We start from the raw sequence: 230686 nt of genomic DNA on the forward strand, positions 1-230686 counted from the left end.
TGGGTCATTCTCACTAAAGGATTAAGCCCATCATGCAGCGCGGTGCCGATCATACCGGGGTTTGCTCAATAAACATTGAACAAATACGCAGTTACTTATTGCCATAGCATCCTATTCGTTACGTTCTTATGACAAATCGGTCATTCCATCGGTGTGACTCATTGGTTAGAACTGAGCACAGGTTGACGTCGCAACGGCGTCAACACCTTGGCTCGCCACGCCGGCAGCGAGCCGCCCCCGGCAGAGTTTTTCTGCCAGACCTCGGTTGAGGTCAACGCGACACATACAGTCAACAAGTGAGGGAAACACCCTATGAGAAGACTTAAGCGTGATCCGTTGGAAAGAGCATTTTTGCGCGGATATCAATATGGCGTTGGTGGCAAATCCCGTGAGCTTTGCCCATTTACTCTACCGTCGGTACGTCAAGCCTGGATTAACGGCTGGCGAGAAGGACGCGGCGACAACTGGGACGGTATGACCGGCACTGCGGGAATCCACAGACTCAACGAACTTCACGCCGTCGGCTGACACAGGGCATTTATTCCGACACGACAATCTGAATTTGCAACGCATTAACCACGCACGTCCCTCCCGGACGGCGGGCTACGGCCCAAGGGCTCCTTCGAGGAGCCCTTTTTTATGCCCGGTCGATTAGACTGACGCCCGCCTTTCGAATGTCTGCCGACCACCCCTGTAGGAGCTGCCGCAGGCTGCGATCTTTTGATCCTTTTTTTTTAAAATCAACATCAAGATCAAAAGATCGCAGCCTTCGGCAGCTCCTACATTGACCGGGACAGCCTGGGTTATTTGCGCAATGCGGCGATCGCATCCACCGATTCACGAATCAGCGCCGGGCCTTTATAGATGAAGCCCGAGTAAATCTGCACCAGACTGGCACCCGCAGTGATCTTCTCAGCAGCATGCTTGCCTTCAGTGATGCCGCCCGCTGCGATGATCGGCAAGCGCCCACCCAGCTCAGCCGCCAGTACTTTCACGGTGTGGGTGCTCTTGTCTCGCACCGGCGCACCGGACAGGCCGCCCGCCTCGTCACCATGCACCATGCCTTCAACACCAACCCGGCTCAGCGTGGTGTTGGTGGCAATCACCGCGTCCATCCCGGTTTCGATCAGCGCTTGCGCGACCTGCGCGGTTTCTTCGTCGGTCATGTCCGGGGCAATCTTGATCGCCAGCGGCACATGCTTGCCATGACGCAGCGCCAATTCGGCGCGGCGCGTGGCCAGGTCCGCCAGCAACTGCTTGAGCGAATCGCCGAACTGCAAGCTGCGCAGGCCCGGGGTGTTCGGCGAGCTGACGTTAACGGTGATGTAACTGGCGTGGGCGTAGACCTTGTCCAGGCAGATCAGGTAATCGTCAACCGCGCGTTCAACCGGGGTATCGAAATTCTTGCCGATGTTGATGCCCAGCACGCCCTTGTATTTGGCCGCTGCGACCCGCGTCAGCAGGTTATCCACACCCAGATTGTTGAAGCCCATGCGATTGATGATCGCCTCGGCTTCCGGCAGGCGGAAAATCCGTGGTTTCGGGTTGCCGGGCTGCGGACGCGGGGTCACGGTGCCGATTTCGACAAAACCGAAACCCAACTGCGCGAAACCGTCGATGGCCGCGCCGTTCTTGTCCAGACCCGCCGCCAGACCTACCGGGTTGGGGAACTCCAGGCCCATGACCGTCACCGGCAACTTCGCTGGCGCCTTGCACAGCAGACCGTTGAGGCCCAAACGTCCACCCGCGCCGATCAGATCCAGCGACAGATCGTGGGAGGTTTCCGGGGAAAGTTTGAACAACAGCTGACGGGCCAGGGTGTACATGGGCGGCGATGACTCGGGCGGCGAAAAGAGGCGGCGATTATAGCCGGGCATCGCCCCCCCGCGCGAGACGCACGCGCAAATCGACGCGACTGGCATATGCCTTGCACCCTGCTTGCCATCAGCCCGCACGCCAATGGCGGCGTACAGGCAAGGACAATGGCGTCGTCATGGGGTTTTGCCTGCGCAAAATCGATGGCGGCGTTTTTTTTGAAGGCGGCTTTTGCAGGTGCATGCGATGAATGAACCCTCCGTCGGGCCGCTGGCCTGGGTCAACGGCAGCGATGCTCCGGAAAAGACTGCGATCAACCTTGGTTTCATGGCCCTGAGCGATTGCGCCTCGGTGGTGGTGGCCGCCACTCAGGGTTTCGCTCAGCCTTATGGCCTGACCCTGAACCTCAAGCGTCAGACTTCGTGGGCCAACCTGCGCGACAAACTGGTCAGCGGCGAACTCGATGCCGCCCACAGCCTGTACGGTTTGATCTACGCCGTACATTTGGGCATCGGCGGCATCGCATCTACCGATATGGCCGTGTTGATGGGCCTCAACCAAAACGGTCAGAGCCTCAACCTCTCCCACGGTCTGCAAGCCCTCGGTGTGAACAGTCCTGAAGCGCTGGATCGCCACGTGCACCAATCCCGCGCAAAATTGACCTTTGCCCAGACCTTCCCGACCGGCACGCACGCGATGTGGCTTTATTACTGGCTGGCGAGCCAAGGCATTCATCCGTTACAGGATGTCGACAGCGTGGTCGTGCCGCCGCCGCAAATGGTTGCGCACCTGCAAGCGGGACGAATCGACGGCTTTTGCGTCGGCGAACCGTGGGCCGCCAGCGCGGTACAGCAGAATCTCGGCTTTACGCTGGCCACCAGCCAGACGATCTGGCCCGATCACCCGGAAAAAGTCCTCGGCTGCACCCGCGCCTTCGTCGAGCAATACCCGAACACCGCGCGCGCGCTGGTGATGGCCATCCTCGAAGCCAGCCGATTTATCGAAGAAAGCCAAGAGAATCGCCGCAGCACCGCGCAACTGCTGAGCGCCCCGGATTATCTCGATACGCCGGTTTCGTGCATCGAACCGCGCTTTCTCGGTGAGTACACCGACGGCCTCGGTCATCGCTGGCAGGATCCCCACGCCTTGCGCTTTCACGGCAACGGCGAAGTCAATCTGCCGTATCTCTGCGACGGCATGTGGTTCATGACCCAGTTCCGCCGCTGGGGCTTGCTGCGCGAAGACCCGGATTACCTCGCCGTGGCGCGTCAGGTTCAGCAATTGAGCCTCTATCGCGACGCGGCGACCGCTGTTGGCGTTGCCGCGCGGGACAAGGACATGCGCAGCAGTCAGTTGCTCGACGGCAAAATCTGGGATGGCAGTGATCCGGCCGGTTATGCGCGCAGTTTCAAGCTGCACGCCCTGAGCGACGATGCTCCCCTTCTCGCCCGCCGCTGACAGGAGACCGCCAACATGCTGCGCATTCTGCTGATCAACGACACAGCGAAAAAAGTCGGACGCCTGAAAGCGGCGCTGACCGAGGCCGGTTTTGAGGTGATTGACGAGTCTGGCCTGACCATCGACCTGCCCGCACGCGTCGAAACGGTGCGCCCGGACGTCATCCTGATCGATACCGAGTCACCGAGCCGCGATGTAATGGAGCAAGTTGTGCTGGTCAGCCGCGATCAGCCACGCCCCATCGTGATGTTTACCGACGAGCATGACCCCGGCGTGATGCGTCAGGCGATAAAGTCCGGGGTCAGTGCCTACATCGTTGAAGGCATTCACGCACAACGTTTGCAGCCGATTCTCGATGTGGCCATGGCGCGGTTCGAGAGTGATCAGGCGTTGCGTGCGCAGTTGCACGCCCGCGACCAGCAGCTGGCTGAGCGCAAACGCATCGAACTGGCCAAAGGCTTGTTGATGAAGATGAAGGACTGCAATGAGGAAGAGGCCTACACCCTGATGCGGCGCCAGGCCATGAGCCGCCAGCAGAAGCTGATTCAGGTGGCGGAGCAGATTATTGCGATGAGTGAATTGCTCGGCTGAATAACCAGCAAGATCAAAAGATCGCAGTCTTCGGCAGCTCCTACAGGAGTTCGATGCTCCCCCTGTAGGAGCTTTCGAGTGCAACGAGGCAGCGATCTTTAAGCCTTGGCACAAATCTCGCTACACATTCCACACAGGTAACCAACGGCGGTTGCCCCACCTACGACAAAGACGTCGCTGACCCGCTCGCCCCACCCGGCGAATCAGGTAGCGGCGTTTTTGCGTTTTTGGCCCCACAGCCCGGGGCCGGTGGTGCGGCCGTGGCGGCGCCCCACTTTGCTGACTCATGACTCCTTCTCGAGACTCTTTACAGCTGAGGTGCGCGATGAATAAAAGCTTCTGGAAATCCGGCCATACCCCGACCTTGTTCGCGGCCTTCCTCTACTTCGACCTGAGTTTCATGGTCTGGTACCTGCTCGGCCCGCTGGCGGTGCAGATCGCGGCCGACCTGCACCTGACCACGCAGCAGCGCGGGCTCGTGGTCGCCACGCCAATCCTTGCCGGCGCCGTGCTGCGCTTCGCGATGGGCATGCTGGCGGATCGGCTGTCACCGAAAACCGCCGGGCTGATCGGCCAGGTCATTGTCATCTGCGCGCTGTTCGGCGCCTGGAAACTCGGTATTCACAGTTACGAACAGGCGCTGATCCTCGGTCTGTTCCTCGGCATGGCCGGCGCTTCGTTCGCCGTGGCGCTGCCGCTGGCGTCGCAATGGTACCCGCCTGAGCACCAGGGCAAAGCCATGGGCATTGCCGGCGCGGGCAACTCGGGCACCGTGTTCGCTGCACTGCTCGCGCCGGTACTGGCCGCCTCCTTCGGCTGGAGCAACGTCTTCGGCTTCGCAGTGATTCCATTGATCCTCACGCTGGTGCTGTTCGCCTGGATGGCAAAAAACGCCCCGCAACGTCCGAAAGCCAAGTCCATGGCCGACTACTTCAAAGCCCTCGGTGACCGCGACAGTTGGTGGTTCATGTTTTTCTACAGCGTCACCTTCGGCGGCTTCATCGGCCTGGCCAGCGCCCTGCCCGGCTACTTCAACGATCAATACGGCTTGAGCCCGGTCACCGCCGGTTACTACACCGCTGCCTGCGTATTCGGTGGCAGCCTGATGCGGCCATTGGGGGGCGCACTGGCGGATCGCTTCGGCGGCATTCGCACCTTGCTGGCGATGTACACGGTGGCGGCTATCTGCATCGCAGCGGTCGGTTTCAATCTGCCGAGTTCCTACGCGGCGCTGGCACTTTTCGTCTGCACCATGCTCGGTTTGGGGGCAGGCAACGGGGCAGTTTTCCAACTGGTGCCGCAGCGCTTTCGTCTTGAGATTGGTGTGATGACCGGGCTGATCGGCATGGCCGGAGGCATCGGCGGTTTCGCGCTGGCGGCAGGCATGGGCGCGATCAAACAGAGCACCGGCAGTTATCAACTGGCCCTGTGGTTGTTCGCCAGCCTTGGCGTGCTGGCGTGGTTTGGCCTGCACGGCGTCAAGCGGCGCTGGAGAACCACCTGGGGTTCGGCGGCCGTGACTGCGGCTCGAGTCTGAGACCTGAATGGCCCTGCAACTGAGTTTCGCCGAAGCCAGCGCCACCGGCCCGCGCGCGGAGAATCAGGACGCCCTGCGTCTGGTCACGCCCGCCCCGGCGCTGGCGGCTAGCAAGGGTTACCTGTTCGCCATCGCTGACGGTGTCAGCCAGTGCGCCGACGGTGGACTGGCGGCGCGCTCGACCTTGCAGGCGCTGGCCCTCGACTACTACGCCACCCCGGAAACCTGGAGCGTGGCCCAGGCACTGGATCGCCTGCTGCTGGCGCAAAATCGCTGGTTGCAGGCCAATGGCGGTGGGCAACCGTTGCTCACCACTGTCAGCGCTTTGGTCATGCGCGGTAGGCGCTTTACCCTGGCCCACGTAGGCGATTGCCGGGTCTATCGCTGGCATGCCGACAGCTTGCAGCGGATATCCAACGATCATGTCTGGGAGCAGCCGGGCATGCAGCATGTGCTCAAGCGTGCGTTAGGGCTTGATCAGCATCTGGTGCTGGATTTTCTCGACGGCGAATTGCGCACGGGCGAGTGTTTCGTGCTGCTCAGCGACGGCGTGTGGTCGACCTTGGGCGATACCGCCATTGCGACGATCCTGCGCGACCAGCCGGATCTGCAAAGCGCGGCAAACACTCTGGTGAACGCCGCGCATCTGGCCGGCAGTCAGGACAACGCCAGCGCCTTGCTGGTGCGGGTAGATGCCGTCGGTGAAGCGAACATCGGCGATGCGCTGATGCATCTTCAGCAGTGGCCGCTGCCCCCACCGCTGAAATCCGGTCAGTCTTTCGAAGGCTGGCAGGTGCAAGAGGTTGTCAGCCAGAGTCAGCAATCACTGCTCTATCGCGTGCTCGACGACCAAGGTCAGCCGTGGTTGCTGAAAACCCTGCCCGCACGACTGGCAGATGATTCACAGACCGGGCAAGCGCTTCTTTCGGAGGAATGGTTTCTGAAGCGCGTGGCCGGTCGGCATTTTCCTGAAGTCCATGCGTGCCTTCAGCGTCAGCATTTGTACTATGTGATGCGGGAATATTCGGGGACGACCCTGGCGCAGCTTTTCCAGCGAAGCGGGCCGTTACCATTGGCAAAGTGGCATCAACTGGCTGAGCGACTGCTGCGTGCGGTGGGCTTGCTGCATCGGCGGCAGATTCTGCACCGGGATATCAAACCGGAGAACCTGCTGCTAGGTGACGATGGTGAATTGCGTCTGCTGGATTTTGGTCTGGCCTACTGTCCTGGCCTGTCCGAAGACGCTGTTTCGACATTGCCGGGAACTCCAAGCTTTATCGCCCCGGAAGCCTTTCGCGGTGACCCGCCCGGCGCACAACAGGATCTGTATGCGCTGGGCGTGACCCTGTATTTTCTGCTCACAGGGCATTTTCCCTATGGCGAGATCGAAGCCTTTCAACGGCCGCGATTTGGCTTGCCGGTCAGTGCCAGTCGCTACCGCCCCGATCTGCCGGAGTGGCTGGCGCAGAGCCTGGAACGCGGCGTGGCTGCCGATCCGCAACAGCGTTTTGAAACGGCAGAAGAATGGTTGCTGGTGCTGGAACAAGGCGAGCGGCGCAGTATGAGCGTACGCCCTAGGCCACTGCTGGAGCGTGAGCCGGTAAAGGTCTGGCGGACGATGGCGCTGGTGGCATTGCTGGGGAATCTGGTGCTGCTGGTTTTATTGTTTCATCAGCCTTGAAAAGATCGCAGCCTTCGGCAGCTCCTACGGCATGTGCACGATTTCCGTGTAGGAGCTGCCGAAGGCTGCGATCTTTTGACTTTGCGCCTCAAAATCGCGCAACACGCCTCCAGACAGTGCAGAAAAATTCCATTCCTGCCAGAAAAGTCCTGTAATCACTGGATTGGGGGCACTTGGCACAACCACTGCATTAGCCCTTTCAACACACACATAAAGCCCAACCTTCAACGACGAAGGTTGTGCTCCCCGAGAGAACGGGACCAGGACAAAGGCGTCCTCGCTAGGCAACTAGCGGGACGCCTTTTTTTGTTTGCGCAAAATTTCTCGAGCAAGGCCTGAAGCCCACAAGAGGCAAGCCGCAGCTCCTCGGAGAACCTGATGAAAAAACTCAAACTGGTGATGATCGGCAACGGCATGGCCGGAGTCCGCACCCTCGAAGAACTGCTCAAGCTGAGCAACGAGCTGTACGACATCACGGTCTTCGGCGCCGAGCCGCATACCAATTACAACCGCATCCTGTTGTCGCCGGTGCTGGCCGGTGAGCAAACCTTCGAAGAGATCGTGCTCAACGACCTCGACTGGTACCTGGAAAACAACATCAAGCTGCTGCTCAACCGCAAAGTGGTGGAAATCGACCGGGTCAAGCGCCGGGTGATTGCCGAGGACGGCACTGAAGCCGAGTACGACAGACTGCTGATCGCCACCGGCTCGACGCCATTCATCCTGCCAATTCCCGGCAACACCTTGCACGGCGTGATCGGCTACCGCGACATTGCCGACACCCAGGCAATGATCGACACCGCCAAAACCCACAAGCACGCCGTCGTGATCGGCGGTGGCCTGCTCGGCCTCGAAGCTGCCAACGGCCTGATGCTGCGCGGCATGCACGTCACCGTCGTGCATCTCGGTGAGTGGTTGCTGGAGCGGCAACTGGACAAGACCAGCGGCCAACTGCTGCAAAGCGCTCTGGAATCCCGTGGCCTGCATTTCCGTCTGTGCGAACAAACCCAGGCCCTACACGATGCCGGAAACGGTCGGGTCGGCTCGGTGCAATTCAAGAACGGCGACATCATCCCTGCTGATCTGGTGGTCATGGCCGCCGGCATCCGCCCCAACACCGAACTCGCGGAAAAGGCCGGCATTCCGTGCAATCGCGGCATTCTGGTCAACGACACCCTGCAAACCTATGACCCGCGCATCTATGCCATCGGCGAATGCGCCAGCCATCGCGGCATCGCTTATGGGCTGGTCGCACCGTTGTTCGAACAGGCCAAGGTCTGCGCCAACCACCTCGCGCAATTGGGTTTCGCCCGCTATCAGGGTTCGGTCACGTCGACCAAACTGAAGGTCACCGGCATCGACCTGTTTTCCGCCGGCGACTTCATGGGCGGCGAAGGCACCGAAACCATCACCCTCTCTGATCCGATCGGCGGGGTGTACAAAAAACTGGTGATCAAGGATGACGTTTTGGTTGGCGCCTGTCTGTACGGCGATACCGCAGATGGCGGTTGGTATTTCCGACAGATTCGTGAGAATCACGTCATCGGCGAGATCCGCGATCACCTGATGTTTGGCGAAAACGCCCTCGGCGATGTAGGACATCAGGGCCAGGACAAAGCCATGGTCATGGCCGACACCGCCGAAGTCTGCGGCTGCAACGGCGTGTGCAAAGGCACCATCGTCAAAGCCATTCAGGAACACGGCCTGTTCAGCGTCGATGACGTGAAGAAACACACCAAAGCGGCCAGTTCCTGTGGCTCCTGCGCGGGGCTGGTCGAGCAGATCCTGATCAACACCGTCGGCGGTGCGGCAGACGTCAAACCGAAAAGCGAAAAGGCCATCTGCGGTTGCAGCGACCTCAATCACGGCCAGATCCGCCAGGCGATCCGCGAGCAACATCTACTGACCATCGCCGGCACCATGAGTTACCTCAACTGGCGCACGCCAAACGGCTGCGCGACATGCCGCCCGGCGCTCAACTACTACCTGATTTCCACCTGGCCGGGCGAGGCCAGGGACGATCCGCAATCGCGCCTGATCAACGAGCGCGCCCACGCCAATATCCAGAAGGATGGCACTTACTCGGTGGTACCACGGATGTGGGGCGGTGTGACCAACCCTTCGGAATTGCGCCGAATTGCCGACGTCGCCGACAAGTACAACGTGCCGATGGTCAAGGTCACCGGCGGTCAACGCATCGACCTGCTGGGCATCAAGAAACAGGATTTGCCCGGCGTCTGGAAGGATCTCGACATGCCCTCCGGCCACGCCTACGGCAAATCGATTCGCACGGTGAAAACCTGTGTCGGCAGCGAGTTCTGCCGCTTCGGCACGCAGAATTCGACGCAACTGGGCATCGAGCTTGAACATGACCTGTTCAATATGTGGTCGCCGCACAAAGTCAAACTGGCTGTCTCCGGATGCCCACGCAACTGCTCGGAAGCGGGGATCAAAGACGTAGGAATCATCGGCGTCGATTCCGGATGGGAGATGTACATCGGTGGCAACGGCGGGATCAAAACGGAAGTCGCCGAATTCTTCGTCAAGCTGAAAACCGCCGAAGAAGTTCGCGAGTACAACGGCGCGTTCCTGCAGCTCTATCGCGAAGAAGCCTTTTACCTTGAGCGCACCGTGCACTACCTGCAACGGGTCGGCATGGAGCACATCAAGAAAGCCGTGCTTGAAGACCCCGAGCGTCGCAAAGCGTTGAACGAACGCCTGCAGTTCTCCCTGTCGTTTGAGCAGGATCCGTGGAAGGAGCGACTGGCGCAGCCGCAATTGAAGAAAGAATTTGACGTGATCCCTGTGAAAAACCTGGAGGTGCCGGCATGAACTGGCTCGATATCTGTGCCCTGGAAGAGATCAATACCCTCGGTTCGCGGATCATTGCCGGTCCCAAAGGTGACATCGCGATTTTTCGTACAAGTGACGACGAAGTATTCGCCCTCGACGACCGCTGCCCGCACAAGGGCGGCCCCCTGTCACAAGGTTTGATTTACGGCAAACGTGTGGCCTGCCCGCTGCACAACTGGCAGATCGACCTGCAATCCGGTGAAGCCCAGGCGCCTGATATCGGATGCGCCCACCATCACGCGGCGCGGGTTGAAAATGGCCGGGTGCAATTGGCCCTGCGGGACGCTATCTGATGAACCGCCAGACGACCGCCTCGACCTGCTGTTATTGCGGGGTCGGCTGCGGCGTACTGATCGAGCATGACGGCGAGCGCATCCTCGGCGTCAGTGGCGATCCGACGCATCCGGCCAACTTCGGCAAACTCTGCAGCAAAGGCTCGACCCTGCACCTGACCGGCGACCTCGCAGCCCGAGCGTTATACCCAGAACTGCGCCTGGGCAAAGGTCTGGCGCGCAGCCGCACCGATTGGGACACGGCGCTGGACCATGCTGCCAATGTGTTCGCCGAGACCATCGCCGAGCACGGCCCGGACAGCGTCGCGTTCTACATTTCCGGACAGCTGCTGACCGAGGATTATTACGCCTTCAACAAACTGGCGCGGGCGCTGGTCGGCACCAACAACATCGACAGCAATTCACGCCTGTGCATGTCTTCGGCCGTGGTCGGCTACAAACGTAGTCTCGGCGCCGATGCACCGCCATGCAGCTATGAAGATCTGGAGCTCAGTGATTGCGTGATGATCGTCGGCAGTAACATGGCCTACGCCCATCCGGTACTTTTTCGTCGGCTCGAAGAGGCTAAATCGCGCCGTCCGCAGATGAAAGTCATCGTCATCGACCCACGACGCACCGACACCTGCGATCTGGCCGATCTGCATCTGGCGATTCTGCCTGGCACCGATGTCGCTCTGTTCCATGGGATTTTGCACCTGCTGTTGTGGGAAGAGTGGATCGACCGCGACTTCATCAACGCCCACACCGAAGGTCTGGCCGAACTGAAAAGCCTGGTACGTGATTACACGCCACAGATGGTGTCGCAGCTGTGCGGGATCAGCGTCGAGCAACTGCAGCAATGCGCTGAATGGGTGGGCACTACGCCGAGTTTTCTGTCGCTGTGGTGCATGGGCTTGAACCAGTCCACTGCCGGCAGTGCAAAAAACAGCGCACTGATTAACCTGCACCTGGCTACCGGGCAAATCGGTCGTCCGGGGGCAGGACCTTTCTCTCTCACCGGTCAGCCAAATGCCATGGGCGGGCGGGAAACCGGAAGTTTGTCCAATCTGCTGCCCGGCCATCGCGATGCGGCGAACCCCGAGCACCGTGCTGAAGTCGCGGCTTACTGGGGCGTTGATCGGTTACCGGAAAGCACCGGACTCAGTGCTATCGAACTGTTCGAACAGGTGCGTTGCGGCAAGATAAAGGCGTTGTGGATAGCCTGCACCAACCCCGCCCAATCGATGCCGGATCAACACTCGGTGCGCGCGGCACTGCAGGCGTGTCCGTTCGTGGTATTGCAGGAAGCCTTCCGCACCACCGAAACAGCTGCATTCGCCGACCTGTTACTGCCCGCCGCCAGTTGGGGCGAGAAGGAAGGTTCGGTGACCAATTCCGAGCGACGCATTTCCCACGTACGCAAAGCCATTCTCGCACCGGGTGAAGCGCGGCCAGACTGGGCAATTACGGTGGATTTCGCACAGCGTCTGGAGAAACGTCTGCGCCCGCAGCACCCGAGCCTGTTTGCTTTCGATCAGCCTTCGCAGCTGTTTGATGAGTTCAAATTGCTCACCCGCGGGCGTGATCTGGATCTGTCCGGGATCAGTCACGCGTTGATCGACCAGATCGGGCCGCAACAATGGCCCTTCCCCGCTGGCGCCTGGCAAGGAACAGCGCGGTTGTACAGCGACGGGATTTTTCCTACCGCTAATGGCCGCGCGCAGTTCATTGCCGAGCCTTACCGCGCCGCCAAGGAGCAGCGTGATGCACGCTTCCCGCTGACGCTGATCACCGGCCGCCTGCGCGATCAATGGCACGGCATGAGCCGCACCGGCACGGCGGCGCAACTGTTCGGGCATGTCAGCGAAGCGGTATTGAGCCTGCACCCGGACGAACTGCGCCGGCACCGTTTGCAGCCGGGCGATCTGGTCAATCTCAAAAGTCGTCGAGGCGCCGTGATCGTTGCGGTTGGCAGCGATGACAGCGTGCGTCCGGGCCAGGCTTTTTTGCCAATGCACTGGGGCGATCGTTTTCTCAAGGGTGGCGTGAATAGCGTGACGCTGCCGGCCTTCGACCCTTTGTCCAAGCAGCCTGAACTCAAGCACAGCGGTGTGCGTTTGGAGTCGGTCAATCTGCCGTGGCAACTGTTCGCACTGATCGAGGGTGATGTTCAACGGCACTTCGAGACGCTACGACCACTGTGCGAGGCGTTTGCCTACGTGAGTCTGAGCCTCGTCGGACGTGAACGTCCGGCATTGCTGATACGCGCTGCCAGCGGCGCGGCACCGGACCCGCTGTTGCTTGGTGAGATCGACGAATGTCTGTCGCTGATCAATGGCCCCGTACTGGCCTATGACGACCCGCGCCGGGCCATCGGCAAGCGTGTACGCATTGAAAACGGCCGGATTACCGCCATTCGCCTGGCTGGCGAAACCCTCGCGCAACACTGGCTGCAAGGTTTGTGGCTGGAAGGTCGCGCGGATGAACAACTGCGACGCTGGCTGCTGGCGCCAATGAGCGCGCCGCCGGGCAACGCCGGGGCGCAAGTCAGTCGCGATAAAACCTTGTGCAACTGCAACAACGTCAGCCTCAACGCAGTCTGCGCCGGTATTGGCCAAGGACTTGACCTGCAGGGTTTGAAAAATCAACTGGGATGCGGCACGCAATGCGGCTCGTGCATCCCGGAAATAAAGCGCTTGCTGGCCGCCAACGTGCAGCCGGTTGCCGTCATTTGATGAGGGAAGACACCATGAATGCGAAAGTCTGGTTGGTGGGCGCTGGCCCTGGTGATCCGGAACTGTTGACCCTCAAAGCCGTGCGCGCCTTGCGTGAAGCCGATGTGGTGATGATCGATGACCTGGTCAACGACGCCGTGCTGGAACACTGCCCCGCCGCGCGAATCATTGCGGTGGGCAAGCGCGGTGGCTGCCGCTCGACGCCGCAGGCCTTCATCCATCGTCTGATGCTGCGCTACGCCCGTCACGGCAAATGTGTGGTGCGGCTCAAGGGCGGCGATCCGTGCATCTTCGGTCGTGGCGGTGAAGAGGCTCAGTGGTTACGCGAGCGTGGCGTCGAGGTCGAGTTGGTCAACGGCATCACTGCCGGGCTGGCCGGTGCGACGCAGTGCGATATCCCCCTGACCCTGCGCGGTGTCGCGCGCGGCGTGACGCTGGTGACTGCGCATACGCAGGATGACAGCCAATTGAATTGGCAGGCACTGGCGCAAGGCGGGACGACGCTGGTGATCTACATGGGTGTGGCCAAGCTTGGCGAGATTCGTGAGCAATTGTTGGCGGGGGGAATGGCGAAGGATACGCCGGTAGCGATGATCGAAAACGCCTCGTTGCCACATCAGCGCGAGTGCCGCAGTGATCTGATGGCGATGGAGTTGGATGCCTCTGCGTTTGAGCTGAAAAGTCCGGCCATCCTGGTGATTGGTGCTGTTGCTGCTGTTGCGCAAGATCAAAAGATCGCAGCCTGCGGCAGCTCCAACATTGGGAGTGCTTGCGCCTTGTAAGCGCTGGCGCTTTACCAAATCGCAGACAAAGAAAAGCCCGGCCTAAGCCGGGCTTTTCTCGGAGCGGCAGCTAATTACTTAGCTTGAGCTTCAACCTGCGCTTCTACGCGACGGTTTACAGCGCGGCCAGCTTCAGTTTTGTTGTCAGCAACTGGGCGGGATTCGCCGTAGCCAACAGACTGAACGCGGGACGATTCAACACCGTACTGGTTGGTCAGAACTTGCTTAACGGCGTTTGCACGACGCTCGGACAGTTTCTGGTTGTAAGCGTCAGGACCGACGGAGTCAGTGTGACCTTCAACAGTAGTGGTGGTGGATGGGTACTGCTTCATGAAGTCAGCCAGGTTTTTGATATCGCCGTAGCTGTTGGTTTTAACAACAGATTTGTCGAAGTCAAATTTAACGTCCAGCTCAACACGAACAACTTCAGCAACTGCCGGGCAGCCGTCAGCGTCAACAGTTACGTTGGCTGGGGTGTCTGGGCACTTGTCAACGTTGTCGCAAACGCCATCGTTGTCGCTGTCGGAGCAGACTTCAGCTGGTGCTGGAACTGGAGCAGCAGCAGGCTTGGAGCCGCCACCGAAGTTCACACCGATACCGACGCTTGGAGCCCACTCGGTGTCGCCTTGGTCGATGTTGTACTGAGCTTCAACGCCAGCACGGGCGTAGAAGTTGTCAGTGAAGTACAGCTTGGCACCGCCGCCAACGTTGGCGAAGGTGGAACGGTTACGACCGTTCGAACCGTTCTGGTCGATGCTCTGGTCAGAGAAACCGGCCGAAACGTACGGACGCAGCATGTCGCCCGGGTTGTTGAAGTGGTACAGAGCGTCCAGAGCGGTGTTAGCGCCTTTTACGTTCTTGCCGTCGTCGGCACGTACGTTGTGCACTTCGTCGTAGCCCAGACGCAGTTCAACGTCGTCGGTCAGGAAGTAACCGATCGAGCCGCCGAACAGGTTGCCGTTGTTCTTGAAGTTACGAGCGCTGTCGAATTGTTCTTTCTTAGCGAAGCCTTCGATTTCAACTGCGCCTTGGCCTTGTGCCAGAGCGCCGAACGAAGTGGCAGCAATAAGAGAACCAATGGCCAAGCCCAAGGTGTTTTTCAGTTTCATCCGTTAAATCCCCATCTGGTGATTGTGAAGCAGTCCCGCAAACCGGGGGACAACTCGGCGGCAAGTCTATCAGAACTTGCCTACACGTAAGAGATATTTGCGCTGAACTAAGTTTCAGCAATGCCTGCAAATTTCTCACGCAATTTATCTAGAGCGCGTTTGTACCGCATTTTTGTAGCACTCAAACCCATGTGCATGATGTCTGCGATCTCCTGAAACTCCAGCTCTGCGACAAATCGTAGCACCAGAATTTCGCGGTCAATCGGGTTCACATACACCAGCCAGCGATCAAGCCCGCCCTTGTCCTCGGGTTTTGGCGCCTTTTCTTCGGACGCTTCCTCGAGGGGGTCAAGACTCAATGCGTCCATCAAGCGACGCTTTCGCCGTTCCTTCCGATACTGCGTGATGCATTCGTTGTAAGTGATGCTGTACAGCCAGGTTTTGAACTTCGATTTCCCCTCGAAATTCTTCAAGCCATACAACACCTTCAACATCACTTCCTGACAGACATCGTCTGCATCGCGATCGTTCCCAAGATATCTCGCGCAGACGTTAAATAATGTTCGCTGGTAACGCCGCATCAGTTCTTCATAGGCGCGCGTCACGTGAAACAGCTCGGTATGCGAGCGCGCGACCAACTCCTCATCAGAGAGCTCGCGGGGGTCGTAGCGCGTAGATAGCGTTTGGGCTTTATTCAAAACAAGTCGTGCCGACAGTCAGGTCAATGTCCGCCGCAACCAGCTTCAGCTGGCATTTCGCGGCGGCATACATTAGCAGGGTTTGCCGGATTAGCGGCTACTCACATGCTGTTCCAGCAGGATCCGATTGGAAAGAGAGACTAGCTCACCCTCATCGGTCAGCAATGTGGTTTTAACCGTGCCGATCTCTTCGATCTGGCCTTCGACCTCGCCAACACGCACTTGTTGCCCAACCTGGTACAACTCACGCACATAGATTCCCGCAAGAATCTGACCGGCAATTTCCCGGCTTCCCAACCCCATGGCCAGCGCAACCGCCAGACCAACGGTAATCAAAACGATGACAATCACATGGTTCAGCAGGTCGGTCTTGACCTCAAGCTGACTGATCGCGACCGAGATGCTGATGATGATCACCAGCCCCTGAGCGATTCGCCCCAGCCCCGAAGCGTAGTCCAGGCCTACGCCTTCTGCCGCCCCACGCACCAGCCCATTGGCCAGTTGCGCGAGCAAAACACCCACCAGCAACACCAAGGCTGCGCCAAATACTTTTGGCAAATACAGCGCCAGCATATCGAGCGTAGCTGAAACTCTCTCAAGGCCAAGGGATTCTGCTGCAGAAACCAGAAAAATAAGCAGAACGAACCAGTAAACGATCTTGCCGATCAGTGTCGAGATCGGAACCTGAAGCCCGGCGCGCGACAGCAATTTAGTCAGTCCGGTGCCGCCCATCAGGCGATCGAGGCCCAATTTAGCGAGCAGTTTGGACAGCAAGGTATCGAGCAGCTTGGCCACGACGAAACCCAACAGCAGCACCACCAGGGCGCCGAACAGGTTCGGGATGAAGTTGGCGACTTTGGTCCACAACGCAGTCATTGCAGTGACGAGGCTCTGAGTCCAGAGATCAAGTTCCATATTCAATCAGCCTTATCAGCAGTGCGAGCGGTAGGTTTACGAAGACGGGAAACCGGCGAGACATGGGCCGATCCGTTATTCAGGGCGATCATCAGCGCGGGCAGCCAGCGGCCCAGCAGGCTGAACAGATCACCCGCGCCGACCTGGCGGTTGGCGGTTTTGAGTACGCGGCCCAGACACGCATCGTCGTCACGGCTGGACGGCGAGGCGTTGAGCATGTCGCGCAAAGACTGTTCAAACGGATCGTGCATACGCACCTCTCGTGATGTCTGTGAAAGACGCGGGCAAATTTGGTCGGGTCACATGCGCCATGTTCAAACCCAGCGCAAACGACGGAATAACCACCATTGGCCGAAGGCCATGGCGAGCACCGTCAAGCAGGCGATCAGGAAACCATAAGGGCTGCTCGCGAACGGAATTCCGCCAACATTTATACCCAACAGCCCCGTGATAAAACTCATCGGCAAAAAGATGCAGGTGATGATCCCGAAGCGGTACATCGTGCGATTCATGCGCACGCTCAAACGCCGGTCTTCTGCCTCCAGGACAAGCCCCACGCGCTCTCGGGTCAATTCGAGTTCTTCCAGATAGCGGGTCAGGCTGTTGTTCAACTCGTTCCAGTAATCGGCATCATCATCGACAAACCACGGCAGTTTTATCCGCGTCATCTGGCCGAAAATATCCCGCTGTGGAGCGAGAAACCGCTTCAGTCCGGCCGCCCTTCGACGGATGTGCAAAATCGATCCGTGCTCTGGGGTATACCGTTCGTCGGCATCCATCTTTTCTTCTTCCTCATCGGCGATTTCCGAGAGGCAAGTGACCAGGTCCTGCACTTTATTAGTGAGGAATTGCGCCAGATAAAGGATCAGCTCAGAGGACGTTTTCGGGCCTTTGCCCTCCGCCAGAATCGTCAGCAGCTCATCCGTGGCGCGCAACGGGCGCAAACGCAGGGAAATAACGCGCTGGGCAGAAGCGAAAATCCGCACCGAGACCATGTCTTCCGGTTCGGCCCCCGGATTGAGGTTGACGCCGCGCAAAAACAGCAGCAACTCGGAATCCGGCAACGGCAGCAGGCGCGGTCGAGTGTTCTCTTCCAGCAGCAAGTCGCAGGAGAATTCGTTCAGGCCACTGGATTTGCGCAGCCAGGTCTGCGTTTGCGGATGACTGCGATCCCAGTGCAGCCACAGACTTTCATGAGCCTGTAGCTGCAAATCGTCGAGCTCAGTCCGGGCTATCGAACGCGCACCGCCTCTACCGTCCAGCACCAGGGCATGCACCAGCCCCCATTGCGCGTTTTCTTCCTCGAACATCCTCATCCCTTTGTCAAAAGCTTATTCAGGCATCTTCAGCGGACTCGGCGAGATGATCACACCGTTGTTGTCCGCATAAATGTAGTGGCCCGGGTGGAACGTCACTCCGGCGAAAGTCACCGCGACGTTGAGATCGCCGATGCCGCGCTTGTCGGTTTTCATCGGATGGCTGGCCAGTGCCTGGACGCCAAGATCGGTCTGGGCGATGACATCGACGTCACGGATGCAACCGTAGATGACCATCCCTTCCCAGCCGTTTTTCGCGGCTTTCTCGGCGATCATGTCTCCGAGAAGCGCACGGCGCAGCGATCCGCCACCGTCGACCACGAGTACCTTGCCGTTGCCCTTGAGTTCGGCTTGCTCCTTGACCAGCGAGTTGTCTTCGAAACATTTGATGGTCACGATTTCGCCGCCGAACGAATCACGTCCGCCGAAATTGCTGAACATCGGTTCCAGCACCTGGACCAGCTCCGGATAGGCATCGCACAGGTCAGGCGTGAGGTAATGGTTCATCGAAAAACTCCTGTAAAAAGGAAGACGATCAAGGATGACGCACTCTTGTGAGACGAGTTCCGGCAGTCGCTGTTTACCTTAGTTCATACAATGCTCGCTGAGCGAACCTGAACAAACGCTGAATACTTAATAGCAAATCAGCCACTAAATATGACCAGAACCGCACAATGCGTCATATCTTAGCCGCAAGCCGCCCCGAACGAAATGGCCTCTTCAGCGCCTCGCGACTCAGACTGCAGCCGCCAGATCCGGCTTCTCGCCCAACAACGGGGTCTGCTGATCGTTCAACCAGCGCGCCACCAGTGGCCATACTTGCGCCTGTGCAGCCTTGCTTACCAACATTTCGACATGGCCGAAATTCTCGTTGAAGCCCTGCTCGCGCCCCAGATTGATGAACTGCTTGTGCTCAGAGCCAATCTGCTCGAACAGTTTGCGACAAGCCCACTCAGGATCCTGATGATCCCCGGCCGCACTCACCGCCAGCACTGGCACCTGAACATCAGCCAGACCGGCCCACCAATCTTTGTCTTTGTCACCAAACCGGCCGAACAGGCCATACCAGCGCATGCTCTCGATGGCCAGGCCGATGGGCTCGTCTTCCGGTCCGCGTTTGAGACGTGAGCCCGACAACTGCGCGAAACGCTTGAGAATGAAGCGACCGCTCCATTCAACCGGCGGAATCTTCAGCGGCCAGTAAGTACGGCTGACCTGAGTGCCAAAAAACACCGCCGACGCCACGGCGGGTTCGCCCAGATACTCGCCCCCGAGTGCCGCCGCCAGGGTAATGCCGCCCAGCGAATGGCCGATCCAGTGCGGAACCTGCCCGCTCTGCTCACGCACGAATGCGGCGATTGCCGGCAGATCGTACCTGGCGTAGTCGGCGACACGGTTCCTGCGGTATTCCTCGTTGCGCTGCGATAAACCGTGACCGCGCATCTCCGGAATCCACACGTCGAAGCCCAACCGCGCCAGATAAGCGCCAAGCCCCAGACCTTTGGGCGAGAACCAGAAGCGTCGGTTGGAAAAACTGCCGTGCAACAGGATGACCGGCACACCGCGTACCGCCGGCTCATCGGCCATACCCAAACGGGTGACGGCGATTTCTACGGACCAGTCCGGGCTGTTGCCGGGTTTGAGACGATAAACGTCTTCGCTCAGATCGCCGCGCCGCTCGGCGCTGATCAGGGCGACAGGAAATAGGTTGCTGCTGCTTTGCATAATGCTCTTGCACAAAAAAGGGCGGCATCCGGAGGCGCTCGCCCTGTTTGAATCACCTAAAGAACCGAGTCGTGTGGGAGCGAGCCTGCTCGCGAAAGCGGTGTATCTGCCAACATTCATATCGAATGTTAATCCGATTTCGCGAGCAGGCTCGCTCCCACATGGGACGCGGACCGTTCACATATTGGTTAAGCCTGCGCTTGGCCTTCCGCGAGGAAGAACCAGGTTTCCAGCACGGTGTCCGGGTTCAGCGACACGCTTTCGATGCCCTGCTCCATCAGCCAGCGAGCCAGATCCGGGTGATCGGAAGGGCCCTGACCGCAGATACCGATGTATTTGCCAGCCTTGTTGCACGCCTGAATCGCGTTCGACAGCAGCTTCTTGACGGCCGGATTACGCTCGTCGAACAGGTGCGCAATGATCCCGGAGTCACGGTCCAGACCTAACGTCAGCTGAGTCAGGTCGTTGGAACCGATCGAGAAACCGTCGAAGAATTCGAGGAACTCTTCAGCCAGAATCGCGTTGGATGGCAATTCGCACATCATGATCACGCGCAGACCGTTCTCGCCACGCTTCAGGCCGTTCTCTGCGAGCAGATCAACAACCTGACTGGCTTCGCCGAGGGTGCGCACGAACGGCACCATGATTTCGACGTTGGTCAGGCCCATCTCGTTGCGCACGCGTTTCAACGCGCGGCATTCGAGTTCGAAGCAATCGCGGAACGATTCGCTGATGTAACGCGAAGCGCCACGGAAGCCCAGCATCGGGTTTTCTTCTTCCGGCTCGTACAGCTTGCCGCCGATCAGGTTCGCGTATTCGTTGGACTTGAAGTCCGACAGACGCACGATGACCTTCTTCGGGGTGAACGCTGCTGCCAGGGTGCTGATGCCTTCGACCAGTTTGTCGACATAGAAGCCAACCGGATCGTCGTAGCCGGCAATCCGCTTGTCGACGCTGTCCTTGATTTCCTGTGGCAGGCCATCGTAGTTCAGCAGTGCTTTAGGGTGCACGCCGATCATGCGGTTGATGATGAATTCCAGACGGGCCAGGCCCACACCGGCGTTCGGCAGTTGCGCGAAGTCGAAGGCGCGGTCCGGGTTGCCGACGTTCATCATGATCTTGAACGGCAGATCAGGCATGGCGTCCACGGAGTTCTTCTTGATGTCGAAGCCCAGTTCACCTTCGAAGATGTAACCGGTGTCGCCTTCAGCGCAGGACACGGTCACGCCCTGGCCATCCTTCAGCAACTGGGTGGCGTTGCCGCAACCGACAACGGCTGGAATGCCCAGCTCACGGGCGATGATCGCCGCGTGGCAGGTACGCCCGCCCCGGTTGGTCACGATGGCGCTGGCGCGCTTCATTACCGGTTCCCAGTCCGGGTCGGTCATGTCGGAAACCAGTACGTCGCCCGGCTGGACTTTGTCCATCTCGGACACGTCCTTGATGATCCGCACTTTACCGGCACCAATACGCTGGCCGATGGCACGACCTTCAACCAGCACGGTGCCGGTTTCTTTCAACAGGTAACGTTCCATGACGTTGGCCTGGGTGCGGCTCTTCACGGTTTCCGGACGCGCCTGCACGATATACAGCTTGCCGTCGTCACCGTCCTTGGCCCACTCGATGTCCATCGGGCACTGGTAGTGCTTCTCGATGATCATCGCTTGCTTGGCCAGCTCGCTGACTTCGGCGTCGGACAGGCAGAAGCGCGCGCGATCAGCCTTGTCGACGTCGATGGTCTTGACCGACTTGCCGGCCGTGGCGACTTCGCCGTAGATCATCTTGATGGCTTTGCTGCCCAGGTTGCGACGCAGGATCGCCGGACGACCGGCCTCCAGCGTGCCCTTGTGGACATAGAATTCGTCCGGGTTCACCGCGCCTTGAACGACGGTTTCGCCCAGACCGTAAGCGCCGGTGATAAACACCACGTCACGGAAACCGGACTCGGTGTCGAGGGTGAACATCACGCCGGCGGTGCCGGTTTCCGAGCGCACCATGCGCTGCACGCCGGCAGACAGGGCGACCAGTTTGTGGTCGAAGCCCTGATGCACGCGGTAGGAAATCGCACGGTCGTTGAACAAAGAGGCGAAAACCTCCTTGGCAGCGCGGATAACGTTCTCCACGCCACGGATGTTCAGGAAGGTTTCCTGCTGACCGGCGAAGGATGCGTCCGGCAAGTCTTCGGCAGTGGCTGAAGAACGCACGGCCACGGCCATGTCAGGGTTGCCGGCCGACAGCGTGGCGAACGCGGTGCGGATCTCGGCGTTGAGTTTTTCCGGGAATTCGGCGTCCATGATCCATTGACGAATCTGCGCGCCGGTCCTGGCCAGTGCGTTGACATCATCAACGTCGAGCGCGTCGAGGGCCTGGTGGATCTGGTCGTTGAGGCCACTCAGTTCGAGGAAGTCGCGATAGGCCTGAGCGGTGGTGGCGAAGCCGCCGGGGACCGACACACCGGCACCCGCCAGGTTGCTGATCATCTCGCCCAGGGATGCGTTCTTGCCCCCCACATGCTCAACATCGTGTTTGCCGAGCTTATCGAGGGAAACTACGTACTCTACCAAGGTGATCTCTCCACTAACTGTGTTGGAAAAGCTCAGAAACCGGCTGCTCGGGGGAGCGTTGGCCGGTTGTATGGCCTGGACCTGGAAAATAAGTGAGAATGCAGGCCAATGGCGGCCGGCAAATCGCGCCTATCATATCCAAGATTCGTTATTAGCTTAAGGCCCAAGGTGCAAATGAAACGATCTGCTTTCTTTATCTCCGATGGCACCGGCATTACCGCCGAAACCCTGGGTCAAAGCCTCCTGGCGCAGTTCGAAAACATTACCTTCAGCAAATTCACGCGACCGTACATCGACAGCGTGGATAAAGCGCGGGCCATGGTACAACAAATCAATAAAGCCGCCGAAACCGACGGCTTTCGCCCGATCATCTTCGACACCATCGTCAATCAGGACATTCGTGAGATTCTCGCAACCTCCAATGGTTTCATGATCGACATTTTCTCGACCTTCCTCGCCCCGCTTGAGCAGGAACTGACCGAGCATTCTTCCTACACCGTGGGCAAGTCGCATTCGATCGGGCACAACTCCAATTACATGGAGCGGATCGAGGCGGTGAACTTCGCCCTCGACAACGATGACGGCGCCCGCACGCACTATTACGACAAGGCTGATCTGATTCTAGTGGGCGTGTCGCGATGTGGTAAGACGCCGACGTGTCTGTACATGGCCATGCAATTTGGTATCCGCGCGGCCAACTACCCGCTGACCGAAGACGACATGGAGCGCCTGCAACTGCCGCCCGCCCTGCGCGCTCATCAGCACAAGCTGTTCGGCCTGACCATCGACCCGGACCGCCTCACCGCGATCCGCAACGAGCGCAAACCCAACAGCCGCTATTCGAGCTATGCCCAGTGCGAATTCGAAGTGCGCGAAGTGGAAAACCTGTTCCGCCGCGAAAACATCCCGAACATCAACTCCACACATTTTTCGGTGGAAGAGATCTCGGCGAAGATTCTGGTGGAGAAAGGCGTCGAGCGGCGGTTCAAGTAGTTTTGCGGTGTCTGATCTGACGCCATCGCTGGCAAGCCAGCTCCCACAGGGATTTGTTGTGAATGTGAATTTTGCAAACACCAGAGAAACCTGTGGGAGCGGGCTTGCCCGCGATGAACGATTACACGATGTCTGTTAATGCCAAGGCCAAAGCTTGGAAACCGCCAAGCAGCAACCCGTCATTCCCCACCGAGTTGCACACACTCACCCGAATAAACTGCGGCACCGCCGCATGTCCTACCGCGAACGCCTCGGCGGTCGCCACCAGATAGTTGTTTTCTTTCAACTCCGCAGCAATCTGCGACGCTCGCCACAACTCAGGCACCTCTACCCAAAAGTGCGGACTATAGGTGTGCGTCTTGTAGCTCAAGCCGTCCAGTACACCCGCAACCAACGCCTTGCGGCGGCCAATCTCCGTGATCTGCTCATCCAGCAAACGCTCGGCCATGCCGTTTTCGATCCACAGGCTCGCCACCTCCATCGACAGCGGATTGGCCATCCAGCACGTCGCACGAATGGCTGAACTGATACGCCCGATCAGCGCCTGCGGCGCATGCAGATAACCGACCCGCAGCCCCGCCGAAACGGCCTTGCTGAGACTGCCGATCAGCACCGCACGCTCGGGGGCGAAATAACTCAATGGCAGCGGGCGCTGGTGGTCGAGCACAGCATGGGCTTCGTCTTCGATAATCAGCAGATTGTGCTGGCGGCACACCTCGGCAATCGCCTCGCGCCGCGGGATCGACATCACGGCGGCTGTAGGATTCTGGATCGTTGGTGTGCAATACACCGCCGCTACCCGATGCTGACGGCAAATGTCCTCCAGCGCCGAGGGCAACAGTCCTTCGTCATCCATCGCGGCGCCGATGAGTTTTATCCCGAGTTGACGTGCGACGCTGATCAATCCGGGGTAGGACAAATGCTCGGTCACGACCGTGTCGCCGGCCTTGAGCAAAGCCATCAAGGCGCACAGCAAACCGTGCTGACCACCGTTGACGCACAGCACCTGATCGGCGTGCGGCACGAAACTCCCGTGGCGCAACCAGACCGCCCCAGCCACCCGGTGCCTGGCCAATCCGCTTTCGGCGGTATACCCGGTCAATTGCTGTAACAGGCCCGGATCATTGGCCAGCTCGACAAGACACTCGCGCATGAACGCTGCTTCCTGGCCGGGGATCGGCTGGTTGCGGCTCATGTCGAAACACGCTGGCGGCTCGTCGCTGACATTGCGAAAGCCTTTGTCCTGCGGCCGCTCCATCCCGCGCTGACGCACATAGGTGCCGTCTCCTACGCGGGCCACGACTAATCCGACACGCTCCAGCTCGCCGTAAGCACGACTGATGGTGCCGATAGTGACGCCTAGACTATCGGCCAACAGCCTGTGCGGTGGCAGCTTGCAACCTGCCTCGATAACGCCCTCGCCAATGGCCTTTTCGACCGCATCGGCCAGGCGTTTGTACTTGACGCCGACGCCATTGGCGAGACCGTCGCGAAGGATTGACACCATGGCAATACTTACTTTGACAGTCATTCTCGCCCCAAATAGCGTATTGAAAACAGGTTCAATCAGGAATAGACCTTTTCATTGATGAGGTCAATTCCCCGCTCGGAGCACCCAACATGTCGACCGTCGTCAGCTCACCGATAACCATCAGCAAACCCTGGCTTGCCGGATTGATCACCAGCACCCTGTTTCTCATCGTTTGTCTGAGTTGGGGCACCACATGGCTGGGGATCAAGATTGCCGTGGAAAGCGTGCCGCCACTGACCGCTGCCGGCCTGCGCTTTCTGATTGCCTTCCCGCTGTTCCTCAGCTTCGCGGTGTTGCGCAGGGAACCCCTGCTATTCCCAAGACAAAGTCGCTGGTTTTTTGTGTTCGTCACGCTGTCGTATTTCAGCCTGCCGTATTACCTGCTCAACTATGGCGAGATGCACGTGTCGTCTGGCCTGACGGCGCTGCTGTTCAGCTGCATGCCGGTGTTTATCCTGATGTTCAGCGCACTGTTTCTGCGCGAGAAAATCTATCCATCGCAAATGCTCGGCATCGCCATCGGCTTCGCCAGTTTGTTCATGATCATTCGCAGCCAGGGCTTGCACCTTGATCAGGCGGAATGGCTTGGCGTGCTGGCGATTCTCTGCGCAGCCGTCATGCATGCGCTGTGCTACGTGGTGACGAAAAAACACGGCAGCGCCATCAGCGTGATCACCTACAACACGCTGCCGATCGGCATCGCCGGGCTGATGTTATTTATTGTCGGATTGAGCTTCGAAGCGCCCAACTTCCAGGACGTGAGCGCGCGCTCATGGACTGCCCTGCTCTATCTCGGGCTGGTGGCGTCGGTGGGTGGATTCATCGTTTATTTTTTGCTGCTTAAACGCCTGAGCCCGATCATTCTGTCGTTCGTGTTTATCATTTTCCCGGTGTTCGCCGTGATCATCGGTGCCTGGTACGAAGGGCAAACCCTGTCCCGGGAACTGATGATCTATTCGGCGATTTTGTTGAGCGGTTTTGCGATCACCAAACTGCCCATCGAAAAATGGCGAAAATCCTCCGCGTAGGAGCTGCCGCAGCCTGCGGCAGCTCCTACAGCGCTTTCGTCAGATCACGAACAGGTCGACGAAGCGGTTCACGGGAGTGGCTTCCAGCCGCGTCTGATCTTTGCACAGCGCCAGGATCTCGGCGCTGCGTTGGCCGGTGAAGCGCGTTGCCAGGTTGGCCTTGAACTTGTCTTCCAGCAAAGGAATGCCCTGCGCCCGGCGGCGGCGATGGCCGATCGGGTATTCCACCACGACGTTGTCGGTGCTGGTGCCGTCCTTGAAAAACACCTGCACGGCGTTGGCAATCGAGCGCTTGTCGGCCTCGAGGTATTCGCGGGTGAAGCGCGGCTCTTCGACGATGTGCATTTTCTCGCGCAGCACATCAATGATCGGATGAGCTTTGTGGAAATCGTCCTCGTACTGCTCGGCGATCAGGTTGCCGAAGGCCAGCGGCACGGCGGTCATGTACTGAATGCAGTGATCGCGGTCGGCAGCGTTGGCCAGCGGCCCGACCTTGGAAATAATGCGGATCGCCGATTCGTGGGTGGTGATGACGATTCGCTCGATTTCGTGCAGTCGATTGCGCACTTGCGGATGCAACGTCACCGCTGCCTCGCACGCAGTTTGCGCGTGGAACTCGGCGGGAAAGCTGATCTTGAACAGGACGTTTTCCATCACATAACTGCCGAACGGCCGTGAGAAAGCGAAGGCGCGTTTGTCTTCCGGCTTCAACGCCAGGTCGCTGTTGGTGTGGCTGAAGAGTACGTCGTAAAAGCCCCACTGTTTGGCACTCAACACACCGGGAATGCCCATTTCGCCACGCATGGCGATATCGGCCAGACGCACGCCACGGCTGGACGCATCCCCCGCTGCCCAGGATTTTCGCGAGCCAGCATTCGGTGCATGACGGTAGGTGCGCAGAGCCTGACCGTCGGCGAATGCATGGGACAGCGCCGACAACATCTGCTCGCGATTGGCGCCCATCAGTTTGGCGGTCACGGCGGTCGAGGCGACTTTCACCAGAATGACGTGATCAAGTCCTACGCGGTTGAAGGAGTTTTCCAGGGCAATGACGCCCTGAATCTCGTGAGCCATGATCATCGCTTCCAGCACATCACGAATCGTCAGCGCTGCTTCAGCGTTGGCCGAGCGCTTCTGCGAGAGGTGATCGGCCACCGCGAGAATTGCGCCGAGGTTGTCCGACGGATGGCCCCACTCGGCGGCGAGCCAGGTGTCGTTGTAGTCGAGCCAGCGCACGATGCAGCCGATATCCCACGCCGCTTTCACCGGATCAAGGCGATAAGGGGTGCCCGGCACTCGAGCGCCAAACGGCACGACGGTGCCTTCGACGATGGGGCCAAGGTGCTTGGTGCATTCGGGAAAACGCAGCGCCAGCAGACCGCAACCCAGCGTGTCCATCAGGCAGTGGCGGGCGGTGTTCAGGGCTTCGGTGGATTCAACGTTGAAGGTCAGGACGTAGTCGGCGATGTCCTGCAGGACACGGTCGTAGTCGGGGCGGTTGTTCAGGTCGACGTTGGCGCTCATGTTCGATTCACTCTTTAAGTGGTTCGTTGATGGGACCTCGGTTCAGGCAATGGACTTTTAGAATTGAAATGCGACCCCATGTAGGAGCTGCCGAAGGCTCGGGCCTTCGGCAGCTCCTACAGGGGAAGTTGTCGTTTAGAAAGAATCACCAGGGACGCGCACGTAGCCTTCCATCAGGACACGGGCACTGCGGCTCATGATGGCTTTTTTCACCACCCACTCACCGTTTTCCAGGCTCGCCTCGGCACCGACCCGCAATGTGCCGGAAGGATGACCGAAACGCACGGCGTTGCGTTCCATACCACCCGCTGCCAGGTTCACCAGCGTCCCGGGAATTGCCGCCGCAGCGCCGATGGCGACCGCAGCCGTGCCCATCATCGCGTGGTGCAGCTTGCCCATCGACAATGCACGCACCAGCAAATCAACGTCACCGGCAGCAATCGCTTTACCGCTGGACGCCACGTAATCCGCAGGCTTGGCGACGAACGCGACTTTCGGTGTGTGTTGGCGCTTGGCCGCTTCATCGAGATTCGAGATCAGGCCCATGCGCAAAGCACCATAAGCGCGGATGGTCTCGAACATCTGCAAGGCTTTCGGGTCGCTGTTGATCGCACTTTGCAGTTCGGTGCCGGTGTAGCCGATGTCTTCGGCGTTGACGAAAATCGTCGGAATACCCGCATTGATCATGGTCGCCCTGAACGTGCCAACACCCGGCACCTCCAGCTCATCGATCAGGTTGCCGGTAGGAAACATCGAGCCACCACCGCCCTCTTCTTCTGCCGCAGGATCCATGAACTCCACCTGCACTTCGGCCGCCGGAAAGGTCACGCCGTCGAGTTCAAAATCCCCGGTTTCCTGCACTTCACCGTTGGTGATCGGCACGTGGGCGATGATGGTTTTGCCGATATTCGCCTGCCACACGCGCACCACGGCAACACCGTTGTGCGGAATGCGGCTGGCGTCGACCAGGCCATTGCTGATCGCAAACGAGCCGACCGCTGCCGACAGGTTGCCGCAGTTGCCGCTCCAGTCCACAAACGGCTTGTCGATGGAGACCTGGCCGAACAGGTAGTCGACATCGTGATCAGCCTGGCTGCTTTTCGACAGGATCACGGTTTTGCTGGTGCTTGAAGTGGCGCCGCCCATGCCGTCGATTTGCTTGTCGTACGGGTCGGGGCTGCCGATCACGCGCAGCAGCAAGGCGTCGCGTGCGGGACCTGGAACCTGCGCCGCTTCGGGCAAATCTTTCAGGCTGAAGAACACGCCTTTGCTGGTGCCGCCGCGCATGTAGGTGGCGGGAATTTTGATTTGCGCTGCGAAATGAGTTGCGTGAGCCATGGTGCTCCTTAACGAAGGCATGGGACTTGAAGTCCCATGCCCACATCCGATGATTTAAACGGCAGCCGCCGACTCTTCGAGGAAGTCCTGAGCGAAGCGCTGCAACACGCCGCCGGCCTCGTAGATCGACACTTCTTCAGCGGTATCGAGGCGGCACGTCACCGGCACTTCGATGCGCTCGCCATTCTTGCGATGAATCACCAGCGTCAGGTCAGCGCGCGGCTTGCGCTCGCCAATCACGTCGTAGGTTTCGCTGCCGTCGATGGCCAGGGTATGACGGTCGGTGCCCGCCTTGAACTCCAGCGGCAACACGCCCATGCCCACCAGGTTGGTGCGATGGATACGCTCGAACCCTTCCGCCGCAATCGCTTCGACACCCGCCAGACGCACGCCTTTGGCCGCCCAGTCGCGGGACGAGCCTTGACCGTAATCGGCGCCGGCAATAATGATCAGCGGCTGCTTGCGCTCCATGTAGGTTTCGATGGCTTCCCACATGCGCATCACTTTGCCTTCCGGCTCGACACGGGCCAGCGAACCCTGCTTGACCTTGCCGTTTTCCACGACCATTTCATTGAACAGTTTCGGGTTGGCAAACGTCGCGCGCTGGGCGGTCAAGTGGTCGCCACGGTGGGTTGCGTAGGAGTTGAAGTCCTCTTCCGGAAGGCCCATTTTCGCCAGGTATTCACCAGCGGCGCTGTCGAGCATGATCGCGTTCGACGGCGACAGGTGATCGGTGGTGATGTTGTCCGGCAGCACCGCCAGTGGGCGCATGCCCTTGAGCGGACGAGCGCCGGCCAGTGCGCCTTCCCAGTACGGCGGACGGCGAATGTAGGTGCTCATCTCGCGCCAGTCGTACAGCGGCGTGACTTTCGGGCCGGTGTCTTCATGGATGGCGAACATCGGGATGTAGACCTGACGGAACTGCTCGGGTTTGACCGAAGACTTCACCACGGCGTCGATTTCTTCGTCGCTCGGCCAGATGTCTTTGAGGCGAATTTCCTTGCCGTCGACCACGCCCAAGACATCTTTCTCAATGTCGAAACGGATGGTCCCGGCAATCGCGTAAGCAACCACCAGCGGCGGCGAAGCGAGGAAGGCCTGCTTGGCGTACGGGTGGATGCGGCCGTCGAAGTTGCGGTTGCCCGAGAGCACGGCAGTCGCATACAGATCGCGGTCGATGATTTCCTGCTGGATCACCGGATCCAGTGCGCCGGACATGCCGTTGCACGTGGTGCAGGCAAACGCCACGACGCCGAAACCGAGTTGTTCCAGTTCAGTGGTCAGCCCCGCTTCGTCGAGGTACAGCGCCACGGTTTTCGAACCCGGCGCCAGCGAGGACTTAACCCACGGTTTGCGCGTCAATCCGAGTCGGTTGGCGTTACGCGCGATCAGGCCAGCGGCAATCACGTTGCGCGGATTGCTGGTGTTGGTGCAACTGGTGATGGCCGCGATGATCACCGCACCATCGGGCATTTGCCCCGGCACGTCATCCCACTGACCGGAGATGCCTTTGGCCGCCAGATCCGAGGTCGCAACGCGCGCGTGCGGGTTGCTCGGGCCGGCCATGTTGCGCACCACCGACGACAAGTCGAAGGTCAGACCGCGCTCGTATTGCGCGCCTTTGAGGCTGTCGGCCCACAGACCGGTGGTCTTGGCGTAATGCTCGACAAGCTGCACTTGCTGATCTTCACGACCGGTGAGCTTGAGGTAATCGATGGTCTGCTGGTCGATGTAGAACATCGCCGCGGTGGCGCCGTATTCCGGCGCCATGTTGGAGATGGTTGCGCGGTCGCCGAGGGTCAGCGCGGCAGCGCCTTCACCGAAGAACTCCAGCCATGCACCGACGACTTTCTGCTTGCGCAGGTACTCGGTCAGCGCCAGCACCATGTCGGTGGCGGTGATGCCCGGTTGCAGTTTGCCGGTCAGTTCGACGCCGACGCTTTCCGGCAGGCGCATCCACGAGGCGCGGCCAAGCATCACACTCTCGGCTTCAAGGCCGCCGACGCCGATGGCGATCACGCCCAGCGCATCGACGTGCGGGGTGTGGCTGTCGGTGCCAACGCAAGTATCGGGGAACGCCACGCCATCACGCACCTGGATCACCGGAGACATTTTCTCCAGGTTGATCTGGTGCATGATGCCGTTGCCCGGCGGGATCACATCAACATTCTTGAAGGCTTTTTTGGTCCAGTTGATGAAGTGGAAACGGTCTTCATTGCGACGATCTTCGATAGCGCGATTCTTCTCGAACGCCTGCGCATCAAAGCCCCCCGCCTCTACCGCCAGCGAGTGGTCGACAATCAGTTGCGTCGGCACCACCGGATTGACTTGCGCCGGATCACCGCCCTGCAAGGCAATCGCGTCACGCAGACCGGCGAGGTCGACCAGTGCGGTCTGACCGAGAATGTCATGGCAGACAACGCGCGCCGGGAACCACGGGAAATCGAGGTCGCGCTTGCGCTCGATGAATTGCTTCAGGGATTCGGTCAGCGTGGCCGGGTCGCAGCGACGCACAAGGTTTTCCGCCAGCACGCGCGAGGTGTACGGCAGGGTGTCGTAGGCGCCGGGCTGGATCGCATCGACAGCCGCGCGGACGTCGAAATAGTCCAGCGGTGTTCCGGGCAGGTTCTTGCGAAATTCTGTGTTCATCGGGTCAGGACTCGGGTCACGGGAGTTTCAAGGGGTGGGGCCAGACACCGATCTTGAAATTCACACTGAACCCTGTGGGAGCTGGCTCGCCAGCGATAGTGTCGGGTCAGTCGACATCGATGCTGGATGTGACTCCGTCATCGCTGGCAAGCCAGCTCCCACAGGGATTTAGGTGAACGTCGAGATCAGTGTTCAGCCCTCACCATTCAGCGACGTTCGATTGGCACGAACTTGCGCTGTTCTACGCCGACGTATTCGGCGCTTGGGCGGATGATGCGGTTGTTGGCGCGTTGTTCGAACACGTGCGCCGCCCAGCCGGTCAGGCGCGAGCAGACGAAGATCGGTGTGAACAGTTTGGTCGGGATGCCCATGAAGTGGTACGCCGAGGCATGGTAGAAGTCGGCGTTCGGAAACAGCTTCTTCTGCTCCCACATGGTCTTGTCGATGGCCTCGGAAACCGCGAACAGCACCTTGTCGCCGACTTCATCAGAGAGCTTTTTCGCCCAGCCCTTGATCACTTCGTTGCGCGGATCGCTGTCCTTATAGATCGCGTGGCCGAAACCCATGATCTTGTCCTTGCGCTCGAGCATGCCGAGGGTGCCTTTGATCGCGTCTTCGGGCGACGAAAAGCGCTCGATCATTTCCATCGCCGCTTCGTTGGCGCCGCCGTGCAGCGGGCCGCGCAACGAACCGATGGCCGCAGTGACGCAGGAATACAGATCGGACAGGGTCGAAGCGCAAACACGAGCGGTGAAGGTCGAGGCGTTGAATTCGTGTTCGGCGTAGAGAATCAGCGACACGTTCATCACTTTGACGTGCAGTTCGCTCGGCTTCTTGTCGTGCAGCAAGTGCAGGAAGTGGCCACCGATGGATTGTTCATCGGTCACGCAGTTGATGCGTTTGCCATCGTGGCTGAAGCGATACCAGTAGCACATGATCGCCGGGAACGCGGCCAGCAGACGGTCAGTCTTGTCACGCTGTTCGGAGAAGTCTTTCTCCGCTTCGATGTTGCCAAGGAACGAGCAACCGGTGCGCATCACGTCCATCGGGTGGGCGTCGGCGGGGATGCGTTCCAGCACTTCTTTCAGCGCTTGCGGCAGGTCGCGCAGCTTGCTCAGTTTGCCTTGATAAGCGTCGAGTTCGGCCTGGGTCGGCAGTTCGCCATACAGCAGCAGGTACGCCACTTCTTCAAATTGCGCATCGGCTGCCAGTTCGCGCACGTCGTAGCCGCGATAGGTCAGCCCGGCACCGGCCTGGCCTACGGTGGACAGTGCGGTTTGCCCGGCAACCTGGCCCCGGAGCCCGGCGCCACTGAGTACTTTTGCTTCGGCCATTGCTGTCTCCAATTTTTGAATTTGTTAGGGAATCTGCAATTTCGGTGTTGTTTGTAAAAGATCGCAGCCTGCGGCAGCTCCTACAGAGATCCATGTAGGAGCTGTCGAGTGAAACGAGGCTGCGATCTTTTGATCTTCATTTTTTCGCCGCAAACAACGCATCGAGCTTCTGCTCGAACGTGTGGTAATCGATGCGATCGTAAAGCTCCATGCGAGTCTGCATGGTGTCGATGACATTCTGCTGCGTGCCGTCGCGGCGGATCGCGGTGTAGACATTTTCCGCAGCCTTGTTCATCGCGCGGAACGCCGACAGCGGGTAAAGCACCAGCGATACATCGGCGCCGGCCAGTTGTTCTGTGGTGTACAGCGGCGTCGCGCCGAACTCGGTAATGTTGGCCAGAATCGGGGCTTTCACGCGGCTGGCGAACAGCTTGTACATCTCAAGCTCTGTGATGGCTTCCGGGAAGATCATGTCGGCGCCAGCCTCGATGCACGCCGCGGCGCGATCCAGAGCAGACTCCAGACCTTCAACGGCCAGCGCATCGGTACGCGCCATGATCACGAAGCTGTCGTCGGTACGGGCATCGACGGCAGCCTTGATGCGGTCGACCATTTCCTGCTGGCTGACGATCTCTTTATTCGGACGATGGCCACAGCGCTTGGCGCCGACCTGGTCTTCGATGTGAATCGCCGCCGCGCCGAACTTGATCATCGATTTGACGGTGCGCGCCACGTTGAAGGCCGAAGAACCGAAACCGGTGTCGACATCCACCAGCAGCGGCAGATCGCAGACGTCGGTGATGCGCCGTACGTCGGTGAGCACGTCATCCAGACCGGTGATGCCCAGATCCGGCACGCCGAGAGAACCTGCGGCCACCCCGCCACCGGACAGGTAGATCGCCTTGAAACCGGCACGTTTGGCCAGCAGCGCGTGGTTGGCGTTGATCGCACCGACCACCTGCAAAGGGTGCTCGTTGGCGACCGCATCGCGGAAACGCTGGCCTGGAGTGTTCGGGTTGGAACTCATGACTCACCTCGTTCAGTGGCTGTCTTATTGTGGGCGCCGTCCTGGTAATGACGGGCGATGTTGCGTTTCGAGGCGCCGATGTGACGGCGCATCAACAATTCCGCGAGTTCGCCGTCACGGTCGGCGATAGCATCGAGAATCCTGTGGTGTTCGGCGAAGGCCTGGCGCGGGCGGTTCGGCGTGGTCGAAAACTGGATGCGGTACATGCGCACCAGTTGATAGAGCTCACCGCAGAGCATCTGCGTCAGCGTGCGGTTGCCGCTGCCCTGGATGATGCGGTAGTGGAAGTCGAAATCGCCTTCCTGCTGGTAGTAGCCGACCCCGGCCTGAAACGCTGCGTCGCGCTCGTGGGTTTCCAGCACCCGACGCAGCTCATCGATTTCTTCGACGCTCATGCGTTCAGCCGCCAGACGGCACGCCATACCTTCGAGGGATTCACGGATTTCGTAGAGTTCCAGCAATTCGGCATGGCTCAGCGATACCACTCGCGCGCCGACGTGCGGCACACGCACCAGCAGGCGCTGACCTTCAAGACGGTGGATCGCCTCACGCAGCGGCCCACGGCTGATGCCATAGGTGCGTGCCAGCTCAGGCTCGGAGATCTTGCTACCCGGAGCAATCTCGCCTCTGACGATAGCCGCCTGAATGCGTCGAAAGACGTTTTCCGAGAGCGTCTCGGAATCGTCGCCGCTGATGACCGGGGGATCGAGTTGATCCAGCATGATTGTCGACACCTTTAAATCCAATGCGGCAAAAACTAGCCAATCCGGCCGCATCAGTCAAAGGAAAAATAGACATTGTCGACAATCGTCTAATAACACCCCTCAAGAGGCCCAAGGGTTATAGGCCCCCTCGGGCGCTGGCGCCATAAAACCACCGTGCTAGAATGCCGCCCGCATTTGCTGGCCATTTGTACGGCTTGTCATAAAAAGCTGAAAGGCACACGAAGGGACCTGCGCAAGTTTTGCCAGGCACCTGAACCGAAAACGGAACGCTGCGCACCAGGATTTATGAGACTCAAGCCTTTTCCCACATTCTTCGCCCTGTTTTGCCTGCCCGGCCTTGCCGCCGCGGGGGAAAAAACTGTGTACGGCCTCAACGAATACGCTTCGCTTGACGGCATCAATCTGGAAGTCGCGGCCAAACTCGACACCGGCGCAAAAACCGCCTCGCTGAGTGCTCGCGACATAAAACGCTTCAAACGCAATGGTGAATCCTGGGTACGTTTCTACCTGGCGATCGACGCCGCGCATTCGCATCCTATCGAGCGCCCGCTGGCCCGAGTCAGCAAGATCAAGCGCCGGGCCGGCGACTACGATCCGGAAGAAGGCAAAAAGTACACCGCACGCCCGGTGATCGAGCTGGATATCTGCATGGGTTCGGCAATGCGCAGCATCGAAGTGAACCTGACCGACCGAAGTGCGTTCCAATATCCGCTTTTGATCGGTTCCGAAGCGCTGAAACGCTTCGACGCACTGGTCGATCCCAGTCTTAAATACGCTGCAGGCAAACCCGCTTGCACCATCGCCGCTCATACCGCCGAGTAATTTCCATGCGTTCTCTAACCTTCCACCTGAAAATCCTGATCACCATTCTGGTGCTCCTGGGCGTTTCGGTTACGGCCTATCAGATTTTCGTACTCGGCATCCCGGTGACCGAAGACGCCACCGACGACTTGTGGAACATCGACGCCAAAGTCGAGTTCGTCGCCAGCACCAAAGACCCGGTGAAGATCCAGATGTTCGTGCCGCCGCTGAGCCGCGATTACGTCAGCCTCAACGAGAGCTTCATCTCCAATAACTACGGCGTGTCGGTGAACCGCGTCGACGGCAACCGCAAAGTGACTTGGTCGGCGCGACGCGCCAAGGGCAATCAGACCCTTTATTACCGTCTGGTGCTGACCAAGCGCTACACCGCAGAAAAAACCAAGACCAAAGGCCCGACCTTCCGCGACAGCATGGTCATCGAAGGTCCGGAAAAAATCGCCGCCGAATCGCTGCTAGCACCGATTCGCCAGCACTCGGCCGACGTTGAAACCTTCATCGGCGAAGCGATCAAGCGCGTCAATAACGTCAACGACGACAACGTGAAACTGCTGCTGGCCGGTGATCCATCGACGCCGCACAAAGCCAAAATCGTCGAGCTGCTGCTGTCCATCGCCCACGTCCCGGTGGAAAAAGTCCACACCATCCGCCTCGTCGCCGATCAGCCGCAAACGCCTGAACTGTGGCTGCGCAGCTTCAACGGCACCGACTGGCTGTACTTCAATCCGGAAACCGGCGAACAGGGCCTGCCGACCGACCGCCTGCTGTGGTGGACCGGCGATGAAAACCTGATCACTGTCGACGGCGGCAAGAAAGCCAACGTGACCTTCAGCCTGAACAACAGCGAGATGAATGCGATTCGTCTGGCCAAGCTGACCGACGAAAACACTGACGCCAACTTCCTCGAATACTCGCTCTACGGCCTGCCGCTGCAAACCCAGCAGACGTTCATGATCATGGTAATGATCCCGATCGGCGTGCTGGTAATCCTGATCCTGCGCAACCTGATCGGCTTGCAGACCCTCGGCACGTTTACCCCGGTGCTGATCGCCCTCGCCTTCCGTGAAACGCAATTGGGCTTCGGCATCCTGCTGTTTACCGTGATTACCGCGCTGGGCCTGTCGTTACGCTCGTATCTGGAACACCTGAAGCTGCAAATGCTGCCGCGACTGTCGGTGGTGCTGACGTTTGTCGTGGTGTTGATCGCGGCGATCAGCCTGTTCAGCCATAAACTGGGTCTGGAGCGGGGTCTGTCGGTGGCGCTGTTCCCGATGGTGATTCTGACCATGACCATCGAACGCCTGTCGATCACCTGGGAAGAACGCGGTGCCAGCCATGCGATGAAAGTCGCGATCGGCACCTTGTTCGCAGCGTCCCTGGCGCACCTGATCATGACCGTGCCCGAGCTGATCTACTTCGTGTTCACCTTCCCGGCGATCCTGCTGATTCTGGTGGGCTTCATGCTGGCGATGGGTCGTTATCGCGGTTACCGCCTGACCGAACTGGTGCGTTTCAAGGCGTTCCTGAAGAAGGCTGACAGCTGATGTTCGGTTTCTGGAAGACCTGGAAGGCCCTGGAAGCCCGGGGCATCATGGGCATCAATCGGCGTAACGCCGATTACGTGCTCAAGTACAACAAGCGCAGTCTGTACCCGATCGTCGATGACAAGATCATCACCAAGGAACGCGCAATCAAGGCCGGCATTCACGTGCCGGAGTTGTATGGCGTGATTTCCACCGAGAAGGAAATCGACAAGCTCGGCGAGATCATCGGCGGGCATAGCGACTTCGTGATCAAACCGGCCCAAGGCGCCGGCGGTGACGGCATCATCGTGGTGGCCGACCGCTTCGAGGGTCGTTATCGCACGGTCTCGGGCAAGATCATTGCCCACGAAGAGCTTGAGCATCACATCTCGAGCATCCTCACTGGCCTGTACTCCCTGGGCGGCCACCGTGATCGCGCGCTGATCGAATACCGCGTGACCCCGGACCAGATCTTCAAAAGCATCAGTTATGAAGGGGTGCCGGACATCCGCATCATTGTGTTGATGGGGTATCCGGTAATGGCGATGTTGCGCCTGCCGACCCGTCAATCCGGCGGCAAGGCCAACCTGCACCAGGGCGCCATTGGCGTCGGCGTTGATCTGGCCACAGGCCTGACCCTGCGCGGCACCTGGCTGAACAACATCATCACCAAACACCCGGACACCACCAACGCAGTGGATGGCGTGCAACTGCCCTACTGGGACGGTTTCATGAAACTCGCTGCCGGTTGTTATGAGCTGTGTGGTCTGGGTTACATCGGCGTGGACATGGTGCTGGATCAGGAAAAGGGCCCGCTGATTCTTGAGCTGAATGCGCGGCCGGGGCTGAATATCCAGATCGCCAATGATTGCGGTCTGACGTTGCGTACCCATGCGGTGGAAGCGCGACTAGAGGAGCTCAAGGCACGTGGCGTGACTGAATCGGTTGAAGAGCGGGTGGCTTTTACTCAGGAAATGTTCGGGCATATTCCTGCGGTAGAGGGCTGAGCCGCTTAAGAGCCCCTCTCCCAGAGGGAGAAGGGACTGACCGAGGTGGATGTTCGAAGTACATGACCTGATCTATCGAGTCGAACTCAGGCCTTGAAAAGTTTGAAGATCTACTTCCTTTCCCCCTCGCCCCCTTGGAGGGGTGGGGGGGGTAGGCTTTTGACTTTGAACTGGCCGCCGAGAGGACTACAATCCCCACCCCGCTTCAACGGCCGATCTGCCCCGCCCATGTTGACCTGTTCCGTACACCCGCTGCCCTACCGCGCCAATCCCGCCGACTACTTTGCGGCAATCCGCAACGCCCCCGGCGCTGTGCTGCTCGACAGCGGTCGGCCGAGTGCCGAGCGTGGCCGGTATGACTTGCTCAGCGCCTGGCCGCTGGAACAACTGGCCGTAATGCCGGACGAAAGCGGCAGCCTTTTCCTGCAACGTCTGCGCGATAACCTGAACCGTTTGGGTGAGGCTGATTTGCCAGCGGGCCTCGAGTTACCGTTCGCGGGAGGTCTGATCGGTTACCTGAGCTACGACTTCGGTCGACATCTGGAACACCTGCCAAGTCAGGCGCGGGATGATCTGCAATTGCCCGACGCACGATTTGGCCTGTACGCCTGGGCGCTGATCAGCGATCACCAGACCGCCACCAGCCAATTGGTTTTCCACCCATCCATCGTCGACAGCGAAAAGCAGCGCCTGATTGCGTTGTTCACTCAACTGCCTGCTGACTCGCTGGCCCCGTTCAAACTGAACAATCCGATGAGCGCCGACCTCTCGGCTGACGATTACCGCCAGGCCTTCGAACGCATCCAGCATTACATTCAGGCCGGTGACTGCTATCAGGTCAACTTCGCCCAGCGCTTCCGCGCTACCTGCCAGGGCGATCCATGGCTGGCCTATTGCGCCCTGCGCAAAGCCTGCCCGACGCCGTTTTCCGGATTCCAGAGCTTGCCGGACGGTGGCGCGGTGTTAAGCCTGTCGCCGGAACGCTTCGTCAAAGTCAGCCAGGGTCAGGTGGAAACGCGTCCGATCAAAGGCACCCGCCCGCGCGGCCTGACGCCGGCCGAAGATGCCGCCAATGCCGCCGAACTGCTGGCTAGCCCCAAGGATCGCGCGGAAAACCTGATGATCGTCGATCTGCTGCGCAACGATCTGGGGCGCACCTGTCGCATCGGTTCGGTGCGGGTGCCGGAGTTGTTCAGTCTGGAGAGCTATCCCAACGTCCATCATCTGGTCAGCAGCGTGACCGGTGAACTGGCGCAGGATCGCGACGCGTTAGACCTGATCGCCGGCAGCTTCCCCGGCGGCTCGATCACCGGCGCGCCGAAGATTCGCGCGATGCAGATCATCGACGAACTGGAGCCGACGCGGCGCGGCTTGTATTGCGGGTCGTTGCTGTATCTGGACGTGCGCGGCGAGATGGACAGCTCCATCGCGATTCGCAGTCTGTTGGTCAAGGATGGGCAGGTGTGCTGCTGGGGGGGCGGCGGGATTGTTGCCGATTCGCACTGGCAAGCTGAATATCAGGAGTCGATTACCAAAGTGAAAATCCTCCTTCAAACCCTGCAAAATCTCTAAAAGCTTCGCGAGCAGGCTCGCTCCCACAATGGAATGCATTGCACATGTGGGAGCGAAACTGCTCGCGAAAGCGTCCTTCCAGACGACTACAAACTCAGGTCGCGATTCGAGGCCTTGAGGAATTCCTGTTTCAGTTCAGCAAACGTGTGCACCGCCGGAAACTGCGGAAACTCGCGGATCACATTGTCCGGCGCATGGAACAGAATCCCCGCATCCGCCTCGCCCAGCATCGTCGTGTCGTTGTACGAATCACCCGCCGCAATCACCCGGTAATACAGGCTCTTGAAGGCCAGCACCGACTGACGTTTGGGATCCTTCTGACGCAACTGATAGCTGGTCACCCGACCGGTTTCATCCGTAATCAGGCGATGGCAAAGCAACGTCGGGAATCCCAACTGGCGCATCAAAGGCTGGGAAAATTCGTAGAAGGTGTCCGACAGAATCACCACCTGGAAGCGCTCGCGCAGCCAGTTGACGAATTCCACCGCGCCGTCCAGCGGCTTCAGCGTGGCGATCACTTCCTGAATGTCCGAGAGCTTCAGGCCGTGTTCATCGAGGATGCGCAGACGCTGCTTCATCAACACGTCGTAATCGGGAATGTCCCGGGTGGTGGCCTTGAGGGATTCGATTCCGGTTTTTTCGGCGAAAGCGATCCAGATTTCCGGCACCAACACCCCTTCAAGATCCAGGCAAGCAATTTCCACAAGACACTCCCGTTTGTATTGATTATTGAGTCGAGCGACGCCGAACTCTAGCGGCTCCACCACAGCCGTGCAACGCACAGCACGCGCCAACCGACGCAGCTTTTTGTTACCATCGCCGCCATATAGAGCGCCCAGCGCCACCGACCTGTAGGAAGCCGCCCTGATGAGCCCAACGTTCGATGTCGTGGAACTCGCCACGACCTATGCCAACAAATCCGCTCAGGACATCCTGAAACTCGCGTTCGCCGAGTTCGGTGATGAGTTGTGGATATCTTTCAGCGGCGCCGAGGACGTGGTGCTGGTGGACATGGCCTGGAAGCTGAACAAGAACGTCAAAGTGTTCAGCCTCGACACCGGCCGCCTGCACCCGGAAACCTATCGCTTCATCGAGCAAGTGCGCGAGCACTACAAAATCGACATCGAAATCGTCTCGCCGGATTACACGAAACTGGAACCGTTCGTGAAGGAAAAAGGCCTGTTCAGTTTCTACAAGGACGGCCATGGCGAATGCTGCGGCATCCGCAAGATCGAGCCACTGCGACGCAAACTCTCCAACGTCAAAGCCTGGGCCACCGGCCAGCGCCGCGACCAGAGTCCGGGCACGCGCAGTGCCGTTGCGGTAATGGAAATCGACAGCGCATTCTCGACACCGGAACGCACCCTGTACAAATTCAACCCGCTGGCACAGATGACCAGCGAAGAGATTTGGGGCTACATCCGCATGCTTGAGCTGCCTTACAACAGCCTGCATGAACGCGGTTTTATCAGCATCGGTTGCGAACCTTGCACCCGCCCTGTCTTGCCGAACCAGCACGAGCGCGAAGGCCGCTGGTGGTGGGAAGAAGCAACCCAGAAGGAATGCGGGTTGCACGCGGGAAATATCATCAGCAAGGCTTGATTCTGCAGGCTAGCTCCCAAACAAGTCTGCGTCGCCCCAATAAAAACGTGTACACACGAATGTCACCATCGGTGCCATTTATGTGTGCACTTTATTGTTTCTTCGCCCTGAAAAGTTACACGCCCTCCACCCCCTCCTTCTCTCTGGCGTCCGCCAAAATTCCTCAAAAAAAATAAATACCTGTTCGACCGGTCAATTTTTAATCAAATATTTTCAATAACTTAAGAATTTTCCATAACTTTTCGAAATGATCGGTTCGTTTCATAGATGAGTAACTGGCACAAATCTGGCTTTAGTGCATGCATGTTTTGTATACAAAAATGCAAAACATAAACACACTTTCGATCCGCAAGCCTGAAGCGCCCTATCCCGTACAGGCTGCAGATGCCCCTAACCTGTGATGGTTTCACTGCCGCGACGAAGATTTGTCGAGCCTGACGGCTTATGCACAGTCATCGCGGCCTTGAACATCAGGAGCCTGCCGGAATGCGTACAAGTCTCTCGAATAACATCGCGCTGAATCTGCCCGCCTCTGCACTCGATCACCCCTCCCCCCACGACGGACTGGTCGAACCGCTGCAACTGAGCCCCCGCTTGCATAACAGCGACCTGGCACCGACCAAGGCCGAGGGTCGACGCTGGGGCAAGTACAGCATCTTCGCCCTGTGGACCAACGACGTGCACAACATCGCCAACTACTCGTTCGCCATTGGCCTGTATGCCTTGGGCCTGGGTGGCTGGCAGATTCTGTTGTCGCTGGGGATCGGCGCAGCGCTGGTGTATTTCTTCATGAACCTGTCCGGTTACATGGGGCAGAAAACCGGTGTGCCGTTTCCGGTCATCAGCCGGATCAGTTTCGGTATCCACGGGGCGCAAATTCCTGCGTTGATCCGGGCTGTTATCGCCATCGCCTGGTTCGGTATTCAGACGTATCTGGCGTCGGTGGTGTTTCGCGTTTTGCTCACGGCGGTTCATCCCGGATTCGCCGAGTACGACCACAACTCGATCCTCGGGCTGTCGACGTTGGGTTGGGTGTGTTTCGTGGTGATCTGGCTCGTACAACTGGCGATTCTCGCCTACGGCATGGAAATGGTGCGCCGCTATGAAGCGTTTGCCGGACCGGTGATTCTGGTGACCGTCGCGGCCCTCGCCGCCTGGATGTACACGCAGGCCAACGCGACCATTGCCTGGTCGACTCGCGACCCGCTCACCGGTGGCGAGATGTGGCGCAACATCTTTGCCGGCGGCGCGTTGTGGCTGGCGATCTACGGCACGCTGATCCTCAATTTCTGCGACTTCGCCCGCTCCTCGCCGTGCCGGAAGACCATCAAGGTAGGAAATTTCTGGGGTTTGCCGGTAAACATTCTGGTATTCGCCGCGATTACCGTCCTGCTGTGTGGCGCGCAGTTTCAGATCAACGGCCGGATCATCGAAAGCCCGACCGAAATCATCGCCTCGATTCCCAATACCTTCTTTCTGGTTCTCGGTTGCCTGGCCTTCCTGATCGTCACGGTGGCGGTGAACATCATAGCCAACTTCGTCGCCCCGGCGTTCGTGCTCAGTAACCTGGCGCCGAAGTACCTGACCTTCCGCCGCGCCGGGCTGATCAGCGCGGCCATCGCCGTGTTGATCCTGCCGTGGAATCTCTACAACAGTCCGTTGGTGATCGTGTATTTCCTCTCCGGTCTCGGCGCCCTGCTCGGGCCGTTGTACGGCGTGATCATGGTCGACTACTGGCTGATCCGCAAAGGCCGGATCAATGTCCCGCAGCTCTACAGCGAGGATCCCAACGGCGCTTATTACTACAGCCACGGCGTCAATTTCCGTGCAGTAGCGGCGTTTATTCCCGCCGCGCTGATTGCCATCGTCCTGGCGCTGGTGCCGGGTTTCCACAGTGTCTCGCCGTTCTCCTGGCTGATTGGTGCCGGGATCGCCGGAATGCTCTATCTGATCATCGCCAAACGCCAGCCGGACTACGCCGACGTCAGCGGCGAATGCATCGCTGTCGACAACGTCTGCCATTAATTCCCTCGCGGCCCGGACTTCGGGCCGCAAACTGCCCGCTATAAGGACTCCCCATGCGCATTCTCGTGGTCAACGTCAACACCACCGAATCCATCACCGATGCCATCGCCCGCTCGGCGCAGGCTGTCGCGTCACCCGGTACGGAAATCGTCGGCCTGACGCCCTACTTCGGCGCCGACTCGATTGAAGGCAACTTCGAAAGCTATCTGGCGGCCATCGCCGTGATGGACCGGGTGATGGCCTACGACCAACCGTTCGACGCGGTGATTCAGGCCGGTTACGGCGAACACGGTCGCGAAGGTTTGCAGGAATTGCTCAACGTGCCGGTGGTGGACATCACCGATGCGGCGGCCAGCACCGCGATGTTTCTCGGCCATGCCTATTCGGTGGTGACCACGCTGGATCGCACCGTGCCGTTGATCGAGGATCGACTGAAACTGTCCGGGCTGTGGGATCGCTGCGCATCAGTGCGGGCCAGTGGCCTGGCCGTTCTGGAGCTGGAACACGAACCGCAACGGGCGCTGGAAGCCATCGTCCATCAGGCTGAACTGGCGGTGACGCAGGACAAGGCCGAGGTAATCTGCCTGGGTTGCGGTGGTATGGCCGGGCTTGATGAGCAGATTCGCCGGCGCACGGGCGTGCCGGTGGTGGATGGGGTCACGGCGGCGGTGACGATTGCGGAATCGCTGGTGCGGTTGCGGTTGTCGACGTCCAAGGTGCGGACGTATGCAACGCCGAGGCCGAAAACGATTATTGGCTGGCCGGGGCGGTTTGCACGCTGAGAACCGAGTCGACTTATTCGCGAGCAGGCTCGCTCACACAGGATCAGTGTTGGTTGCAAATATGTGGTCCGATACAAAATCTGTGGGAGCGAGCCTGCTCGCGAAGGGGGCAACCCGGCCCCAGGCCTTGCTCAAAAAGCACTGAACCGCCGAGCCAGGCCCTGCTCTACAAACTGCTCAATCACAAAATCGACAAACGCCCGAGTCTTGCCCGGCAACAATTTATGCTCGGCGTAGTAGATGGAAATGTTGCCGTCATCGACGAACCACTCCGGCAACACCCGCTGCAACGTGCCCGCCTCCAGATACCCCACCGCGAACGGCATGCTCACCAGTGCAATCCCCAGGCCTTGCGCAGCCGTGGCGCAGGCAGCCTCTGAATCGCTCATGGTCATTCGCGTCTTGAGGGTCAAGGCTCGACAGAGCTGACTGCCACTACTGATCAATTGCCAAGAGCGCACTCGACCGGTTTGTGGCGACCGAATCAGAATGCCATCGTGATATTGCAGGTCGTCCGGCTCGACGATCGCTTCGTGCTTTTGCAGATAGTCAGCAGACGCCACCAACACTCGATGCGCGGGTGCCAATTTGCGTGCGACGACGCCTTGGGGCAATTCAAATCCTCCGCCAATCGCTGCATCGAACCCCTGCCCGATTAGATCGACCTGACGGTTATCAAAATGCCAGTCAGGGTTGATCGCCGGAAACCGACGTAAAAACGCTTCCAGCAACGGTACGATGTACAAACGCCCGAACACGGTGCCCATACTGACTTTCAACGTTCCCGCTGGCAGACCTTCGACACTGGCCAGATTAGCCACCGCGTTCTGGATCGTGGTCAGACTGGCACTGACCTGACTCAAAAACAGCTGGCCCGCCTCGGTCAGCGCCAAGCTGCGGGTGCTGCGCTGGAATAACCGCACGCCCAGCCTCGTCTCAAGTTTCGCGACACTCTTACCGACCGCCGCCGGGGTCAGGCTCAAGCGCCTTGCCGCTTCGGCGAAGCTGCCGACCTCGGCGCTGCGCACAAAGCATTCAATACTGCTGAAAGTTTCCATGATCGCCACTATAAACTTCTGGTTTACACAGACTATAGCAATCATGGGCTACACGGTTGTGGATCAGAGGTCGATACTCGGCTCCAACAACAAGGCAGTCCCGCCTTGAATAGTCTGGAGATCGAACATGACCACTCAACACCTCGGCGGCAAAGTCGCTCTGATTCAAGGCGGTTCCCGCGGTATCGGTGCCGCTATCGTCAAACGCCTGGCCGCTGAAGGCGCTGCAGTAGCGTTCACTTACGTGAGCTCCACCGCCAAAGCCGAAGAGCTGCAGAACAGCATCACCGCCAACGGTGGCAAAGCCCTGGCGATCAAAGCCGACAGCGCTGACGCAGCTGCAATCCGCCATGCCGTCAGCGCCACGGTCGAAGCCTTTGGACGTCTGGACATTCTGGTCAACAACGCCGGCGTACTGGCCGTCGCGCCGCTGGAAGACTTCACCCTGGAAGATTTCGACCAGACCCTGGCCATCAACGTGCGCAGCGTATTCATCGCCTCGCAGGAAGCGGCCAAGCACATGGGCGAAGGCGCACGCATCATCAACATCGGCAGCACCAACGCCGATCGCATGCCCTTCGCCGGTGGCGGCGTGTATGCGATGAGCAAATCGGCACTGGTCGGCCTGACCAAAGGCCTGGCACGCGACCTGGGCCCGCGTGGCATCACCATCAACAACGTGCAGCCCGGCCCGGTCGACACCGACATGAACCCGGCGCACGGTGACTTCGCTGATAGCCTGATCCCCCTGATGGCAGTGGGTCGCTACGGTAAAGCCGAAGAAATCGCCAGCTTCGTCGCCTACCTGGCGGGACCGGAAGCCGGCTACATCACCGGTGCCAGCCTGACCATCGACGGTGGTTTCGGCGCCTGATATTTCTCAGTCGACTGTACGAAAAACGCCGCCCCTCCTTTAACAGAGGGGCGGCGTTTTTTGGTTGATCGGGTTATCGCTCGCTCAGGTCCATTCCAGTGCCGGCAGGCCACAGGCGCTCGGGATAAACCCTTTCAAAGACCGGAGAATCCCGTCGGCGTGTGCGTATTTTTCATCGGCCATGGCCGCGTCGGGAATGGCGATTGCCGTCATGCCCGCCGCTTTCGCTGCGGTCACCCCAAATGGGGAATCCTCGAACACCAGACAATCTTCAGGCGCGACACCCAGACGCCGCGCCGCGGTGAGGAAAATATCCGGCGCGGGCTTGGCTGCGCCGACTTCAGGATCGTCCGCCGTGACAATGAAATCGAACAGCGCAAACCACTCGCGGTGCAACGTGGTTTTCTGACCGAACGACTGTCGTGACGAACTGGTGCCCACGGCGATTGGAATATTGTGGGCCTTGAGGTGACGAATCAGCTCTTCGGCGCCCGGCATCGCCTGCGCGGTCGGGAAACGCTCGCGCATTAACGGTTCGCGAATGACCAGAAACTCTTCGGCTGTGATCGGCAGATCCAGCGCTTGCACCACATAGTTCGCCAGATCGTTGGCTCCGCGGCCAATGATGTTCTGCTTGACGCTCCAGTCGAAGGTGCGCCCGTAACGCTCGGCAATCATCGAGGTGACCTCGGTGTAAATGCCTTCGGTGTCCAGCAGCAAACCATCCATATCGAAAATCACGGCCTTGATCGGGCCGAACGCCTTCAGCGGTGCATTCATCATCGGATCCGTTATCAAAGACATCCCAGGCGGCGGGTAGCGCCGCTGCTCGGATCTGATTAATGGGTTCAGCAGCATAACGAGCACAGCCGACATTGAGCAACGGGCAATATTTGTTGAGGCGATGAACTACTCGCAGGCAAATAGCGAAACGCCCTACAGATATTGCCTACCTTCCCGACTTCTTTCCTTTTTGATCCCCCGCAAAGTCCGCGCACCTTTTTCACATGCGCGAGTGACTGCGAATGCTTCCACCCGATCGGCTTCTGCCCCTGAACAACAGCATCGGCCTGCTGGTGGTTGCCGCCCTTAATCCCGAGCACCCGGACTTCGAAACACTGATCCGGGAGTTCCGCCTGTGCCTGAACAATTACGAAGCCTGGGCCGAACAGTTCTGGATGGGCTCGGCGCTGGATATCGAGCAGGTGTTCAAAGTCGGCAACGACGTCAACCTCAGCGCGCCCGTCAACAGCCGTAAACCCATCAGTTCTTCAGTGTTCATGTGCCCGGCCAGCGGCCCCTTGACCCTGGTGCACATGTTCGAAGCCGCTCGTTTTGTACCGATCGGCAACACCCCGCTGACACTCGAGCCGGTGATTGCCGACGTCGGCGGCGTTATGACCTTCGGCGAACCGCAACATTATGAAATCGGCCCGAGCGGCATTCTGGAGTTGAGTGATTGCGACCGGGGCCAGCGTTATCGCATCACCTTCTTTCCTGATGTTTCCACCCGGCATGTCCAGGCGCTGTATGCCTCTTATGAAAGTGTCATCAGTGGCCTGGAAGACTGGTTACGCGGTGAATGGGCAGGGTTTCAGCCGCTTTGGACGGAGTTTTCCAGCGCCGGATTTCTCGAGCGTTTCGGTCAACTGCAACAGGCCGATTGGCGCGGCTTCGAAAATGCCTTGCACGGCGTCTGGGATGACATCAAACAACTATTCGCCCTGCTCGCCGACTTGCAGGCCAACAGCGAAAAGCTTCTGGATTATCTGAGCGACATTGAGCTGGACGCTTTGCTGCAGGCTTCCCACGAGACGATTGCCAACGGCCTGTTGATGCTCAGCGACGAGCCGCTTTTGTTCATTCATCTGGCGGCGTTCACCGGTTGGCTGAAGATGCTGCCGCCGCAATACCTGGCGGAAGTGGTCGCAGAAATCCGTGTCGAGTTGTTGATCAGTTTCCTGTTGATGCGCGTCTCTGGCGGCATGGGCGTGCAGCTGCGGTTGAGCAGCAAAGTGCTGGCGAAAATCAAATCGCCGCGCGCACGGGAATGGCTGGCAGCTTCTGCTTTGCGCCTGGCTGAACTGAATTCCTCGCCTGATTTGACTCGCCATGCCGGCGTTTTGAAACCGCTGGTGCTCAATGTGCGTGACGTTGAGCTGAAACCGACGCCGTCGATTCCGGTGAACATTCGTCAGGCCGATTCCGTGATTTTGACGGTACCGAATCCGGCCCCACTCGCACGGGACAAGTCGCATGGCATGAGCCGGATGCAGCGTCATGAGCCTCACGATGATGCACCCGATCAGGCAAAAAACCCCAACGGCAACAGCGCCGATTGCGTGCCGCAGACCTGTACCAACGGCTGCCCGGTGTCGATGGTTACCGGCGAAGAACTACTGACCCTGACCGATGGCGTGCTCGATGGGCTGCTGCCATTCGAGTTCACAAGGCTGTATCGCACCAGTGCCGCCGAGATCGATGTCGGGCTGGGGTTTGGCTGGAGTCATTCGCTGGCGCAACGGCTGGAGTTCGATGGCGACTGTGTTGTTTGGGTTGACCACGAAAACCGGCGTACGCGGTTCCCGTTGCCGAGTGTTGAGCGCCCGGCGATTCATAACAGCCTGTCGCGGGCGGCGATTTTTCTCGGGGATGAACCGGAAGAACTGATCCTCGCGCTGGCGGGGGATGCGGCACGGTTTTATCACTTTCGGGCCGGGCGTCTGACGGCGGTTAGTGATGCGTATGGCAATCGTCTGCGCATTGTTCGGGATCGGCAGGATCGGGTTCAGCGCCTGGACAACGGCGCGGGTCGGGCGCTGTTGTTGCGTTATGACCGGGCGCATCTGATCGCGGTTGATTACCAGCGCTTTGACTCGGCGCTGAACCTTGCCGAACCTTGGCACACCGAACACACCCTTGTCAGTTATCGCTACGACGCCTATCAGCGTCTGGTCGAGGCGCGTAACGCGGTTGGCGACAGCGAGCGTTACGACTACGACGATCAGCACGTCATCCTGCAGCGCCAACTCACGGGCGGCGCGAGTTTCTTCTGGGAGTGGGAACGCGCTGGCAAAGCTGCACGTTGCGTCAGGCACTGGGCGTCGTTCTCGCAGATGGACACGCGTTATGCCTGGCATGACGACGGCAGTGTCGTCGTGCATTACGTCGATGGCACCGAAGAAACCTACGTCCACGATGACCGCGCACGGCTGGTGCGCAAGGTCGAGGCCGATGGCGGCGAACACCTCAAGGCCTACGACGGTTCGGGCCGCTTGGTCGCCGAGCAGGATCCCTTAGGCGCCGTCACCGAGTACCGCTACGACAATGTCGGACGGCTGATCGCGCTGCTTCCGCCAGACGATGTGCCAACGTCCTACGAGTACCGCAACGGTTTCCTGCACAGCCGTTCCCGTGGCGACGCGGTATGGACCTACCGACGCAATGCTCAGGGCGATGTCACTGAGGCGGTCGATCCTGATGGTCAGGTCACGCATTACCACTACGACGCTCGCGGGCAGCTGCTGTCGATCCGTTACCCGGACACCAGTCGGCACGTTTTTGTCTGGAACACCCTCGGTCAGTTGGTTGAAGAAACCCTGCCCGATGGCGGTGTGCGGCGCTTTTCCTACGATGCACTGGGGCGCAGGACTACCACTGCTGATGAACACGGTGCGGTCACGCGTCAGCATTGGGACGCTGTTGGCCGACTGATCCAGACGACTTCTCCTACGGGCGCCACTCGCGCCTACAGTTATGGCGCCTACCACCAGGTCACCGCCGAGCGCGACGAACTCGGGCGCATCACCCGTTTCGAGTATGACGACGACCTGCACCTGGTCTCGCGTCGGATCAACCCCGACGGCACGCGGGTGCAGTACCGCTACGACCATGCGCAACTGCTGCTCACCGAAATCGAGAACGAGTCTGGCGAAAAGTATCGGCTGGACTACACGCCGACCGGACTGATCCGACAGGAAACCGGCTTTGACGGGCGGCGTACGGCCTACGCCTACGATCTTAACGGTCATCTGCTGGAAAAGACCGAATTCGGCGATGACGGCTCGGTGTTGGTCACGCACTACGAGCGCGATGCGGCCGGGCGCCTGCTGGTCAAGACCTTGCCTGACGGGGGCAAGGTTATCTATCAGTACGACCGCCTCGGTCGGCTGACTGGCGTCGACGACGGCCAGAAACATCCGTTGGCCTTCGAATACGACCTGCAGGACCGGCTGATCACCGAGCATCAGGGCTGGGGCACGCTGCGTTATGCCTACGACGCCTGCGGCCAGCTCAAACGCATGCGCCTGCCGGACAACAGCAAGCTCGATTATCAGTACGCCAAGGGCGGCGCACTGACCGCCATCCACCTCAATGGCGCGCCCCTGACGCAACACGTCTATCAGTCGGGCCGCGAACAACAACGCCAGCAAGGTTTGCTGCTCAGCGAATATGCCTACGACGATCAGGGCCGACTGCTCGCCCACGCCGTAGGCCATCAGCACGATTCGCTGTACCGCCGCGATTATGCCTACAGCGCCAACGGCAATCTGGAGCACATCGCCGACACCCGTCACGGCCAACGCACCTATGGCTACGACGCCCTCGACCGCCTGATCCGGGTGCGCCACTCACGCGACGAACTACCGGAATCCTTCGCCCACGATCCGGCCGGCAACCTGCTCATGCAGGAGCGCCCCGGCCCGACACACATCAAGGGCAACCGCCTGCTGATGCAGGGCGATCGCCACTACGACTACGACGCCTTCGGTAACCTGATCCGTGAACGCCGCGGCACCGCGCAGAAACTCGTCACCGAATATCGCTACGACTGCCAGCATCGGCTCATCGGCCTGACCCGCCCCGACAGCAAAACCGCGACCTACCAGTACGACGCCTTCGGCCGGCGGATCAGCAAAACCGTCGACGGCGAAAAAACCGAGTTCTTCTGGCAAGGCGACCACCTCGTCGCCGAAAGCAGCAAAACCCAGCACCGCAGCTACGTCTACGAACCCGGCACCTTCCGCCCGCTGGCACTGCTCGACGGCAAAGGCCCAAAAAAGGCCTGCCCGTTCTACTACCAACTCGACCACCTCGGCACCCCCCAAGAACTCACCGACTACAGCGGTGAAATCGTCTGGTCGGCGCAATACGACGCCTACGGCAAAGTCGCCGCAATCACCCTGGCCGGCGAGGAATACCTGGATCAACCGCTGCGGTTTCAGGGGCAGTATTTCGACGCGGAAAGCGGGCTGCATTACAACCGGCATCGGTATTACGACCCGCGACTTGGGCGGTATCTGACGCCGGACCCGATCAAGTTAGCGGGTGGGTTGAATCAGTACCAGTACGTGCCGAATCCGACGGGGTGGGTGGATCCGTTGGGGTTGGCTTGCACGCCGTGTCCGGGAGCAATACAGGCGGACGGGCCTTACAGTGAGATAGTTCCGGGGGGTGGCTTGGCTACACATGAGGCTCAAGGTGGACATTTAATAATAAAGCATGTCGGTAGAACTGATGCGCAGTTAGCCGAAAGACTACGAGCCGGGCCTCACCTTCCAGCAGCCTCTACATTTTCTGATCGCGCCCGAGCCGAGGCTGCAGTTTCAGAGGCGTTGAGGGTAAATGCGCAAAATGTGCAGGATTTTTTAAATAGCAAAAAGGGAAAGACCACTATTACCCATAATTTCAACCAGCCGGTGGGAGTCAGCCTTCTCAACCGCGCAACGCATCCTCAGCCGACGCAAAAGCTACTATTAGTGTTAAAAAAAGACCCTACACTCCCTTCGGGATACTTTTTGCTAACGGGATTTCCAGAGCTATGAATCAAGACTTTCCAGAAATCCACGATTTTTTCGGATCATGCTTTCATCAAGAGTGGCGAGAAGAGCACGACACTGCGGATCAGGTTATCAACGATTTCTTGCAAACGTCCGATATGGAAACACTACTTTTGGTACGCAATGAACTCCATTCCCTACTAATGACAAACAAAGACGAATCAAGTTTAAGGACATACTTATTGAAAGAACTAAGTTGTTACTACTGCTATTGGTTCGAGTGGGCAACAGGTGAATTATGGCTGCGCCAAATCGCAGAAAAGGTGGAACAAAAATTATCTACAAAATAGGTTGCTCGCCGTTTAATCAGGGCGTTGAAACACAGGCCTTGAAAATTCCTGACTCACGTCAACACCTTATTCAACCAAGCGTACGACGAGCCAATGCTCATCCTCCAAAGCATTAGTCAGCACAAGGAGGAAACCCGGTCAGGATATCTACAACTTATGGGAAACAATCGGAAGGGAGAGGCAAAATTCGCTTTTGTAGGTACAAACCAAAACAATGAAATTACAACGCTTCATGCAAAAAGTGGAAAAGAGTTCTGGCGAACGATAAATGGCGACGGAAAAGACAAAACAGTGAGTCCCGCGGATGACTAAAAAATACCTTGCGCATGTTATTGAAATCGACCCGTACGTCGAAGACCTGATCGTACTTCGCGTGAACGATGTGACATTCAGAGGTTTTGCAAGCTACTGCCCTTTTGTCATTGACGTAGGAAAAACTTATGAAGTCGAGTTGGAAATGGTTTTACCCGAAGAGTTAGCCATCTCAAATATAGAGAATGAAGAAGAACGCATCGAAATGCTCGGCAATGGTTTTTCGTGTGAAATTCATGGCCGCTTAGAAGGAGATATCTTTAAGTCATTTGTCGAGTTTTCGGATCAGGGGCTTCATTACGATTATCCACACCTCAACGAACAGTTCGTGAAAATAACAGCGGAAAGAATTGACGTGTCGTTCTGATGTAAAAAGATTCAATCATCTTTAGTGCGGTCTTCACCTGATTCATCGCCCTCCTCATCCTCCAGCGGCAAATCATCTCGCCCCAAAGGATCCGTAGGCGAAGGCAACGGATATTCAGGCGTATCATCGACCTCATCGCTCTTCAACTCACCACTCATTTCACACCTCTCAAAGGGCCTGAAAAACACAGGCCCTGAAGATTCGGATTTCACGCTGCCAACACGTTCATCCAACGAACTTCGGTCACTGCTCATCCTCCTCCTCGTCATACTCACCATCCAGTGCATCATCCGAATCATTCAACGGCACCGTCGCATCGTCCATAACCGACCCCGGATCTTCATTCCCCGGATCGTTGATGAACGGCAGCCCGCTTGAACCTTTTTCTTCCTTGCCTTCAGTTTCGGGAGTCATGGCATACCTCGGGATTTCGGGGGAGTGTATGACGTTCGAGACGCCCTGCAGCCAATCGTTCCCGAGTCCGATGAGCAGAGACGAAAAACCCGGCGCAGGGCCGGGTTTCTGTTTAAACATCAATCAACGATGTTTGTTTTTATGCTTGTTCTTGTGTTTATGACCACCACCGGAATGAGACTTACCGCCATCGTCACCCAGGTTGTTGCCGACAGCACCACCTGCCGCGCCACCCAAGCCTGCACCGATGGCTGAACCGGTTGAGCCGCCAAGGCTATTGCCCACCACTGATCCGCCGGCGGCGCCGAGGCCGCCGCCAATAGCGGCTTCCGTGCGACTGCGTTTATCCGCCCCAACCGCACTGCCCGCCGCGCCGCCCAAACCTGCACCCACCGCAGCGCCAGTGCTACCACCAAGTTGTCCGCCAACCACATTGCCCAACGCACCACCCAAGCCACCACCGACGGCGGCAGTGCCGTCGCCGGCAGCCATCGCGTCTTGAGCAACCAGCAATCCGAAAAACAGTGCAGATAATGACAATCGCATTTGAACCTCACAGTTCCCGAAGCGGGACAGTACGCCCGAACAAGGGCTTATAAGCTATTGGAGGCATTAGCGGGAAAAACGTTCAGCAACGAAAAAGCCCGACATCGAGTCGGGCTTTTCTGGACACGCAATCAATCTCAGTGACGCTTGCGGCCTTTGGACAGGTTGCTGCCCACCGCACCGCCAGCTGCACCGCCCAAGCCCGCACCGATAGTCGCACCATTTCTGCCGCCGAGGCTGTTGCCAATCACCGAACCGCCGGCCGCGCCGACACCGCCGCCAATGGCCGCTTTGGTCCGACTGCCCTTGCGTGCCGCCACCGCACTGCCCGCTGCGCCTGCTACGCCCGCGCCAATCGCGGCACCGGTGCTGCCGCCCATTTTCTGACCGACCACATTCCCCAGCGCGCCGCCCAGTCCACCGCCCAATGCCGCAGTGCCATCGCCGGCAGCCATTGCTCCTTGAACAAAGAAGAGGCCAAGAACCAAAGCAGGGAGAGTTAAACGCATGACGAAACCTCAAAAACAGAGAAGACAAAAAGGGCCGGGATTGGATGTCACCAAAGGGCAAACGTCCAGACGGAACCAAAGCACAGCGAGCACTTGGCGCCGATTTGACCGCGATTCTGAAAAAGGTTTTACGACAGGCAAAAAAAAGCCCGCTGGGGAGACGGGCTGGAGACTTGCTTTCTAACGGATGGCTTCACCCTACGCCGGACAACGTGAAAACTTTGTGAAAGAAAACGCAATTCTTTAAACCATTTGTAGAACGTATCGGCGATCAGCGATCAGACATAAAAAACCCCGCTCAATGACGGGGTTATGTCGAGAAAGCTTATTTTCTGGCCCTTGCCATCACCTTAGGAAGGAATTTCGCCTTAGGCCCTTTTGGTGCCGCGGATTTGATCTTGGCGTTCTGAATCGTGTCTTCGCCAAAGCCCGACTGGTACTCGCTCTGTCCGCAGCGTACGCAGTTGTTGAAGGAAAATTCAGCGCCATCGTCTTCAATATACGGTGCAGTCATGCCCTCTCCCCTTCGTAAAAGGTCGACACCGGCAAAACCATCTCGCCTGAAAAGTATCGACCACTCAGAATTTTGAGACTAGCCGGTCATTACTGGACTTGTTGTTCAGATCGGCCGACGCCCGACGAATGGCCTACAAAAATTCAACACCGCGGCGGCCCGCTCAGCGCAACTTCACCGCTGTGCCCGTCACAAACACCACAACCATGCCGCCCTTACCCGCCGGCATGCTGATCTCGAAATCCAGCCCGACCACCGCATCTGCCTGCAAAGCACGCGCTCGTTCCTTGATCTCGTCGGTGGCCTGAATGCGCGCTTCTTTCAATGCTCTTTCCAGCGTTTGCGACCGACCACCAAAAAAGTCGCGCATACCGGCGAACATGTCACGGATCACATTGACGCCTTGCACCGACTCGGCACTGACAATGTCCAGATACGCGGTGATCTGCCGGCCTTCGATGGCGTGAGTGGTGGAGATGATCATGAACGTCGTCCTTTTACTGGCAATAAAACCGCGATTGTAATGCTCAAACCAGAATTCAGCCGACCACATCACCCACGTCGGCAAATTCCAGACACCAGAAACCACAAAACCCCTGACTTCTTTCGAAATCAGGGGTTTGTGTTTACTAAATTTGGCGGTGAAGGAGAGATTCGAAACTACCCGTTTGCGCTTTTTTGAGCACACCCCCCCGGTTTATAAGGGCTGCAGAGGAGCGAGATTTTTAATCTCAGTCCCATGTCAGTCCCATGGGTTTTGCACACCAGGTTGCAGAACAGGGTCGCGAAAGCCATTTCGACGTTTCATGTTGACCCATGGGAAAAAGGTAATTTTGGTAATACAGCGTGAGCCGACCTCTGGAAGCCTTGAAAATCGTGGCGTTGAGAGAATTCCTCAAAGGTAATAATTTGGTAAGTATGAAGTTAGAAAATTACCTTTCCTACGAGTAATCCCTGATAGCCCTCAAACCCAGCAAAATGGGGCACTTCAGAAATTATTACCCTAACTCTTACCTAAAATTACCTCTTGAGGTAATGACTGAAAGCTAGGCACCACAAGGGCTGTAGCCCATTTCTATATCTCGCTTACCAAAATTACCTTTTTCCCAGCCCACGTTTGAAAATATCCATACGGCATGGAAAGCGCAGATTGCACAGAGGCGGTGCGGCTCGCCGCCTCGTAGCCTCGTGTTACGCGTTATCTTGGCTCTTGAATCGAATATCTTCGCCAAGCCCATTCTGCTCTGCCCATTTGGTCACATCTTCAATGAGCAGCGGCATATATCCACTCGCTTGGATGGCTTCAGAAGCATAAGGCTCGTGCTGATTCGAGCTTAGCAGTCCAGTGAGAAGTTCCTGAACAGCCTTCGCTAAGCCGTCATCCTGTGTCACCTGCAGATATGCATTTAGCGGCTTGTCCTTCGAAGCCTCCTCTCCCCCCAAAAAACGTTCAAAATCAGGAATGCTGATGCGATGTCGCACTGTTAATCCAGCTTGTCGAGCAGCTTGCATGCCAGTCCTGATTTTGTCGTTTTCGGTCCACATACCGTTTTTGTGCCCGTTTTTCTTGAAGGGGGAATCAGCGTCGTGTACCAATGCGAAGTCGATTTTGAAATGAGTCATGACTTTGATTAGGGGCACGAGGATCGCTTTTCCTCTTGCTCGGATGATAGTCACCTGATCTATAAGCTGATGCTGCTTTTCGAGAATAGATGCCATGAACGCTGCGTGTTCCGTATCTCCCTCCACTAGCACGGGGTAGGACCCAAAAAAGACCTCAGAGAAGCTCGGGTCGATATGCTGTAGTGCCTGAAGCCGTTTCTTGTCATCCCCTTCGAACTCGATTAGGTCTGAACGATACGTGTTGGGTGTTATAGGAGCATTGGCTCCTTCAATTGAGCGCTCAAGCCTGACGATGGTTGTGTGATCTTCGAATGGGTTTATGAAATATGGTGAGTGGGTCGTCATGATGACTTGCCAATCCGGACTCTCCGCTAGCTTGTACAAGTGACGTTGAGCTGCACGAGCAGCCATGGGATGTAGCGCGTTTTCCGGTTCATCTATGAGAAGCAGGTATCCTGGGAAAGCAGGATCATCTGGACTGTCGGGGATGGGGCCACCGCTATCATGTGCTTGCAGTTGAGCTTTGGCATTAGCAAGTTCTTCCTCTAACGCTGCTACATCAGCTCCTTTCGCTGGCTTAACAATTCGTTTGTTAAGCTCGGTAATATCCTTCTCTAGCCCTTTTCGAAAGTCCGCTCGGACCTCCTTGTCGCGGGTAAGCTCGTTGTGTACCTGAAGCATTGACCAAAAAAGCGCTCTGCGTGCTCCAGTACCTTGTTGGGATAGCTCAGTTTCCGCTGTGCCGTCTTTTACGCGCAAGCTTGAACCACTTTTGAGAAGTTCAGTCAGCTTCGGCACGAGTGGGGCGCTGCCGATTTGTAGGCTGACATCAAGCGCAGGAAAAACACCTTTAAACCCGGCTGATACCCGATTGGCGATAATGTTGAAGTGGTCTTCGTGCTGTCCGCTCAGGACCTGCATATTCTGAGATACGCTTGCAATGGCTCGGGCCAGATCAGACTCGGAATTACAGCGCGCCTGCTCTAATGCTGTGAATAAAGGAGTCAGGGCAAGGGTTAGGAGCATATCCTCAGTTTTTGCAGCGTCGTCGAGAGAGCCGATTCGAAGTGGACGCGGTAGCCGCGAGCTGAACACGGAGTCCGCTCCTCCTGCCTTGGCGTCTTCGGCCCAATCGCCTTTTCCTTCTGGTCCGGCGGTGGGATCCCACGTTGTCCGGATTCTCTGAAAGCTTGGCGCGTCCCAACACCATCTACTTTTGACAACGAGAAAGTCACCTTTCGCGTACTTCCACTTTGCGTCTACGTTGCCTATCCCGTCCGGAATGTGGACTTCAAGCAGTACCTCCGATGGCTGGTCGTCCTGCGCATGTTGATGCCTATCGCGATGAACATCGAAAGGAACTGTGCCCTTTGCTAGCTCATACGCTCTGAGGATTGTCGATTTACCTGCGTTATTTTTACCCACAAGGCAAACGATGTTATCCAGCTCAATCTCGATCCCTTCATCACCTATACAGCCGATGTTACGCACGGTTAAACGCAGCAATTTGGACCGATTTTTTTCTGCCATTATTCCTCCGTGGAACATGATTGGCTGCCAGAGCGGCATCTCGCGCTAAACAAATCCTTCAGTTTTTTGAACTCAAGGATCTCATCACATCGAATGATGCGATGAGCGTAGTCGCCTCCTAGCGTCTTGGTAGGTGCGCTGCTAAATAATGAAATCGGCATGATCGCTGTAGCCCTTACGCAGTGAGCCCTATGGCCTAAAAAGCATAATTTTCTGCGGTCACCGAGGGATGCTTAGACGCAAGTTTGCCAATCAGTAAAACCCCCGTAATCCGGCCTTTTTTAACCTTTTAGCGATGTACGCCGGGCTTTCGCTGTTTTGGTCCCACGCGCGCGGCTTCGCGTGTCTTGTGCAATCTTGTTTCCAAAAAATGAAAAACCTTTCCAGAAATGAAAGGGACTATTGATCGCCAGGCCCCATAGCCTGGGTAGGTGGGAGTAGTGTTTTCATCGCCCGAATCTTTTCAAAAAAATAACTAACGGGACCCGCCGGCGGGAGGGGGATAAGTGCTTTTTATGCCTATTTTTTTCTAGAAAGCGAATTTTGCGGACGGCGTGGCTGCGGACCACGCCGCTATAACTACTTATAGGGAGAACATTCCGATAGGATAAAGCTAAGCCACGCGTCATCACGCATCGCAATGGGAAGCTTGGAATGGATACTAGTAAGTTTTTTGAAGATATGCGAAAAGGTGAGTTAGAACTTCATTGCACCGACATTGTAATTACTCAACGTTCAGCCGAGCTTGAGCTAAAAGGGCACGGAAAGTTGCTGATCAATCCGACCGGCTTGATTTACTTAGAACTAGTTTGCAAGCCTATTGAAAGACCAGCAAAAAGCACAATATTAAGCAAGATCCCACAAAGCCCGTTTGATGAAAACCAAAAACTAGAACTAAAAGCAACAACAATTCAAGGCTGGACATTTGAAGCGACTGACTTCTCATTTCAAATGAATAACATTTTCACAACAAGACCTTTCGTAGTTAACATACCACTGGAGTTTGTCGAACTCCATTATGAGTCGCCGTATGTTTCGAAGCATAAAACAAGCCTAAACTTTGAGATATGCGAACCGTGCCGAATACCCACAAACAAGCTAAACACGGTAAAAGCTAGTTTAAAAGGATATGAGTCCTACAACTGGAATCAGACGCTGATTGAGGTCGACAAACCTGAATGCGAGATATCTATTGTTGATCACGGAGCCTATATGGAGATTAATGCAAGCGGCGACTTTAATGTCGATGAGGTTTACGAAACCCTTAACTACTATCTTGCTTTATCTTCAGGTCGCTTGCCACAGCCATATGCTGTGGTACGGCGCTTAGGTCATGCGCATACGCTTCAGCTCAGATCTGTCAACAAGACGTACAGATCCCACACCATAGCAGAACCGTTCCCTGCCTTGGCTTCGGCACCTGGCTGGCCAGATGTTCATTACGGAATTCTTTCTGGCATGCTGGAGGTCCGTAGAACCAACCCAAACTTGTTCCAGAGCGGATATGCTCAATGGGCGCGGGTATGGCATGCTTATCGCTCCCAGACTAGCGTTACGTTACTTACACTGGGCGTGGCTATCGAAGGTCTGCTCAACGACGTATACATCCCTCGCCTCGAACTTACTGAACAGGATGCCGAATTAGAAAAGGCAAAAATAGATATTATTCAGAAACTGAATAATCTAGCGATTAGCACAGACCATAAAGCCACTTTAGTTTCCAGCGTTGAGAAATGGGGCAACATGCACCCCAAAAAGGCACTTTCCGTCCTTGTTGAGCGTGGAATAATAGATAAGGACGAGCGACAATCTTGGATAGATCTCAGAAATTCTTCCGCTCACCCAAAAGCTGCCGGGGTATCTAAAGCAATTTCAAAAAAAGACTTCAAGCGCATGTGTGACTGCCTCGGTCTGTTCTACATTTTTTCATTGAGTATTTTTGGCTATCGAGGTCCAGTATATAAATTCGGAAAGATTAACAATCCAGATTTACTACAAAGAGAAATGATTGACATTGATCTACCTGACAATTCCAAAGGCGCGACCGTCATGTAATACTCATTAAAAACACACCACCAGAATAATAGTCGGCTAGGATAGCAACACCTTAACTTCATGAAAAAAAGACATCCAAATACTTCAAGACCCGAGTGCTACACCTCGTAGGGTTCAGAGACAGTCAAAAAAGTGCACCTAGCTGTGCAACGAACCGTAGGTATCGACCTTACGGCTCCTACAGCGTGACCATCTTCAGCTTGGTCGCAAGCAGCATCGTGTTTGCAGCGTCCGCAGCAAAGGCTGCAGCGTTACTCGGAATCGGCGATGATCCATGAACGTGCGATGCGATTTGGTCGTTCATTTCCTGCACTATGTCGAGCAGATCGCACACAACCTGAAAGATATTCACCCCTCTCGACCCAACCCAACTCTTGGGAGCCTCTAAGCGTTGGCTTGTGCCGGAGATGCTTTCACGCAAGCCGCGGATCTGCTCAGCCATGTCTCCGCCCACCGTGGCATTATGCTTCTGACCCACCACTAGATTCAGATCCCGACCGGTTGCCTGGTGCAAATCATCCACCGCGGCCAAGCTCGCGGATCCGCCCGACATCAGCTTGAGCGCGCCCAGCGCCTCGATCGCTTTCATACCACCCACCGTCTCGGTCGAGTGGTCATCAATCGTCTGCGTATGGCTCTGGAAGTGCTCGCTGTTGTCCAGGGCTTCAACCTCGCGCTCGATCGCCTGATCACGGATCTTGCCATCGGTCTGACGCAGCCAGTTGCCGTCGGCGTCGACGCGCTGCTGTGCGGCTGCGCTGTGCTGCCATACCTGGTCACCTTTCGACACCTTCGGCATGCTCAGGCCGTGCGGCAAGATCGATTGGATGTAGGGTTTGTTCGGCAGGCCGTAGGCAAAGCACACCACGACCCGCGTGCCTTCCTCCGGAAAGGCGTAAATGCCCATTTCCTCACCACCGGTGGGCAGCGGTAAAGGAACGCCAGTGAGCGGCGGCATGGCCGGGTCTGGTTCATCGTCGGCGCCGAGTACTTCGATGTCCACGGCGTAGCGCGGACGGAAGTCGTCGCACAGTCCTGCGTCCGCCGGCGCGTCGGCCACGGCGACCACCCGGGCGAATCGCGGAAGGTGATAACCACCGGTGAGTTCGGGGAATTGGCGCTCTACAGCGCGGCGGATTGCGTCTTCCATCGGATGGCCATCTGGTCATTGGAGAGCGTCACCGTGGTGATGCGCTCGCCGTTGTTGATCGTTGCACCTGGTCGCAACCCGGGAAGGGCCGCGACCATCGCGCTTTGGTTACCCTGGTAGCTGTCGAACAGCTCCATGGGGATTTGCAGCGACGCACGTGCGCCGAAAAAACTGTCGGCCCAACTGCCGGCGAAGACTTCACCGTTGCCCAGCTGGTGCCAGGTGAAGTCGGGAATGCTGAACACTCGGGCCAAACTGTCCATCGCCTGGTAACCGGCGGCGAGGCTGTAGAAATACGGCGCCTTCACGCTGGCATAAGGCCGATCAGGGACACGAAAGCGCAGCCCAGTCTGTTCGCTGACCTGGGCCAGTACGGCGCGCAGATCCACATGACGCAGGTTCAACGGCAACGGGTTGGCCAGCACGGCGGCCAGCTCACGGCAGAACAACACCTGCTCGATCGCGTTGGCGGCGGTGCAGCGTTCGATGTAGCCGATGAAGTGCCGTTGCAACGTGCCCTCGTTGTAGCCGATATCCAGCGTCACCAGCCCTTTCAGCGGCACAGGGGATTGAACTGTGAAGTTCGCCCGGCCGGGGCTGGTAGCGTCCAGCCTGACGTCCTCCTTGATGAGAGCGATCGGGGCGCCATTGATGGAAAGTATCTTGTGCAGCTTCACGTCGGCTCACTCCCGCCCAGCCACTTATCCACACGTCCCAGCACCTTTTCAAAGCCGCTCAGCGCGGGGTTGTCGCTGGTTCCTTCGCCGTTGCCGGCACCGCCGGCACCGACCGGACTACCCGGGCCACCTTGAGCGTCGACCTTGTTGCCGGCGCGCCGGCCTTCTACTTTCTCCGGGTTCGATTCACGCTCGCTCAGCGTGAATTGCACAAGCCAGGCTTTCAGGGTGTCCGCTTCCCGGGCGCTGACGCCGTCGGAGAATTCCACCTGACGCACGCCGAAGGCTTCCGCCGTGTCGTTCACGATCCGGTACAGGTGCAATTGCCCGCCGCTGGCCGTGGTTTCAGCCATGCGCATCAGATCTGTCAGCTGGGTTTTATCCACAAAGGGAATCATCAGCGAGACGGCCAGCGTCTTAGGCTTAAAGCCCTTGTGCGCCTTGTCGGTGTTGCTGGTCTGGCCGGACATATCGCCGCTTTCGATTCGCAGGTTGGCCGTGACCTTGAGATTCTTGCCCTGGACTTTTTGCCCGTCGAGTAGCAGCGTCATAGGCCCACCAGTTCCCGCACGAAGCTCAGCCCTTCTTTGCTGCCAACCAACAACACGCCGGCGCACTGAATCCATTCATGGCCCGGGGCATCGCCGGCGAGCAGTTCGCGGCGTAATTCGCCGGCGGTGCCCGGGCCTACCATCCGCGCGCGCATGCTGACGTCAGGGTTGCCCCCTGCCAGCAGCTCTTTCAGGTCAGCCAATTGTTTATCTCGGCCCTGCTGCTGGGCGCTCTTGCGCGCAGCCAGCGCTGCCAGATCGGCCAATGGCGAGCTGTCGGCGGCGTAGCCTTCCAGCACGGCTATTTGCCCCGCCATGGACTGTTTGGCGGCTTTGACCACCGTGCAACGCTCCAGCGGCAAACCCTGCCAGCGCGGCAGAGTTCCGGCGCCGGGGATCTCCCACTTTTCGCTCTCCAGTTTCACCAGGTGTTGCGCCCGGCGCTCGGTGCGCACCAGGTCAGGGATCGGCAGCAGAGCATTGAATCGCGCCAAGCTGCTGGCCAACTGTTCGAGGCGCGTGCCCAGGAACAGGATCGACAGCGCGTATTGCGGCCCAGTCGGGCGCCCGCTGTCACTAGCGTCTTCCAGTTTCTTGGCGAGATGTTCCAGCGCGTTGGGCGCCGAGAGAAAACGCTGATAACCCGCGCCCTGGCCAACCCCACTTTGAAACGGCGTCACGACTAGGCACGCCGGCACCTGGCCCAACTGCTCGGCCAGCGCGGCGCGTCCGGCCGCGATCGCGCTTTTGGCAGCATCACCGACCGGCCCCGGGTTGGTGTTGGCCAGGCCACTCAGGCCAGCCAGACGCTGGGCGGTGCTGGCCAGCTCACCGTCGGCCAGATCCCTGGCCGCTGACAGCCCGCCCATCCACTGCGTGGCCTGCTCTGGCCAGCGCATCGTCACCGGTGCCCAGGTCATGCCGGCGGCGTCCAAGTGATGGCTTTCATTGCCTTCAGATCCTTGTCTTTCTGAGCCTTAGCCACAGCCTGACGCAAAGTTTCCGCGTGCTGCTGCGCCGCTTGCCGGAAGCGCACCAGGTCTAGGCTGACTTTCTGCAACTGGCCGATCGTGTGCGGCAGGAATGTCATTATCTGATGAGCGTCATAGCATGGGTAAACATCGTCCAGGCCCAGCAATACCTGGCCGTTCAAATTCACCTGGTCATCGATCGTGCTGCTGTAGCGGTATGGCTCGCCCAAGGCGCTGGAGTTGAAGCCACCGGCAATGTAAGCCGTGCAATCAGCCGCGATTGCTTGCAGTTTCTTGTCCCGGAGTGCAGCCAGCACGGCCTCGATGTCATCAACCCATTCGCCGTTCTTCCAGACTTGGTTCGATCCGGGTTTTTTCATGGTGAAACCGGCCGGCATCGGTTCGAAGCCTTCCAGCGTTCGCGGCTCGCCAGTGTCGGTGCTGTACACCACGACGCCACCGAGGAAGTCCACAAGCTGCCAAGCTTTGCCGTTCCACCACGCGGCTTTGTGTTCCGGAACTGCTGGTGGTGCAGCCTCCACGCAGCCACCGGGGATTAGATACACACCCTCTTCCAGCGGTGATTCCTCAGCCTTCACGGCACCAATAAAGATGCCGAGATAGTCCGTCTGATAAACGAGTTTGTCAGTCATGCTCGATCTCAATACTTGATGCAGTAATAAAGGGCCATGTTCTTCGGCCGGGTTTCGGTACCGCCATTGGCGGCGACGGTCACGGCGTGGGTGTGGGCACCGCCGCCACTGACACCAACGTTGTGCGCATGCTGGCCAGCGGCACCGATGCCGACGTTGTGTGCGTGGTTGCCCTGGTAGTCGGTTCGCATCGGCTGGTTGTCCGCGTTTGCGCCATTAGGCATCTCAAGATCAACGGGGCTACCGCCGTACCTTGGATAACCAACCGAAATGGCTTGGCCACTCGCTGCGATCCGCCATCCATGGTCATGGTTGCCTTGGGCATCAGTCCAGGCGCTGTGGACGTGATTGCCTTGCGCATCTGTCCAAGCGGTGTGCAAGTGATCACCCACGGCAGCGGCCGAGGCTGTGTGAGCGTGCGAATGCAGAGCCATGTCCTGAAACGATCCGAAAGCCCGGCCGGGATCAACGCCGCGACCGTCATCAAACGCACGGGGGAACAGACCGCGCATGTCCGGCACGTTGAACGTGGTTGTTCCGTCACCCGCCCCGTAGTGCGTGCCGATGCGTGCGAACAGGCCAGCGAATGCAGTACGCGAGATAGCGGCGCCGTTGCATGCAAGCCAGCCCGCCGGCGCCGAATACATGCTGAAGCCGGCAACCATGCCCGTCATGGAGTCGCCGACTTGCTTGTGCAGTTTGTTCAGCGCTGCGGTCGTCGCCAGAATTTCGCTGCTGTTGGTGGTTGGGTCATCGCTTTTTGCGTTGGGCAGGTTGCCCAGATCTACGTCTTCTTTGGTCGTGGCCCGTGCGCGCAGTAGCGGATAGTCGCCTGTACGCGATGCGAGATATTTGATCAACGCACCGCCGACTGGCTCGGCGTCCCGTAAATCCACGATGTTGCTGGATGAAATGAAATCAGCGATCGGCACACAGTAATGACGCACGCCGGCAGCATCGGTGTAATCGGCCTGTTCGCCGAATACCACTTTCCACACAGCCACCCGATCGTTCAATTGACGCTCAAGACAAACGTCCAGCCAGACCTTACCTACTGGAATGACGCCGGGGACCGCTTCTGACTTCGCAATTGCCACGCAGATGCCTTCGATGTAGGCCGTGCCACCATTGATCTGGTAGCCGGTCTCTGCCTTTTCGAATGTCAGAGAGTTACTGAAAAAGAATGCACGCCCGTAGAGGTTGCGATTGCTCAGGCGCTCGCGTTCATCGATGCCAGCAAGGCGCACCGTAAAGTCATGCTGCCAGGTACTGGCATCGATCTTTACGCCGGTCAGTTTCATGGCACCGTCGAAGGCCACCAGAAAATTGCGAGTGACGTTGTTGCCGATCTGCTGCGGTGGGATGTTCTTGCGCTTTTGTTGCAGCGGCACGTAGGACACGGCGAACAGCAAGCCGTCGGCATCTTCAAGACCGACCCAGTTAAAGTCCCAGTCGCCGATATCCGAACCCAACTGGGCGCTATACACGACCTGGTTGGGATTCACGAAGCCAGCATTTTCCGGCGGGATGTCGTAGACGTGAACGATCTGGCCGGCCGGTGGCTTGCCGGCAGCGCGATCGAGCGACGCGGTCGGATCAAGCCCGGGCACATTGGCGAAGATGAAGCGGCTGACGATCAGCGGCTTTTGCTGGCTTTGTTTAAGGGCGATTTGGCCTTCGCCGGCCAAGGTAATACTGGCGCTCACGGTGCGCTCCTACAGGCTGGCAACCAGCGTTTGCTGGTCGTCGTTGAAGTCGATCAGGGCGATTTGCAGCCCCACGGGGGTGATGGTTACGAAGTCGTAGCGCCGACACGTTCGGCCGTATTGCTGGATCAGCACGCGCAACAGTTCAGGATTCAGTGACAGCTGGGCGTTGCTGAACTTGAGCAGCACGACGTCCCAATCCCGGTCGGGCTGGCGCTCCTCGATCTCCACGTAGCCCACGCCCAGTCGCTCGAAAATGCGCTTCATGCCGGCCGTGCTGCCGGCATCCACGGAGTTTATAAAGGCGTATTTCACCCGCAGCCGGAACAGGGATTCCGGTTCGCCTTTGAAGCGCGTCACGTCCCGCTGCCAAGCCCACAGTTCAAGAATGCTCATGTGGCAGGTGTCGGGATCGATCTGCGAATAGGGCCAGCGCAGCCACCCGGTGACGGTTTCCCACCACGCCTGTGCAGCGGCCACCAGCTTTGACAGCTCGGTACCGCCCAGCCAGAACGGCAATTTGAGTTTGATCATTGCAGGTTCACCTTCAGCGAAGTCAGGCGCGGAATGTCCAACCCGCTGGTGATGTCCACGCCGGGTGTAAACCGCAGTGAGGCGATATCGGCAAACTGCTGGTGCAGTTCTTCAGCGAGGCGACTGAAGCTGAAACGCGACTGGGGATAAGTCAGCGTCGGCTGATAATCGCGGGGCGTGCTTTCCCGAAACGCGGCCCGGATGAATAGCTCGATCTCACTTTTCAACGTGTCGATCTGCTCGGCGCTCAGATTCGGTTGCGGCCAAAGCGTCATCGCAACACTCACGGGCACTTCGGGCATGACCTTGGCCAGCAGATCATCGCCGTGGCCATGGTTGCCCTGGTCGCGGATGTGCGAATTGATTTGCTCCAGATAAGTCGCTGCCGGCACGCCCGCGTCAAACAACACGAAGGCGTTCGCACTGCCCGGGCCACGTGGTGCGCCGTGTTCGAAGTAGACGCCATCCGGACGAACACCCGGGAAAGCCGAGATCATGGCGCGATATACCGCGTCGGTGTGCCACTGGTTCACCGCCGAGAACTGGTTGCGCACGCGCAAACGCAGCTGATCGTTCGGCTCCGGATCCGCACCAGGTGATTCCAGCCAACCGTCCTTGTTCACGACCTGGATGATGCCCGGTACCGGCACTGGCAAAATCGCGAAGTAACCCGGGGCGAGATTGAAGCCACTGCCGGATTCGATCGCCTCTACCGGGACTTCCAGCTGCAGCTGGCCCGCGACGAACGTCGCCGGTGCCGTGGTAATCAATTGGTACACGTTGCCGTTGATTGCGGCGGACTGCACCACAATGCCTTTTTCCAGCTCCATGACGCCGTCCGGTAAGGCGCGGGTGAACAGCAATTTACCGCGGGCTTTGGTGGCGCCTTTACGCTCGACGTTGACCGCCCAGGCGAGCATGTCCAGCCAGGCGTCCACCGCCGTTTTCACAAAGAAGTTCGGCAGCACCGTCAGGCACAGAAAGTCCAACAGCCACAACGACGGTTTGGTCACCAGCGCGGTCATTACCCGCCAGAACGGCGAATAACTGCTGGTGTTCGCCACCTTGGCGCCTTGGGCTTCGACCTCCTTTTCCCACGCTGCCTTCAAACCAGCCTCCGTGGTCGGAATGCCGGCGTCGGCGATCACCTTTTTAAAATCGACCTGGCTCACAGACTTACCTCAATCGAACCGAATTTCATGGTTTTCGCAGTGACCAGGTACACGCCTGGTTCCTGCTGGGTGATGCGTGCCGTACCAGGCACCAGGCGCTGATCGTCTTCCACCAACAGTTCCAGCTGCTGGATACAGTCGCGCTGTCGCAACCGATCGCGCTCGGCCACCAACGTCACCAGCAGCCCGCTATCACGGATCATGTGGGCGATGTCCTGTGCGATGCAGGCGCGGTCATCGATGAGCAACGGCTGGTGTGACGGATCCAGTGCCAGGTCGTTGTTCGCGATCAACAGGTCTACGTACTCGCTCATCCGCCGACTGCCATTGCGACCATGTTTTCCACTTCCAGTGGGTTCATCGGTTTGGCGGTGTGAATGTTCACGTTCTCCACATGAGTGCCCTTGTTCTGGCTGCTGTTGTTGTTCTGGATGCTGGTCAGCAAGCCGCCGGGCGGCACCGCCGAAGGGCGCGCCGGCGAAAGGCTGGGGATTGCCGCGTTGATGGTTTGCTGGGCTTTCTGCGCGGCGTTGGCGGTGTCAGCGGCATTGGTCGCGGCATCGACGCCGGGCACTTCAGGCATGCCGCCGAAACGCGCTTCGATGTTCACCCCCGGGATGCTGTTCAGCAGCTCGATCACGCCGTTTACGGCCTTGGTGAAAATGCCGACGATGCTGTCCCAAGCGGCCTTGGCCATGCCTGACCAGCCGCCCATTGAGTTAAACCAGTCGGACAGTTTCTGGAGCTTGTCGGCGACGAACTGGAACGCGGCGGTGTTCATCAGGGCGGACGTCCATTCGTCCCAGTAGTGAACCGCCGCGACAATCACCGCCACCAGCGCAAGAACACCGACCACGATCCACACCATCGGGTTGGCTAACAGTGCAGCGTTGACCAGCCAGATCGCGCCCTGCCAAAGCAGCATGGCGCCTCGCACCAGGGCAAGGCCGGCGCTGAGCGTGTAGATCACGGCCATGTAAGCCAGGATCGCCAGTTTCTGCAGGACGAAGCCGGCAACGGTGCGCAGGCTCAGCAACTGCACGACCTTCCAAACCGATAACAGGCCCAGCCAGGTCATCCGTGCAACGCCGATCACCACGGTCAACAACGACATGGCGCCGACGATTGCCATGATGGTCAGTGCGGTGATGCCGATCACCCGGGTGATGTTGGGAAACAGCTGCGACCAGCGCACCAATGTTTTGCCGATATCCACCATCTTGTTCATGAACGGCGTCAGCACCGGGATCAGCACTTGGCCAAACACCACCCGCATGACTTCGACCAGGGACGCCCATTGCTGCCAGGGATCGACCATGGCCCGGGCCATCTGCTCGGCGTTCTCCAGACCGCGCACCTTGCCCAACTGCTCGATGCCGTTGCGCAATCGATCGGTGTCCTTGGCCAGCGCGCCGATCACCTGGGCGCCTTCGCCGCCGAAGGCCTCCATTAACTTGGCCCCGGCTGACGCGCTGGTCAGATCACCGAACTTGCCCTGCAGCTTGTCCAGAATCGCCATCATCGGCAGCACCTTGCCCTGCTGGTCGGTGAACTTCATGCCGAGTTTTTCCGATGCCGCGCCGATGTTCTCGAAGAACGCTTTGTAGCGTCCGCCGGCGTCGCCGCCCTCCATGGTGCTGCTCAGCGTGCCGATCACCGCCATCTGTTCGGCAAGGTCGACGCCAGATGTGGTGGCGATCGCGCCGGCCTCCTTGAAGGCGTCTTTCATCGCGGCGCCGCTGGTACGGAACAACTGCACAGCCAGCGCCGTTTGCCCGCCGAGCTTTTCCACCCACGCGCCCTTCCCCATCGCATCGGCCTGGGACTTCTGCAGGTTGTAGAGCGTGCCGACGTATTCGCCCATGGTTTCGGCGTCGGACTTGGTGGCCTTCGCCAGCAAGTTGCTGGTGTTGGTGAACGTGGCGAGTTGGTTGCCGGCAAGCCCCTTAATGGCGCCCTCGATCAGGTAAGCCGAGGCCACAAAATCCTTGGCGTTCTCGCCATAGCTCACCGCGAACTGCAGCGACTTGACATTGAGTGCCGACAATGCATCCTCGGCCACGCCCAACGATCGGACGTCGCCCAGGGCGCGATTGACCTCCAGCGCCGGTTCCATGGACTCACGGATCCCGACCACAGCAGCGGTCACGCCGCCCAGGCCAAGCCCGATCGTCTTTATGTGTTTTTCACTCTGATCGGCAAGCTCGGAAAAGCCCATTTTCACCTTGCCCAGAGGCGCGGTGACCTTGTCCTGCAAGCTGAGAATGAAAGCCAGGCTGGCGCTACGGTCTGCCAAAGTCGTTATCCGTTCAGCGCAAGGGCGATGCCGTTAGCCACGGCGAACTCCATGCGTTTCCAGTATTCGTCCTCCAGCCACTTGGCGGTTCCCATCGCCTCGGGCGTGGGTTCCGTACCAGGTAGCCAGCGGTTCGTCAGGGCCATGAGCTGGCCCAGGCCGTTTTCGCTTAAGCGCTCAGCGTGCTCGTGCGCTTTTTTACGATCACCTCAACGTTCGGCGCGTACTCCTCGAGCAGCGCGCCGGCGATCTGCATCACCATCACCGGGTTGCCCAGCAGCGGTTTCAGCACGGTTTTTTGTTCCTGCAGCACAGTGGTCATCAACAGGTTGTTGCCTGGGGCGACCTTGTTGGTTTGGGTCAGCGCGTTGAAGTACTTGGTGACGTCGGCCGGGGTCAGGTTGAAGGTGAACTCCTGTTCGCCGACTTCCAGGGTGATTTCGGTGTTGTTCTGTTGGCTCATTGGGTAGATCTCTTGTTGAGGTTGGAAAAATTCGTGTCCTGGTGCGCTGGCGATCGCTGGCACACACCACGGACGTATTGCTGCAGTCCGACGATCATTTGCCGGCTTAAGGCGAGCTGATCTCGGAGGGTGAAATAATCCGGTCGAGCGTCTGCTGCGAGTTCGGCGCGTCCTGCATCAGCCACGCGGCCGGTGCCGGCGGTGGCGGACAAAGATCCGGAAGCGGGACAGGTGGCGCTGACGTACAGCCGGCCAGTGCCATCGCCAATAGCGCGGCGCAGGCGTTCGTTTTCAGTGCGTGCATCGGTCAATTCCTTGGTGTTTCGTTGGTCGATCGCGTCCCGCTCGGCGAGCACTTCGCCGCTGATGCGTGCCGCTTCCCGCAGGCCGCTGGCCTCCCATTTCGCGCTATCACGCTCGCGCCTGGCTTCGTCGCGCTGGCCTTCGAGCGAGTCAAGACCGATCCAGGCGACCAGGCACAACACGACCAGGAACAAGGCTTGGCGCAGCATCACAAGCCCTCCGCACACAGCCGGGATTCGGCCAGCCGGCGGTTGTGCAGGCCCGGAATAAAGCGCTTCTGGCCCTTGGCGTCAGTCACAAAGGCCCATACCGGCGTCTTGCCGTCCGGCGCCCATGCCAGAGCTTTGCAGCCCTCGGCGATGCGGCCGGCGTTGATAAGCGCGACCGCTCGACTGGCGCAGGTGCTGGTCACGCCGAAGTTGTGGCCATGACTGGTGAGTGCGTCGAACGTGGTCTGTCCCACGTTCGGGTTAGTGATGCACTCGGCTAGCTGCAGCTGCGTTTTGCGGATCACCAACTGCTCCACCTCGGCGCACTTGGCGGGCGACCAGTAGTCGCCGACCACGACCGGGTACGAGCTCGTAAACCGGGTGATGCCTTTGCAAACCGTGGGCAGTCCGCCGGCGAGCTTGTCCGCGTAAACGGTGTTCTGGCCGTTGCCTTCCCAGGTGCCCAGGAAGATCACCAGCGGCGTGCTGGCCAGCGCGATCGCACCGGCCATGATCCTGCCGCGCAGGCTCATGGGAACCACACCCGCAACAGTGCCGGCACAACCATTTGCAGGACGGCTCCGACCAGCGTGAGGATGGTTAGCAAGCGGCCGACCTTGGCGCCGATATCGTTTACCGCGACCGTCAGGGTCTGCTGGCCAGCGTTCAGTTCCGACAGTTGCCCGGCCATATGTTCGAACCCCTGTTCCAACTTGGTCACGCGGGTAGGCACTGTTTCGTGGCGGTCTTCCAACTCGCTCAGCCGGTGTTCAAATACGGCGAATCTCTGCTCCAGCGTTCCGAGGCGTGCGGCGTCAGTCGTCATCAGCGTTTACTCTGCTCAAAGCCCGTCTGGCACGGGACACAACGCGTCTTGCCGCCCAGCGCCTGGCGCGCCGGTGGGATCTCGTTGTCGCAGTCCTGGCAATGGGTCAGGCTCGGCCCGACCGGCACAGGTTTCAGCAACTGGGCTTTGATCGCCTGATCACGTTGGCGCTGTTCCAGCTCCTGGGCGCGGTCGAACCAATCCACCATTAGCGCAGTCCCTCGATCTCGGTAGCGTCGAGGTACGGAACGCCGTTGATGTGGATAAAGTCCGGACTGGTGACGTCGAACGGCACCTTGTGTTTTGTTTTCTCGCCGCCTTTCGGATCGATCGACAACAAGCTGGAGATTTTCACCTTGCAGCCGAAGGCTTCCACGCGCAGTTCCTCGTCTTCGCCAGCCTTGGCGAAGAACACAGCGTCAAACGGCTTGAGCTTGCGGAAGCTGCCCGCCGATCGCGCCGCGTCGATCAGCAACTGAAAGTTGGAGCTGTCCAGTTCCAGTTCGCCGGCAGCGGCCACGTCGCCCTCCACGTAGCCGTCAGGCACGCCCCGGGTTTGGGCCACGGCCGAGTTGTCGGTGATGTCCAGGGTGCAGCTCTCGACGTGCAGCGACAGATCGCCCAGGCTCACGTCGAAGTTCTTGCCACCAATTTTTGCCATGGGGCGTTACTCCGTTTTGTCAGTGGAAAGATCCAGGGCAATGTTCGCCGTGAGGTCTTTCGGGCAGTTGAGAGGTTTGAGCTTGATGTAGGCCGCGACCTTGGTTTTGCTCAGCCATTCCAGCACCAGGTCGCCGTCCTTCGGCGGCTCGATATCACCGGGGAACACCTCGCCGTTGAACTTGATGGACTTGGCCATGGCACGCAGTGGCGCCATTAGTTGGTTGGTGTTCACCGCCATGCTGTTGGGGCTGTTGTTCAAGCGACGATCGGCGACACGGCGGATCAGCAGCGGGCGGATCAAGCGAGCGGCCTTGTCGGTGATTCGCAGGTATTCCACGACCTGAAAGTCACTGCCAGGGGTGTCCAGCATGTTGCAGTCACCCCAGTACACGCCTGGATAGTCGGGGTAGGTCTGAGTGACTGAAAACCGCGCCCGATCCAGTTCGCTGCGTACAGCGGACGGCAGCGGAATCTGCTCGCTATCAATAGGCACGTCGCCAAGCCCCAACACCGGGCCGGTGGCTACGCGCATCGGACTGTCTGCGATGCTGACTGCCGAATTGGCCAAGCGGCCAGCCAGCACGCCCAGGTCATTACCGTGCAGTTGCAGTACCGGTGAAACGCGCGGCGCTGCCAGACCCGCTACCAACGCTTTTTGCTCGGTGAGGTAATGCGCCCAGGTCTGGTCGACGGCGATGCCGGCACTGCTCGCCAGAAAGAAAACTCGACGGCCATAGGTGTTGTTGAGGGCAACGGCCGCGTCATGCATGGCCGACAGTTCGTCACCCTTTGCGACAGGTTTGGTGACTACTACCGCTTCCACCGACAACCCTTGTTGCTGAGTTTTTTGGAGTGCGGTGGCCCAATCGCCCTCGGGACCGATCGGAGCCGCTATGCAGGCCCAGCGCTGGCCACCGTTCAAACGTGCGGCGGTGATTTGCGTTTTCAGGTCGCTCGCCGGGATGCCCAGGGCGGCGTCCAGATCGCTGTCGGTGTTCAGCGGAATGATCTGGCCGATGTTTTTGGCGGCGGGGCCGATGAAAAGAAAGTAACGCTCAACCTCAGTCACGGCGCCCTGGCCTAGATTGAGATTGTCGACGGTGACTTGACCGAGTGCCATGCAGTGCCTCGTTAGCGGGGTGAAGTTAGGATTTGTTGCAACACCTGGTTAATCAGGAGATTGGTTTCGCGTTCGGTTTCGGCGCCGATGAACTGGCGTTTCGGCAGCGTGATTTCCCAGCTCTGCGCGCCGGTGCTTTCGCTGCGCTGGTCGTCCAGGATCCGGATCAACAGGCCGGCTTTGGCGTAGTTCACATGCTCCTGAATCCACGCCACAGACGGCCGGGTCAGCGTCTTTTTGCCTGCTTGGCGCACACGGAAGCCCAACCGCCGCAAGCGCTTGGCTTGCTTGTCGGTTGCTGCCAAACCCGGTGGGGTCTTGTTCCATCGGCGCATCTGTTGGGCGGTGCGGCGCTCACTGACGCCGTTGTGCTGCTGCGCGGCGACCCATCGGGTCAGGGCGTTTTTCCAGCCCAATTCCGCTTCATCAGCGGACACCCGGGTGACCACCATCAACTTGGCCAAGCCGGCTTCCATCTTCTTTTTGCCCTTGGTGTCGCCCTTGCGTGGGGCGAAGGGCGTGCCGTCCAGGTTCTTCTGCTCACGCACACGCTTGCGGCTCATCGTCCGCACGCGTTTGGTGACCTGGTTCAGCAAGCGGCGGCGCAATTGCGGCGGCAGGCTCAGCAACGCCAGTTGTTCGCGCACGCCTAAGCGACCGCGAATGTCGAGTTCGAACGTGCTACGCCCGGCCATCGGTGGCCACCTCGCCGCGCTCTGCAACCCACAGATCAAACGGGACAAAGGCCCAGGTCTTGCCGAAGGCTTCGATCTCGCCGGCAGGGTCTTCGGCCAGATACTGCGGCTCGACAAACTCCAGCGTGATTTCTACGTCGAACAGATCGTTATCCAGAGGCTCCACAAGGAACTCCGGCGCCGGCAGTTCGTGGCGGTCACGGTTCGAGTCGTGGTTTTCCAGCCAACTGCCGACCAACGCCATCATGCGAGCCGGGTTGGCGGCGAAACGCTCCAGGACAATCACGGCGCGATAGTGCATATCGGCGAAGTGCATGCCGTCGACGTCGGGTTTCCAGATCAGCGAAAGCTTTACCTGCTCCGTCCAGCTGTCGAGTTGTTCAGGCTCGACCAGGCGGCGTTCCAACAGATACGCGGTCAGTGTCTGCAGCTTGGTCATACAATCGCCGCCGTGATTCGGCCGCGCCCCTGCAGCGAGCGAACCGCCTGCTGGCTGAACTGCAGAAACGTCTCGCCGCGTTCGGGCATTTCTTTGCCGGTGTTTTCGGCGCTTTCACGGCGGGTCACCGTGGCGAACTGCGTCAGCAAGCTGGCCTTGGCGCGGCAATACACGGCGCGCTTGTACGTCTCTACGTGAAATGTGGAGTCAGGCAGCACCTTAGGGTCCCCAGATTCCACGGACGTGATGCCCACGCTCTGCCATTGGCCTTTGCGTTTGGACAAATCGCGATTGATCTCAATCATCGCGGTAGTCAAATCAGTGACCAGCATGTCTACCAGATACTCCGCCGGCAGGCGGTAGCCCTTCTGAAACTCGGACACGGAGAGGTTCGGCCAGAAGCCGTCGTTCTCAATCGCCTGTTCCACAAAGGTGGTGGGTTTCCCGGAAAAGCTCATTGCTGGCCGCTCGAATAGGGCGGGGAGACTGTTTTTCGTGGGGCTGGCCATGAATGGCAGACACACGTCCACAGTTCCCCGCTGGGGGGGGGTAGTCGGTTATTGGGCGCCGGTCACGGCGGGGGTTTGTTTGGCGATCGCCTTGCGGCACTTCGCAATGCGCGTCTCATTGCCGGCTTTCGCGTACAGCTCGGTGGAGCGTTCCAGATGCTGGAGCGCGGTTTCCCACTGCTCGGCCTCCATGGCGCGCATGCCGATCAACTTGTGGTACTTGCTCGGGATCTGTTCGGTCAGCTCCCATTCACCGTCGACACGCGGCAGCAGATCGGACAGGTACGGCTCCGGGCTGCGTTGCGCGTTGTATTCGGCGTAAGCCCAATCGATCACTGCGTCCGCAACGAAGGTTTGCACGTCGCGGCGCTTAAACCGCTCGGGCATCTCCTGGCCCTGCCCGATCGCAAAGTCCGCCAGCGCCAGACCGTCTTCGAACTGCTCGGTGTCGAACAGCCAGACCATCACCTGCACCAGAACGCGGTTCGGCATCACCGGACCCGAATCCATGTAGCGCTGAATGAAGTCCTGGTACTTGGGCAGCAGTTCCTCGCGCTTGAGTGCCTGACGCCTAGCGAGGCCCTTGATATCGCTCAGGCGCTGCAGATCCTGATCCAGCGAGGCTTCCATCAGCAGCAGGTGCTTTTTCGCGTTGGCCGGGCTGCTCAGGGCTTCCGCCGGCGAATACGCCAGCGGTGCTGCGGCTGCAGCGATTACTGCAGCGGTTCCCTGTGCCAAAGTACGGCGCTTGTGGGCAAGGGCCAGGCTCATGCGGCCAACTCGACGTTTTCAGTAAACGCGATCTTTTCCAGCTGCTCGATCACGTAGCCTTCGTTGCGGCTGTTGTAATCCTCGACGCGGGAGCGTTTCGGGTTGTCTACGGTTTGCTTGCGCCAGCTGGAGTCCTGGAAGTAGATCGACAGGTTGTCCCAACTGGTGACCAGCACGCCGTTGACCGGGAAGAACGGCACGCTGAAGCTCGGCAGGCCACCGTACGTGGCGATCACCTGGGCGTCCTCGATGCGCTCTTTCTCGGTTGGTGTATCACCTTGCTTGGCGTACAGCTTGGCCTTGTCAGCCGCTAACAGGTCGGTGCCGATAATGGCGATCAGGTCGCCGCCATCGCGCAGGCGTTCGTCCACCATTTGCTTGGTGTCATGCACTAGGGCGTCCAGGTTGGCGTAATCACCGCCCTGCCCCAAGATTACTTTGCCAGCGGTTTTGCCTTCCTTGAGTACCTGCTGTGGGGCTTGCTCGCGCAGTTGTTGCAGCCAGCCTTTGTTCACGTCCTGCAGCATTGGGTAAGCGGCAATATCGGTCTGCGCAGCGGCTTTCAGGCCGTGGAAACCGACCATGATGCGGTCCAGAGCGATCTGTTTCTGCACAGCAGCCGAGTAACGTTGATGGAAGTCCGGGAATTTGGCCCAGGCGTCGATTTTTGCGTACGGCAGACCCACGTCCGACTCGGTGGACGAGAGTTCGTAGGTGGTGTTGTCCAGCTCGGAGGCGTCTTTCGCCTCGCGATCGGTGGTCTTGGTGTTAGTACGGCCAGTCACCGGGCCGGACACACCGATGAACACCTTCTCGCCCTTGATTTCGCTCACGCCAATGACGTTGATGCGCGAAAGGAAGTCCGACTTGGCGGTGATGGCGTCGTTCAGTTCCTGGGTGATAGACGGCTCAACGCTGAACATCTTGCTGGACAGCTCGACGCCGTAGGTCTCGGCCATGGCCAGTTGCATGGCTGCATACATCTTGGCGCCGTAGGCGCTCAGGGAACGGGCCATGTCAGAGTACTCGCGCTTTGGTTTTGTCGGCTGCGCCAGTGGAGCGCGGCAGCTGACGACCGGTGGCAGTGTTCTGCAACGTGGTGAACTGTTGCTGCAGACTGGTCAGAGCTGCCAACACTGCTTTGTTGGAACTGCCGCCGGTACGTTTGAATTCGCGTTCTTCTTCGGCGGTGGTAACGATCTCGTCGACTGCCGCGCTGACGTCATCGATCGGGGCTTGATCGGGTTCTGGCGCGTCTTCGGCAGCAGGCTCAATCACGGCCTGAATGCCGGCAGCGACGACCAGCAGCTGGGCCAGCAGGGCTTTCAAAGCCGTTGCGGTAGCTTCATCCATTGGGGGTTTGCTCTCGGTTGGGGTTTGCGGAGTGGTTTCGGCGGCGGTGTCGTCAATGCCGAAACGCTTGAACAGGCGGGTGAACATGCCGACAAGGCGGCCAATCTCGCCCTGCGCTTCGGTTTCGCGCAGAGGGCCGAGTTCTTGGGAGGCGGCGTAGTACGCATCGCGGCTGGTGCGACTGGAGAAGTAGAGTTCTTGCGTGCCGACGCTGGCGGGTTCGTCGGTGACGGCGATACCGGTCATGTAGGCTTTGCCACGGCCCCGGAAATTCGGCTTGATCTCGATGCTGGTGAACAGCTTTTCGCCGGCGTCGTTCAGGCGCAGCAGCTTGTCGTTTGGCTTCAGTTGCGCTTCAAGAGCGACTTGGCCAGGTTCCAGATCGTCGCCCTCCTCGACAAGGCGCACAGCAAAAACCGTCCCGTGAGATCCGAACCAGCGTTCGTGTTCGCACCAGATAACAGCGGTGTACAAAGTCGGCGTGTAGGTCTCGGCGATGTCGCGCAGTTCCTGGGGAAGGATCTCGCGACCATCGACGGTCGGGCCGCTTGTGGCTACACGTTTCCAGTAGGAGACAAGGGAACGGGGCATGAGTGGTGGCTGCGCTCAATCGTTGAATGAGCCGCCACGATAGGGAGCCGTTTACCGCCAAACAAACGGTTGAAATTCAAGATTCTCCTATTTTCGAGAGATAGGCGGATCGCAGCATTTAACCCCGCGTTTCCGGGGTTTTCGCCGCATAGACTGCGGCCCATGAACTACCCGACCGAAGTTAAAGAAGCCGCAAAACGCCTCTACCTGCGCCGCTGTTCGGTGAAGGAAATACAGGCGCATTTGAAGCTGCCCAACATCCGAATCGTCTATTACTGGATCCGCCAAGGCGGCTGGGACGAGATGCTGACGGATGAAGAACCGTTGAGCGCGGTCAACCGGCGAATCACCCTGATCCTGGAAAAGATCGACCCGCTGACGAAAGCCGAACTGGACGAACTGGAGCGACTGACGGGCCTACTTGAGCGGCTGAAAAAACTTGCCGCCAAGCCTGCACAGGCTGCGCCGTCGGACGCACCGGGGGAGCCTCGCGAACGCCAGCCTGGTCAACGTCGTGAGCGAGGTGAAGGCGGCGGCAAGAAGCGCGAAAAGAAGGTGAAAAACGACGTCAGCGGCCTGACCGAACTGGACTTCCTCGATAAATTCATCTCGAAGATGTACGGCTACCAGAAAGAGCTTTTCGAGGCGAAACAGAACCCGCTGACTTGCCGTGTCCGGAACATCCTCAAAAGCCGTCAGGTCGGTCTGACCTACTACTTCGCCGGCGAAGCGTTCATGGACGCCGTGCTGAGCGGTGACAACCAGGTGTTCCTGTCTGCCAGCCGATCGCAGTCCGAGATCTTCCGCAGTTACATCATCCAGTTCGCCAAGCAGTGGTTTGATATCGAGCTGACGGGCAACCCGATCACGCTCAGCAACGGCGCCGAACTGCGCTTTCTCAGCACCAACAGCAGCACCGCCCAGGGCTACCACGGCCACGTCTACGTGGACGAATATTTCTGGATCCGCGACTTCGAAAAACTCAGCACCGTGGCCAGTGCCATGGGCACACACAAGAAGTGGCGCAAAACCTATTTCTCGACGCCCAGCGCCGTGTCGCACCAGGCGTACCCGTTCTGGTCGGGCGACGAATTCCGCAACAGCAAACGCGGCAAGAAGGCCGGCGGTGTGTGGCCGAGCGAAGCGGCTTACACGCAGGGCGCGCTTTGTCCGGATGGTCAGTGGCGCAAGACGATCACCCTGGACGATGCGATCGCTGGCGGCTGCGACCTGTTCGACTTGGAGCAGCTGCAGCTGGAGTACGACGAAGACAAATTTCAGCAGCTGTTCTACTGCAAGTTCATCGACAGCACGCAAAGCGCATTCAGCCTCAAGGATCTGGAACGCTGCTACTCGGATCTATCGTTGTGGGAGGACTACAACGCGGAGCTGGATCGACCGTTCGGCAACAGCCCGGTCTGGCTTGGCTACGACCCAAGCCGCACCCGCGACGACGCCACCTGTGTGGTCATCGCGCCGCCACTCGAACCCGGGGCGAAGTTCCGGATTCTGGAGAAGCACAGCTGGCGCGGCCACTCGTTCACCTACCAGGCTGCACAGGTCAAGAAGCTGACCGAGCGCTTCAACGTCCAGCACATCGGCATTGACGTCACCGGCGTGGGCTACGGCGTGTTCGATCTGGTGCGCGACTTCTACGCCAAGGCAACACCGATTCACTACAGCCTTGAGGCGAAAAACGCCCTGGTGCTCAAAGCCCAGGACACGATCCAAGGCAGTCGCATCGAGTGGGACGCCGGCTGGACCGATATCGCCCAAGCATTCCTGACCATCAAGCGCGGCGCCACCAACAGTGGCCAGATCACCTACAGCGCATCGCGTACCGAAGCCACCGGTCACGCCGACATTGCCTGGGCGGTGATGCACGCCCTGTCCAACGAACCTTTGAACACCAACAAGCGGCGTCGCAGCCGCTACGTCACGAGTAACCAGAGCAGCCATGGCCAACCGCAAGCGCAGAAAGCAACACGTAGCCCAACCAACGCAGCAACCGATGCGCTCGTTTACGTTCGGGGAGCCGGAACAGGTGCTGTCCGGCAACATCGGCGAGTACGTGGGCGTGTTCCCCAGCGACGACGGCAAGATCTACAAACCTCCGGTGTCACGGGCTGGTCTGGCCAAGCTGCTGCGCGCCAACGCGCACCACGGCGCCATTCCAAAATTCAAACGCAACCTTCTGTTGCGTGAGTTCATCCCGTCGGCAGGCTGCAGCACGGAGACGATGGGGCGTGCAGGGCTGGACTACATGGTTTTTGGCGAATCCTATTTCTACAACGACACCAATGCATTCGGACAGGTACTGGAGCTGCAGCACCTTCCGGCTATCAACATGCGGGTAAAGGTCGACGGCGGTTTCGTGATGCTGCTGCCCGACAACAAGGAAATGGAATTCGAACAGCACGAGATCTCCCACGTCCTGGACTACGACGTGGAACAGAACATTTACGGGATCCCGGACTACTTGGGCGGCCTGCAGGCGCTGCTGCTCAATGAGGCGGCCACCCTCTTCCGCCGTCGGTACTACAGCAACGGCGCGCACGCCGGTTACATCTTCTACACCAACGATCCTGATCTGACCGAGGAGGACGAAGACGAGCTGCGCGCACAGATCAGTGCCAGCAAGGGCGTGGGCAACTTCCGCTCGATGTTCGTCAACATCCCCAACGGCAAAGAAAACGCGATCCAGATCATCCCCGTGGGTGACTTCCAGGCGAAAGACGAGTTGGAGAAGGTGAAGAACATCACCCGAAACGACGTTATCGCCGCCTGGCGCATGAACCCGGCACTGGCGGGCATCATCCCGGAAAACACCGGCGGTTTCGGGGATATCGAAAAGATCGATCGCGTGTACACCAGCAACGAAATCCGGCCGATCTGCCAGCTGTTCAACCAGTTGAATGACAAGCTGCGAGAAGACAGGCGCTTTAGCTGGAAGCCTATTCCAGAAGCAGTGGATACCACTACATGAGCAACCAAGCGGAGAGAAAGCCACTAAATATTATGGCAATATGGTGGCGATCAGCTGCCCCTGGGGAGGGACACAATGAGAGTTGTATGCAATTGCGGACACAAGGGCCGAATTGCCTCGCGGGAAGAGGTAACCAGAGCCTTTGTAAAACTGTACTGCCAGTGCCTGGACGCAAAGTGCGGGCACACATGGGTGGCAAATCTGACGTTCTCGCACACGCTCAGTCCGTCATCGCAGACATTCGAGCGGATGTTGATCGATCGCTTGCGGGAAATGCCCCGAGCGAAGCAGCGGGAGCTTTTCGAGCAGTTGGGATCGCAGGCGGTGGCGTAGCTAAAAACCGCCAACGCTATGGCGCCGGCGATCGGGATCATTCAAGGAATGACGGTCAGCCCTCTACTTTCTCCTTTGGGTTGATTGCCAGTATCTCGGCCACGCGACGAACCTGTTGCTGTTCAATGCGGCTCAGCCGGCGATACAGATCGATCAGTCGACGCTCAATGTCCGTGAGTACGGTAGTTTCCGACCCGGCGTATTCGAGGTTGATGTGATCGTTCTTCTTGCGATCCAACATGCTAACTACTCCATAAAGTGCATTGCTGAATGGACTTTATGGGGGGTGCGCAACTGCATTGGAATAAGAGATACCCCAATGACTGTGCGGGATTGTTGCGAGTTAAGACCGGTGCCGGGCGGCGTCGTCGGCCATCGCTTCAAGGAAACGACGAATCGCCTTCTGATCATCATCAGGGATAGACCTGAATTGCATGATCATCTGTTCTTCCGAGGGGCTAAAAAGTTGGCCCAATGGTGTCGCATGACGTCCCGTAAGCACGTAAGCCGCATCTACCCCCTTCTCTTCCAGGGCCGTGACGTAACGAAGGTCTAGGGAGCTGGCCCCCAGTTCGTAGTTCTTTTGCGTTCCCCTACTGACTCCAAGTAGGACTCCAAACTCTGTTTGATTTAACCCCAAGCGCTCGCGCTCTTCCCTGAGGCGTTCACCTACTCGATCCGCTATGAGCATTTTTTTAGTCACCACCATTGACTTGATCATTTTTTTGACCAAGAATCACCACAGACAAACGCAAACAAACACAAATGAACAGAGGGAACACTATGCCCGCCACCATTACGCACGAGCAAGCCCGGGCGGCTCTCGATCGAAAGGGACTAAGTATCGCGGAGTTCAGTCGTAAGCATGGGCTGAACAAAAATTTGGTCAGCGACCTTTTGAACGGTCGGATCAAAGGTCGCCGAGGGGAGGCACATCGCGCCGCCGTGTTGCTAGGCATCAAAGACGGCGTAATTGAACAGTAATCGCGGCGCTCAACAGGGAAAAGTAGAAGTTGAAAAGTCCAATCCTAGACACTCGCAAAGAAGTCATGAGCGAGATCATCCGCAGTTACGCCGGCGGACGCGAAGCCGCTGCTGCGCGCTTGGGTCTGAAGCTTAAAAAATTCGACAACCATGCCTACGAAAATGCTGGTTGCAGTCCCCTCAGCGACTTACAAGTTTTCATGCTCGAGCAGGACTGTGGAACTCAGCACTTCCCCACCTACGTCGCCTCGATGTATGGGGGACTGTTCGTACCAGTGGCTGATCCTGGAACGCTCGACAATGTCGAACTCTACAAACGCTCCGTGCAGGCTTCTGCAAAGCGAGGGTGTGTTGATCAAGCAATTGCAGCCGCTCTTGAAGACGGTTCGATCAGTGATGAAGAAGCCGAATTCATCATGGACGCGCATAACCTCCACGTAGCAGCAAGGCACGCAGAAGTGCTGGCTGCCATCGCTCTCTACCGCGCAGGAAAGGCTCAATGAACAATTTGTCTGCAGTACCGGAATACCAGGATGTCCTGCAGAGCGCCGCGCTGGCGTTTCTTGAGCGTCACCACTGCGAACACCTGAGCGACGATCAGCAACTGTTCAGCCGGGCTGTTCAACACCTGGTTGCAGACTATGACGTGCAAACGCAGGTCGCTGAAAAAATCGTTCACCTGGCAAGCACCACCATGGTCGCCGTTCGCGATCGGCAACGCCTGAACATCCAGAGCAGCACGTCGACGCACACCGTGATCGTCGATCCCGTCACCGGCCGACAATGGGCCGTACCGGTCAGCCTCATCTATGAGCGAATCATCAACGCGTCGGACCTTGGCCGCTTTCGCTTAGCCAACTCGTAACACCAACCCCCACACAAACGCCTGCCCCACACCCCGTGGGTTTGGGTGAGCTGCGCCCGAAATCGAGGTTTCAAGATGGGAAACGCCGTAATTCTGACCACCCAGCTGCCACCCGCAGAGGCCGAAGCACTTCTGGCTGCGATGCGTGAGCAGTACCGCTTGAGCCTCAACGACTACTGGTACGCGGATGAATACCGGTATGTCCCGCAAGAAAAACGGCACAGCTCAATCCTCGAAAGAACTCCGGTGATGGCCGCCCAGAAACGCCTGATGGCCGCCCTCTCCCTCAGCCTCAAAGCAGTGAAGTAATCATGAAAGAAGATCTCCGCCACGACGTGTTGCAACGCCTCCAGTTCGATTTCGGACTGAAGCACCGCGTAGGCACCGATTACATGCGCGGTGGCACCTGCCCCAAGTGCAAGAAAAAGGAACTGTATTCCCGATTCGATACACCATGGATGGTGATCTGTGGTCGCCCGGAAAAGTGCGGCCATACCCTGCACGTAAAAGAGCTGTACGACGATCTGTTTGAGGACTGGAGCAAGCGTGCGCCGGCGACGGACCAGCACCCCAACGCCACTGCACGGGCTTATCTGGAATACGCCCGGGGCTTTCGATTTGAACTGATCCAGGGCTGGTTCACGCAGGAAAGCTTCTACTCGCCCGACCACAACGCCGGCAGCGCCACTGTGCGTTTCGCCTTGGAAAAAGGCGGCTGGTGGGAACGACTGATCGATCAGTCGCACCGTTTCGGCAAGATGAAGGCGCGCTTCAAATCCAAGGACAGCTATCGAGGCGTCTGGTGGTGCCCCCCTTGCGTCGACCTGCTTGAGGTCAAGGAAATCTGGATTGTCGAAGGGATCTTTGACGCCATCGCTCTGGTGCACAACGACATCGCGGCCGTATCGGCCATGTCGTCTAACGCGTTCCCCGGTGACTCGCTCAAGGCACTGATCAAAACCCGTGAGGGCGGCAAGCTGCCCAAGTTGGTATGGGCGCTGGACAACGAACCGAGCGCCAACGCCTACACTCGGCGCTGGGTCCGCGAAGCCCGTGCCCTGGGTTTCGTCTGCGAGTCAGCACAGATCCCGCAACGTGACGGCCGCAAGTCTGATTGGAACGATCTGCACCAGCGTTGGAGCTTCATTCAGGACGACACCAAGCGCGCCGAACAGATCGCCACGGACCTCAAACAGGCCCGTCACCTGGGCGCCCTGCTGCTGGCAGAAAGCGCAGCGGAAAAGGCCTTGCTGATGTACGACTGGAACAAGCGTGGCGAATTCCACTTGGGCTTTGGCAGCCGTCTGTATTGGTTCAAGTTGGACATGGAGAAATTCAACCGGGCCATGTCCGACATCGAGGACAGCGAGAACCACGACGACCAGTTGCTCAACCAGGCGCAACAGCGCGAGAAGGCGCTGCAGCAGTCCGGCAGCGTCGTGGAGATTGCCAACTGCTACCCGCAAGCCCTGTACTTCCAGCGCAACGAAGTCACCGACGAGTCCTGGTATTACCTGCGCGTGGACTTCCCCCACGACTCCGAAAGCGTGAAAAACACGTTCACCAGCGGCCAGCTGTCCGCCGCCAGTGAATTCAAAAAGCGACTGCTCGGCATGGCCGCCGGCGCCATGTTCACGGGCAGCGGTCAGCAGCTCGACAAGCTGATGAAGGACCAACTGTTCGGCATCAAAACCGTGTCGACCATCGACTACGTCGGCTACAGCAAGGAATACGCCTGCTACGTCTATGGCGACATCGCGATCAAGGATGGCACCACCTACAAGGTCAACAGCGAAGACTATTTCGAGTTCGGCAAGCTGCGCCTGAAAACCCTGCAGAAAGGTGTCCCGATCAAGCTGCAGCGGGACGGCAAAGACTTCAACGAGCAGTGGGTGCGGTTGTTGTGGACCTGCTTCGGCGCCCAGGGCTTTGTCGCGCTGGTGTTCTTTTTCGGCTCGCTGTTCTGCGAGCAAATCCGCGCGCGTTACCAGTCCTTCCCGTTTCTGGAGGCCACCGGTGAAGCCGGTGCCGGCAAAACCACTCTGCTCAACCTGCTGTGGAAGCTGCTCGGACGCGAAGGCTATGAAGGCTTCGACCCTATGAAATCGACCAAAGCCGGACGCTCGCGCCTGATGGGCCAGGTCTCCGGCATGCCGGTCGTGTTTCTTGAAGCCGATCGCCACAGCGACGATCGGGCACACGCAAAAACCTTTGAATGGGATGAGCTGAAAGACTTCTACGGCGGCGGCACGCTGGCCACAAAAGGCGTCAAGACAGCAGGCAATGAGACGTACGAACCGCCATTTCGGGGAACGATCGCCATCAGCCAGAACGCCGCCGTGGTGGCTCACGAAGCGATCATGACGCGCATCGTAAAGCTGCACTTTGTGCGCCCGACCGTGACCCCGGAAAGCCGTGCGGCCGCTGATCAGTTGAATGCGCTGGAGGGCGGTGTCCTCAGCCACTTTCTGTTGCGCGCCGTGGGCAAGGAGTCCGCGGTGCTCGATCTGTTCGCCCAGCGCATGCCCGAACACGAAGCCAAGCTGCGCCGCCTGCACACGCATTGTTTTGCCTGCGCTACGGCCTATGTCAGCGACCTGGGCAACTGCAGCAGTTGTGGTTATGACCTTCGCGGCTATATCCGAGTGGAGCGGATCAGTAAGAACCACGCACAACTGCTCTCGCTGCTGGACGGGCTGCGCCTGGTGCTGAAATTGAGTGATCCGCAAGTCGCCGCCACGCAACGGCAAATCGTGCGGATGGCGATCGAGCGCCAGGCCTCGATCAGTTCCGACCATCCGGCCGTCGCCGAATTCTGGGAGGTCTACGACTACCTCGAATCATTGAGTGAGGACCCTGTGGTCGACCACAGCAGTGACCCGGCCGTGATCGCCATCAACCTCAACGAATTCTGCGAGCGCGCCGCCGAACACAAACAAAAGCTGGCTGACGTGGCCACGTTGCGCGACCTGCTCAAAGAGTCACGATCGCGCAAATTCCTAGACAGCAACAAGGCCGTGCACAGCGCCGTACGCGCAGCCTTCAACCACCGCAATCCCGTTTCACAACCCCGGCCGACCACCGTCAAGTGCTGGACATTCAAGGCGTAAAGGAGAGCAAGACCGATGCAGATCCAAGTGTTTATGGGCAATGCCGGCGACGGCCAAACCAACAAGCTCCAATCGGTACAAAGCCGTCTGGAATTCACCGGACAAAGCGCGCCGATCATTCAGGCCGGTGCGTACGGGGAGGAAGGTTTGCTGCAGATTCTTGAAGTGCGGGCCGCCGCAGGCCAGCGCGAAATCCTTGTGGACGACTGCAGCAGGCAACAGATCTTGCGGGTACTGGAATGGCAATCATGTGTTGAGCATGAGCCGGATTTTGACGGCCTGGTGATCCACCTGGCACGAAAGGACTGATCTTAAAAACAGTGCCGAGGAGTTGCAGCTCCTCGACACCCGACCACATACGAGGACCACACCATGCAAGCACAGAACCCCAGCAGCAGCGGCACGAAGGCTAACACACCGGCGCGGCACCTGGTGGCGACCGCGATCATCGGCGCCGCCGTTATCGGCTACCTGGTGCATAAAACCCCTGAAGCCCGAACACGCCTGGAAAGCCTCAGCCAGATGGCCAGCACCCTGGGCGACCTGAGCGAAACGGATGTCGCCGTGATCAGCCAACTGCTGGCCACCCCGGCCACTCGGGGAGCGTCCCGCCATGACCAATGACCCTGCCGCAACACCGGTGCGCCGCTTTCCCTGGAACATGGATCACACCAGCGTGTGCGATCAGTGCGGCAAGTGGCGCGCCCAGGGCAATCACCAGGCCTGCAGCCGGCGGCGTCAGCTGTTGAATGCCCACCTGCGCGGCTACAAGCCCAAACCATAAGCCGCGTCCACCAGAAAACGCGCTTGCAGATACTTGGCCCGGAAACGGGCCTTTTTGTTTCCGATCGTCAGACTGTCGAAATACGAGTACAGCTTTAGGGGTTTACATGAGTGGGGTCGAAGCTCGCGGCAAGTCCGTGAGAATCTATTTTCAATACAAAGGGGAGAAATGCCGGGAAACGGTCCCGGGCGTCAACACACCGGCTACCGTGGCCCAGGCCAAGCGCCTGGCCGACATCATTGAATACGAGATCCAGACCGGCACCTTCGATTACGCCCGGCACTTTCCCAACTCGCCCAGGCTGGTGGAGAACACCTTCGGTCATTACCTGGATCTGTGGTTGAGGATCAAGGCCAACAGCGTTGCGGCCTCAAGCTACCGAGGCTACGCCAACAAGGCAGAGGTGCATGTGCGACCGCGCTGGGGCAAGGTTCAGATCAATCAGATCGATCATCTGGACCTGCAGGAATGGATACAGGACACACTGTCGAAAACCCTGAAAAACAAGACCATCCGCGACATCATCAGCAACGTGCGCCAAGTGTTTCGCTTGTACCGGACACGGATGAAAGTCGCGCACGACCCGACGGAGGGGTTGATGGTGCGCCTGCCTGATCCAGAAGCCCCGGACCCGTTCACCCGCGCGGAAATCAAGCAGATCCTCGACACCCCTACCAGCCGCACGCATGAACTGCTGATGGTGCAGTTCATGCTATGGGCAGGCCCACGGGTGTCGGAGACGATCGCCCTGGCCTGGGAGGATGTCGACTTGGCGCAAGGCACGGTGACCTTTCGCCGGTCCAAGGTACGCGGCGCCTACCGGGTGACGAAAACCCGCCGATCGACGCGCCGAGTGCGTCTGCTGGCACCAGCCTGGGACGCCCTGCAGAAGATCGATGCGTTGACCCGCAAACGCAAAGCGGAAACAGTGGAGATCGTCGAGCGGGACAACAAGACAGTACGCTGCCACAAACTGCACTTCGTTTTCCTTAACACGAAAAGCGGTCTTCCGCACGCAAACGACTTCGTAGTCCGAGACCGGTTCTTCAAGGCGCACTTGCTCGCGGCAGGAGTTCGTTATCGTGGTCCTGGTCAATGCCGGCACACTTACGCCAGTCAGCTACTGACCACAGGCGTGGCGTCGATCGACTGGATCGCCGAGCAGATGGGGCATACCAATGGCAACATGATCCGGCAGCACTACGGGACGTGGATCAATGACGACGGTCCGGATGTTGTGGGCATGTTGCAAATGGCCTTAAATTTGTCGCCGGTTTCTGTTCCACACACTAAACTCGTTAGCCGCCGGGAGAGAGACGAGTAGCCCCATTAATATATGGATTTTAGTCAGCCCGCCCAAGAGGGGCCAAGTTACAAAAAAGGCCCCCCACCAAATACATGGCTAAAGGGCCTGTTCAACATAAACGGTACTGTATCTGGCCGTCAAAACCGTAATCAGACATGGGCTGTGTCCGAAGAACTACCAAATACTAGCCCGTTAGACGGAAATGCCAGTCGCAAAACTACTAGTGTAAGTTTGCAACACAGGAGTTTGTGTTATAGAAAATCTTTCATATCTATATCCAAGCTAGCTCTTGACTTTATTTTTGCGAGAACATCATCAACCTTCTCAACATCTAACATGCGAGAATCTACTGCTGAGCCAAAAGCCTCGTCATCTAAAGCTGCTAAAAAGAGCTCTTTTATCGCGACATTTTCAGAGTATAGATCCTTGAGCATCCTATTTGTTGGTTTAACCCACGTCCCAGTTGGTATTATTTTTTCTAACCCATCAAAAATCTGATCATCTCTATTTGACTTATTGGAGAATTCTGAGGTTATAGCCTGCCAAGCCAATTCATGTAAGTTTTCATACTTATGAGAATATGCAATAACAAAAAAATACTTAACACCATTAAGCGTACCACTTGTCCAGACTGTAGTGCCCATATTGGAGCTATGATGTACCTCGCCGCAAAGAATATCAACATCGGGTCCATCGTTCTGTGGTAACTGGTCTGAGTTCTCTTCGGCTGCCCAAAGTCCGATTTTAAAATCATAAACAAATCGGCAGGTATTAATGGCATTGATTTGCTCATTCTGACTGGGGCTGAAAACTTTCGACTCCAGTGCAAACTTTTGAGTTATTACCGACTCAAAAAGCACCGGATTCATATCATTTAAAAACTCGAACACTTTAACGAAAGAGGGAGCCAGCGGACTTTCAAATATTTTTTTTAGTAAAGACAGGCTAGAATCGTTAAATATTATGTATTCCGCAGCAAAGTATTCCAATAGTGTTTTATGAAAGAATTTATATTCAGTACCATCTCGTTGCATAAGAGGGACGGCGACAAGCAAATCATCCAAGAAATCTGATGTGGAATTAGGTATAGCTTGGCTAATTTTGGCCGCGTTCTCAATAAAGCTGTCAGCTTCGCTAAGGCTATTAAATGAGGTCTTCATCTTGAGCATCATGTAGTGACAAAGAGCTCGTAGCAGCTTTCTAAAGTCCTCAAATCCAAGACCTGATTTTTTATGCCTGGCATATCCATTTTTATTAATTAAATCGTGCCCTTTGTAAAGAGCGTGATATATCTCGTCATAAAATGTCGATATTTTGTCCGCAATTGAATTATTCACCCCGTAAGTTCTATATAACAACGACACTAAAAGTGGGCTTTCAATAAATTTAGAAGGAACGCTAGATATTTCTTTGCAGAGTCTTTCCCCGACATCTAACTTTGAAACCTTATCGTATCTTTTTAATAAGGATAATGCTTGCTCCAGAGTAAAAGGTGCAAACTTCAAGATGGTTGCATTTATCAGATCCGGGGTTACTTCCTGTGGACGAGTTGTTATAAGTATTGCGTTCTCCCCACCTTTTGCTGACATTTCGTGGAGTTGATTTGCCAGCAAGTGCTGATGATCAATTGGTGTCTCGTCAAAACCGTCGAGTATTACGAAAAATTTACCCAACTTCAAAAGTCGATAAAAAAGATTTCTGTCAAATTTCTCGTCAGGAAAGTCAAGCTCAGTAGCGAAGTTATCTGTAATGTCTAGCTTCGGATCTAGCTTCCTAAGATCGAACAGAATTGGGATTCGGTCGGACTTAAATAATAGGCTTGCAACGATAAACTTTGAAAAAGTACTCTTTCCCATTCCAGCGCCGTCGACGATTATGACAGGCCTTGATGGGGAAGAAACGAGTTCATCAGCGGAGATTAAATCCTTCTGCGTGTCGAAGTGGGTATTTCGCACCATATAAAGAGGCTCGTACGCTTCATATATATTCAGCTTGAGCTGAGGAAACGTAATTGACGTTATCTCTCTTACACGCTCTGAAAGCTTTATCAGGTAGCGCTCGATTATTAGAGCAAGTGCATCGCTATCAAGCTTTCCTTTCAATTCTTTTTCTACAGCCCATTTTCTGACTCTCTCGATAGTCGGAGATAATGCTGCATTTATAAGTTGTAGCCCCGGCTTTACTGCTTCGCTAACTATTTTTTGATCTATTGACGACATCGTGATCTCCTTATGCTCGATTTAAGTATTCTGTTAATTCGTATTCGCTTCGCCGGAGTAAATGATGAAATCGGTGTTTACTTGGTGGTTGTAGAGCGGCTGTTTCCTGCGCACGATGCGGCTGTCCTTTTAACATCAGTGGTATTGAGACGGAGGATTAATTTCCAGAGCTTACGTCTGCTTCTAACCCCTTAATGCCGGTCACCGCGACTCCTAGGATTGCCGTATCCGTGAGATCGCAGCAGCAATCGCCTTTGCATTCGTGTCCAGTGTTTCCATGGCCACAAATGCGTTATCTGCAACATCCCCTACGCCATTTTCTGAAAGCCATTTCGTGACCTCTTCGATCGCCGCAGCTATGGCATGCTGGTTGTGCAGGAGCAATGTCAGAGCATCTGCCGTGGCGACGTTGGATTCAGAACTGTTTGGCATAGAATCATCCTTGAGCGAGGGTTCTGGAGAGAGTAGCCCAGAGCAATCGAATCATCACCAAAGCCGTGTTCGCTGCACACCATTTTTCGCCTCAGAACAGTGCGCCAGTCCCATATCAGTCCCATATGGCCTTTTTTCAGACACCAAAAACCACAAACCCCCGACTTTCTCTAGGAAAATCAGGGGTTTGTGTTTACTGAATTTGGCGGTGAAGGAGAGATTCGAACTCTCGATACAGTTTCCTGTATACACACTTTCCAGGCGTGCTCCTTAAGCCACTCGGACACTTCACCGTATCTCTTCAAACATGTTCTGTCTGTCGAGGCGCGCTAATGTAGTCGAAAGCTTTTCTGATGGCAAACTTTTTTTCAGAATTTTCATGCGGTTAAGAGAAAAAGTCGTTTTGCCCGTCGGCGGGCCATGGCAAACCGGCCAATCTCCGGTGAGTGCGCGCCTTCTATATAGAAGCAGAATGGCTCACCACGCTGGCTGCACCGGGAAACGGTGACCAGCGGGTCAGTCACGGCGCTTTACCTGGCCTGCGGTGGTGGGTAACGTCTGCCCATCTTTCTTACAAGGAATAGCGTCATGAGTGAGTTGATTTCCTACCACCTCGAAGACGGTATCGCGACCCTGACCTTGAGCAATGGCAAGGTCAATGCCATTTCCCCGGACGTGATTGCGGCGTTCAACGCGGCGCTGGATCAGGCAGTGACTGATCGTGCCATCGTGATCATCACCGGTCAGCCAGGCATTTTGTCCGGCGGCTATGATCTGAAAGTGATGACCGCCGGCCCGAAAGAAGCCGTGGCGCTGGTCACTGCGGGGTCGACTTTGGCCCGTCGTCTGCTTTCTCACCCGTTCCCGGTGATCGTTGCTTGCCCGGGTCATGCCGTGGCCAAAGGCGCGTTTATTCTGCTGTCTGCCGATTACCGCATCGGTGTCGATGGCCCGTTCAGCATTGGCCTGAACGAAGTGCAGATCGGCATGACCATGCACCACGCCGGTATCGAACTGGCCCGTGATCGCCTGCGTCGCTCGGCGTTCCACCGTTCGGTGATCAACGGTGAGATGTTTGATCCGCAAAGTGCTGTGGATGCCGGTTTCCTCGACAAGGTGGTTTCCGCCGAGGAACTGCAAGGCGCCGCCCTCGCCGCCGCACGTCAATTGAAGAAGATCAACATGACCGCGCACAAGAACACCAAACTGAAGGTGCGTAAGGCGCTGCTGGAAACCCTGGATAACGCGATCATCCAGGATCAGGAGCATCTGGGTTAAACCCGGCTCACGCGATGAAGAAAAGCCCGACCGTCGTGTCGGGCTTTTTCTTACACGCTGGGTTGAACATGCCTTGGCTGCTCTAGGACGCGTCTGACGACCGGCTTGGAAACATGCGCTTAAACATCGGCTATCTCCGGACTCTATAGTGGCAATTGCCGAAAACAGTGCACATCCGTACACTGCGCCACCTTTTGCGCCGGTGGGGCCTGAAAATGCTGTTTGTGTTTCGTATGTTGTTGATGGGCCTGCACTTTATTCTCGCGGGTGTGCTTGGGGTTATCCTCGGCCTGTGCCGTCCATTCAATCCGGACAACAGCCGTCTGTGCGCTCGCCTCTACGCTCTGCCGGCGATGTGCATTTTGCGTCTGCGAGTGAAGACCGACGTCAGCGGGTTGATGAACAAGCCCGACAGTTGCGTGATCATTGCGAACCACCAGTCCAACTATGATCTGTTCGTGTTCGGCAATGTCGTGCCGCGCCGTACCGTGTGCATCGGCAAGAAGAGCCTGAAATGGGTACCGTTGTTCGGGCAGTTGTTCTGGCTGGCGGGTAACGTGTTGATCGACCGAGGCAATACGCAAAAAGCTCGCCAGTCGATGGTGACTACCACGAATACGTTGCAGAACGAAAAGACCTCGATCTGGGTGTTCCCCGAAGGCACGCGCAACCTCGGCGAAGAGCTGCTGCCGTTCAAGAAAGGCGCGTTCCAGATGGCGATTGCTGCCGGTGTGCCGATCGTTCCGGTGTGTGTCAGCAGCTACGTCAAGCACATGCGTCTGAACCGCTGGCGCAGCGGGAAAATTCTCATACGCTCGCTGCCGGCAATTCCTACTGCCGGGCTGACCATGGACGACATGCCCATGCTCATCGAGCAGTGCCGCGAGCAGATGCGCGAATGCATCGACGCGATGGATCGCCAACTGCAAGCTGCCTGAAAAACAAACCCGCCCTGTGCGGGTTTTCTTTTGCCGGGTGAACTGTGCAGATTTCACTGACTCTCAAGCAGCGACAAGGCTAAGCTGAAGCCTGGTCTCCCAGTCATCTGCCAAGAAGAAGTGAATCACCACCATGGGTCGAGTTGTTGCTGCTGCGGTGTACAGCGAGGGCAAAAAAGTCACCAATATTACCCTTGATGAAGGCGCGGCCTGGGCCGCGAAGACCGGTCACTTTGTGTGGATCGGTCTGGAAGAGCCGGACGCTCAGGAACTGTCCAATTTGCAACGCCAATTCAACCTGCACGAATTGGCCATCGAAGATGCCTTGGAAAAACATAGCCGACCGAAGCTGGAAACCTTTGGCGACGCTTTGTTTATCGTCACCTACTCGCCCATTCGTGAACACGGGATCCTGCAGTTCATCGAAACCCATATCTTCGCCGGCAAGGGCTACATCATTACCGCACGCAACGGTCACTCGGCGTCCTACGCCCATGTCCGCCAACGTTGTGAGGCGCGTCCGCTGTTGCTGGAGCATGGGGAAGATTTCGTACTTTATGCGCTGCTCGACTTTGTCATCGAAAACTATCAGCCCGTGGGCGAAGCGATCCACGCCGAGATTGATGAGCTGGAGCGCAACGTGCTGTGCAGTGCGTTGAACGAGCACGACATTCAGAAGCTTCACGGATTGCGCCGCGATGTCGTGCGTCTGCGCCGCTATGCCGCGCCGATGGTGGAGATCAGCGAGGAGCTGCAAAAACTGAGCTTCCCGTTCATCGACAAGAACATGCGCCCGTATTTCCGCGACGTGCAGATCCATGTGACGCGGCAAATGGAAGACCTGACGACACTGGCGGACATTGCCAGCCAGACCATCGAGATTGGCGTGTTGCTGGAAGCGTCACGGCAGAGCGTGGTGCAGCGCAAGTTTGCCGCATGGGCGGCGATTCTGGCGTTTCCGACGGCGGTGGCGGGGATTTACGGGATGAATTTCCAGAACATGCCGGAGTTGAGCTGGCATTACGGCTATTTTGGCGTGCTGGGGTTTATCACGGTGGGTTGTGTGAGTTTGTGGGCGAGTTTCAAGAAATCGGGGTGGTTGTAACAGCAGAAGATCCCAGCCTTCGGCAGCTCCTACAGGTGTACTTGATCCCAATGGAGCTGCCGCAGGCTGCGATCTTTTGATCTGCTGTTAGACAGTTTCAGGCTTGTGCGCCACAAACCGCATCATCCATTCCGCGACCGTAGCACCATGGTGTTCCTGCTCCAGGCTCGCCACGCCCGTGCTGTAAATCTGCGTACCCAAGGCTTCCTGACGCAAATCCAGCAACGCGCGCGAGTAGTCGTGGATAAATTCCGGATGCCCCTGGAAGCACAGCACCTGGTCATTGATGTGATACGCCGCAAACGGGCAGAAATCACTGGATGCGATCACCGTGGCGTTTTCCGGTAGTGCGGTGACCTGATCCTGATGGCTGATCAACAGCGTCAGCTCTTCACGCACCGGGCTCATCCACGGAGCCTTTGCCGCGAGCTTGTAGTTGTGGGTGCCGACGCCCCAACCTTGCGTGGCGCGTTCGCTCTTGCCGCCCAGCAACAGCGCCAGCAGTTGATGGCCGAAGCACACGCCGAGCAGCTTGTCGCCACGCTCGTAGCGATTCAGCAAGTATTCCCTGAGGGTTTCGATCCACGGGTCAGTGCCGAAGGAATCGGCCTTGCTGCCAGTGACCAGATACGCATCGAACGTCAGGTCGTCGCTCGGGTATTCGCCCTGCATCACGTTGTACACCGTGAACTCGCCGGCAATCGGTTGCTGCGAGAACAGGCGCTGGAACATCTGCCCGTAACCCTGATATTGATCGACCAGTTCTGGACGCAGGATGTCGGTTTCCAGAATGCAGATGCGTAACGACATAAAAAATACCTGACACGTGATGGGAATAATGAACACCCCAGAGCCTGCCTTGAAACACCCTGGCAAGGCAAGCCCCGGAATGCTCATCGCCCTTAGAACATCTCACCTTTTGCCGCTTTATCCAGCAGCAGCGCAGGCGGTGCGAAACGCTCGCCATACTGTTCGGCCAGATACTGCGCCCGGGCGACGAAATCCTTTACTCCGTACTGATTGATGTACTGCAACGCGCCGCCAGTCCACGCCGCAAAACCGATGCCGAAGATCGATCCTACGTTGGCATCCGCCGTCGAGGTCAGCACGCCCTCCTCCACACAGCGCACGGTTTCGATGGCCTGCACAAACAGCAACCTGTCACGCACGTCCTTCGGCGAAATCTGCCCGTCAGCCTTCTCGAAGCGCGTCTTCAATTCAGGCCACAAATGTTTCTGCCCACCGGCCGGGTACTCGTAGAAACCGCCACCTGCGGCTTTGCCCGGGCGCTTGTATTCGTTGAGCAGCAAGTCAATCACGGCAAACGCCGGGTGTTCAATCAGCGGTTTCCCTTCTGCCTGTAAGTCCTTGGCGGTTTGCTTGCGGATATGACTCATCAGGCTGAGAGAAACTTCGTCGGAGATTGCCAGAGGCCCGACTGGCATCCCGGCCTTGCGCGCTTCGGTCTCGATCATCGGCGCGCTCACACCTTCACCGAGCATGGCGATGCCTTCATTGGTGAACGTGCCGAACACCCGCGAGGTGAAGAAGCCGCGACTGTCGTTGACCACGATCGGCGTTTTCTTGATTTGCAGGACGAAATCAAACCCGCGAGCGAGGGTTTCGTCGCTGGTCTGCGCGCCTTTGATGATTTCCACCAACGGCATTTTTTCCACCGGACTGAAGAAATGCAGGCCGATGAATTTGCTTTGATCCGGTACTGCCGTCGCCAGCCCCGTGATCGGCAAGGTCGAAGTGTTGGAGGCAATCACGGCGTCGGCGCCGACCACTTTCTGCGCCGCCGAAGAGACCCTCGCCTTGAGTTCGCGATCTTCAAAAACCGCCTCGATGATCAAATCGCAACCGGACAGCTCAGCATCGTTTTCGCTGGTATGAATCCGCGCCAGCACTGCCTCACGCTGCGCGGCATCCATCTGACCGCGAGCGACTTTCTTGTCCAGCAACGCCGCCGAATGCGCTTTGCCCTTTTCGGCAGCAGCCAGATTGATGTCCTTGAGCACCACTTCGATACCCGCCGAGGCGCTGACAAAAGCGATCCCCGCGCCCATCATCCCGGCGCCGAGCACACCGACCTTACGCGTAATGAATGGCGCAAAGCCCTGCGGCCGCGAGCCACCGGCATTGATTTCGTTGAGCTGAAACCAGAACGTGCCGATCAGGTTTTTCGAGATCTGGCCGGTGGTCAATTCTGTGAAGTAGCGGGTTTCAATCAAGTGCGCCGTATCGAAATCCACCTGCGCGCCTTCTACCGCCGCGCAGAGAATTTTCTCCGGCGCCGGCAACGTGCCTTGGGTTTTGGTGCGCAGGATCGACGGCGCAATGGCCAACATCTGAGCGACTTTCGGATTCGACGGCGTGCCGCCAGGAATCTGATACCCCTTCACATCCCAACGTTGTACCGCCGTCGGATTGGCAACGATCCAGGCACGCGCCTTGGCCAGCAGTTCATCGCGATCGGCCGCCAGCTCATCAATCAATCCGGCCTGCAAAGCCTGTTGCGGACGGACCTTTTTGCCTTCGAGCAAATACGGCAGCGCCTTCTCGATGCCGAGCATGCGCACCATGCGCACCACCCCGCCGCCACCCGGCAACAAGCCGAGGGTCACCTCCGGCAGACCAAGTTGCACCGACGCATCGTCCAGTGCCACCCGATGATGACACGCCAGACAGATTTCCCATCCGCCGCCGAGTGCCGCGCCGTTGATGGCCGCGACCACTGGCTTACCGAGGGTTTCCAGCGTGCGCAGTTGCCCTTTGAGGGTCAGCACCATGTCGTAGAAGGCTTTGGCTTCAGGCTTGCCAACCTTGATCAACTCATTAAGGTCGCCGCCGGCGAAGAAGGTTTTCTTCGCCGACGTGATGATGACCCCGGCAATGCTTTCTTTTTCAGCCACAAGCCGGGCGACGCAGGCGGCCATTGCCTCGCGGTACACGGCGTTCATGGTGTTGGCGCTCTGGCCCGGCATATCGATGGTGAGGACAATAATGCCGTCCTGACCTTTTTCGTAACGAATGGCTTCGCTCATAACAAGGTTCCTTGAATTCGGGGTTCAGAGGCGTTCGATGATGGTGGCAATGCCCATGCCGCCGCCGACGCACAGCGTCGCCAGGCCATAGCGCAGGCGCCGGGTTTCCAGTTCATCGAGCAAGGTGCCGAGGATCGCGCACCCGGTGGCGCCGAGCGGATGGCCCATCGCGATGGAGCCGCCGTTGACGTTGACCTTGTCCGGATCGACGGCCATGTCCTTGATGAACTTCAACACCACCGAAGCAAACGCTTCGTTGACCTCGAACAGGTCAATGTCCTCCACGCGCAGGCCAGCCTTCGCCAGTGCCTTGCGGGTGGCCGGCGCGGGGCCCGTGAGCATGATGGTTGGATCGGTGCTGGTCACCGCCGTGGCGACAATCCGCGCCCGTGGCTGCAAGCCCAGCGCCCGGCCCTTGGCCTCGGAACCGATCAGCATCAGCGCCGCTCCATCGACGATCCCGGAACTGTTGCCAGGTGTATGTACGTGATTGATCCGTTCGACATGGCTGTAAACCCGCAGCGCTGTCGCGTCGAAACCCATCTGCCCCATCATTTCGAAACTCGGCTTGAGCTTGGCCAAACCTTCCAGGGTCGACTCGGCACGAATGAATTCGTCGTGATCGAGCAGGATGATGCCGTTCTGATCCTGCACCGGCACCAGTGACTTGTTGAACGAGCCATCGGCCCGTGCCCGTGCCGCTTTCTGTTGCGAGTGCAGCGCGTAGGCATCGACATCCTGACGGCTGAAGCCTTCAAGGGTGGCGATCAGGTCGGCGCCGATACCTTGCGGAGTGAAGTGACCCTGCAGGTTGGTTTGCGGATCCAGCGCCCAGGCGCCGCCGTCGCTGCCCATCGGCACGCGTGACATCGACTCGACGCCGCCGACCACCACCAGATCTTCAAATCCCGAACGCACTTTCATCGCGCCGAGGCTCACCGCTTCCAGACCCGAGGCGCAGAAACGGTTGATCTGCACGCCCGCCACGCTGACGTCCCAATCGGCCACTTGCACGGCGGTTTTGGCGATGTCCGAGCCTTGATCGCCAATCGGCGTGACGCAGCCCAGCACCACGTCATCGACCTGGCTGGTGTCCAGCGCCGTGCGCTGTTGCAACGCAGTCAGCAGGCCGGCCACCAGAGTGACCGGTTTGACGCTGTGCAGGGCACCATCAGCCTTGCCTTTGCCGCGCGGCGTGCGTAATGCATCGAAAATCAAAGCTTGGGTCATGACGTCCTCGAACCTGTGCGGTGAGTGAATTCTTGTGCTCCCACTCTTGGCCTGCGCGCTCAAGGATTCAATGACCACAGCGCTCAATGGTGTTGACGCACACGCTCAGACGGACGGTCATCAGGCATCGGGTGAACCGGTTCAGGTCGGCGAGTTGTCTAGCAAGCGGGCGGCGACGGAGCTGGCAATACGCCTCATACCTTTTTAATCGCTGATAGCTGCAGCCCCATATTAAATGGATCTAAGCCAAGCGTGACGCGGGCCCTAAGGTAGAACATGTACGTCGTGGTCGTCGGGTTTTGCCGAGGCAGGCGTTCTTTAACAGGAAGTGCATCGCTTGCCGTCATGGATATGCAGGCAGGCATCAGGAAATAACAAAAAGGCGGTCAAGCCATGTTCAAACAACCGAAAGTTCGTCAAGCAGGGCTCATTCTTTTCGCCACGACACTGTTGCTGATTTTGCCGAATCTGACCAAGGTGATCGGCTGAATCAGGCGACAGTTGCTGGTTATCGCCACTGAAAAATGTCCCTGGCCCGCTACCCGGGCCAGCGTGGGTGTGCCAATCTCTGCACATTTGCACGGCATGGACGGCGATTATTTGAAAGCGCTCATTGTGTTTGGGGCCTTGCTGCTAAGCATGCCCTTGTCAGCCGCACAGCTGGATTTACAGCTGGGCGCAAACAGCCGCATCTGGCAGACCGAGGAGCTACTCAAGCATCCTCAGGTACAAACCCTCACGGTGAAAGACGATGTGTCCTACAAGAAGGACATGACGTATCGCGCCGTGCCCGTGGCGGCGTTGCTGGGCGGAATCAAACCTGAGGATCATCTGCAAGCGGTGGCGCTGGATGGCTTTGCCGCCGAGTTGGCAGCTGCGCCGCTGCTCAACACCCAAGGCTCGCGTGCCTGGCTGGCGATTGAAGACCCCGCGCATCCGTGGCCGCCATTGTCGGCGGGCAAGCACAGCGCCGGGCCGTTCTATCTGGTGTGGACCGATCCACAGGCCGGCAACATCAGCCCGGAGCAATGGCCGTTCGAGGTCGCCAGCATCAAGCGCATGGCGCCCGTGGCTGAGCGCTTCCCGGCCCTGTTGCCGGACCCTGCACTGAAAGCAGATGACCCTGTGAATCAGGGGTTCGCGCTGTTTCAGAAGAACTGCCTGGCCTGCCACCGCTTGAACGGTGCGGGGGATGCGCAGTTTGGGCCGGATCTGAATATTCCGTACAACCCGACCGAGTATTTTGGTGCGGACTTCTTAAAGCGATACATCCGTGATCCGCAGAGTTTGCGCCAATGGCCTCAGGCGAAGATGCCAGGGTTTTCGGCAAAGGTGCTGCCAGAGGAGGATTTGCAGATGTTAGTGGGGTATCTGAAACACATGGTGGGGCGCAAGGTTAAGCCTTGATACCTTGAGCCTTGGGTGGTTATCACTGACCTCATCGCTGGCAAGCCAGCTTGTATGCTGGTACTTGAAGGGAGGAGAAGGGACAAAGCCAGATTCTGACTGTTGACGCAGTACAGATCCGTGGGAGATTTCGCCCCTCCTCCTTTCACCCAAGCGCCGATAAAGAATGCATCTGGCTAGGACCGACGATAGGAACAAGCCTGCGCCCCTGGGTGAGCCCTTCAAGTGTTCAAAACCATATCTCGGGGGATGCTCTATGGCAATGCCGGTTTCTGTCGTAAAGCCTATCGTTGGCGTGGATGTCGCCAAGGATGAACTGGTCATCTACCAGGCTGAGCTGGATTTGCTCGAATCTATTCCCAATGACAAGGCAGCCATCAAAAAATGGCTGAAAGCCTTACCTGCACCGGTTGATCTGGCCATTGAATCGACCAACACCTATCACTTGGCATTCGCCGATATGGCCCATGAAGCCGGGTGCACGATTTACATGGTCGGCGGATACGAGCTGAGTCATTACCGTAAAGGGGTGAAAGTTCGCGCCAAAACCGACGCGCTGGACGCCAAACTGCTAGCTCGTTATCTGAAAAACGAATACGAAGAGCTTCATCCCTGGACCCCGCCATCACCTCTATATCGCCGACTCTTGAGCCTTTTCCGCCGTCGCGCGGCGCTGGTTCAAGCACGGGTTGGTCTGGTGCAAAGCTGGGCAAATGAACCGCTGCTCAAAAGCGCATTTGCTGAGCAAGTGGCCTCAATGCAGAGGCTTGAAACGCTGGTCGAGAAGATGATCAGCGACCAGTTGAAAGAGGCTGGGCTGCTCGCCGATCTGAAGCGTTGCACGAAAGTTGAAGGTATTGGTTTTTTGACAGGGGCCCGTTTGATCGCGACGTTTCAGCGGGGCGACTTCAGAAACGCGGACGCATTTATTGCGTTTTTGGGGATGGATTTGCGAGTGTCGCAGTCAGGACAAAAAGATGGTCGCAGAAGCCTGACCAAACGAGGTGACCCGGAGGCCCGACGGCTGCTGCATAACGCCGCCATGTCGGCCAGTCGCACTTCAGCGTGGAAAGCGTTCTATGAAGAGCAAAGAGCCCGTGGGTTCAGTACCACACAAGCGCTGGTAATCCTGGCACGAAAGCTCGCGCGAGTGGTGTTTGCACTGCTAAAGGGACAGAGCGAATACCAGCCAAAAGCAGGTTGAGGGCTTCCCCTCAACCATAGAATCTCCCACAGGATCACCACTGACTCAAAGTCAGCGCATAACCTGTGGGAGCTGGCTTGCTAGCGATAGCGGTATCCCGAATCTACTGCTGTTGGACAGAGATCACTGGGGTCGGCGATACGAACACCTTCGCATGCATCTGCTCGCACCCACCGCCCCGGCGCATCCCGCGCACCGGACAGGCATCCAGATAATCCAGACCCACCGCCAGCTTCAGGTGTCGCTCCGGGCGCGCCAGCTCATTGGTCACGTCAAAACTGTACCAGGCGTCATCCAGCCAGGCTTCGGCCCAGGCATGGCTGGCCAGGTGTTCGCAATCCTCGCTGTACAGATACCCCGACACATACCGCGAGGGAATCCCGAGACTGCGTGCGCACGCCAGAAACGCATGGGTATGATCCTGGCAGACGCCCGCCCGTCCGGCGAAGGCTTGCATGGCACTGGTGTCGACCGCGGTAGAACCGGGCGTATAGGTCATGTGCTGATTCAGACCGTGCATCAAATCGATGAGTGCCGTGCGGTCGCGGCGTTGCTTGCAGGATTTTTCCGCAAACCCGCGCAGTGCCTCGTCAGCCTCGGTCAAACGGGTAAAGCGCAGAAACGGTAGCGCCGACTGGCTCTCGTGTTCGGCCTCGCGCAATTCGTCGATATCAACCTGACCACGCGCACCGATGATGATCGCTTCATGTGGCTCGTCCATGGTCAGCACATGCAGGATGTTGCCGAACGGATCGAGTTGCGCGCGCACCGGGCGCGGCAGGTCGAGCTGCCAGCTCAGCACGTGTTGACGCTCGCTGTCGTGTGGGGTCAGCCGCAGGTACTGGATGCTCGCCCGCACCTGATCCTCGTAGTGATAGGTGGTCTCGTGGCTAATCGAAAGTCTCATGCAGCCTCCAGGTAGGAACTGTGAATGGCGTTACCCAACTGGCGCACCAGCGGGATGAATTCGGTCAGCCAGGCGTGCAGGCCTTCCTCGAGAATTTCGTTGATGCCGGTGTAGCGCAGGCGCGCGTCCATTTCTGCGGCGAGGCGCTGGGCCGGTCGCCCGTTGGCACCGGGCAACTGCGCGAGAATCTGGTCGATCTCCTCGGTGCAGGCACGCAGCGAACGCGGAACGTCAGCACGCAACAGCAACAGCTCGGCGACATGCCGGGCCCCCGGAGCGTCACGATAGATTTCGGTGTAAGCCTCGAATGATGACAACGCTCGCAGCAATGCACTCCACTGGTAATACGCGTGGGCAGTGCCGTCACTGACGGCTTCGGCCTGATCGCCGGCCATTTCGTAGCGCGCATCGAGCAGCCGCAACGTGTTGTCCGCGCGCTCGATAAAGGTGCCCAGACGAATAAAACGAAACGCATCGTTACGCATGATCGTGCCGTAGGACGCACCGCGGAACAGGTGCGAACGCTCCTTGATCCACTCGCAGAAACGACTCATGCCATAACGGCTGAGCCCCTGCTCGGCGATCCCGCGAATCTCCAGCCACGTGGCGTTGATGTTTTCCCACATGTCCGCCGTGATACGCCCACGCACCGCATGAGCACTGGCCCGCGCCGCGCCGAGGCAGCTGTAGATGCTCGCCGGATTGGCCGCATCAAGGGCGAAGAAGTGCAGCAGGCGTTCGGCATGCAGCGCGCCGTGACGCTCCAGATAATCGTCAAGCGTGCCGGTGATCAACAGTGGCATCGCCAGTTCGTGCAGACCATCGCCCCGACCGTCCTGCGGCATCAGCGACAGCGAATAACTGATGTCGAGCATCCGTGCGAGGTTTTCCGCTCGCTCCAGGTAACGCGACATCCAATACAGATCCGAGGCAGTTCTACTTAACATGGCAAGCTTCCTTCAATCCTCGACCACCCAGGTGTCCTTGGTTCCGCCGCCCTGGGAGGAATTCACCACCAGAGAGCCTTCACGCAGCGCGACACGGGTCAAACCACCGGGTACGACCCGGGTTTCGCGCCCCGACAAGACAAACGGGCGCAAGTCGATATGACGTGGCGCAATGCCGTTTTCGACAAAAGTCGGGCAAGTCGACAGTGACAGCGTCGGTTGTGCGATATACGCGTGAGGTTTGGCCTTGATCCGCTCACGAAAGGCGTCAATTTCCGCCTTCGTCGACGCCGGCCCCACCAACATCCCGTAACCGCCGGAGCCCTGGGTTTCCTTGACCACCAGATCTGGAAGATTGGCCAGCACGTGGGAAAGTTCAGACGGGTTGCGGCATTGCCAGGTCGGCACGTTTTTCAGGATCGGTTCTTCATCGAGATAGAAGCGGATCATGTCGGTGACAAACGGGTAGACCGATTTGTCATCCGCCACGCCGGTACCGATGGCGTTGGCCAGCACCACATTGCCGGAGCGATAGGACGACAGCAGTCCCGGCACACCGAGCATCGAGTCCGGGTTGAACGCCAGCGGATCCAGAAACGCATCGTCGAGGCGGCGGTAAATCACGTCCACGGCTTTCGGGCCGTCGGTAGTGCGCATGAAGACCTTGTCGTCACGCACGAACAGATCCGCGCCCTCCACCAGTTCAACACCCATCTCTCGCGCCAGAAACGCATGCTCGAAAAACGCACTATTGAAGCGCCCGGGCGTCAGCACCACCACGCTGGGGTCGTCGATGGGGCTGGAGCTTTTAAGGGTGTCGAGCAACAGGTTCGGATAATGGTCGATCGGCGCAATGCGCTGGGCGGCGAACAGTTCCGGGAACAGGCGCATCATCATTTTGCGGTCTTCGAGCATGTAGCTCACGCCGCTCGGGGTGCGCAAATTGTCTTCGAGCACGTAATAGGTGCCGTCGCCATCGCGCACCAGATCGACGCCGGAGATATGCGAGTAGATGTCTCGGTGCAGATCCAGCCCCTGCATCGCCAACTGATACTGCTCGTTGGCCAGCACCTGCTCGGCGGGAATGATTCCGGCCTTGATGATGCGCTGCTCGTGATAGAGATCGGCGAGGAACATGTTCAACGCCTTGACCCGCTGAATGCAGCCGCGCTCGACGATCCGCCATTCGCTGGCGGGAATGCTGCGCGGAATGGTGTCGAAAGGAATCAGGCGCTCAGTGCCCTGCTCGTCCCCATAGAGCGTGAAAGTAATCCCGGCGCGATGGAACAGCAGATCGGCCTCGCGTCGCCGTTGTGCCAGCAGCTCATCAGGCGTGTCGGCCAGCCAACGGGCAAATTCCCGGTAATGCGGGCGAACCTGGCCGCCGGCATCGTACATCTCATCAAAATAGGTGCGGATCATGCCGTACTCCTTGTCACCCGGACCTACAGGCCTTCGCAAGGCCCGTGCCATCGGCATAAACGCTTTGATATCAATCGGTTGGATATTCACGTCGCAGGCGCCGCACCATTCCTGTGCAGCAAATGCCCCCACCTGATCGCCCCCGCTTCATTGCGACGCACTGCATCGCCTATCACCAGCATAGTCAGAGTTGATTTCACTGCTCGGCGTCAGCTACGGATAATCCGCGCATTCGCTGAACAAACTTCTACGCAGAAGTCTTCAGCCCCACTGATCCGCACTGCCAACGCAGCCCGCAAAGCCTTAACCCTGACCGGTTTCCTCTCCTTATCGGTCTTCCCTTTAGCCACCCTCTCCGGTGGCTTTTTTTTGCCTGTTTGAAACGTTTTGAAAGCAAAAGCAAAAGATCGCAGCCTTCGGCAGCTCCTACAGGTGATGGGCTGCAGGAGCTGCCGAAGGCTGCGATCTTTTGATTTTCAAAAACAACAACGGCCGACCCAAAGGCCAGCCGTTGCTTACGTTCAGGCAAGAGATCAGTTCAGACGGTAGCGACTGCGCACCTCCTGCTTCACGCCCCAGCCCTCGATGATGCCGCCCAATGGCTCGACCACGGCAGAAAAGCCCTGCTCGAAATCGCCAATATCGTCATAGGTTGCGTACATCACTTTGCTTAACTCCAGAGACCACGCACCGTCGTCGCGCGCGCTGACCTGGGCATTGATGGATTCACCGCGAAATTTTCCTGCTGCCCTGCGCGCCCGCTCCTCGTCCGGGAAAATCGCGTAGAACTCGATGGGATGGAATCGGGAAAAATCGAAACCGCCTTCTTTCATGCGGCGCAGAACATTGCTGCTGATGTCTTCTTGATAGGCTGTGCTCATGAATCGTCCCCCTCGGATAGATGGATAGACTTTCCGTATTCCCGCCCCGGGCCTGACAGGCCAAAGCACTACTGCAACGTGGTTGCTGCGGGAAACAAGCATGTAGCTGACAAGACCAGACCTTAGCGATCCGTTCGCTGATCTCGCTTGCAGAGTAGCCCCAAGATAGAGCCGCTGCCAAGGCCTGGTGATTGAAGTGACAGGAAATTTTCAGACGGGAGTGATGCTGATGATTTCTATACCGTTCTGGGTTTTGAGGCTTTTGACGGCCGCATCGGGAGTACGCCCCTCCAGATCGTTGAGATCCAGTTTGGCGGCGACGGGCAGGAACCGTTCCTTGATGAGCTTGGCGGCGTGCTCGTGATTCGGGCATTCCTCGCACTCGAAGACTTCGTCGACTGATTCACCATGATCATCCACGAAAGTGACTTTCCACTTTTGCATCGGAGCCTCCTCGATCAAACCCGCAAATGGGCTTACCTCTATCTCGACTTTCGGCGTGATTGATCGTTCAAAAGGATGCAGCGCGCGACCATAAAAAAACATCATTGACGGTGCAGATAAGCTGTTGTGGGAGCGAGCCTGCTCGCGAAGGCGCTTGTCCATCCAGCAAAAGTGTTGGCTGACAGTACGCTTTCGCGAGCAGGCTCGCTCCCACAGGGGTTTTGCCGTGTTCTATTAGTCGTTGCTTGGCTTGTTGATCGCCTGCAATACGTATTGAGGCATTGCAAACGCGCCGATGTGGATTTCCGGGTTGTAGTAGCGGGTGACGATGCCACTGCCGATGAAGCGCTGTTGCAGGGTTTCGCGGCTCAGCTTGCGGTACGACGTGTTAGTCGAGCCCCAGGCGAAGGTCATCGAACCGCCGATGTAGGTCGGCACCGCCGCTTGATAGAAATGCCAGTCCGGGAACAGGCTGCGCAGGCGACCGGCAGTGGTTTTGACTTCTTCGATCTGCATGAACGGCGTGCCGTTCTGGGTCACGAGAATGCCGCCTTCGTTCAGGCAACGGTGGCAGGCCTGGTAGAAGTTTTCCGAGAACAGCACTTCGCCAGGGCCGATCGGATCGGTGGAGTCGGAAATGATCACGTCGAATTTTTCGGTGGTAGTGGCGACGAAGCGCATGCCGTCATCGATCACCAGGTTCAGCCGAGGATCGTCGTAAGCACCCTTGGAGTGCTCCGGCAGAAACTCTTTGCACATCTCGACCACGGTGCCGTCGATCTCGACCATGGTGATGTGCTCGACGCCAGCGTGCTTGGTCACTTCGCGCAGCATGCCACCGTCACCACCACCGATGATCAGCACGCGCTTGGCGGCGCCATGGGCGAGGATCGGTACGTGGGTGAGCATTTCGTGGTAGATGAATTCGTCGGCTTCGGTGGTCTGGATCACACCGTCAAGCGCCATGACACGGCCCATGCGCGGGTTCTGGAAGATCACCAGGTGCTGGTGTTCGGTGCGCACTTCGTGCAGCAGTTTTTCCATGCGAAAACGCTGGCCGTAGCCTTCGTACAGGGTTTCCAGGTATTCGCTGGTTTTGGTGACGGTCATGGTCAAGTGCTCCGATGAATGCGCGGGCCTGGATCGTGGAGACGATTGCCCGGGAAAGGCGCGCATTCTACGTTGCCGAAGATGACAGGTCGAACCTCACTTTATCTGCAAACCACAGAACCCTGTGGGAGCTGGCTTGCCAGCTCCCACAGGGTTCGGGATGGTTTCGAATGTAGCGGTCAGATCCGGACGTTGCCCCGTGGCCCGGCGATTGCCCAGATGATCAGGCCCAGCACTGGCAGGAGGATGATCAGCAGCACCCAGACGATTTTCATCCCGGTGGAGACGCCGCTTTTCAGCACATTGATGATGGCCCAGATATCGAGGGCAAGAATGATCAGGCCAATCAGACCGTTGAACGTGGAACCCATGGTGTCGCTCCAGAATAGTGGCATGCACTTTTAGGATAGACGGTCGCGTGCAGGGTTCCCTTTTATTGTGCTCAAACGTGAACGGCGACCTTCAAGGCTTCCAGCGAAGGCGCAGCGGCGATGCCAATTTGTGCACACAACTCGAGGACTCGCGGCACGTCGTTGCCGTAGACCAGCACCATTTGCAGCTCATCGTCGAGCAACTGGCTGAAGTTCATCAGCGTGTAACCGCCGTTTTCCTTGTTCAGGCTGCTCATCTGCACCTGAATGCGGTTAAGGGCGGTCAGTGCTTCGGTTTTGGCCAGTTGCTTGGGCTTGAGGTTGAAGTCCACGGTCGGGCCGAACGAGGCGACGATCTGAGCGAACAGGTCGACGTAGGTGTCAGCCTGGAACAACACGGTCTCCGGCAGGCTGCCGACCACAACCCACTCACCCAGTGCGATCGGGAAAGTGTCGTCGTAGTTGATGTCCGGGTTGGCAGCCAGAAAAGCGTCGGCATCGGCGTAGGCCTGCGCGGCTTCGTCGGCCACCTTCAGGATCTCGTCCTCGCCCATGCAGCCGGAGCTGATTTTGCTGATGAGTTCGACGAGCGCGGCTTTCATGAGGGCGGATCCTGTGGCGAAGATGGTTTTTGAGGGCGCGGAGGATAGCGCACAAAGTAAAAGATCGTCAGCCCAGCAATTTTTCCAGCTGCGCCGTGGTATCCACTGCACCCATGGTCCGGGCAGCGTCGAGCGCAGTAACGCCATTGGCATCCTTGGCTTTCGGGTCGGCGCCCTTGCTGATCAGGTAGTCAACGATTTCAACACGGTTGAACATCGCCGCCATCATCAGTGCAGTCCGGCCATCAAAGGACGAGCCTTCGATTTCAGCGCCCGCTTCAACCAGTGCCTTGACCACCGCAAGATCGCCCTTGAACGCCGCACCGGCAATCGGGCTCTGGCCGTTGGCATTGCGCAACTCGGGATCAGCCTTGTGTTTAAGCAGCACCTGCACGGCATCGACATGGCCGTAATAGCTGGCAAGCATCAGCAAGGTATCGCCCTTGCTGTTTTTCAGGTTCACCGGCAAACCGGCGCTGACCAGTCGATCGAGCATCAGTGCATCACCGTCGCGCGCCTTGTTGAAAACCTGCTCGGTGAATTCGGCAGCTTCCTCAGGGGTCATCTGGCGGCTTTGGTCGGACATGGGGCAACTCCACTTCGGTCTATCGGAAAGTCGACAGTTTCCCGAGCCCGACGATAGCTGTCACCCCCTTTTTCTGAAAATTGCCCATAGCCAGAATCAATAACGGTATTTGCCCTGATGGATTTCAGCCAACACTTCATCGGTAACCTGCACGTAGGTTTGCGTGCCGGGTAGCCAGGCGAAAATCGGATCGTCGCCTGTCTGGCCTGGGTCGAAGCCTTCGTTTTTCAGGCGCGTTTTCTGATATTTGAACGTGCCGGTGGTTTCCATTTTCACCTTCACCCGCAGAAACAACGGCACCGCATAGGCCGGCAGGCGTTGCCGTGCGAATGCCAGCAATTCGGCGAAATCCAGCGTCGCCAAGGATTCAGCCGGGGTAATCGCCGCCATTCCGGCACGGCCGTTGGTGTTGTGGATTTCCACGCCATACGCCACAGCTTCGCAAATCTGCGGATGTTGCAGCAGCAGGTTTTCGACTTCTGTGGTCGAGACGTTTTCGCCCTTCCAGCGGTAGGTGTCGCCCAGGCGATCAACAAACTGGGCATGACCGAAACCGATGTTGCGCAGCAGGTCGCCGGTGTTGAAAAAGCGATCGCCTTTGCTAAATACATCGTGCAGCACAACCTTGGCGGTCTTCTGCGGATCGGTATAACCGTCCAGTGGCGCCTTTTCGTCGATTCGCGCCAGCAACAAGCCCTGCTCGCCCTTGCCGACCTTGCGCATGAAACCGTCAGCACTGCGCACCGGCTGGCCGCTGTCATGGTCGTAAGCCACCAGTTCCCAGGCCATCAGCGAAAAACCGATGGTGTTGTCGAAGTTGAGAATATTGGTGAAACCGATATTGCCGTCGCTCGCCGCATACAGCTCGCAGATGTGCTCGACGGCAAAGCGTGTCTTGAACTCGGCCCATGCGCCGGGGCGCAAGCCGTTGCCGATCATCTTGCGCACGCCGTGACGGTTGTCGTCGGCGCTGGCCGGTTGATCGACCAGATAGCGGCACAACTCACCGACGTAACCAATGGTGGTCGCGCGATAGCGGCGCACGTCGCTCCAAAACTGACTGGCGCTGAATTTACGGCGTATCGCAAAACCCGATGCGCCGTTGATCGCCGAGCCCCAGCACACACACAGGCCCGTGGCGTGGTAAAGCGGCAAGGTGCAGTAGACGACATCGTCGGGGCGCATGTTCAGCGCGATCATGCCGAAGCTGGTCGAACTGCGCATCCAGCGACCATGCTTGAACACCCCGGCCTTGGGCAGGCCGGTGGTGCCGGAGGTGTAGATGTAGAAACACGGGTCGTCGAAAAATACCTGTTGGCTGCTTGGCGGATTTTCACTGGAAGCATCGACACTGGCGCTGATCAGGTTGACGTAGCCTTCGGGCGCAATGCCCGGATGGTTGCAGGTGTCCTGATCGGCAACAAACCAGCTGCGTTGCGGCGCAATCGAGACTTGATCGCGCACCGCAGCGAACGCCGGCAGCAGTTCTTCGCCGACAACAATCGCCACCGGCGCGACGAGATTCACGCTGTGAATCAGCGTGTCATGGGTCAGCGAGGTATTGAGCAGCGCGCTGACGGCACCGAGCTTGGCCAGTGCCAGAATCGTCACCAGCAACTCCGGGCGATTCTCGATAAAAACCGCGACCACATCGCCCTTGCCGATGCCCTGCTCGCTCAGATAGTGGGCGATGCGATTGGCCCACTGGTTGACCTGCGAATAGCTCAACGAAACCTCGCCCTGCAATAGCGCCGGGCCATCGGGATTGCGCAGAGTCGCTTGTTCGAACGTCCAGCTAAGGCCACAGCTTTGGGTCGGATCCGTGACGTTGGCGACCTTCATGCCTTTGACCACTCGGGGAATGGCCTTGGCAATCATCGGCAGCTTGCGGAGCATCATGCCCCAGGTAATCGTGTCGCTTGGCGCGTGACTCATGGAAGCTCCCCGTTCGACCTTGGCGTGGTGGCCGATGTTTTTTTATTTTCGGGCTAGTGCAACCGTCGCATTCGAGCGAGGGTCGAGACTGAAAGTACGTCAGCCCTTCTCAGGCTGTACACGCGGTTTTTGCAATGTTTTGTATCCGCCCGGGCGGCGGCGATGTCGATGATTCAGAAAAGCCCGATTGGTTCCGTTAATTGCTCAATGATCCCGCAAAATGCAGGATGCACGATGGCCATTCATGCAGTTTGCACGACACCTCAAAATCGTCTTATTTTTAAGCTATTGATTTATAACGATTTTATTTTTATTCGGTGCTGGCACAATCACTGCAACCTCCTATGCATGCTTGCCATTCAAGTGCATACGGAGCTGAAAAACATGAGCCTGATTCAAGAAAAATTTACCTCCCTGTTCTCCAACTTCGACGTCACCACCTCGCCGCGTCCCGATGGCGGGATTTTGCTGACCCTGCGTAGTGCCGACGGCAAAGTGTTCAAACGTGCACTGTCGTATCAGCAACTGCATGCCGGCGACCAACTGTCTTGGGCAATCAGTGCGATTCGCCGTGACCTGGCCGAACAGGCCAGCGAGTTGCCGCAAATTGCGATGCTGCAGAGCCAGCAGCGCTTTGCCCTGCCGACGTATCACTCGCTGTAAACGCTTAAGAACTCGTTAAACAAAACAGGCCGTGGAGCTTTCGCTTCACGGCCTGTTTTTTTGTGCCCGGATTTTATGCAGGGTTTGGCGTAGACTTTAGAACGCTTCCGGTTCGATGCCGGTGAAGCTGTCGACGGTAACGTGGCCCGCCAGTTCTCCGCCATCGCGGGCCAGACCGCAGGTTTTCAGGCCTGCTGACTGAGCGGCATCGAGCTCTTCGACGATGTCCGACAGAAACAGGATCTGCGCAGGTTCAACCGCGATCGCCTGTTGAATGTTCGTGTAAGACTGCGCCTCGCGTTTCGGTCCCGACGTGGTGTCGAAATAGCCGCTGAACAGCGGCGTCAGATCCCCTGCTTCCGAACAGCCGAAGATCAGCTTCTGCGCCTGGATCGAGCCCGACGAGTACACAAACAGTTGATAACCCGCCGCGTGCCAGCGTTGAAGTGCTTCAACAGCATCAGGATAAACGTGCCCCTTCAACTGCCCGGCCTGATAACCCTGTTCCCAGACCATGCCTTGCAACGCTTTAAGCGGCGTGGCTTTACGGTCTTCGGCAATCCAGCTCAAAAGGATTTCAACAACCCGTTCAACGTCGGCCTGCGGCTCGTTGCTGTCACGGCGTACGGCGTCGAGTTGCTCTGCGACATCGGCACGCTCAGCGTTCTGGCGCACGAAGTCCGGCAGGTGTCTGGCCGCGTAAGGAAACAGTACGTCGAAGACGAAACTGACGGCGCTGGTGGTGCCTTCGATGTCGGTGAGGATGACTTTGATCGACATGGGCTCAGTCCTCCAGACGCGGGAATCGGCCGGCGATGTCTTCGCCGGTGAAATTGGCAACCCAGCCGTCCGGGTTGTTAAACAGACGGATCGCGACAAAGTGCGGATGCTCACCCATGTCGAACCAGTGCTTGGTGCCAGCCGGAACAGAGATCAGATCGTTCTTCTCACAGAGAACGGCATACACGTAATCGTCGATGTGCAGGGTAAACAGCCCACGACCGGCGACGAAAAATCTGACTTCGTCTTCGCCGTGGCGGTGTTCTTCGAGGAACTTGGCGCGCAGTTCGGCTTTTTGCGGGTGGTCGCTGTTGAGGCTGATGACGTCAACGGTGACGTAACCGCGCTCGGTCATCAGTTTGTCGATCTGCTCCTGGTAAGCGCTGATTACCTCTTCCTGCGTGGCGCCGGGCTGGATCTTCGCGGTGGCTTGCCAGCGGTCGAAGCGCACACCTTGCTCGGCCAGAGTCGAGGCGATGTCTTCGAAATGGGTCAGCACCTTGTTCGGAATGTCAGGGCTGGAAACGTGATAGACGGACAGGCTGCTCATTGGGGCAATTCCTCGGTATCGGCCTTGCCGTCCGGTTCTTGCAGACCGGTCGGGCACAGCATTTCATCAGGCAAATGGGCGACTCCGGGTGAAGTCAGCCCTGGCGGTTCATGACGCTGCGGGTTTTCAACTCGCATTCAAACAGGAATTCAAAGGCTTCGATCTGGCGCAACGCGTCGTTCATCTGCGCCCCCCAGGTATAGAGGCCGTGACCGCGAATCAGATAACCGACGCAATCGGGATGGGCGTCGAGCCAAGGCTGCACCTTGGCGGCGAGCCGCGCAATATCCTGGTCGTTGTCGAAAATCGGCACGCGCACCCGGGATTCATGGGTCGAGATGCCGCTGAAGGCTTTTTGCAGTTCGTAGTCTTCGAACTCGATAAAGTCTTGCGGGGTCAGGCGCGACAGCACCGTGGCATTGACCGAGTGAGTGTGCAGCACCGCACCGATCTCCGGGCGCCAGCGGTAGAGCTGGGTGTGCAGCAGAGTTTCGGCGGACGGCTTTTTTCCCGGTTCCAGGCTGTTACCTGCAAGGTCGGTGGCGAGCACATCGTCCACACCCAACTGGCCCTTGTGCTTGCCGGACACGGTCAACAACGCTTCGCTGGCCGACAGGCGCGTCGAATAATTGCTGCTGGTGGCCGGCGACCAGCCGCGACCATAAAGGAAACGCCCGGCGTCGACGATTTGCTGGGCGAGTTGTTCACGGGTAAGGCTCATGGCCTGTCCTCTTGCATACGTGTGGCAATGATAACGGCAGCAGCAAGCGCCGCGAGACTGGCAATACTAAAGGTCAATGTCGCCCCGAGGGCATTCCAGCTGTAGCCGGAATACAACGCGCCCAGCGCACCGCCGGTGCCGGCCAGTGCCGCATACAGCGCCTGGCCCTGCCCCTGTTGGCGCGCACCGAAGCTACGTTGCACGAACTGGATGGCAGCGGCGTGAAAACTGCCGAAAGTCGCCGCATGGAGAATCTGTGCGAACAGCAGCACCCAGAGAAACTCGGCGAACGAACCTAGCAGTAACCAGCGCAGGGCCGCCAGCAGAAAACTGGCCAGCAGCACCCGGCGCACCGAGAACCGCGCCAGAATCCGGCTCATGGCCATGAACATCAGCACTTCGGCGACCACACCGACCGCCCAGAGCATGCCGATCACGCCTCGTGTGTAACCGAGTTTTTCCAGGTGCAAAGTCAAAAACGTGTAATACGGGCCGTGGCTCATTTGCATCAGCGCCACGCAGCCGTAAAACGCCAACACACCGGGGCTGCGCAATTGCTTGAGAAAGCCCTCCCCGCCCGGTCGGTTGCCCAGCGCCGGTTGCGCGTTCGGCACCCACAAGCTGCTGACGACAATGCCGGCCATGATCAACACCAGCGCCGCTGGGTAGATGTCGAGGCTGAGCCATTCGAACAGGCGCCCCAAAGCGACCACAGTGATGATGAAACCAATCGAGCCCCACAGGCGGATCTGGCTGTAACGCGAAGTCTGGCCCTGCAGATGCGCCAGCGTAATGACTTCGAACTGCGGCAACACCGCGTGCCAGAAGAACGCATGCAGCGCCATGACCATCGCCAGCCACGCGTAGCTCTTGCTGACGAAAATCAACGAGAACGTGAGCAACGTGCACACCGCGCCGAAACGTACGATGGCCAGGCGTTTGCCGGTGTAGTCGCCCAGCCAGCCCCAGATGTTCGGCGCCACACAGCGCATCAACATCGGGATTGCCACCAGTTCGCCGATGCGCGCGGCGCTGAATCCGAGGTGATCGAAGTACAGCGCCAGAAACGGCGCCGTCGAACCGAGCAAGGCGAAATAGAACAGATAAAAACTGGACAGCCGCCAGTAAGGAAGCGCCGCCACGCCCGTCAAGCCGCAGCGGCTTTGATATCTGCCATCAAAGCTGACGCAGCACCGGCGTGCTCACGCGCACATCGGCGTTCTGCCCACGGTGACGCAACAGGTGATCCATCAGCACGATGGCCATCATCGCCTCGGCAATCGGCGTGGCGCGGATTCCCACGCACGGGTCGTGACGGCCCTTGGTGATGACATCGACCGCGTTGCCATCGACATCAATCGAACGGCCCGGGGTGGTGATGCTCGACGTTGGCTTCAACGCCAGATGCGCAACGATCGGCTGACCGGACGAGATACCGCCAAGGATGCCGCCAGCGTTGTTGCTGAGGAAACCTAGCGGTGTCATTTCATCGCGATGCTCGGTGCCGCGCTGGGCAACGCAGGCAAAACCGGCGCCGATTTCCACGCCTTTGACCGCATTGATGCTCATCAGCGCGTGGGCCAGTTCGGCGTCGAGACGATCGAAAATCGGCTCGCCCAGACCCGGCATCACACCTTCGGCGACCACGGTGATTTTCGCTCCGACCGAGTCCTGATCACGGCGCAACTGGTCCATGTAGGCTTCCAGCTCGGGGACTTTGTCCGGGTCGGGGCTGAAGAAAGCGTTCTCCTCAACCGAATCCCAGGTCTTGAACGGGATTTCGATCGGGCCGAGCTGGCTCATGTAGCCACGAATGACGATGCCCTGAGTGGCGAGGAATTTCTTCGCAATCGCCCCCGCCGCCACACGCATCGCGGTTTCGCGCGCCGAGCTGCGGCCACCGCCACGGTAGTCGCGCTCGCCGTATTTGTGGTGGTAGGTGTAGTCGGCGTGGGCCGGGCGGAACAGATCCTTGATCGCCGAGTAGTCCTTGGACTTCTGGTCGGTGTTGCGGATCAGCAGGCCAATCGAGCAACCGGTGGTGCGCCCCTCGAACACGCCGGAAAGGATTTCGACTTCGTCGGGCTCTTGGCGCTGGGTGGTGTGGCGGCTGGTGCCGGGCTTGCGGCGATCAAGGTCGCGCTGCAAGTCTTCGACAGAAATCTCCAGGCCCGGCGGGCAGCCGTCGACAATGGCGACCAACGCCGGACCATGGCTTTCGCCAGCGGTGGTGACAGAGAACAACTTGCCGTAGGTATTGCCGGACATGCAGGACGCTCCGTGAAATCAAACCCAAATTCGTGATGCGCGCCAGTATACGCAGGCTAACCGAGTAGTTCATCCTCGAACCTTAGTGGTGCTGGCGAGTCCAACCGGCATCTTGGCGAATGATGGCGTGATGATGCTGCGAGTTCTGATCTTGAGTCTTACCCTATTTACTGGCTTTGCCCAGGCGACTGTCCTACAGCGCCCGATGTCTCTGGACACCGGCAGCGGCGAACTTTTCGGCTCGCTGTTGCTGCCAAAATCCGACAAGCCTGTACCGGTTGTCCTGATCATTTCTGGCTCAGGTCCTACGGATCGTGACGGAAACAACCCCGACGGCGGGCGCAACGACAGTCTCAAACGGCTGGCATGGGTGCTGGCCAAACACAACATCGCCAGCGTGCGTTACGACAAGCGCGGCGTGGCCGCGAGTCTGGCCGCGACGCCGGATGAGCGCAATCTGTCAGTCGAGGCCTACGCGGCCGACGCGGTGGCGTGGGGACAAAAGCTCAAGGCGGATCCGCGTTTCGGTCAACTGATTCTGCTCGGTCACAGTGAAGGCGCGCTGATCGCCACCCTCGCTGCGCCAAAGGTAGACGCGGCAGCGGTGATTTCCTTGTCCGGCAGTGCCCGCCCGGTCGATCAGGTGATTCGTGAACAGCTGGCCCGCAGCCTGCCGCCGCCCCTGATGATGCGCAGCAATGAACTGCTCGACAGCCTCAAGGCCGGTCACGTCGATGACAACGTACCGGCGCAACTGCAAGTGATATTCCGTCCGAGCGTGCAGCCGTATCTGATTTCGCTATTCCGTCAGGACCCCTCGAAAGCGTTCGCGCAATTGCCAATGACGGCGCTGATTGTCCAGGGCAGCAATGACATGCAGGTCGGTACCGAAGACGCGAAATTGCTCAAGACTGCCAAACCGGACGCCAAACTGGTGGTGATCGAAGGCATGAACCATGTCTTGCGCATCGTGCACAACGACATGAAGCGGCAACTGGCCTCCTACAAGGACCCGAATTTGCCACTGGCGGCAGAACTCGGTTCGCAAATCATCGACTTTATTGACGGACTTCGCGCCCGTTAAGCCTCAACTGGGGGCGTTTCAGGCAGTTTTCCAGCCTGATACCCCTCCAGTCCTGAAGAAAACGGCCGATAAGCCTTTGTCGCCAGCGCAATCGCTGGGGCAAGCAGGGCTTGGACAGGATCTCGCCGTTATGACTGATACGCAGACTTCACCCGACACCACCGCTGAAAAAGACGTACCGCCAGCGGTCGAGCTGCCGTGGGCGGATGTCCACGCCGAGCACCACAAGATGCTCCGCCTGGCCCCGCTACAGACTGATCGCCACACCGGTGGCCGGCCGCTGCGCTTTGTCGAATTCGGTTACGCCGAGCGCAACAGCAAAGAGCAAAGCCTGATGCGCATGGCGATCAAACTGCCTGGCCAGCGCGTGCGCAAAGAACAGAATCACCTCGACGTATGGGTCAATCACACCACCAAGCGTGTGCATTTTGGCCCGGACAGTGGCTTGCAGATCGAACCGTTGAACCGTGGCATCGGCCGTTTCGTCGCTGCGCAAGGCATCAACTGGGCGAAAAAACGCTGGCCCACCTACACCGTCGACGGCATGGACTTGAACAACAAGGACGCGTTGAACGAGGACACTCGCCTGCGTCGCGATCATTTCCTGCGCGTGCATGGTTTTGACGTGGCGTACGCCGATGCGCAGCATTTGAAGGGCAGCGTCAAGGAGGTGCAGGTCGCAGACTTGCTCGGTGACTGGAACAGCGAAAAGCTGCAAGTCGTCGAAATTCTTGAAGCGGCGCAGATGCTTCAGCAGGCTGAGCAGAATCTGGCCGAGCAGGAAGTGAAGCTCAAAAAGCAGGAAGACAAGGTCAGCAAGTTCAAGCGCGAAGACGCCGGGCTGCGGTTCACCATTACTTGCCTGGTGGCGTTTGCGGTGTTTCAGGCGGGGTTGTTGATCTGGATTGCGACACACCGCTGATGGCTTGATACCGCAGTGCGGCCTTTCGCGAGCAGGCTCGCTCCCACAGGAAAATGCATTCCAAAGGTGGGAGCGAGCCTGCTCCGGACGGCGTTCCGACGAAGCTTTTAGCGGGTTAAACGCGGGATGCGAACAGCGCCTGATGATCGCGGCACTGCTCCGCGGTCAGCATGAACACGCCATGCCCGCCGCGCGCGAATTCCAGCCAGGCAAAATCGACTTCCGGGTACAGCGCCTCAACGTGCACCTGGCTATTGCCGACTTCAACAATCAGCAAACCCTTCTCGGTCAAATGATCCGCCGCTTCGGCGAGCATCCGTCGTACCAGGTTCAGACCGTCATCACCGCAGGCCAGGCCCAACTCCGGTTCGTGTTGATATTCGTCCGGCATGTCGGCGAAATCTTCGGCATCCACGTAAGGCGGGTTCGACACGATCAGGTCGAAACGCTGACCCGGCAATCCATCAAAGCCATCGCCCTGCACCGTGTACACACGCTCATCGACGCCGTGACGCTCGATATTCTGATTGGCCACCTCTAGCGCTTCAAACGACAGATCCGCCAGCACGACTTCAGCGTTCTGGAACTCGTAAGCGCAAGCGATACCGATGCAACCGGAGCCGGTGCACAGGTCAAGAATTCGCGCCGGCTCGTCGCCGAACCACGGCGCAAAACGGTTTTCGATCAGCTCGCCAATCGGCGAACGCGGAATCAACACACGCTCATCGACAATGAAGGACATGCCGCAGAACCACGCTTCACCCAACAGGTATGCGGTTGGAATGCGCTCTTCGATGCGGCGTTTGAGCATGCGTTGCAGATTAACCAGTTCATCGTCTTCCAGCGCGCAGTCCAGATAGCTGTCGGCGATCTCCCACGGCAGGTGCAGAGCGCCCAACACCAACTGGCGGGCTTCATCCCACGCGTTGTCGGTGCCATGGCCGAAAAACAGATCCTCCCCATGGAAGCGGCTGACGGCCCAACGGATATGGTCGCGCAGGGTACGAAGTCGGGAAGTGATCACGGGGCAGAACTCCAGAAAAAACGACTGGGGATTCTACCAGCCAAAACGCCTCGCGACGACGCAGGAAAAACACCGGGCCGACCGTAGGACTGTTCTGTTTTTCTTATCAGCTATTGAACAGAACGTATAACTTGACAAGGCTGCAGGCCAATAACGACGGTGCCTACGATGGTAGCGATTCACAGAACCGCTCAGCCAGAGGACAATGCCGCAAAAGCCCCACCCCAAGGAGCCCCAGAATGTCCGTTCCAAAAACGATGTTTCAACTCAGCGGTCGCGGTTACGCAGCGGCCACACTGAGCCATGCGACCGTGGTCATCATCGATGCCCAGAAAGAATATCTCAGTGGCCCGTTGGCCCTGAGCGGCATGGACGCGGCCGTCGCAAACATCAAACAAGTGGTCGCCGCCGCCCGTGCAGCCGGTCGCCCTATCGTGCACGTGCGTCACCTCGGCACCGTCGGTGGCCTGTTCGACCCGCAGGGCGAACGTGGCGAATTCATCCCCGGCCTCGAGCCGCAGGGTGACGAAACCATCATCGGCAAACTGCTGCCGAGCGCATTTCACGGCACCGAATTGCTCGATCGCCTGCAAGACCTTGGCTCGCTGGACCTGATCGTTTGCGGCTTCATGAGCCATTCCAGCGTCAGTACCACCGTGCGTGCAGCGAAGAACCTGGGTTTCCGCTGCACCCTGGTTGAAGATGCTTGCGCCACCCGTGACTTGCCCTTCAAGGGCCGTGTACTGAGCGCCGAACGCGTGCAGGAGGCGGAAATGGCGATCATGGCCGACAACTTCGCCACCCTCGCCTTGACTCAAGACCTGATCTGATCGCCGCTTGATGAGCGGCTCATGCCGCCGCTCATCCGCAAAAGCCTCTCATTTGCCGCAAATGCCATAGCCTCCGGAACAACCCGGTCAACTCCCGGTCGAAGGGCCGATACCCATTGAGGAAGGTCGGAATGAAGTTATCCGATGGATTTGACGCACGCCGCTTGCGGCCCAAAGGCCAAAGCAACTGGCGTTTTCGTTTTGGTGCAGCGTTCGCCGCCATTCTGGCGACGTTTGGCGTGCTGCTGGCGATGGCCGGTGCTGCCAGCCTGCTGGGACGCCCGCCGGCGCTCGGTGACTTGAACGCAACGCCCATGGGCTCGGCGATCATTCTGGCGGTCGGTTTGCTGTTTCTGTATTTCGGTGTCGCCCTGTGGCGTCGCTGCCGCCGTCGCGCACGGCAATCGAGGGAACTGAACATGTCCCCGCACCTGATGAAAAAACACGACTGATCGACGGCCTGGCTTTTTGCCGGGCCGTTTTGTTTCGACTTGGGTAAACTGGCCGCCCTTCGCGGAGGCTGACATGCAAGACGACGATTTTTCCCTGTTCAAAAACGAGCTGCGCGGCGTCAAGCCGATCAAGCACGATCGCGCCGACACCGGCAAACCCAAGACTGACCGCGCACAGATCGCCAAGCTGCGCCAATCGGCCACCGTGCGCACCGACCAGGCGACCGTTGACGGTCTGTCGGATCAGTTCGTGATCGATGTAGGTCCGGAAGACGAGTTGATGTGGTCCCGGGACGGGGTTCAGGAAAGTCAGATGCGCAAGCTCAAGGTCGGGCAGATCCCGTTCGAAGGCAGCCTCGACCTGCACGGCATGAACGTGGAAAAGGCCCGGGAAACGCTATGGGCGTTTCTCGCCGAAGCGACCAAATTCGAAATTCGCTGCGTGCGCGTCACCCACGGCAAGGCTGTGCGGCTGGACGGCAAGCGGCCGATGATCAAAAGCCACGTCAACACCTGGTTGCGCCAGCACGCGCAAGTGCTGGGTTTCTGCTCGTGCCAGGCCAAACATGGCGGCGCCGGCGCGGTTTACGTGATGCTCAAACGCACCATGATGGAAGGCCGCGACGAATAATCGCGTTACACCGAACTTGCAGGGGCGTGTCCGCCACCGTACCCTTGCTCTTTGCGAAAATCCCCACAGGTAGTTTCATGTCCCTGGAACAGAATTACACCGCGATTCTCGGCCAATTGGGCGAGGACGTCTCCCGCGAGGGCCTGCTCGACACGCCAAAGCGTGCCGCCAAAGCCATGCAGTACCTCTGCCGCGGCTACGAACAGACGCTTGAAGAGGTCACCAACGGTGCCCTCTTCAGTTCCGACAACAGCGAAATGGTGCTGGTCAAGGACATCGAGTTGTACTCGCTGTGCGAACATCACTTGCTGCCGTTTATCGGCAAGGCTCACGTCGCGTATATCCCGAGCGGCAAAGTGCTGGGCCTGTCGAAGGTTGCGCGCATTGTCGACATGTACGCCCGTCGCCTGCAGATTCAGGAAAACCTCAGCCGCCAGATCGCCGACGCGGTGCAGCAAGTCACAGGCGCCCTGGGCGTTGCAGTGGTGATCGAGGCCAAGCACATGTGCATGATGATGCGCGGTGTCGAGAAACAGAATTCGTCGATGATCACGTCGGTCATGCTCGGTGAGTTCCGTGAAAACGCAGCGACTCGCAGCGAATTCCTTAGCCTGATCAAGTAACTCGTCACACAAAAAAACCGGCGTTGATCGCCGGTTTTTTTTCGCCCGTGAAAAATCGGGTAAGCTGCGCGCCTTTCTCTATGTGCACCGTGAGGCTTTCAACGTGTTCGTCAAAGCGCTTCGTGTCGGCCTCGGCCAGCTGGTTATTTTCGTCGACTTCATCACCCGTCCGGGCAAGAAACAGCGCCCTGCCGCTGCTCAGGCGCAAGTCGATGCGGCTGCCAAAGACCTGACCCTGTACCAATTCCACGCCTGCCCGTTCTGTGTAAAAACCCGTCGCACCCTGCGTCGTTTGAACGTGCCGGTGGCGTTGAAGGATGCGAAGAACAACGAGCAGGATCGCCAGACGCTGCTGGAACAGGGCGGCCGGATCAAAGTGCCGTGCCTGCGCATTGAAGAGAATGGGCAGACGACCTGGATGTATGAGTCCAAGGTGATTATTGATTATCTGGACAAGCGGTTTGCAGCGGTCTGATGGATTTTGGTGTCGCTGATGGCCTCATCGCTGGCAAGCCAGCTCCCACAGGTTCTGTGAACGCCACGTACTGTGGGAGCTGGCTTGCCAGCGATGGGGCAAGTTAAGACACCGCAAACTTCAGACAAAAATAAACCGGCCCTCGAGCCGGTTTATTTGTTTTTCAGGCCGCTTTTTCTATCTGCGCCTGGCGCACCACCGCCGCCAATCGCTTCAGCCCTTCATCCAGTCGCGCCGGATCGATGTGGCTGAAATTCAAACGCAAATGCCCATGATGATTGTCCGGCTCCGGGAAGAACGGCTCGCCCGGCATAAACGCCACGTCATTGGCTAACGCTTGGTTGAGCAACGTGCGCGTGTCCAGCGGTTGTTTCAACGTCAGCCAGAAAAACAGCCCACCCTGGGGCACATCCCAGTCGGCCAGATCGGCAAAGTGCATTTGCAGCGCCGCTTGAAAGCCATCGCGACGCTCACGGTAGAAGCCGCGCAACTCACTTAAATGCTGCTGATATTTCTCGCTGCCGATCCACTGCAACGCCTGCCACTGGCCGATGCGATTGGTGTGCAGGTCCGCTGATTGCTTGAGCTTGAGCAGATGCGGGAACAGGTCGGGGCTGGCGATCAGGTAGCCGACGCGCAAACCCGGCAGGAGCGTTTTCGACACGGTGCCGGTGTAGATCCAGCTGGAGGTCTTCAGGCGTGCGGCGATCGGCTTGGCGCTGCCGCCGTCGAACGTCAGTTCGCGGTACGGCTCGTCTTCGATCAGGGTCACGCCGAATTCGTCGAGCAAAGCGGCGACCGCTGCGCGTTTGGTTTCGCTGTAGCGCACGGCAGACGGGTTCTGGAACGTCGGGATCAGGTAGATGAACGCCGGACGATGCTGTTCCAGGCGAGTGCGCAGTTGCGCAAGGTTCGGGCCGTCGGCCTCCTGCTGCACAGTCAGGCAATCAGCGCCGAACAGCTGGAAGATCTGCAATGCCGCCAGGTAAGTCGGCGCCTCCAGCAGAATCTCGGTGCCTTTGTCGATGTACAGCTTTGCCGCCAGATCCAGCGTTTGCTGTGAGCCGCTGACCACCAGCACCTGACTTGCGTCGCAGGCCAATCCCAACGCCCTCGCCTCTGCCGCCAAGGCTTCACGCAATGCTGGCTCGCCCTCGCTCATACCGTACTGACCGAGCGACAGGGGCATGTCGGCCCATTCGACTTTCGGCAACATCGCTTCTGCCGGCAGGCCGCCGGCGAACGACATCACTTCCGGGCGCTGGGCTGCGGCAAGGATTTCACGGATCAGAGAACTTTTAAGGCGCGAGACACGTTCGGAAAAAGCCATGGAGGTCACCGGTAGCAAGGCGTGTGAAAAATGAGTCAAACTTGTTGACTGAAACTACGACAGCTTGAGCGAGTACGTCAACATGCTTGACCTTAAAAACCCCAGCAGTCAGCAGCAGGCCATGGAAGCGTTTTTCTTCGGTTATCAGGCGTTCACCGCCAAGGCTGACGAAATGCTCGAGCGCCGAGGCTTGTCACGGGTGCATCAGCGCATTGTGTTTTTCATCGCCCGCTACCCGAATCTGAGCGTCAAGGAACTGCTGGCCTTGCTGGGCGTGAGCAAGCAGGCGCTGAACATGCCGTTGCGCCAATTGCAGGAAATGCATCTGGTGGACAGCGTCGCGTCCGAGACGGATAAGCGTAAACGCCTGCTGGCGTTGACCGCCGAAGGCGCGAAGTTTGAACAGGCGTTACGGCGTGAGCAGGTGAAGTTGCTGGAGCGGGTGTTTGCCGAGGCTGGGGAGGCTGCGGTGAATGGCTGGTTGGCGGTGAATCTGGCGTTGGGGGACAGTCGGGCGGCTTTTGATTGACTGTCCTGGCCTCATCGCTGGCAAGCCAGCTCCCACAGGGTTATGAGCTGACCACAAAAATCAGATCCACAAATAAACACTGTGAGAGCTGACTTGCCTGCGACGAGGTCGAAAAAGTCGATATATCCCTATCGACGGACTTCTCGTAAACAAAATCAAAAACAATATTTGCTTTATTTGTACACAAAAGCATAATCCACAGCGTGCGAGTTCCTGACCGCATGGTCAACAAATTCGCGTATGCCTCAAAGGGCCGCTGCCACCCCTCATGGGTCCGGCCCTGGAAATAACAATAAAACTCTTGAGGAGTACTCGCTGTGGAAAGCCGCAAATCCGAAGCATCGACGCTGGATCTCTCGCCGCCGTTACGCAATGGCTTGCTTGAGCGCCTGTTTAAACTCAGCTTGCATGGCACCACGGTGAAGACCGAGCTGATTGCCGGTCTGACAACCTTCATCACCATGGCTTACATCATCTTCGTCAACCCCAACATCATGGCCGATGCCGGGATTGACCACGGTGCAGCCTTCGTCGCCACCTGTATCGCCGCTGCACTGGGCTGCCTGCTGATGGGCCTGTATGCCAACTGGCCGGTGGGTCTGGCACCGGGCATGGGCCTCAACGCGTTTTTCACTTACACCGTGGTCGGCACCATGGGCTACAACTGGGAAACCGCCCTCGGTGCGGTGTTTGTCTCCGGTGTATTGTTCATGATTCTGACCTTCTCGCGGATTCGCGAATGGCTGCTCAACAGCATTCCGGTCAGCCTGCGCCACGCGATGGGTGCCGGTGTCGGTTTGTTTCTCGGGCTGATCGGTTTGAAAACCGCTGGCATCGTTGTCGATAGCCCGGCGACTCTGCTCAAACTGGGCTCCCTGCATGAAGCTGGCCCACTGCTCGCCGCGGTCTGCTTCCTGATGATCGCAATTCTCAGCTACCACCGCGTATTTGGCGCGATCCTCATCAGCATCATCACCGTCACCTTGGCCGGCTGGGGTCTGGGCCTCGTGCACTATCAAGGCATCATGTCCGCCCCGCCAAGCCTGGCACCGACCTGGATGGCGATGAATGTGGCCGGTGTATTCAACGTCAGTATGATCAGCGTGGTCCTCGCTTTCCTCTTCGTGCACATGTTTGACACCGCCGGCACCCTGATGGGTGTTGCCCAGCGTGCCAATCTGGTGAACGCTGACGGCCGCATCGAAAACCTCTCCCGTGCCATGAAAGCCGACAGTGCTTCCAGTGTATTCGGCGCAGTGGTGGGTGTTCCGCCCGTCACCAGTTATGTGGAAAGTGCCGCTGGCGTGGCCGCTGGTGGTCGGACTGGTCTTACCGCCGTCACCGTAGGTGTGCTATTTATAGCGGCGATGTTTTTTGCACCGCTGGCCGGCATGATTCCCGCCTACGCCACCGCTGGTGCACTGATCTACGTTGCAATGCTGATGATGGGCAGCATGGCCCACATCGAGTGGGACGAAGCCACCGATGCCATTCCGGCCATCGTCACCGCGATCATGATGCCGCTGACGTTTTCGGTCGCCGACGGTATTGCGCTGGGCTTCATCACCTATGTGGCGCTGAAGGCCGGCACCGGCAAGTTCAAGGAAATATCCGTCAGTCTGTGGGTGCTCTGCGCGATCTTCTTCGCCAAGTTCATCTTCCTGTAAGCGGCACGCGGTTCAAGCTTCAAAACGGCCTCACCCTCGCGGGTGGGGCCTTTGCACATTCGTGAATACAACAAAAAGGAGCAAATGATGAGTCTGGAAACCTGGCTGCTGTTCAGCGGCGCTGCGCTGGTGGTGATCCTTATTCCGGGGCCACTGTCGTTGCTGATGATCAGCAACAGCCTGAATTACGGTTTGCGTCGTTCCTACCCGGCGTTTCTCGGCGGCGTGTTTGCCTCGATCTGTTTGCTCAGTGCTTCTGCGCTGGGTCTTGGCGCCCTGCTGCTGGCATCGGAAAAACTTTTCAGCGCGCTGAAAATCGTCGGCGCGATCTATCTGTTCTACCTCGCCTGGCAGAGCTGGCAGCAATCGCGTCAGCCCTCGGTGGCCACCGAAGTGCCGCAAGCCGCGCCGGTTCCCAGATTCCGCGCCTTGTTCGGTCGCGCCTTCGTACTGGGAGCCAGCAACCCGAAAGACATTCTGTTCTTTGCGGCCTTCCTCCCGCAGTTCCTCAGCGCCGAGCAAGCGTTTCTCCCGCAACTGCTGGTCATGATCGCGACCTGGACGGTGCTGGATCTGCTGTGCAAATTGGCCTACGGATTGAGTGCCCACGGTGCAGCTCGATACCTGCGCAGCGGCAAGGGACAGAGCTGGTTCAACCGGATCAGCGCAGGATTGTTTGGCGGAGCGGGCGCGGCGTCCCTGCTTGGCAGCCATTCCTGAGAACGGCAATCGGGTGACGGGTTTGGCACTGCTGTTGATCCGTGTGCACGGATTGCAGCAGTGACAACCGTGAATGAATCAAACTAAATCAGTTTAAAAAGTTACATCATTTCATCCCGCGCAATTCGCAACACCAGGCAACAACACTTCGATATACACCCATCAAACTCCCTCTCTAATATAGCCGCGCAACTGACCATCAACGCCAGAACAAGGAAGTTCTATATGGCCCAGCGTCTACACATCCGCACGATTAAAACCGACTCCGAAATCCCGGCAACCAACGCTTGTTTGGCCGCCGACATTTGCTCGCCCCTATTCCCCTGTCCCTAGCGCTCTCGGCCGGCCTGTATTCCAGCGCAGCCCGACCGATCGCCGCTACCAAACCGCATAACACCCGACGCACGCCCGTTGCGATGTGTCGTGGTCGCCCTGCGCGCCAAACACTACAAACCTGTTTATCAACCAACATTAATTATTAAACCCGAAGTGTATAAATGTTAAAGCCGACGAAAAAAATCAACACCTCAAACATCGACAATACTTCCAGCGCAAGTAAAGCGGCGAACAGTTCAAACGCCGCTACCCGCGCTCACAATCAGGTTGCGGACTTATCTATCAATACTCCCGATGCTGATGCTGCCCGACGCGCCAGCCCTGACACTCTGATTGAAACACCACACTCTTCAGCGGTCATCATCACGGACATTCCGGGATCGCCTGCGCGAGCTGCGACCCTCACCGTCGAATCGGCGATCAATATGATCACGTGGCCGAAAGAGCGCCTCGACGAACTGGTTCCATTCAGAGGCAATTCAGGGTTGTTCACCAGCAACGACGGCACCCTGTTTGCCGATTTGAAAGGCCTGGGCAAGACAATGGTCGAGCGCAACAGCCAAGGCGAATATCAGGTGCCCTTCCCTTTCGTGCCCGGCGTGCCAGGGCCGATTCTGGCCAGGATCGACGGTGAACCGCATTGGCGCATCGAGCGTCCTGGCTGGGTAAGAAAAGCCGCGCAGACACCGCCTCGCGAAATTGCGCCAGCGTTCGAATTTCTATCCCCCGAACTGGCGAAACTGCTGGAGCCCGCACGGCCGCAGGATGGCCTTCGTTACGACAAAACCGGCAGGACCTACGCAGATATTGCGGACGAAGGTACGGTGCTGATCCGCAAGAACAGCGACGGTGAATATCAGGCCAGCGACTTCAACGAGCGGTTTGCCTCAGGCCCGTCGGTGGAGCGCATCCCCGGCACGGATCTTTGGCGGCGAATCCCCGAACGGCAATCGTCCCCGCAGAGCCCGCGACTGTATATCCACGAGTCGCCCGACACCGATACAGACACCGGCACCCGCCCGGCCAAACGTCCCCGGCTGGAGGAGAGTGCCGAGCCATCCGGACCGGCTGAAGGCTTGGACACCGCACCGCGAGTGTCCCGAGAGACCGTTGAAAGTCCTTATTACTGGATGCAGTGGGGACATTACGACGGCCCGCCTCCAGGCCCGTCCACAAAGCTGGGCGGATTTGACTACGCGATCGTGCCACCAGGCTCGGCTGCCGATCGCTTGCCCCGAATGATTTTTTTGCAAAACCCCGAATCTCCAATCAGCCGATTCGACGAATTCGAACGCGTGATGCGAGCGACGCCGGCCCTCCAGCCGGCAGCCATCTACCGCTACAGCAACGACCCGCTGGAAGTGCGACCGGCGCAGAAGCTCTTCCACAAACCCTTGTCGCAATCAGTCGCCGAGCGCTTCACAGATTTTTCCGAGGGGACGGCACAGACGGTCGCCAAAACCCTGTTCGAACGCGCTGACAATTCCGCGCAAATTACTTCCACCGGCCTGCACCATATTTATCAGGTACTGACGCAGTGGAACTGGCGAGCCACCTCCGGCGTGCCGCCACTCGGCGATCCCATGCTCATGTTGCGAGAGGCCCCGCGTGTCGAACATAACGGGCGAACCTTGCTACCGCTGACCGCCGCGCCGGACGCGCCACTGCATAGCCTGACCTTTGATCCGCAGCGTTTTCCCGAAGACTGGAGTTACTACCTCAGGACCCTTTCCAACCAGGCCTTGAAGCAGTTGACCGGTGGCCTGCTGGTGCGCGCCGGTTATGACGTCTTCCCGCTGACGCCTCACCATCAACGGCCCACGCTGGTGTTTCGCGGTCCAGCCACCGATGACGTGTTCATCTTGAAACTGGGGGTGGTCGAGGGGAATGCCATTGCCCTTCATACCCAGGCCGGCACCGAATTGCTGGACCCGGCCCTGCCCGCCAGCATTGGCCAGCCAGCGTATGCCGCAGTACAGGCGGCCCATGCGAAGAATCAGCTGATCTGGCTTCTGGGCGGCGTGCTCAACGTCAGGTCGAAGCCTGAGTCCGTGTTCATTATCCGAGAGCGCTGAAATCCGTAAGCGACGCCAGCCTGGCAGCGTGCCCCTGTGCTGCAAGGCTGCGCGCCCGCTCTGCCTTTTTTTCAACGACCGATCAACAGCCAGCAAAAATGAACAAGGATGCTCAAATTGCCTAGCACTCAGTCTTTCACGAATATCCATCTGGATGACGCCGTCGTCGTCACCGACATTGGCCTGCGCGCCAATCAGAAAACACCCTCGACACTCGACATCAGCGCCGCCGAAAGCACGCCTGCGCACGCCAGACGCAACAGCAAAGCCTCGCAGTTGCGCATCGTCGACGAGCTCTTCGGCCCGCTACAAATCGGCCCTTATTCCGTCACCCGGACATCCCTCGACGCTCTGGGCGCCACCCTGCTCGGAGAACAGCTGAACGGAAAAAACACTTTTTTCCGAGAGCCGAAACAATCCTTCTTGAACCAGCTCCAGTTAGACCCGATAGCCATCGAAGCGCAGATGAAATTGACCACAGGCGCAGACGATTATTTGCTGCCCTCGCTGCTGTTCGAACTGGCGAGCATGCGCCCCCTGACTGCCCCGGCGATGCTCAGGGAAACCGATCCGTCGCTCGCCGATCCGCGCAAATACCGCCATGCGCTGGGCAAGCTCTTGAACGCTGCGCAACGGCTCGATATCGGCGACACGCAACTGCCCGGACAAGCGTCCGGACGCCTGTCCGGCTGGGTCAATCACGCGAAGAGTGCGGGCATGGCCAGCATGGGCATGGGGCTGCAGTCATTTGGCGTCTACAGCGGCCTGCGCGGCCTGCATGACGCCATCCGCAACAAGAATGAATACGAGACGATATTCAACGGTGCCAGCGTCGCCGGTGAGCTGGCTTCAATGGCGGTTGAAGTGTCCGTGGCCAAAAAAGCAACGCTGATGATTCAGGCCAGTCGTAGCGCCTGCAAAGGCTTCGTCCACACGCGGATCGGCGTACGGCTCGGACGCTCGGCCGGATTGCTCGCCAGCGTCCTGACCCTGCCCTTCGACATCATCGCCGCCGTCGACGCTTTTGATGCAGCGTCCAAGGCCACCGGCAAGCAAGCGGTTGACCACTACGTCGAGGCCGGCCTGAGCGTCACCAGCGCCGCCATGACCGTGCTGCTGGGCTTCGCGGCGTTGGCAGGTTTCTCCGCGGCAGGCCCGGTGGGTCTTCTGGCCGGGCTGTTTCTGGTGGCCGGTGCCCGCGTGTGGGCCGGAGTGCGCGCCGTGGATGACATTGATGACTACATCGAACTGACCACCCATGAGCGACTTCGCACCGGCTGGTTTGCCTTCTGGGGCGTCGACCCCGACACCGCGGTGCAGAATCGCTATGACCTGGCCAAGGCAACGGCTGAGCACGCGAGGTTGCTGCAAACTACCGCGCGACGACTGCTCGACGGAACGCTCAAAGAGCAGATTGAAGCCGTGGTCGATGGGGGCTTTGTCGCGGAATCGAACCCGGTGCAAATCCGCTTCTACAACTGGTCGCGGGAAACCATGGAAGACGCCACGGTCAGCCGTGTGCAAATTCAGGACACCGATGACACGCTGGACGCCCGTGGCGGGGTGAATGAGCAAACCCCGGGGGCGTCATTCGGCACTGCCGGCGAGCACAAGGGCGTGTTGTGGTTTATCGGGGGCGGTGACGACGACATCCGCGGCGTCGAACACAAACCCAACGTGTTTCATTACAGGAGCGGCACCAAGAAGCTGGCCGGGGGCAACAGCGGCGATCAGTTCGTGTTCAAAGACGCAGCCAATCAACTCAAGAACGCCTCGGCGCAGGGTCGGCTATCGGCACTCGACGGTGGTGAAGGCAACGACACATTGTCATTGGCCGATGCCATTGCCGAACCAGGCGCAGGCAGGCTGGGCTACCACGTAGACCTCAAGGCAGGGCTGATGTCGGTGATCAGCCTCGACGATTCCACCCATCAGCGAAAACTCGAGCCGCACACGTCCCTGACCAGTATCGAGAATGTGACAACCCTTGCCGGCGCCAGCAATGAAGTCATCGCCACGCAAGCAGCCAACATTATCCAGGCGTGGGGAGACGACGATATCCACGCCGCCGAGGGCGATGACCGCATCGATGTGTTCGGCGTTCATGCCACAGTGCACGGAGGAGCCGGCAGCGATACCTACAGCATTGCTCACGTGGCCGGTCATGTGTCGATCATCGAGGATGGCGCGCAAGACAGCATCATCGGTCTGGACTGGCGCAAGGAACTGATTGTCAGCTGGACGCTGGAAGGCGCACACCTGGTCATCACCTCGCGGTTTGATCTGGATGACGACCTGAGTCGAATCGTCAGGATCAAGGATGTCTACCAACAGCGCGGCGAGCAACGCGTGCTGCAAAATGCGAAATTGCTGTTCATCACCCGCGATGGTTTCCACCTGGTACCGGACCTGCCCGCCACGCTCGACACCCCAGGGCCGATCACTCTGCAGGTGACGATCATCCGACCGGGCAGCGCAGCCGGCCCGGTGATTGTCTACGAAGATGAACAGACGGACCCGCGGAAAAAGCTTGAGCGTTACTACATTCCCCGAGGCGAACGCCTCACCAAGCTGCGCATTACCGAGCACTCACCGAAAGCCCTGAGCATGGTCTACCTGGATTACGCCAGCCAGGAAATCTCCAGCATCGAGGCGTACTACAACGCCACGGTCAAACGCGAACTGGCGTTCGACCGCATCATGTATACCGAATGCGGCCTGTCCCTGCGCTTTGGCCAACATGAATTGCTCATCAAAAACCTCGCCAGTTCTCACAGTGTCGGCACTATCGCCATCAGTGAGCGCTTGACTCGACCGGCCCTGGCGGTGAATCAGCCGATCATTCTGGTCATGAACGACGGCGTGTCATGGCGGCTCGAACAACCGCCCATGGCCGACGATTTTTTCGCCAACGAAACGTTTCGCAACAGCACCTCCAACGCCTGGAAAACCAGCGTCGCGCTTCCCCTCAAACCATGCGCCGGCACCTACCCTTTCTATCGGCCTGCAGACAATCCCGGGCATCAGCTGCGCGCCAGCAACGTCTGCATCGGGTTGAAAAGCCTGCCGCGGCAACGCGCAATCGAGCACCTCGTCGGCGAGGGATCCACCTACCTCGTGCACCTGACGCGCAATATAACGTTGCGTATCTCGACCCCCGGCGCACTGGCCGACGCCCCGGCGCAGTTGCCTTATTCATCGGTATGGGAGCTCGACGCGACGCAACTGGGCGCAGTCGAGATCAGCCTCGCCGATCATCTGCTGCGCATCGGCGACGTCATTGTTCATCTGCCGCAATACAGCCAGCCAGACGACCTGATTGACCAGGTGCACGTCATCACCCGCGGGGGGATCGTGCACAGCGTCTACATCGAGTTTGAAACGATCTCCGTCAAGCACATTGATGCGCGCTACTTCGATCCCGAATTCGACTACGCCAACGCGTTAGCGGCGACCCCTGCGCGAGCGCGACACCTGGCGGTACAAAATGCCGTGGTCCGGGAAAACGCTCTGGCCCAGCCGATTTTTGATCCGCGCGACCGCAGTTGGGCTACGTCAGACGAGCCGCTGCACAAGCTCGCGTTCACCCAGCTGCAGGTCTTGAACCGTTGCGACCACCAGCTTGAGGTTTGCCAGGATTTACTGCAGTTCGCCCTTCAGGCCGACCCGCCGGTGACCGCCGAGCAACTGATGGCGCTGAAGCAACATTGCCTGGCGCTGCTCTGACCTTCAGGCAGTGCGTTGAAAACCGGTGCCCGGCGCGCGGTTTGTCCTGCGGCGCGCATGACACCGTAAAACCGACCGCCTCGCCATCTGATGGCTCCCCCCTTTATTCAGGAAGATACCTATGGCCAAGCCGCCCAGGAAAACCAGCGTAACCACGACACCGCCCACATCTCCAGCCTCAAGGCCGGTTGCGGGTGCGGAAGTAATCCCCGCTCCGATCACAATCTCTCACGTCGTGGGCGCCGCTCATGCCCACAGTTCGACATCCTCCGCACCGCCGACTTCTACCTCTTCTGGCGGAGCGAACGTGCAATCGGCCGTCGTCGTTACGGCCATTGCGGACCCGTCGCGCGCCCGAACGCTGGGCGCCATCAGCGCCACTAACTGGCCGAAGGACAAAATCCATGAGCTGCGACCCGTGTCGAGCGACAGTGGCCTGTTCGAAGGTTTCGACGGGCAGATTTACGCGTTCGTCGGCGACCGCGATTACATGTGGGTCGAGCGCCGCGCAAATGGCGAATATCGAAGTCCTTTGGTGACGCGGCCGGGCGCAGAATTGAGTTTCAGAAAACTCGAAGGTGAAGCCCGCTGGCATGCCGATTGGCTGCCTTCGCAGCCGGTACCCGACCCAGATGTGACGCGCAACGACGCCCGGCCCAAGCCTCTCGGGTTCATACCGCCATTTCTGGCGGCCACCCTGACCTCCCGCGAACACTCGGCGCAGGGCTTGCGTTACGACGCTGCCAACCGGCCCTATGTCGATACACTCGAAGGCACCATCATGATTCATCGTCATCCGAATGGAAGCTATCAACAGAAATCCGCTGACCGCTTCATCCCGACGGGCCCGATGGTGGAGCAAATGGCGGGGCAGAAAATCTGGCGGTTCGTTCAGAGCGCCGAAGAGGGTCAGGCATCGAATCAACATTCGGCCAGTACTGATGGCGCCAGCGTTGACGCCATTGCTCAACCGGGCACGCGCCCCCACGTGGCAGAACGGCCACAGCCGCTGGCGAATGAACAATGGATAAACTGGGGCAAGGAAAACAAGCCGGAAAACGGTGAATCCATTGCCATCAACGGCCGCCACTACCCTATCGTGCCGGTAGGCAACCAGACGAACGACGCCACACGCGTGTACTTTCTCAGCCATCCGGATTTTTCGCCGAGCCATTTCGAGACGTTCGAGCGCATGCTGCGCGAGGCGCCGGCCCTTCAACCCGTGCCGATCTGGCGTAGCACCGATACGCCATTGAAGGTACGCGTCGGCGAGACATCGTTCACCCAGCCCCTGACGCAATCGGTCAGGGACATGTTCAGCGAGTTTTCCGATATCACTGCCCGAGCCGTCGCCAGAATGTTGTTCGAGCGTGCCGACAACTCGCGCACGATCACCTCCGCCGGTCTGTTGAAGCTGCAGTGGATAACCGATCAATGGCGGCGCAAGCCACTGGGTGCGGCTTCGTCGTTCGCTGATCCGGTGGACATGCTGCCAGTGGCGCCACGGGCGCAAATTGGTGGCCGAACCACCGTCCTGCTGCCGCCCGAGGTGGACGGCCCGCTGCAACGCCTGACATTCGACCCGCTGCGTTTCCACGAGGAGTGGACCAAATACCGCAGCAATTCGACGTTTGCCGGCCTCAGGTTGCTGGTCAGCGGGGTGCTCAGACGCTGCGGCTACGAAGTGGCGCCCTTCACCCGCTTTCAGGATTGGTCGTCGCTGGTTTTCCAGGGCAGCAACCGGGACAAGGTCTATTTCATGAAGGTGGGACAAGTCACCGGCAACGCTTTTGCGCTGGGCCATTCCCCGGAAGCGGAATTCGCTGACCCGCATCTGCGGGCAAGGATTGGCGACCCCGCCTATACCGCCCTTATGCAAGCCAGGACGGAGGACAAAATCGTCTGGCTGCAGGGCGGTGTCCTCAGTGACGGACTAGGCCGCTACTGTGTGTTCATCATCAGAGAGGCGTGACGTCAGCCCTGACACGGGGAGGCGCAGACGTGACGATTTTTGAGGACGATATATAGATACCGCCAGTGAAAAAACCGCTTCGAAGATGATGGGATTTCAATCATCAGCGGTACATAACCATGGCCAAACCTCCACGCAAAATCCCCTCTTCTTCGACCTCCCCGGACGGCTCCACGTTGCCCACCCGCTCGACTGCCGCGCAAGGCCCCGATGCCATTGCAGCCGTGAGCGGGCCGGGATCAAGCAGGCAAACCCGAACCCCCGGCACCGATGAGCACGCGGTCGAAGCCACCGCCAGTGAAACCCCTCGGGAAAGCGCCGTTGTCGTCAATCCGCTCCCTGGGGCAACGCCCGAGCGAGTGGCGGCAGCCATGGCCATGATTACGCTGCGCCCGGAGCAGGTGGCCACGTTGCGCACCATTGACAACGAACCGGGGCTGTTCACGAGCGAGGACGCAAGAACGTATGCCCACCTTGGCGAAGGCACCTACTTTCTGGCAGAGCGCAACGCGGTCGGCGAGTATCAGGTGCCTTTACTCGCCACCCCGCATTTGCCCGGCCCGACGCTCAGAAGAATCGACGGGCAGGCGCTGTGGCGCATTGAGGCTCCAGACTGGATGCGCGCCCCACCCTCTGACTCATCGCCCTCGGCTGGCGCGCCTGCCAGGCCTGCCACGCCGCTGTTCCTTTCACGGCAAATGGCTGAGACGTTGACCCATCCGGATGACTCGAGCCAGGGACTTCGCTTTGACCGAAAAAAACGTACGTACGTCGACATGCAAGACCCGCAACCGGCAGATTCAAACCTGAGCAATACGGTGCAGGTGCGCAGAAATTCCGATGGCATCTATCAACAATGCCATGCGGGAGAGCGCACGCCCTCGGGGCCGCTGGTCGAACAGATTCCAGGCACCCGACTCTGGCGAGAAATTCCCCGGGCGACGACAGCCGAACAGGCGCACTCGCGGCCAGACGTCGATCAGCGCGCTGTCAGGCCTGACTCGCCGGAACCGGGCCCGAGCAAGCGTCCCCGGCTGGAGGCTGAAGAGCGACTCACCCCGGATACGGACCTGTTCGCTGACCGTCTGTTGCTCGATGCCAGCGGCGCATTGAACCTGTCCACCGGCTACTGGCGCAACTGGGGCAAACCGCAAAAACCGGCGGATGCCTCAATAGAAATAGCCGGGCTTCATTATCCGATCGTGCCGCAGCCGCTGCAGGCCAATCCACGTCTGGTCTATTTGCAAAACCCACGATTTGCGCCAGGTCGTTTTGACGCATTTGAGCGAATGCTGGTGGAAGAACCTGCGCTGCAACCGATATGGGCCGTCAAGCGCGAGAGTGGCTGGGCCGTGATGGAAAATCGCATGCCGTTCGCAACACCGCTGACGCAGCAAGTCGCCAACTCGTTCAATTACATGGCGCCCGACTCGGCGAGCGCCATTGCCCGGGAAGTATTTGGCCGGGCAGCCTATCAAAGGGCAATTGACGGCAACGGACTGGCGCGCCTCAATCAGACTTTCCGGCATTGGAGCGACAGGGCCAAAACCTTTTCACCCCGTCGCGATCTGAGCGATCCACTGATGATGCTGCCAACGCTGCCCACCACATTTGGCGCGACCGCACCTCACTGGAGGATCCAACTCCCGACCCGCACTGCCGACGAGTTCCAGCGCCTGAACTTTGACCCCTCGCGCCTGCCCGAGTGGAGCGCCTATCTGGCGGCCCCTGACAGCGCCAGCCTGCAGACCCTGTTCAAAACCGTCCTGCAGCACAATGGCTACAGCCTGTATGCCAGCAGTCGGGCACTCAACGAGAACGCCGTGGTGTTTCACCGTGAAGGACTCGATGCCGTGTTTGTGCTGAAAATTCCGGATGATCCGCACAACCTGTTGCACCGTGCCACGCTGCCGGGGTTCGAGATTGCCAACCCGCAATTTCGCGCCGTAGTGGGCGAGACGGCGTACCTGAGGCTGCTTACGCTAGTCAGCGAGATGAAAATCATCTACCTGGTGGGTGGCATTGAACTGACGGGTATGTCGCCCGCGCTCTATATCGTGCGTGAAAGTTGACTCCCTCACTTAAACAAGCTTGGTAAACACTGAATCAGAGATAACTGGAGCAGCCTTATGCTGCTCCAATTGGCATGCCTTTTAATAAATAACCGACAGCAGTTTGCCGCAATGGACGGTAACTTCCCGCCGATATACACCTGAAAAACTTGCAATTAGCATGGCGGCGCACATTCAACGCAACTGAACAAGGAAGTTCAAATGACTGGCCCCGTGAAACATCCGTTTCCAATGCAGGATGCTGTGGTTGTTACAGAGCTTGGCGATCATGCCAACCCCTATACGGAATCAACGATTGATTTTGACCGTGACAACGCCACTGACAACGAGACATCCCATACCCAACGCAAGCCCAATCAATTAAAAGACCTCGACGCTTTATTCGGTCCGATGAAAATTGGCGCCTACTCGATCACACGAAGATCACTCGATGCCCTCGGCGCCACGGTTAACGGCGAACCGCTGACAGGCGATAACACGCTGTTTCGTAACCCCCGCCGCTCTTTCATCAATTCGCTGCAATTCAATTACAGCGAAATCGAAAAACGCATCAAGATCACCTCCTTCGGCGACAACTACCTGCTTCCAACCTTTCTCTACGAAATGGCGATCGCACGCCCCGCCGATGCGCTTGCGATCATCAGGGAAGAAGCCAATCCACCGCTGGACGAAAGTGGCTATCGCAAAAAAACCATCCAGCTTTTGAATGCAGCCCAGAAGATCGATCTGCGCCTGATCAGTGACGGCAAGGCCAACTACCCCCGCTGGGCGCTGATCAGACAATACGGCACCCTCGGCGCGAGCGTCGGCCTGCAACTGTTCGGCATATTGATGGGCCTGCGCGGAGTCCACGACGCCCTCCAGGTCAACAATGGCGGCGAGGCCATTTTCAATGGCCTGGGGGTGGTGACGGAAGGTGCTTCGATCGCTTTCGACGTGGCCACGACGCGCATCGGCAAGGGCATGATCGAAGCCGGCAACAATGCTTTCAAGGACTTCGCCAAAACCCGGGCGGGACTCAGATGGTCGCGCACCGGCGGGATCGTCGGGGGGGCACTGACCTTGCCTTTCGACATCATGAGTGCGGTGAGGGAGTTGAAGGCTGCCGAGGCTCGATCCGGAAAAGAGGCGGCAGACCACTATGTAGGCGCCGGTTTGAACATTGCCAGTGCCGCGATGACGGTAGTCCTGGGGTCCGCGGCCATGGCCGGGTTTTCGTTCGCCGGCCCGGTCGGCCTGGCTGCCGGCGCGATGATGGCCATCGGCGCGCAGATCTACGGCGCGGTGCGCCTGGTCGATGACATCGATGACTACATTGAACTCACACTGGAGGAGCGCTGGCGTACCGGCTGGTTCAAGTTCGTATTCATGGAGCCCGACCAGGACATTCTCAATCGCTATGAAAGCGCCAAGGCTCGGGCCGAACATGCTCGCCAATTGAAAACAACGGCCAGGAAATACCTCGACGAGACCATGAAAGACACCACGGAGGCGGTGGTTAACGGTGCATTCGAGGTCACGCTGCTTCCCCGGCGCGAGTACGTCACACAGTGGGGTCTGAAAACCTCGAAAATCGTCTACATCCCGCACCTCAGCGATGCAGACGATCTGATAGACGCGCGGGATGGCGTCACCACGCAAACACCCGGCGCCGAACTGGGCAGCGCCGACAACGGCAAAAACATTTTATGGCTGCTGGGCGGCGGGAATGACACGGTCACAGGCGTGGAAAACAAACCCAATGTTTTCTACTTCACGAACGGCAAGAAAGTCCTCACCGGGGGCGTCGAGAATGACCGGTTCATTATGCAGAACGCGGCCCAGGTGCTCGACAACCCTGACCCCGACGATACCCGGCATTCCATCCTCAGAGGGGGTGGCGGTCGCAATTCGCTGGAGTTCGACGGTACGCAGACATCGCAGGCTGGCGGCCGCGGCTATGACCTGGACCTGTCCGCCGGGACCTTGCATGTCTTCACCCCGGATGCCGCGTCCGAAGAGGGCAACAGGTACTCCTTCAAAGCGCTGCTGGAGCGTATCAACGAGATTCATACACTGAGCAACGGCACGACGATCGTTACCGGCTCTAAGGACGCCGATATCATTGTGTCGCGAGGCAAGGATACGATCCACGCAGGCGACGGTGACGACACGATCCATCTGCACAAGGAAGGCGCCGCAGCCTTCGGCGGGTCGGGACAGGATATCTACAACCTCCCGCAAACCGCCAACAACCTGTCAATTACAGAAGACGGTGTTGAAGAAAGCGCGATCGTTCTCGACTGGAGAATGGATCTCATCGAAACATGGCGAATCGTCAAAACCACGCTCGAGATCACATTGAAGTTCGACTTTGATGACGCTCGTCGCAGCAAGCTGTACATCCACGATGTGTACCGACAGACAGATGGCGTGCGAGTGTTGATCAATAACAGAATTACCGTTGTCACTCGGGACAGGTTCCACCTCAAACCCGATCTGCCTGAACAAATTACTGAAGCCACATCCGTTGAGATCAAGGCAATCGTCACCCGTGAAGGTGGGCAGGAACCTGTCACCATTCTCGATGCACGGTTGGCCCACAATGTCCCGGCCAATACATTCACCGATTATTACGTCCAGCGTCATACCCGGCACAGTTCAATCATTTCCGGCCAAAGCGCGGCCCTTTACGGTTCGCGTATATTTCTCGATTTCGACAGTAGTGAATTGACCTCGGTGAACATCTTTTTCGACACAGAGATCGACTGGGAACATTCATCGCCGAGTGACAAGATCAACATCACCTGCAGTTACTATTTCCATTTCGAAGATAAAGTTCTGGAGATCAGCAAGTTTGCCACTCACAAGGCCATGACGCTGGAAGACGCGCTGCAGAAGATCGTGAATAACCAGATCAACCATGGCTACTCTCTCGTCTTCAGGGACGGCAAGGTTCATACCGTCACCCTGACCAAGGAGATGGCTGCGGCGCCGAGAACCGACTTGTATCGTCTCGCACGCAACTCGCGCTCCTTCGCCCCCGTTGCCCTGCCATTGAAGATGAAACCCGACAACTACTTCTTCCGGCTGCCTGAACAGGCACCTTATGAACTCGGCGACAGAAACTCTTGCAGCCTGTTGACCTACATTCCTGGCCAATCGCGTATCACCAGCATCGAGGGCAGCGGGGGAACCTACCTGGTGCATCTGTGCGAAAAAATGATATTCCGCCTGTCCACTCCCGGTGGCCTCGCGAATGCCGTCCACAGGCTGGACTATTCATCCACGTGGGAGCTCGATGCCCGGGAGCTCGGCAAGTTCACCATCGAGTTGCTTGGAACGCGCTTGTATCTGGGCTCAACCACCATTCATGTGCCCGAATACAGCGGCGAAGACCTCGTGGACCAGATCTTCGTCATCGACGCCCACGGGATTATTTATACCGTCGACCTGATCTTTGACATGGTGTATCCCGGTGGTCTGGACGGGAGATATTTCGAGCCGCCCAAAGATGACCAATCACCCTGGCCGGAGGCATTCGCCGGGATTGCCGACAAGGAAATGCGCGTCAGCCACATGATCATGGCCGATGGCAGCGCAGGCCACTTGAAGTACAACCTGGCGCAACGCAAATGGACCTTGAGCAGCGACCCGTCTCGCGACATCAGCTATTCAGATTTGCTTGTGCTCAATCGCTGCGAGCACCAACTGGCGAAGGCATGAGCGCTTTGCCCGGTCTGAGCCTTGAGCGCGCGCGACCGAACATGGCAGGCCGATTCGCAGACGAAAAAAAGCCCGCAGTGTGAGCGGGCGAAAGACCAAAGAAGCTATATGCGCAGTCGCTTCCCGGCAGGGGCAGCCGCTTGGGGGTCAGCTGCCCCGATACGTGGAGTAGCTGTAAGGCGAGATCAGCAATGGAACGTGGTAGTGATCCTGTTCGGCAGAGATGCCGAACCGCAGCACTACCACATCCAGAAACGCCGGCTCCGGCAGTTGCACACCACGGGCGCGGTAGTAATCGCCAGCGTGGAACTGAACCTGATAAACCCCGGTACGGTAGTCATCGCCCTGCAACAGCGGCGCATCGACCCGGCCATCGCTGTTGGTTGTCGCGCTGGCGACCAATTCCAGCTGCGAACCTTCAACGCGGTATAACTCGACCTTGATCGAGCTGCCCGGGCAACCGTGTGCAGCGTCCAAAACGTGTGTAGTCAAACGTCCCATTGATTCTGCGCGCCTGCCTGCATGGAGCAGTCAGACTTCGCGCCTCCCGAAGTCAGTTGAAAAGGAGACCGCACCGATTCGGAGCACGAAAAGCTGCGGCGAGCGACTGATTAAGACACTTTTCAAAAAAATTGTACACAATAAAAACGACATTTTTTGCTTCGTCCCCGCCATCCGGGGCTTTTCTCCCGGTCTACCCCGCAAGCGCATGAACATTGCACCTTACATCCATTAACTGACTAGTCAGGCAGGTTTCTTGCAGGCTCACGCCAATAGCAGCAAAAGATGACAGTCGGTGAAAAATGCGAAAATTCAGGCTTACAAAGTGCGATTAAAGTTGTATACAATCAGCCCATCGCTGTGACGCCAGCCTGCAATCTCATCGCCAGGCAGCCACGTAATCCCGACTTTGAATAAGTCATGAACAAGAAGGAAGACTGCAGTGAGCGCTGACTACCCACGCGACCTGATCGGTTACGGCAGTAACCCTCCTCACCCACACTGGCCGGGCAATGCCCGTGTAGCCCTGTCTTTCGTGCTCAATTACGAAGAAGGCGGCGAGCGCAATATTCTGCACGGTGACAAAGAATCCGAAGCGTTCCTCTCTGAAATGGTTGCCGCCCAGCCGCTGCAAGGCGAGCGCAACATGAGCATGGAATCGCTTTACGAGTATGGCAGCCGTGCGGGCGTCTGGCGGATCCTCAAGCTGTTCAAGGAATTCGATATTCCGCTGACCATCTTCGCCGTCGCGATGGCCGCCCAGCGCCATCCGGACGTGATCCGCGCGATGGTCGAGGCCGGTCACGAGATCTGCAGCCACGGCTACCGCTGGATCGACTACCAGTACATGGACGAGGCGCAGGAACGCGAGCACATGCTCGAAGCCATCCGCATCCTCACCGAACTCACCGGCGAGCGCCCGTTGGGCTGGTACACCGGTCGCACCGGCCCGAATACTCGTCGCCTGGTCATGGAAGAAGGTGGTTTCCTTTACGACTGCGACACCTACGACGACGACCTGCCCTACTGGGAGCCGAACAACCCGACCGGCAAGCCGCACCTGGTGATCCCGTACACGCTGGACACCAACGACATGCGCTTCACTCAGGTGCAGGGTTTCAACAAGGGCGACGACTTCTTCGAATACCTCAAAGACGCGTTCGACGTGCTCTACGCCGAAGGTGCCGAAGCGCCGAAGATGCTCTCGATCGGTCTGCACTGCCGCCTCATCGGCCGTCCGGGTCGCATCGCTTCGCTCAAGCGCTTTATCGAATACGCCAAAAGTCATGAACAGGTGTGGTTCAGCCGTCGCGTCGACATCGCGCGTCACTGGCACGAAACCCACCCGCACCAAGGGGCCGCCAAATGAGCCGCTTTCAAACCCTTCAACCGTCGACCCTGAGCCGCGACGCCTTCGTCAAAGCCTTCGCCGACATCTACGAGCATTCGCCATGGGTGGCCGAGAAGGCCTACGACCTGGGCGCAGACGCTTCGATCGACGAGATCGAAACCCTGCACCAGCGCATGAGCGACATCCTGTTGAGCGCCGATCACGCCAGTCAACTGGCACTGATCAACGCTCACCCGGACCTGGCCGGCAAAGCCGCCGTCCAGGGCGAACTGACCGAAGCCAGCACCAATGAACAGGCTGGCGCCGGTATTCACCAATGCACGGCCGAAGAGTTCCAGCGCTTCACCGAGCTGAACGACGCCTACAAAGCCAAGTTCAAGTTTCCCTTCATCATGGCGGTAAAAGGCAGCAACCGGCATCAGATCCTCGCGGCGTTCGAAACGCGCATTCACAATTCGGCGGATACCGAATTCAAATGCGCGCTGGCGGAGATCAACAAGATCGCCCTGTTCCGTTTACTGACCCTCTAGCGAAGCCTGACCCGAGCATGTCAGACGCGGAGAATGCCCAGGGTCTTGCAAGCATCCCCAGCCAACTTATTTAAAGGCAGACAAGAAGAATGAAAGCTTACGCCGTACCTTTCGAGAAGTTCGTCAACCTGGCCGATGCCCGTCTGGGCACCAAAATCATCTCGGTCACCGATGACTGGTTCGCAGACGCCAATCGTCTGTTCCAACCGACCCCGGCCGTATGGAAGGAGGGCGTGTTCGATGACAACGGCAAGTGGATGGACGGCTGGGAGTCGCGCCGCAAGCGCTTCGAAGGCTTCGACAGCGCCGTGATCCGCCTGGGCGTTCCGGGTTCGATCAAAGGCGTGGACATCGACACTTCATTCTTCACCGGCAACTACCCGCCATCGGCCTCTCTGGAAGCGTGCTTCCTGGCGTCGGGCGAGCCTGATGAAAACACTCAGTGGACTGAAGTGCTGTCGGCCGTCGAGCTGCAGGGCAACAGCCACCACTACCACGAAATCAGCAACGACAAAGCGTTCAGCCACCTGCGCTTCAACATCTACCCGGACGGCGGTGTTGCCCGTCTGCGCGTGTACGGTGTGCCGCATCGCGACTGGTCGGCCGTTGGCGACAATGAGCAAATCGACCTGGCAGCCGCCCTTAACGGTGGTCGCGCCCTCGCCTGCTCCGACGAACACTTCGGCCGCATGAGCAACATCCTCAACCCGGGCCGTGGCATCAACATGGGCGACGGCTGGGAAACTGCACGTCGTCGCACGCCGGGCAATGACTGGGTGATCGTCGCACTGGGCCACCCGGGCGAGATCGAAAAAATCATCGTCGACACCCTGCACTTCAAGGGCAACTACCCGGACACCTGCTCGATTCAGGGCGCGTTCGTCAAGGGCGGTACTGACAGCCAGATCGAAACCCAGTCGCTGTTCTGGCGCGATCTGCTGCCAAGCCAGAAACTGGAAATGCACGCCGAACACACCTTCGTCGAGCAGATCAAGGCACTGGGCCCGATCACCCACATCCGCCTGAACGTGTTCCCGGATGGTGGTGTGAGTCGCCTGCGCGTTTTGGGCAAGGTCGCTAGATAAGGTTGAACCCATTCGCGAGCACGTCGAATCGTCGCACCGTCGCACCCACAGGGGATTGCATTCCAAATGTGGGAGCGAGCCTGCTCGCGAAGGCATCAAAACAGTCAACACAGAATTCGGATAAGAAGAACAGCATGCGCACACTGACGATTGAACCGCTGAGCAAAGAAGCCTTCGCCCCTTTCGGTGACGTGATCGAAACCGACGGCAGCGATCACTTCATGATCAACAACGGTTCGACCATGCGCTTCCATAAACTGGCGACGGTCGAAACCGCTCAGCCGGAGGACAACGCGATCATCAGTATCTTCCGCGCCGACGCGCAGGACATGCCGCTGACCGTTTGCATGCTGGAACGCCATCCGCTGGGCAGCCAGGCTTTCATTCCGCTGCTCGGCAACCCCTTTCTGATCGTGGTCGCGCCACTTGGCGATGAACCTGTATCAGGCTTGGTCCGCGCCTTCGTCACCAACGGCAGGCAGGGCATTAATTACCATCGCGGCGTTTGGCACCATCCGGTGCTGACGATCGAAAAGCGGGATGACTTCCTGGTGGTTGATCGCAGTGGCACAGGCAATAACTGCGATGAGCATTTTTTCAAAGAGGATGAGCGTTTGATCCTCGCCCCCCACCAATAAGAGAAGGTCTGATCACTCGACAACAGAGTGACAGGCGAGAGGTAAAGACTGTGGAAGCACATCTGTTGGAATGGCTGAACCTGAGCGTGCGCTGGGTTCACATGATTACTGGCGTGGCCTGGATCGGTGCGTCGTTCTATTTCGTCTGGCTGGAGAACAACCTCAACCGCATCAACCCGAAAACCGGTCTGGCCGGTGATCTGTGGGCGATCCACGGTGGCGGCATCTATCACCTGGAAAAATACAAACTGGCTCCCCCGACCATGCCGGACAACCTGCACTGGTTCAAATGGGAAGCCTACTTCACCTGGCTGTCGGGGATCGCGCTGCTGTGCGTAGTCTTTTACTACAACCCGACGCTGTACCTGCTGGCACCGGGCAGCAGCCTGACCGGCCCTGAAGGCGTTGCACTGGGCATTGGCTCTCTGTTCGTCGGCTGGTTCGTCTACTCCTTCCTTTGCGACTCGGCGCTGGGCAAACGCCCTGCCCTGCTCGGCTTCATCCTGTTCGTGCTGATCATCGGCGCGGCATATGGCTTCAGCAAGGTGTTCAGCGGTCGTGGTGCGTACCTGCATGTTGGCGCGATCATCGGCACCATCATGGTCGGTAACGTGTTCCGCATCATCATGCCGGCGCAACGGGCATTGGTAGCGGCGATTGCCGAGAACCGCACGCCGGATCCGGCGCTGCCGGCCAAAGGCCTGCTGCGTTCGCGTCACAACAACTACTTCACCCTGCCAGTGCTGTTCATCATGATCAGCAACCACTTCCCGAGCACGTATGGCAGCCAGTACAACTGGTTGATCCTGGCCGGAATCGCGGTGTTTGCAGTGTTGGTGCGTCACTACTTCAACACCCGTCACGACAGCCACAAGTTCGCCTGGACGCTGCCTGTTGCAGCGGTGGGCATGATCACTCTGGCGTACGTCACCGGCCCTGCGCCGATGTCGACCGCACCGGAAGTGGCCAAGGCTCCAGCGAAAATCGAGTACCAGCCATTGCCGGAAACTGCAGTGGGCGGTGGCTTGAAACCGGCTGAAGCGGCGCAACCTGCTGCACCTGCCGAACCTGCAGCAGCACCAGCGCAAGCCTCCAACGCCGGCCCAGGCTTCGACAAAGTGCACAACGTGATTCAAGAGCGTTGCACAGTTTGTCACTCGGCCAAACCAACCAGCCCGTTGTTCAGCGCAGCTCCGGCCGGTGTGATGCTCGACACCCCTGAGCAGATCCGCCAGAACGCGGCGCGGATCCAGGCGCAGGCCATCACCACGCAGATCATGCCACTGGGCAACATCACACAGATGACCCAGCAGGAACGTGACCTGATCGGTGCATGGATCGCCCAGGGAGCCCAGACCAACTAAGTAACAAAGCTTCGCGAGCAGGTTCGCTCCCACAGAGATCGCGCATTTCCTGTGGGAGCGAGCCTGCTCGCGAATCGCCTTAGCGCAGTTTTACCTGATGCAAAGAAACAGCTGTGAGCCACCCGGCAGCTGTTAATCACAAGAATAAAAAGATCCGAGGTGTTGCATGTCCGAGCTGTCCAAAGCGCGCATCCCCGACGCACCCGCCATTCAGCGTTTGCCCCTTTTGCAACTGATTCTGGTCGGTTTGCAACATGTTCTGCTGATGTACGGTGGTGCCATTGCGGTGCCGCTGATCATTGGACAGGCCGCTGGCCTGAGTCGTGAAGAAATCGCCTTCCTGATCAACGCCGACCTGCTGGTCGCTGGTATCGCCACCATCGTGCAGTCGCTCGGTATCGGCCCGATGGGCATTCGCATGCCGGTGATGATGGGCGCCAGTTTTGCCGCTGTCGGCAGCATGGTCGCCATGGCCGGCATGCCCGGTATCGGTCTGCAAGGCATCTTCGGTGCGACGATCGCCGCCGGATTCTTCGGCATGATCATCGCGCCGTTCATGTCCAAGGTCGTGCGCTTCTTCCCGCCGCTGGTGACGGGCACCGTCATCACCTCGATCGGTTTGTCGCTGTTCCCCGTGGCCGTGAACTGGGCCGGTGGCGGCGTTGATGCCGAACAATTCGGTTCACCGATTTATCTGGCCATTGCCGCACTGGTGCTGGCCACCATCCTGCTGGTCCACCGTTTCATGCGCGGTTTCTGGGTGAACATCTCCGTGTTGATCGGCATGTGCCTGGGCTACGTGCTTTGCGGCGCGATCGGCATGGTCGACCTCAGCGGCATGGCCGCTGCGCCGTGGGTTCAGTTCGTCACTCCGCTGCATTTCGGCATGCCGAAGTTCGAACTCGCACCGATCCTGTCGATGTGTCTGGTGGTGGTGATCATCTTCGTGGAGTCCACCGGGATGTTCCTCGCGCTGGGCAAAATCACCGGCCAGGAAGTCTGCCCGCGCATGCTGCGTCGCGGTTTGCTGTGCGATGCTGGCGCCTCGTTCTTCGCCGGTTTCTTCAACACCTTCACCCACTCCTCCTTCGCGCAGAACATCGGCCTGGTGCAGATGACCGGCGTGCGCTGCCGTTCGGTGACCATCGTTGCCGGCGGCTTGCTGATCGTCCTGAGCCTGCTGCCCAAAGCCGCGTTCCTGGTGGCATCGATTCCTTCAGCGGTACTCGGCGGCGCAGCGATTGCGATGTTCGGCATGGTCGCCGCGACCGGGATCAAGATCCTTCAGGAAGCCGATATCGGTGACCGGCGCAATCAGTTGCTGGTGGCGGTGAGCATCGGCATGGGCCTGATCCCGGTGGTGCGGCCGGAGTTTTTCGCACATCTGCCGATGTGGATGAGCCCGATCACCCACAGCGGCATCGCCATGGCAACGCTCAGCGCGCTGACGCTGAATCTGCTGTTCAACATTCTTGGCGGCGCCGAGCGCGCCGCGATCAACGACTGCCACGCGCACCCGCATTAACAGCAACACCGATAGCCCCTTGTGGGAGCGAGCCTGCTCGCGAAGACGTCATCAGCTTCAACACTCTCGTTGACTGATACACCGCTTTCGCGAGCAGGCTCGCTCCCACAGGGAAAGCAGCTCTGCGCCTGAAAAATAAAAACAAGAGGGAGCAACAGATGATTCGCACGCAATCGAGTTTGCTATTGAGCGGCGGCCTGCTCGCCGCATCCCAGGCCATGGCCGGCGATTTACTGCTCTGGCAGACCAACAGCCTCAGCTACCTGTACGGCAAGAATTTCGCGATCAACCCGTCGATCCAGCAGACGGTGACCTTCGAGCACGCCGACAAGTGGAAGTACGGCGACAACTTTCTGTTCGTCGACAAGATCTTCTACAACGGCCAGGAAGACCGCAACAAAGGCCCGCACACCTTCTACGGTGAATTCACCCCGCGCTTCTCGTTCGGCAAGATCTTCGACCAGAAAATCGAGTTCGGCCCGATCAAGGACGTGCTGCTGGCGATGACCTACGAGTACGGCGAAGGTGAAAGCGAGGCCTACCTGATCGGCCCCGGCTTCGACCTCAAAGTGCCTGGCTTCAATTACGTCACCCTGAACATCTTCCGCCGCCAGACCGAAGGCCCACGCCCCGGCGATGGCGTCTGGCAGATCACGCCCGGCTGGTCCTACAGCATTGCGGTGGGCAATTCCGACCTGCTGATCGATGGTTATCTGGATTGGGTGGTCGACAACGACGAGAACTCGCGCGGCACCTACCACGCCAATCTGCACATCAATACGCAGATCAAATATGACCTGGGCAAAGCCCTGGGCTGGAGTCAGAAGCAGCTGTATGTCGGCACCGAATACAGCTACTGGAAGAACAAGTACGGCGTCGAAAACAGCCATAACTTCGACACCAATCAGAACACCGCCAGCCTGCTGGTGAAGGTGCACTTCTAAGATGGCCCGCAACCGTGCCCCATGCCTGTCGTCGGTGCTCTGTTGCGGGGCACTTGAGGCGAGGCCTGCGAGTCAGTATTCTCCGCGGCCTCTTGAATTCGGTCTAAAAAAAAGCCCGAATTTAATTCCTGACCAGCGGGCCAACTTATCCCGGCCCCGGTCAGTACCGAGGCACTCCGAAAACACGCTCAATCGACTGTTTTTCAGCAGCCGACGGGCGTTTTTTTGCTTTTCGAAAAGCCTTGGCTCAGCTCTTGCTAACAGCAAACAAGCTGACCGATCGGATGACTTTTTGCAGCGACGAAAAAAGGCGCCACACCAGAGCGCCGATCAAAAAAATAAACGTGGAACACCTACTTTGGGAGCAACCGAATGAAACGTATGTGCACCAGCCTGATGCTTGCGGGATCCTTGCTGGCCGGGGGGCAGGCCATGGCCGAAGGCCTCTTGCAATGGCAGGACAACAGCCTGACTTACCTCTATGGCAAGGACTTCCAGGTCAACCCGCGCATCCAGCAAACCGTCACCTTTGAACACGCTGACGGATGGAAGTACGGGGACAACTTCTTCTTCCTCGACAAGATCTTCTACAACGGTGAAAAGGACTTCAATAACGGTCCGAACACCTACTACGGCGAGTTCCAGCCACGCATCTCGCTGGGCAAGGTTCTCGACCAGAAGATCGAGTTCGGCCCGATCAAAGATGTCCTGCTGGCGATGACTTACGAGTTCGGCGAAGGTGACACCGAGTCCTACCTGATCGGTCCGGGCTTCGACCTGGCCATCCCGGGCTTCGACTACTTCCAGCTGAACTTCTACCAGCGTCACACCGAAGGCTCGCGCGCCGGTGACAACGTCTGGCAGATCACCCCGGTGTGGTCCTACACCGTGCCGGTGGGCAATTCGAATATCCTGATCGACGGCTACATGGACTGGGTGACCGACAACGATTCCAACTCAAAAGGCGACTACCACGCCAACCTGCACTTCAACCCACAGGTCAAATACGACTTGGGCAAGGCGCTGAGTTATGGCGAGAAGCAGTTGTATGTGGGTGTTGAATACGATTACTGGAAAGACAAGTACGGGATCGACGACACCGGTGCGTTCAAGACCAATCAGAGCGTGACCAACTTCCTGGTGAAGTTCCACTTCTGATAAAGATCAAAAGATCGCAGGCTGCGCCAGCTCCTACAGGGGACCGCATTCCCCTGTAGGAGCTGGCCAAGGCTGCGATCTTTTGCTTTAAAGCATCGCTGGCAAGCCAGCGATTGCCGCACCACCGGGTTCAGGCTGGAACCACCGCTTCGGACAGCCCCAGAAACCGGCACAGCGCCTCACGCTTGGCCAACGCATCCCGCCGCCCCAGATCAATCAGCTCGCTGCAATACCCCGCCTCGAACAGCAGGTAACTCAACACCCCTGCCCCACTCGTCCTGGTCGCACCCGGTCCACGCAAGAACAACCGCAACGCCGCCGGCAATTCCTGGCGATGCCGCGCCGCGATCTCATCGATCGGCTGACTTGGCGAAATCACCAGCACCTCCACTGGCGCCACGCCCAATGCGCGGGTCGGCGTGCCATCGGGCATCAAATGGCTGAACTGGTTCAAGCGCTGAAGCAACTCGATGTCGCTCTCCAGACTGTCAATGAACGTGCTGTTGAGCATGTGCCCGCCGATCTGCGCCAGCGTCGGCTGCTGACCGGTGTAGGTGCGTTCCAGCGGCTGCTGCGGATCAACCCCGCGCGGGTTGCCGCTGACGCCCACCACCAGCACGCGAGTCGCGCCCAGGTGCAGCGCCGGGCTGATCGGCGCCGATTGGCGGACCGCGCCGTCACCGAAATACTCCTCGCCGATCTTCACCGGCGCGAACAGCAACGGAATCGCCGAACTGGCCAACAGATGCTCCACCGACAACTGCGTCGGCACGCCAATGCGCCGATGACGCAGCCACGCATCGATCACGCCGCCGCCCTGATAGAACGTCACCGCTTGCCCCGATTCGTAGCCGAACGCAGTCACCGCCACGGCGCGCAATTGCTTTTGAGCGATGGATTCGGCAATGCCGGGCAGGTGCAGCTTTTCATTGAGCAGATCGCGCAGTGGCGAACTGTTGAGCAGCGCCACCGGCATCTGTCGACCGATGCCGAGCAAACTATGGCTGACAAACCGACTGGCCTGATGGATCACGCCAGGCCAGTCACTGCGCAGCACGCGATGGCTGCGAAAGCCCTGCCAGAACAGTGTGAGGCGTTCGATGGCGGCGCGAAAATCGGTGGCGCCGCTGGCAAGGCTGACCGCATTGATCGCCCCGGCCGAGGTGCCGACGATCACTGGAAAAGGGTTGTCCGCGCCCAATGGCAGCAACTCTGCAATCGCCGCCAACACCCCTACCTGATAGGCCGCCCGAGCCCCGCCGCCGGAAAGAATCAAACCTGTGACCGGTTCAGCAGGGCTCATCGCAACACTCCATGGTGCTTAAGGGGATGGGTCAATCAACCGCGTTTGGCATACAACTTCGGCTCGCCCGGCGGACGGCTCTTGAAGCGGCGATGCGCCCACAGGTATTGCTCGGGGCAGGCCCGCAGCGCGCTCTCGACCCACTGATTGATGCGGATGCAGTCGGCCTCTTCGGTCTCACCGGGGAAACCTTCCAGTGGCGGATGGATGACCATGCGGTAACCGCTGCCGTCGGCCAGGCGCTCCTGAGTGAACGGCACCACCAACGCCTTGCCCAACCGTGCAAACTTGCTGGTCGCGGTCACGGTGGCGGCCTGAATGCCGAACAACGGCACGAAGATGCTCTGCTTGGCGCCGTAGTCCTGATCCGGTGCGTACCAGATCGCCCGACCTGAGCGCAGCAACTTGAGCATGCCGCGCACGTCGTCGCGCTCCACCGCCAGCGAATCGAGATTGTGCCGCTCGCGCCCACGACGCTGAACAAAATCGAACAGCGGATTCTTGTGTTCGCGGTACATGCCGTCGATGGTGTGTTGCTGGCCGAGCAGCGCCGCGCCGATTTCCAGGGTGGTGAAGTGCGCCGCCATCAGGATCACGCCTTTACCTTCGCGCTGAGCCTGCTGCAAATGCTCAAGACCTTCGATGTGCGCCAGTTTTGCCAGGCGCTCGCGGGACCACCACCAGCTCATCGCCATTTCAAAAAAAGCGATACCGGTTGAGGCAAAGTTTTCCTTGAGCAGACGCTTGCGCTCGGCGGCGGACTTTTCCGGGAAGCACAGTTCCAGATTGCGTTTGGCGATGCGCCGCCGGTCGCCGGCCACGCGATACATCAACGCGCCCAAAACTCGACCGATGGTCAGCAGTGCCGGATACGGCAACTGCACAATCAGCCACAAAAGCCCCAGACCGCACCAGAGCGGCCAGAAGCGTGGAGCAAGAAATGCTTTTCGAAAACGCGGGCGATCCATTAAAGCTTCCGTAAATACAGTGGCCGCGCATTCTACATCGTTCGACCCGGCTTGCGGCTCGCGGGCGTTCTCGTTATAAGTCTCGGCACTTTTAGTGACAAGCCGTTGTATGCCGATATGAGCCAAATCCAATCGCCAGACCAAGATCCCGTGTTCCAGTTGAAGGGCAGCATGCTGGCCATTACCGTGCTGGAGCTGTCCCGCAACGATCTCGAAAGCCTTGATCGGCAACTGGCCGCCAAAGTCGCACAGGCGCCAAATTTTTTCAGCAATGCACCGCTGGTCCTGGCGCTGGACAAACTGCCGCCCGGTGAAGGCGCCGTCGATCTGCCAGGGCTGATGCGCATATGCCGTCAACATGGCCTGCGCACCCTGGCGATTCGCGCCAGCCGCATCGAAGACATCGCCGCCGCCATCGCCATCGACATCCCGGTGCTGCCGCCGTCCGGCGCCCGTGAACGACCGCTGGAAACCCCGGAAGTCGAAGTCAAAAAGAAGCCGGAAAAACCGCCAGAGCCGACCATCAAACCGACCCGTGTCATCACGACGCCAGTGCGTGGTGGCCAACAGATATATGCCCAGGGTGGCGATCTGGTTGTGGTTTCGTCGGTCAGTCCGGGCGCGGAACTTCTCGCCGATGGCAACATCCATGTATACGGCCCAATGCGTGGCCGGGCGCTGGCCGGCGTGAAGGGCGATACCAAGGCACGGATTTTCTGTCAGCAATTGAGCGCTGAACTGATCTCCATCGCCGGTCATTACAAGGTTTCCGAAGATTTGCGTCGCGACCCCATGTGGGGCTCGGGCGTACAGGTCAGCCTGTCGGGCGACGTGTTGAACATCATTCGGCTTTAACGGATACTGCCGCATTTTCCAAGCATCTCTAAAACGTAGCGAAAACGGCTCAAACGAAGTAGGAAAAAGGCCAAAAGCCAAATTCCAGCCAAGGCTGTCCGACTGCAGTAGTTTTCAAGAGATGTTTTTCAGGGGCTAAACAGTCCTTCTTCCTTAGGGGTGAAACACCTTGGCCAAGATTCTCGTGGTTACATCCGGCAAGGGTGGTGTGGGTAAGACCACCACCAGCGCCGCTATCGGTACCGGCCTCGCTCTGCGCGGCCACAAAACAGTGATCGTCGACTTCGACGTGGGCTTGCGTAACCTTGACCTGATCATGGGTTGCGAGCGCCGCGTGGTGTATGACTTCGTCAACGTGGTCAACGGCGAAGCCAACCTGCAACAGGCCCTGATCAAAGACAAGCGCCTGGAAAACCTCTACGTACTGGCCGCCAGTCAGACCCGCGACAAAGACGCGCTGACCGTCGAAGGCGTGGAAAAAGTCCTGATGCAACTCAAGGCAGATTTTGACTTCGTGGTGTGCGACTCCCCGGCGGGCATCGAGAAAGGTGCACACCTGGCCATGTATTTCGCCGACGAAGCGATCATCGTGACCAACCCGGAAGTGTCCTCGGTACGTGACTCCGACCGCATGCTCGGCCTCTTGGCCAGCAAGTCGCGTCGTGCCGAACAAGGCGAAGAGCCGATCAAGGAACACCTGCTGCTGACCCGATACAACCCGCAGCGCGTCAGTGATGGCGAAATGCTGGGCGTCGAAGACGTGAAGGAAATCCTGGCAGTGACCCTGCTGGGTGTCATCCCGGAATCCCAGGCTGTCCTGAAGGCTTCCAACTCGGGTGTCCCGGTTATTCTCGACGACCAGAGCGATGCCGGTCAGGCCTACAGCGATGCCGTTGATCGTCTGCTGGGCAAAGAAAAAGAACATCGTTTCCTCGATGTTACGAAGAAGGGATTCTTCGAGCGCCTGTTTGGAGGTAGGTAATGAACCTTTTTGACTTCTTTCGTGCCAACAAAAAGCCAAGTACCGCCTCGGTAGCGAAAGAGCGTCTACAGATCATCGTGGCGCATGAGCGCGGCCAGCGCAGCACGCCGGATTACTTGCCAGCCTTGCAGAAGGAACTGGTCGACGTGATCCGCAAGTACGTCAACATCGGTAACGACGACGTACATGTTGCACTGGAAAGCCAGGGCAGTTGCTCGATTCTGGAACTCAACATCACCCTGCCTGATCGTTAAGTCGATCCGGTAGTCGCTACGGCGGCTCAGGGCCATTCCGACCCCGGAATGGTTCTGAGCCGCCGTTGGCATTTGTTACGAGGCTGTTTTAATGCCGTTGTCCAACATCCACATCCTCCATCAGGACGCCGCTGTACTGGTGGTGAATAAACCGACCCTGCTGCTCTCGGTGCCCGGCCGTGCCGACGACAACAAGGACTGCCTGATTACCCGCCTGCAGGAAAACGGCTACCCGGAAGCACGCATCGTCCACCGTCTGGACTGGGAAACCTCGGGGATCATTCTGCTCGCCCGTGACGCCGACAGTCACCGCGAACTGTCGCGCCAGTTTCACGACCGCGAAACCGAAAAGGCCTACACCGCGCTGGCCTGGGGGCAGCCGGAGCTGGACAGTGGCAGCATCGACCTGCCGCTGCGCTACGATCCGCCCACCAAGCCACGTCACGTGGTCGATCACGAATTCGGCAAACATGCGCTGACCTTCTGGCGTGTGCTGGAGCGTTGCGGCGACTGGTGCCGCGTCGAGCTGACGCCGATCACCGGCCGTTCGCACCAGTTGCGGGTGCACATGCTGTCGATCGGGCATCCGCTGCTCGGCGACGGTCTCTACGCACACGAGCAAGCGCTCGCCGCGTGGCCACGCCTGTGCCTGCACGCGAGCATGCTCAGCTTCACCCATCCGCAAACCGGCGAACGCCTGCGCTTCGAGTGCCCGGCGCCGTTCTGACAAGCACCGCAAAGCCCCATGTAGGAGCTGCCGCAGGCTGCGATCTTTTGATCTTGTGTTTCGTAAATCAAAAAAAAGATCAAAAGATCGCAGCCTGCGGCAGCTCCTACACGGATCCACTTCAGATTCAATTCCCTGGTCAATGCGTTAAACTCCCGCCCATTGCTGTCTGGAGCTTCTTATGCGCGAAGAGTTGAACCAAGGCCTGATCGACTTCCTCAAGGCCTCCCCTACCCCGTTCCACGCTACCGCCAGCCTGGTGCAACGTCTGGAGGCTGCCGGTTTTGTGCGCCTGGACGAGCGCGAGCCATGGACCACCGAGGCCAACGGCCGCTACTACGTCACCCGCAATGACTCCTCGATTGTCGCGATCAAAATGGGCCGCAACTCGCCGCTGCACGGTGGCATCCGCCTGGTTGGCGCACACACCGACAGCCCGTGCCTGCGGGTCAAGCCGCAACCGGAACTGCAACGCCAGGGCTTCTGGCAACTGGGTGTTGAAGTCTACGGTGGTGCGCTGCTGGCGCCGTGGTTCGACCGTGACCTCTCGCTGGCCGGCCGCGTAACCTTCCGCCGCGACGGCAAAGTCGAAAGCCAGTTGATCGACTTCAAGGCGCCCATCGCGATCATCCCCAATCTGGCCATTCACCTGAACCGTGAAGCCAACATGGGCTGGGCGATCAATGCCCAGACCGAATTGCCGCCGATTCTTGCGCAGTTCGCCGGTGACGAGCGCGTCGATTTCCGTGCCGTGCTCACCGATCAATTGGCGCGCGAACATGGTCTGAACGCCGACGTCGTGCTCGATTACGAGCTGAGTTTCTACGACACGCAGAGTGCTGCAGTCATTGGCCTGAACGGTGACTTCATTGCCGGCGCGCGACTCGACAACCTCCTGTCGTGCTACGCCGGCCTGCAAGCCTTGCTCACTGCCGAAACCGACGAGACCTGCGTGCTGGTCGCCAACGACCACGAAGAAGTCGGCTCCTGCTCGGCCTGCGGTGCCGATGGCCCGATGCTTGAGCAGACCCTGCGCCGTCTGTTGCCCGAAGGTGACGAGTTCGTCCGTACCATTCAGAAATCCCTGCTGGTTTCGGCCGACAACGCCCACGGCGTGCACCCCAATTACGCCGACAAACACGACGCCAACCACGGCCCGAAACTCAACGCCGGCCCGGTGATCAAGGTCAACAGCAACCAGCGCTACGCCACCAACAGCGAAACCGCCGGGTTCTTCCGTCATCTGTGCATGGCCGAAGAAGTACCGGTGCAAAGCTTCGTAGTGCGCAGCGACATGGGCTGCGGCTCGACCATCGGCCCGATCACCGCCAGCCACCTGGGCGTGCGCACTGTCGACATCGGCCTGCCGACGTTCGCCATGCACTCGATCCGCGAACTGTGCGGCAGCCATGACCTGGCGCACCTGGTCAAAGTGCTGAGCGCGTTCTACGCCTGCCGCGAATTGCCCTGACCCACTGTAGGAGCTGCCGAAGGCTCGGCAGCTCCTACACAGATCAATACCGATCAGCCCAAAGCGGCCTAGACTTACATCATTCATTTCGACAAGGCAGTCACCATGATCTCGATGTCCTCTTTCCACGCCATGCTCATTCCCATCCTGTGCGGAATGATCCTGCTGGCCATCGGCTTCAACTTCCGCGACAAGAACGCGGGTGTGTTCGCGATGTGGATCGGCATGCTGACGATCCTCGTTACCGTGATTTACAAGATCCTCGCCAAACTCAACGAATAAACCCGTGCCCGGCTCGCATTGCTTTCGGCGGGCTCGTACACTTCAGCGAATCCGCCCCTTGCGAGGTTGACCGCCTAGTGTTTGCTCGTCTGTTTGCTCTGCCCTGTATTTTCCTCATTTGCCTGATGACGTTGCTGCCAGTGGCGCCTGCCCACGCGGTCGGTCTGCCGGGCCTGCTCAATACCAGCAAGGCGCAGCCCGAAGCCCAGGAACCGCTCGGGCAGTCCCTCGACGAAGTCATCAAGTCGCTGGAAAACGACAAGCAACGCGCGCAGTTGCTGACCGATCTGAAGAAACTCCGCGACGCCACGAAAAAAGCCCAGGCCTCACCTGAACAAGGCGTGCTCGGCCTGATTGGCGGCACACTGAGCAATTTCGAGAAACAGTTCTCCGGCGCCGACAGCCCGGTGACGCGCTGGTCCAGCGAGTTCGATCTGGCCAAGGATGAGTTCAAGGCGCTGATACTGCCGGCCAGCGAATGGCTGCCCATCATCTTTGCCTTCGCCATCATTCTGATGGTCTGGAGCCTGCTCGCCGCCGCGCTGATCTGGCTCGGCCATCGCGTACGCATGCGCTTCGGTCTCACCGAAGAACTGCCGCAACACCCCAAGGCCCTCGACATGTTGCGCTTCGCTTTGCGCAAACTCGGGCCGTGGCTGATCGCCCTGGTGATCACCGTTTACATGAGCTACGCGCTGCCATCGTCACTGGGCAAAAGCCTGGCGATGCTATTGGCCTATGCGCTGGTGGTCGGCACCTGCTTCTCGGCAATCTGCGTCATCGCCTTTTCCCTGCTCGACGGCCCGCACCGCCATCGCGCGTTGTACATCCTGCGCCACCAGGCGTTTCGGCCGCTGTGGCTGATCGGCAGCTTCGCCGCATTCGGTGAAGCCCTGAGCGACCCGCGACTGGTCGAAGGACTCGGCGTGCATCTGGCGCACACCGCCGCGACCATCGCCAATGTGCTCGCTGCGCTGTCGACTGGATTGTTCATCCTGCGTTTCCGCCGGCCGGTAGCGCACCTGATTCGCAACCAGCCGCTGTCCCGCCGCCTGACCCGCCGCGCCCTCAGCGACACCATCGAAATCCTCGGCACCTTCTGGTACGTGCCAGCGCTGGTGCTGGTCGGCATCTCGCTGTTCGCCACTTTCGTTTCCGCCGGCGACACCAGCACCGCGCTGCGCCAGTCGCTGATTTGCACCGTGCTGCTGGTGTTGTGCATGGTGATAAACGGCCTCGTCCGCCGGCATTCACTCAAACCGCAACGCGGGCCGAAACGCCACGCGCTCTATTCCGAGCGCCTGAAAAACTTCTTCTATACCCTCGCGCATCTGTTTGTGTGGCTGGTATTCATCGAACTCGGCCTGCGTGTCTGGGGCCAGTCGCTGATCGGTTTCGCCGAAGGTGACGGCCATGACATCAGCGTCAAACTGTTCAGCCTGATCGGCACACTGATTTTCTCCTGGCTGATCTGGATCCTCGCCGACACTGCCGTGCACCACGCCCTCACCCGCTCGCGCAAAGGCCTGGCCAACGCACGCGCGCAAACCATGATGCCGCTGATCCGTAACGTGCTATTCGTGACGATTTTCATCATCGCGCTGATCGTCGCTCTGGCGAACATGGGCATGAACGTCACGCCACTGCTGGCCGGTGCCGGTGTCATCGGTCTGGCCATCGGTTTCGGCGCGCAGTCACTGGTCGCGGATTTGATCACCGGCCTGTTCATCATCATCGAAGACTCGCTGGCCATCGACGACTACGTCGATGTCGGCGGCCACCTCGGCACCGTCGAAGGCCTGACCATCCGCACCGTACGCCTGCGCGACATCGACGGCATCGTCCACACCATCCCGTTCAGCGAAATCAAAAGCATCAAAAACTACTCGCGGGAATTCGGCTACGCGATCTTCCGCGTCGCCGTGCCGTACAACATGGAAATCGATGACGCGATCAAACTCATGCGCGACGTCGGCCAGAAAATGCGCACCGACCCGCTGCAACGCCGCAACATCTGGTCGCCACTGGAGATTCAAGGCGTGGAAAGTTTCGAGTCCGGCAGTGCGATCCTCCGCGCGCGATTCAAGACTGCGCCGATCAAACAGTGGGAGGTCTCGCGGGCGTTTAACCTTTCCCTGAAACGACATCTGGACGAAGCCGGGCTGGACCTGGCAACGCCACGCATGAGCGTGCAAGTGATCACCGCCGGTGGTGGCCAGCCGAAGGAATAGCACTTCGCAGCGACACTTGGGTCACAGGCAGGGAAGCCAGAAAAACAATAACCATGGAGAAACCCGATGCAGCTGACACGCATTGCCCAAGCCGTTTTGCTCACTCTGTTCGCCAGTCACGCCAGTGCGGCAACGATGGAAAGCACCCGTGAACAGATCGCCGCACAGGCCAGACAGCTCGAACCCGAACTGCTGGAAACCCGCCGCGACATCCACGCCCACCCGGAACTGGGCAACACGGAAAAACGCACCTCGGAACTGGTCGCCAAACAACTGAAAGCCCTAGGCCTGGAAGTCAAAACCGGCGTCGCCCGCACCGGCGTAGTCGCAATCCTCAAGGGTGGCCTGCCCGGCCCGACCGTGGCCTTGCGCGCCGACATGGACGCCCTGCCAGTCAAGGAAGTCGCCGACCTGCCGTTCGCCTCCAAAGCCAAAGGCACCTACCTCGGCAAAGAAGTCGACGTCATGCACGCCTGCGGCCACGACGCCCACACCGCTATCCTGCTGAGCACAGCGAAAATTCTCACAGGCATGCGCGACACTCTGCCCGGCACCGTGGTGTTCTACTTCCAACCGGCCGAAGAAGGCCCAAGCGACTTCATTCCCGACGGCAAAAACACCTGGGGCGCGAAAATGATGGTCGAGGAAGGCGTGATGAAATCGCCGAAACCCGATGCCGTCTTCGGCCTGCACGTCTGGGCCGGCATCCCCGCCGGCCAGATCGCCTACCGCCCCGGCGCCACCCTCGCCAGCTCCGATGACCTGCGCATCAAAATCCTTGGCAAACAAACCCACGCCGGCCGCCCGTGGGACGGCATCGACCCGATCACCGTCGGTGCACAAACCATCGTCGGCCTGCAAACGGTGGTCAGCCGCCGCACCGATATTTCGTCTTATCCGTCGGTGGTCAGCATCGGCACCATCAATGGCGGCACGCGCTACAACATCATCCCCGAATCAGTCGACATGACCGGCACCATCCGCTCGTACGACTACGGCATCCGCCAGAAACTGCACGCCGACGTACGCCAGACCATCGAGAAAATCGCTGAAAGTGGCGGTGCGAAAGCCGATGTCACCATCATCGAAAAATACGACCCGACGATAAACAACCCGGCGCTGACGGACAAAATGCTGCCGACATTGAAGTGGGCAGCCAGGGATGACGTCGTGAATGCGCCGCTGGTGGGTGGCGCGGAAGACTTCTCGTTCTTCGCCAAAGAAGTGCCGGGATTATTTGTGTTTCTGGGCGTGACGCCAAAAGATCAGGACATGAGCAAGGCTGCACCGAACCACAATCCGGGGTTCTTTGTGGATGAGTCGGCGTTGGTGGGGGGGGTGAGGACATTGGCCTCGCTGGCGACGGATTATTTGTATGCCAATGCGGGGGCGGGCAAATAAGCTTGAGGTGAACGTGGGGGCGCTTTCGCGAGCAGGCTCGCTCCCACATTTGGACCGTGTGCAGCCTGCCAGAGACTGGCCGGCTGTCACGCCGCCAGCGCTGGCAAACCAGCTCCCACACAAAAGCAAACCCCGCCCTTCGCTTTTCACCACTCAACAGGATGAGCGTTAGCTCGGCTGCAGCTCTTGATCTCAAAGGCCCGTCGGCAGGCTGAGTGGAGGGATTGATCCGGGGGTGGGAGCGAAGCGACCGTTCGACGAAGTCGAACACATCGAGAGGAGGTGCAGCGAAGCAAACCGGAGACGATGCGCCCGGATCAATCCCGGAGCGAAGGAACCCGAGCCACAGCGAGGGCCGAACGTCAGGGTAAAGCCCTTTGCTTCCTTTGGGGCGTTTGCCAAAGGGAGTCGACCGTCAGGGCGAAACCATAAGAGGCCGTTACCGCAGCAACGAATATTCACCCAAAACAGTCAAACAACATCAAACAACATCAACCCCAACATGAATCGCATCATGTCGCCAAAACTCCAGATCACAATCAATCAACCGCTCATGCTGATCATAATTAACCCGGGCAATCCGCAACCCCGGGCTCCCCACCGAAACCCGTAAAGCCGCCGCCGCATCCACCGACAAAGACGTCGGCACAATCTCGAAACGCACCCGCCCATAGTGCAAATCGTAATGCCGCGCATACAACTCGGTAATCGACTGATTCAGATCAAACTCCAGAATCCCCGGAAAAAACTGCGGATTCAGATAATGCTCAACATATAGCACCAGCCGCCCATCAATCCGCCGCGACCGACAAATCTGAATCACACTCGACAACGCCGGCAGTTGCAACCACGCACACACCGCCGCCGAAGCCGGTTGTAGTCGGGCCGAAATAACCTCGGTCGAAGGTACCCGTCCCTGCGCACTGACCATCGCGTGAAAGTGACTGCGCTGCATCAGGTTGTACGCCAGACGCGGCGGCGAAACGAACCAGCCCCGCCGCTCCTCACGATAAATCTGGCCCTGCGCCTCCAATTGCAACAACGCCTCACGCACAGTTATCCGCGTCGTGCCAAACAACTCACTGAGCTTGCGCTCGGCCGGCAATTTGCTGCCGGGCGCCAAAAGTCCGTGGTCGAGTTGCTCCTGCAACACCTGGCCGATCGCTGTCACCGCTTTTGTTGCCTCATCGCGCATCAACGTTACCTATCTGGACTAGACCAGCACTGTTTCGGGGCAAGACTGCACGACGATCACGCCGTTTCCATGTGCTGCAAGCCTAGGCAGTGCAGATGACCGAGAGATGACAAACCGGCTCAACGGTCGCACTCACGACTTGCAATACATCGGCCAAATCCCTGCCCTACGGGGCTTTTGGCATGGTCTACGCTTATCGAGCAGCCGCAAAAACCGGGCAAAAAAAAGGCCTGACGCCAGGTCACCGACATCAAAGTGTCATCCAGCCCCCTTAAATTGGCTCAGGTATTGCTGACCTAGACCAACACAAACCGCAATCGCAGCGTTGAACACGACCAAGGAGCTTCGGAATGAAACAGCTTTTCCTGGCAACACTGTTAGGCTCGACCATTGCCATGTGCACCGCCGCCATGGCGGCCGACACAGATCTGAAAACCCTCGAAGCCGCTGCGAAAGCGGAAGGCGCCGTCAACAGCGTCGGCATGCCCGATGACTGGGCCAACTGGAAAGGCACCTGGGAAGACCTGGCCAAAAAATACGGTCTGAAACACATCGACACCGACATGAGTTCGGCTCAGGAAATCGCCAAGTTCGCCGCAGAAAAAGACAACGCCAGCGCTGACATCGGCGACGTCGGTGCTGCCTTCGGCCCGATCGCAGTCAAGCAAGGCGTGGTGCAACCCTACAAGCCAAGCACCTGGGATCAAGTCCCGGACTGGGCCAAGGACAAGGACGGCAACTGGGCACTGGCCTACACCGGCACCATCGCCTTCATCGTCAACAAGAAGCTGCTGCACGGTTCCGAAGTTCCAACCAAATGGGCTGACCTCAAGGGCGGCAAATACAAGGTTTCCATCGGTGACGTGAGCACCGCCGCACAAGCTGCCAACGGCGTTCTCGCCGCAGCACTGGCCAACGGTGGCGACGAGAAAAACATTCAGCCTGCCCTGCTGCTGTTCGCAGACATCGCCAAGCAAGGTCGCCTGTCGATGGCCAACCCGACCATCGCCACCATGGAAAAAGGCGAGATCGAAGTCGGCGTGGTCTGGGACTTCAACGGCCTGAGCTACAAAGCCAAGATGGCCAACCCGGATGACTACGTGGTGCTGATCCCGTCTGACGGTTCGGTGATTTCCGGCTACACCACCATCATCAACAAGTACGCGAAAAACCCCAACGCCGCCAAGCTGACCCGCGAATACATCTTCAGCGACGCCGGCCAGACCAACCTCGCTCGCGGTAATGCGCGTCCGATCCGTGCCGAACACCTGCAATTGCCGGAAGACGTGAAGGCCAAGCTGCTGCCGAACGAGCAGTACAAAAAGGTCACCCCGATCAAGGACGCCGATGCCTGGGAAAAGACCTCGAAAGCTCTGCCGCAGAAGTGGAACGAAGAAGTCATCGTAGAGATGAAATAAGGCGGCTGATCCCTACTGCGTAATCTGTTGAGATCCAAATGTGGGAGCGAGCCTGCTCGCGAAGGCGTTGTTTCAGTCGACATCAATGTTGAATGATCTGGCGCATTCGCGAGCAGGCTCGCTCCCACAGGGGATCCGGGTTGAATTTGAAGTTTCCTGTTTCGCGGAGTTTTTGCCCCTATGAAGCACAACGTCATCCTTGTCGTGCTCGACGGCCTCAGCCATGAAGTCGCGCGCCACGCCATGGGGCATCTGCAGGCTTACGTTGGCGCAGGACGCGCCGCGCTCTATCAGTTGGAGTGCGAGTTGCCGGCCCTGTCCCGACCGCTTTATGAATGCATTCTTACCGGCGTGCCGCCGATCGACAGCGGCATCGTCCACAACAACGTCTCGCGCCTGTCCAGTCAGCGCAGCATTTATCACTACGCCCGCGACGCCGGCCTGAAAACTGCAGCGGCGGCTTATCACTGGGTCAGCGAGCTGTACAACCGCTCGCCATTTGTGGCCGCACGCGACCGTCACACCGACGATCCATCTCTGCCGATCCAGCACGGGCATTTCTACTGGAACGATCACTACCCTGATTCGCACCTGTTCGCCGATGCGGAAAACCTGCGCCTGCGCCACGCGCCGAACTTCCTGCTGATCCACCCGATGAACATCGACGACGCCGGGCACAAACACGGCCTCGACAGCTCGCAGTACCGCAACAGCGCACGCTCGGCCGACATCATCCTCGCCGACTATTTGCAGGACTGGCTCGACGCGGGTTATCAGGTGCTGGTGACCGCCGACCACGGCATGAACAACGACCGCTCGCACAACGGCCTGCTGCCGGAAGAACGCCAGGTGCCGCTGTTCGTCCTCGGTGACGCCTTCAGCCTCAACGCAGGCGCTGTCCCCAAGCAGACCGAAATCTGCGGCACGGTCTGCGAACTGCTCGGCGTGCCCCACGACAAACCTGTGTGCCGGGAGCTGCTCAAGTGAACGCTATGACTCGCGGCAAATGGCTGGCAGCCCTGTGCCTTGTGCCCTTCGCTTTATTCTTTATCGTCTTCGAAATCGCCCCGCTGATCTGGGTGATGATCAACAGCCTGCAATCGGAAGAATTTGGTTGGGGCGTTGAAAACTTCACCAAAATCTTCAGTTCAAAATTCTATTTGCAGGCGATCCAGTACAGCCTCGAGATCAGTTTCTGGTCGAGCGTATTCGGCATCATCATCGCCGTACTGGGTGCGTATTCCCTGCGCCGGGTGGATTCGAAACTACGCAATTTTGTGAATGCCTTCGCCAACATGACCAGCAACTTTGCGGGTGTGCCCCTGGCTTTCGCATTCATCATCCTGCTCGGTTTCAACGGCAGCATCACGATCATGCTCAAGCAGGCCGGGATCATTGAAGACTTCAACCTGTACTCCAAAACCGGGCTGATCATCCTCTACACCTATTTCCAGATTCCCCTCGGCGTGCTGCTGCTCTATCCGGCCTTCGACGCCTTGCGTGAAGACTGGCGCGAGTCCGCCGCGCTGCTCGGCGCCAACGGCTGGCAGTTCTGGCGCCACATTGGCTTGCCGGTGCTGACGCCGGCACTGCTCGGTACTTTCGTGATCCTGCTGGCCAACGCGCTCGGTGCTTATGCCACGGTGTATGCGCTGACGACGGGCAACTTCAACGTGCTGCCGATCCGCATTGCCGCGATGGTTTCCGGCGATATTTCGCTCGATCCGAATCTGGCCAGTGCGCTGGCCGTAGTGCTGGTCGCGCTGATGACCATCGTCACCGTCGTGCATCAACTGCTGTTGAAGAGGAGCTACCATGTCTCGCGTTGAATCCGGCCCGGTCGGCATCTACCACCGCGTCGTGGTCTACCTGCTGTTCGCCATCCTCTTGCTGCCGCTGGTGGGCACGCTGATCTACTCGATTGCCAGCAGTTGGTCGGCGACCATTCTGCCCAGCGGCTTTACCTTCAAGTGGTACATCCAGTTGTGGAGCGACCCGCGTTTCCTCCACGCTTTCGGCCAGTCATTGCTGGTGTGTGTCGGCGCGCTGGTGCTGTCGGTGGTGTTGATCCTGCCGCTGTTGTTCGTGGTGCATTACCACTTCCCGAAACTCGATGCGCTGATGAACATCCTCATCCTGCTGCCCTTCGCGGTGCCGCCAGTGGTGTCGTCCGTGGGCCTGTTGCAACTGTACGGTTCCGGGCCGATGGCAATGGTCGGCACGCCGTGGATTTTGATCGGTTGCTACTTCACCGTGGCGCTGCCGTTCATGTACCGGGCGATTACCAACAACCTGCAAGCGATCAACCTGCGCGACCTGATGGACGCTGCACAACTGCTCGGTGCCAGCACCTTTCAGGCGGCGATTCTGGTGGTACTGCCGAACCTGCGCAAAGGCCTGATGGTGGCGTTGCTGCTGTCGTTCTCGTTCCTGTTCGGCGAGTTCGTGTTTGCCAACATCCTCGTCGGCACCCGCTACGAAACCCTGCAGGTCTATCTGAACAACATGCGTAACAGCAGCGGTCACTTCACCAGTGCGCTGGTTATCTCCTACTTCTTATTCGTGCTGGTCCTGACCTGGATCGCCAACATCTTGAACAAGGACAAAAGCGAATGAGCTATGTCAGCGTCCAACATCTGCAGAAAAGTTATGCGGGCACTACCGTTTTCAGCGATATCGACTGCGAAATCAACAAGGGCGAATTCGTCACCCTGCTCGGCCCCTCCGGTTGCGGTAAATCCACCCTGCTGCGTTGCATCGCCGGCCTGACATCGGTCGATGGCGGCAAGATACTGCTCGATGGCGTCGACATCGTGCCACTCAGTCCGCAGAAGCGCGGCATCGGCATGGTGTTCCAGAGCTACGCGCTGTTCCCCAACATGACCGTGGAACAGAACGTCGCGTTCGGCCTGCGCATGCAAAAGGTAAATGCCGACGACAGCCACAAGCGGGTTACCGAGGTGTTGAAACTCGTTGAACTGAACGACTTCGCCAGCCGTTATCCGCATCAACTGTCCGGTGGCCAATGTCAGCGCGTTGCCTTGGCCCGCTCGCTGGTGACTCGCCCACGATTGTTGTTGCTGGATGAACCACTGTCGGCACTTGATGCGCGAATTCGCAAACACCTGCGCGAGCAGATTCGCCAGATCCAGCGCGAACTTGGCCTGACCACGATTTTCGTCACACACGATCAGGAAGAAGCGCTGACCATGTCTGACCGGATTTTCCTCATGAATCAGGGAAAAATCGTACAAAGTGGCGATGCTGAAACCCTGTATACGGCACCGGTCGATGTGTTCGCTGCGGGCTTCATCGGTAACTACAACCTGCTCGACGCAGAGCAAGCATCGAAGCTGTTGCAGCGCCCGATCAATCACCGCATCGCCATTCGCCCGGAAGCCATCGAATTGAGCCTCAACGGCGAGCTCGACGCGCAGATCCGCAGCCACAGCCTGCTTGGCAACGTCATCCGTTATCGCGTTGAAGCACGCGGCGTGGAACTGGTAGTGGATGTGCTCAATCGCTCGGCCGCCGATCTGCATCCCGACGGTCGGCGCCTGGCGCTTTCCATCGATCCGACGGCCCTGTGTGAGGTCGCTTAAAAGCAGCTGCAAGCTTCGAGATACAAGCTTCAAGCTGTAGACTGCGACGCACCTCATTTCAACTCTTGCAGCTCGAAGCTTGTAGCTCGCAGCTGTTCTCGGAGAGAACCGATGGCTTTGGCAATTTTTGATCTGGACGAAACCCTGATTCACGGTGACTGCGCCACCCTCTGGAGCGAGCAGATGGGACGCTTGGGGTGGGTCGACCCCGAGTCGTTCATGCGCAAGAACAACGAACTGATGGATGCCTACAGCCATGGCAAATTGCGCATGGAAGACTACATGGAGTTCAGCCTCGAGCCGTTGATCGGCCGCACGCCGGAAGAGGTCGAGCACCTGGTCGGCCCGTGGGTGGAAGACTTCATCGAGCCGATCATCTTCAGCGACGCGACCAAAACCATCGCCGCCCACCGCAAGGCCGGCGACCGGATTCTGGTCATCTCGGCCTCGGGCACGCACCTGGTCAAGCCGATTGCCGATCGATTGGGCATCGACGAAATTCTCGGCATCGAACTGGAGGTCGCGCACGGCGTATACAGTGGCCACACCGTCGGGACCCTGACCTACCGCGAAGGCAAGATCACCCGCTTGCTGGAATGGCTGGATGCTGAAGAAGAAAATCTGGAGGGCGCGAGTTTCTATTCCGACTCACGCAATGACCTTCCGTTGTTGCTGAAGGTGGATTTCCCGCACGTGGTCAACCCGGATCCGGTGTTGCTTGAGCACGCCGAAAAGTCCGGCTGGCCGATCCACATCTGGAAGTAAAAACAAAAGATCGCAGCCTTCGGCAGCTCCTACAGGGCGTTCACTTTGCCAATGCAGGAGCTGCCGAAAGCTGCGATCTTTTGATCTTGCCGTTTTTCAGCTAAGGCTGTCGTCAATCACCAAGACCAGTTTCCCCGCCACCGTATTGCTCGCCAGCTCCGCAAAAGCCGCCTCGGCATCTTTCACCGGGAAAGCCTTTGCCAATTGCGGTTTCAACCGCCCTTCGGCAAACAACGGCCACACGTGCTGGCTCAGGTCACTGAACAGGTCTGCCTTGAACTGATCGTCACGGCTGCGCAAGGTCGAACCCAGCAATTGCACACGCTTGGCCAATACCTGTGCCAGATCCAGCTTAGCCTCGCGGCCACCCATCAGACCGATCAACACCCAGCGTCCATCCAGCGCTATCAGCTTGAGATTCAGCGCCGAATAATTCCCACCGACCGGATCGAGGATGACATCGAACGGGCCGAGGTCGCGCAGGCTTTCCAGATCATCCGTGCGCACCACACCGCCCTGCGCCCCCAGACTTTCACAGTAGGCCAATCGCTCGGCCGAACCGACGCTGACCCAGCACGGATTCCCGAACGCCTTGCACAGCTGAATGGCGGCTGAACCGATTCCACTCGCTCCGGCGTGCAAGAGAACTTTCTCACCCGGTTTGAGCGCCGCAAGTTGAAACACATTCAGCCAGACTGTTGCGTAAACCTCAGGCAATGCCGCCGCTTCGATCAGCGAAACACCTTCCGGAACCGGCAGCACATGCCGTCCGTCGACCACCACCTCTTCGGCCATCCCGCCGCCGGCCAGCAAGGCGCAAACCCTGTCGCCTACCTGCCAGGACGAACCTGCGCCGACCTCGCTGATCACCCCCGAGCACTCAAGACCGAGTACCTGGCTGGCACCCGGCGGAGGTGGATAAAGCCCTGCCTTTTGTAATAAATCGGCTCGATTGAGGCCCGCTGCCGCCACGCGAATGCGAACTTGTCCTACATCACATGTAGGACTCGGCTCTTCAACCCATGCCACTTGACCTTCCACGCCTTGCAATGCCTTCACAGTGCCTCCATAGTGAGTCTGGACTGAGCCCGAAGCTGTAGCGCCGGGCTTTTTGCATTATGCGACCGGCTCTTGTAGAACCGGCGACTTCAAAGACGGCCTAATATGCGTTATCAATTGTCCCCGCGTCGAATCAGCATGAAGCATTTGCTCCCCAGCACCGCCCTAGCACTTTTCATCGGTATCGGCCTGTTGCCGGTGTCGGGCAATACATTCGCAGCCAACAGCTGGGACAAGTTACAGCCTGATCGCGACGAAGTGATCGCCAGCCTGAACGTCGTCGAGTTGCTCAAGCGTCACCACTACAGCAAGCCGCCGCTCGACGATGCGCGCTCGGTGATCATCTATGACAGCTACCTCAAGCTGCTGGATCCGTCGCGCAGCTACTTCATGGCCAGCGACATCGCCGAATTCGACAAGTGGAAGACCCAGTTCGACGACTTCCTCAAAAGCGGCGACCTCAACGCCGGTTTCACCATCTACAAGCGCTATCTGGATCGCGTCAAATCGCGTCTGGACTTCGCCCTTGCCGAGCTGAACAAAGGCGTCGACAAGATGGACTTCAACACCAAGGAGACCTTGCTGATTGATCGCAAGGACGCACCTTGGCTCAAATCCACCGCCGAACTCGACGACCTGTGGCGCAAACGCGTCAAGGACGAAGTCCTGCGGATGAAGATCGCCGGCAAAGAGCCCAAGCAGATCCAGGAAACCCTGACCAAGCGCTACAAGAATCAATTGTCGCGTCTGGACCAGACCCGTCCGGAAGACATCTTCCAGGCTTACATCAACACCTTTGCCATGTCCTACGATCCGCACACCAACTATCTGTCCCCAGATAACGCGGAAAACTTCGACATCAACATGAGCCTGTCCCTCGAAGGCATCGGCGCCGTGTTGCAGAGCGACAACGATCAGGTGAAAGTCGTGCGTCTGGTGCCAGCAGGCCCGGCCGACAAGACCAAAATGGTGGCTCCGGCCGACAAGATCATCGGCGTTGCCCAAGGCAACAAAGAGATGGTCGACGTGGTCGGCTGGCGTCTGGACGAAGTGGTCAAGCTGATCCGCGGCCCGAAAGGCACCGTGGTGCGCCTGGAAGTGATTCCGGCCAGCAATGCACCGAACGACCAGACCACCAAGATCGTGCCGATCACCCGTGAAGCGGTGAAGCTCGAAGACCAGGCCGTAAAAAAATCCGTGCTGAACCTGAAACAGGACGGCAAAGATTACAAACTCGGCGTGATCGAGATTCCAGCCTTCTATCTCGACTTCAAGGCGTTCCGTGCCGGTGATCCGGATTACAAGAGCACCACCCGTGACGTCAAGAAACTGCTGACCGAACTGCAGAAAGAAAAAGTCGACGGCGTGGTTATCGACCTGCGTAACAACGGCGGCGGTTCCCTACAGGAAGCTACGGAGCTGACCAGCCTGTTCATCGACAAGGGCCCGACCGTCCTGGTGCGTAATGCTGATGGCCGCGTCGACGTGCTGGAAGATGAAAACCCGGGCGCGTTCTACAAAGGTCCGATGGCACTGCTGGTCAACCGCCTGTCCGCCTCGGCTTCGGAGATCTTCGCCGGCGCCATGCAGGACTACCACCGCGCACTGATCATCGGCGGCCAGACCTTCGGTAAAGGCACCGTGCAGACCATTCAGCCGCTGAACCATGGCGAACTGAAACTGACCCTGGCCAAGTTCTACCGGGTTTCCGGTCAGAGCACCCAGCACCAGGGCGTCCTGCCGGACATCGACTACCCGTCGCTGATCGACACCAAGGAAATCGGCGAGAGCGCCTTGCCGGAAGCCATGCCGTGGGACACCATCCGCGCGGCGATCAAACCGGCGGCCGATCCGTTCAAGCCGTTCCTGGCACAGCTCAAGTCCGAACATGACACGCGCACCGCCAAGGATGCCGAGTTCGTGTTCATCCGTGACAAGCTGGCCCTGGCGCAGAAACTGATGCTGGAAAAAACCGTCAGCCTCAACGAAGCCGACCGCCGTGCCCAGCATGCAGACATCGACGCCAAGCAACTGGTGATGGAGAACATCCGTCGCAAGGCCAAGGGCGAAGAGCCGCTCAAAGAGCTGAAGAAAGAAGACGAGGACGCCCTCGCGGCAGCCGAGCCGGACAAGCTCAAACCAGAAGACGATGCTTATCTGAGCGAAACCGGGCGCGTTCTGCTGGATTACTTGAAGCTGAGCAACCAGGTCGCCAAGAAGTAAGGTGATGGCGATTTAATGCTGACGATCCCCGGATCGTCATCAAACAGTCATCATTCTGTCGTGCAATAAAGGACTGGGAGCCACTCTCTTCATAGAGCGCGCTCCCAGTCCTTTTTTTATCGCCAGAGATTGCCATGACCACGACAGAACAGCTGAGTGCTTTGAGCTCAATCCTGACTCAAAGCGGATTACACAGCCTGTTTCAGCCGATCATCAGTCTCTCAGAGCGCCGCATTCTCGGCTACGAAGCCCTCACCCGCGGCCCGTCCAACAGTCCTCTGCACTCACCGATCGCGCTGTTCGCCGTGGCGCGTCAGGCCGGGCGCCTGAGCGAACTGGAGATCGCCTGCCGACAAAGTGCTTGCCGCCGTTTCAACGAGCAGCAACTGCCGGGCAAGCTGTTTCTTAACGTCTCGCCGGAATCCTTGCTCGAAGCCGCGCACCAGCCGGGGCGCACGTTGCAACTGCTGCAGGACTTCGGCATTCCACCTAGCCAGGTGGTCATCGAACTCACCGAACAGACGCCGATCGACGACTTCCAGTTGTTGCAGACCGCGTTGCATCACTATCGGGCCATGGGTTTTTCCATTGCGCTGGATGATCTCGGCGCCGGGTATTCGAGCCTGCGCCTGTGGTCGGAACTGCGCCCGGATTACGTGAAAATCGACCGGCACTTTATCGACGGTATCCATCAGGACGCCTTGAAGCGCGAGTTCGTCGGGTCAATCCTGCAAATCGCCAAGGCGTCACGGGCTCAAGTGATTGCCGAAGGTATCGAATTGCCGGAAGAACTGGCGGTGCTGACGGAAATGGGTGTCGATCTGGTGCAGGGTTATCTCCTCGGCCGTCCGCAAGAGCATCCACCCCGCGATGCCCGCGCTTTGATGCCCAAACACGACAGCAGCGCCGTGGCGCTGAACGACGAAGGCAGCGATCTCAGCGCCTTGCTCAACGAGCAACCGGCCGTGGGGCGCGATACGCCGACCGCCACCGTGCTGGAAGCCTTCCGCCGCCAAGCCAATCTCAACTCGCTGGCAGTGCTCGACGAACAAGGCCAGCCGTGCGGCATCGTCCACCGCCACTCCCTGTCGGATGCCTTGCTCAAACCCTTCGCCACCGACCTGTTCGCCCGCAAACCCATCAGCCGCCTGATGAACGACGACTTCCTCGCCGTGGAAATGAGCCAGTCGCTGCAACAGGTCAGCCGCCTGATCACCAGCCGCGCCCGCCAACGCATCGAAGAAGATTTCATCATCACCCTCAACGGCGGCTACCTCGGCCTCGGCCGGGTGATCGACGTGCTCAAACTGATCACCGAACTGAAAATCCAGCAGGCCCGCTACGCCAACCCGCTGACCCTGCTGCCCGGCAACGTGCCGATCCAGCAATGCCTGACCCGCCTTCTGCAGCAAGGCCGCGAGTCGGTCATCTGCTACGTCGACATCGACAGCTTCAAACCCTTCAACGACATCTACGGCTACGGCCGCGGCGACGAAGTCCTGCTGTGCCTGGCGCAATGCCTCAACGAACGCGTCGACCCCTCCCGCGACTTCGTCGGCCACATCGGCGGCGACGACTTCCTCCTCGTCCTCGGCCCCGAAGACTGGCGCAAACGCCTCAACCAGTTACTGGATGACTTCCAGAGCCAGTGCCGACGTTTCTATCGCCCTGAACATCTGGAGGCCGGATGCTTTATCGCGCCGAATCGACAGGGTGTGCGGCAGGAGTTTCCGTTGCTGTCATTGTCTATCGGTGTTGTGCATCTACAACCCGACGCCTGCGCGCACCTTGATGCCAGTCAGCTTGCGGAGATGGCTTCGCAGGCGAAGCACCATGCCAAAAATGTTCCCGGGTATAGCGTGCATGTAATTGATAGTCTCACTGCGACCGACATCCATCCACCGCAACTAATCGGACACGTGATTAAATAGCGACCAGATCTCCATGGGAGCAAGGCTACTCACGAGGGGCAAGTTGGCGCAGCTAATTGCTTACCTTGATACTAGTTCCACAAACAAAATCAACAGTGCCCATTTTTATTGAAATATCGTCCTCACCATGTAGATCTGTCCTCACCAGCAGCCTTCTCAAGATCTTCCCCCCAAACCTCTTTCGCCAAGCGGTAGATCTCTTCAAAAAAACAACGAGGGTTGTTTAACGAATACCATTCCCCCCTAGGCCAGCTGGATGTTTCGCACTCATCAATATCAAAAAAAATACTAAAATTATAGTTTGAATCTTCTAACGCCGACTCTAAAGCTTCAAACAAAACCAGCTTATGTCTATATGATAGATACGGCAGATTTAGACAATACTTCTTTATAAGCTTCTCTCTATCATCAGAAATATTCGGATTATATACACTGAGTTCGACACCTCGAGTCTCCTCTCGGTCATAGACATCAAAAACACCAACAAGCCAGCTAAATCTTGGATTGAAAGGCTTATTTAAGTACGGATCTTTCAACATCATTTCTTCTCCGAAGGAAAACCTGTAAACGGTTCTTGCATGTTTGTCTTATCAAATTTAACCTCAAACCAGTTCATATTCTCATTCAGAATCGGATTTTGCGGATCGTTCCTGTTCGGTTTGTAGCCTCGCCCTGCACCAGGCAATTCGAACCTGACTATCGGAGTGTCATTCTGATCCTGCCCCGTATGCATAATTAAGCCATTTTTATCCCTGGTCATCGCCTTGTTTAATGCACCTAAATGCATTCGCCAATTATGGAATTGTGAGCTTGGGTTTCCTCTAGGTGGTATTGGAACGACGCCAGTGTGAGGATCAGCGCCATTGATTGCTCGCTGTTTTAGAGCTCGATCGGGAATTTCGGAACTGTGCTTTTTTACAGTGTGCATATCATAGAGTTCTTCATATTCATGTACCCGACGCTTCGCATTCTCTTCAGCCACCTCATCAAGCCTCGCCCGTCGCTCCTGCGCCGTCATTTTCGGCAGCGGGGGCGCGCCCTCTTCGACGACCACGCGACCAGCCTCGTACCGCATCGGACGACGCGGTGCTGACGGCGGACAGTTGGAACTCAACCCCAACGGATCCACCCACCCCGTCGGATTCGGCACGTACTGGTACTGATTCAACCCACCCGCCAACTTGATCGGGTCCGGCGTCAAATACCGTCCAAGCCTTGGGTCGTAATACCGATGCCGGTTGTAATGCAGGCCGCTTTCCGCGTCGAAGTACTGCCCCTGAAAGCGCAGCGGTTGATCCAGGTATTCCTCGCCGGCCAGGGTGATTGCGGCGACTTTGCCGTAGGCGTCGTATTGCGCCGACCAGACGATTTCACCGCTGTAGTCGGTGAGTTCTTGGGGGGTGCCGAGGTGGTCGAGTTGGTAGTAGAACGGGCAGGCCTTTTTTGGGCCTTTGCCGTCGAGCAGTGCCAGCGGGCGGAAGGTGCCGGGTTCGTAGACGTAGCTGCGGTGCTGGGTTTTGCTGCTTTCGGCGACGAGGTGGTCGCCTTGCCAGAAGAACTCGGTTTTTTCGCCGTCGACGGTTTTGCTGATCCGCCGGCCGAAGGCGTCGTACTGGTAGGTCGCGGTTTTGCTGTCGGGGCGGGTCAGGCCGATGAGCCGATGCTGGCAGTCGTAGCGATATTCGGTGACCAGTTTCTGCGCGGTGCCGCGGCGTTCACGGATCAGGTTACCGAAGGCGTCGTAGTCGTAGTGGCGATCGCCCTGCATCAGCAGGCGGTTGCCCTTGATGTGTGTCGGGCCGGGGCGCTCCTGCATGAGCAGGTTGCCGGCCGGATCGTGGGCGAAGGATTCCGGTAGTTCGTCGCGTGAGTGGCGCACCCGGATCAGGCGGTCGAGGGCGTCGTAGCCATAGGTGCGTTGGCCGTGACGGGTGTCGGCGATGTGCTCCAGATTGCCGTTGGCGCTGTAGGCATAATCGCGGCGGTACAGCGAATCGTGCTGATGGCCTACGGCGTGGGCGAGCAGTCGGCCCTGATCGTCGTAGGCATATTCGCTGAGCAGCAAACCTTGCTGGCGTTGTTGTTCGCGGCCCGACTGATAGACGTGTTGCGTCAGGGGCGCGCCATTGAGGTGGATGGCGGTCAGTGCGCCGCCCTTGGCGTACTGATAATCGAGCTTGCTGTTGTCCGGCAGGCGCATGCGTTTGAGCTGGCCGCAGGCGTCGTAGGCATAACGCAGCGTGCCCCAGCCCTGATGCTCGGTGATCAACCGGTCCTGCAGGTCGTATTCGAAGGCCAACGGATGTTTCTGGCCGTCGTCGACGCCAGTCAGTCGACCGAGGCGGTCGTACTGATAGATAACCTTGACCCCGTCAGGCAAGGTCTTGACCAGCAAGCGCCCGGCCGCATCGCGCTCGTAGTGCGTGACCAACACCGAGCCGTCATCGCCGAATTCGGTCTTTTCCAGCAGATGACCGTTAAGATCGTAGGCGTAGGCCGTACGCCGCCCGTCGAAGCCGGTTTCCTGTCGGATCAGTCCGGTCGGCGTGTAGTCCAGTCGATACTTTTCGCCAGACTCGTTCTCGATTTCGGTGAGCAGCAGTTGCGCATGGTCGTAGCGGTACTGCACCCGCGTGCCGTCGGGGTTGATCCGACGCGAGACCAGGTGCAGGTCGTCGTCATACTCGTAACGGGTGATGCGCCCGAGCTCGTCGCGTTCGGCAGTGACCTGGTGGTAGGCGCCATAACTGTAGGCGCGAGTGGCGCCCGTAGGAGAAGTCGTCTGGATCAGTCGGCCAACAGCGTCCCAATGCTGACGCGTGACCGCACCGTGTTCATCAGCAGTGGTAGTCCTGCGCCCCAGTGCATCGTAGGAAAAGCGCCGCACACCGCCATCGGGCAGGGTTTCTTCAACCAACTGACCGAGGGTGTTCCAGACAAAAACGTGCCGACTGGTGTCCGGGTAACGGATCGACAGCAGCTGCCCGCGAGCGTCGTAGTGGTAATGCGTGACCTGACCATCAGGATCGACCGCCTCAGTCACATCGCCCTGAGCATTGCGCCGGTAGGTCCATACCGCGTCGCCACGGGAACGGCTGTGCAGGAAACCGTTGCGGTACTCGTAGGACGTTGGCACATCGTCTGGCGGAAGCAGCGCGATCAGCCGTCCGACATCGTCGTAGCGGTATTCGGTGACGGCGCCTAAGGGATCCTGCTCGGCGACCAAGCGGCCCGAACCGTCGTAGGCCTTGAGGTGTTCACCGCCATCGGCCTCGACCTTGCGCACCAGTCGTGCGCGGTCATCGTGGACGTAGGTTTCTTCGGTGCCATCGACGTAATGCACGACGACACTGCCGTCGTCATGCCAGACGTAGCGCGTGTCCATCTGCGAGAACGACGCCCAATGCCTGACGCAACGCGCCGATTTCCCTGACCGCTCCCACTCCCAGAAAAAGCTCGCGCCGCCCGTGAGCTGCCGCTGGAGGATGACGTGCTGATCGTCGTAGTCGTAACGCTCGCTGTCGCCAACCGCGTTGCGCGCCTCGACCAGACGCTGATAGGCGTCGTAGCGGTAGCTGACGAGGGTTTGCTCAGTCGTCCATTCATCCTGCTGAAACGACTGATAGTCGACGGCCACCAAGTGCTGGCGGTCATAACGCAACAACAGTGCCCGACCCGCGCCATTGTCCAGACGCTGAACCCGATCCTGCCGATCCCGAATAATGCGCAGACGATTGCCATACGCATCACTAACCGCCGTCAGACGCCCGGCCCGAAAGTGATAAAACCGTGCCGCATCCCCCGCCAGCGCGAGGATCAGTTCTTCCGGTTCATCCCCGAGAAAAATCGCCGCCCGCGACAGACTGTTATGAATCGCCGGGCGCTCAACACTCGGCAACGGGAACCGCGTACGCCGGTTTTCATGATCAACCCAAACAACACCGTCGCCATCGAGCTCCAGCCGATGCGCCAGCGAATGACTCCAACCAAACCCCAGCCCGACATCGATTTCGGCGGCACTGGTGCGATACAGCCTTGTGAACTCGAATGGCAGCAGCCCATCGAGCACGCCATCGCTCAGGGTCAGTAGTTCTTCGCCGGTAACCATCGACACCGGGCAGCCGTTGGTACAGGTCTGCGGCACGCAATCGGCGCTGTTGCCGTTGGGGTTTTTTGCCTGGTCCGGCGAATCGTCGTGGTGTTCGTCTTTTTTCAGCAAGGTGTTGCGCTTGGCATTCCAGCGCAATTGCATCCGGCCTTTTTTGATACCCGCGGCGATCCCGCGCGCGGCAACAGTCTTGTATTGATCAACGTACTTGATGAAAACGCTGACGATGCCGAACATCGCCTTCACCAACCGCACCAGCGCCGAGAGCAGTTGAACCGCGTGACCTGCCAGACGTAGAGTCAGATAAGCGATCCCTCCGCCACCACTGGCGAAAGTCAGAATGACGGCAATCAGCACGTCGATCAGCACTTGCACCATCATCATCGATACCGCTTGCGCGGTTTTACCGGCGATCTGGCTCGGCGGCAGCATCTCCAGCCACAGGCTGGCGGTACGCAACAGCAAACACAGCGTCGCTTCGTCACTGACCAGTAACTGAAGCTTCTCCATGACCTCAGGAGCCGTGGCGGCCAGATCAATCAAGTCAGTCGCGCCACTGCCCAACCGCTCGGCAAACTTGCCCGGATCCTTGAGAATGTCCGACAGCATCCCGATGCTGTCCCACACCCCCTCGATCGCCGCCCAACTGCCGGCGAGCATGCCGTTGCCCACCGCCGTCGCCACCGAATGCGACCACTGCGGCTTGAACCCTTGCCATTCGCCGCGCAACCAGTCATCCAGCTCACCGGTTAAACCGTCATAGGACTTGAACAACGCCCTGACCTGTTCCGCGGTGACCTCACCGTGCACATGCACGCGATAGAACTTACCCTCTGTTCCCCTGAATTCGCCCTTGCCTTCGGCATTGAGGGTGATGGGTGTTGTTTCGCCTCCATCCACCGCCACCACATCGACCACGATGTTGCCCAGCGGAATTTCGTAGACCGATTCGAACTTGCTCTCGATCAACATCAATCCGCCCTTCGGGCACTGGGCGATATTGGAGAAAAATTCGTCGTCGCTACTGCTGACGGCCGTAGTGCGATCGCCGAAGCGGATGATCCGCTCCATACCCACCAGCGACGGCAGATCAGCGGCGTGGCTGACAGTGTCGGCCGTGCGGCTGGCCCAGTGTTCGAGCTGTTCGCGGTAGAGACTGAGGGTGTCGGGGAAGCTGTCGAGTGCTTGCTCGATGCGAGTGATGGCTTCCATCAACGCACGTCGGGGTGCTGGGCGGACTGAGTTACCGGGTCGAACATGAGCGTTCCCTCGCGCAAAAAATAGGCGCGGGAACTGTGCGACGGATCAATCAGAAAAGAAGTCAGGCGAGTAAGCGATGGCTGTAGGATTTATCTGCAAAAACAGCAAAAGAGCTAAACGAGCAGACAAAACGCAAACGGGGCGTGAGGTTTCCCTCACGCCCCGTTTATCGGACGACACAAATGGATTTACTGCGTTGAATCTCCAGCACCCAGCTCTTTCAATTTAAGCTCGGCCAACGGGTGCCCGGCCTTGGCGGCCATTCCCCACCAGCGCGCGGCTTCGGCAGGGTCTGGCGCTTTGCTCGCGGTGCCAGCCAGGCTGATCACACCAACCTGATAGGCCGCTTTGCCATCACCCGCCAGAGCCGCCAACCGCAACAGGCGCACGCCTTCTTCACGCGCTCCCAACCCCACACCGCGAAAGGTCAGAATGTGGCCATAGAAGCTTTGCGCGCCGACATCGCCGAGGTTGGCCATGCGTGCAAACTGACCTTCAAGCCAGCGCCACCCGCGAGGCTGGCGCACAAACCATGACCAGTGAAACAGCCTGCGAGCCAGCCAATAGCTGGCCCGCGCCTTGAGTCGTAGAAACACTCAGGCCTCCGCTGATTCCGGGTATTCATATTCGAAAACCCTGACCACTTCCGATGCATGCCAGGACGCTGCGGCAACGCCATCGGACGGCCCGGAAAACCGCCCCAGACGTTCGACACATTCAAAAAAACCGGTGCGCGGCAAACGACTCGCGCCTTGGCTGATCACCAGCGAGCTGCGTAACGGCTGTTCGGCCTTGGCATCCAGCGCGGCCAGGTGCTCAAGCGCGGCAGTCAGGGTTTGCATCGCCGGTGTCGGCAATTGCAGCCGTTCAAGCAAGGCCCGATAGGTCAGCAGATGACGCTGTCGGCGCGCCTGGTCCAGTTCACCGAGTAATCCGTCCCAATGTTGACGACTGATGCGTACGCTCACGATTCATCCCTCCACCCTGGCACCGTCAGCTCCCAAGCGAGGCTACGACGAATCGCGGCGTCAGGCAGACGCTCACCACTTTCGATCATGGCCAGATATGACGGGCTAATGCCTACCGTGCGGGCCAACGCCTCGATGGCGATGCCCTTCCCTTCGCGCAAACTGCGTAGTTGATCCAGACCTGGAAGAATCGGGTCCGGCGTTGCCGCGAGCGGCTCTGGAGCCTGCTGCGACGGTGCTTCTTTGATACCTGCTGCTTTTAGTAGAGCCTGATACTGAGCCCAAGGCAGAACCGCGTATTCGGGTTCGCCATCGCGTGCAATTATCTGAATATCCATGACTACCCCGTAGGACAACAACACTTAGCGAGTCGGCACTTTTCCCTAGAAGTGTAATCCTAACAGCGGCCAAGGTCGCGAGGGGTATCTATCTGTCTGCGAGCCGAATGAATCAGGGCTTTTTCGGACCCTGGAGCTGAAGTTGTTCGGGGGTATCGGGCAAGCGTTCCGCGACTGCCAGTTTTTCCGGATTCTGGCGATTGCGCCAAAGCCGGAAGGCACCGAGTTCATCATCGAGGACTTTCATCAGCCAGGCGAGGACGGCGATGTCATCAAGCATGCCGAATACCGGGATGAAATCCGGAATCGCGTCCACCGGGCTGAGAAAGTACATCAGGCCCGCGACCACTGAAACCAGGGCCTTGCCACTGATCGCGCGGTACTCTCCGCGCCAGTAGGCCAGACACAAAGCCTGAAGCAAACGCAGGTCATCCTTGAGCTTGCCGAGCCGATTGCCTTGCGCCGCGCCTTTGCTGGCCACCGCGAACAGCAAGGTCGGCAGACGACCGCGAGCCAGCAGGCGGCCAGCCAAAGGCAGGAATCGAGCGAAATTCCACGGAGCTTTCATCTATTCCTCCCGTTGAAATGTTATCCACACAAATTGTGGATAACCTTGTGAACAGAGCTGCATTTGCGCGCTGAGAGCCCCGTTTTATAAGGGCTGCGCTCAGATCGGGCGTTTTTTACTCACATAAAAAACCCCAATATTTCATTGACTTGGCGGCTCAGGGCGTCTAGCGCGGGCAGCCTCAAAGCCTATGACTCTTCTGACCGGCATCGGTTCGCTTTGTTTACCCTCCTCAAGGTCCAGATGCAACAACGCCCCGCATAAGCGAGGCGTTGTTGTCGAAGCCGTTGCCGATTACTTGGCAGCGGCGTCTTCTTTGGCTGGATCCTTGATAGCCAGCAGTTCCAGGTCGAAGACCAGAACCGAGTTGGCCGGGATTGCCGGGCTTGGCGATTGCGCACCGTAAGCCAGATCGCTAGGGATGTACAGTTTGTACTTCTCACCAACGTGCATCAGTTGCAGACCTTCAACCCAACCCGGAATCACGCCGCTCACCGGCAGATCAATCGGGCTGCCGCGCTCGACGGAGCTATCGAAGACGGTGCCATTGGTCAGCTTGCCAGTGTAGTGAACGGTCACTACGTCGGTAGGCTTAGGCTGTGCGCCGTCGGCTTTCTTGACCACTTCGTATTGCAGGCCGGAAGCGGTAGTAGTCACACCAGCCTTCTTGCCGTTTTCTTCGAGGAATTTCTTGCCGGCGGATGCCGACTCTTCGCTCATCTTGGCCATACGCTCTTCGGCACGCTTTTGCAGCGCGGCGAAAGCTTCGACCAGCTCTTCATCTTTCAGCTTCTGTTCTTTCTTGCCGACGGCATCTTCGATGCCCTGGGCTACCGCTTTGGAGTCCAGATCATCCATGCCTTCCTGAGCCAGGCTCTTGCCCATGTTCAGGCCGATACCGTAGGAAGCTTTTTGCGCCGGGGTTTTCAGCTCTACGCTGGTCTGCGAATCACAACCCGCAAGTACCAGGCTAACCAGGGCTACCGCCGCCGCCAACCGATGCTGTTTCATGCTATTTCCTTGTTCATGCGCCGAAAGGGCAATCGAGTAAAGCCGCGAGCTTATCAGGCCGCCACGACCAATGGCTACCGGCATGAGAGCAGGAAACTTCCGATAAGTTCAGGGATTAAAACGCATTGGGGCGCAGACACGATGAAGCTTCTGTCATCTGCCGACGACAACGACCGACTCTCCTTGCTCCAACATCTGGCCTAATGGCCACTTGCCACACAAGGTCAGGCTCAGGCATAACAGCGCAACAATTCGACAAGGATGTTTAACTTGCGCCTCTTACTCCGCGTTCTGACCCTGATCGCGCTCCTGCTGGGACTCGTCCTTGCGGTGGTTTTGTATTACGTCGCCAACCCGAAATTGCCCTTCTACACCCCGGCCCAGCAGGTGCATTACCTGAATCAGTGGACTGAACAGGAGCGACAGACCTATTACTTCACGCCCCAGGGCACACAGGTCAAAGGGCTGCGCTATGAATGGTTCCAGGCATTGGAGTTGCCATTCTCGCAGCAGCGCTTCGCCTCCCCTGAATACCTCGCACGCTTTGGCTTTTTGATTGATCCGCAGCAGAAAGCCACGCCAGACAACCCTGGCAACCTTCCGGTCGGTTTCGCACGACACCAGAAGCCTCGCAGCTCCGAGCAATATCTGGACATAACTTGCGCGGCTTGCCACACCGGTGAACTGCGTTTCAACGGTCAGGCTGTGCGCATCGACGGCGGCACCGCACAGCATGTCCTGCCTTCCAGCGTTCCTACGTTACGCGGTGGCAGTTTCGGACAGGCATTGGTCGCCAGTCTGACCTCGACTTACTACAACCCGTGGAAATTCGAACGCTTCGCGCGAAGCGTTCTGGGCGATGACTACGACGCTCGCCACGAACAGCTGCGCAAGGATTTCAAAGCCTCGCTGGACACCTTTCTGAAAGTCGCCTGGAACGACACTCACCGCGGCCTTTACCCAACCGAGGAAGGGCCGGGCCGTACCGATGCGTTCGGGCGAATTGCCAACGCGACATTCGGCGACGCGATTTCCCCCGCCAACTATCGCGTGGCCAACGCGCCGGTGGACTACCCGCAACTGTGGGACATGTGGACGTTTGACTGGGTGCAGTGGAACGGTTCGGCGCAACAGCCGATGGCGCGCAATATTGGCGAGGCTCTGGGCGTCGGCGCGACTCTGAACTTCTTCGATGCCAACGGCCAACCGCTGCAAGGCGATGACCGCTACCCCTCCAGCGTGCGCGTGCGCGACCTGAATAAAATCGAAGAAACCCTGCAACGCCTGCAACCGCCCGCCTGGCCCGAGGAGCTGTTCGGGGCGGTCGACAAGGCGCTGGCCGTCAAGGGCCGTACGCTGTTTGCCGAAAATTGCGCCAGTTGCCATGTCCCGCGCAAGACTCAGGAAGGCGAACGCTGGGTGCAGCATTTGCACATGTTGCCCGTCGCGGTGATCGGCACCGATTCGAACGCGGCCAACAACGTTGCCAACCACCGCTTCGACCTGACAGCCCTGCAATGGAATCTGCAGGAGCTGGAAAAAATGGACGTAAAACTGCATCCGTCGCCCAAGGAACCGCTGGACCTTGGCCAGTTGTCTGTGGCCAAAGGCCTGGCGTACGTCACCGCATTCGTCGAAAACCGTGCTTATCGCGAGGCAAACGTCAGCCCTGAAGAAAAACCCCGCCTCGACGGCTTCGGCCTGCCCATCGGCGTGCGCGAAAAGGTCGCCTACAAGGCGCGCCCAGTGGCTGGCGTGTGGGCCACCGCACCGTTTCTGCACAACGGCTCGGTGCCGAGCCTTTATCAGTTGCTGTCGCCACAGGATGAGCGCGCCACCACCTTCTATAAAGGCACCTTCGAATACGACCCTCGGCATCTGGGCTATCGCACCGAAGCCTTTACCAACGGCTTCCTGTTCGATACGCGGATCAGCGGCAATCGTAACAGCGGTCATGAATTCCGCGCCGGCGAACGTGGCAATGGTGTCATCGGCCGCCTGCTGCAACCTGAAGAGCGCTGGGCATTGCTGGAATACCTGAAAGTTCTCGGCGGCCCATTGGAGGCGCAATTGCCATGATCTCGACCTTCAAGAAAGAACTGCCACTGCTGGCTCGATTCTGGCTTTGGCTGGGACGTCTGCTAGGCAAAACCCTGTTGATCCTGCTCGCCATCGGCCTGCTCGGCTGGGCCATCGGCACTGCATGGTTTGCCTGGCAGCATCGTGGCCCGGTGTCGGCACTGGAGCAGATCCCGGCCGATGAGGCAGGCATGACTCAGGACGTGATCCAGACGGCTGTGCGCATCGTCGATCAACACCGTGAAGGCACGCGCTATCTTCGCGATGCTCACGCCAAGGCGCATGGTTGCGTAAAAGCTGAAGTGAAAGTATTGCCGGAACTGGCTCAGTCGCTGCGACAAGGCGTGTTCAGTGAGCCGGGCAAAACCTGGCAGGCGATGATTCGCCTGTCCAACGGCAATGCCTACCCGCAGTTCGACAGCATGCGTGATGCCCGGGGCATGGCGATCAAACTGTTCGACGTTCCCGGCAAACAATTACTCGAAAAACGCCAGCAACAACATGAACAAGATTTCGTGATGTTCAGTCACCCGAACTTCTTTGTCAGCGATGTCGCCGAGTACCGTCAGAATGTGGCCGCGCAGGCTGACGGCAAAAAGGTCATGGCATTTTTCCCCGGATGGGACCCACGTACCTGGCAGATCCGGCATTTGTTTATCGCCTTGGCAACCCTGTCGCCGGCCCCCAAGAGCCCGACAGAGACTACGTATTTCTCGGTCTCGCCGTATAAATTCAGTGAAGCCAACGCCAAGTTCAGGGTGGCACCGGCCCCCGACAATTGCCCGGCGTACACCCTGCCCCGGCAAAATCAGGATCTACCGAATTTCCTGCGCAGTGCCTTGACCCAGCAGTTGTCGACGGATCGCGTCCCCGCGTGTTTTGTCTTGCAGATTCAGCGTCAGGACGCCAACCGATACATGCCCATCGAGGACACCAGCATCGAGTGGCGCGAGCGCGATGTTCCCTTCGAGACCGTGGCCCACATCACCCTGCCTCCGCAGGACTTCGACACCCCGGAGCTGAATCTCGCGTGCGACAACCTGTCGTTCAATCCGTGGTTTGGCATTGAGGCGCATCGGCCGATTGGCGGAATCAACCGCTTGCGTAAAGCAGTGTATGAGGCCGTGAGTGACTATCGACATAGCCAAAACGCCACACAATAGCGGGAGAGGCAGACTACCTCTGGCGATCGGATTTAATCCCCGATGGGCTGCTCAGCGGCCCCAGCATCTAAAATCCTGAGCCTGCGGTGCAAGCCATCGGGAAATTAAGTCCCATTACCACAGGACTTGTGTCTGGCACACAAAAAGCCAAACGCCAGACAGCAAAAAGCCCGCACTAGGCGGGCTTTCTGTGGCTATCTGGAGTTCAGTGTTCCAGATTACCGAATATGGCGCAGCGGACGGGACTCGAACCCGCGACCCCCGGCGTGACAGGCCGGTATTCTAACCGACTGAACTACCGCTGCGCGAAACGCTTGAAACGAATGGTGGGTGATGACGGGATCGAACCGCCGACATTCTGCTTGTAAGGCAGACGCTCTCCCAGCTGAGCTAATCACCCTTCGCTTCGTTACGGGACGCATTATGCCACAAGTTTTCGTAACGTGTTGATTTAATTGAATATTTTTTCAAATAAATCCGAAAACAGGTAAAACGACACATCCCGCGGGTACAACCTTGGAGCAGAAAAAAACCCGCCTTGGCGGGTTTTTCCGTGGTGACCTGGCGTTCAGCGTTCCAGGTTACCGAATATGGCGCAGCGGACGGGACTCGAACCCGCGACCCCCGGCGTGACAGGCCGGTATTCTAACCGACTGAACTACCGCTGCGCGTAACACATGAAACGAATGGTGGGTGATGACGGGATCGAACCGCCGACATTCTGCTTGTAAGGCAGACGCTCTCCCAGCTGAGCTAATCACCCTTCGCTTCGGTGTGGCGCGCATTCTACGGAGCGACCCCACCTCTGGCAAGCACTTTTTTAAATAATTTTCCGAGGCCTTCCAAAGGCTTAGAGAAGGGTTGGCCTATGCCACGGCGAAGACAATAATGCCCCCCTTTGTATAAAGGAGAGACTCACCCCATGTGGTTCAAAAACCTGCTTATCTATCGCCTGACCCAAGACCTGCCTGTCGATGCCGAGGCGCTGGAAACTGCACTGGCCACCAAACTGGCGCGTCCATGTGCAAGCCAGGAGTTGACCACCTACGGTTTCGTCGCGCCGTTCGGCAAAGGCGAAGATGCTCCACTGGTGCACGTCAGCGGTGATTTCCTGCTGATCTCTGCGCGTAAAGAAGAACGCATTCTGCCGGGCAGCGTCGTACGTGATGCGGTCAAGGAAAAGGTCGAAGAGATCGAAGCCGAGCAGATGCGCAAGGTCTATAAGAAGGAACGCGACCAGATCAAGGATGAAATCATCCAGGCCTTCCTGCCGCGCGCCTTCATCCGTCGTTCGTCGACCTTCGCTGCCGTCTCGCCGAAACAGGGTCTGATCCTGGTCAACTCGGCCAGCCCGAAACGCGCCGAAGACCTGCTGTCGACCCTGCGTGAAGTGATCGGCACCCTGCCCGTTCGCCCGTTGACCGTGAAAATGTCGCCAACCGCGACCATGACCGAATGGGTCACCACGCAGAAAGCCGCCGACGACTTCTATGTGCTGGACGAGTGCGAACTGCGCGACACCCACGAAGACGGCGGTATCGTGCGTTGCAAGCGTCAGGACCTGACCAGCGAAGAAATCCAGCTGCACCTGAGCACCGGCAAAGTCGTTACTCAACTGTCGCTGGCCTGGCAGGACAAGTTGTCGTTCATGCTCGACGATAAGATGACCGTCAAACGCCTGAAGTTCGAAGATCTGTTGCAGGATCAGGCGGAACAGGACGGCGGCGAAGAAGCCCTCGGCCAACTGGATGCCAGCTTCACACTGATGATGCTGACGTTCGGCGACTTCCTGCCGGCGCTGGTTGAAGCATTGGGTGGCGAAGAGACTCCGCAGGGGATCTGACCTGCCTTTTGTGTGAAAGCTTAAAAGATCGCAGCCTTCGGCAGCTTCTACATCTGGAATGCATTTTCCTGTGGGAGCTGCCGGAGGCTGCGATCTTTTTGCTGGCGACGTATGCTTAGCTTCCTAACGCTTTCGCATAACAAGGAACAAGCCATGCGCGCACTGGCAGCACTCAGCCGCTTTGTCGGCAACACTTTCGCTTACTGGGTTCTGATTTTCGCCGTTGTGGCCTTCCTGCAACCTTCGTGGTTCCTCGGCCTGAAGAGTGCAATCGTGCCGCTGCTCGGGCTGGTGATGTTCGGCATGGGCCTGACCCTCAAACTCGACGACTTCGCCGCCGTCGCCCGCCAACCCTGGCGTGTAGCGCTGGGCGTGGTCGCACATTTCGTGATCATGCCGGGCATGGCGTGGTTGCTTTGCCAGATTTTTCATCTGCCACCGGAGATCGCCGTCGGCGTGATTCTGGTCGGTTGCTGCCCGAGCGGCACTTCATCCAACGTGATGACCTGGCTGGCCCGAGGTGATCTGGCGTTGTCGGTGGCCATCGCCGCCGTCACCACCCTCCTCGCTCCGCTGTTGACCCCGGCGCTGATCTGGCTGCTGGCCTCGGCGTGGTTGCCGGTGTCGTTCATGGAGCTGTTCTGGTCGATCCTGCAAGTGGTGCTGTTGCCGATCGTTCTGGGCGTGGTTGCGCAACGTTTGCTGGGCGACAAGGTTCGTCATGCAGTGGAGGTGTTGCCGCTGGTGTCGGTGGTGAGCATCGTGATCATCGTGACCGCTGTAGTGGCGGCCAGTCAGGCCAAAATCGCCGAATCCGGCTTGTTGATCATGGCGGTGGTGATGCTGCACAACAGCTTCGGCTACTTGCTGGGCTACTTCACCGGGCGTTTGTTCAACCTGCCGCTGGCGCAGCGTAAATCGCTGGCACTGGAAGTGGGCATGCAGAACTCGGGGTTGGGCGCCGCGCTGGCCAGTGCACACTTCTCGCCACTGGCGGCGGTACCAAGCGCCTTGTTCAGCGTTTGGCACAATATTTCCGGGGCGCTGCTGTCGACGTATTTCCGGCGGATGAGCGAAAAGAAAGATCGCAAAAACTTGGCACAGCAGGCGACTGACTGACCTGCGAACTTGATCCCCGGATTAATGCTCGTCAATATGTTGCGTAACGCGGGGACGACCCTGCGGCTCGATCGAGTTTTAATCTGGGGACGACCCCGTCAACCGATGGAGGTCTTTCATGTCCTGGATCATTCTGTTTTTCGCCGGCCTGTTCGAAGTCGGCTGGGCCGTCGGCCTCAAATACACCGATGGCTTCAGCCGTCCACTCCCCACCGCACTGACCATTGCAGCCATGGCCGTCAGCCTTGGCTTACTGGGCCTTGCGATGAAGGAATTGCCGCTGGGCACGGCCTATGCGATCTGGACGGGCGTCGGTGCCGTGGGCACGGTGATTGCCGGGATCATTCTGTTTGGTGAGTCGATGGCGCTGATTCGGCTGGCCAGTGTGGCGTTGATCATTACCGGGTTGATTGGCCTTAAGGTCAGCGCTTAGACCACTGGCCCCATCGCTGGCAAGCCAGCTCCCACAGTTTCGTTGGTGTACACAAAACCGGTGTTCACCGAAGCTCCCTGTGGGAGCTGGCTTGCCAGCGATGAGGCCAGCACAATCATTGTTTATCTAACTGCCCCACGCAACTCCCCCACCAACCCCTGCAACTTCGCCGGCTCAGCCGCTTCCACAGCAACAGCAGAACCCGCCACCAGCGTCACCCGCGACCACAACCGCCGAAACACGCCTTTGTTCGGGTCGCGACTGAAGAAACTTCCCCACAACCCCTGCAATGCCAGCGGAATCACCGGCACCGGTGTCTCTTCGAGAATCCGCGTCAGCCCGCCCTTGAACTCGTTGATCTCGCCATCGGTCGTCAACTTGCCCTCAGGGAAGATGCACACCAGTTCACCGTCCTTCAGATATTGGGCGATCCGGCTGAAGGCCTTTTCGTAGATCTGGATGTCTTCGTTGCGACCGGCAATCGGAATCGTACCGGCCGTGCGAAAGATAAAGTTCAGCACCGGCAGGTTGTAGATTTTGTAGTACATGACGAAGCGAATTGGCCTACGCACTGCGCCGCCAATCAGCAACGCATCGACGAACGAAACGTGATTGCACACCAGTAACGCCGCACCTTCATCCGGAATCGCGTCCAGGTTGCGATGTTCGACGCGGTACATGGAATGGCTGAGCAGCCAGATCATGAAGCGCATGCTGAACTCGGGGACGATCTTGAAGATGTAGGCATTGACGCCGATGTTGAGCAGCGACACCACGAGGAACAGCTGCGGGATCGACAGCTCGACCACACTCAGCAGCACGATCGATACGATGGCCGAAATAACCATAAACAGCGCGTTGAGAATGTTGTTGGCCGCGATCACCCGTGCCCGCTCGTTCTCGGCAGTGCGCGACTGGATCAACGCATACAGCGGCACGATGTAGAAACCACCGAAGACACCGAGGCCGAGAATGTCGAACAGCACCGCCCAGGTGTGGCCAAAACTCAGCACTTCAATCCAGCTATGGCCGGTGACGCTGTCGGGAATTCCCCCGGAATGCCACCACAGCAGCAGGCCGAACACGGTCAGACCGAACGAACCAAACGGCACCAGACCGATCTCGACTTTGCGCCCGGAAAGCTTCTCGCAGAGCATCGAACCCAGCGCGATCCCGACCGAGAATACAGTGAGGATCAAGGTGACCACGGTTTCGTCGCCGTGCATCCACTCCTTGGCGTAGGCCGGGATCTGCGTCAGATAAATCGCCCCGACAAACCAGAACCACGAGTTACCAACTATCGAGCGCGACACCGCCGGCGTCTGGCCCAAGCCCAGTTTCAGGGTGGCCCAGGACTGGCTGAAGATGTTCCAGTTCAGGCGCATATCCGGGGATGAAGCCGCCGCGCGGGGAATGCTGCGGCTGGCCAGATAACCCAGCACCGCAATGCCGACGATGGCGATCGACACCAGCGGCGCGTAGTGGGTCGACGACATGATCACACCGGCGCCGATGGTGCCGGCCAGAATCGCGAGGAACGTGCCCATCTCCACCAGACCGTTGCCGCCGACCAGCTCTTCTTCGCGCAAGGCTTGCGGCAGGATCGAATACTTCACCGGCCCGAACAGCGCCGAGTGGGTGCCCATGGCGAACAACGCCACCAGCATCAGCCACAAGTGATCGAAGAGAAAGCCGACGGATCCCACAGCCATGATGGCGATTTCCGCCAGTTTGATCAGACGGATCAACGCATCCTTGGCGAATTTCTCGCCGAACTGCCCGGCCAGCGCCGAGAACAGGAAGAACGGCAGGATAAACAGCAACGCACACAGGTTGACCCAGATCGAGCGGTCACCTTCGATGGTCAGCCGATAGAGAATGGCGAGGATCAACGACTGCTTGAACACGTTGTCGTTAAACGCGCCGAGCGACTGCGTAATGAAGAACGGCAGGAAGCGCCGGGTGCGCAGCAGGTTGAACTGTGAGGGGTGACTCATCTTCCGTGTTTCCCTGATGTTTAAGGTAGAGAGGCCTGGATACTGCTTATTGGAATGCCGATCCGCGATCCAGGCCACACCTTACCTAAACTTTTCAGGTTATTTCTTCAAACCTGCAATGCACGGCGAGACAAACAGTTCGCCGCGCCACGCACCTTGTACGGTGCGCTTGCCAACGATCAGCCACATCACCGCCAACAATGTCACCAACACGCAGCCGACTACGCTGAAAAAGCCAAGGTTCAGCGTACTGGCGAGTTTCAGGGTCGCCAGCGAATACACGCCCAACGGGAAGGTGAAACCCCACCAGCCGAGGTTGAACGGAATGCCGTCACGCAGATAGCGAACGGTGATCAGCAATGCCATCAGCATCCACCACAGCCCGAACCCCCACAGGGTGATCCCGGCCACCAGACCGATGCCCGAAGCGATTTCGCCAATGCCCGGCAAGCCGTTGGCAGCGAAAATCGCCGGTGCTTCAGCGCCCATCAACAACATGCCCAGCGCACCGGTGCCGATTGGCCCGAGTGCCAGCCAGCTCGAGGCGGCCATGTTTTCGTGGGGCAGTTTGTGCAGGGCCATGCGCAACAACAGGATGGTCAGAATGCTGAACGCCACCGGTAGGGAAAATGCCCAGAGCACGTAGCTTGTGGTCAGCACCACCAGTTGCGAGTGAGCATCGGTCAGGTGCGGCGCGAGCAGACCACCACTGGCCGCCGCGACTTCTGCTGCCACCACCGGCAACAGCCAAACGGCAGTCATCTGGTCGATGCTGTGTTCCTGACGGGTAAACATCATGTAGGGGATCAATACGCCACAGGCCAGCGACATCGCCACATCGATCCACCACAGCACTTCGGCAAGCTGAATGACGCCCTCGCCCCAACGCGGTAGCCCGAACAGCAGAAAGCCGTTGATGATCGTTGCCAGGCCCATGGGAATGGTGCCGAAGAACATCGACACGGTGGAATGCCCGAAAATCCGCCGTGCCTCGTCGAAGAACAGAATCCAGCGGGCGGCGTAGGCTACGGTAAACAAGGTGAACAACAGGATGTTGAACAGCCACAGCCCTTCGGCCACGGCGTGTAAACCGGGGATCGCGACCGGCAAATTCGCCAAGGCCAGTGCCAGCACACCGGTACCCATGGTCGCAGCGAACCAGTTCGGCGTGAATTGGCGGATCACTTCGCGCGGGTGCTGAAGTTGGCTGAGCGGCTTTAAACCGGGTTTGGCGTTGTTGGGGCAAATCATCATGAAATCCTCTTCCTCTGGTGAGGTTGAGTCCATGGTAGATCCGAATCGAATATCTATATAACGGGTAATATCTCTAACTGTTATCTATTCTATAGATAAGCAGTCAAACGCTGCCTTCGCACTCGATTACCAAAATCCGCGCCACGCCCTGCGGATGGGCAACGTGTTCGGTGCCGACCGAGGCGTAAAAGATATCACCAACTTCGAGCATGACTCGCTCTTCTTCACCATTTTCGCGATAGCGCATCTGCACCTGCCCATCGAGTACCACGAACACTTCCTCACCATCGTTGACGTGCCATTTATACGGTTGATCAGTCCAGTGCAGGCGCGTGGTGATGCCGTTCATGTTGGCGATGTCCAGGGCACCCCAGGCACGCTCGGCGGTGAAGGTTTTGCTGCGAATAATCTTCATGAGTCGATCCGTTGGCAGAATGGCTGCGCAAGGCTAACCGAAAGCGCAGTGGTTATGGAGCGCCGCACACCTTGACCGGTCGAGCCCGCAGACTGAGCAAAAGCGCCGCCACTGCCAGCACGATCAGCACCGCACCATACACATCGGTCGTCGCGAGCAGCCCCAGGCGATGGGTGAAATGTCCAGCCAATAGCGCTGGCAAGCAAAACGCCAGATAACTCAGCACATAAAACGCCGACATCAACCCGGCCCGCTCATGGGGCAAGGCCAGCGGTACGAGGCTGCGTACCGCGCCGAGAAATCCGGCACCGAATCCACAACCGGCCACCAGCGTGCCGAGGAAGAACAGCGACAGGCTGGCGCTGTGCACACCGAGCAGGATCAACACCAGCCCGATCGGCAGCAAGCTTGCGCCCAACTGCAAAGCGCGCGTGGCAGGACGATTGCGCAGGATGAAGATCATCAGTGCCCCGGTCACGGTCAATGCCGCTACGGTTGCGCCGCCGATCAGGTTGGACGTGGAGCCTGTGGCGGTGCGCACCAGCGACGGTGCGAGCGATGCGTAAAAACCACCGAGCGCCCAGGTCGCGGTATTCAGTGGCAGGACCCGCCACAGCGTTGCGCGAGCCTGAACCGGCACATGCAGTGTCGGTCGCAACGATGCCCATGCGCCCGCTTGCGGGGTGACGCTTTCGGGTAGCCGCCAGACATAAAGTGCCTGCCCCACAAACAGCGCGAGCAGTAACCAATAGGTCAGTTGCAACGGCGCCGGCGCGAACTCCGCCAACAAGCCACAGCCCATGCCGCCCAGCGCCATGCCCAGCAATGGCGCGACGCTGTTGATCAACGGCCCTTGCTGACGGTCAATGTCGAGCAATGTGGCGCTGAGGACGGCAGTCGCCATGCCGGTGGCGAAACCTTGCAGCACGCGCGCGCTGATCAACCACGTCACGCTGTCGGCGCTGATGAACAGCAGCATCGCCAGTGCGTTGAGCAACACGGCGGTGAAGATCACCGGTTTGCGTCCCAGATGATCGGAGAGCGAACCGACGGTTAAAAGCGCCGCCAACAGACTCAGAGCGTAAACGCCGAAGATCAGGGTCAGCACCGCTGCCGAGAAGTGCAGTTGATCCTGATACAGGTGGTACAGCGGTGTCGGCGCGGTGGAAGCGGCGAGAAAACTGAGTAAGGTGATCGCCAGAAACCACAGGCTGGGACGGTTGGACGCTAATCGGGACTGGGGGTTAATCATTTGCACACTCCGCAAAAGCTAATTTTTTGCTTTTGCGGAGTGTGCTACCGCTCAATGCTTAAAGCAAATTCTTTGTGTTAAGGTCTGACGCATGGCTATTAAAGAAGGTTTACGCCCCGGCGGTCGCAGTGCCCGGGTGCAAGAGTCGATACATTCGGCAGTCCGCGCATTGCTGCAAGAGCAGGAGCGCTCGACCGTGACCGTCCCGCAGATTGCAGCGCGTGCGGGCGTTACGCCGTCGACGATCTATCGGCGCTGGGGCGATCTGGCGGCGTTGCTGGCCGACGTCGCCCTGGCCCGCATGCGCCCCGACAGCGAGCCCGCGGAAACCGGCAGCCTGCGCAGCGACATCCGCGCATGGGCCGAGCAATATCTCGACGAGATGAGCTCCGAGCCTGGGCGCAACATGATGCGCGACGTGCAGGCGAGCGCCACGCCGGGGTATTGCGTGGCGATCATCGGCGCGCAGTTGCAGACCATTATCGAGCGCCATCCCGATGAGGCGGCGCCCAGTGTCGATCGGTTGATCAATCAGGTGGTGGCGCCGGTCGTGTTCCGGATTCTGTTTTCAGCGGCGGCGCTGGAGGTGGATGAATTGCATCGGCTGATTGATATCGCGTTGCAGCAGGACTAACGCCATCGCTGGCAAGCCAGCTCCCACAAGATCTGTGGAGTTCACAAATTTTGTGTTCACTGAAGATCCCTGTGGGGGGCTGGCTTGCCAGCGATGAGACCTTAACGGTCACCGCAGAACCGCCCGGTTCCATTCCTGCGACACCCCGCCACGCCAAGACCTTGGTCGACACTGACTAACCGCCGCGCGCATGCGAGACTGTCCGCCCGGGCAGGAGTGCCGGGGAGTCTTTAGTCGGGAGTGTTGCATGTCGTTGTCCACCGGGCTGATCGCCGCCGTCGCCCTGGCCTATATGGCCATCATGTTCGCCATCGCCTTCTACGGCGACCGTCGCAGCACACCGTTGCCGCCGCGAGTGCGCGCGTGGGTCTACAGCCTGTCGCTGGCGGTTTATTGCACCAGTTGGACATTTTTCGGCGCGGTCGGCCAGGCGGCTGAACAGTTGTGGTCCTTCCTGCCGATTTACCTCGGGCCGATATTGCTGTTGGTCGGGGCGCCGTGGGTCTTGCAGAAAATGGTGATGATCAGCAAACAGGAGAACATCACCTCCATCGCTGACTTCATCGCTGCGCGCTACGGCAAATCGCAATCGCTGGCGGTCGTCGTCGCGCTGATCTGCCTGGTCGGCGTCCTCCCCTACATCGCTCTGCAACTCAAGGGCATCGTCCTCGGTGTGAACCTGTTGATCGGTGCTGGTGCCGATGCAATGGGCACGCGCGCCCAGGACACCGCATTGATCGTGTCACTGGTGCTGGCGCTGTTCACCATCGTCTTCGGCACGCGCAACCTCGACGCCACCGAGCACCACCGCGGCATGGTGCTGGCGATTGCCTTTGAGTCGCTGGTCAAGCTGTTCGCCTTTCTCGCCGTCGGCGCGTTTGTGACGTATGGCCTCTACGACGGTTTCGACGACCTGTTCAATCAAGCCATGCTCGCCCCGCGCCTCGAGGAATACTGGAAAGAAACCATTAATTGGCCGTCGATGGTGGTACAGACCGGCGTCGCGATGATGGCGATCATCTGCCTGCCACGGCAGTTTCACGTCACGGTGGTCGAGAACATTGATCCGCAGGATCTGCGCCTGGCCAAATGGGTGTTCCCCGCGTACCTCGCGCTGGCGGCACTGTTTGTAGTCCCGATCGCTTTGGCCGGTCAGATGCTGCTGCCGAGCGACGTATTGCCCGACTCGTTCGTGATCAGTCTGCCGCTGGCTCAGGCCCATCCGGCGTTGGCGATGCTGGCGTTTATCGGCGGCGCGTCGGCGGCCACCGGCATGGTCATTGTCGCGAGTGTGGCGCTGTCGACCATGGTTTCCAACGACATGCTGTTGCCGTGGCTGCTGCGACGCAATAACGCCGAGCGCCCGTTTGAAGTGTTCCGCCAGTGGATGCTGTCGGTGCGGCGCGTGAGCATTGTGGTGATTCTGTTGCTGGCGTACGTCAGCTATCGCCTGCTCGGTTCGACGGCGAGCCTGGCGACCATTGGCCAGATTGCCTTCGCCGCCGTGACCCAACTGGCGCCGGCCATGCTCGGCGCGCTGTACTGGAAACAGGCCAACCGGCGTGGCGTGTTCGCCGGTCTCGCCGCCGGCACTTTCCTGTGGTTTTACACGCTGGTTTTGCCGATTGCCGCCCACAGCCTCGGCTGGTCGCTGAACAGTTTCCCGGGGTTGGCGTGGCTGCACAGTAACCCGCTGAACCTGCCAATCAGCCCGCTGACCCAAGGCGTGGTGTTGTCACTGGCCGGCAATTTCACGCTGTTTGCCTGGGTTTCGGTGCTGTCGCGCACGCGGGTGTCGGAGCACTGGCAGGCTGGGCGATTCATCGGTCAGGAGATCAGCGCCCGCCCCAGTGCGCGGTCGATGCTGTCGGTGCAGGTCGACGATCTGCTGCAACTGGCGGCGCGGTTTGTCGGTGAGGAGCGTGCTCGCCAGAGCTTTATTCGATTCGCCTACCGCCAAGGCAAGGCTTTCAACCCGAATCAGAACGCCGACGGCGAATGGATCGCCCATACCGAGCGCTTGCTGGCCGGTGTCCTGGGCGCTTCTTCGACGCGAGCGGTGGTAAAAGCCGCGATCGAAGGTCGGGAAATGCAGTTGGAGGACGTAGTCCGAATCGCTGACGAAGCCTCGGAAGTCCTGCAATTCAACCGCGCTCTGCTGCAAGGCGCGATTGAAAACATCACCCAAGGCATCAGCGTGGTCGACCAGTCGCTGAAGCTTGTCGCCTGGAACCGACGTTACCTGGAGTTGTTCAACTACCCGGACGGTTTGATCAGCGTCGGCAGGCCAATCGCCGACATCATTCGCTACAACGCCGAGCGCGGGTTGTGTGGTCCCGGGGAGGCTGAAGTGCATGTCGCGCGTCGTTTGCACTGGATGCGTCAGGGCCGCGCGCACACCTCCGAACGGCTGTTCCCCAACGGCCGGGTGATTGAGCTGATCGGCAATCCGATGCCCGGTGGCGGCTTCGTCATGAGTTTCACCGACATCACCGCGTTCCGTGAAGCCGAACAGGCGCTGACCGAGGCCAACGAAGGCTTGGAACAACGAGTCAGCGAGCGAACCCAGGAACTGTCGCAACTCAACGTCGCGCTGACCGAAGCCAAGGGCACCGCCGAAACCGCCAACCAATCGAAAACCCGATTTCTCGCGGCAGTCAGCCATGACTTGATGCAGCCGTTGAACGCCGCGCGACTGTTCTCCGCCGCCCTCTCCCACCAAGACGACGGCTTGAGCAGCGAGGCGCAGAAACTTGTGCAGCATCTCGACAGTTCGTTGCGTTCGGCCGAGGATCTGATCAGCGATCTGCTGGACATTTCCCGCCTGGAAAACGGCAAGATCAATCCCGACCGCAAGTCCTTTGCGGTGAACGAACTGTTCGACATTCTCGGCGCCGAGTTCAAGGCGCTGGCCCAGGAGCAAGGTTTGACCTTCCGTGTGCGTGGCAGCCACATGCGCATCGACAGCGACATCAAGTTGCTGCGGCGGATTCTGCAAAACTTCCTGACCAACGCTTTTCGCTATGCCAAAGGCCCGGTATTGCTCGGTGTACGGCGGCGCGGCGGGAAGTTGTGCCTGGAAGTATGGGATCGCGGACCGGGCATTCCGGAAGACAAGCAACAGGTGATATTCGAGGAATTCAAACGTCTCGACAGCCATCAGACGCGCGCCGAAAAAGGCCTCGGGCTTGGGCTGGCAATCGCTGATGGCCTGTGCCGCGTACTCGGGCATACCCTGCGCGTGCGCTCGTGGCCGGGGCGCGGCAGTGTGTTCAGCGTTACGGTGCCGTATGCGCGTACGCAAACCATACCGGCCATTGCCTCTGTGGAATTGAACGGCAAACTGCAGAACGGCGCACAAGTACTGTGCATCGACAATGAAGACAGCATTCTGATCGGCATGAACAGCCTGTTAAGCCGCTGGGGCTGCCAGGTCTGGACGGCGCGCAATCGCGAGGAATGCGAGGCATTGCTCAGTGACGGAGTGCGGCCGCAACTGGCGCTGGTCGACTATCACCTGGATCACGGCGATACCGGCACCGAGTTGATGGCGTGGCTGCGCACGCGTCTCGGCGAGCCGGTGCCGGGCGTGGTGATCAGCGCCGACGGACGCCCGGAGATGATTGCGCAGGTGCATGCAGCGGGGCTGGATTATCTGGCCAAACCGGTGAAACCGGCGGCGTTGCGGGCGTTGTTGAGTCGGTATCTACCGCTGTAAACGTACGACTTGGGTGTTGTAGCGATACCGCTGCCGTCCTCACAAGCAAGCTCGCTCCCACAATGTTCAGATGATTCATGTGGGAGCGAGCCTGCTCGCGAAGCTTTCCAGACTACTCCGGCAACTCAACCAACCCATCAACATCCGTCATCGCCCGCTCCAGCAGATCCGCCGGCAAGCTTTTGCTCGCCCGTGCGCCCAACAGTTTGAGCTGCTCGCTGCGGCTGACCAGGTTGCCGCGCCCTTCTGTCAGTTTGTTGCGCGCCGAGCTGTAGGCTTTGTCCAGTTGTTGCAGACGATTGCCGACTTCGTCCAGATCCTGAATAAACAGCACGAACTTGTCGTAAAGCCAGCCGGCGCGCTCGGCGATTTCCCGCGCGTTCTGGCTCTGGCGCTCTTGCTTCCACAGGCTGTCAATGACGCGCAATGTCGCCAGCAATGTGGTTGGGCTGACGATCACGATGTTGCGGTCGAACGCCTCCTGAAACAGCGATGGCTCGGCCTGCAATGCCGCCGAAAACGCGGCTTCGATCGGCACGAAGAGCAAAACGAAATCGAGGCTGTGCAGGCCTTCCAGGCGTTTGTAATCCTTGCCGGCGAGGCCTTTGACATGGTTGCGCAGGGACAGTACGTGCTGCTTGATCGCGATCTGCCCGAGCGTGTCGTCCTCGGCCGCGACGTATTGCTGATACGCCGTGAGACTGACCTTGGAGTCGACCACCACCTGTTTGTCGCCTGGCAGATAAATGACCACGTCTGGCTGGAAACGCTCACCATCCGGGCCTTTGAGATTGACCTGCGTCTGGTACTCGCGACCCTTCTCTAGGCCTGCATGTTCCAGCACGCGTTCGAGAATCAACTCGCCCCAATTGCCTTGGGTTTTCTGGCCTTTAAGGGCACGGGTCAGGTTCGTGGCTTCGTCACTCAAACGCAGATTGAGCGCTTGCAGACGCTCCAGTTCCTTGGCCAGCGAAAAGCGTTCGCGGGCCTCGGCCTGGTAACTTTCTTCCACACGTTTTTCGAAGGATTGAATGCGTTCTTTCAACGGATCGAGCAACTGACCGAGGCGTTGTTGACTGGTTTCGGCAAAGCGCTGCTCACGCTCGTCGAAGATCTTGCCCGCCAGCTCGGCGAACTGCGCCCGCAATTCATCACGCGAACCCTGCAGATCATCGAGGCGCTGTTGATGGCTCTCCTGCTGCTCGCGCAGTTCGGCGTTCAGCGAAGCCGCCTGCGCGTCGAGACGACGCAGTTCGGCCTCCTTGTTGGCGCGCTCAAGGTTCCAGGCGTGGGAGGCGTCACGGGCGTCGTCACGTTCTATCTGCAACAGCTCGACTTCGCGGCGCAGGGCTGCCAGTTCTGCTTGCTTGGCGGCGTTGGCCTGGCCGAGGTCGGCGATTTCATCGCGGCCGGCTTCCAGTTGCGCGTTGAGCCCGTCCTGCGCCAGTTGCGCCATGGCCAACCGCTCTTCCAGCAACGCCACCTGCGCTTGCCCGTTGCTTGCCCGACGTTGCAGTTGCCAGGCCAAAGCCAACAACGGCAGCCCAGCGCCTGCGAGACCGAGCAATACGCTGGTCAAGTCCATAGCCATAGCGACTCCTGCCGATCGGTTAAAGCCTGAAGGGTAACCAAGGTGTCAGAACTTGGACAGCTCAGTCTTCGAGCAGGCCGAGTTCCACTTGGGCACGATGATCGCCAGCGCGAGCAGCCTGACGCAGCAGATCCTGACCGATGCGGCGATCGCGTGCATTACCACACTCGCGGCACATCAACTGGCCGAGGCGGCTTTGCGCGGCAACCACACCTTCGCGCGCCGGTTGCTTGAGCAGGCGGCCGGCAAGGTGCTTGGCGTTGTGGCTTTCGCTCAGGCGCGGGCTGTCGAGCAGCCATTCGGCCACGCGTACGGAAAATCGCTTGGGCGGGATAACAGGAGGGGGTTGTGAGGTAACAGGGTCTGATACTGAGCGAAACTTCATAAAGCACTGTGGGACAGATCGGAAGGCGCGCCACTCTACTCTCTTTTTCTTACAGGTAAAGTCGAAATAAAACCCGGCACGCCCGTCCTAGAGCAAGCGCTCGGGACAATCCACAGAAGCTGTGGATAAGTCAGTGGACAACCGTCCTCCAACCCTCGCAAAGCCTTATGGAATGGGGCCCGCAGTCAAACTGACGATTTTTTCACCAACAAAAAAAAGCGATGTTTTTCATTGACTTAAACTTTCGATACAGGCAGCCATCAGGGTCAGGTTTGATATGACAGTGCCGTTACAGCCTGTGCAACTAATGTGCACAAGTACCTGTTACCCGGTTATATCGGTGCGCTTTTTCGGGTCGTTTTGCGCTTCGGGCTGGGGATAAGCGGCGTCTCGGTGGGAACCGCGCACGGTTTTGTGGCGACGAGTGGTCAACCTGACGTTTCATTTGTTATCCGATTACCGCCCCCGCGAGCAAGCTCGCCCCCACAATCGGCTGCGTTTTCTTGTAGAACACAACTTTTTTGGCGCAGGGTTTGCTTTACCAATTTCGATCCGTTACTATCCGCGGCGTTAGTACCAAGCTGAAAGTCAATTCCGGTCGAACAATCCCCACGGTGCGCCTTCCAACAAGAAGCCCTCACCGAAAAAAAGCGGATACGACCCCTCGATGGTTTCCAGGTAAATCTTGCGACGACACAGCCTTTGAATGATGCAAAGGGTGTTGCGAAGACCTATTACTCTGACCGAACCAACCTGCAAATTGATCAGGATCTTCACCCCGGGCCCAGAACCTTTGCCCTTGATGTGTTGCCTGTCCTCCTAAGTACCTACCTGCCAGCCCAAGCGCGCCAAATTATCAGCGCTTCAAACTGGCTGCTTTGTTCCAGTCGGGTTCTTCGTTCGACCAATGGTGGTCGACGTTACTGGAACGTTTTAACGTTGCACGGTTCTTATCCGTGTCATTTGTAGGAACACCTAATAACTATGTCGACTCAAATCCATACTCAGGACGCCATTCGCGCCCTAACCAACGCTTTTGCTCCAATGAACTGCCTGATCATGGCCGCTCGCAAAGGCTGCTTCAGCTTCACACTGGTCAACGAACACGGGATCGCCCGCCACAGCGAGCGTCTGTATCCCGATCAGTACTCCAGCGCCGAACCGCTGCAGGCTGTTATTGATCGAACGCGTCAGGCACTGGTTGCCTGAGAGCCGAAAAGGCTGCAACAAACGAAGCCCCGCTTAAAACGCGGGGCTTTTTATTGCCTGATGTTTCACTTTTAAGCCTTGGCGCCTAAGCACCATCGGATATAACGGTTATAACGTGCAGCCGGAAATATTTTAAAAACAGTCCTTTACGTCGCGAATATGACACTACACTTCAACTCAAGCGGCGTTGTCCGCTTCCGGCGAGCCTGAACCGATCCACCGCTGCCAAGGCCCCTTTCAGGTGTCGCCGCCCAATAACAAGATCGAGGGCTTTATGGGTATCGCTGCCAGCGAACTGTGCCGCTACGTGATTCGCCCCACGCTGATTTATCTGGGCCGTCACTGCGCCACCGCCGAATCACTGTTGCTGGGCATCGCCGCCAGCCAGTCAGCCCTCGGCTCCGCCCTGCATGACCGCCGTGGACACGGCCTCTACCGCATTGCCGAGCATCGCCATCAAGCACTCTGGGATGACTATCTGGCGCTTGATCCGGAACGTGCCAGCCTCGTTCGCGGACTGGCCAGCCAACACGCATTTCTCAGCGGACCGCACCTGGAATTGACCGTCAATCTGCGTTACGCCACAGCTATCGCCTGGCTGCTGGTCGAAGAACAAAACCCCACCCTCCCCGACCCGAACGACTTGCTCGGTATGGCGCGTATCTGGCGTCAGACCTTCCAGCCTCAAGGTCGTCTGCGCGATTTCACCTGCGCCTGGCAGACTTGTGTTTCACCGCTGAATCAGGTCGCTTGCTGACCGTCCAGTTCCGCAAGATCCTGTAACAGGTCGCGAATTTGGTCGGATTGTCCTACAAAACCGCTCTAAATCAAGGCATTCAGGCTATAGCGCTGGGACGAAAATGTTGGTAATTTTCGCCCCGGTGATCATCAGGAGTTCTAATAATGAAAAAAGTAATGCTCAAAACCACCCTTAGCCTTGCCGTTACCTTGGCATCCACGCAGATTTTCGCCGCTGGCTTTGCCATCAACGAACACAGCATTAGCGGGATGGGGACTGGGTACGCCGGGCGATCTTCTTCTGCCGATGACGCAAGCACTGTTTATGGCAACCCTGCCGGCATGTCGCGCATCAAGCGCGAACAAATCACCGGCGGCGCTGCATTCCTCGACGCATCGACCGATATCAGCAACGCCAGCTCCAGCCCGAATGGCGGGAGCAACAAAGGCGACATGGTGCCCTTCACCGCCGTACCTATGGGCTACTACGTCAAGCCAATCGACGATCACTGGGCATTCGGTTTCGGCGTTTACGTGCCGTTCGGCCTGATCACCGACTATGAAAACAACTTCGCCGGCCGCTACTTTGGCAGCAAGTCGGAAGTGCAAGTCATCACCTTCCAGCCGACCATCAGCTACGCCTTCAACGACAAGGTGTCGATCGGTTTCGGTCCGACCATCAACCGCATCGACGGCAAGCTGGAATCCAACCTGTCAATCACCCCGGCCTTCCCCGATGGCAAGGTCAAGATCAAGGGTGACGACACCGCGCTGGGCTACAACATCGGTGTATTGGTACAAGCGACCGACTCCACCCGCGTGGGTCTGACTTACCACTCGAAAGTCGACTACAAGCTCGAAGGCGACACCAAGGTCAACTACGGCGTACTGGGCCTGGCCGGTCTGAGCTCCAGCCAGAAGTACGACGCGTCGCTGAAGATCACCACACCTGAGTCGGTGGATTTGTCCGTCACTCAAGCGATCAACGATCAGTGGACTGTTTACGCCGGTTCGACTTTTACCCGCTGGAGCCAGCTGGATAAAATCACCGTCGAGAACTCCGGCGTTCAGCCTGCACTGGCCGGTCAGTTTGGCGAAATCAACGAAGACCAGAACTGGCACGACTCCTGGGCGTACGCGATCGGTACTTCGTACCAGTTGAACAAGGAATGGGTGCTGCGCACCGGTCTGACCTTCGACCAGTCGCCGACCAACAACGTCGACCGTTCGCCACGCATCCCGACTGGCGACCGGACCATCTTCAGCGTCGGTGCCGGCTGGAGCCCGACCGAAGACCTGACCATCGACGTCGCCTATTCGTACCTGAAGGAAGAGTCGGTCAACGTTCGTAACGAAAACAATCGTGGCCAGACTTACAACGCCAAGTATGAAAACTCGGCAAACGGCTTCGGCGTCGGCGCTACCTACCGCTTCTGATGCTATCGGGCGGGGCTAACCCCTCGCCCACTGAAAAGCCCCGCTCTCTTTGCAGAAGGCGGGGCTTTTTTATGCCTGGCTCGTTGACCCTGAGCCTTAGGGTTTCAGCGGTTTCGAGGCGATAGCTTTTTCGATCGCCGCAATAAACTCCGGATCATTCGGTTTGGTCAGGCTGGAGAAGTTGGCGATCACCTTGCCTTGGCGATCCACTACATATTTGTAGAAATTCCACTTCGGCGCGCTGCTCTGAGCGGCCAACACCTGGAACATATGCGTGGCATCATCGCCGCGGACTTTCTGCGGCTCGGTCATGGCAAACGTCACGCCGTAGTTGGCGTAGCAGACCTTGGCGGTCTCGACGCTGTCCTTGGACTCCTGCTTGAAGTCATTGGAAGGCACGCCGAGCATTTCCAGCCCCTGCGCCTTGTAGCGTTGATTGAGCGCCTCAAGGCCTTCGAATTGCGGCGCAAAACCGCAGAAGCTGGCGGTGTTGATCACCACCAGCGGTTTGTCCGCGTACTGCTTGCACAGATCGATGGATTCCTTGGCACGCAACTTGGGCAGCGAGCCTTGCAACAATTCCGGACAGTCAGCGGCCTGGGCCAGGCCAGTCAACCCCATCAGCAACACGGGAACAGCACACCAGCGCATTAGCATGTCGAGCATCCTTGAACAGTCATCAGCCTTCGAAGTTACTCGCCAAGCACGTCTCTAGCAAATGCTCATGCCCAACTGCATCAAGGCAAGGCCGCCCTGATGCCAGCCCCACCACACCAGCGCCAACAATGCAGCAGCCAGCGCGGTAATGACGATTCGCGGCCAGAAACGGCTCATGCGACGCTCACACGAGGTTGCAGACGTTCGACCGGGCGCTCGCGCACCGGCCAGTTCAACGCCGCCGCCAGCACACTCAGAAGCACCGCCACTTGCCAGATCAAGTCATAACTCCCGGTACGGTCATACACCACCCCGCCCAGCCAGCCGCCGAGGAACGAACCGAGCTGATGGAACAGGAACACAATACCTCCGAGCATGGACAGATTTCGCACGCCGAACAAGGTCGCCACCGTGCCGTTGGTCAATGGCACCGTCGACAGCCACAGGAAGCCCATGGCCATGCCGAACAGATAGGCCGTCGTGGTCGTCACCGGCAGCCACAGGAACAGCACGATCACCACCGCCCTCATCAAATACAGCGCCGTCAGCAAACGCGGTTTGGACATACGCCCACCCAACCATCCGGCCGTGTACGTGCCGAAGATATTGAACAGCCCGATCAACGCCAGCACCGTAGTGCCGACGGTGGCCGGCAGATGTTGATCGACCAGATACGCCGGCAAATGCACGCCGATAAACACCACCTGAAACCCGCAGACGAAGAAACCGAGCGCCAACAGCCAGAATCCGGAATGCGAACAGGCTTCGCGAAGGGCTTCGGACAGCGTCTGCTCATGGCCCAGTATCGGCAGCGGCTTGTCCTTGAGCATGCTCACCAGCGGCACAATCATCGCCACCAACAGACCCAACACGAGCAATGCGGCCGACCAGCCGAGCCAACCAATCAGTCCGAGCGTGCCCGGCAACATGGCGAACTGCCCGAACGATCCGGCGGCACTGGCGATGCCCATGCCCATGCTGCGTTTCTCCGGCGGCACGGCCCGCCCGACCACGCCGAGGATCACCGAAAACGAAGTGCCGGACAGGCCGATACCGATCAGCAACCCAGCGCTCAATGACAACGTCATCGCCGAGTCGGACAAGCCCATGCACACCAGACCCACGGCATAGAGCACCCCGCCAACCAGCACCACTTTCGCCGCGCCAAAACGGTCGGCCAGCGCGCCGGTGAACGGCTGCGCCAGACCCCAGATCAAATTCTGCAAGGCAATGGCGAAGGCGAATACCTCACGCCCCCAGCCGAACTGCGCGCTCATCGGTGAAAGGAACAGGCCAAAGCCGTGTCGCACGCCCAATGACAACGCCAGGATCAGCGCACTTCCGAGCAACACCCAACCGCACGTACGCCACATCGATGTCATTATTATTCTCCAGTCGCGGGTATATACCCGCTTGAGCTCGAACAAACTGGTATCAAGCCAGTTCGTCGAGCAATTTCAGCAAGGTTTCACGCTTCTCCGCGCCCAGACGATCAATCAATCGCTGTTGCGCCGCTTCCCAGGCCGGCAAGGCTGCTGCCAGACGTTGCGCACCGGTTTCGGTGAGACAGACGATGCGATTGCGCATGTCTTCGCCCTCAGCCAGCGCCACCAGCCCTTCGCCTTCCAGCACCCGCAGATTGCGCCCGAGGGTGCTGCGATCCAGGCCCATGGCTTCGGCGAGTTCGGAAATGCTCGGCTGATCCAGACGCTGCAGATTGCACAGCAAAGAATACTGGGCAACGTTGATCCCGAAGCCGTCGAGAGCGCCGTCGTAATGCCTGCTGACGCCACGAGCGGCGCGACGCAGGTTGGTGCACAAACACTGAGAAGGAAGCATGATGCGTGTATATACCCGCGAATGTGTTAAATCAAGTTATAGATCAAAAGATCGCAGCCTTCGGCAGCTCCTGCATTGGGATGCTTACCCTGTAGGAGCTGCCGAAGGCTGCGATCTTTTGACGTTAAAGCAGCACGATTCCAACCAGCACCGCCATCTCCAGCAATTCCAGCAGCGCCCCGGCGGTATCTCCGGTCGTGCCGCTTAACCGCCGCATCATCACATGCCGCAGCCAGATAAATACGCCGACCGCCACCAGCAGCGCAATAATCGCCTGGGACCCGGCAATCGCCACGCAGGCTAGCGCGCTACCGCCCAGCACCCACCATCCCGCCTTGCGCGGCAGATGATCGGCCAGTGCCTGCCCCAACCCACCCTTGCGCACGTACGGCGTGGTCAGAAACAACCCCAGCAACGCCGCGCGCCCAAGCAGCGGCGCGATGATCAGCACCAGACCTTGCTGCTGCTCGATCAGCGCCAGCAACGCGGCAAACTTGAGCAGCAACACCAGCACCAGCGTCACCACCGCAATCGGCCCGCTGCGCGGATCTTTCATGATCGTCAGGGTACGTTCGCGATCACCGAAGCCGCCGAGCCAGGCATCGGCGCTGTCCGCCAGGCCATCAAGGTGCAATGCGCCGCTGAGCAATACCCAAATCGTCAACAGCAATGCCGCATGCAACAGCAGCGGCGCGCCCGCCAATGCCAGGTTCAGCCCCCAAAGAATCACCCCGAACAGCATTCCCACCAGCGGATAGAACAGCAGTGAACGCCCCAGTTGCCCGGGCTCCGGCATCCCCGGCAGACGAATCGGCAGACTGCTGAGAAATTGCAGAGCGATCCACAGCGGCAACATGTCAGCGACCTTCCTTGAGTGAACCATCGGCTTCAACACTCAGCGAAAACAGCGCACCGTGCGCCACTTCGACGTTGAGCAATTGCTCACGCGGCAATCCCCGCGCCTGCGCCAGCAACAAACGCATGACACCGCCATGACTGACCAGCAACACGCGCTCGCCAGCGTACGCTGCTTGCAGCCGTGCAACGGCCGTCAGTACTCGCGAAGAAAAATCGCTGACCGGCTCACCCTGCGGTGGCGTAAACGTATATGGATCGGCCCAGAACAGCCCTAACGCTTCGGCATCCGTCTCCATCAGCGCCGCCGCGCTCTGCCCCTCCCACGCGCCGAAATGCAGTTCTTGCAGATCCTTTTCCAGATGCACCGGCAGATTCAGCTGCTCACCCAACTCTGCGGCAAACCGCGCACAGCGCTGCAACGGCGAACTGACCAAGCGATCCCACGGCCCCCCTTCGAGCACCGCTTCGCGCATCTGCGCCCAACCCTTTTCGGTGAGCGCATCGTCGAGGCTGCCGCGCAAACCACCGCCGAGTTCGGTTTCACCATGGCGCAGCAGATCAAGTCGCAAGGTCATGCCGGACGATCCGCCACCGCCGCTTCCGCGAACGTTGCCATCTGCCCGTGCAGATCACACGCCAGACGCAACAACGGCACCGCCAACGCCGCACCACTGCCCTCGCCCAGGCGCAGGCCCAGTTCGAGCAAAGGTTCTGCGCTCAGGGTTTCCAGCACATGACGATGGCCCGGCTCGGCCCCGCGATGGCCGAACAGCAGCCACTCGCGACAGGCAGGATTCAAACGCACCGCCACCAGCGCAGCGACTGTGCAGATAAAGCCGTCGACCAATACCGCGATACCTTCCTGCGCACAGGCCAGATACGCGCCGACCAGTGCGGCGATTTCGAAACCGCCCACGTTGAACAGCGTCTGCAATGCATCACCGCGCTGGGCCGCGTGCAGGGCCAGGGCGCGCTCGATCACTTGCGCTTTATGGCTGACGCCTTCGGCGTTCAGGCCAGTACCCGGGCCGGTCAGATGCATCACCGGGCAATCGAGCAAGGCACAGGCCAGGGCACTTGCCGCAGCGGTGTTGCCGATGCCCATTTCCCCGCCGATGAACAGCTGAGTGCCGGCAGCTTTCGCCCGCAGCGCGCTGTCGCGACCAGCCTGTAAAGCCAATTCGCCCTGGGCCTGAGTCATCGCCGCGCCCTTGGCGAAATTTGCCGTGCCCGGGCCGATGTTCAAGTGGCGCACGCCCGGCAGGTTCAGCGACGGCGTCACCGTGCCCAAATCCACCACTTCCAGCTGCGCATGGAGTTGACGCGCGAGCACGCTGATCGCCGCGCCACCGCTGACGAAGTTGAGCAACATCTGCCCGGTGACTTCCTGCGGAAATGCCGACACACCTTCAGCGACCACACCGTGGTCACCGGCAAAAATCGCAATCCAGACCTGCGCAAGCGTCGGTTTGACCTGCCCTTGCAGGCCGGCCAGTTGCACCGCCACCGACTCAAGACGCCCCAGCGAACCGGCCGGTTTGGTCAGTTGCTGTTGCCGTGCCGCCGCTTGTTCAACGATATCGGCATGCACCGCTTTACACGGATTGAGCCACCAGGCTTGAGTCATAACGCAGGTCCTTTCAGGGTCAGGGGCAGGCCGGCGACGGTCAACACGACACGCTGACAGCGCTCAGCCAGGGCTTGATGCAGCCAACCGGCTTCATCGACGTAGCGGCGAGTCAATTCGCCCAGCGGCACGACACCCATTCCGGTCTCGTTGCTGACAAAAATGATTTCGCCCGGCAGTGACGCCAGGCAGTCCAGCAGGGCTTCGCGTTCGGCGGCGAGGCGAGTGGCGTCTTCGAGCATCAGCAGATTGGTCAGCCACAGCGTCAGGCAATCGACCAGCAGGCAGCGCTCGGCGCTGGCGTTTTCACGCAAGATGCGGGCGAGTTCCAGCGGCTCTTCGATGAGTGCCCATTCGACAGGACGGCGCGCGCGGTGATGGGCGACACGCTCGCTCATTTCACCGTCCAGCGGCTGGCTGGTGGCGATGTAGGTGACGGCCAACGCGCTGTCAGTCGCGAGTTTTTCGGCGAGGCGACTTTTGCCGGAGCGGGCGCCGCCGAGGATCAGCTGAAGCATGGAGACATCCTGAAAATTATCTGTTGAGACAACCGGCCCCGTCGCTGGCGGCCAGCTAACACAGTGATCGCGTTAGCCGGATCACCTCAGCCCCCTGTGGGAGCTGGCTTGCCAGCGATAGGGCCATGACATTCACCCTGGAGCCCACAGAGCTGACGCAACAACCCGGTATCCAGATGCTTCTCCACCAGATCCGCCAAGCGCTCGATATCGCGCTCACGCAACCCGTGGTAATCCACCGTTTGCACATCGCTCAACCCGGCCCAGCGCAGCAACGCCGAACTGGCTGCCGGCGATTCGAACAAGCCATGCAGATAGGTGCCGAACACCTGACCATCAGCACTCTGCGCACCGTCACAACGACCGTCATCCAACCGTACCGCCGCGTTCTCCAGCGCCGGCCCGGTGGTGACTCCGGCATGAATTTCGTAGCCGATGACTTCGGCATCTTCCAGCGCCAGACGACCGCGCACATTGCGCAATTGCTTCTCGGCTTCGAGCTGCGTTTCGAAGGCCAGCAAACCCAAACCGGCACTGGAACCGGGCGCGCCCTCAAGACCCAGCGGATCGTGCACTTGCTCGCCGAGCATTTGCAGACCGCCGCAAATACCCAGCACTTTGCCGCCGTAACGCAAATGGCGACTGATCGCTGTGTCCCAGCCATTGGCTCGCAGATACGCCAGATCACTGCGTACGCTTTTCGAGCCCGGCAGAATGATCAGATCGGCCGGCGGAATCGCCTGTCCCGGGCCGACAAAATGCAGATCGACCTGTGGATGCAAACGCAGCGGATCGAAATCGGTGTGGTTGCTGATGCGCGGCAGCACCGGCACCACGACTTTCAGCACGTGTTCGGCCTTGTCGGTCTGGCGCTGATCGATGCCGTCCTCGGCCTCAAGATGCAGATCCATCACGTACGGCAACACGCCCACCACCGGTTTGCCAGTGCGCTGTTCCAGCCAGTCGAGGCCCGGTTGCAGCAACGCAATGTCGCCGCGAAAACGGTTGATGATGAAGCCTTTGACCCGCGCCTGTTCGCTCGGCGACAGCAGCTCCAGCGTACCGACCAAATGGGCAAAAACTCCGCCGCGATTGATGTCGGCAATCAGCAGCACCGGGCAATCCACGGCCTCGGCAAAACCCATGTTGGCGATGTCGCCGGCGCGCAGGTTGATCTCCGCCGGCGAGCCTGCGCCTTCGACCATCACCAACGGATACGCGGCGCTGAGGCGATCATGGGAGGCCAGCACGGCTTGCATCGCGATGGCTTTGTAGTCGTGATAGGCGACGGCGTTCATGCTGGTGACGGCGCGGCCATGGATGATCACTTGCGCGCCGGTGTCGCTGTTCGGCTTGAGCAGCACCGGGTTCATGTCGGTGTGCGGTTCAAGATTCGCCGCTTGCGCCTGCACCGCTTGCGCGCGACCGATCTCGCCGCCATCAGCCGTCACCGCGCTGTTGAGCGCCATGTTCTGCGGTTTGAACGGCACCACTGCTACACCCTGACGGGTGGCCCAGCGGCAGAGTGCCGTCACCAGTGTGCTTTTACCGGCGTCGGAAGTGGTGCCCTGCACCATCAGGGTTGTCATTGGGTTTCCTTGGCGAACGCTTGCAGCGCTTGTTCGAGGCGCGCCTCTTCAGCGGCATCGGCAGGCAGGCCGAAACGCAAACTGCTGTTGTGTGTGAAGAGGCGCAGGAGGATGCCGCGTCGGGCCATGAATTCGTACAGCGCTTGCGCCTGATCGGTGATCAACCATTGAAACAGCGCGCAACCGCCCTGGGGGTTGAAGCCGTATCGCGCCAGCAACGCGGCCAGTCGCTCACTCGCCTCATCGCTGCGTATCCGCTGGCGTGCATGACCTTCGGTGTCTTGCAGACAGGCCTGGGCGAGCACCCGGGTCGGCCCGCTGACCGCCCACGGCCCGACCTGCTCGGCGAGCAGTTTAAGAAATTTGCGCTCGGCCAGCACAAAGCCCAGTCGCACCCCGGCCAGACCGAAGAACTTGCCAAACGAACGCAATACGACCAGGCCCACCAAATGCGTGTGCGCGGCCAGACTCAATTGTGGCGTGTTGTCCATGAACGCTTCATCGACCACCAGCCAGCCACCGCGCTGCGCCAGCCGCGCATGCCAGTCGAGCAAACGCGCCGGGGTCAGGCTCAGGCCCGTGGGATTGTTCGGGTTGACCACCACCAGTACGTCGAGGTTGTCGATAAAGAACTCGACTTCCTGCTCCAGCACTTCGCGCACGATGTAACCGCTGCGGCGCCACGCCTCGGCGTGCTCGGCATAACACGGCGACAACACGCCGACCTTGCCGGCCCGGCGCAAGCGCGGCAGCAACTGAATGGCCATTTGCGAACCGGCCACCGGCAACACCTGCGCCGCACCGTAGTAATCACACGCCGCCTGCTCCAGACCATCGTCGGTTTCCGGCAAGCGTGCCCAGGCGCGCAGCGGAATATCCGGGATCGGGAACGGCCATGGCGCCAGACCGCTGGAAAGATCCAGCCAATCAGCCTCGGCGATGCCGTGATCGAGTGCAGCCTTGCGCAATCGGCCACCGTGCTCAAGCATAGAATTCAGCTCCCACGCAAAGAATCAGCAGCCATAACCATACCCCGCGCTGGACCAATTGCCAGCCACGGTCGATGGAATCGGCATCGGCAGGTGTGCCCTCGCCGAGTTGCGGACGTTCATGCAGTTCGCCGTGATAGATCGCCGGGCCGCCCAGTTCTACGCCCAGCGCGCCCGCGCCTGCCGCCATTACCGGGCCGGCGTTGGGGCTGTCCCATTTTGGCGCCTGTGTACGCCAGCACTTGAGGGCCAGTCGGGTTTTGCCCAGCAGCGCGTAGGTCAACGCCACGAGGCGCGCGGGAATGTAGTTGAGGACGTCGTCGATTTTTGCCGCACACCAGCCAAATCGTTCGAAACGTTCGTTGCGATAACCCCACATCGCATCAAGCGTATTGCTCAAGCGATAGAGCACCACGCCCGGCGCGCCGGCCACGGCAAACCAGAACAACGCGGCAAACACCGCATCGCTGCCATTCTCCAGCACCGATTCGGTGGCAGCACGGGCAACCGCAGTGCTGTCGAGTTCGCTGGTCTGGCGGCTGACCAGATAGCCGACACGCTTGCGCGCCTCATCCAGATCATCGGCGCGCAATGCCTTGGCCACCGGCTCGACGTGCTCGCCGAGGCTGCGCATGCCGAGGGCGCAATACAGCGCGAGTATCTCGACGATCCAGCCAACATAAGGCGCCCAGGAAAACGCGGTGGCGAGCAACGTCAGCGGTAGCACTGCGATCACCCACGCGGTGACGCCATGACTGCGCCAGCCACGGCCACCGGCGTTGAAACGTTGCTCGATGCGCCCGGCAAAGTTGCCGAACGCCACCAGCGGATGCCAGCGTTTCGGTTCACCCAGCAGCGCATCCAGCGCCACGGCGGCGACACTCAACAACGCCACACTCATTGATTCACTCCCCAATAATTTTCATACAGCAACTCATTGAGCGGACGCGCCTGCGCCCACCCTTCAAGCACCAGCATCGGCGCCGGATAGAATTCCTTGACCGGGCCCAGGCACAACACCGCGAGTGGCTTGGCGCCTTCCGGCAGTTTCAACAGATCGGCCAGCGCCTGCGGCTCGAACAGCGAGACCCAGCCCATGCCCAGACCTTCGGCGCGGGACGCCAGCCACAGGTTCTGGATCGCACAGGACAGCGACGCCATGTCCATTTCCGGCAGCGTGCGGCGACCGAAGATGTGTTTTTCACGATCGTCCATCAGCGCGGCGACCAGCACTTCCGCGCAATCATTGATGCCTTCGACCTTGAGTGTCATGAACTCATCGCTGCGCTCGCCGAGGGCAACAGCGGTACGGATGCGTTCTTCTTCCACCAGGTTCTGGATCTGCCCGCGCAAGGCTCGGTCGCTGATGCGAATGAAGCGCCAGGGCTGCATCAGGCCGACGCTCGGGGCCTGATGCGCGGCTTCGAGCAAGCGCCGCAACAGTTCCGGCGCGACGCTGCCACCGGTGAAGTGGCGCATGTCGCGGCGCTCGGCGATGGCTTTGTAGACCGCTGCGCGTTCGGCTTCGGAGAATGCGTTGTCTGTCATGGCCCCATCGCTGGCAAGCCAGCTCCCACAGGGGATGGCGTTTCTTCAGGCATTTCACCACCCACTGTGGAAGCTAGCTCGCCAGTTACCCCATGGGATTGCGATTCTTCAGGCACTCCGCCGCTCCCTTTTGGAGCTGGCTTGCCAGTTACCCCATGGGATTGGGACTCTTCAGGCACTACACCGCCCACTGTGGGAGCTGGCTTGCCAGCGATGGCGGCCTCAAGTTGAGGCGCAAACAGTGCTGCGATAGCCGCAGGATTCGACGGAAAGTAGAAGTGCACATAAGAAGCGGTCATTCGCCCATCGCGATAAACCGCCTCCGCCCCACGCCCACCATTCGGGCTAAGGCCGCGAGCAATCGGGGTCAATTCAGTCGTCGTCAGGGAGTGATGATAAGTATGCCCACGCAGTGAGCCCTCCGGCAGATCAACCGCTTGCAGCGCCAACGCCGCCAGACGTTTTTGCATCACCGCATCGCCGCTCAGTAAACCGACCAGTTCGGCGCGGGTGCCTTCGACATCAGTCAGCGAATCGAGCAGATAAAGCATGCCGCCACACTCGGCCATCAATGGTTTGCCCGCCGCATGGTGCGCGCGGATCGCGTCGAGCATCGCGGTGTTCTGCGACAACGCCACGTGGTGCAATTCCGGGTAGCCGCCCGGCAGATACAGACTGTCCGCCTCGGGCAATTGCGTGTCGCGGATCGGCGAGAAGAAACTCAACTCGGCGCCCATCGCCCGCAGCAAATCGAGGCTGGCGCCGTAGGTGAAGGCGAACGCCTCATCATGGGCGATAGCGATTCGCACACCTTGTAATAACGGTTCTGCAGCGATCACTTCCGGCGCCGCGAACTCCACGGCCGGTGGCAGCGCTACCTCGCAACTGCTGGCAAGCGCTTGGGCGGCGGCGTCGAGACGAACATCCAGGTCGTTCAATTCGCTGGCCTGCACCAGACCCAGATGACGGCTCGGCAGCTCGATCCCGGTCTCGCGAGACAGCGCGCCGTACCAACGCAAACCCTCGGTGAGGCTGCCTTCAAGCAGTTGCGCATGACGCAAGGTACCCACGCGATTGGCCAGCACGCCTGCAAACGGCAAGTCCGGCTGATAACGCGCAAGGCCCAGCGCCAATGCGCCAAACGTCTGCGCCATCGCGGTGCCGTCGATCACGCCCAGCACCGGTACACCGAAATGCCGCGCCAGGTCAGCGCTCGACGGTGTGCCGTCAAAAAGTCCCATCACGCCTTCGATCAAAATCAGATCGGCTTCGCCGGCGGCTTCCCACAACAGGCGACGACTTTCCTGCTCGCCGACCATCCACATATCGAGTTGATAAACCGGCGCACCGCTGGCGCGCTCGAGGATCATCGGATCGAGGAAGTCCGGGCCGCATTTGAACACGCGCACCTTGCGCCCCTGATTGCGATGCAAACGAGCGAGCGCGGCAGTAACAGTGGTCTTGCCCTGACCGGAGGCCGGCGCGGCGATCAATACCGCCGGGCAGTGACGTGGCGGATTCAAAGTTCGACGCCCTTCTGCGCTTTGATGCCAGCCTGAAAGGCGTGTTTGAGCATGCCCATTTCGGTGACCGTGTCACCCATCTCGATCATTTCCGGCTTCGCCCCGCGACCGGTGACGATCACGTGCTGCATCGGCGGACGCGCCTGCAAATCGCTCAGCACCTGATCGAGATCGAGGTAGCCGTGCTTGAGGGCGATGTTCAATTCATCGAGCACCACCAGACCGATCGACGGATCACGCAGCAACTCGCGCGACACCGCCCACGCAGCTTCGGCGGCAGCGATGTCGCGCTGGCGATCCTGAGTCTCCCAGGTGAAGCCCTCGCCCATCACGTGAAAACGCACCTGCTCGGGAAAGCGGCGGAAGAACAGCTCTTCACCGGTGCTGTTGCGACCCTTGATGAACTGCACCACGCCGCACTGCATGCCGTGGCCCATGGCGCGGGCGAGCATGCCGAACGCCGAGCTGCTTTTGCCTTTGCCGTTACCGGTCAGCACCAGCACCAGGCCGCACTCGTCGGGCGAGTTGGCGATGCGTTCATCGATCACGGCTTTTTTGCGCTGCATACGCGCCAGGTGGCGTTCGTCACGCTCGGGGGAATCAGTCATGGGGGAGCTCTCCGTTGAGGCTGGATAACGGCGGGCAGGCACAAGAATAGACGGCAAAAAGCCTGGCATCGCCCACCGTGATGCCGCTGGATGGATCAGGCCGGTCTCCGGGCTCATGAGCGGCGTTCGCCTGACTGCGCGCCTTCCCGCTGTTAAGCAGTGGCACAAGACGCAGTTTTCACTCATTTACCGTTGCGGGGGCAGCGCCGGGATCGTGGTTGTTATTCGCTTGAAAACAACCCTCACCGGCTTCCCTGTTTCACTCTGTCGACGCAGGTCACAGAGCACCTGAAACAAGCCGCGAAGGTTAGAGGGTTGGGGGTGGAGCGTCAATTAAAGAGGGGGGGATCGGGCGAATAACTGCCGCCGATCAATTATCTGACGCCAATCTTGTGCCACGCTGAAACAAATGATATCAAAGAGCCATGCTTTTACCGCAAAAGCACAACACAACAATAAGGATGATTACCATGCAAGGCATGATCATCAGCAATCCGCGCCTGGAATTCCTGCGCCCGGTACTAGAACGCTGGTTTGACTGTATCGACCGCTACAACGCCGTGCGCGGCGACAGTGACACGCCCTACTGGCACGACGAGAAAGCCAATCTCGGATTGCTCTGTGCGGCCGCATGGATGGCCGAACTGGTGACGCTGCGCGACACCGCCACCCGCAAGCAGAACGAGGAAGGCGAGCGCAACGCCCGCGCCGATCTGTTTCTGGCGGGTGCCGAAGACCGCGCATTTATCCAGGCCACGCAACGCTGGCCACGCGTCAACAACCTCAACTTGACTCAACCCCTGCTGGACATCACCCACGACGCCAAACGCATCAGCTACGCCAGCGACCTCAAGCTCGGCTGCCTGTTTGTCGCCCCGCAAAAAGCCCAGCACAGCGCCAGTCCGGAAGAATTGCAGGACATGGTCGACGACCTGCAAAAGGAACACTCCTGCGCCGTTGCCTGGTATTTCCCCTACGCCTATCGCAAATTGCGCAATGAGGCCGGTAACTATCACCCGGGCATTGCCTTGCTGTTTAAAGAAGCCCGCGGCTGAGCAGTTGAACCATCGGGCTTGTGCGATCCTCTATGACTAGGAATGCATTCATAGGGAAGATCAGCAATGCGCAAGCCCCAACTCGTTTTCGTCGTCGCCCTCGCCGGAGGGCTCGCCGCCTGTGGTGAATCGTCCAGCCTGCAGGTCATCGACGGCACCGGCCCGTCACCGAAACTGCCCGAACCGAACAAGACCCTGATCCCGACGGTGAATATCGCCCCGGCGGTCGGGTGGCCCGCGGGCGGTAAACCGACCGCTGCAGCAGGCACACAAGTCGCCGCGTTTGCCGAAGGCCTCGATCATCCGCGCTGGCTCTATGTGTTGCCCAATGGCGATGTACTGGTAGCAGAAACCAACGCACCGCCCAAACCTGATGACAGCAAAGGCGTGCGCGGCTGGGTCATGGAAAAAGTCATGGGCAAGGCCGGCGCCGGCGTACCAAGCCCCAATCGCATTACCCTGCTGCGCGATGCCGACCACGATGGCGTGGCCGAAACGCGCACGGTATTCCTGCAAAATCTTAATTCACCGTTCGGCATGACGCTGGTTGGCAACGACCTGTACGTCGCCGACACCGATCGCCTGCTGCGCTTCAACTACGAACCCGGCGCAACCGAAATCAAGACGCAGCCGATCAAGGTTGTCGATCTGCCTGGCGGCACGCTCAACCATCACTGGACCAAGAACGTCATCGCCAGCAAGGACGGCAGCAAACTGTACGTCACGGTCGGCTCGAACAGTAACGTCGGCGAAAACGGTCTGGATAAAGAGGAAGGCCGCGCCGCAATCTGGGAAGTGGACCGCGCAACCGGCAATCACCGCATCTTCGCATCGGGCATCCGCAACCCCAACGGCCTCGCGTGGGAGCCCACCAGTGGCGCGTTGTGGACCGCAGTAAACGAGCGCGACGAAATCGGCAGCGATCTGGTGCCGGACTACATCACCTCGGTCAAGGACGGTGGTTTCTATGGCTGGCCGTTCAGCTATTACGGCCAGCATGTCGATGTGCGCGTCGAGCCGCAGAACCCCGACCTGGTCGCCAAAGCCATTGCGCCGGACTACGCCGTTGGCCCGCATACAGCTTCGCTGGGTCTGACGTTCGCCGAGGGCAACAAGCTGCCTGCGCAGTTCAAGGAAGGCGCATTTATCGGCCAGCACGGGTCCTGGAACCGCAAGCCGCACAGTGGTTATAAAGTGATTTTCGTACCGTTCGCGGCGGGCAAACCAACAGGCCAGCCAGTGGATGTACTGACCGGTTTTCTCGACAAGGACGAGAACGCACTGGGTCGCCCGGTGGGCGTAGTGATCGACCAGCAAGGTGGCTTGCTGGTGGCTGATGATGTAGGGAACAAAGTGTGGCGAGTATCGGCCACCAAGTGATTTTAGATGCGCCCTGAAACAACTGTGGGAGCGAGTCTGCTCGCGAAGGCGTGATATCAGTCAACATTGAGTTGGCTGATACACCGCTTTCGCGAGCAGGCTCGCTCCCACATTGGGTTTGGTGTTGTCCTTGTTATGGGTTATGCGCCAGATGTTCCGGCTGCAACACCCGCTTGGCACTCAGATAAGCTTTCTGCCAATACGCCTTCGACAGGCTATCGAGCTTCACCGTGCCGCCGGTTGCCGGCGCATGCACGAAGCGCCCTTCCCCGACATAAATTCCCGCATGGCTGACCTGCGAACCGCCATTGGTGGCGAAGAAGATCAGATCGCCTGTCTGCAAACCTTCCTTACCCACATTCGGCGCCTGCATCACGATCAGATCGCGTGTGGTTCTTGGCAGCAAAATACCCGCCGCATCACGGTAAACAAAACCGATCAGCCCACTGCAATCAAATCCCGAGTCCGGCGTATTGCCGCCCCAGCGATAAGGCGTGCCCACCAGACCGAGCGCGCGAAACAGCACGTCTTCAGCAGCGGGCGAGAATGATTGCGAGGGGCCGAATACCACCGGAGCGCGCACCACGGGTGCTGGTGGCGGCGTACGGCTGGCGCAGGCGCTGAGCAGCGCTGCAAAAAAGATCAATGTGAGGCGGGCCGACATGGTCATAAGCAGAACATCCTGATCTGGCTGCGGCTTTTTCTGCCGGAGGGGCAGAAAACAAAACCGCCTGCGTCAGCACGCAGGCGGTTTGCCATCAATATAGATTCAGGATTCTAGCGGCTACGCGGCAAACTTCAAGTAAGACTTTAACTTCACCTTGTAAAGTCTAGGTCTACTCCGTTGCCGGGAGCCTGATTGCCGCTGCGAACGCCGCGGCATCGGGGAATTACTTGCGAGCGGTGACGACGGTCGGGGCGTTAGCCAGAGCGCGTTTCGCTTCGATGAAGGTCTTGCTCCAGTAGCTGTCACCCAGGCTGTCGATGCGAACACCGCCACTGCGACGACTGCTGGAATGAATGAACTGGTTGTCACCCAGGTAGATCCCGGCGTGACTGACACGGCCGCGACGACCATTGGTGGCGAAGAACAGCAGATCGCCCGGCTCAAGGTTTTTGCGCGAAACCAGCGGCGCATCCACATTGATCATTTCGCGAGTCGAGCGTGGCAAGTTCATGCCAGCTTCTTCGCGGAACAGGTAGCCGATGAAACCACTGCAATCGAAACCGGCTTCAGAGGTACCGCCGAAACGGTAACGGGTACCGATCAGGGACATGCCGCGTTCGAGGATACTGTCGGCCAGAACTGGCAGCTGGTAAGGCTTGTTGCCGTTGAAATCCGACAGTTCTTTTTCGGTGTCCAGCTCTTCCTGATAAATAACGGAAGACTGGGCAGTGACGGAATTCTTGACCTGCTGAGGCTGCTCTTGAACTGGAGAATGAGCAGCGCAACCGTATAACAGGGTGACGAGTGCGAGAGGCACGAGGGGTGCGAAGCGCTTTAGCATGGGCACGACCGTGGCTGATAGTTGTAAAGAAGGCGAGACTATGCCCGCTATCAACCTCATTTGCAAATTCAATCGATCTTTTTGTGACTTCTCGGTTTCTCGCTTACATCTAAGCGCTTAAGCCCATTTGAACCGATACGCGCTCTGCACACCGTGTAGAAAAGCGGATTTTCTGGCGCCTGAAATACGCCGAAACCCGCTGGAAGCCACAGACTGCAAGGGTCAGCTACCAGCCCAGGGTTTCTTTCAGGAAGGGAATGGTCAGCTTGCGCTGAGCCTGCAAGGAAGCCTGATCGAGCTGCTCCAGCAGATCAAACAGCGCGCTCATGCTGCGGGTGCCACGGGTCAAGATAAAATGCCCGACTTCATCGGTCAGATGCAGACCACGACGCGATGCGCGCAATTGCAGGGCACGCAATTTGTCTTCATCGGAAAGTGGGCGCATCTGAAAAATCAGCGCCAGCGTCAGGCGTGATTTCAGGTCAGCCAGTTTGACCGGCAGCTCACGTGGTGAGGTGGACGCGGCGATCAGCAGGCGCCGACCGCTGTCACGCAGACGATTGAACAGATGAAACATCGCCTCTTCCCAATCAGCCTTGCCGGCAATCACCTGCAAGTCATCCAGGCAAACCAGTTCGTACTGTTCAAGGTTGTCGAGAATTTCGGTGCCGCGATCCATCAACTCGGCCAGCGGCAGATACACCGCCGGTTCACCCATCTGCTCGAAACGCAGGCAAGCAGCCTGCAACAGATGCGTACGCCCTACGCCGTGCTTGCCCCACAGATAGATAAGGCTTTCCGTCCAGCCGGCGTCGGCTTCGCATAAGCGCTCGACATAGCCGAGTGCAGCGGCATTGGCGCCTGGGTAGTAGTTGATGAAGGTGGCGTCGTCACGCAGACGCACACCTAGGGGCAGCTGAATCGGTTTCATGCTGACTGAACAGTTCTCAAGGAACCGTTAGTGGCCTCTGTGTAAAGTTGGCGAAGTTTATACCCGTGAAGCTAAGCGCACAATGCGACAGAGTCCAAGCAAAATCAAAGGTTTGCGTTAACGCACTGGTTTTATGACAGTTTCTCTGACGCAGTCGGGCCACTATTCCCCGCAAGACACGGGCCAACCCGGCTATTCGCCGGGTCGCCCATCTGCGCTACAGCTGCGGCTCGTCAGCACCACTATAAATGTCGGAGTCCTTGTACAAGTCGTGCATATGGCGCACCAGCACCATGATCACCGCCGCCACCGGCAGCGCCAGCAACACACCCGTGAAGCCAAACAGCTCGCCGCCGGCCAGGATCGCGAAGATCACCGCCACTGGGTGCAGGCCGATCCGGTCGCCTACCAACAATGGGGTCAACACCATGCCTTCCAGGGCCTGACCGACCATGAACACCGCGACGATTCCGACCATCGGATACAGATCACCACCAAACTGGAACAACCCGGCAACCAACGCCGCACCGATGCCGATCACAAAGCCCATATACGGCACGATCGCCGCCAACCCCGCGATCAACCCGATCAACAATCCAAGTTCCAGGCCGACGATCATCAGCCCAGCCGCGTAAATCACCCCTAGCGCCACCATCACCATTAACTGCCCGCGCACGAATGCACCGAGCACCTCATGGCATTCACCGGCCAGCGCGACGATGGTTGGCTCACGATCACGCGGCAACAGGCTGCGGATCTTGGCCATCATCACGTCCCAGTCGCGCAGCAAGTAGAAACTCACCACCGGGATCAGCACCAGATTGGCCAGCCAGCCAATCAGCGCCAGACTCGAAGCCGTCGCCTGGCTCAGCACCACGCCGACAATATCGGTGGTCTGACCCATGTGCTCACTGATCGCAGCCTTGACCTTGTCGAATTTCCAGAAGCCGTCCGACAGCCCCAGCTTCGACTGCGCCCACGGCACCGCCGAGTGCTGCAGCCAGTCGAGCATTTGCGGCACCAGTTCGTACAGGCGCAGCAGCTGTTTGGCGAGCATCGGCACCAACACCAGCATCAGCGCGGTGAAGATCAGCGTGAACAACGTGAACACCGCGATCACACCCCAGGTGCGCGACAAACCGAGCTTCTCCAGGCGATCCACCAGCGGATCGAACAGATACGCCAGCAACAGCGCCACCAGAAACGGCGTGAGGATCGAGTGCAATAACCACACAAACACGCAAAGCAGGACTATCCCACCGAGCCAGAACCAACGCCGCGTATCGGCCATGTACAACTCCTACTGTTTCTATATAAGGAAAGACTTACCAGCGAAACCGCAATGACGGCGCCGCAGGTGCCGGGGCTGGCGCCGCACCCGCAACCACAGGCTGCGGCGCTGCCACCGGAGCCGGAGCTTCGGCTGGCAGTTCCTGCAACCTGGCCAGCGACAACTGCGCGCGCATCTGATCGGCACTGCCATTGACCCGATAGACGATACGATCGCCATCTACACTTTGCAGACGCACGCCAAACGGTTCGAGTAACCGCAACAGCGCAGCGTAACGCTCCAGATTCATGCCCTGCACTTCCAGGGTCTGCTGCCCGGTTGCCCCAGGCTTGGCGGCAAAGCGTGGAGCCAGGCGCTGGGCAACCGCCAGCATCACTGCATCCGCCACGGCGGCCTGATCCGGCCCCTGCACACTGCCCGCTTCTTTTTGATCACCTAGCCACAAATGCCATTTGGCCTGCCACTGACCACCCTCTTCCCGCGCATGCACAGCCAGCAGGGCGTCAGCGTTATAGCGCTCCGACGCATCGCGCAAAGGTGCGGCATCCGTGCCTTCGAGTGCCGGCGCCGTGGCGACCAGTTGTTCGCTCAGATCAGCCAGCGGCAAACGCAACGGCAAACCACGATGCTGAGCCGCCGTGCGCAACGGCGCGGCAGCAGCCTGGCCATCACCGACCAGACTCGAACCTTCGGCCGAGTCGTTCAGCCACCAGCTCAGTATCGACGGCCGGCTGGCGCCCCACAGGGATAACCCGGCGCGACGCAATGCCTGCTCGGTACTGCTCGGATCGAAATCGACTTTCAGCACCTCCGGCGGCCCGGCATCAAAACCGAACTGGCTGATGATCTGCTGCGGATCCTTGCGCACGGCCGCCAAACCCGGATTTTGCGCAGCTTTAGGGTCACCGGTCAGGCGCAATACCAACGTATCCAGCGCGGCCTGAGTAGCGCGTTCACGCTCCTCCGGAGCCTGGCCCTGGACCGGCTCACGCACTTGATAAAGGCCTTTGAGGTTTTCGGCATGACTCGCCAGGCTAACCACAGACAAACAGCCCACAAACAACAATTTACAAAAACGCATGGAGAATTCCCGTCGACAGGAGCGGCTGGAACAGGCCGCGTGAACCGATTTGGCAAGGCTGTGACAGTCTGCCAGCACCAAACATTCACACGGCGGCGGTAAGTTTTTGCACAGTGATAACGATAGACGGTTAATTGCCACACCTTATACAGGCAGCCGTACGCCTCAATTGCAAAAAATTTCGGGTGATATGGCCCTGCCCGTCGGTACGAGGATGGCCGCTGCCCCTCAAGCCTGATAAAATCGCGCGCCTTCGCAGACCGGCAACAGCCGGGCACCTCGAAACTCGCGTGAGGCTATCGCCCCATCGACTTCGGCGCCCCGCTGAACTCGGTCGTTACCCCTGAATCCCCCCTAAAGGCCTGGATCATGAGCAAGCAACCCTCCCTGAGCTACAAGGACGCCGGTGTAGACATCGACGCCGGTGAAGCATTGGTCGAACGCATCAAGAGCGTCGCCAAGCGCACTGCGCGTCCGGAAGTCATGGGCGGCCTGGGCGGTTTCGGCGCCCTCTGCGAAATCCCGGCCGGCTACAAGCAGCCCGTACTGGTTTCCGGCACTGACGGCGTCGGCACCAAGCTGCGCCTGGCCCTGAACCTGAACAAGCACGACACCATCGGTATCGACCTGGTCGCCATGTGCGTCAACGACCTGGTGGTGTGCGGTGCCGAGCCGCTGTTCTTCCTCGACTACTACGCCACCGGCAAACTCAACGTCGAAACCGCCGCCCAGGTTGTGACCGGCATCGGCGCCGGCTGCGAACTGTCCGGTTGCTCGCTGGTTGGCGGCGAAACCGCTGAAATGCCTGGCATGTACGAAGGCGAAGACTACGACCTGGCCGGATTCTGCGTCGGCGTCGTGGAAAAAGCCGAAATCATCGACGGCTCGAAAGTCGCCACCGGTGACGCGCTGATCGCCCTGCCTTCGTCCGGCCCGCACTCCAACGGCTACTCGCTGATCCGCAAGATCATCGAAGTGTCCGGCTCCGACATCGAAAACATCCAGCTCGACGGCAAACCGCTGACCGACCTGCTGATGGCCCCGACCCGTATCTATGTGAAGCCGCTGCTCAAGCTGATCAAAGACACCGGCGCCGTCAAAGCCATGGCCCACATCACCGGTGGCGGCCTGCTCGACAACATCCCGCGCGTTCTGCCAAAAGGCGCTCAGGCCGTGGTTGACGTCGCCAGCTGGAATCGCCCGGCCGTGTTCGACTGGCTGCAAGAGAAAGGCAACGTTGACGAGACCGAGATGCACCGCGTTCTGAACTGCGGCGTCGGCATGGTCATCTGCGTGGCTCAGGAGCACGTTGAAGTTGCGCTCAACACCCTGCGTGACGCTGGCGAACAGCCTTGGGTCATCGGCCAGATCGCAGTCGCTGCCGAAGGCGCTGCCCAGGTCGAACTGAAGAACCTTAAGGCTCATTAATGTCCGCAACCTGTGATGTCGTGGTGCTGTTGTCCGGCACCGGCAGTAACTTGCAGGCCTTGATCGACAGCACGCGGACCGGCGAAAGCCCGGTCCGCATCGCTGCGGTGATTTCCAACCGCGCCGACGCTTACGGCCTGCAACGCGCCAGTGACGCGGGTATCGCCACCCGCTCGCTGGATCACAAGGCCTTCGAAGGTCGCGAGGCCTTCGATGCTGCCCTGATCGAACTGATCGACGAATTCAATCCCAAACTCGTGGTACTGGCCGGTTTCATGCGCATTCTCAGCGCTGACTTCGTACGCCACTATCAGGGTCGCCTGCTCAACATCCATCCTTCGCTGCTGCCCAAATACAAAGGGTTACACACCCATCAGCGCGCGCTGGAGGCCGGCGACACCGAGCACGGCTGCTCCGTCCACTTCGTCACCGAGGAACTCGATGGCGGACCACTGGTCGTACAGGCAGTAATACCGGTAGAGTTGCACGACACGCCGCAGAGTCTGGCGCAGCGAGTGCATGTTCAGGAACACTTGATCTACCCCATGGCGGTACGCTGGTTTGCCGAAGGCAGGCTTGCACTCGGGGGCGAAGGTGCTTCACTGGACGGCCAGTTACTCGCGGCCAGCGGCCATTTGATTCGACACTAGGAGATATTATGCGTCGCGCCCTGCTATTAGCTTGCGCACTGCTCGCCCTGCCTTTCGCGCAGGCGGCAGACCTTCAACCGTTCTCCGCCAGCTACACCGCCGACTGGAAACAGCTGCCGATGAGCGGCACTGCCGAGCGCAGCCTGTCAAAGGATGCCAAAGGCGTCTGGACGCTCAGCTTCAAGGCGTCGATGATGATCGCCAGCCTCACCGAGACCAGCACCCTGACCCTGGACAAGGACACGCTGCTGCCGCAGTCCTACCACTTCGAACGTGGCGGTCTGGGCAAAGCGAAGAAGGCTGATCTGGACTTCGACTGGACCAACAAACTGGTCACCGGCACCGACCGTGGCGATGCGGTGAAAATCCCGCTGAACCGTGGCATGGTCGACAAATCGACTTATCAGCTGGCACTGCAACATGATGTCGCCGCCGGCAAGAAGACCATGAGCTACCAAGTGGTCGATGACGGCGAGATCGACACCTATGATTTCCGCGTGCTTGGCTCGGAAAAAGTCGACACCAAGGCAGGCAAGATCGATGCGATCAAGGTCGAGCGCGTACGCGACCCGACACAAAGCAAGCGCATCACCGTCCTTTGGTTCGCCAAGGATTGGGATTACCTGCTGGTTCGCCTGCAACAAGTTGAAACCGACGGCAAGGAGTACAACATCATGCTCCAGGACGGTACGGTCAACGGCAAGGCTGTGAAAGGCAGCCGATCCGAAGTGATGTAAAAAAGCCCCGCGATTGCGGGGCTTTTTATTGCCTGAATGTTGGCCTGAAGAATGGTGCGAGGCTCGCCCCTCACCCGAGCCCTCTCCCGAGGGAGAGGGTTAGGGCGAGGGCAACCCCGAGATCACCACACACTCAAACTGAAAACCTGGCCACCATGCTGTTCAAATCCACCGCCAATCGCGACAACTCCTGGCTCGCCGCACTGGTCTGATTCGCACCCGCCGACGTCTGCATCGCCAGATCACGGATATTCATCAAATTGCGATCCACCTCCCGCGCCACTGCCGCTTGCTCTTCCGAAGCACTGGCGATCACCAGATTGCGCTCGTTGATCACGGTGAATGCCGAAGCAATTTCCTCCAGCGCTGTGCCGGCCGACTTGGCCAGGTCCAGCGTCGCACGCGCCCGCACATTGCTCTGCTGCATCGAACCGACCGCTGAATCCGTGCCTTGCTGAATGCCACCGATCATCTGCTCGATTTCCTGAGTCGACTGCTGAGTGCGATGCGCCAGCGCCCGCACCTCATCCGCGACCACTGCAAAACCGCGCCCGGCATCGCCAGCCCGTGCTGCTTCGATCGCCGCGTTCAACGCCAGCAGGTTGGTCTGCTCGGCGATCGAGCGGATCACATCCAGCACTTTGCTGATGCCATGAACCTTCTGCGCCAGATCTTCCATCTGCGTCGCATTGGCCGTCACATCCTCGGCGAGGGATTCGATTGACGATACGGTCTGCTGCACCTGCTGGCGACCATGCTGGGCAATACGATCGGATTCGCGCGAGGCCTCGGAGGTCGCCACAGCATTGCTGGCCACCTCCTCCACTGCCGCGGTCATCTGATTTACCGCTGTCGCCGCCTGTTCGATTTCGAGACTCTGCTGGTGCAGCCCACGCGTAGCGTCTTCCGTGACGCAACTCAGCTCTTCCGACGCCGAAGCCAACTGACTGGACGACTCGGAAATTTGCCGAATCGTGTCGCGCAGATTGTGCTGCATGCTTTTGAGCGCTTGCAGCAGCCGCGCCGGCTCGTCCTTGCCGGAAATATTGATGTCACCGGTAAGGTCGCCGCCGGCCACTACTTGCGCCACGCCTAAGGACTGCGCCAATGGCAAGACGATGCTACGCGTCAGCAACAGCGCCAGGCCGATGGTGATCAGCGCGGTAACGCCGATCATGACCCCGACCCAAACCCGCGACTGAGTGAACACCAGCCGTGCGCCTTCGGTGGCGAGATTGGCATTGTGTTTGTTCAGTTCGACCAACTGACGCAGGACGACGGCGATTTCATCGGCCAACGGGCTCATCTCGCCATTGAGAATGCGCGCCGCCTCCTCCACCCGGTTCTGCGCAGACAACTGCAAGACTTGCGCCTGAAGCTCCAGATATTGTTGCTCGGCCACCTTGAAGCGATCAAATAACTGGCGCTCTTCAGGCAGCACGATCAGCACGTCATAACGCTGCTGGGCCTCACTCAGCACCCCGCGCAGCTCATCTAGCTTGGCAACATTCTGCTGCAACGCCTGCGGATCACGATTGAGCAACAGGCGCATGGTCAGCGCGCGCAGGCGCAACATGTCCTGACTCATCTCGCCAACCGCCATCACGCTCGGCAGCCAGTTGTTGTCGACCTCGTCGGACTGGGCGCGCATGTTCGACATTTGCAGCAGAGCGAACGCCCCGAGGGCGCACACCATCAACGCCAATAGGCCAAAACCGAGGCCGGCACGCGGGGCAATATTGAGACTACGGATACTCATTAATTTGGCTTCCTTCCAAAAGCGCTGCATCAACCTACAGCGGGTTGCTCTAGAAGGTATCGGCCCGGAAGAAATTTGCGTAAGACGAAAACGTGATATCAAAACGCCTTAATACTTCTAACCCACGGCATTAACGATTCAGCGCAGTTTTGCCGGACTTGAGCGCTGTTCGCGGCAATATCGCCAGGAAGTTATCGCGAGCGACCTTTTGTGCAATTTCTTCGGGAAGCGCATCGAGGAAAGGCGCGAAGCTGTGCATTTCCTCACCGAGCTTGTTGAATCGCCCTACGACATCCGAGCCGAGCATGAAGCGCTCCGGGTATTTCTTTACCAGCGCCAGCCATTCCGGGCGTGGCTTGCCCTGTTCATCCAGCAGATACGGCGTGAGCATGCTCCACGACAGATCAATGAACAGATTCGGATATGCCTCGAGCATGCGTGTGAGTGTCGGCAGGAGAAAGTCGAGTTGTGTTTGGTGCCGATGGATTTCCGCGCTGGTGCCGGCGTGCGCCCAGATGAACCTTGTGTGCGGGTGATTACGCAACGGCTCTTCGATTTCCTGCAGGTACAGCGGATTTCTCTCACGTTTGGAAGTGATGTTGGAATGCACCATTACCGGCAGATCGTTTTCTGCCGCCAGATGATAAATCTTGGTCATCGCCTCGTTGTTGGCGCGCGGCGTGTCACCGGACGTCAGCGCCGTCAGGTCGTCATGCCGCGTGAAGACTTCGCCAATGCCTTGCCACAGCCCCGGATAGAGTTCGAGCATGCGCTGAATATGTGCGGCGGAGTTCTTGTCGTTAGGGTTGAAGCCTGACAGAAACGGATGAAAGTAGGGTCGCTGCTCAGGCGTCAGTTTTTGCACTGCATCAGCGACGATCACGTCGGTGGCGCTGTACCAATAGGCGTCGGCATCATCACCGGCGTAATAGCGCGGACGTTTCGGTTCATCCTCATGCCACTTCTTCGCCACGGGAATGCCGGAAATCATCACATGCTCAATGGAGTTTTCCTTCATGGCCGTCAGCAATTTCGGCATGCCGGCGGTTTCCTGGAAAAAATCCACGTAGTGCAGGTGCGCATCGCTGTAGGTGTATTCGCGGGCGCTGGCGTTACCGGCAAACACCAGCAGGCAGGCAAGACTCAAACGATACAGGGACACAATTAATCTCCGACAAGTAGGCATAGCCTAGACCCCGCCCTGCCCCCAAGGGTTCATCCCGCAGGAAAGTGGAACGCGTGCCGCTGGCAATGCTCTATAACTGCAAGGTCTTTTTGATCGAACGATTTTTCCTACTGCCAGTGAGGTTCACATGACCGTTACCGTCAATACCGTCTCCGCTGAAGGTTTTCGTCACACTGTCGAGATCGATGAACACGAACTGTTTGCCGACGTACCGGCCTCTGCCGGCGGCGAAGGCACGGCGCCAGAGCCGCACGATTACTTCGACGCCGCACTCGGCGCCTGCAAGGCCCTGACCCTGAAGATGTACGCGAAGAAGAAAGACATCCCGCTGACCGGCGTGGGTGTTGAGGTCAAACGCGATAACAGTGAAGAGCAGAAAGGCAAATACGCCCTGCACGTCACCCTCACCCTCAAAGGTGTGCTCACAGACGCCCAGCGCGAGGAACTGCTGCGAGTCGCCGACCGCTGCCCGATCCACAAGCTCATGACCACCAGCGAAGTCAGCATCGAAACCCATGCCCCACAAGGCTTCGACAGCCAATAACCATCCTGATGCCAGCGGCGGGTTATGCTTCTGGCATCACCCGCTCAGCCTGGAATGCCCCATGGACACGCAACCCCTGATCATCCGCCCGCGAGCCGAAGACGTCGAAGGCCAGCCGATTCTTCGTCCGTTGCCGTCAGCCAAATGCCGCAGCGTCGGGCCATTCGTGTTTTTTGATCACATGCTCGAAACGGTTTATCCGACGGGCAAAGGCATGAACATCCGACAGCATCCGCACATTGGCCTGTCGACACTGACCTATCTGTTTGAAGGCCAACTCCAGCACAAGGACAGCCTAGGCTCCGATCAGGTAGTCAGCGCTGGCGATGTCAGCTGGATGACCGCCGGCAGCGCGATTGCCCACGTTGAACGCACGCCGGAGCCGCTGTGGGATAAGAGTTTCACGATGCACGGTTTGCAGATCTGGCTGGCCTCGCCCAAGGATCACGAACAAGGCCCGGGGCATTACAGTCATCACCCGGCTGCAACCTTGCCAGTCAGCGATAACCTCGGCGTGGAGATTCGGATGATTGCCGGGTCAGGCTTTTGTCTGGAATCGCCAGTCCCGGTGCTTTCTCCTACGTTGTATGCCGAAGTGAAGATGCAAACGGCGACCACATTGCTGATTCCCTCAGAGCATGAAGAGCGGGCGCTGTATGTATTGAGTGGCGATGCACAACTGAACGGCGAAACGGTCGAACCCCACGCGCTGGTGGTGTTGCCGGCTGGGGAAGAAATGAGTCTGTTTGCCGAGAGCGAGGTTCACGCGGTGGTGTTCGGCGGCGCACCGCTGGATGGCCCAAGGCGGATCAACTGGAATTTTGTTGCGAGCGATCCGGCGGCGATTGATGAGGCTCGACGCAAATGGGCGGCCGGGGAATGGCCGACGGTGCCGGGGGAAAGCGAGCGGATCGAACTGCCCTGAAACTTGTATTGCCTTTGAGTCAGCCATCGCTGGCAAGCCAGCTCCCACAGGATTTCGCGTCGAACACAGGCTTTGCTAACGGCTCGATAACTGTGGGAGCTGGCTTGCCAGCGATGAGGCCCTGTCAGACACCGCCCAAGTCAGTGCCTGACAACTGAATCAACCGCTGAACACTTCATCCAGTAAATCATGCATCGACTTGAATGCCCGTTTGGCCGTCTTCGCGTCGTACATCATCTTGCCCGGCACATTGGCGTGCGGGTCGGTAAACGAGTGCACCGCACCGCCGTAGCTCAGCAATTGCCAATCCACCTTCGCCGCGTTCATCTCGTCTTCGAAGGCCGGCAACTGCTCCTTCGGCACCAACGGATCGGACGCGCCGTGAAGCACCAGCACCGAGCCTTTGATGTTCTGCGCATCCGCAGGATTCGGTGAATCCAGCGTGCCGTGGAACGACACCGCCGCTTTTACCGGCGCGCCAGTGCGCGCCAGATCCAGCGCACAGCAACCGCCAAAGCAGAAACCGAACACCGCCAGCTTCGACGTATCGACTGCCGCTTCGCCCTGGGTCTGCAACTGCTCGAACGCAGCCTGCATACGCGTGCGCAGCAGTGCACGATCATCCTTGAGCGGCATCATCGCCGCACCGGCCTGATCAGCGTTCTGCGGACGTACGGCCTGACCGTAGACATCAGCGATCAACACCACGTACCCCTCGGCCGCCACCGACCTGGCGATTTCTTCAGCGCCAGCGCTGACGCCCATCCAGTTCGGCGCCATCAACAAACCCGGACGCGCGCCTTTGTGCTCGGCGTCGAATGCAAGCCGACCTTCATAAGGCTGGCCATCAATCTGATAGATCACGGAACGTACTGTGACTTGGCTCATTTCTGACTCCTGATTACTTGAACACCAGAATGAAAAAACCCGCCGAAGCGGGTTTTTTTACAACTTCATCAAACCGACAGTTCGACCAGCAGCTTGTTCAGGCGGCGCACATAAGCGGCCGGGTCCTTCAAGCTGTCGCCGGCAGCCAGGGCTGCCTGATCGAAGAGGATGTGCGACAGATCGCCAAACCGCTCTTCGCTCTGCTCGCCGTCGAGTTTCTCGATCAGCGGGTGGCTCGGGTTGAATTCGAAGATAGGCTTCGAATCCGGCACCTTCTGACCGCTGGCCTCGAGGATCTGACGCATTTGCAGACCCAGGTCCTGCTCGCCGATGGCCAGAATGGCCGGCGAATCGGTCAGACGATGGGAAACCCGCACTTCAGCGACGCAATCGCCCAGCGCGGTTTTCAGACGCTCGACCAGACCTTCTTTGGACTTGGCGACTTCTTCTGCGGCTTTCTTGTCCTCTTCCGAGTCCAGATTGCCCAGGTCCAGGTCACCGCGTGCCACGTCAACGAAGGACTTGCCGTCGAAGTCGCTGAGGTAGCTCATCAGCCACTCGTCGATACGGTCGGTCAGCAGCAGCACTTCGATGCCTTTCTTGCGGAAGACTTCCAGGTGCGGGCTGTTTTTGACCTGCGCGTAGGTTTCGCCGGTGAGGTAGTAGATCTTGTCCTGACCTTCCTTGGCGCGTGCCAGGTAGTCAGCCAGACCGACGATCTGCTCGCCGTCGTCGCCGTTGGTCGACGCAAAACGCAGCAGACCCGCGATTTTTTCCTTGTTGGCGAAGTCTTCTGCCGGGCCTTCTTTCATGACCTGACCGAAGTTCTTCCAGAAGCCCTTGTATTGCTCAGGCTCGTTCTTCGCCAGTTTTTCCAGCATGTCGAGCACACGCTTGGTCAGCGCCGACTTCATCGAGTCGATGATCGGGTCTTTCTGCAGAATTTCCCGCGACACGTTCAGCGACAGGTCGTTGGAGTCGACCACGCCTTTGATGAAGCGCAGGTATAGCGGCAGGAACGACTCGGCCTGATCCATCACGAACACGCGTTGCACGTACAGCTTCAGGCCTTTCGGCGCTTCACGCTGATACAAATCGAACGGTGCGCGGGCCGGCACGTACAACAGCGAGCTGTATTCGAGTTTGCCTTCAACCTTGTTGTGGCTCCAGGCCAGCGGGTTCTCGAAATCGTGGGCGATGTGCTTGTAGAACTCCTGGTATTCCTCGTCCTTCACTTCGGTGCGTGGACGAGTCCACAGGGCACTGGCGCGGTTGACGGTTTCCCACTCGAGCGCTGGCGCCTCTTCGCCTTCGGCAGCCGTGACTTCTTTCGGCAGCTCGATCGGCAAAGCGATATGGTCGGAGTACTTCTTGATGATGTTGCGCAGACGCCAGCCATCGGCGAACTCGTCTTCTGCAGCTTTCAGGTGCAGGACGATGCGAGTGCCGCGCTCAGGCTTTTCGATGGTGGCGACTTCGAACTCGCCCTCGCCTTTCGACGACCAGTGCACGCCTTCGCTGGCCGGAGTGCCGGCGCGACGGCTGTACACGTCAACCTGGTCGGCAACGATGAAGGCCGAGTAGAAGCCAACACCGAACTGGCCGATCAGGTGCGAATCCTTTTTCTGATCGCCCGACAGATTCTTCATGAAATCGGCGGTGCCCGACTTGGCGATGGTCCCCAGGTGGGCGATCACATCGTCACGGTTCATGCCGATACCGTTGTCTTCGAGGGTGACGGTCTTAGCGTCCTTGTCGAAGCTCACACGGATTTTCAGATCTGCGCCACCTTCGAGCAACTCAGGCTTGGCCAGGGCTTCGAAGCGCAGCTTGTCGACAGCGTCAGAGGCGTTCGAGATCAATTCGCGAAGGAAAATTTCCTTGTTGGAATACAGCGAATGGATCATGAGGTGCAGCAGCTGCTTCACCTCGGTCTGGAAGCCCAGGGTTTCCTTTTGAGTTTCCACACTCATGGTCATCAAACTCCAATCAGATGGCATTGGCCGCGACCCGAATGGTCTGCGGCGGGTTGTCATCTGAGTTTGGGGCAGTGTTCAGGATTTCAAGGGCTCATCGATTTTGAAATGCGCCCGCGCCGTGGCAATCGGTTCGCTTTCGGTACTTTGCCACGCCGTGATGGCAACGTTCGCCACCCGCCGCCCCTGCCGGCAGACCTGACATCTGGCCCATGTGTCACGAAACTGCCCGGCGCGCAGGTAATCGAGGGAAAAATCGATGATCTTCGGTACGTCCGGCGCCCCGGTGAAAATCAATAAATGCAGGGCTGCGGCCAGTTCCATGAACCCGGCAATCACCCCGCCATGAATCGCCGGCAATAAAGGGTTACCAATGTTGTCCTTATTCGCCGGCAGCTTGAACAGCAAGTCATCGCCAACGCGAGAGCACTCGATGCCGATCAGCCCGGCGTACGGAATCAACTTGAGCAGCGGTGCGTAGTCGCCTTGCGCATGGGCCCTCTGCAACTGATCCTTGAGGTCGTCGCTCATTGGCCCTCTCCCCTGATAGCGCCACCAAAACCCTTGGTGCCCCTGATGTTTTTGCCCATGCGCATGAAAGTGCCAACGACGTGGGCAATCGGCTGCTCGGGATCATCCTGGTAGGCGAAGCCGCGAGCGAAGATCACATCAGTCGTCACTCGATAGCACTGGGCGAAGCCGTAAACGTCTTTATGGGGTTCTGCGGCGTGCATGTAGTCGATGCGCAGATCGAGGGTCGGGCAGACTTCAAATTCCGGCAGTACGCACAGGGTCGACATGCCGCACGCGGTGTCCATCAAAGAAGTGATAGCGCCACCGTGTATCACGCCTGTCTGCGGGTTACCGACGATTTTCGTGCTGTATGGCAGGATCACCGTGAGCCCATCGACAGAGGCGCTGTGCACTTGCAACCCTAGGACCTGGCAGTGTCGCAACGCCGAAAGAAATCGCGTCGCACGCTCAAAAACGGGGTTTTCAGCCATATGATAATTACTCTCGTTAGAGCCTTTTGCCAGTAGTGAGAAAAACCGCAAAAGTTCCACTGAAAAAAGATCTTATATATCTGAAACAAATGAGGAACTTAACCCTTGGCGCCGAGTTCTTAAGGCCAGTAGTTATTTTCCATAAGGAGAAACACCCCATGCGTAAGACTTTAGCTATTGCCTTGATGTTGACCGCTTCCCTCGGTCTCGCTGCCTGCGATAAAAAATCCGAGGACAAAGCTCAAGATGCAAATCAACATGCTGAACAAGCTCAGCAAGACATGAACAAAGCTCAGGATAAAGTGAACGACGCTGCGAAAGAAAACGCCGAAGCTGCCAAAGCTCAGGCTGAATCGAACGCCGCTGCACAAGAAGAAGCCGCCAAAAAGCAATAATCCGCTTTCTGGTGTGACAAAAGAAAACCCGCCAAGTGCGGGTTTTCTTTTGCCTGCGTTTTATCGGCAATGACTTTTTAGAGCAGAACAGTTCTAAAAGTCGGACTAATCATCAGCAACAACGAACACACTAGGCCGACCAGCCAGATCAAGCTGCGCAATGCAGGCTTGTCAGCCAGGTAGAGCCACAAGTAGAGGATCCGCGCG

Annotated in this window: 216 protein-coding genes, 5 tRNA genes, 1 pseudogene and 1 riboswitch (1 of these 223 only partly in view); of the genes and pseudogenes, 98 read left to right on the forward strand and 124 right to left on the reverse strand. The window is 58.7% G+C overall.

Going from position 1 to position 230686, the window contains the following annotated elements; genetic code table 11:
- Positions 1–312: 312 nt before the first annotated feature.
- Complete coding sequence (rmf, locus tag AB4P92_RS06125) at positions 313–528, forward strand: ribosome modulation factor (RefSeq protein WP_003223300.1); 216 nt, start codon at positions 313–315, stop codon at positions 526–528.
- A 275-nt stretch (positions 529–803) separates the two neighbouring features.
- Here the strand turns inward: rmf and AB4P92_RS06130 are convergent, their stop codons facing one another.
- A complete protein-coding gene (locus tag AB4P92_RS06130; RefSeq protein WP_042558509.1) occupies positions 804–1826 on the reverse strand; it encodes a quinone-dependent dihydroorotate dehydrogenase in 1023 nt (340 codons plus the stop codon).
- A 235-nt stretch (positions 1827–2061) separates the two neighbouring features.
- Between AB4P92_RS06130 and AB4P92_RS06135 the strand changes: the two genes are divergently transcribed.
- From AB4P92_RS06135 to cobA, 8 genes are all read left to right on the forward strand, one after another.
- Positions 2062–3273, forward strand: a complete 1212-nt coding sequence (locus tag AB4P92_RS06135) for a CmpA/NrtA family ABC transporter substrate-binding protein (protein WP_200610546.1) — start codon at positions 2062–2064, stop codon at positions 3271–3273.
- Between the two features lie 15 nt (positions 3274–3288).
- Positions 3289–3864 carry an ANTAR domain-containing response regulator gene (locus tag AB4P92_RS06140; RefSeq protein ID WP_042558507.1) on the forward strand — a complete coding sequence of 192 codons (576 nt, stop codon included), beginning with the start codon at positions 3289–3291 and terminating at the stop codon, positions 3862–3864.
- Between the two features lie 325 nt (positions 3865–4189).
- Positions 4190–5401 carry a NarK/NasA family nitrate transporter gene (locus tag AB4P92_RS06145; protein ID WP_042558506.1) on the forward strand — a complete coding sequence of 404 codons (1212 nt, stop codon included), beginning with the start codon at positions 4190–4192 and terminating at the stop codon, positions 5399–5401.
- Between the two features lie 7 nt (positions 5402–5408).
- Entirely contained in the window at positions 5409–7082 is a 1674-nt protein-coding gene (locus tag AB4P92_RS06150; protein WP_395599111.1) for a protein kinase, read from the forward strand.
- A gap of 378 nt (positions 7083–7460) precedes the next feature.
- The gene (nirB, locus tag AB4P92_RS06155) at positions 7461–9914 is read left to right on the forward strand and encodes a nitrite reductase large subunit NirB (protein ID WP_395599112.1); all 2454 of its coding nucleotides are present in this window, start codon (positions 7461–7463) and stop codon (positions 9912–9914) included.
- Positions 9911–10228 carry a nitrite reductase small subunit NirD gene (gene nirD / locus AB4P92_RS06160; RefSeq protein ID WP_042558503.1) on the forward strand — a complete coding sequence of 106 codons (318 nt, stop codon included), beginning with the start codon at positions 9911–9913 and terminating at the stop codon, positions 10226–10228. The genes nirB and nirD overlap by 4 nt, the downstream gene beginning before the upstream one ends.
- Positions 10228–12942 carry a molybdopterin-dependent oxidoreductase gene (locus tag AB4P92_RS06165; protein WP_395599113.1) on the forward strand — a complete coding sequence of 905 codons (2715 nt, stop codon included), beginning with the start codon at positions 10228–10230 and terminating at the stop codon, positions 12940–12942. The genes nirD and AB4P92_RS06165 overlap by 1 nt, the downstream gene beginning before the upstream one ends.
- Before the next feature lie 14 nt (positions 12943–12956).
- The gene (cobA, locus tag AB4P92_RS06170; RefSeq protein WP_395599114.1) at positions 12957–13724 is read left to right on the forward strand and encodes a uroporphyrinogen-III C-methyltransferase; all 768 of its coding nucleotides are present in this window, start codon (positions 12957–12959) and stop codon (positions 13722–13724) included.
- A gap of 74 nt (positions 13725–13798) precedes the next feature.
- Here the strand turns inward: cobA and AB4P92_RS06175 are convergent, their stop codons facing one another.
- From AB4P92_RS06175 to ppsA, 8 genes are all read right to left on the reverse strand, one after another.
- On the reverse strand, positions 13799–14833 hold the full coding sequence (locus tag AB4P92_RS06175) for an OmpA family protein (RefSeq protein WP_042558500.1): 1035 nt from the start codon (positions 14831–14833) through the stop codon (positions 13799–13801).
- A 107-nt stretch (positions 14834–14940) separates the two neighbouring features.
- Positions 14941–15531, reverse strand: coding sequence for an RNA polymerase sigma factor SigX (gene sigX, locus AB4P92_RS06180; protein ID WP_042558499.1), 591 nt, complete (start codon positions 15529–15531; stop codon positions 14941–14943).
- 90 nt (positions 15532–15621) lie between these two features.
- On the reverse strand, positions 15622–16446 hold the full coding sequence (locus AB4P92_RS06185) for a mechanosensitive ion channel domain-containing protein (RefSeq protein WP_008048604.1): 825 nt from the start codon (positions 16444–16446) through the stop codon (positions 15622–15624).
- Positions 16447–16448: 2 nt separating this feature from the next.
- The gene (locus AB4P92_RS06190; protein WP_008076827.1) at positions 16449–16697 is read right to left on the reverse strand and encodes a hypothetical protein; all 249 of its coding nucleotides are present in this window, start codon (positions 16695–16697) and stop codon (positions 16449–16451) included.
- 63 nt (positions 16698–16760) lie between these two features.
- Positions 16761–17756: a zinc transporter ZntB gene (locus AB4P92_RS06195; protein WP_115147632.1), complete on the reverse strand. Its 996-nt coding sequence runs from the start codon at positions 17754–17756 to the stop codon at positions 16761–16763.
- 21 nt (positions 17757–17777) lie between these two features.
- On the reverse strand, positions 17778–18269 hold the full coding sequence (rraA, locus tag AB4P92_RS06200; RefSeq protein WP_015096067.1) for a ribonuclease E activity regulator RraA: 492 nt from the start codon (positions 18267–18269) through the stop codon (positions 17778–17780).
- Positions 18270–18497: 228 nt separating this feature from the next.
- Positions 18498–19487, reverse strand: coding sequence for an alpha/beta fold hydrolase (locus AB4P92_RS06205; RefSeq protein WP_395599115.1), 990 nt, complete (start codon positions 19485–19487; stop codon positions 18498–18500).
- A 188-nt stretch (positions 19488–19675) separates the two neighbouring features.
- Entirely contained in the window at positions 19676–22051 is a 2376-nt protein-coding gene (gene ppsA, locus AB4P92_RS06210; protein WP_042558496.1) for a phosphoenolpyruvate synthase, read from the reverse strand.
- 174 nt (positions 22052–22225) lie between these two features.
- Here ppsA and AB4P92_RS06215 point away from each other — a divergent pair, with 174 nt between their 5' ends.
- On the forward strand, positions 22226–23044 hold the full coding sequence (locus AB4P92_RS06215; protein ID WP_042558495.1) for a pyruvate, water dikinase regulatory protein: 819 nt from the start codon (positions 22226–22228) through the stop codon (positions 23042–23044).
- 121 nt (positions 23045–23165) lie between these two features.
- Here the strand turns inward: AB4P92_RS06215 and AB4P92_RS06220 are convergent, their stop codons facing one another.
- Positions 23166–24575: a PLP-dependent aminotransferase family protein gene (locus AB4P92_RS06220; protein WP_395599116.1), complete on the reverse strand. Its 1410-nt coding sequence runs from the start codon at positions 24573–24575 to the stop codon at positions 23166–23168.
- A gap of 89 nt (positions 24576–24664) precedes the next feature.
- Between AB4P92_RS06220 and AB4P92_RS06225 the strand changes: the two genes are divergently transcribed.
- A complete protein-coding gene (locus tag AB4P92_RS06225; RefSeq protein ID WP_395599117.1) occupies positions 24665–25603 on the forward strand; it encodes a DMT family transporter in 939 nt (312 codons plus the stop codon).
- A gap of 39 nt (positions 25604–25642) precedes the next feature.
- Here AB4P92_RS06225 and prpD read toward each other — a convergent pair whose 3' ends face one another.
- The 6 genes from prpD to AB4P92_RS06255 form a co-directional block, all read right to left on the reverse strand.
- Complete coding sequence (prpD, locus tag AB4P92_RS06230; protein WP_395599118.1) at positions 25643–27127, reverse strand: 2-methylcitrate dehydratase; 1485 nt, start codon at positions 27125–27127, stop codon at positions 25643–25645.
- Between the two features lie 135 nt (positions 27128–27262).
- Complete coding sequence (prpF, locus tag AB4P92_RS06235) at positions 27263–28465, reverse strand: 2-methylaconitate cis-trans isomerase PrpF (RefSeq protein WP_395599119.1); 1203 nt, start codon at positions 28463–28465, stop codon at positions 27263–27265.
- 54 nt (positions 28466–28519) lie between these two features.
- Positions 28520–31114 carry a Fe/S-dependent 2-methylisocitrate dehydratase AcnD gene (acnD, locus tag AB4P92_RS06240; protein WP_115148450.1) on the reverse strand — a complete coding sequence of 865 codons (2595 nt, stop codon included), beginning with the start codon at positions 31112–31114 and terminating at the stop codon, positions 28520–28522.
- Positions 31115–31320: 206 nt separating this feature from the next.
- Entirely contained in the window at positions 31321–32448 is a 1128-nt protein-coding gene (gene prpC / locus AB4P92_RS06245; RefSeq protein ID WP_261735668.1) for a 2-methylcitrate synthase, read from the reverse strand.
- A gap of 136 nt (positions 32449–32584) precedes the next feature.
- A complete protein-coding gene (prpB, locus tag AB4P92_RS06250) occupies positions 32585–33475 on the reverse strand; it encodes a methylisocitrate lyase (protein WP_261735669.1) in 891 nt (296 codons plus the stop codon).
- Positions 33472–34194, reverse strand: coding sequence for a GntR family transcriptional regulator (locus tag AB4P92_RS06255; RefSeq protein WP_181818557.1), 723 nt, complete (start codon positions 34192–34194; stop codon positions 33472–33474). The genes prpB and AB4P92_RS06255 overlap by 4 nt, the downstream gene beginning before the upstream one ends.
- 291 nt (positions 34195–34485) lie before the next feature.
- Here AB4P92_RS06255 and AB4P92_RS06260 point away from each other — a divergent pair, with 291 nt between their 5' ends.
- The 4 genes from AB4P92_RS06260 to pabB all read left to right on the forward strand — a co-directional run bounded on the left by AB4P92_RS06260 (position 34486) and on the right by pabB (position 39121).
- Positions 34486–35022 carry an ATP-dependent zinc protease gene (locus AB4P92_RS06260; RefSeq protein WP_016983749.1) on the forward strand — a complete coding sequence of 179 codons (537 nt, stop codon included), beginning with the start codon at positions 34486–34488 and terminating at the stop codon, positions 35020–35022.
- A gap of 5 nt (positions 35023–35027) precedes the next feature.
- Positions 35028–36563, forward strand: a complete 1536-nt coding sequence (locus tag AB4P92_RS06265; RefSeq protein ID WP_042558486.1) for an inactive transglutaminase family protein — start codon at positions 35028–35030, stop codon at positions 36561–36563.
- The gene (locus AB4P92_RS06270) at positions 36563–37549 is read left to right on the forward strand and encodes an alpha-L-glutamate ligase-like protein (protein WP_042558485.1); all 987 of its coding nucleotides are present in this window, start codon (positions 36563–36565) and stop codon (positions 37547–37549) included. The genes AB4P92_RS06265 and AB4P92_RS06270 overlap by 1 nt, the downstream gene beginning before the upstream one ends.
- Before the next feature lie 228 nt (positions 37550–37777).
- The gene (gene pabB, locus AB4P92_RS06275) at positions 37778–39121 is read left to right on the forward strand and encodes an aminodeoxychorismate synthase component I (protein WP_395599120.1); all 1344 of its coding nucleotides are present in this window, start codon (positions 37778–37780) and stop codon (positions 39119–39121) included.
- 86 nt (positions 39122–39207) lie between these two features.
- On the opposite strand, the gene thrH is transcribed toward pabB, so the two are convergent.
- Positions 39208–39825 (reverse strand): bifunctional phosphoserine phosphatase/homoserine phosphotransferase ThrH, encoded by a 618-nt coding sequence (gene thrH, locus AB4P92_RS06280; protein ID WP_042558482.1) that lies wholly within the window; start codon positions 39823–39825, stop codon positions 39208–39210.
- Between the two features lie 163 nt (positions 39826–39988).
- Here thrH and AB4P92_RS06285 point away from each other — a divergent pair, with 163 nt between their 5' ends.
- From AB4P92_RS06285 to AB4P92_RS06295, 3 genes are all read left to right on the forward strand, one after another.
- The gene (locus AB4P92_RS06285) at positions 39989–40723 is read left to right on the forward strand and encodes a phosphoadenylyl-sulfate reductase (RefSeq protein WP_042558481.1); all 735 of its coding nucleotides are present in this window, start codon (positions 39989–39991) and stop codon (positions 40721–40723) included.
- A gap of 486 nt (positions 40724–41209) precedes the next feature.
- Positions 41210–42748 carry an NCS1 family nucleobase:cation symporter-1 gene (locus AB4P92_RS06290; RefSeq protein WP_395599121.1) on the forward strand — a complete coding sequence of 513 codons (1539 nt, stop codon included), beginning with the start codon at positions 41210–41212 and terminating at the stop codon, positions 42746–42748.
- Positions 42749–42801: 53 nt separating this feature from the next.
- On the forward strand, positions 42802–43530 hold the full coding sequence (locus AB4P92_RS06295; protein WP_042558479.1) for an aspartate/glutamate racemase family protein: 729 nt from the start codon (positions 42802–42804) through the stop codon (positions 43528–43530).
- Between the two features lie 131 nt (positions 43531–43661).
- Here AB4P92_RS06295 and AB4P92_RS06300 read toward each other — a convergent pair whose 3' ends face one another.
- Positions 43662–44588 carry a LysR family transcriptional regulator gene (locus tag AB4P92_RS06300; protein ID WP_047300626.1) on the reverse strand — a complete coding sequence of 309 codons (927 nt, stop codon included), beginning with the start codon at positions 44586–44588 and terminating at the stop codon, positions 43662–43664.
- 127 nt (positions 44589–44715) lie between these two features.
- Between AB4P92_RS06300 and AB4P92_RS06305 the strand changes: the two genes are divergently transcribed.
- Positions 44716–45462, forward strand: coding sequence for a 3-oxoacyl-ACP reductase family protein (locus AB4P92_RS06305; protein ID WP_042558478.1), 747 nt, complete (start codon positions 44716–44718; stop codon positions 45460–45462).
- Between the two features lie 84 nt (positions 45463–45546).
- Here the strand turns inward: AB4P92_RS06305 and AB4P92_RS06310 are convergent, their stop codons facing one another.
- Positions 45547–46242: an HAD-IA family hydrolase gene (locus AB4P92_RS06310; protein WP_210622343.1), complete on the reverse strand. Its 696-nt coding sequence runs from the start codon at positions 46240–46242 to the stop codon at positions 45547–45549.
- Positions 46243–46487: 245 nt separating this feature from the next.
- Between AB4P92_RS06310 and AB4P92_RS06315 the strand changes: the two genes are divergently transcribed.
- The 3 genes from AB4P92_RS06315 (at position 46488) to AB4P92_RS06325 (ending at position 52271) form a co-directional block, all read left to right on the forward strand.
- Positions 46488–51287, forward strand: coding sequence for an RHS repeat-associated core domain-containing protein (locus AB4P92_RS06315; protein WP_395599122.1), 4800 nt, complete (start codon positions 46488–46490; stop codon positions 51285–51287).
- On the forward strand, positions 51284–51592 hold the full coding sequence (locus tag AB4P92_RS06320; protein WP_261735673.1) for a contact-dependent growth inhibition system immunity protein: 309 nt from the start codon (positions 51284–51286) through the stop codon (positions 51590–51592). Before AB4P92_RS06315 ends, AB4P92_RS06320 begins: the two co-directional genes overlap by 4 nt.
- Before the next feature lie 304 nt (positions 51593–51896).
- Complete coding sequence (locus AB4P92_RS06325; RefSeq protein WP_395599123.1) at positions 51897–52271, forward strand: hypothetical protein; 375 nt, start codon at positions 51897–51899, stop codon at positions 52269–52271.
- A gap of 11 nt (positions 52272–52282) precedes the next feature.
- On the opposite strand, the gene AB4P92_RS06330 is transcribed toward AB4P92_RS06325, so the two are convergent.
- The 7 genes from AB4P92_RS06330 to AB4P92_RS06360 all read right to left on the reverse strand — a co-directional run bounded on the left by AB4P92_RS06330 (position 52283) and on the right by AB4P92_RS06360 (position 57407).
- Positions 52283–52525 (reverse strand): hypothetical protein, encoded by a 243-nt coding sequence (locus AB4P92_RS06330; protein ID WP_042558474.1) that lies wholly within the window; start codon positions 52523–52525, stop codon positions 52283–52285.
- Positions 52515–52685, reverse strand: coding sequence for a hypothetical protein (locus AB4P92_RS06335; protein ID WP_164488108.1), 171 nt, complete (start codon positions 52683–52685; stop codon positions 52515–52517). The genes AB4P92_RS06330 and AB4P92_RS06335 overlap by 11 nt, the downstream gene beginning before the upstream one ends.
- A gap of 123 nt (positions 52686–52808) precedes the next feature.
- Positions 52809–53231, reverse strand: coding sequence for a YMGG-like glycine zipper-containing protein (locus AB4P92_RS06340; protein ID WP_395599124.1), 423 nt, complete (start codon positions 53229–53231; stop codon positions 52809–52811).
- 137 nt (positions 53232–53368) lie between these two features.
- On the reverse strand, positions 53369–53740 hold the full coding sequence (locus AB4P92_RS06345; protein ID WP_395599125.1) for a glycine zipper domain-containing protein: 372 nt from the start codon (positions 53738–53740) through the stop codon (positions 53369–53371).
- A 325-nt stretch (positions 53741–54065) separates the two neighbouring features.
- The gene (locus AB4P92_RS06350) at positions 54066–54254 is read right to left on the reverse strand and encodes a hypothetical protein (RefSeq protein WP_042558470.1); all 189 of its coding nucleotides are present in this window, start codon (positions 54252–54254) and stop codon (positions 54066–54068) included.
- A gap of 163 nt (positions 54255–54417) precedes the next feature.
- A complete protein-coding gene (locus AB4P92_RS06355) occupies positions 54418–54738 on the reverse strand; it encodes a YbjQ family protein (protein ID WP_047300625.1) in 321 nt (106 codons plus the stop codon).
- A gap of 707 nt (positions 54739–55445) precedes the next feature.
- Positions 55446–57407, reverse strand: a complete 1962-nt coding sequence (locus tag AB4P92_RS06360) for an ATP-dependent nuclease (protein WP_395599126.1) — start codon at positions 57405–57407, stop codon at positions 55446–55448.
- Positions 57408–58061: 654 nt separating this feature from the next.
- Between AB4P92_RS06360 and AB4P92_RS06365 the strand changes: the two genes are divergently transcribed.
- Positions 58062–59462: a hypothetical protein gene (locus AB4P92_RS06365; protein WP_395599127.1), complete on the forward strand. Its 1401-nt coding sequence runs from the start codon at positions 58062–58064 to the stop codon at positions 59460–59462.
- A gap of 178 nt (positions 59463–59640) precedes the next feature.
- Here AB4P92_RS06365 and AB4P92_RS06370 read toward each other — a convergent pair whose 3' ends face one another.
- The 24 genes from AB4P92_RS06370 to AB4P92_RS06485 all read right to left on the reverse strand — a co-directional run bounded on the left by AB4P92_RS06370 (position 59641) and on the right by AB4P92_RS06485 (position 77114).
- Positions 59641–60612, reverse strand: coding sequence for a hypothetical protein (locus AB4P92_RS06370; protein WP_395599128.1), 972 nt, complete (start codon positions 60610–60612; stop codon positions 59641–59643).
- Entirely contained in the window at positions 60585–61289 is a 705-nt protein-coding gene (locus AB4P92_RS06375) for a hypothetical protein (RefSeq protein WP_395599129.1), read from the reverse strand. Before AB4P92_RS06375 ends, AB4P92_RS06370 begins: the two co-directional genes overlap by 28 nt.
- Positions 61286–61840, reverse strand: a complete 555-nt coding sequence (locus AB4P92_RS06380; RefSeq protein ID WP_395599130.1) for a DNA-binding protein — start codon at positions 61838–61840, stop codon at positions 61286–61288. The genes AB4P92_RS06375 and AB4P92_RS06380 overlap by 4 nt, the downstream gene beginning before the upstream one ends.
- Positions 61837–62760, reverse strand: a complete 924-nt coding sequence (locus tag AB4P92_RS06385) for a hypothetical protein (RefSeq protein WP_395599131.1) — start codon at positions 62758–62760, stop codon at positions 61837–61839. The genes AB4P92_RS06380 and AB4P92_RS06385 overlap by 4 nt, the downstream gene beginning before the upstream one ends.
- Entirely contained in the window at positions 62757–63464 is a 708-nt protein-coding gene (locus tag AB4P92_RS06390; protein ID WP_395599132.1) for a hypothetical protein, read from the reverse strand. The genes AB4P92_RS06385 and AB4P92_RS06390 overlap by 4 nt, the downstream gene beginning before the upstream one ends.
- Positions 63465–63472: 8 nt before the next feature.
- Positions 63473–65170 carry a phage tail protein gene (locus AB4P92_RS06395; protein WP_395599133.1) on the reverse strand — a complete coding sequence of 566 codons (1698 nt, stop codon included), beginning with the start codon at positions 65168–65170 and terminating at the stop codon, positions 63473–63475.
- 9 nt (positions 65171–65179) lie between these two features.
- A complete protein-coding gene (locus tag AB4P92_RS06400) occupies positions 65180–65704 on the reverse strand; it encodes a phage tail protein (RefSeq protein ID WP_395599134.1) in 525 nt (174 codons plus the stop codon).
- A complete protein-coding gene (locus tag AB4P92_RS06405; RefSeq protein WP_395599135.1) occupies positions 65701–66876 on the reverse strand; it encodes a baseplate J/gp47 family protein in 1176 nt (391 codons plus the stop codon). Before AB4P92_RS06405 ends, AB4P92_RS06400 begins: the two co-directional genes overlap by 4 nt.
- On the reverse strand, positions 66873–67190 hold the full coding sequence (locus AB4P92_RS06410) for a DUF2590 family protein (protein ID WP_116256727.1): 318 nt from the start codon (positions 67188–67190) through the stop codon (positions 66873–66875). Before AB4P92_RS06410 ends, AB4P92_RS06405 begins: the two co-directional genes overlap by 4 nt.
- Complete coding sequence (locus AB4P92_RS06415) at positions 67187–69172, reverse strand: phage tail tape measure protein (RefSeq protein WP_395599136.1); 1986 nt, start codon at positions 69170–69172, stop codon at positions 67187–67189. Before AB4P92_RS06415 ends, AB4P92_RS06410 begins: the two co-directional genes overlap by 4 nt.
- Before the next feature lie 5 nt (positions 69173–69177).
- Positions 69178–69318, reverse strand: a complete 141-nt coding sequence (locus AB4P92_RS06420; protein WP_177433972.1) for a DUF6890 family protein — start codon at positions 69316–69318, stop codon at positions 69178–69180.
- Positions 69319–69341: 23 nt separating this feature from the next.
- Positions 69342–69635: a putative phage tail assembly chaperone gene (locus tag AB4P92_RS06425; RefSeq protein WP_395599137.1), complete on the reverse strand. Its 294-nt coding sequence runs from the start codon at positions 69633–69635 to the stop codon at positions 69342–69344.
- Positions 69632–70147, reverse strand: a complete 516-nt coding sequence (locus AB4P92_RS06430) for a lysis system i-spanin subunit Rz (RefSeq protein WP_395599138.1) — start codon at positions 70145–70147, stop codon at positions 69632–69634. Before AB4P92_RS06430 ends, AB4P92_RS06425 begins: the two co-directional genes overlap by 4 nt.
- Positions 70147–70680 carry a lysozyme gene (locus AB4P92_RS06435; protein ID WP_395599139.1) on the reverse strand — a complete coding sequence of 178 codons (534 nt, stop codon included), beginning with the start codon at positions 70678–70680 and terminating at the stop codon, positions 70147–70149. Before AB4P92_RS06435 ends, AB4P92_RS06430 begins: the two co-directional genes overlap by 1 nt.
- Positions 70677–70973, reverse strand: a complete 297-nt coding sequence (locus tag AB4P92_RS06440) for a hypothetical protein (RefSeq protein ID WP_395599140.1) — start codon at positions 70971–70973, stop codon at positions 70677–70679. Before AB4P92_RS06440 ends, AB4P92_RS06435 begins: the two co-directional genes overlap by 4 nt.
- The gene (locus AB4P92_RS06445; protein ID WP_395599141.1) at positions 70973–71182 is read right to left on the reverse strand and encodes a TraR/DksA family transcriptional regulator; all 210 of its coding nucleotides are present in this window, start codon (positions 71180–71182) and stop codon (positions 70973–70975) included. Before AB4P92_RS06445 ends, AB4P92_RS06440 begins: the two co-directional genes overlap by 1 nt.
- Positions 71182–71634, reverse strand: coding sequence for a phage protein (locus AB4P92_RS06450; protein ID WP_395599142.1), 453 nt, complete (start codon positions 71632–71634; stop codon positions 71182–71184). Before AB4P92_RS06450 ends, AB4P92_RS06445 begins: the two co-directional genes overlap by 1 nt.
- A 6-nt stretch (positions 71635–71640) precedes the next feature.
- Positions 71641–72756: a DUF2586 domain-containing protein gene (locus tag AB4P92_RS06455; RefSeq protein WP_395599143.1), complete on the reverse strand. Its 1116-nt coding sequence runs from the start codon at positions 72754–72756 to the stop codon at positions 71641–71643.
- Between the two features lie 11 nt (positions 72757–72767).
- Positions 72768–73451 carry a phage virion morphogenesis protein gene (locus AB4P92_RS06460; RefSeq protein ID WP_071173509.1) on the reverse strand — a complete coding sequence of 228 codons (684 nt, stop codon included), beginning with the start codon at positions 73449–73451 and terminating at the stop codon, positions 72768–72770.
- Positions 73438–73890, reverse strand: coding sequence for a phage tail protein (locus AB4P92_RS06465; RefSeq protein WP_395599144.1), 453 nt, complete (start codon positions 73888–73890; stop codon positions 73438–73440). Before AB4P92_RS06465 ends, AB4P92_RS06460 begins: the two co-directional genes overlap by 14 nt.
- A complete protein-coding gene (locus AB4P92_RS06470) occupies positions 73887–74348 on the reverse strand; it encodes a head completion/stabilization protein (protein WP_395599145.1) in 462 nt (153 codons plus the stop codon). Before AB4P92_RS06470 ends, AB4P92_RS06465 begins: the two co-directional genes overlap by 4 nt.
- A gap of 99 nt (positions 74349–74447) precedes the next feature.
- Complete coding sequence (gene gpM / locus AB4P92_RS06475; RefSeq protein ID WP_395599146.1) at positions 74448–75170, reverse strand: phage terminase small subunit; 723 nt, start codon at positions 75168–75170, stop codon at positions 74448–74450.
- Positions 75167–76186, reverse strand: a complete 1020-nt coding sequence (locus tag AB4P92_RS06480) for a phage major capsid protein, P2 family (RefSeq protein ID WP_064392744.1) — start codon at positions 76184–76186, stop codon at positions 75167–75169. The genes gpM and AB4P92_RS06480 overlap by 4 nt, the downstream gene beginning before the upstream one ends.
- 1 nt (position 76187) lies before the next feature.
- Positions 76188–77114, reverse strand: a complete 927-nt coding sequence (locus AB4P92_RS06485; RefSeq protein WP_395599147.1) for a GPO family capsid scaffolding protein — start codon at positions 77112–77114, stop codon at positions 76188–76190.
- Between the two features lie 162 nt (positions 77115–77276).
- On the opposite strand from AB4P92_RS06485, the gene AB4P92_RS06490 reads away from it, so the two are divergent.
- The 3 genes from AB4P92_RS06490 (at position 77277) to AB4P92_RS06500 (ending at position 80433) form a co-directional block, all read left to right on the forward strand.
- Positions 77277–79319: a terminase large subunit domain-containing protein gene (locus tag AB4P92_RS06490; protein WP_395599148.1), complete on the forward strand. Its 2043-nt coding sequence runs from the start codon at positions 77277–77279 to the stop codon at positions 79317–79319.
- Positions 79231–80100 carry a phage portal protein gene (locus AB4P92_RS06495; RefSeq protein WP_171057402.1) on the forward strand — a complete coding sequence of 290 codons (870 nt, stop codon included), beginning with the start codon at positions 79231–79233 and terminating at the stop codon, positions 80098–80100. Before AB4P92_RS06490 ends, AB4P92_RS06495 begins: the two co-directional genes overlap by 89 nt.
- Before the next feature lie 75 nt (positions 80101–80175).
- Positions 80176–80433 (forward strand): ogr/Delta-like zinc finger family protein, encoded by a 258-nt coding sequence (locus AB4P92_RS06500; protein WP_064392752.1) that lies wholly within the window; start codon positions 80176–80178, stop codon positions 80431–80433.
- A 55-nt stretch (positions 80434–80488) separates the two neighbouring features.
- Here the strand turns inward: AB4P92_RS06500 and AB4P92_RS06505 are convergent, their stop codons facing one another.
- Together AB4P92_RS06505 and AB4P92_RS06510 are read right to left on the reverse strand one after the other, a co-directional pair.
- Positions 80489–80674, reverse strand: a complete 186-nt coding sequence (locus tag AB4P92_RS06505; RefSeq protein WP_095050511.1) for a hypothetical protein — start codon at positions 80672–80674, stop codon at positions 80489–80491.
- A 102-nt stretch (positions 80675–80776) separates the two neighbouring features.
- Positions 80777–81124: a helix-turn-helix domain-containing protein gene (locus tag AB4P92_RS06510; protein ID WP_177409285.1), complete on the reverse strand. Its 348-nt coding sequence runs from the start codon at positions 81122–81124 to the stop codon at positions 80777–80779.
- 92 nt (positions 81125–81216) lie between these two features.
- Between AB4P92_RS06510 and AB4P92_RS06515 the strand changes: the two genes are divergently transcribed.
- The 9 genes from AB4P92_RS06515 (at position 81217) to AB4P92_RS06555 (ending at position 87500) form a co-directional block, all read left to right on the forward strand.
- A complete protein-coding gene (locus AB4P92_RS06515) occupies positions 81217–81417 on the forward strand; it encodes a DNA-binding protein (protein WP_095050509.1) in 201 nt (66 codons plus the stop codon).
- A gap of 29 nt (positions 81418–81446) precedes the next feature.
- Complete coding sequence (locus AB4P92_RS06520) at positions 81447–81920, forward strand: YmfL family putative regulatory protein (RefSeq protein WP_395599149.1); 474 nt, start codon at positions 81447–81449, stop codon at positions 81918–81920.
- The gene (locus tag AB4P92_RS06525; RefSeq protein WP_395599150.1) at positions 81917–82282 is read left to right on the forward strand and encodes a hypothetical protein; all 366 of its coding nucleotides are present in this window, start codon (positions 81917–81919) and stop codon (positions 82280–82282) included. The genes AB4P92_RS06520 and AB4P92_RS06525 overlap by 4 nt, the downstream gene beginning before the upstream one ends.
- Before the next feature lie 75 nt (positions 82283–82357).
- Positions 82358–82591 carry a hypothetical protein gene (locus AB4P92_RS06530; RefSeq protein ID WP_064392761.1) on the forward strand — a complete coding sequence of 78 codons (234 nt, stop codon included), beginning with the start codon at positions 82358–82360 and terminating at the stop codon, positions 82589–82591.
- 2 nt (positions 82592–82593) lie between these two features.
- Positions 82594–85392 (forward strand): toprim domain-containing protein, encoded by a 2799-nt coding sequence (locus AB4P92_RS06535; protein ID WP_395599151.1) that lies wholly within the window; start codon positions 82594–82596, stop codon positions 85390–85392.
- 15 nt (positions 85393–85407) lie between these two features.
- A complete protein-coding gene (locus tag AB4P92_RS06540; RefSeq protein ID WP_395599152.1) occupies positions 85408–85701 on the forward strand; it encodes a hypothetical protein in 294 nt (97 codons plus the stop codon).
- 63 nt (positions 85702–85764) lie between these two features.
- Entirely contained in the window at positions 85765–86016 is a 252-nt protein-coding gene (locus AB4P92_RS06545) for a hypothetical protein (protein ID WP_395599153.1), read from the forward strand.
- Complete coding sequence (locus AB4P92_RS06550) at positions 86006–86176, forward strand: hypothetical protein (RefSeq protein ID WP_395599154.1); 171 nt, start codon at positions 86006–86008, stop codon at positions 86174–86176. Before AB4P92_RS06545 ends, AB4P92_RS06550 begins: the two co-directional genes overlap by 11 nt.
- Positions 86177–86282: 106 nt before the next feature.
- Positions 86283–87500: an Arm DNA-binding domain-containing protein gene (locus AB4P92_RS06555; RefSeq protein WP_395599155.1), complete on the forward strand. Its 1218-nt coding sequence runs from the start codon at positions 86283–86285 to the stop codon at positions 87498–87500.
- Positions 87501–87733: 233 nt separating this feature from the next.
- Here AB4P92_RS06555 and AB4P92_RS06560 read toward each other — a convergent pair whose 3' ends face one another.
- From AB4P92_RS06560 to AB4P92_RS06570, 3 genes are all read right to left on the reverse strand, one after another.
- Positions 87734–89701, reverse strand: coding sequence for an NACHT domain-containing protein (locus AB4P92_RS06560; protein ID WP_395599156.1), 1968 nt, complete (start codon positions 89699–89701; stop codon positions 87734–87736).
- Positions 89702–89914: 213 nt separating this feature from the next.
- Positions 89915–90133, reverse strand: a complete 219-nt coding sequence (locus AB4P92_RS06565) for a hypothetical protein (RefSeq protein WP_395599157.1) — start codon at positions 90131–90133, stop codon at positions 89915–89917.
- A gap of 203 nt (positions 90134–90336) precedes the next feature.
- A tRNA-Ser gene (locus AB4P92_RS06570) sits at positions 90337–90426 on the reverse strand.
- 295 nt (positions 90427–90721) lie between these two features.
- Between AB4P92_RS06570 and AB4P92_RS06575 the strand changes: the two genes are divergently transcribed.
- The 3 genes from AB4P92_RS06575 to AB4P92_RS06585 all read left to right on the forward strand — a co-directional run bounded on the left by AB4P92_RS06575 (position 90722) and on the right by AB4P92_RS06585 (position 93454).
- On the forward strand, positions 90722–91411 hold the full coding sequence (locus AB4P92_RS06575) for a crotonase/enoyl-CoA hydratase family protein (protein ID WP_042558469.1): 690 nt from the start codon (positions 90722–90724) through the stop codon (positions 91409–91411).
- Positions 91412–91626: 215 nt separating this feature from the next.
- The gene (locus AB4P92_RS06580) at positions 91627–92349 is read left to right on the forward strand and encodes a lysophospholipid acyltransferase family protein (protein WP_395599158.1); all 723 of its coding nucleotides are present in this window, start codon (positions 91627–91629) and stop codon (positions 92347–92349) included.
- 133 nt (positions 92350–92482) lie between these two features.
- Complete coding sequence (locus tag AB4P92_RS06585) at positions 92483–93454, forward strand: magnesium and cobalt transport protein CorA (protein WP_042558467.1); 972 nt, start codon at positions 92483–92485, stop codon at positions 93452–93454.
- Positions 93455–93541: 87 nt separating this feature from the next.
- Here AB4P92_RS06585 and AB4P92_RS06590 read toward each other — a convergent pair whose 3' ends face one another.
- The 3 genes from AB4P92_RS06590 to AB4P92_RS06600 all read right to left on the reverse strand — a co-directional run bounded on the left by AB4P92_RS06590 (position 93542) and on the right by AB4P92_RS06600 (position 97731).
- Positions 93542–94264 (reverse strand): amidotransferase, encoded by a 723-nt coding sequence (locus tag AB4P92_RS06590; protein WP_395599159.1) that lies wholly within the window; start codon positions 94262–94264, stop codon positions 93542–93544.
- A 92-nt stretch (positions 94265–94356) separates the two neighbouring features.
- A complete protein-coding gene (locus AB4P92_RS06595) occupies positions 94357–96501 on the reverse strand; it encodes a 3-hydroxyacyl-CoA dehydrogenase NAD-binding domain-containing protein (protein WP_395599160.1) in 2145 nt (714 codons plus the stop codon).
- A 24-nt stretch (positions 96502–96525) separates the two neighbouring features.
- Positions 96526–97731 (reverse strand): acetyl-CoA C-acetyltransferase, encoded by a 1206-nt coding sequence (locus AB4P92_RS06600; RefSeq protein WP_395599161.1) that lies wholly within the window; start codon positions 97729–97731, stop codon positions 96526–96528.
- 585 nt (positions 97732–98316) lie between these two features.
- Here AB4P92_RS06600 and AB4P92_RS06605 point away from each other — a divergent pair.
- Together AB4P92_RS06605 and AB4P92_RS06610 are read left to right on the forward strand one after the other, a co-directional pair.
- Entirely contained in the window at positions 98317–99138 is an 822-nt protein-coding gene (locus tag AB4P92_RS06605) for a c-type cytochrome (RefSeq protein WP_395599659.1), read from the forward strand.
- A gap of 256 nt (positions 99139–99394) precedes the next feature.
- On the forward strand, positions 99395–100342 hold the full coding sequence (locus AB4P92_RS06610; RefSeq protein ID WP_261736686.1) for a transposase: 948 nt from the start codon (positions 99395–99397) through the stop codon (positions 100340–100342).
- A gap of 103 nt (positions 100343–100445) precedes the next feature.
- On the opposite strand, the gene AB4P92_RS06615 is transcribed toward AB4P92_RS06610, so the two are convergent.
- The 10 genes from AB4P92_RS06615 to AB4P92_RS06660 all read right to left on the reverse strand — a co-directional run bounded on the left by AB4P92_RS06615 (position 100446) and on the right by AB4P92_RS06660 (position 109547).
- Positions 100446–101249, reverse strand: a complete 804-nt coding sequence (locus tag AB4P92_RS06615; RefSeq protein ID WP_042558462.1) for a transglutaminase family protein — start codon at positions 101247–101249, stop codon at positions 100446–100448.
- Positions 101246–102196 carry an alpha-E domain-containing protein gene (locus tag AB4P92_RS06620; protein ID WP_007914063.1) on the reverse strand — a complete coding sequence of 317 codons (951 nt, stop codon included), beginning with the start codon at positions 102194–102196 and terminating at the stop codon, positions 101246–101248. Before AB4P92_RS06620 ends, AB4P92_RS06615 begins: the two co-directional genes overlap by 4 nt.
- A 12-nt stretch (positions 102197–102208) precedes the next feature.
- Positions 102209–103618 (reverse strand): circularly permuted type 2 ATP-grasp protein, encoded by a 1410-nt coding sequence (locus AB4P92_RS06625; protein WP_007914061.1) that lies wholly within the window; start codon positions 103616–103618, stop codon positions 102209–102211.
- Between the two features lie 533 nt (positions 103619–104151).
- The gene (locus tag AB4P92_RS06630; RefSeq protein ID WP_042558460.1) at positions 104152–104499 is read right to left on the reverse strand and encodes a ribonuclease E inhibitor RraB; all 348 of its coding nucleotides are present in this window, start codon (positions 104497–104499) and stop codon (positions 104152–104154) included.
- A gap of 210 nt (positions 104500–104709) precedes the next feature.
- Entirely contained in the window at positions 104710–104943 is a 234-nt protein-coding gene (locus tag AB4P92_RS06635; protein WP_200610606.1) for a hypothetical protein, read from the reverse strand.
- A gap of 234 nt (positions 104944–105177) precedes the next feature.
- Complete coding sequence (speE, locus tag AB4P92_RS06640; RefSeq protein ID WP_042558458.1) at positions 105178–106053, reverse strand: polyamine aminopropyltransferase; 876 nt, start codon at positions 106051–106053, stop codon at positions 105178–105180.
- 179 nt (positions 106054–106232) lie between these two features.
- On the reverse strand, positions 106233–106424 hold the full coding sequence (locus tag AB4P92_RS06645; protein ID WP_042558457.1) for a PLDc N-terminal domain-containing protein: 192 nt from the start codon (positions 106422–106424) through the stop codon (positions 106233–106235).
- A 71-nt stretch (positions 106425–106495) separates the two neighbouring features.
- Positions 106496–107026, reverse strand: a complete 531-nt coding sequence (locus AB4P92_RS06650; protein ID WP_261737257.1) for a hypothetical protein — start codon at positions 107024–107026, stop codon at positions 106496–106498.
- Positions 107027–107093: 67 nt separating this feature from the next.
- On the reverse strand, positions 107094–107612 hold the full coding sequence (locus AB4P92_RS06655; protein WP_042558455.1) for an ankyrin repeat domain-containing protein: 519 nt from the start codon (positions 107610–107612) through the stop codon (positions 107094–107096).
- A 96-nt stretch (positions 107613–107708) separates the two neighbouring features.
- Positions 107709–109547 carry a long-chain-acyl-CoA synthetase gene (locus AB4P92_RS06660; protein ID WP_395599162.1) on the reverse strand — a complete coding sequence of 613 codons (1839 nt, stop codon included), beginning with the start codon at positions 109545–109547 and terminating at the stop codon, positions 107709–107711.
- A gap of 384 nt (positions 109548–109931) precedes the next feature.
- On the opposite strand from AB4P92_RS06660, the gene AB4P92_RS06665 reads away from it, so the two are divergent.
- A complete protein-coding gene (locus tag AB4P92_RS06665) occupies positions 109932–110210 on the forward strand; it encodes a DUF3509 domain-containing protein (RefSeq protein ID WP_042558453.1) in 279 nt (92 codons plus the stop codon).
- 96 nt (positions 110211–110306) lie between these two features.
- On the opposite strand, the gene mtnC is transcribed toward AB4P92_RS06665, so the two are convergent.
- The 5 genes from mtnC to aroC all read right to left on the reverse strand — a co-directional run bounded on the left by mtnC (position 110307) and on the right by aroC (position 114529).
- Positions 110307–110990: an acireductone synthase gene (gene mtnC, locus AB4P92_RS06670; protein ID WP_115148205.1), complete on the reverse strand. Its 684-nt coding sequence runs from the start codon at positions 110988–110990 to the stop codon at positions 110307–110309.
- 4 nt (positions 110991–110994) lie between these two features.
- A complete protein-coding gene (locus AB4P92_RS06675) occupies positions 110995–111540 on the reverse strand; it encodes an acireductone dioxygenase (protein ID WP_042558451.1) in 546 nt (181 codons plus the stop codon).
- Positions 111541–111634: 94 nt separating this feature from the next.
- Positions 111635–112261 carry a methylthioribulose 1-phosphate dehydratase gene (locus AB4P92_RS06680; RefSeq protein ID WP_150595627.1) on the reverse strand — a complete coding sequence of 209 codons (627 nt, stop codon included), beginning with the start codon at positions 112259–112261 and terminating at the stop codon, positions 111635–111637.
- Entirely contained in the window at positions 112258–113403 is a 1146-nt protein-coding gene (locus AB4P92_RS06685; RefSeq protein ID WP_273878246.1) for an MFS transporter, read from the reverse strand. Before AB4P92_RS06685 ends, AB4P92_RS06680 begins: the two co-directional genes overlap by 4 nt.
- 34 nt (positions 113404–113437) lie before the next feature.
- Positions 113438–114529, reverse strand: a complete 1092-nt coding sequence (gene aroC, locus AB4P92_RS06690; protein ID WP_115148207.1) for a chorismate synthase — start codon at positions 114527–114529, stop codon at positions 113438–113440.
- Positions 114530–114659: 130 nt separating this feature from the next.
- Between aroC and AB4P92_RS06695 the strand changes: the two genes are divergently transcribed.
- Together AB4P92_RS06695 and AB4P92_RS06700 are read left to right on the forward strand one after the other, a co-directional pair.
- The gene (locus AB4P92_RS06695; protein WP_395599163.1) at positions 114660–115613 is read left to right on the forward strand and encodes an alpha/beta hydrolase; all 954 of its coding nucleotides are present in this window, start codon (positions 114660–114662) and stop codon (positions 115611–115613) included.
- A gap of 130 nt (positions 115614–115743) precedes the next feature.
- Entirely contained in the window at positions 115744–116535 is a 792-nt protein-coding gene (locus AB4P92_RS06700) for a hypothetical protein (RefSeq protein ID WP_042558447.1), read from the forward strand.
- 115 nt (positions 116536–116650) lie between these two features.
- Here AB4P92_RS06700 and prmB read toward each other — a convergent pair whose 3' ends face one another.
- On the reverse strand, positions 116651–117559 hold the full coding sequence (prmB, locus tag AB4P92_RS06705; RefSeq protein ID WP_042558446.1) for a 50S ribosomal protein L3 N(5)-glutamine methyltransferase: 909 nt from the start codon (positions 117557–117559) through the stop codon (positions 116651–116653).
- A 239-nt stretch (positions 117560–117798) separates the two neighbouring features.
- On the opposite strand from prmB, the gene AB4P92_RS06710 reads away from it, so the two are divergent.
- From AB4P92_RS06710 to AB4P92_RS06730, 5 genes are all read left to right on the forward strand, one after another.
- A complete protein-coding gene (locus AB4P92_RS06710; RefSeq protein WP_395599164.1) occupies positions 117799–118389 on the forward strand; it encodes a cysteine hydrolase family protein in 591 nt (196 codons plus the stop codon).
- 131 nt (positions 118390–118520) lie between these two features.
- A complete protein-coding gene (locus AB4P92_RS06715) occupies positions 118521–118841 on the forward strand; it encodes a hypothetical protein (protein WP_042558444.1) in 321 nt (106 codons plus the stop codon).
- A gap of 73 nt (positions 118842–118914) precedes the next feature.
- Positions 118915–119472, forward strand: a complete 558-nt coding sequence (locus AB4P92_RS06720) for a Smr/MutS family protein (protein ID WP_042558443.1) — start codon at positions 118915–118917, stop codon at positions 119470–119472.
- Between the two features lie 77 nt (positions 119473–119549).
- A complete protein-coding gene (gene folE, locus AB4P92_RS06725) occupies positions 119550–120095 on the forward strand; it encodes a GTP cyclohydrolase I FolE (RefSeq protein ID WP_003204506.1) in 546 nt (181 codons plus the stop codon).
- Positions 120096–120198: 103 nt separating this feature from the next.
- Positions 120199–120570, forward strand: coding sequence for a glutathione S-transferase N-terminal domain-containing protein (locus AB4P92_RS06730; RefSeq protein ID WP_115148227.1), 372 nt, complete (start codon positions 120199–120201; stop codon positions 120568–120570).
- Positions 120571–120733: 163 nt separating this feature from the next.
- Here AB4P92_RS06730 and AB4P92_RS06735 read toward each other — a convergent pair whose 3' ends face one another.
- On the reverse strand, positions 120734–121900 hold the full coding sequence (locus AB4P92_RS06735; RefSeq protein WP_395599165.1) for a PLP-dependent aminotransferase family protein: 1167 nt from the start codon (positions 121898–121900) through the stop codon (positions 120734–120736).
- 82 nt (positions 121901–121982) lie between these two features.
- On the opposite strand from AB4P92_RS06735, the gene AB4P92_RS06740 reads away from it, so the two are divergent.
- From AB4P92_RS06740 to AB4P92_RS06775, 8 genes are all read left to right on the forward strand, one after another.
- Positions 121983–122429 (forward strand): MarR family winged helix-turn-helix transcriptional regulator, encoded by a 447-nt coding sequence (locus AB4P92_RS06740; RefSeq protein WP_042558437.1) that lies wholly within the window; start codon positions 121983–121985, stop codon positions 122427–122429.
- A 317-nt stretch (positions 122430–122746) separates the two neighbouring features.
- Complete coding sequence (locus AB4P92_RS06745) at positions 122747–124096, forward strand: NCS2 family permease (RefSeq protein ID WP_042558436.1); 1350 nt, start codon at positions 122747–122749, stop codon at positions 124094–124096.
- 87 nt (positions 124097–124183) lie between these two features.
- Positions 124184–124816: a LysE family translocator gene (locus tag AB4P92_RS06750; RefSeq protein WP_042558435.1), complete on the forward strand. Its 633-nt coding sequence runs from the start codon at positions 124184–124186 to the stop codon at positions 124814–124816.
- Between the two features lie 497 nt (positions 124817–125313).
- Entirely contained in the window at positions 125314–127227 is a 1914-nt protein-coding gene (locus tag AB4P92_RS06755) for a hypothetical protein (protein ID WP_395599166.1), read from the forward strand.
- Positions 127228–127335: 108 nt separating this feature from the next.
- A complete protein-coding gene (locus tag AB4P92_RS06760; protein ID WP_395599167.1) occupies positions 127336–130953 on the forward strand; it encodes a calcium-binding protein in 3618 nt (1205 codons plus the stop codon).
- Between the two features lie 307 nt (positions 130954–131260).
- Entirely contained in the window at positions 131261–132925 is a 1665-nt protein-coding gene (locus AB4P92_RS06765) for a hypothetical protein (protein ID WP_395599168.1), read from the forward strand.
- A gap of 119 nt (positions 132926–133044) precedes the next feature.
- Positions 133045–134997, forward strand: a complete 1953-nt coding sequence (locus tag AB4P92_RS06770) for a hypothetical protein (RefSeq protein WP_261737246.1) — start codon at positions 133045–133047, stop codon at positions 134995–134997.
- A gap of 201 nt (positions 134998–135198) precedes the next feature.
- The gene (locus AB4P92_RS06775; RefSeq protein WP_395599169.1) at positions 135199–138702 is read left to right on the forward strand and encodes a calcium-binding protein; all 3504 of its coding nucleotides are present in this window, start codon (positions 135199–135201) and stop codon (positions 138700–138702) included.
- Between the two features lie 147 nt (positions 138703–138849).
- Here AB4P92_RS06775 and uraH read toward each other — a convergent pair whose 3' ends face one another.
- The gene (gene uraH / locus AB4P92_RS06780) at positions 138850–139203 is read right to left on the reverse strand and encodes a hydroxyisourate hydrolase (RefSeq protein WP_042558430.1); all 354 of its coding nucleotides are present in this window, start codon (positions 139201–139203) and stop codon (positions 138850–138852) included.
- Between the two features lie 442 nt (positions 139204–139645).
- Between uraH and puuE the strand changes: the two genes are divergently transcribed.
- The 8 genes from puuE to AB4P92_RS06820 all read left to right on the forward strand — a co-directional run bounded on the left by puuE (position 139646) and on the right by AB4P92_RS06820 (position 147798).
- Positions 139646–140572, forward strand: a complete 927-nt coding sequence (gene puuE / locus AB4P92_RS06785; protein WP_047300354.1) for an allantoinase PuuE — start codon at positions 139646–139648, stop codon at positions 140570–140572.
- The gene (uraD, locus tag AB4P92_RS06790; protein ID WP_042558427.1) at positions 140569–141084 is read left to right on the forward strand and encodes a 2-oxo-4-hydroxy-4-carboxy-5-ureidoimidazoline decarboxylase; all 516 of its coding nucleotides are present in this window, start codon (positions 140569–140571) and stop codon (positions 141082–141084) included. The genes puuE and uraD overlap by 4 nt, the downstream gene beginning before the upstream one ends.
- Positions 141085–141173: 89 nt before the next feature.
- Complete coding sequence (gene alc, locus AB4P92_RS06795) at positions 141174–142169, forward strand: allantoicase (protein WP_395599170.1); 996 nt, start codon at positions 141174–141176, stop codon at positions 142167–142169.
- A gap of 134 nt (positions 142170–142303) precedes the next feature.
- Positions 142304–142807: an ureidoglycolate lyase gene (locus AB4P92_RS06800; protein ID WP_042558425.1), complete on the forward strand. Its 504-nt coding sequence runs from the start codon at positions 142304–142306 to the stop codon at positions 142805–142807.
- A 50-nt stretch (positions 142808–142857) separates the two neighbouring features.
- Positions 142858–144171 carry a urate hydroxylase PuuD gene (locus AB4P92_RS06805; protein ID WP_210705868.1) on the forward strand — a complete coding sequence of 438 codons (1314 nt, stop codon included), beginning with the start codon at positions 142858–142860 and terminating at the stop codon, positions 144169–144171.
- A 166-nt stretch (positions 144172–144337) separates the two neighbouring features.
- Positions 144338–145696: a nucleobase:cation symporter-2 family protein gene (locus AB4P92_RS06810; protein ID WP_115148220.1), complete on the forward strand. Its 1359-nt coding sequence runs from the start codon at positions 144338–144340 to the stop codon at positions 145694–145696.
- Positions 145697–145854: 158 nt separating this feature from the next.
- Positions 145855–146640 (forward strand): outer membrane protein OmpK, encoded by a 786-nt coding sequence (locus tag AB4P92_RS06815; protein WP_395599171.1) that lies wholly within the window; start codon positions 145855–145857, stop codon positions 146638–146640.
- 372 nt (positions 146641–147012) lie between these two features.
- A complete protein-coding gene (locus AB4P92_RS06820) occupies positions 147013–147798 on the forward strand; it encodes an outer membrane protein OmpK (RefSeq protein ID WP_042558422.1) in 786 nt (261 codons plus the stop codon).
- Positions 147799–147928: 130 nt separating this feature from the next.
- Here AB4P92_RS06820 and AB4P92_RS06825 read toward each other — a convergent pair whose 3' ends face one another.
- Both AB4P92_RS06825 and AB4P92_RS06830 read right to left on the reverse strand, forming a co-directional pair.
- Entirely contained in the window at positions 147929–149101 is a 1173-nt protein-coding gene (locus AB4P92_RS06825) for a patatin-like phospholipase family protein (RefSeq protein ID WP_395599172.1), read from the reverse strand.
- Between the two features lie 35 nt (positions 149102–149136).
- Entirely contained in the window at positions 149137–150069 is a 933-nt protein-coding gene (locus AB4P92_RS06830; protein ID WP_042558420.1) for a lipid A biosynthesis lauroyl acyltransferase, read from the reverse strand.
- 117 nt (positions 150070–150186) lie between these two features.
- Between AB4P92_RS06830 and minC the strand changes: the two genes are divergently transcribed.
- The 8 genes from minC (at position 150187) to AB4P92_RS06870 (ending at position 158272) form a co-directional block, all read left to right on the forward strand.
- Positions 150187–150924: a septum site-determining protein MinC gene (minC, locus tag AB4P92_RS06835; RefSeq protein WP_042558419.1), complete on the forward strand. Its 738-nt coding sequence runs from the start codon at positions 150187–150189 to the stop codon at positions 150922–150924.
- Positions 150925–151093: 169 nt separating this feature from the next.
- Positions 151094–151906 carry a septum site-determining protein MinD gene (minD, locus tag AB4P92_RS06840; RefSeq protein ID WP_042558418.1) on the forward strand — a complete coding sequence of 271 codons (813 nt, stop codon included), beginning with the start codon at positions 151094–151096 and terminating at the stop codon, positions 151904–151906.
- Complete coding sequence (minE, locus tag AB4P92_RS06845; protein WP_003223146.1) at positions 151906–152160, forward strand: cell division topological specificity factor MinE; 255 nt, start codon at positions 151906–151908, stop codon at positions 152158–152160. The genes minD and minE overlap by 1 nt, the downstream gene beginning before the upstream one ends.
- Before the next feature lie 91 nt (positions 152161–152251).
- Positions 152252–152887 carry an RluA family pseudouridine synthase gene (locus AB4P92_RS06850; protein ID WP_150595605.1) on the forward strand — a complete coding sequence of 212 codons (636 nt, stop codon included), beginning with the start codon at positions 152252–152254 and terminating at the stop codon, positions 152885–152887.
- Positions 152888–153068: 181 nt separating this feature from the next.
- The gene (locus AB4P92_RS06855; RefSeq protein WP_150595603.1) at positions 153069–154358 is read left to right on the forward strand and encodes a M18 family aminopeptidase; all 1290 of its coding nucleotides are present in this window, start codon (positions 153069–153071) and stop codon (positions 154356–154358) included.
- Between the two features lie 105 nt (positions 154359–154463).
- Entirely contained in the window at positions 154464–154640 is a 177-nt protein-coding gene (locus tag AB4P92_RS06860) for a hypothetical protein (protein WP_191624088.1), read from the forward strand.
- Positions 154641–154717: 77 nt separating this feature from the next.
- Positions 154718–156871: a mechanosensitive ion channel family protein gene (locus AB4P92_RS06865; RefSeq protein WP_150596970.1), complete on the forward strand. Its 2154-nt coding sequence runs from the start codon at positions 154718–154720 to the stop codon at positions 156869–156871.
- A 66-nt stretch (positions 156872–156937) separates the two neighbouring features.
- A complete protein-coding gene (locus tag AB4P92_RS06870) occupies positions 156938–158272 on the forward strand; it encodes an amidohydrolase (RefSeq protein ID WP_395599173.1) in 1335 nt (444 codons plus the stop codon).
- Positions 158273–158753: 481 nt separating this feature from the next.
- Here the strand turns inward: AB4P92_RS06870 and AB4P92_RS06875 are convergent, their stop codons facing one another.
- Entirely contained in the window at positions 158754–159467 is a 714-nt protein-coding gene (locus AB4P92_RS06875; protein ID WP_047300343.1) for a UTRA domain-containing protein, read from the reverse strand.
- Between the two features lie 350 nt (positions 159468–159817).
- Here AB4P92_RS06875 and AB4P92_RS06880 point away from each other — a divergent pair, with 350 nt between their 5' ends.
- The 6 genes from AB4P92_RS06880 (at position 159818) to AB4P92_RS06905 (ending at position 165252) form a co-directional block, all read left to right on the forward strand.
- Positions 159818–160885, forward strand: a complete 1068-nt coding sequence (locus tag AB4P92_RS06880; RefSeq protein ID WP_047300342.1) for an ABC transporter substrate-binding protein — start codon at positions 159818–159820, stop codon at positions 160883–160885.
- Positions 160886–161065: 180 nt separating this feature from the next.
- Positions 161066–161872, forward strand: coding sequence for an alkaline phosphatase family protein (locus tag AB4P92_RS06885; protein ID WP_115148224.1), 807 nt, complete (start codon positions 161066–161068; stop codon positions 161870–161872).
- A gap of 5 nt (positions 161873–161877) precedes the next feature.
- Positions 161878–162714 carry an ABC transporter permease subunit gene (locus tag AB4P92_RS06890; protein ID WP_162184598.1) on the forward strand — a complete coding sequence of 279 codons (837 nt, stop codon included), beginning with the start codon at positions 161878–161880 and terminating at the stop codon, positions 162712–162714.
- Complete coding sequence (locus tag AB4P92_RS06895) at positions 162701–163501, forward strand: ABC transporter permease (protein ID WP_042558409.1); 801 nt, start codon at positions 162701–162703, stop codon at positions 163499–163501. The genes AB4P92_RS06890 and AB4P92_RS06895 overlap by 14 nt, the downstream gene beginning before the upstream one ends.
- The gene (locus AB4P92_RS06900; protein WP_042558408.1) at positions 163498–164487 is read left to right on the forward strand and encodes an ABC transporter ATP-binding protein; all 990 of its coding nucleotides are present in this window, start codon (positions 163498–163500) and stop codon (positions 164485–164487) included. The genes AB4P92_RS06895 and AB4P92_RS06900 overlap by 4 nt, the downstream gene beginning before the upstream one ends.
- A 111-nt stretch (positions 164488–164598) precedes the next feature.
- Positions 164599–165252 carry an HAD family phosphatase gene (locus tag AB4P92_RS06905; protein WP_047300339.1) on the forward strand — a complete coding sequence of 218 codons (654 nt, stop codon included), beginning with the start codon at positions 164599–164601 and terminating at the stop codon, positions 165250–165252.
- A 96-nt stretch (positions 165253–165348) separates the two neighbouring features.
- Here AB4P92_RS06905 and AB4P92_RS06910 read toward each other — a convergent pair whose 3' ends face one another.
- Positions 165349–166311: a zinc-binding dehydrogenase gene (locus AB4P92_RS06910; RefSeq protein WP_115148225.1), complete on the reverse strand. Its 963-nt coding sequence runs from the start codon at positions 166309–166311 to the stop codon at positions 165349–165351.
- Between the two features lie 138 nt (positions 166312–166449).
- Between AB4P92_RS06910 and AB4P92_RS06915 the strand changes: the two genes are divergently transcribed.
- Complete coding sequence (locus AB4P92_RS06915; RefSeq protein ID WP_162184575.1) at positions 166450–168534, forward strand: carboxy terminal-processing peptidase; 2085 nt, start codon at positions 166450–166452, stop codon at positions 168532–168534.
- Positions 168535–168668: 134 nt separating this feature from the next.
- Positions 168669–170465, forward strand: coding sequence for a bifunctional diguanylate cyclase/phosphodiesterase (locus AB4P92_RS06920; RefSeq protein ID WP_395599174.1), 1797 nt, complete (start codon positions 168669–168671; stop codon positions 170463–170465).
- Positions 170466–170587: 122 nt separating this feature from the next.
- Here AB4P92_RS06920 and AB4P92_RS06925 read toward each other — a convergent pair whose 3' ends face one another.
- From AB4P92_RS06925 to AB4P92_RS06955, 7 genes are all read right to left on the reverse strand, one after another.
- A complete protein-coding gene (locus AB4P92_RS06925) occupies positions 170588–171007 on the reverse strand; it encodes a hypothetical protein (RefSeq protein WP_261737238.1) in 420 nt (139 codons plus the stop codon).
- Positions 171004–175785, reverse strand: coding sequence for an RHS repeat-associated core domain-containing protein (locus AB4P92_RS06930; RefSeq protein WP_395599175.1), 4782 nt, complete (start codon positions 175783–175785; stop codon positions 171004–171006). The genes AB4P92_RS06925 and AB4P92_RS06930 overlap by 4 nt, the downstream gene beginning before the upstream one ends.
- A 236-nt stretch (positions 175786–176021) precedes the next feature.
- A complete protein-coding gene (locus AB4P92_RS06935) occupies positions 176022–176429 on the reverse strand; it encodes a sel1 repeat family protein (RefSeq protein WP_047300331.1) in 408 nt (135 codons plus the stop codon).
- Positions 176430–176801, reverse strand: coding sequence for a hypothetical protein (locus tag AB4P92_RS06940; protein ID WP_003223109.1), 372 nt, complete (start codon positions 176799–176801; stop codon positions 176430–176432).
- Positions 176798–177139 (reverse strand): helix-turn-helix transcriptional regulator, encoded by a 342-nt coding sequence (locus AB4P92_RS06945; protein ID WP_042558400.1) that lies wholly within the window; start codon positions 177137–177139, stop codon positions 176798–176800. Before AB4P92_RS06945 ends, AB4P92_RS06940 begins: the two co-directional genes overlap by 4 nt.
- 112 nt (positions 177140–177251) lie before the next feature.
- On the reverse strand, positions 177252–177707 hold the full coding sequence (locus AB4P92_RS06950) for a YkvA family protein (protein WP_042558399.1): 456 nt from the start codon (positions 177705–177707) through the stop codon (positions 177252–177254).
- Between the two features lie 294 nt (positions 177708–178001).
- The gene (locus tag AB4P92_RS06955) at positions 178002–178718 is read right to left on the reverse strand and encodes an FKBP-type peptidyl-prolyl cis-trans isomerase (RefSeq protein WP_042558398.1); all 717 of its coding nucleotides are present in this window, start codon (positions 178716–178718) and stop codon (positions 178002–178004) included.
- A gap of 270 nt (positions 178719–178988) precedes the next feature.
- On the opposite strand from AB4P92_RS06955, the gene AB4P92_RS06960 reads away from it, so the two are divergent.
- Both AB4P92_RS06960 and AB4P92_RS06965 read left to right on the forward strand, forming a co-directional pair.
- On the forward strand, positions 178989–180797 hold the full coding sequence (locus AB4P92_RS06960) for a di-heme-cytochrome C peroxidase (protein ID WP_395599176.1): 1809 nt from the start codon (positions 178989–178991) through the stop codon (positions 180795–180797).
- The gene (locus tag AB4P92_RS06965) at positions 180794–181960 is read left to right on the forward strand and encodes a catalase family protein (RefSeq protein WP_395599177.1); all 1167 of its coding nucleotides are present in this window, start codon (positions 180794–180796) and stop codon (positions 181958–181960) included. Before AB4P92_RS06960 ends, AB4P92_RS06965 begins: the two co-directional genes overlap by 4 nt.
- Before the next feature lie 228 nt (positions 181961–182188).
- Here AB4P92_RS06965 and AB4P92_RS06970 read toward each other — a convergent pair.
- From AB4P92_RS06970 to AB4P92_RS06985, 4 genes are all read right to left on the reverse strand, one after another.
- Positions 182189–182265: transfer RNA gene (locus tag AB4P92_RS06970), tRNA-Asp, on the reverse strand.
- Positions 182266–182284: 19 nt separating this feature from the next.
- Positions 182285–182360: transfer RNA gene (locus tag AB4P92_RS06975), tRNA-Val, on the reverse strand.
- Positions 182361–182551: 191 nt separating this feature from the next.
- Positions 182552–182628 (reverse strand) — tRNA-Asp (locus AB4P92_RS06980).
- Between the two features lie 19 nt (positions 182629–182647).
- Positions 182648–182723 (reverse strand) — tRNA-Val (locus AB4P92_RS06985).
- Positions 182724–182882: 159 nt separating this feature from the next.
- Here AB4P92_RS06985 and rdgC point away from each other — a divergent pair.
- The 3 genes from rdgC to sugE all read left to right on the forward strand — a co-directional run bounded on the left by rdgC (position 182883) and on the right by sugE (position 185355).
- A complete protein-coding gene (gene rdgC, locus AB4P92_RS06990) occupies positions 182883–183803 on the forward strand; it encodes a recombination-associated protein RdgC (RefSeq protein ID WP_395599178.1) in 921 nt (306 codons plus the stop codon).
- A gap of 153 nt (positions 183804–183956) precedes the next feature.
- A complete protein-coding gene (locus AB4P92_RS06995; RefSeq protein ID WP_395599179.1) occupies positions 183957–184922 on the forward strand; it encodes a bile acid:sodium symporter family protein in 966 nt (321 codons plus the stop codon).
- Between the two features lie 118 nt (positions 184923–185040).
- On the forward strand, positions 185041–185355 hold the full coding sequence (sugE, locus tag AB4P92_RS07000) for a quaternary ammonium compound efflux SMR transporter SugE (RefSeq protein ID WP_042558337.1): 315 nt from the start codon (positions 185041–185043) through the stop codon (positions 185353–185355).
- A 122-nt stretch (positions 185356–185477) separates the two neighbouring features.
- On the opposite strand, the gene AB4P92_RS07005 is transcribed toward sugE, so the two are convergent.
- The 4 genes from AB4P92_RS07005 to AB4P92_RS07020 form a co-directional block, all read right to left on the reverse strand.
- Complete coding sequence (locus tag AB4P92_RS07005) at positions 185478–187352, reverse strand: MFS transporter (RefSeq protein ID WP_042558336.1); 1875 nt, start codon at positions 187350–187352, stop codon at positions 185478–185480.
- Positions 187353–187451: 99 nt separating this feature from the next.
- The gene (locus AB4P92_RS07010) at positions 187452–188603 is read right to left on the reverse strand and encodes a TDT family transporter (RefSeq protein ID WP_395599660.1); all 1152 of its coding nucleotides are present in this window, start codon (positions 188601–188603) and stop codon (positions 187452–187454) included.
- Between the two features lie 106 nt (positions 188604–188709).
- Positions 188710–189021 carry a cupin domain-containing protein gene (locus AB4P92_RS07015; protein ID WP_042558335.1) on the reverse strand — a complete coding sequence of 104 codons (312 nt, stop codon included), beginning with the start codon at positions 189019–189021 and terminating at the stop codon, positions 188710–188712.
- 52 nt (positions 189022–189073) lie between these two features.
- Entirely contained in the window at positions 189074–190273 is a 1200-nt protein-coding gene (locus AB4P92_RS07020; RefSeq protein WP_273875089.1) for an MFS transporter, read from the reverse strand.
- A 91-nt stretch (positions 190274–190364) separates the two neighbouring features.
- Between AB4P92_RS07020 and AB4P92_RS07025 the strand changes: the two genes are divergently transcribed.
- Both AB4P92_RS07025 and AB4P92_RS07030 read left to right on the forward strand, forming a co-directional pair.
- Positions 190365–190907, forward strand: a complete 543-nt coding sequence (locus tag AB4P92_RS07025; protein WP_042558333.1) for a TetR/AcrR family transcriptional regulator — start codon at positions 190365–190367, stop codon at positions 190905–190907.
- A 247-nt stretch (positions 190908–191154) separates the two neighbouring features.
- A complete protein-coding gene (locus tag AB4P92_RS07030) occupies positions 191155–194625 on the forward strand; it encodes a PAS domain-containing hybrid sensor histidine kinase/response regulator (protein ID WP_261736972.1) in 3471 nt (1156 codons plus the stop codon).
- A gap of 112 nt (positions 194626–194737) precedes the next feature.
- Here AB4P92_RS07030 and rmuC read toward each other — a convergent pair whose 3' ends face one another.
- Positions 194738–196102: a DNA recombination protein RmuC gene (rmuC, locus tag AB4P92_RS07035; RefSeq protein ID WP_191624053.1), complete on the reverse strand. Its 1365-nt coding sequence runs from the start codon at positions 196100–196102 to the stop codon at positions 194738–194740.
- Between the two features lie 175 nt (positions 196103–196277).
- Positions 196278–196601, reverse strand: coding sequence for a sel1 repeat family protein (locus AB4P92_RS07040; protein ID WP_047300324.1), 324 nt, complete (start codon positions 196599–196601; stop codon positions 196278–196280).
- Between the two features lie 984 nt (positions 196602–197585).
- Between AB4P92_RS07040 and AB4P92_RS07045 the strand changes: the two genes are divergently transcribed.
- The 3 genes from AB4P92_RS07045 to AB4P92_RS07055 all read left to right on the forward strand — a co-directional run bounded on the left by AB4P92_RS07045 (position 197586) and on the right by AB4P92_RS07055 (position 199985).
- Complete coding sequence (locus tag AB4P92_RS07045) at positions 197586–197810, forward strand: hypothetical protein (RefSeq protein ID WP_042558329.1); 225 nt, start codon at positions 197586–197588, stop codon at positions 197808–197810.
- Between the two features lie 274 nt (positions 197811–198084).
- Positions 198085–198567, forward strand: coding sequence for a hypothetical protein (locus AB4P92_RS07050; RefSeq protein ID WP_042558328.1), 483 nt, complete (start codon positions 198085–198087; stop codon positions 198565–198567).
- Positions 198568–198713: 146 nt separating this feature from the next.
- Positions 198714–199985 carry an OmpP1/FadL family transporter gene (locus tag AB4P92_RS07055; RefSeq protein WP_042558327.1) on the forward strand — a complete coding sequence of 424 codons (1272 nt, stop codon included), beginning with the start codon at positions 198714–198716 and terminating at the stop codon, positions 199983–199985.
- Positions 199986–200081: 96 nt separating this feature from the next.
- Here the strand turns inward: AB4P92_RS07055 and AB4P92_RS07060 are convergent, their stop codons facing one another.
- The 14 genes from AB4P92_RS07060 to cobO form a co-directional block, all read right to left on the reverse strand.
- Positions 200082–200642, reverse strand: a complete 561-nt coding sequence (locus AB4P92_RS07060; RefSeq protein WP_395599180.1) for a glutathione peroxidase — start codon at positions 200640–200642, stop codon at positions 200082–200084.
- 54 nt (positions 200643–200696) lie between these two features.
- Positions 200697–200819 carry a hypothetical protein gene (locus tag AB4P92_RS07065; RefSeq protein ID WP_263480683.1) on the reverse strand — a complete coding sequence of 41 codons (123 nt, stop codon included), beginning with the start codon at positions 200817–200819 and terminating at the stop codon, positions 200697–200699.
- Entirely contained in the window at positions 200816–202024 is a 1209-nt protein-coding gene (locus AB4P92_RS07070; RefSeq protein WP_261736971.1) for an MFS transporter, read from the reverse strand. The genes AB4P92_RS07065 and AB4P92_RS07070 overlap by 4 nt, the downstream gene beginning before the upstream one ends.
- Before the next feature lie 52 nt (positions 202025–202076).
- Positions 202077–202481 carry a MarR family winged helix-turn-helix transcriptional regulator gene (locus AB4P92_RS07075; RefSeq protein WP_042558324.1) on the reverse strand — a complete coding sequence of 135 codons (405 nt, stop codon included), beginning with the start codon at positions 202479–202481 and terminating at the stop codon, positions 202077–202079.
- Between the two features lie 124 nt (positions 202482–202605).
- Positions 202606–203337, reverse strand: coding sequence for an adenosylcobinamide-GDP ribazoletransferase (locus tag AB4P92_RS07080; protein ID WP_395599181.1), 732 nt, complete (start codon positions 203335–203337; stop codon positions 202606–202608).
- A gap of 1 nt (position 203338) precedes the next feature.
- Positions 203339–203914: an alpha-ribazole phosphatase family protein gene (cobC, locus tag AB4P92_RS07085; RefSeq protein ID WP_395599182.1), complete on the reverse strand. Its 576-nt coding sequence runs from the start codon at positions 203912–203914 to the stop codon at positions 203339–203341.
- Complete coding sequence (cobT, locus tag AB4P92_RS07090) at positions 203911–204966, reverse strand: nicotinate-nucleotide--dimethylbenzimidazole phosphoribosyltransferase (RefSeq protein WP_395599183.1); 1056 nt, start codon at positions 204964–204966, stop codon at positions 203911–203913. The genes cobC and cobT overlap by 4 nt, the downstream gene beginning before the upstream one ends.
- The gene (gene cobU / locus AB4P92_RS07095; RefSeq protein ID WP_047300318.1) at positions 204963–205484 is read right to left on the reverse strand and encodes a bifunctional adenosylcobinamide kinase/adenosylcobinamide-phosphate guanylyltransferase; all 522 of its coding nucleotides are present in this window, start codon (positions 205482–205484) and stop codon (positions 204963–204965) included. The genes cobT and cobU overlap by 4 nt, the downstream gene beginning before the upstream one ends.
- Positions 205485–205570: 86 nt before the next feature.
- On the reverse strand, positions 205571–207073 hold the full coding sequence (locus tag AB4P92_RS07100; protein ID WP_395599184.1) for a cobyric acid synthase: 1503 nt from the start codon (positions 207071–207073) through the stop codon (positions 205571–205573).
- Positions 207070–208062, reverse strand: a complete 993-nt coding sequence (gene cobD / locus AB4P92_RS07105; protein WP_047300316.1) for a threonine-phosphate decarboxylase CobD — start codon at positions 208060–208062, stop codon at positions 207070–207072. Before cobD ends, AB4P92_RS07100 begins: the two co-directional genes overlap by 4 nt.
- On the reverse strand, positions 208055–208963 hold the full coding sequence (gene cbiB, locus AB4P92_RS07110) for an adenosylcobinamide-phosphate synthase CbiB (RefSeq protein WP_042558317.1): 909 nt from the start codon (positions 208961–208963) through the stop codon (positions 208055–208057). The genes cobD and cbiB overlap by 8 nt, the downstream gene beginning before the upstream one ends.
- Positions 208960–209610, reverse strand: a complete 651-nt coding sequence (gene bluB / locus AB4P92_RS07115; protein ID WP_115148243.1) for a 5,6-dimethylbenzimidazole synthase — start codon at positions 209608–209610, stop codon at positions 208960–208962. The genes cbiB and bluB overlap by 4 nt, the downstream gene beginning before the upstream one ends.
- Positions 209607–211133 carry a cobyrinate a,c-diamide synthase gene (locus AB4P92_RS07120; protein WP_395599185.1) on the reverse strand — a complete coding sequence of 509 codons (1527 nt, stop codon included), beginning with the start codon at positions 211131–211133 and terminating at the stop codon, positions 209607–209609. Before AB4P92_RS07120 ends, bluB begins: the two co-directional genes overlap by 4 nt.
- The gene (gene cobO, locus AB4P92_RS07125; RefSeq protein ID WP_047300314.1) at positions 211130–211741 is read right to left on the reverse strand and encodes a cob(I)yrinic acid a,c-diamide adenosyltransferase; all 612 of its coding nucleotides are present in this window, start codon (positions 211739–211741) and stop codon (positions 211130–211132) included. Before cobO ends, AB4P92_RS07120 begins: the two co-directional genes overlap by 4 nt.
- Before the next feature lie 80 nt (positions 211742–211821).
- A riboswitch (cobalamin riboswitch) is annotated at positions 211822–212048 on the reverse strand.
- A gap of 163 nt (positions 212049–212211) precedes the next feature.
- Here cobO and AB4P92_RS07130 point away from each other — a divergent pair.
- The gene (locus tag AB4P92_RS07130; protein WP_395599186.1) at positions 212212–212796 is read left to right on the forward strand and encodes a hypothetical protein; all 585 of its coding nucleotides are present in this window, start codon (positions 212212–212214) and stop codon (positions 212794–212796) included.
- A 66-nt stretch (positions 212797–212862) separates the two neighbouring features.
- A complete protein-coding gene (locus AB4P92_RS07135) occupies positions 212863–214176 on the forward strand; it encodes a sorbosone dehydrogenase family protein (protein ID WP_115148240.1) in 1314 nt (437 codons plus the stop codon).
- A 133-nt stretch (positions 214177–214309) separates the two neighbouring features.
- On the opposite strand, the gene AB4P92_RS07140 is transcribed toward AB4P92_RS07135, so the two are convergent.
- The 5 genes from AB4P92_RS07140 to AB4P92_RS07160 all read right to left on the reverse strand — a co-directional run bounded on the left by AB4P92_RS07140 (position 214310) and on the right by AB4P92_RS07160 (position 218987).
- A complete protein-coding gene (locus tag AB4P92_RS07140) occupies positions 214310–214846 on the reverse strand; it encodes a C40 family peptidase (RefSeq protein WP_047300311.1) in 537 nt (178 codons plus the stop codon).
- Between the two features lie 220 nt (positions 214847–215066).
- Positions 215067–215684 (reverse strand): C40 family peptidase, encoded by a 618-nt coding sequence (locus tag AB4P92_RS07145; RefSeq protein ID WP_042558311.1) that lies wholly within the window; start codon positions 215682–215684, stop codon positions 215067–215069.
- A 226-nt stretch (positions 215685–215910) separates the two neighbouring features.
- Complete coding sequence (gene hda / locus AB4P92_RS07150) at positions 215911–216615, reverse strand: DnaA regulatory inactivator Hda (protein WP_042558310.1); 705 nt, start codon at positions 216613–216615, stop codon at positions 215911–215913.
- A gap of 217 nt (positions 216616–216832) precedes the next feature.
- On the reverse strand, positions 216833–217906 hold the full coding sequence (locus AB4P92_RS07155; protein WP_115148239.1) for an AI-2E family transporter: 1074 nt from the start codon (positions 217904–217906) through the stop codon (positions 216833–216835).
- 34 nt (positions 217907–217940) lie between these two features.
- Positions 217941–218987, reverse strand: coding sequence for a DUF2066 domain-containing protein (locus tag AB4P92_RS07160; protein WP_395599187.1), 1047 nt, complete (start codon positions 218985–218987; stop codon positions 217941–217943).
- A gap of 369 nt (positions 218988–219356) precedes the next feature.
- Between AB4P92_RS07160 and purM the strand changes: the two genes are divergently transcribed.
- Genes purM through AB4P92_RS07175 form a run of 3 tightly spaced genes read left to right on the forward strand, consistent with a single transcriptional unit; the run spans position 219357 to position 221802 of the window.
- Entirely contained in the window at positions 219357–220415 is a 1059-nt protein-coding gene (gene purM, locus AB4P92_RS07165; RefSeq protein ID WP_042558307.1) for a phosphoribosylformylglycinamidine cyclo-ligase, read from the forward strand.
- The gene (gene purN, locus AB4P92_RS07170; RefSeq protein WP_042558306.1) at positions 220415–221065 is read left to right on the forward strand and encodes a phosphoribosylglycinamide formyltransferase; all 651 of its coding nucleotides are present in this window, start codon (positions 220415–220417) and stop codon (positions 221063–221065) included. The genes purM and purN overlap by 1 nt, the downstream gene beginning before the upstream one ends.
- Positions 221066–221073: 8 nt before the next feature.
- The gene (locus AB4P92_RS07175) at positions 221074–221802 is read left to right on the forward strand and encodes a DUF3108 domain-containing protein (protein WP_395599188.1); all 729 of its coding nucleotides are present in this window, start codon (positions 221074–221076) and stop codon (positions 221800–221802) included.
- A 133-nt stretch (positions 221803–221935) separates the two neighbouring features.
- On the opposite strand, the gene AB4P92_RS07180 is transcribed toward AB4P92_RS07175, so the two are convergent.
- The 3 genes and pseudogenes from AB4P92_RS07180 to AB4P92_RS07190 form a co-directional block, all read right to left on the reverse strand.
- Positions 221936–222799 carry a methyl-accepting chemotaxis protein gene (locus AB4P92_RS07180; RefSeq protein WP_390896403.1) on the reverse strand — a complete coding sequence of 288 codons (864 nt, stop codon included), beginning with the start codon at positions 222797–222799 and terminating at the stop codon, positions 221936–221938.
- Positions 222791–223591: pseudogene (locus AB4P92_RS07185) on the reverse strand (MCP four helix bundle domain-containing protein); the annotation flags it as partial. The pseudogene AB4P92_RS07185 and the gene AB4P92_RS07180, both read right to left, overlap by 9 nt.
- Positions 223592–223691: 100 nt before the next feature.
- Positions 223692–224747, reverse strand: coding sequence for an amidohydrolase family protein (locus AB4P92_RS07190; protein ID WP_395599189.1), 1056 nt, complete (start codon positions 224745–224747; stop codon positions 223692–223694).
- A 127-nt stretch (positions 224748–224874) separates the two neighbouring features.
- Between AB4P92_RS07190 and AB4P92_RS07195 the strand changes: the two genes are divergently transcribed.
- Positions 224875–225291 (forward strand): OsmC family protein, encoded by a 417-nt coding sequence (locus tag AB4P92_RS07195; RefSeq protein WP_261736961.1) that lies wholly within the window; start codon positions 224875–224877, stop codon positions 225289–225291.
- Positions 225292–225352: 61 nt separating this feature from the next.
- Positions 225353–226216, forward strand: a complete 864-nt coding sequence (locus AB4P92_RS07200) for a pirin family protein (RefSeq protein WP_261736960.1) — start codon at positions 225353–225355, stop codon at positions 226214–226216.
- Positions 226217–226375: 159 nt separating this feature from the next.
- On the opposite strand, the gene AB4P92_RS07205 is transcribed toward AB4P92_RS07200, so the two are convergent.
- From AB4P92_RS07205 to AB4P92_RS07220, 4 genes are all read right to left on the reverse strand, one after another.
- Positions 226376–227104, reverse strand: coding sequence for a dienelactone hydrolase family protein (locus tag AB4P92_RS07205; protein WP_273875068.1), 729 nt, complete (start codon positions 227102–227104; stop codon positions 226376–226378).
- A 68-nt stretch (positions 227105–227172) separates the two neighbouring features.
- Entirely contained in the window at positions 227173–229077 is a 1905-nt protein-coding gene (gene htpG / locus AB4P92_RS07210) for a molecular chaperone HtpG (RefSeq protein WP_042561993.1), read from the reverse strand.
- An 81-nt stretch (positions 229078–229158) separates the two neighbouring features.
- The gene (locus AB4P92_RS07215; protein WP_200610744.1) at positions 229159–229611 is read right to left on the reverse strand and encodes a PaaI family thioesterase; all 453 of its coding nucleotides are present in this window, start codon (positions 229609–229611) and stop codon (positions 229159–229161) included.
- Positions 229608–230084, reverse strand: a complete 477-nt coding sequence (locus AB4P92_RS07220) for a PaaI family thioesterase (RefSeq protein WP_210622270.1) — start codon at positions 230082–230084, stop codon at positions 229608–229610. Before AB4P92_RS07220 ends, AB4P92_RS07215 begins: the two co-directional genes overlap by 4 nt.
- A gap of 158 nt (positions 230085–230242) precedes the next feature.
- On the opposite strand from AB4P92_RS07220, the gene AB4P92_RS07225 reads away from it, so the two are divergent.
- The gene (locus AB4P92_RS07225) at positions 230243–230479 is read left to right on the forward strand and encodes a hypothetical protein (RefSeq protein WP_007959016.1); all 237 of its coding nucleotides are present in this window, start codon (positions 230243–230245) and stop codon (positions 230477–230479) included.
- A 77-nt stretch (positions 230480–230556) separates the two neighbouring features.
- On the opposite strand, the gene AB4P92_RS07230 is transcribed toward AB4P92_RS07225, so the two are convergent.
- Positions 230557–230686, reverse strand: the 3' end of a protein-coding gene (locus AB4P92_RS07230; protein ID WP_047300304.1) for an MAPEG family protein. The gene runs 272 nt beyond the window's last position; the window shows 130 of its 402 coding nt (coding positions 273–402); its start codon lies off the right edge, out of view — the gene reads right to left on this strand; the stop codon is at positions 230557–230559.

Origin of the sequence: Pseudomonas sp. A0308, from assembly GCF_044218815.1 — a bacterium.
Taxonomy (GTDB): Bacteria; Pseudomonadota; Gammaproteobacteria; order Pseudomonadales; family Pseudomonadaceae; genus Aquipseudomonas; species Aquipseudomonas iridis.

Bases quoted from the DNA above. Each gene is read 5' to 3' on its own strand.
- AB4P92_RS06290 (WP_395599121.1), top strand. From the start codon at position 41,210: ATGCGTACAAGTCTCTCGAATAACATCGCGCTGAATCTGCCCGCCTCT.
- AB4P92_RS06400 (WP_395599134.1), bottom strand. From the start codon at position 65,704: ATGATCAAACTCAAATTGCCGTTCTGGCTGGGCGGTACCGAGCTGTCA.
- alc (WP_395599170.1), top strand. From the start codon at position 141,174: ATGAAAGCTTACGCCGTACCTTTCGAGAAGTTCGTCAACCTGGCCGAT.
- AB4P92_RS06880 (WP_047300342.1), top strand. From the start codon at position 159,818: ATGAAACAGCTTTTCCTGGCAACACTGTTAGGCTCGACCATTGCCATG.
- AB4P92_RS06175 (WP_042558500.1), bottom strand. From the start codon at position 14,833: ATGAAACTGAAAAACACCTTGGGCTTGGCCATTGGTTCTCTTATTGCT.
- AB4P92_RS06380 (WP_395599130.1), bottom strand. From the start codon at position 61,840: ATGACGCTGCTACTCGACGGGCAAAAAGTCCAGGGCAAGAATCTCAAG.
- prpC (WP_261735668.1), bottom strand. From the start codon at position 32,448: ATGGCCGAAGCAAAAGTACTCAGTGGCGCCGGGCTCCGGGGCCAGGTT.
- AB4P92_RS06205 (WP_395599115.1), bottom strand. From the start codon at position 19,487: ATGCAAAGCAGCAGCAACCTATTTCCTGTCGCCCTGATCAGCGCCGAG.
- AB4P92_RS06220 (WP_395599116.1), bottom strand. From the start codon at position 24,575: ATGACTGTCAAAGTAAGTATTGCCATGGTGTCAATCCTTCGCGACGGT.
- AB4P92_RS07050 (WP_042558328.1), top strand. From the start codon at position 198,085: ATGGGTATCGCTGCCAGCGAACTGTGCCGCTACGTGATTCGCCCCACG.
- AB4P92_RS06135 (WP_200610546.1), top strand. From the start codon at position 2,062: ATGAATGAACCCTCCGTCGGGCCGCTGGCCTGGGTCAACGGCAGCGAT.
- cobO (WP_047300314.1), bottom strand. From the start codon at position 211,741: ATGACTGATTCCCCCGAGCGTGACGAACGCCACCTGGCGCGTATGCAG.
- AB4P92_RS06655 (WP_042558455.1), bottom strand. From the start codon at position 107,612: ATGTCCGACCAAAGCCGCCAGATGACCCCTGAGGAAGCTGCCGAATTC.
- AB4P92_RS06820 (WP_042558422.1), top strand. From the start codon at position 147,013: ATGAAACGTATGTGCACCAGCCTGATGCTTGCGGGATCCTTGCTGGCC.
- AB4P92_RS07010 (WP_395599660.1), bottom strand. From the start codon at position 188,603: ATGATTTGCCCCAACAACGCCAAACCCGGTTTAAAGCCGCTCAGCCAA.
- AB4P92_RS06660 (WP_395599162.1), bottom strand. From the start codon at position 109,547: ATGAGTCACGCGCCAAGCGACACGATTACCTGGGGCATGATGCTCCGC.
- AB4P92_RS06500 (WP_064392752.1), top strand. From the start codon at position 80,176: ATGAGAGTTGTATGCAATTGCGGACACAAGGGCCGAATTGCCTCGCGG.
- uraH (WP_042558430.1), bottom strand. From the start codon at position 139,203: ATGGGACGTTTGACTACACACGTTTTGGACGCTGCACACGGTTGCCCG.
- AB4P92_RS06430 (WP_395599138.1), bottom strand. From the start codon at position 70,147: ATGCTGCGCCAAGCCTTGTTCCTGGTCGTGTTGTGCCTGGTCGCCTGG.
- AB4P92_RS06130 (WP_042558509.1), bottom strand. From the start codon at position 1,826: ATGTACACCCTGGCCCGTCAGCTGTTGTTCAAACTTTCCCCGGAAACC.
- AB4P92_RS06260 (WP_016983749.1), top strand. From the start codon at position 34,486: ATGAGACTCAAGCCTTTTCCCACATTCTTCGCCCTGTTTTGCCTGCCC.
- AB4P92_RS07160 (WP_395599187.1), bottom strand. From the start codon at position 218,987: ATGCGTTTTTGTAAATTGTTGTTTGTGGGCTGTTTGTCTGTGGTTAGC.
- AB4P92_RS06315 (WP_395599122.1), top strand. From the start codon at position 46,488: ATGCTTCCACCCGATCGGCTTCTGCCCCTGAACAACAGCATCGGCCTG.
- AB4P92_RS06580 (WP_395599158.1), top strand. From the start codon at position 91,627: ATGCTGTTTGTGTTTCGTATGTTGTTGATGGGCCTGCACTTTATTCTC.
- AB4P92_RS06440 (WP_395599140.1), bottom strand. From the start codon at position 70,973: ATGACGACTGACGCCGCACGCCTCGGAACGCTGGAGCAGAGATTCGCC.
- aroC (WP_115148207.1), bottom strand. From the start codon at position 114,529: ATGTCCGGCAATACCTACGGCAAGTTGTTCTCTGTCACCACCGCTGGC.
- AB4P92_RS06715 (WP_042558444.1), top strand. From the start codon at position 118,521: ATGAAGTTATCCGATGGATTTGACGCACGCCGCTTGCGGCCCAAAGGC.
- AB4P92_RS06355 (WP_047300625.1), bottom strand. From the start codon at position 54,738: ATGATCATCTCCACCACTCACGCCATCGAAGGCCGGCAGATCACCGCG.
- AB4P92_RS06850 (WP_150595605.1), top strand. From the start codon at position 152,252: ATGCCGTTGTCCAACATCCACATCCTCCATCAGGACGCCGCTGTACTG.
- AB4P92_RS06215 (WP_042558495.1), top strand. From the start codon at position 22,226: ATGAAACGATCTGCTTTCTTTATCTCCGATGGCACCGGCATTACCGCC.
- AB4P92_RS07080 (WP_395599181.1), bottom strand. From the start codon at position 203,337: ATGTTGCCGCTGTGGATCGCTCTGCAATTTCTCAGCAGTCTGCCGATT.
- AB4P92_RS07045 (WP_042558329.1), top strand. From the start codon at position 197,586: ATGTCGACTCAAATCCATACTCAGGACGCCATTCGCGCCCTAACCAAC.
- AB4P92_RS06735 (WP_395599165.1), bottom strand. From the start codon at position 121,900: ATGGCTTTTTCCGAACGTGTCTCGCGCCTTAAAAGTTCTCTGATCCGT.
- AB4P92_RS06510 (WP_177409285.1), bottom strand. From the start codon at position 81,124: ATGCTCATAGCGGATCGAGTAGGTGAACGCCTCAGGGAAGAGCGCGAG.
- AB4P92_RS06420 (WP_177433972.1), bottom strand. From the start codon at position 69,318: ATGGCCCTGACGAACCGCTGGCTACCTGGTACGGAACCCACGCCCGAG.
- AB4P92_RS06600 (WP_395599161.1), bottom strand. From the start codon at position 97,731: ATGACCCAAGCTTTGATTTTCGATGCATTACGCACGCCGCGCGGCAAA.
- AB4P92_RS06710 (WP_395599164.1), top strand. From the start codon at position 117,799: ATGTCCGTTCCAAAAACGATGTTTCAACTCAGCGGTCGCGGTTACGCA.
- AB4P92_RS06680 (WP_150595627.1), bottom strand. From the start codon at position 112,261: ATGAGCCTTACCCGTGAACAACTCGCCCAGCAAATCGTCGACGCCGGG.
- AB4P92_RS06550 (WP_395599154.1), top strand. From the start codon at position 86,006: ATGACCAATGACCCTGCCGCAACACCGGTGCGCCGCTTTCCCTGGAAC.
- AB4P92_RS06630 (WP_042558460.1), bottom strand. From the start codon at position 104,499: ATGAGCACAGCCTATCAAGAAGACATCAGCAGCAATGTTCTGCGCCGC.
- AB4P92_RS06675 (WP_042558451.1), bottom strand. From the start codon at position 111,540: ATGAGCAGCCTGTCCGTCTATCACGTTTCCAGCCCTGACATTCCGAAC.
- sugE (WP_042558337.1), top strand. From the start codon at position 185,041: ATGTCCTGGATCATTCTGTTTTTCGCCGGCCTGTTCGAAGTCGGCTGG.
- cbiB (WP_042558317.1), bottom strand. From the start codon at position 208,963: ATGAGTGTGGCGTTGTTGAGTGTCGCCGCCGTGGCGCTGGATGCGCTG.
- AB4P92_RS06485 (WP_395599147.1), bottom strand. From the start codon at position 77,114: ATGCCCCGTTCCCTTGTCTCCTACTGGAAACGTGTAGCCACAAGCGGC.
- rdgC (WP_395599178.1), top strand. From the start codon at position 182,883: ATGTGGTTCAAAAACCTGCTTATCTATCGCCTGACCCAAGACCTGCCT.
- AB4P92_RS06920 (WP_395599174.1), top strand. From the start codon at position 168,669: ATGACCACGACAGAACAGCTGAGTGCTTTGAGCTCAATCCTGACTCAA.
- AB4P92_RS06905 (WP_047300339.1), top strand. From the start codon at position 164,599: ATGGCTTTGGCAATTTTTGATCTGGACGAAACCCTGATTCACGGTGAC.
- AB4P92_RS06265 (WP_042558486.1), top strand. From the start codon at position 35,028: ATGCGTTCTCTAACCTTCCACCTGAAAATCCTGATCACCATTCTGGTG.
- purM (WP_042558307.1), top strand. From the start codon at position 219,357: ATGAGCAAGCAACCCTCCCTGAGCTACAAGGACGCCGGTGTAGACATC.
- AB4P92_RS07215 (WP_200610744.1), bottom strand. From the start codon at position 229,611: ATGAGCGACGACCTCAAGGATCAGTTGCAGAGGGCCCATGCGCAAGGC.
- AB4P92_RS06895 (WP_042558409.1), top strand. From the start codon at position 162,701: ATGTCTCGCGTTGAATCCGGCCCGGTCGGCATCTACCACCGCGTCGTG.
- AB4P92_RS06330 (WP_042558474.1), bottom strand. From the start codon at position 52,525: ATGAGCAGTGACCGAAGTTCGTTGGATGAACGTGTTGGCAGCGTGAAA.
- AB4P92_RS06615 (WP_042558462.1), bottom strand. From the start codon at position 101,249: ATGAGACTTTCGATTAGCCACGAGACCACCTATCACTACGAGGATCAG.
- AB4P92_RS06340 (WP_395599124.1), bottom strand. From the start codon at position 53,231: ATGCGATTGTCATTATCTGCACTGTTTTTCGGATTGCTGGTTGCTCAA.
- AB4P92_RS06385 (WP_395599131.1), bottom strand. From the start codon at position 62,760: ATGACCTGGGCACCGGTGACGATGCGCTGGCCAGAGCAGGCCACGCAG.
- AB4P92_RS06150 (WP_395599111.1), top strand. From the start codon at position 5,409: ATGGCCCTGCAACTGAGTTTCGCCGAAGCCAGCGCCACCGGCCCGCGC.
- AB4P92_RS06540 (WP_395599152.1), top strand. From the start codon at position 85,408: ATGCAGATCCAAGTGTTTATGGGCAATGCCGGCGACGGCCAAACCAAC.
- prpB (WP_261735669.1), bottom strand. From the start codon at position 33,475: ATGAGTTCCAACCCGAACACTCCAGGCCAGCGTTTCCGCGATGCGGTC.
- htpG (WP_042561993.1), bottom strand. From the start codon at position 229,077: ATGAGTGTGGAAACTCAAAAGGAAACCCTGGGCTTCCAGACCGAGGTG.
- AB4P92_RS06365 (WP_395599127.1), top strand. From the start codon at position 58,062: ATGGATACTAGTAAGTTTTTTGAAGATATGCGAAAAGGTGAGTTAGAA.
- AB4P92_RS06270 (WP_042558485.1), top strand. From the start codon at position 36,563: ATGTTCGGTTTCTGGAAGACCTGGAAGGCCCTGGAAGCCCGGGGCATC.
- AB4P92_RS06140 (WP_042558507.1), top strand. From the start codon at position 3,289: ATGCTGCGCATTCTGCTGATCAACGACACAGCGAAAAAAGTCGGACGC.
- cobU (WP_047300318.1), bottom strand. From the start codon at position 205,484: ATGCTTCAGCTGATCCTCGGCGGCGCCCGCTCCGGCAAAAGTCGCCTC.
- AB4P92_RS06720 (WP_042558443.1), top strand. From the start codon at position 118,915: ATGCAAGACGACGATTTTTCCCTGTTCAAAAACGAGCTGCGCGGCGTC.
- AB4P92_RS06360 (WP_395599126.1), bottom strand. From the start codon at position 57,407: ATGGCAGAAAAAAATCGGTCCAAATTGCTGCGTTTAACCGTGCGTAAC.
- AB4P92_RS06870 (WP_395599173.1), top strand. From the start codon at position 156,938: ATGCAGCTGACACGCATTGCCCAAGCCGTTTTGCTCACTCTGTTCGCC.
- AB4P92_RS07065 (WP_263480683.1), bottom strand. From the start codon at position 200,819: ATGAGCCGTTTCTGGCCGCGAATCGTCATTACCGCGCTGGCTGCTGCA.
- AB4P92_RS06700 (WP_042558447.1), top strand. From the start codon at position 115,744: ATGACTGATACGCAGACTTCACCCGACACCACCGCTGAAAAAGACGTA.
- AB4P92_RS06480 (WP_064392744.1), bottom strand. From the start codon at position 76,186: ATGGCCCGTTCCCTGAGCGCCTACGGCGCCAAGATGTATGCAGCCATG.
- AB4P92_RS06565 (WP_395599157.1), bottom strand. From the start codon at position 90,133: ATGCCAAACAGTTCTGAATCCAACGTCGCCACGGCAGATGCTCTGACA.
- cobA (WP_395599114.1), top strand. From the start codon at position 12,957: ATGAATGCGAAAGTCTGGTTGGTGGGCGCTGGCCCTGGTGATCCGGAA.
- AB4P92_RS07145 (WP_042558311.1), bottom strand. From the start codon at position 215,684: ATGCTAAAGCGCTTCGCACCCCTCGTGCCTCTCGCACTCGTCACCCTG.
- minC (WP_042558419.1), top strand. From the start codon at position 150,187: ATGAGCCAAATCCAATCGCCAGACCAAGATCCCGTGTTCCAGTTGAAG.
- mtnC (WP_115148205.1), bottom strand. From the start codon at position 110,990: ATGTCGATCAAAGTCATCCTCACCGACATCGAAGGCACCACCAGCGCC.
- AB4P92_RS06465 (WP_395599144.1), bottom strand. From the start codon at position 73,890: ATGACCAAGCTGCAGACACTGACCGCGTATCTGTTGGAACGCCGCCTG.
- AB4P92_RS06300 (WP_047300626.1), bottom strand. From the start codon at position 44,588: ATGGAAACTTTCAGCAGTATTGAATGCTTTGTGCGCAGCGCCGAGGTC.
- AB4P92_RS06755 (WP_395599166.1), top strand. From the start codon at position 125,314: ATGTTAAAGCCGACGAAAAAAATCAACACCTCAAACATCGACAATACT.
- AB4P92_RS07055 (WP_042558327.1), top strand. From the start codon at position 198,714: ATGAAAAAAGTAATGCTCAAAACCACCCTTAGCCTTGCCGTTACCTTG.
- AB4P92_RS07025 (WP_042558333.1), top strand. From the start codon at position 190,365: ATGGCTATTAAAGAAGGTTTACGCCCCGGCGGTCGCAGTGCCCGGGTG.
- AB4P92_RS06320 (WP_261735673.1), top strand. From the start codon at position 51,284: ATGAATCAAGACTTTCCAGAAATCCACGATTTTTTCGGATCATGCTTT.
- AB4P92_RS07060 (WP_395599180.1), bottom strand. From the start codon at position 200,642: ATGCTAATGCGCTGGTGTGCTGTTCCCGTGTTGCTGATGGGGTTGACT.
- AB4P92_RS06665 (WP_042558453.1), top strand. From the start codon at position 109,932: ATGAGCCTGATTCAAGAAAAATTTACCTCCCTGTTCTCCAACTTCGAC.
- AB4P92_RS06325 (WP_395599123.1), top strand. From the start codon at position 51,897: ATGACTAAAAAATACCTTGCGCATGTTATTGAAATCGACCCGTACGTC.
- AB4P92_RS06490 (WP_395599148.1), top strand. From the start codon at position 77,277: ATGAACTACCCGACCGAAGTTAAAGAAGCCGCAAAACGCCTCTACCTG.
- AB4P92_RS06165 (WP_395599113.1), top strand. From the start codon at position 10,228: ATGAACCGCCAGACGACCGCCTCGACCTGCTGTTATTGCGGGGTCGGC.
- gpM (WP_395599146.1), bottom strand. From the start codon at position 75,170: ATGAGCCTGGCCCTTGCCCACAAGCGCCGTACTTTGGCACAGGGAACC.
- AB4P92_RS06145 (WP_042558506.1), top strand. From the start codon at position 4,190: ATGAATAAAAGCTTCTGGAAATCCGGCCATACCCCGACCTTGTTCGCG.
- AB4P92_RS07130 (WP_395599186.1), top strand. From the start codon at position 212,212: ATGCAAGGCATGATCATCAGCAATCCGCGCCTGGAATTCCTGCGCCCG.
- AB4P92_RS06590 (WP_395599159.1), bottom strand. From the start codon at position 94,264: ATGTCGTTACGCATCTGCATTCTGGAAACCGACATCCTGCGTCCAGAA.
- AB4P92_RS07205 (WP_273875068.1), bottom strand. From the start codon at position 227,104: ATGAGCCAAGTCACAGTACGTTCCGTGATCTATCAGATTGATGGCCAG.
- AB4P92_RS06225 (WP_395599117.1), top strand. From the start codon at position 24,665: ATGTCGACCGTCGTCAGCTCACCGATAACCATCAGCAAACCCTGGCTT.
- AB4P92_RS06885 (WP_115148224.1), top strand. From the start codon at position 161,066: ATGAAGCACAACGTCATCCTTGTCGTGCTCGACGGCCTCAGCCATGAA.
- AB4P92_RS06575 (WP_042558469.1), top strand. From the start codon at position 90,722: ATGAGTGAGTTGATTTCCTACCACCTCGAAGACGGTATCGCGACCCTG.
- AB4P92_RS06770 (WP_261737246.1), top strand. From the start codon at position 133,045: ATGGCCAAACCTCCACGCAAAATCCCCTCTTCTTCGACCTCCCCGGAC.
- AB4P92_RS06470 (WP_395599145.1), bottom strand. From the start codon at position 74,348: ATGAGCTTTTCCGGGAAACCCACCACCTTTGTGGAACAGGCGATTGAG.
- AB4P92_RS06695 (WP_395599163.1), top strand. From the start codon at position 114,660: ATGATGCTGCGAGTTCTGATCTTGAGTCTTACCCTATTTACTGGCTTT.
- AB4P92_RS06305 (WP_042558478.1), top strand. From the start codon at position 44,716: ATGACCACTCAACACCTCGGCGGCAAAGTCGCTCTGATTCAAGGCGGT.
- AB4P92_RS06435 (WP_395599139.1), bottom strand. From the start codon at position 70,680: ATGAGCCTGCGCGGCAGGATCATGGCCGGTGCGATCGCGCTGGCCAGC.
- AB4P92_RS06945 (WP_042558400.1), bottom strand. From the start codon at position 177,139: ATGGATATTCAGATAATTGCACGCGATGGCGAACCCGAATACGCGGTT.
- AB4P92_RS06965 (WP_395599177.1), top strand. From the start codon at position 180,794: ATGATCTCGACCTTCAAGAAAGAACTGCCACTGCTGGCTCGATTCTGG.
- AB4P92_RS06410 (WP_116256727.1), bottom strand. From the start codon at position 67,190: ATGAGCGAGTACGTAGACCTGTTGATCGCGAACAACGACCTGGCACTG.
- AB4P92_RS06645 (WP_042558457.1), bottom strand. From the start codon at position 106,424: ATGGGTTCCACGTTCAACGGTCTGATTGGCCTGATCATTCTTGCCCTC.
- AB4P92_RS06585 (WP_042558467.1), top strand. From the start codon at position 92,483: ATGGGTCGAGTTGTTGCTGCTGCGGTGTACAGCGAGGGCAAAAAAGTC.
- AB4P92_RS06535 (WP_395599151.1), top strand. From the start codon at position 82,594: ATGAAAGAAGATCTCCGCCACGACGTGTTGCAACGCCTCCAGTTCGAT.
- AB4P92_RS07075 (WP_042558324.1), bottom strand. From the start codon at position 202,481: ATGCTTCCTTCTCAGTGTTTGTGCACCAACCTGCGTCGCGCCGCTCGT.
- AB4P92_RS06295 (WP_042558479.1), top strand. From the start codon at position 42,802: ATGCGCATTCTCGTGGTCAACGTCAACACCACCGAATCCATCACCGAT.
- AB4P92_RS07070 (WP_261736971.1), bottom strand. From the start codon at position 202,024: ATGACATCGATGTGGCGTACGTGCGGTTGGGTGTTGCTCGGAAGTGCG.
- AB4P92_RS06285 (WP_042558481.1), top strand. From the start codon at position 39,989: ATGAGCCCAACGTTCGATGTCGTGGAACTCGCCACGACCTATGCCAAC.
- AB4P92_RS06310 (WP_210622343.1), bottom strand. From the start codon at position 46,242: ATGAATGCACCGCTGAAGGCGTTCGGCCCGATCAAGGCCGTGATTTTC.
- AB4P92_RS07225 (WP_007959016.1), top strand. From the start codon at position 230,243: ATGCGTAAGACTTTAGCTATTGCCTTGATGTTGACCGCTTCCCTCGGT.
- uraD (WP_042558427.1), top strand. From the start codon at position 140,569: ATGAGCCGCTTTCAAACCCTTCAACCGTCGACCCTGAGCCGCGACGCC.
- AB4P92_RS06620 (WP_007914063.1), bottom strand. From the start codon at position 102,196: ATGTTAAGTAGAACTGCCTCGGATCTGTATTGGATGTCGCGTTACCTG.
- AB4P92_RS06185 (WP_008048604.1), bottom strand. From the start codon at position 16,446: ATGGAACTTGATCTCTGGACTCAGAGCCTCGTCACTGCAATGACTGCG.
- AB4P92_RS06595 (WP_395599160.1), bottom strand. From the start codon at position 96,501: ATGAGCGAAGCCATTCGTTACGAAAAAGGTCAGGACGGCATTATTGTC.
- AB4P92_RS06515 (WP_095050509.1), top strand. From the start codon at position 81,217: ATGCCCGCCACCATTACGCACGAGCAAGCCCGGGCGGCTCTCGATCGA.
- AB4P92_RS06370 (WP_395599128.1), bottom strand. From the start codon at position 60,612: ATGGAAGACGCAATCCGCCGCGCTGTAGAGCGCCAATTCCCCGAACTC.
- AB4P92_RS06855 (WP_150595603.1), top strand. From the start codon at position 153,069: ATGCGCGAAGAGTTGAACCAAGGCCTGATCGACTTCCTCAAGGCCTCC.
- AB4P92_RS06190 (WP_008076827.1), bottom strand. From the start codon at position 16,697: ATGCACGATCCGTTTGAACAGTCTTTGCGCGACATGCTCAACGCCTCG.
- AB4P92_RS06445 (WP_395599141.1), bottom strand. From the start codon at position 71,182: ATGGTGGATTGGTTCGACCGCGCCCAGGAGCTGGAACAGCGCCAACGT.
- prpF (WP_395599119.1), bottom strand. From the start codon at position 28,465: ATGGCTCACGCAACTCATTTCGCAGCGCAAATCAAAATTCCCGCCACC.
- acnD (WP_115148450.1), bottom strand. From the start codon at position 31,114: ATGAACACAGAATTTCGCAAGAACCTGCCCGGAACACCGCTGGACTAT.
- pabB (WP_395599120.1), top strand. From the start codon at position 37,778: ATGTTGACCTGTTCCGTACACCCGCTGCCCTACCGCGCCAATCCCGCC.
- AB4P92_RS06530 (WP_064392761.1), top strand. From the start codon at position 82,358: ATGGGAAACGCCGTAATTCTGACCACCCAGCTGCCACCCGCAGAGGCC.
- AB4P92_RS07005 (WP_042558336.1), bottom strand. From the start codon at position 187,352: ATGAGTCACCCCTCACAGTTCAACCTGCTGCGCACCCGGCGCTTCCTG.
- AB4P92_RS06950 (WP_042558399.1), bottom strand. From the start codon at position 177,707: ATGAAAGCTCCGTGGAATTTCGCTCGATTCCTGCCTTTGGCTGGCCGC.
- AB4P92_RS06875 (WP_047300343.1), bottom strand. From the start codon at position 159,467: ATGCGCGATGAGGCAACAAAAGCGGTGACAGCGATCGGCCAGGTGTTG.
- AB4P92_RS06610 (WP_261736686.1), top strand. From the start codon at position 99,395: ATGGCAATGCCGGTTTCTGTCGTAAAGCCTATCGTTGGCGTGGATGTC.
- AB4P92_RS06830 (WP_042558420.1), bottom strand. From the start codon at position 150,069: ATGGATCGCCCGCGTTTTCGAAAAGCATTTCTTGCTCCACGCTTCTGG.
- AB4P92_RS07175 (WP_395599188.1), top strand. From the start codon at position 221,074: ATGCGTCGCGCCCTGCTATTAGCTTGCGCACTGCTCGCCCTGCCTTTC.
- hda (WP_042558310.1), bottom strand. From the start codon at position 216,615: ATGAAACCGATTCAGCTGCCCCTAGGTGTGCGTCTGCGTGACGACGCC.
- AB4P92_RS06925 (WP_261737238.1), bottom strand. From the start codon at position 171,007: ATGATGTTGAAAGATCCGTACTTAAATAAGCCTTTCAATCCAAGATTT.
- AB4P92_RS06345 (WP_395599125.1), bottom strand. From the start codon at position 53,740: ATGCGTTTAACTCTCCCTGCTTTGGTTCTTGGCCTCTTCTTTGTTCAA.
- AB4P92_RS06775 (WP_395599169.1), top strand. From the start codon at position 135,199: ATGACTGGCCCCGTGAAACATCCGTTTCCAATGCAGGATGCTGTGGTT.
- AB4P92_RS06525 (WP_395599150.1), top strand. From the start codon at position 81,917: ATGAACAATTTGTCTGCAGTACCGGAATACCAGGATGTCCTGCAGAGC.
- AB4P92_RS07020 (WP_273875089.1), bottom strand. From the start codon at position 190,273: ATGATTAACCCCCAGTCCCGATTAGCGTCCAACCGTCCCAGCCTGTGG.
- AB4P92_RS07015 (WP_042558335.1), bottom strand. From the start codon at position 189,021: ATGAAGATTATTCGCAGCAAAACCTTCACCGCCGAGCGTGCCTGGGGT.
- AB4P92_RS06995 (WP_395599179.1), top strand. From the start codon at position 183,957: ATGCGCGCACTGGCAGCACTCAGCCGCTTTGTCGGCAACACTTTCGCT.
- AB4P92_RS07030 (WP_261736972.1), top strand. From the start codon at position 191,155: ATGTCGTTGTCCACCGGGCTGATCGCCGCCGTCGCCCTGGCCTATATG.
- AB4P92_RS06545 (WP_395599153.1), top strand. From the start codon at position 85,765: ATGCAAGCACAGAACCCCAGCAGCAGCGGCACGAAGGCTAACACACCG.
- AB4P92_RS06335 (WP_164488108.1), bottom strand. From the start codon at position 52,685: ATGACTCCCGAAACTGAAGGCAAGGAAGAAAAAGGTTCAAGCGGGCTG.
- cobT (WP_395599183.1), bottom strand. From the start codon at position 204,966: ATGACTCAAGCCTGGTGGCTCAATCCGTGTAAAGCGGTGCATGCCGAT.
- AB4P92_RS06800 (WP_042558425.1), top strand. From the start codon at position 142,304: ATGCGCACACTGACGATTGAACCGCTGAGCAAAGAAGCCTTCGCCCCT.
- AB4P92_RS06955 (WP_042558398.1), bottom strand. From the start codon at position 178,718: ATGAAACAGCATCGGTTGGCGGCGGCGGTAGCCCTGGTTAGCCTGGTA.
- AB4P92_RS07155 (WP_115148239.1), bottom strand. From the start codon at position 217,906: ATGGCCGATACGCGGCGTTGGTTCTGGCTCGGTGGGATAGTCCTGCTT.
- AB4P92_RS06460 (WP_071173509.1), bottom strand. From the start codon at position 73,451: ATGGCCGGGCGTAGCACGTTCGAACTCGACATTCGCGGTCGCTTAGGC.
- rmf (WP_003223300.1), top strand. From the start codon at position 313: ATGAGAAGACTTAAGCGTGATCCGTTGGAAAGAGCATTTTTGCGCGGA.
- bluB (WP_115148243.1), bottom strand. From the start codon at position 209,610: ATGACAGACAACGCATTCTCCGAAGCCGAACGCGCAGCGGTCTACAAA.
- folE (WP_003204506.1), top strand. From the start codon at position 119,550: ATGTCCCTGGAACAGAATTACACCGCGATTCTCGGCCAATTGGGCGAG.
- AB4P92_RS07140 (WP_047300311.1), bottom strand. From the start codon at position 214,846: ATGACCATGTCGGCCCGCCTCACATTGATCTTTTTTGCAGCGCTGCTC.
- AB4P92_RS06650 (WP_261737257.1), bottom strand. From the start codon at position 107,026: ATGAAAGCCGCGCTCGTCGAACTCATCAGCAAAATCAGCTCCGGCTGC.
- AB4P92_RS07100 (WP_395599184.1), bottom strand. From the start codon at position 207,073: ATGACAACCCTGATGGTGCAGGGCACCACTTCCGACGCCGGTAAAAGC.
- prpD (WP_395599118.1), bottom strand. From the start codon at position 27,127: ATGAGCGCCAACGTCGACCTGAACAACCGCCCCGACTACGACCGTGTC.
- AB4P92_RS07200 (WP_261736960.1), top strand. From the start codon at position 225,353: ATGGACACGCAACCCCTGATCATCCGCCCGCGAGCCGAAGACGTCGAA.
- AB4P92_RS07190 (WP_395599189.1), bottom strand. From the start codon at position 224,747: ATGCCTACTTGTCGGAGATTAATTGTGTCCCTGTATCGTTTGAGTCTT.
- rraA (WP_015096067.1), bottom strand. From the start codon at position 18,269: ATGAACCATTACCTCACGCCTGACCTGTGCGATGCCTATCCGGAGCTG.
- AB4P92_RS06425 (WP_395599137.1), bottom strand. From the start codon at position 69,635: ATGAGCCAACAGAACAACACCGAAATCACCCTGGAAGTCGGCGAACAG.
- AB4P92_RS06605 (WP_395599659.1), top strand. From the start codon at position 98,317: ATGGACGGCGATTATTTGAAAGCGCTCATTGTGTTTGGGGCCTTGCTG.
- AB4P92_RS07220 (WP_210622270.1), bottom strand. From the start codon at position 230,084: ATGGCTGAAAACCCCGTTTTTGAGCGTGCGACGCGATTTCTTTCGGCG.
- AB4P92_RS06195 (WP_115147632.1), bottom strand. From the start codon at position 17,756: ATGTTCGAGGAAGAAAACGCGCAATGGGGGCTGGTGCATGCCCTGGTG.
- AB4P92_RS06625 (WP_007914061.1), bottom strand. From the start codon at position 103,618: ATGATCCGCACCTATTTTGATGAGATGTACGATGCCGGCGGCCAGGTT.
- AB4P92_RS07180 (WP_390896403.1), bottom strand. From the start codon at position 222,799: ATGCAGCACAATCTGCGCGACACGATTCGGCAAATTTCCGAGTCGTCC.
- AB4P92_RS06860 (WP_191624088.1), top strand. From the start codon at position 154,464: ATGATCTCGATGTCCTCTTTCCACGCCATGCTCATTCCCATCCTGTGC.
- AB4P92_RS06915 (WP_162184575.1), top strand. From the start codon at position 166,450: ATGAAGCATTTGCTCCCCAGCACCGCCCTAGCACTTTTCATCGGTATC.
- nirB (WP_395599112.1), top strand. From the start codon at position 7,461: ATGAAAAAACTCAAACTGGTGATGATCGGCAACGGCATGGCCGGAGTC.
- AB4P92_RS07195 (WP_261736961.1), top strand. From the start codon at position 224,875: ATGACCGTTACCGTCAATACCGTCTCCGCTGAAGGTTTTCGTCACACT.
- AB4P92_RS06390 (WP_395599132.1), bottom strand. From the start codon at position 63,464: ATGACTGACAAACTCGTTTATCAGACGGACTATCTCGGCATCTTTATT.
- AB4P92_RS06350 (WP_042558470.1), bottom strand. From the start codon at position 54,254: ATGACTGCACCGTATATTGAAGACGATGGCGCTGAATTTTCCTTCAAC.
- AB4P92_RS06455 (WP_395599143.1), bottom strand. From the start codon at position 72,756: ATGGCACTCGGTCAAGTCACCGTCGACAATCTCAATCTAGGCCAGGGC.
- AB4P92_RS07135 (WP_115148240.1), top strand. From the start codon at position 212,863: ATGCGCAAGCCCCAACTCGTTTTCGTCGTCGCCCTCGCCGGAGGGCTC.
- AB4P92_RS06760 (WP_395599167.1), top strand. From the start codon at position 127,336: ATGCTCAAATTGCCTAGCACTCAGTCTTTCACGAATATCCATCTGGAT.
- AB4P92_RS06810 (WP_115148220.1), top strand. From the start codon at position 144,338: ATGTCCGAGCTGTCCAAAGCGCGCATCCCCGACGCACCCGCCATTCAG.
- AB4P92_RS06635 (WP_200610606.1), bottom strand. From the start codon at position 104,943: ATGCAAAAGTGGAAAGTCACTTTCGTGGATGATCATGGTGAATCAGTC.
- AB4P92_RS06825 (WP_395599172.1), bottom strand. From the start codon at position 149,101: ATGAGCCCTGCTGAACCGGTCACAGGTTTGATTCTTTCCGGCGGCGGG.
- AB4P92_RS06890 (WP_162184598.1), top strand. From the start codon at position 161,878: ATGACTCGCGGCAAATGGCTGGCAGCCCTGTGCCTTGTGCCCTTCGCT.
- AB4P92_RS06505 (WP_095050511.1), bottom strand. From the start codon at position 80,674: ATGTTGGATCGCAAGAAGAACGATCACATCAACCTCGAATACGCCGGG.
- cobD (WP_047300316.1), bottom strand. From the start codon at position 208,062: ATGCTTGAGCACGGTGGCCGATTGCGCAAGGCTGCACTCGATCACGGC.
- purN (WP_042558306.1), top strand. From the start codon at position 220,415: ATGTCCGCAACCTGTGATGTCGTGGTGCTGTTGTCCGGCACCGGCAGT.
- cobC (WP_395599182.1), bottom strand. From the start codon at position 203,914: ATGACCTTGCGACTTGATCTGCTGCGCCATGGTGAAACCGAACTCGGC.
- AB4P92_RS06815 (WP_395599171.1), top strand. From the start codon at position 145,855: ATGATTCGCACGCAATCGAGTTTGCTATTGAGCGGCGGCCTGCTCGCC.
- speE (WP_042558458.1), bottom strand. From the start codon at position 106,053: ATGACCGTCACCAAAACCAGCGAATACCTGGAAACCCTGTACGAAGGC.
- minE (WP_003223146.1), top strand. From the start codon at position 151,906: ATGAACCTTTTTGACTTCTTTCGTGCCAACAAAAAGCCAAGTACCGCC.
- AB4P92_RS06930 (WP_395599175.1), bottom strand. From the start codon at position 175,785: ATGGAAGCCATCACTCGCATCGAGCAAGCACTCGACAGCTTCCCCGAC.
- AB4P92_RS06555 (WP_395599155.1), top strand. From the start codon at position 86,283: ATGAGTGGGGTCGAAGCTCGCGGCAAGTCCGTGAGAATCTATTTTCAA.
- AB4P92_RS06740 (WP_042558437.1), top strand. From the start codon at position 121,983: ATGCTTGACCTTAAAAACCCCAGCAGTCAGCAGCAGGCCATGGAAGCG.
- AB4P92_RS06560 (WP_395599156.1), bottom strand. From the start codon at position 89,701: ATGTCGTCAATAGATCAAAAAATAGTTAGCGAAGCAGTAAAGCCGGGG.
- nirD (WP_042558503.1), top strand. From the start codon at position 9,911: ATGAACTGGCTCGATATCTGTGCCCTGGAAGAGATCAATACCCTCGGT.
- AB4P92_RS06900 (WP_042558408.1), top strand. From the start codon at position 163,498: ATGAGCTATGTCAGCGTCCAACATCTGCAGAAAAGTTATGCGGGCACT.
- AB4P92_RS06450 (WP_395599142.1), bottom strand. From the start codon at position 71,634: ATGGCAAAAATTGGTGGCAAGAACTTCGACGTGAGCCTGGGCGATCTG.
- AB4P92_RS06750 (WP_042558435.1), top strand. From the start codon at position 124,184: ATGAGTCTGGAAACCTGGCTGCTGTTCAGCGGCGCTGCGCTGGTGGTG.
- AB4P92_RS07040 (WP_047300324.1), bottom strand. From the start codon at position 196,601: ATGAAGTTTCGCTCAGTATCAGACCCTGTTACCTCACAACCCCCTCCT.